Origin of the sequence: Paraburkholderia sp. RL17-337-BIB-A, from assembly GCF_046025895.1 — a bacterium.
Lineage (GTDB): Bacteria > Pseudomonadota > Gammaproteobacteria > Burkholderiales > Burkholderiaceae > Paraburkholderia > Paraburkholderia fungorum_C.
The window spans coordinates 3273285-3503970 of sequence record NZ_JARESY010000001.1 but is presented as its reverse complement, the minus strand read 5'-3'; the positions used below and the strand labels follow the sequence as shown (position 1 = coordinate 3503970).

General features: G+C 62.1%; 188 protein-coding genes, 2 tRNA genes and 1 pseudogene (2 of these 191 only partly in view). 101 read left to right on the top strand and 90 right to left on the bottom strand.

Translation table 11 applies throughout. The annotated features are described in order from the left end of the window. Positions 1-44 carry the 5' end (the start) of a bifunctional adenosylcobinamide kinase/adenosylcobinamide-phosphate guanylyltransferase gene (gene cobU, locus P0D84_RS15665; protein ID WP_408337791.1) on the bottom strand. 511 nt of this gene lie to the left of the window's left edge, so the window shows 44 of its 555 coding nt (coding positions 1-44); the start codon lies at positions 42-44; its stop codon lies beyond the left edge, outside the window. A gap of 242 nt (positions 45-286) precedes the next feature. Here cobU and P0D84_RS15660 point away from each other — a divergent pair, with 242 nt between their 5' ends. Then, positions 287-1756: a cobyric acid synthase gene (locus tag P0D84_RS15660; RefSeq protein ID WP_408339846.1), complete on the top strand. Its 1470-nt coding sequence runs from the start codon at positions 287-289 to the stop codon at positions 1754-1756. 190 nt (positions 1757-1946) lie between these two features. Here the strand turns inward: P0D84_RS15660 and P0D84_RS15655 are convergent, their stop codons facing one another. Further along, complete coding sequence (locus tag P0D84_RS15655; RefSeq protein ID WP_408337789.1) at positions 1947-2366, bottom strand: PaaI family thioesterase; 420 nt, start codon at positions 2364-2366, stop codon at positions 1947-1949. 210 nt (positions 2367-2576) lie between these two features. Between P0D84_RS15655 and P0D84_RS15650 the strand changes: the two genes are divergently transcribed. Next, a complete protein-coding gene (locus P0D84_RS15650; RefSeq protein ID WP_408337787.1) occupies positions 2577-3215 on the top strand; it encodes a ParA family protein in 639 nt (212 codons plus the stop codon). Positions 3216-3395: 180 nt separating this feature from the next. On the opposite strand, the gene panD is transcribed toward P0D84_RS15650, so the two are convergent. The 4 genes from panD to P0D84_RS15630 form a co-directional block, all read right to left on the bottom strand. Beyond that, on the bottom strand, positions 3396-3782 hold the full coding sequence (panD, locus tag P0D84_RS15645; RefSeq protein WP_179736705.1) for an aspartate 1-decarboxylase: 387 nt from the start codon (positions 3780-3782) through the stop codon (positions 3396-3398). A 50-nt stretch (positions 3783-3832) separates the two neighbouring features. Beyond that, positions 3833-4669 (bottom strand): pantoate--beta-alanine ligase, encoded by an 837-nt coding sequence (gene panC, locus P0D84_RS15640; protein ID WP_408337784.1) that lies wholly within the window; start codon positions 4667-4669, stop codon positions 3833-3835. A gap of 220 nt (positions 4670-4889) precedes the next feature. Continuing rightward, positions 4890-5762, bottom strand: coding sequence for a segregation and condensation protein A (locus P0D84_RS15635; RefSeq protein ID WP_179736708.1), 873 nt, complete (start codon positions 5760-5762; stop codon positions 4890-4892). A 4-nt stretch (positions 5763-5766) separates the two neighbouring features. Then, positions 5767-5952 (bottom strand): DUF3460 family protein, encoded by a 186-nt coding sequence (locus tag P0D84_RS15630; RefSeq protein ID WP_007175923.1) that lies wholly within the window; start codon positions 5950-5952, stop codon positions 5767-5769. A 437-nt stretch (positions 5953-6389) separates the two neighbouring features. Between P0D84_RS15630 and P0D84_RS15625 the strand changes: the two genes are divergently transcribed. Together P0D84_RS15625 and P0D84_RS15620 are read left to right on the top strand one after the other, a co-directional pair. Continuing rightward, on the top strand, positions 6390-8198 hold the full coding sequence (locus P0D84_RS15625) for an autotransporter assembly complex protein TamA (protein WP_459252203.1): 1809 nt from the start codon (positions 6390-6392) through the stop codon (positions 8196-8198). Positions 8199-8226: 28 nt separating this feature from the next. Beyond that, the gene (locus P0D84_RS15620) at positions 8227-12792 is read left to right on the top strand and encodes a translocation/assembly module TamB domain-containing protein (RefSeq protein WP_408337779.1); all 4566 of its coding nucleotides are present in this window, start codon (positions 8227-8229) and stop codon (positions 12790-12792) included. A gap of 63 nt (positions 12793-12855) precedes the next feature. Here the strand turns inward: P0D84_RS15620 and P0D84_RS15615 are convergent, their stop codons facing one another. Continuing rightward, positions 12856-15447, bottom strand: coding sequence for an enterotoxin A family protein (locus P0D84_RS15615; protein ID WP_408337777.1), 2592 nt, complete (start codon positions 15445-15447; stop codon positions 12856-12858). 645 nt (positions 15448-16092) lie between these two features. On the opposite strand from P0D84_RS15615, the gene P0D84_RS15610 reads away from it, so the two are divergent. Further along, the gene (locus P0D84_RS15610; RefSeq protein ID WP_408337775.1) at positions 16093-16488 is read left to right on the top strand and encodes a DUF1801 domain-containing protein; all 396 of its coding nucleotides are present in this window, start codon (positions 16093-16095) and stop codon (positions 16486-16488) included. Between the two features lie 191 nt (positions 16489-16679). Here P0D84_RS15610 and metG read toward each other — a convergent pair whose 3' ends face one another. Further along, positions 16680-18815, bottom strand: a complete 2136-nt coding sequence (gene metG, locus P0D84_RS15605; protein WP_408337773.1) for a methionine--tRNA ligase — start codon at positions 18813-18815, stop codon at positions 16680-16682. A gap of 394 nt (positions 18816-19209) precedes the next feature. After that, positions 19210-19863, bottom strand: a complete 654-nt coding sequence (locus P0D84_RS15600) for a YiaD family glycine zipper/OmpA-like lipoprotein (protein WP_408337771.1) — start codon at positions 19861-19863, stop codon at positions 19210-19212. A 341-nt stretch (positions 19864-20204) separates the two neighbouring features. Here P0D84_RS15600 and apbC point away from each other — a divergent pair, with 341 nt between their 5' ends. The 5 genes from apbC to P0D84_RS15575 all read left to right on the top strand — a co-directional run bounded on the left by apbC (position 20205) and on the right by P0D84_RS15575 (position 25773). Then, a complete protein-coding gene (apbC, locus tag P0D84_RS15595; RefSeq protein ID WP_408337769.1) occupies positions 20205-21293 on the top strand; it encodes an iron-sulfur cluster carrier protein ApbC in 1089 nt (362 codons plus the stop codon). A gap of 131 nt (positions 21294-21424) precedes the next feature. After that, a complete protein-coding gene (locus P0D84_RS15590; RefSeq protein WP_408337767.1) occupies positions 21425-21958 on the top strand; it encodes a superoxide dismutase family protein in 534 nt (177 codons plus the stop codon). Between the two features lie 143 nt (positions 21959-22101). Then, the gene (gene dcd, locus P0D84_RS15585) at positions 22102-22671 is read left to right on the top strand and encodes a dCTP deaminase (RefSeq protein WP_408337765.1); all 570 of its coding nucleotides are present in this window, start codon (positions 22102-22104) and stop codon (positions 22669-22671) included. Between the two features lie 85 nt (positions 22672-22756). Then, positions 22757-25042: an Orn/Lys/Arg family decarboxylase gene (locus tag P0D84_RS15580; protein WP_408337763.1), complete on the top strand. Its 2286-nt coding sequence runs from the start codon at positions 22757-22759 to the stop codon at positions 25040-25042. Between the two features lie 2 nt (positions 25043-25044). After that, entirely contained in the window at positions 25045-25773 is a 729-nt protein-coding gene (locus P0D84_RS15575; RefSeq protein WP_408337761.1) for a lysozyme inhibitor LprI family protein, read from the top strand. Between the two features lie 120 nt (positions 25774-25893). Here the strand turns inward: P0D84_RS15575 and P0D84_RS15570 are convergent, their stop codons facing one another. After that, positions 25894-26823, bottom strand: coding sequence for a bestrophin family protein (locus tag P0D84_RS15570; protein ID WP_408337759.1), 930 nt, complete (start codon positions 26821-26823; stop codon positions 25894-25896). A gap of 858 nt (positions 26824-27681) precedes the next feature. Here P0D84_RS15570 and P0D84_RS15565 point away from each other — a divergent pair. Beyond that, positions 27682-28850, top strand: a protein-coding gene (locus P0D84_RS15565; RefSeq protein WP_408335889.1) for an IS3 family transposase whose coding sequence is annotated in 2 segments (ribosomal slippage) — positions 27682-27946 and positions 27946-28850 — 1170 coding nt in all. Because the reading frame shifts where the segments join, the coding sequence is not laid out codon by codon here. A 358-nt stretch (positions 28851-29208) separates the two neighbouring features. Here the strand turns inward: P0D84_RS15565 and P0D84_RS15560 are convergent. The 3 genes from P0D84_RS15560 to zwf form a co-directional block, all read right to left on the bottom strand. Next, the gene (locus tag P0D84_RS15560; RefSeq protein WP_408337757.1) at positions 29209-31125 is read right to left on the bottom strand and encodes a bifunctional transcriptional regulator/glucokinase; all 1917 of its coding nucleotides are present in this window, start codon (positions 31123-31125) and stop codon (positions 29209-29211) included. Then, a complete protein-coding gene (gene pgl, locus P0D84_RS15555) occupies positions 31103-31855 on the bottom strand; it encodes a 6-phosphogluconolactonase (RefSeq protein WP_408337755.1) in 753 nt (250 codons plus the stop codon). Before pgl ends, P0D84_RS15560 begins: the two co-directional genes overlap by 23 nt. Positions 31856-32057: 202 nt before the next feature. Beyond that, positions 32058-33521 carry a glucose-6-phosphate dehydrogenase gene (zwf, locus tag P0D84_RS15550; RefSeq protein ID WP_408337753.1) on the bottom strand — a complete coding sequence of 488 codons (1464 nt, stop codon included), beginning with the start codon at positions 33519-33521 and terminating at the stop codon, positions 32058-32060. A gap of 534 nt (positions 33522-34055) precedes the next feature. Between zwf and P0D84_RS15545 the strand changes: the two genes are divergently transcribed. From P0D84_RS15545 to P0D84_RS15530, 4 genes are all read left to right on the top strand, one after another. Next, entirely contained in the window at positions 34056-35303 is a 1248-nt protein-coding gene (locus P0D84_RS15545; RefSeq protein WP_408337751.1) for an ABC transporter substrate-binding protein, read from the top strand. Positions 35304-35498: 195 nt separating this feature from the next. Next, positions 35499-36440, top strand: coding sequence for a carbohydrate ABC transporter permease (locus P0D84_RS15540; RefSeq protein WP_408337749.1), 942 nt, complete (start codon positions 35499-35501; stop codon positions 36438-36440). Next, on the top strand, positions 36430-37287 hold the full coding sequence (locus tag P0D84_RS15535) for a carbohydrate ABC transporter permease (protein ID WP_408337747.1): 858 nt from the start codon (positions 36430-36432) through the stop codon (positions 37285-37287). The genes P0D84_RS15540 and P0D84_RS15535 overlap by 11 nt, the downstream gene beginning before the upstream one ends. A 216-nt stretch (positions 37288-37503) precedes the next feature. Continuing rightward, positions 37504-38619 (top strand): ABC transporter ATP-binding protein, encoded by a 1116-nt coding sequence (locus tag P0D84_RS15530; RefSeq protein ID WP_408337745.1) that lies wholly within the window; start codon positions 37504-37506, stop codon positions 38617-38619. Positions 38620-38751: 132 nt separating this feature from the next. Here P0D84_RS15530 and P0D84_RS15525 read toward each other — a convergent pair whose 3' ends face one another. The 4 genes from P0D84_RS15525 to P0D84_RS15510 all read right to left on the bottom strand — a co-directional run bounded on the left by P0D84_RS15525 (position 38752) and on the right by P0D84_RS15510 (position 42934). Beyond that, on the bottom strand, positions 38752-39669 hold the full coding sequence (locus tag P0D84_RS15525; protein WP_408337743.1) for a LysR family transcriptional regulator: 918 nt from the start codon (positions 39667-39669) through the stop codon (positions 38752-38754). Positions 39670-39852: 183 nt separating this feature from the next. Next, positions 39853-40512, bottom strand: a complete 660-nt coding sequence (locus P0D84_RS15520; protein WP_408337741.1) for a glutathione S-transferase family protein — start codon at positions 40510-40512, stop codon at positions 39853-39855. 315 nt (positions 40513-40827) lie between these two features. Continuing rightward, complete coding sequence (locus tag P0D84_RS15515) at positions 40828-41640, bottom strand: IS5 family transposase (RefSeq protein WP_083084461.1); 813 nt, start codon at positions 41638-41640, stop codon at positions 40828-40830. A gap of 193 nt (positions 41641-41833) precedes the next feature. Beyond that, positions 41834-42934: an IS5 family transposase gene (locus P0D84_RS15510; protein WP_408339776.1), complete on the bottom strand. Its 1101-nt coding sequence runs from the start codon at positions 42932-42934 to the stop codon at positions 41834-41836. 193 nt (positions 42935-43127) lie between these two features. On the opposite strand from P0D84_RS15510, the gene P0D84_RS15505 reads away from it, so the two are divergent. Then, complete coding sequence (locus tag P0D84_RS15505) at positions 43128-43727, top strand: hypothetical protein (RefSeq protein WP_408337739.1); 600 nt, start codon at positions 43128-43130, stop codon at positions 43725-43727. Here P0D84_RS15505 and P0D84_RS15500 read toward each other — a convergent pair. The 3 genes from P0D84_RS15500 to trxB form a co-directional block, all read right to left on the bottom strand. Then, positions 43721-44341, bottom strand: coding sequence for a trimeric intracellular cation channel family protein (locus P0D84_RS15500; protein WP_408339844.1), 621 nt, complete (start codon positions 44339-44341; stop codon positions 43721-43723). The two genes, P0D84_RS15505 and P0D84_RS15500, sit on opposite strands and share 7 nt — an antisense overlap. Then, on the bottom strand, positions 44341-45114 hold the full coding sequence (locus P0D84_RS15495; RefSeq protein WP_408337737.1) for a Smr/MutS family protein: 774 nt from the start codon (positions 45112-45114) through the stop codon (positions 44341-44343). The genes P0D84_RS15500 and P0D84_RS15495 overlap by 1 nt, the downstream gene beginning before the upstream one ends. 328 nt (positions 45115-45442) lie before the next feature. Beyond that, a complete protein-coding gene (trxB, locus tag P0D84_RS15490; protein ID WP_408337735.1) occupies positions 45443-46441 on the bottom strand; it encodes a thioredoxin-disulfide reductase in 999 nt (332 codons plus the stop codon). A gap of 336 nt (positions 46442-46777) precedes the next feature. Between trxB and P0D84_RS15485 the strand changes: the two genes are divergently transcribed. Together P0D84_RS15485 and lolA are read left to right on the top strand one after the other, a co-directional pair. Further along, the gene (locus P0D84_RS15485) at positions 46778-49093 is read left to right on the top strand and encodes a DNA translocase FtsK (protein WP_408337733.1); all 2316 of its coding nucleotides are present in this window, start codon (positions 46778-46780) and stop codon (positions 49091-49093) included. A 231-nt stretch (positions 49094-49324) separates the two neighbouring features. Continuing rightward, positions 49325-50062, top strand: a complete 738-nt coding sequence (gene lolA, locus P0D84_RS15480; protein ID WP_408337731.1) for an outer membrane lipoprotein chaperone LolA — start codon at positions 49325-49327, stop codon at positions 50060-50062. Between the two features lie 173 nt (positions 50063-50235). Here lolA and P0D84_RS15475 read toward each other — a convergent pair whose 3' ends face one another. Continuing rightward, positions 50236-51156: a LysR family transcriptional regulator gene (locus P0D84_RS15475; RefSeq protein WP_408337729.1), complete on the bottom strand. Its 921-nt coding sequence runs from the start codon at positions 51154-51156 to the stop codon at positions 50236-50238. Positions 51157-51327: 171 nt separating this feature from the next. Here P0D84_RS15475 and speB point away from each other — a divergent pair, with 171 nt between their 5' ends. After that, complete coding sequence (gene speB / locus P0D84_RS15470; protein WP_028196760.1) at positions 51328-52317, top strand: agmatinase; 990 nt, start codon at positions 51328-51330, stop codon at positions 52315-52317. Between the two features lie 116 nt (positions 52318-52433). Here speB and cytX read toward each other — a convergent pair whose 3' ends face one another. After that, positions 52434-53750, bottom strand: a complete 1317-nt coding sequence (gene cytX / locus P0D84_RS15465) for a putative hydroxymethylpyrimidine transporter CytX (RefSeq protein ID WP_408337726.1) — start codon at positions 53748-53750, stop codon at positions 52434-52436. A gap of 377 nt (positions 53751-54127) precedes the next feature. Here cytX and P0D84_RS15460 point away from each other — a divergent pair, with 377 nt between their 5' ends. The 9 genes from P0D84_RS15460 (at position 54128) to P0D84_RS15420 (ending at position 64021) form a co-directional block, all read left to right on the top strand. Beyond that, positions 54128-55441, top strand: a complete 1314-nt coding sequence (locus P0D84_RS15460) for a replication-associated recombination protein A (protein WP_408337724.1) — start codon at positions 54128-54130, stop codon at positions 55439-55441. 136 nt (positions 55442-55577) lie between these two features. Continuing rightward, entirely contained in the window at positions 55578-56873 is a 1296-nt protein-coding gene (serS, locus tag P0D84_RS15455) for a serine--tRNA ligase (protein WP_408337722.1), read from the top strand. A 171-nt stretch (positions 56874-57044) separates the two neighbouring features. Continuing rightward, positions 57045-57134: transfer RNA gene (locus P0D84_RS15450), tRNA-Ser, on the top strand. Positions 57135-57664: 530 nt separating this feature from the next. Beyond that, a complete protein-coding gene (locus P0D84_RS15445; RefSeq protein WP_408337719.1) occupies positions 57665-58942 on the top strand; it encodes an MFS transporter in 1278 nt (425 codons plus the stop codon). Positions 58943-59190: 248 nt separating this feature from the next. Further along, entirely contained in the window at positions 59191-59964 is a 774-nt protein-coding gene (locus P0D84_RS15440) for a hypothetical protein (protein ID WP_408337717.1), read from the top strand. Between the two features lie 163 nt (positions 59965-60127). After that, entirely contained in the window at positions 60128-61429 is a 1302-nt protein-coding gene (locus P0D84_RS15435; RefSeq protein ID WP_408337715.1) for an NAD(P)/FAD-dependent oxidoreductase, read from the top strand. After that, positions 61426-62283: a DUF1365 domain-containing protein gene (locus P0D84_RS15430; protein ID WP_408337713.1), complete on the top strand. Its 858-nt coding sequence runs from the start codon at positions 61426-61428 to the stop codon at positions 62281-62283. The genes P0D84_RS15435 and P0D84_RS15430 overlap by 4 nt, the downstream gene beginning before the upstream one ends. Before the next feature lie 12 nt (positions 62284-62295). Next, entirely contained in the window at positions 62296-63507 is a 1212-nt protein-coding gene (locus P0D84_RS15425; RefSeq protein WP_408337711.1) for a class I SAM-dependent methyltransferase, read from the top strand. 1 nt (position 63508) lies between these two features. Then, entirely contained in the window at positions 63509-64021 is a 513-nt protein-coding gene (locus tag P0D84_RS15420; RefSeq protein WP_408337709.1) for a chalcone isomerase family protein, read from the top strand. 139 nt (positions 64022-64160) lie between these two features. Here P0D84_RS15420 and P0D84_RS15415 read toward each other — a convergent pair whose 3' ends face one another. Beyond that, the gene (locus P0D84_RS15415; RefSeq protein WP_408337707.1) at positions 64161-65138 is read right to left on the bottom strand and encodes a ferritin-like domain-containing protein; all 978 of its coding nucleotides are present in this window, start codon (positions 65136-65138) and stop codon (positions 64161-64163) included. 389 nt (positions 65139-65527) lie between these two features. On the opposite strand from P0D84_RS15415, the gene map reads away from it, so the two are divergent. The 5 genes from map (at position 65528) to minE (ending at position 69327) form a co-directional block, all read left to right on the top strand. Further along, the gene (map, locus tag P0D84_RS15410) at positions 65528-66313 is read left to right on the top strand and encodes a type I methionyl aminopeptidase (protein ID WP_408337705.1); all 786 of its coding nucleotides are present in this window, start codon (positions 65528-65530) and stop codon (positions 66311-66313) included. Between the two features lie 186 nt (positions 66314-66499). Next, positions 66500-67033: a GNAT family N-acetyltransferase gene (locus P0D84_RS15405; protein WP_408337702.1), complete on the top strand. Its 534-nt coding sequence runs from the start codon at positions 66500-66502 to the stop codon at positions 67031-67033. Between the two features lie 232 nt (positions 67034-67265). Next, positions 67266-68129 carry a septum site-determining protein MinC gene (minC, locus tag P0D84_RS15400; protein ID WP_408337700.1) on the top strand — a complete coding sequence of 288 codons (864 nt, stop codon included), beginning with the start codon at positions 67266-67268 and terminating at the stop codon, positions 68127-68129. 104 nt (positions 68130-68233) lie between these two features. After that, the gene (gene minD, locus P0D84_RS15395; protein WP_063495093.1) at positions 68234-69049 is read left to right on the top strand and encodes a septum site-determining protein MinD; all 816 of its coding nucleotides are present in this window, start codon (positions 68234-68236) and stop codon (positions 69047-69049) included. A 14-nt stretch (positions 69050-69063) separates the two neighbouring features. Next, a complete protein-coding gene (gene minE, locus P0D84_RS15390) occupies positions 69064-69327 on the top strand; it encodes a cell division topological specificity factor MinE (RefSeq protein WP_408337698.1) in 264 nt (87 codons plus the stop codon). 182 nt (positions 69328-69509) lie between these two features. Here the strand turns inward: minE and P0D84_RS15385 are convergent, their stop codons facing one another. Continuing rightward, a complete protein-coding gene (locus tag P0D84_RS15385) occupies positions 69510-70919 on the bottom strand; it encodes a chloride channel protein (protein WP_408337696.1) in 1410 nt (469 codons plus the stop codon). A 209-nt stretch (positions 70920-71128) separates the two neighbouring features. Here P0D84_RS15385 and waaC point away from each other — a divergent pair, with 209 nt between their 5' ends. Both waaC and P0D84_RS15375 read left to right on the top strand, forming a co-directional pair. Then, positions 71129-72133 (top strand): lipopolysaccharide heptosyltransferase I, encoded by a 1005-nt coding sequence (gene waaC, locus P0D84_RS15380; protein WP_408337694.1) that lies wholly within the window; start codon positions 71129-71131, stop codon positions 72131-72133. Between the two features lie 737 nt (positions 72134-72870). Next, positions 72871-73008, top strand: a complete 138-nt coding sequence (locus P0D84_RS15375) for a hypothetical protein (RefSeq protein ID WP_408337692.1) — start codon at positions 72871-72873, stop codon at positions 73006-73008. Positions 73009-73049: 41 nt separating this feature from the next. Here P0D84_RS15375 and P0D84_RS15370 read toward each other — a convergent pair whose 3' ends face one another. The 3 genes from P0D84_RS15370 to P0D84_RS15360 form a co-directional block, all read right to left on the bottom strand. Then, positions 73050-73229, bottom strand: coding sequence for a hypothetical protein (locus tag P0D84_RS15370; protein ID WP_028196775.1), 180 nt, complete (start codon positions 73227-73229; stop codon positions 73050-73052). Positions 73230-73432: 203 nt separating this feature from the next. After that, a complete protein-coding gene (locus tag P0D84_RS15365; protein WP_179736840.1) occupies positions 73433-74740 on the bottom strand; it encodes an MFS transporter in 1308 nt (435 codons plus the stop codon). A 267-nt stretch (positions 74741-75007) separates the two neighbouring features. After that, positions 75008-75430: an energy transducer TonB family protein gene (locus P0D84_RS15360; protein WP_408339842.1), complete on the bottom strand. Its 423-nt coding sequence runs from the start codon at positions 75428-75430 to the stop codon at positions 75008-75010. A gap of 534 nt (positions 75431-75964) precedes the next feature. Between P0D84_RS15360 and P0D84_RS15355 the strand changes: the two genes are divergently transcribed. Then, on the top strand, positions 75965-83422 hold the full coding sequence (locus P0D84_RS15355) for a non-ribosomal peptide synthetase (RefSeq protein ID WP_408337689.1): 7458 nt from the start codon (positions 75965-75967) through the stop codon (positions 83420-83422). 401 nt (positions 83423-83823) lie between these two features. Here P0D84_RS15355 and argH read toward each other — a convergent pair whose 3' ends face one another. Both argH and P0D84_RS15345 read right to left on the bottom strand, forming a co-directional pair. Then, positions 83824-85230, bottom strand: coding sequence for an argininosuccinate lyase (gene argH, locus P0D84_RS15350; RefSeq protein WP_408337687.1), 1407 nt, complete (start codon positions 85228-85230; stop codon positions 83824-83826). Positions 85231-85414: 184 nt separating this feature from the next. Then, on the bottom strand, positions 85415-86227 hold the full coding sequence (locus P0D84_RS15345; RefSeq protein WP_408337685.1) for a helix-turn-helix transcriptional regulator: 813 nt from the start codon (positions 86225-86227) through the stop codon (positions 85415-85417). A 210-nt stretch (positions 86228-86437) separates the two neighbouring features. On the opposite strand from P0D84_RS15345, the gene P0D84_RS15340 reads away from it, so the two are divergent. Both P0D84_RS15340 and P0D84_RS15335 read left to right on the top strand, forming a co-directional pair. Then, the gene (locus P0D84_RS15340) at positions 86438-87190 is read left to right on the top strand and encodes a class I SAM-dependent methyltransferase (RefSeq protein WP_408337683.1); all 753 of its coding nucleotides are present in this window, start codon (positions 86438-86440) and stop codon (positions 87188-87190) included. 151 nt (positions 87191-87341) lie between these two features. Beyond that, positions 87342-87674, top strand: a complete 333-nt coding sequence (locus P0D84_RS15335) for a hypothetical protein (RefSeq protein ID WP_408337681.1) — start codon at positions 87342-87344, stop codon at positions 87672-87674. Positions 87675-87761: 87 nt separating this feature from the next. Here the strand turns inward: P0D84_RS15335 and ppc are convergent, their stop codons facing one another. Further along, entirely contained in the window at positions 87762-90989 is a 3228-nt protein-coding gene (gene ppc / locus P0D84_RS15330; protein WP_408337679.1) for a phosphoenolpyruvate carboxylase, read from the bottom strand. Positions 90990-91425: 436 nt separating this feature from the next. Between ppc and hemC the strand changes: the two genes are divergently transcribed. The 3 genes from hemC to P0D84_RS15315 are packed head-to-tail and all read left to right on the top strand — an operon-like array spanning position 91426 to position 95674. Next, positions 91426-92460 carry a hydroxymethylbilane synthase gene (gene hemC, locus P0D84_RS15325; protein ID WP_408337677.1) on the top strand — a complete coding sequence of 345 codons (1035 nt, stop codon included), beginning with the start codon at positions 91426-91428 and terminating at the stop codon, positions 92458-92460. Next, on the top strand, positions 92460-94481 hold the full coding sequence (gene hemDX, locus P0D84_RS15320; protein ID WP_408337675.1) for a fused uroporphyrinogen-III synthase HemD/membrane protein HemX: 2022 nt from the start codon (positions 92460-92462) through the stop codon (positions 94479-94481). The genes hemC and hemDX overlap by 1 nt, the downstream gene beginning before the upstream one ends. 2 nt (positions 94482-94483) lie before the next feature. Beyond that, the gene (locus P0D84_RS15315; protein WP_408337673.1) at positions 94484-95674 is read left to right on the top strand and encodes a heme biosynthesis protein HemY; all 1191 of its coding nucleotides are present in this window, start codon (positions 94484-94486) and stop codon (positions 95672-95674) included. A gap of 301 nt (positions 95675-95975) precedes the next feature. Here P0D84_RS15315 and P0D84_RS15310 read toward each other — a convergent pair whose 3' ends face one another. The 3 genes from P0D84_RS15310 to P0D84_RS15300 form a co-directional block, all read right to left on the bottom strand. Beyond that, positions 95976-97295, bottom strand: a complete 1320-nt coding sequence (locus tag P0D84_RS15310) for an MFS transporter (RefSeq protein ID WP_408337671.1) — start codon at positions 97293-97295, stop codon at positions 95976-95978. Positions 97296-97517: 222 nt separating this feature from the next. Beyond that, a complete protein-coding gene (locus P0D84_RS15305; RefSeq protein ID WP_408337669.1) occupies positions 97518-98276 on the bottom strand; it encodes an SDR family oxidoreductase in 759 nt (252 codons plus the stop codon). A gap of 99 nt (positions 98277-98375) precedes the next feature. Then, positions 98376-99815, bottom strand: a complete 1440-nt coding sequence (locus P0D84_RS15300; protein ID WP_408337667.1) for an aldehyde dehydrogenase family protein — start codon at positions 99813-99815, stop codon at positions 98376-98378. Positions 99816-100090: 275 nt separating this feature from the next. Between P0D84_RS15300 and ppa the strand changes: the two genes are divergently transcribed. Together ppa and P0D84_RS15290 are read left to right on the top strand one after the other, a co-directional pair. Continuing rightward, positions 100091-100618, top strand: coding sequence for an inorganic diphosphatase (gene ppa, locus P0D84_RS15295; protein ID WP_154558944.1), 528 nt, complete (start codon positions 100091-100093; stop codon positions 100616-100618). A gap of 295 nt (positions 100619-100913) precedes the next feature. Then, positions 100914-103022 (top strand): FUSC family protein, encoded by a 2109-nt coding sequence (locus P0D84_RS15290; protein WP_408337665.1) that lies wholly within the window; start codon positions 100914-100916, stop codon positions 103020-103022. Between the two features lie 52 nt (positions 103023-103074). Here P0D84_RS15290 and P0D84_RS15285 read toward each other — a convergent pair whose 3' ends face one another. After that, a complete protein-coding gene (locus P0D84_RS15285) occupies positions 103075-103365 on the bottom strand; it encodes a PAAR domain-containing protein (RefSeq protein ID WP_408339840.1) in 291 nt (96 codons plus the stop codon). A 287-nt stretch (positions 103366-103652) separates the two neighbouring features. Between P0D84_RS15285 and P0D84_RS15280 the strand changes: the two genes are divergently transcribed. Further along, a protein-coding gene (locus P0D84_RS15280; protein ID WP_408335889.1) for an IS3 family transposase occupies positions 103653-104821 on the top strand; the annotation gives its coding sequence in 2 pieces (ribosomal slippage) (positions 103653-103917 and positions 103917-104821; 1170 coding nt in all). 30 nt (positions 104822-104851) lie between these two features. Here the strand turns inward: P0D84_RS15280 and P0D84_RS15275 are convergent. Next, complete coding sequence (locus tag P0D84_RS15275; protein WP_408337663.1) at positions 104852-105325, bottom strand: hypothetical protein; 474 nt, start codon at positions 105323-105325, stop codon at positions 104852-104854. Between the two features lie 104 nt (positions 105326-105429). Between P0D84_RS15275 and P0D84_RS15270 the strand changes: the two genes are divergently transcribed. Next, positions 105430-105660, top strand: a complete 231-nt coding sequence (locus P0D84_RS15270) for a hypothetical protein (RefSeq protein ID WP_408339934.1) — start codon at positions 105430-105432, stop codon at positions 105658-105660. Here P0D84_RS15270 and P0D84_RS15265 read toward each other — a convergent pair. The 6 genes from P0D84_RS15265 to P0D84_RS15240 form a co-directional block, all read right to left on the bottom strand. Then, positions 105650-106111 carry a lysozyme inhibitor LprI family protein gene (locus P0D84_RS15265; protein WP_408337661.1) on the bottom strand — a complete coding sequence of 154 codons (462 nt, stop codon included), beginning with the start codon at positions 106109-106111 and terminating at the stop codon, positions 105650-105652. The two genes, P0D84_RS15270 and P0D84_RS15265, sit on opposite strands and share 11 nt — an antisense overlap. A 14-nt stretch (positions 106112-106125) precedes the next feature. Beyond that, complete coding sequence (locus tag P0D84_RS15260) at positions 106126-107148, bottom strand: hypothetical protein (RefSeq protein WP_408337659.1); 1023 nt, start codon at positions 107146-107148, stop codon at positions 106126-106128. Continuing rightward, positions 107142-109901, bottom strand: coding sequence for a lytic transglycosylase domain-containing protein (locus P0D84_RS15255; RefSeq protein WP_408337657.1), 2760 nt, complete (start codon positions 109899-109901; stop codon positions 107142-107144). Before P0D84_RS15255 ends, P0D84_RS15260 begins: the two co-directional genes overlap by 7 nt. 64 nt (positions 109902-109965) lie before the next feature. After that, a complete protein-coding gene (locus P0D84_RS15250; RefSeq protein ID WP_408337655.1) occupies positions 109966-112269 on the bottom strand; it encodes a type VI secretion system Vgr family protein in 2304 nt (767 codons plus the stop codon). A gap of 170 nt (positions 112270-112439) precedes the next feature. Then, entirely contained in the window at positions 112440-112772 is a 333-nt protein-coding gene (locus tag P0D84_RS15245; protein WP_408337653.1) for a GIY-YIG nuclease family protein, read from the bottom strand. A gap of 10 nt (positions 112773-112782) precedes the next feature. Then, entirely contained in the window at positions 112783-113952 is a 1170-nt protein-coding gene (locus tag P0D84_RS15240; protein WP_408337651.1) for a GNAT family N-acetyltransferase, read from the bottom strand. Positions 113953-114084: 132 nt separating this feature from the next. On the opposite strand from P0D84_RS15240, the gene P0D84_RS15235 reads away from it, so the two are divergent. Both P0D84_RS15235 and glnK read left to right on the top strand, forming a co-directional pair. Then, complete coding sequence (locus P0D84_RS15235) at positions 114085-115839, top strand: NAD+ synthase (RefSeq protein WP_408337649.1); 1755 nt, start codon at positions 114085-114087, stop codon at positions 115837-115839. A 136-nt stretch (positions 115840-115975) separates the two neighbouring features. Continuing rightward, a complete protein-coding gene (glnK, locus tag P0D84_RS15230) occupies positions 115976-116314 on the top strand; it encodes a P-II family nitrogen regulator (RefSeq protein WP_006048444.1) in 339 nt (112 codons plus the stop codon). A 280-nt stretch (positions 116315-116594) separates the two neighbouring features. Here the strand turns inward: glnK and P0D84_RS15225 are convergent, their stop codons facing one another. The 4 genes from P0D84_RS15225 to P0D84_RS15210 all read right to left on the bottom strand — a co-directional run bounded on the left by P0D84_RS15225 (position 116595) and on the right by P0D84_RS15210 (position 120572). Beyond that, a complete protein-coding gene (locus P0D84_RS15225; RefSeq protein ID WP_408337647.1) occupies positions 116595-117749 on the bottom strand; it encodes a porin in 1155 nt (384 codons plus the stop codon). Between the two features lie 593 nt (positions 117750-118342). Further along, entirely contained in the window at positions 118343-119122 is a 780-nt protein-coding gene (locus P0D84_RS15220; RefSeq protein WP_408337645.1) for an ABC transporter ATP-binding protein, read from the bottom strand. A 50-nt stretch (positions 119123-119172) separates the two neighbouring features. After that, the gene (locus P0D84_RS15215) at positions 119173-119886 is read right to left on the bottom strand and encodes an ABC transporter permease (RefSeq protein ID WP_408337643.1); all 714 of its coding nucleotides are present in this window, start codon (positions 119884-119886) and stop codon (positions 119173-119175) included. Beyond that, on the bottom strand, positions 119883-120572 hold the full coding sequence (locus P0D84_RS15210; RefSeq protein ID WP_408337641.1) for an ABC transporter permease: 690 nt from the start codon (positions 120570-120572) through the stop codon (positions 119883-119885). The genes P0D84_RS15215 and P0D84_RS15210 overlap by 4 nt, the downstream gene beginning before the upstream one ends. 1125 nt (positions 120573-121697) lie before the next feature. On the opposite strand from P0D84_RS15210, the gene P0D84_RS15205 reads away from it, so the two are divergent. Further along, positions 121698-122408 carry a pirin family protein gene (locus tag P0D84_RS15205; protein WP_408337639.1) on the top strand — a complete coding sequence of 237 codons (711 nt, stop codon included), beginning with the start codon at positions 121698-121700 and terminating at the stop codon, positions 122406-122408. A gap of 240 nt (positions 122409-122648) precedes the next feature. On the opposite strand, the gene P0D84_RS15200 is transcribed toward P0D84_RS15205, so the two are convergent. Next, the gene (locus P0D84_RS15200; RefSeq protein WP_408337637.1) at positions 122649-123176 is read right to left on the bottom strand and encodes a Spy/CpxP family protein refolding chaperone; all 528 of its coding nucleotides are present in this window, start codon (positions 123174-123176) and stop codon (positions 122649-122651) included. A 219-nt stretch (positions 123177-123395) separates the two neighbouring features. Here P0D84_RS15200 and P0D84_RS15195 point away from each other — a divergent pair, with 219 nt between their 5' ends. Continuing rightward, the gene (locus P0D84_RS15195; protein WP_054035058.1) at positions 123396-124121 is read left to right on the top strand and encodes a response regulator; all 726 of its coding nucleotides are present in this window, start codon (positions 123396-123398) and stop codon (positions 124119-124121) included. Next, entirely contained in the window at positions 124105-125421 is a 1317-nt protein-coding gene (locus P0D84_RS15190; RefSeq protein WP_408337635.1) for an ATP-binding protein, read from the top strand. Before P0D84_RS15195 ends, P0D84_RS15190 begins: the two co-directional genes overlap by 17 nt. A gap of 90 nt (positions 125422-125511) precedes the next feature. Here the strand turns inward: P0D84_RS15190 and P0D84_RS15185 are convergent, their stop codons facing one another. Continuing rightward, positions 125512-125778: a hypothetical protein gene (locus P0D84_RS15185; RefSeq protein WP_408337633.1), complete on the bottom strand. Its 267-nt coding sequence runs from the start codon at positions 125776-125778 to the stop codon at positions 125512-125514. A 127-nt stretch (positions 125779-125905) separates the two neighbouring features. Then, the gene (locus P0D84_RS15180; RefSeq protein WP_408337631.1) at positions 125906-127597 is read right to left on the bottom strand and encodes a sensor domain-containing diguanylate cyclase; all 1692 of its coding nucleotides are present in this window, start codon (positions 127595-127597) and stop codon (positions 125906-125908) included. Positions 127598-128332: 735 nt separating this feature from the next. On the opposite strand from P0D84_RS15180, the gene P0D84_RS15175 reads away from it, so the two are divergent. Then, complete coding sequence (locus P0D84_RS15175; protein ID WP_408337629.1) at positions 128333-130084, top strand: ABC transporter permease; 1752 nt, start codon at positions 128333-128335, stop codon at positions 130082-130084. Positions 130085-130179: 95 nt separating this feature from the next. Continuing rightward, entirely contained in the window at positions 130180-131526 is a 1347-nt protein-coding gene (locus P0D84_RS15170; protein ID WP_408337627.1) for an ABC transporter ATP-binding protein, read from the top strand. 199 nt (positions 131527-131725) lie between these two features. Here P0D84_RS15170 and P0D84_RS15165 read toward each other — a convergent pair whose 3' ends face one another. The 3 genes from P0D84_RS15165 to P0D84_RS15155 all read right to left on the bottom strand — a co-directional run bounded on the left by P0D84_RS15165 (position 131726) and on the right by P0D84_RS15155 (position 134386). Further along, positions 131726-132346: a hypothetical protein gene (locus tag P0D84_RS15165; protein ID WP_408337625.1), complete on the bottom strand. Its 621-nt coding sequence runs from the start codon at positions 132344-132346 to the stop codon at positions 131726-131728. Then, positions 132343-132948 (bottom strand): hypothetical protein, encoded by a 606-nt coding sequence (locus tag P0D84_RS15160; RefSeq protein ID WP_408337623.1) that lies wholly within the window; start codon positions 132946-132948, stop codon positions 132343-132345. The genes P0D84_RS15165 and P0D84_RS15160 overlap by 4 nt, the downstream gene beginning before the upstream one ends. A gap of 376 nt (positions 132949-133324) precedes the next feature. After that, positions 133325-134386 carry a sigma-54 interaction domain-containing protein gene (locus tag P0D84_RS15155; RefSeq protein WP_408337621.1) on the bottom strand — a complete coding sequence of 354 codons (1062 nt, stop codon included), beginning with the start codon at positions 134384-134386 and terminating at the stop codon, positions 133325-133327. A gap of 359 nt (positions 134387-134745) precedes the next feature. On the opposite strand from P0D84_RS15155, the gene P0D84_RS15150 reads away from it, so the two are divergent. The 7 genes from P0D84_RS15150 to otsA all read left to right on the top strand — a co-directional run bounded on the left by P0D84_RS15150 (position 134746) and on the right by otsA (position 140717). Next, complete coding sequence (locus P0D84_RS15150; protein WP_179736900.1) at positions 134746-135063, top strand: ElaB/YgaM/YqjD family protein; 318 nt, start codon at positions 134746-134748, stop codon at positions 135061-135063. A gap of 50 nt (positions 135064-135113) precedes the next feature. Next, a complete protein-coding gene (locus P0D84_RS15145) occupies positions 135114-135392 on the top strand; it encodes a hypothetical protein (RefSeq protein ID WP_408337618.1) in 279 nt (92 codons plus the stop codon). Beyond that, positions 135371-135589 (top strand): hypothetical protein, encoded by a 219-nt coding sequence (locus P0D84_RS15140; RefSeq protein WP_408339932.1) that lies wholly within the window; start codon positions 135371-135373, stop codon positions 135587-135589. Before P0D84_RS15145 ends, P0D84_RS15140 begins: the two co-directional genes overlap by 22 nt. A gap of 120 nt (positions 135590-135709) precedes the next feature. Continuing rightward, complete coding sequence (locus tag P0D84_RS15135; protein WP_408337616.1) at positions 135710-137110, top strand: sigma-54-dependent transcriptional regulator; 1401 nt, start codon at positions 135710-135712, stop codon at positions 137108-137110. Between the two features lie 1340 nt (positions 137111-138450). Further along, positions 138451-138699, top strand: coding sequence for a hypothetical protein (locus P0D84_RS15130; protein WP_408337614.1), 249 nt, complete (start codon positions 138451-138453; stop codon positions 138697-138699). A gap of 153 nt (positions 138700-138852) precedes the next feature. Continuing rightward, positions 138853-139080, top strand: a complete 228-nt coding sequence (locus P0D84_RS15125) for a hypothetical protein (protein ID WP_179736906.1) — start codon at positions 138853-138855, stop codon at positions 139078-139080. 209 nt (positions 139081-139289) lie between these two features. Further along, entirely contained in the window at positions 139290-140717 is a 1428-nt protein-coding gene (gene otsA, locus P0D84_RS15120) for an alpha,alpha-trehalose-phosphate synthase (UDP-forming) (protein ID WP_408337612.1), read from the top strand. A gap of 141 nt (positions 140718-140858) precedes the next feature. Here the strand turns inward: otsA and P0D84_RS15115 are convergent, their stop codons facing one another. The 5 genes from P0D84_RS15115 to P0D84_RS15095 form a co-directional block, all read right to left on the bottom strand. Beyond that, positions 140859-142313, bottom strand: a complete 1455-nt coding sequence (locus tag P0D84_RS15115; protein ID WP_408337610.1) for an MFS transporter — start codon at positions 142311-142313, stop codon at positions 140859-140861. Positions 142314-142451: 138 nt separating this feature from the next. After that, the gene (locus tag P0D84_RS15110; protein WP_179736910.1) at positions 142452-142955 is read right to left on the bottom strand and encodes a YbhB/YbcL family Raf kinase inhibitor-like protein; all 504 of its coding nucleotides are present in this window, start codon (positions 142953-142955) and stop codon (positions 142452-142454) included. Between the two features lie 101 nt (positions 142956-143056). Then, a complete protein-coding gene (locus tag P0D84_RS15105; RefSeq protein WP_408337607.1) occupies positions 143057-143503 on the bottom strand; it encodes a very short patch repair endonuclease in 447 nt (148 codons plus the stop codon). 30 nt (positions 143504-143533) lie between these two features. After that, positions 143534-144817 (bottom strand): DNA (cytosine-5-)-methyltransferase, encoded by a 1284-nt coding sequence (dcm, locus tag P0D84_RS15100; RefSeq protein ID WP_408337605.1) that lies wholly within the window; start codon positions 144815-144817, stop codon positions 143534-143536. Between the two features lie 294 nt (positions 144818-145111). After that, on the bottom strand, positions 145112-145435 hold the full coding sequence (locus tag P0D84_RS15095) for a hypothetical protein (RefSeq protein WP_408337603.1): 324 nt from the start codon (positions 145433-145435) through the stop codon (positions 145112-145114). 176 nt (positions 145436-145611) lie between these two features. Between P0D84_RS15095 and P0D84_RS15090 the strand changes: the two genes are divergently transcribed. The 3 genes from P0D84_RS15090 (at position 145612) to P0D84_RS15080 (ending at position 147167) form a co-directional block, all read left to right on the top strand. Further along, the gene (locus P0D84_RS15090) at positions 145612-145803 is read left to right on the top strand and encodes a CsbD family protein (RefSeq protein WP_408337601.1); all 192 of its coding nucleotides are present in this window, start codon (positions 145612-145614) and stop codon (positions 145801-145803) included. A 149-nt stretch (positions 145804-145952) separates the two neighbouring features. Further along, on the top strand, positions 145953-146174 hold the full coding sequence (locus P0D84_RS15085) for a hypothetical protein (RefSeq protein WP_408337599.1): 222 nt from the start codon (positions 145953-145955) through the stop codon (positions 146172-146174). A gap of 285 nt (positions 146175-146459) precedes the next feature. Next, positions 146460-147167, top strand: a complete 708-nt coding sequence (locus P0D84_RS15080) for a glutathione binding-like protein (protein WP_408337597.1) — start codon at positions 146460-146462, stop codon at positions 147165-147167. Between the two features lie 177 nt (positions 147168-147344). Here P0D84_RS15080 and P0D84_RS15075 read toward each other — a convergent pair whose 3' ends face one another. Beyond that, positions 147345-147686, bottom strand: a complete 342-nt coding sequence (locus P0D84_RS15075) for a hypothetical protein (protein ID WP_408337595.1) — start codon at positions 147684-147686, stop codon at positions 147345-147347. Between the two features lie 322 nt (positions 147687-148008). On the opposite strand from P0D84_RS15075, the gene P0D84_RS15070 reads away from it, so the two are divergent. Beyond that, positions 148009-148272: a hypothetical protein gene (locus P0D84_RS15070; protein ID WP_408337593.1), complete on the top strand. Its 264-nt coding sequence runs from the start codon at positions 148009-148011 to the stop codon at positions 148270-148272. Positions 148273-148452: 180 nt separating this feature from the next. Here P0D84_RS15070 and P0D84_RS15065 read toward each other — a convergent pair whose 3' ends face one another. The 5 genes from P0D84_RS15065 to P0D84_RS15045 form a co-directional block, all read right to left on the bottom strand. Continuing rightward, complete coding sequence (locus tag P0D84_RS15065) at positions 148453-148701, bottom strand: hypothetical protein (RefSeq protein ID WP_408337591.1); 249 nt, start codon at positions 148699-148701, stop codon at positions 148453-148455. Between the two features lie 373 nt (positions 148702-149074). Further along, complete coding sequence (locus tag P0D84_RS15060) at positions 149075-149836, bottom strand: hypothetical protein (protein ID WP_408337589.1); 762 nt, start codon at positions 149834-149836, stop codon at positions 149075-149077. A gap of 228 nt (positions 149837-150064) precedes the next feature. Then, entirely contained in the window at positions 150065-150355 is a 291-nt protein-coding gene (locus tag P0D84_RS15055; protein WP_408337587.1) for an Arm DNA-binding domain-containing protein, read from the bottom strand. 154 nt (positions 150356-150509) lie between these two features. Beyond that, positions 150510-150584, bottom strand: a tRNA-Arg gene (locus P0D84_RS15050). A gap of 232 nt (positions 150585-150816) precedes the next feature. Next, on the bottom strand, positions 150817-151008 hold the full coding sequence (locus P0D84_RS15045) for a rubredoxin (RefSeq protein WP_408337585.1): 192 nt from the start codon (positions 151006-151008) through the stop codon (positions 150817-150819). 327 nt (positions 151009-151335) lie between these two features. Here P0D84_RS15045 and P0D84_RS15040 point away from each other — a divergent pair, with 327 nt between their 5' ends. The 5 genes from P0D84_RS15040 (at position 151336) to P0D84_RS15020 (ending at position 159548) form a co-directional block, all read left to right on the top strand. After that, positions 151336-151737 carry a DUF4399 domain-containing protein gene (locus tag P0D84_RS15040; RefSeq protein WP_408337583.1) on the top strand — a complete coding sequence of 134 codons (402 nt, stop codon included), beginning with the start codon at positions 151336-151338 and terminating at the stop codon, positions 151735-151737. A 247-nt stretch (positions 151738-151984) separates the two neighbouring features. Next, positions 151985-153910 (top strand): ATP-binding cassette domain-containing protein, encoded by a 1926-nt coding sequence (locus tag P0D84_RS15035; RefSeq protein ID WP_408337581.1) that lies wholly within the window; start codon positions 151985-151987, stop codon positions 153908-153910. 420 nt (positions 153911-154330) lie between these two features. Further along, a complete protein-coding gene (locus P0D84_RS15030) occupies positions 154331-156316 on the top strand; it encodes a DNA topoisomerase IV subunit B (protein WP_408337579.1) in 1986 nt (661 codons plus the stop codon). 66 nt (positions 156317-156382) lie between these two features. Continuing rightward, positions 156383-158707: a DNA topoisomerase IV subunit A gene (parC, locus tag P0D84_RS15025; protein ID WP_408337577.1), complete on the top strand. Its 2325-nt coding sequence runs from the start codon at positions 156383-156385 to the stop codon at positions 158705-158707. Between the two features lie 382 nt (positions 158708-159089). Continuing rightward, positions 159090-159548, top strand: a complete 459-nt coding sequence (locus tag P0D84_RS15020; protein ID WP_408337575.1) for a CopD family protein — start codon at positions 159090-159092, stop codon at positions 159546-159548. A gap of 93 nt (positions 159549-159641) precedes the next feature. Here P0D84_RS15020 and P0D84_RS15015 read toward each other — a convergent pair whose 3' ends face one another. The 6 genes from P0D84_RS15015 to P0D84_RS14990 all read right to left on the bottom strand — a co-directional run bounded on the left by P0D84_RS15015 (position 159642) and on the right by P0D84_RS14990 (position 167461). After that, positions 159642-160850, bottom strand: coding sequence for a chromate transporter (locus P0D84_RS15015; RefSeq protein WP_408337573.1), 1209 nt, complete (start codon positions 160848-160850; stop codon positions 159642-159644). Between the two features lie 213 nt (positions 160851-161063). After that, on the bottom strand, positions 161064-163418 hold the full coding sequence (locus P0D84_RS15010; RefSeq protein WP_408337571.1) for a bifunctional diguanylate cyclase/phosphodiesterase: 2355 nt from the start codon (positions 163416-163418) through the stop codon (positions 161064-161066). A gap of 472 nt (positions 163419-163890) precedes the next feature. After that, entirely contained in the window at positions 163891-164799 is a 909-nt protein-coding gene (locus P0D84_RS15005; protein WP_408337569.1) for a PhzF family phenazine biosynthesis protein, read from the bottom strand. A gap of 180 nt (positions 164800-164979) precedes the next feature. Next, positions 164980-165444: a RidA family protein gene (locus tag P0D84_RS15000; RefSeq protein WP_408337567.1), complete on the bottom strand. Its 465-nt coding sequence runs from the start codon at positions 165442-165444 to the stop codon at positions 164980-164982. A 55-nt stretch (positions 165445-165499) separates the two neighbouring features. Then, a complete protein-coding gene (locus P0D84_RS14995) occupies positions 165500-166696 on the bottom strand; it encodes an aminotransferase-like domain-containing protein (protein ID WP_408337565.1) in 1197 nt (398 codons plus the stop codon). A 75-nt stretch (positions 166697-166771) separates the two neighbouring features. Beyond that, complete coding sequence (locus tag P0D84_RS14990; RefSeq protein ID WP_408337563.1) at positions 166772-167461, bottom strand: VOC family protein; 690 nt, start codon at positions 167459-167461, stop codon at positions 166772-166774. A 278-nt stretch (positions 167462-167739) separates the two neighbouring features. On the opposite strand from P0D84_RS14990, the gene P0D84_RS14985 reads away from it, so the two are divergent. Beyond that, a complete protein-coding gene (locus tag P0D84_RS14985; protein WP_408337562.1) occupies positions 167740-169194 on the top strand; it encodes an aminotransferase-like domain-containing protein in 1455 nt (484 codons plus the stop codon). Between the two features lie 232 nt (positions 169195-169426). Further along, positions 169427-171325, top strand: a complete 1899-nt coding sequence (htpG, locus tag P0D84_RS14980) for a molecular chaperone HtpG (RefSeq protein ID WP_408337560.1) — start codon at positions 169427-169429, stop codon at positions 171323-171325. Positions 171326-171497: 172 nt separating this feature from the next. Here htpG and P0D84_RS14975 read toward each other — a convergent pair whose 3' ends face one another. Continuing rightward, the gene (locus tag P0D84_RS14975) at positions 171498-171767 is read right to left on the bottom strand and encodes a hypothetical protein (RefSeq protein ID WP_408337558.1); all 270 of its coding nucleotides are present in this window, start codon (positions 171765-171767) and stop codon (positions 171498-171500) included. A 280-nt stretch (positions 171768-172047) separates the two neighbouring features. Here P0D84_RS14975 and P0D84_RS14970 point away from each other — a divergent pair, with 280 nt between their 5' ends. Continuing rightward, positions 172048-173853 carry a hypothetical protein gene (locus tag P0D84_RS14970; protein ID WP_408337556.1) on the top strand — a complete coding sequence of 602 codons (1806 nt, stop codon included), beginning with the start codon at positions 172048-172050 and terminating at the stop codon, positions 173851-173853. A 160-nt stretch (positions 173854-174013) separates the two neighbouring features. Here P0D84_RS14970 and P0D84_RS14965 read toward each other — a convergent pair whose 3' ends face one another. Further along, positions 174014-174520, bottom strand: a complete 507-nt coding sequence (locus P0D84_RS14965) for an OmpA family protein (protein ID WP_408337554.1) — start codon at positions 174518-174520, stop codon at positions 174014-174016. Between the two features lie 245 nt (positions 174521-174765). Here P0D84_RS14965 and P0D84_RS14960 point away from each other — a divergent pair. From P0D84_RS14960 to P0D84_RS14935, 6 genes and pseudogenes are all read left to right on the top strand, one after another. Next, positions 174766-175317 (top strand): annotated as a pseudogene (locus tag P0D84_RS14960) (chorismate--pyruvate lyase family protein); the annotation flags it as partial. A 404-nt stretch (positions 175318-175721) separates the two neighbouring features. Beyond that, positions 175722-176195 (top strand): DNA-deoxyinosine glycosylase, encoded by a 474-nt coding sequence (locus P0D84_RS14955; protein ID WP_408337552.1) that lies wholly within the window; start codon positions 175722-175724, stop codon positions 176193-176195. Then, entirely contained in the window at positions 176192-177115 is a 924-nt protein-coding gene (locus P0D84_RS14950; RefSeq protein ID WP_408337550.1) for a class I SAM-dependent methyltransferase, read from the top strand. The genes P0D84_RS14955 and P0D84_RS14950 overlap by 4 nt, the downstream gene beginning before the upstream one ends. Positions 177116-177543: 428 nt before the next feature. Beyond that, a complete protein-coding gene (locus P0D84_RS14945) occupies positions 177544-177792 on the top strand; it encodes a DUF3311 domain-containing protein (RefSeq protein ID WP_408337548.1) in 249 nt (82 codons plus the stop codon). Then, positions 177792-179342 (top strand): monocarboxylate uptake permease MctP, encoded by a 1551-nt coding sequence (mctP, locus tag P0D84_RS14940; protein ID WP_408337546.1) that lies wholly within the window; start codon positions 177792-177794, stop codon positions 179340-179342. The genes P0D84_RS14945 and mctP overlap by 1 nt, the downstream gene beginning before the upstream one ends. Before the next feature lie 126 nt (positions 179343-179468). Next, the gene (locus tag P0D84_RS14935) at positions 179469-180593 is read left to right on the top strand and encodes an FUSC family protein (RefSeq protein ID WP_408337544.1); all 1125 of its coding nucleotides are present in this window, start codon (positions 179469-179471) and stop codon (positions 180591-180593) included. 97 nt (positions 180594-180690) lie between these two features. Here the strand turns inward: P0D84_RS14935 and P0D84_RS14930 are convergent, their stop codons facing one another. The 5 genes from P0D84_RS14930 to P0D84_RS14910 all read right to left on the bottom strand — a co-directional run bounded on the left by P0D84_RS14930 (position 180691) and on the right by P0D84_RS14910 (position 186275). After that, entirely contained in the window at positions 180691-181110 is a 420-nt protein-coding gene (locus P0D84_RS14930) for a VOC family protein (RefSeq protein ID WP_408337542.1), read from the bottom strand. A 286-nt stretch (positions 181111-181396) separates the two neighbouring features. After that, positions 181397-182350: a transaldolase gene (gene tal / locus P0D84_RS14925; RefSeq protein WP_408337540.1), complete on the bottom strand. Its 954-nt coding sequence runs from the start codon at positions 182348-182350 to the stop codon at positions 181397-181399. Positions 182351-182919: 569 nt separating this feature from the next. Then, complete coding sequence (locus P0D84_RS14920) at positions 182920-184140, bottom strand: benzoate/H(+) symporter BenE family transporter (protein WP_408337538.1); 1221 nt, start codon at positions 184138-184140, stop codon at positions 182920-182922. A gap of 41 nt (positions 184141-184181) precedes the next feature. Continuing rightward, positions 184182-185357 carry a vWA domain-containing protein gene (locus P0D84_RS14915; protein ID WP_408337536.1) on the bottom strand — a complete coding sequence of 392 codons (1176 nt, stop codon included), beginning with the start codon at positions 185355-185357 and terminating at the stop codon, positions 184182-184184. 75 nt (positions 185358-185432) lie between these two features. After that, the gene (locus P0D84_RS14910; RefSeq protein WP_012432267.1) at positions 185433-186275 is read right to left on the bottom strand and encodes an AAA family ATPase; all 843 of its coding nucleotides are present in this window, start codon (positions 186273-186275) and stop codon (positions 185433-185435) included. Positions 186276-186683: 408 nt separating this feature from the next. Here P0D84_RS14910 and P0D84_RS14905 point away from each other — a divergent pair, with 408 nt between their 5' ends. After that, positions 186684-187052, top strand: coding sequence for a c-type cytochrome (locus tag P0D84_RS14905; RefSeq protein WP_408337533.1), 369 nt, complete (start codon positions 186684-186686; stop codon positions 187050-187052). A gap of 65 nt (positions 187053-187117) precedes the next feature. Then, on the top strand, positions 187118-187501 hold the full coding sequence (locus tag P0D84_RS14900; RefSeq protein WP_408337531.1) for a c-type cytochrome: 384 nt from the start codon (positions 187118-187120) through the stop codon (positions 187499-187501). A gap of 76 nt (positions 187502-187577) precedes the next feature. Here P0D84_RS14900 and P0D84_RS14895 read toward each other — a convergent pair whose 3' ends face one another. The 3 genes from P0D84_RS14895 to rsxB all read right to left on the bottom strand — a co-directional run bounded on the left by P0D84_RS14895 (position 187578) and on the right by rsxB (position 189702). After that, the gene (locus P0D84_RS14895; protein ID WP_408337529.1) at positions 187578-188012 is read right to left on the bottom strand and encodes a DUF1841 family protein; all 435 of its coding nucleotides are present in this window, start codon (positions 188010-188012) and stop codon (positions 187578-187580) included. A gap of 200 nt (positions 188013-188212) precedes the next feature. Next, positions 188213-188857: an endonuclease III gene (gene nth / locus P0D84_RS14890; protein WP_408337527.1), complete on the bottom strand. Its 645-nt coding sequence runs from the start codon at positions 188855-188857 to the stop codon at positions 188213-188215. Positions 188858-188877: 20 nt separating this feature from the next. Further along, positions 188878-189702, bottom strand: a complete 825-nt coding sequence (rsxB, locus tag P0D84_RS14885) for an electron transport complex subunit RsxB (protein WP_408337525.1) — start codon at positions 189700-189702, stop codon at positions 188878-188880. A 398-nt stretch (positions 189703-190100) separates the two neighbouring features. On the opposite strand from rsxB, the gene P0D84_RS14880 reads away from it, so the two are divergent. Then, positions 190101-190733 (top strand): TetR/AcrR family transcriptional regulator, encoded by a 633-nt coding sequence (locus tag P0D84_RS14880; protein ID WP_201641502.1) that lies wholly within the window; start codon positions 190101-190103, stop codon positions 190731-190733. Between the two features lie 106 nt (positions 190734-190839). Here P0D84_RS14880 and P0D84_RS14875 read toward each other — a convergent pair whose 3' ends face one another. Then, positions 190840-192117, bottom strand: a complete 1278-nt coding sequence (locus P0D84_RS14875; RefSeq protein ID WP_408337523.1) for a polyhydroxyalkanoate depolymerase — start codon at positions 192115-192117, stop codon at positions 190840-190842. Between the two features lie 180 nt (positions 192118-192297). After that, positions 192298-194178, bottom strand: a complete 1881-nt coding sequence (locus P0D84_RS14870) for a glycoside hydrolase family 15 protein (RefSeq protein ID WP_408337521.1) — start codon at positions 194176-194178, stop codon at positions 192298-192300. A gap of 230 nt (positions 194179-194408) precedes the next feature. Here P0D84_RS14870 and P0D84_RS14865 point away from each other — a divergent pair, with 230 nt between their 5' ends. Beyond that, positions 194409-194654, top strand: a complete 246-nt coding sequence (locus P0D84_RS14865; protein ID WP_408337519.1) for a hypothetical protein — start codon at positions 194409-194411, stop codon at positions 194652-194654. A 306-nt stretch (positions 194655-194960) separates the two neighbouring features. Here the strand turns inward: P0D84_RS14865 and P0D84_RS14860 are convergent, their stop codons facing one another. After that, positions 194961-195113, bottom strand: coding sequence for a DUF3096 domain-containing protein (locus P0D84_RS14860; RefSeq protein ID WP_011487411.1), 153 nt, complete (start codon positions 195111-195113; stop codon positions 194961-194963). Positions 195114-195402: 289 nt separating this feature from the next. On the opposite strand from P0D84_RS14860, the gene P0D84_RS14855 reads away from it, so the two are divergent. The 9 genes from P0D84_RS14855 to P0D84_RS14815 all read left to right on the top strand — a co-directional run bounded on the left by P0D84_RS14855 (position 195403) and on the right by P0D84_RS14815 (position 202938). Next, positions 195403-196710 carry a lactonase family protein gene (locus P0D84_RS14855; protein WP_408337517.1) on the top strand — a complete coding sequence of 436 codons (1308 nt, stop codon included), beginning with the start codon at positions 195403-195405 and terminating at the stop codon, positions 196708-196710. Positions 196711-197212: 502 nt separating this feature from the next. Beyond that, complete coding sequence (locus P0D84_RS14850; protein ID WP_408337515.1) at positions 197213-197623, top strand: hypothetical protein; 411 nt, start codon at positions 197213-197215, stop codon at positions 197621-197623. Between the two features lie 285 nt (positions 197624-197908). Further along, on the top strand, positions 197909-199051 hold the full coding sequence (locus P0D84_RS14845) for a DUF6531 domain-containing protein (RefSeq protein WP_408337513.1): 1143 nt from the start codon (positions 197909-197911) through the stop codon (positions 199049-199051). A gap of 189 nt (positions 199052-199240) precedes the next feature. Beyond that, positions 199241-199948, top strand: coding sequence for a hypothetical protein (locus P0D84_RS14840; protein WP_408337511.1), 708 nt, complete (start codon positions 199241-199243; stop codon positions 199946-199948). A gap of 23 nt (positions 199949-199971) precedes the next feature. Beyond that, positions 199972-200379, top strand: a complete 408-nt coding sequence (locus P0D84_RS14835) for a hypothetical protein (RefSeq protein WP_408337509.1) — start codon at positions 199972-199974, stop codon at positions 200377-200379. Next, positions 200376-200894 (top strand): hypothetical protein, encoded by a 519-nt coding sequence (locus P0D84_RS14830; RefSeq protein WP_408337507.1) that lies wholly within the window; start codon positions 200376-200378, stop codon positions 200892-200894. The genes P0D84_RS14835 and P0D84_RS14830 overlap by 4 nt, the downstream gene beginning before the upstream one ends. 83 nt (positions 200895-200977) lie before the next feature. Next, positions 200978-201478 (top strand): hypothetical protein, encoded by a 501-nt coding sequence (locus tag P0D84_RS14825; RefSeq protein ID WP_408337505.1) that lies wholly within the window; start codon positions 200978-200980, stop codon positions 201476-201478. Positions 201479-201631: 153 nt separating this feature from the next. Next, positions 201632-202147 (top strand): hypothetical protein, encoded by a 516-nt coding sequence (locus P0D84_RS14820; RefSeq protein WP_408337503.1) that lies wholly within the window; start codon positions 201632-201634, stop codon positions 202145-202147. 266 nt (positions 202148-202413) lie between these two features. Then, on the top strand, positions 202414-202938 hold the full coding sequence (locus P0D84_RS14815) for a hypothetical protein (RefSeq protein WP_408337501.1): 525 nt from the start codon (positions 202414-202416) through the stop codon (positions 202936-202938). Between the two features lie 138 nt (positions 202939-203076). Here P0D84_RS14815 and P0D84_RS14810 read toward each other — a convergent pair whose 3' ends face one another. The 4 genes from P0D84_RS14810 to P0D84_RS14795 all read right to left on the bottom strand — a co-directional run bounded on the left by P0D84_RS14810 (position 203077) and on the right by P0D84_RS14795 (position 211390). Continuing rightward, positions 203077-207681: an FtsK/SpoIIIE family DNA translocase gene (locus P0D84_RS14810; protein ID WP_459252202.1), complete on the bottom strand. Its 4605-nt coding sequence runs from the start codon at positions 207679-207681 to the stop codon at positions 203077-203079. A gap of 215 nt (positions 207682-207896) precedes the next feature. After that, positions 207897-208892, bottom strand: a complete 996-nt coding sequence (locus P0D84_RS14805) for an META domain-containing protein (protein ID WP_408337499.1) — start codon at positions 208890-208892, stop codon at positions 207897-207899. A gap of 549 nt (positions 208893-209441) precedes the next feature. Then, positions 209442-210455, bottom strand: coding sequence for an META domain-containing protein (locus P0D84_RS14800; protein ID WP_408337497.1), 1014 nt, complete (start codon positions 210453-210455; stop codon positions 209442-209444). 395 nt (positions 210456-210850) lie between these two features. Then, entirely contained in the window at positions 210851-211390 is a 540-nt protein-coding gene (locus tag P0D84_RS14795) for an META domain-containing protein (protein WP_408337495.1), read from the bottom strand. 275 nt (positions 211391-211665) lie between these two features. Between P0D84_RS14795 and purT the strand changes: the two genes are divergently transcribed. From purT to tnpC, 9 genes are all read left to right on the top strand, one after another. Further along, a complete protein-coding gene (purT, locus tag P0D84_RS14790; RefSeq protein WP_408337493.1) occupies positions 211666-212880 on the top strand; it encodes a formate-dependent phosphoribosylglycinamide formyltransferase in 1215 nt (404 codons plus the stop codon). A gap of 71 nt (positions 212881-212951) precedes the next feature. Next, positions 212952-213164 (top strand): DUF6726 family protein, encoded by a 213-nt coding sequence (locus P0D84_RS14785; protein ID WP_408337491.1) that lies wholly within the window; start codon positions 212952-212954, stop codon positions 213162-213164. Between the two features lie 175 nt (positions 213165-213339). After that, entirely contained in the window at positions 213340-213708 is a 369-nt protein-coding gene (locus tag P0D84_RS14780; RefSeq protein ID WP_408337489.1) for an MliC family protein, read from the top strand. A 268-nt stretch (positions 213709-213976) separates the two neighbouring features. Beyond that, on the top strand, positions 213977-215629 hold the full coding sequence (locus P0D84_RS14775) for an acetolactate synthase large subunit (RefSeq protein ID WP_408337487.1): 1653 nt from the start codon (positions 213977-213979) through the stop codon (positions 215627-215629). 82 nt (positions 215630-215711) lie between these two features. Continuing rightward, a complete protein-coding gene (locus P0D84_RS14770; protein WP_408337485.1) occupies positions 215712-217148 on the top strand; it encodes an aldehyde dehydrogenase family protein in 1437 nt (478 codons plus the stop codon). Between the two features lie 262 nt (positions 217149-217410). Then, entirely contained in the window at positions 217411-218898 is a 1488-nt protein-coding gene (locus P0D84_RS14765) for a DEAD/DEAH box helicase (RefSeq protein ID WP_408337483.1), read from the top strand. A gap of 799 nt (positions 218899-219697) precedes the next feature. Next, a complete protein-coding gene (tnpA, locus tag P0D84_RS14760) occupies positions 219698-220096 on the top strand; it encodes an IS66-like element accessory protein TnpA (RefSeq protein ID WP_408337155.1) in 399 nt (132 codons plus the stop codon). Next, positions 220093-220440: an IS66 family insertion sequence element accessory protein TnpB gene (tnpB, locus tag P0D84_RS14755; protein WP_408243351.1), complete on the top strand. Its 348-nt coding sequence runs from the start codon at positions 220093-220095 to the stop codon at positions 220438-220440. The genes tnpA and tnpB overlap by 4 nt, the downstream gene beginning before the upstream one ends. A 30-nt stretch (positions 220441-220470) precedes the next feature. Continuing rightward, positions 220471-222027, top strand: a complete 1557-nt coding sequence (gene tnpC, locus P0D84_RS14750) for an IS66 family transposase (RefSeq protein WP_408337157.1) — start codon at positions 220471-220473, stop codon at positions 222025-222027. Positions 222028-222136: 109 nt separating this feature from the next. Here tnpC and P0D84_RS14745 read toward each other — a convergent pair whose 3' ends face one another. From P0D84_RS14745 to P0D84_RS14730, 4 genes are all read right to left on the bottom strand, one after another. Further along, complete coding sequence (locus tag P0D84_RS14745) at positions 222137-222397, bottom strand: hypothetical protein (RefSeq protein WP_408337159.1); 261 nt, start codon at positions 222395-222397, stop codon at positions 222137-222139. A 327-nt stretch (positions 222398-222724) separates the two neighbouring features. After that, positions 222725-223618, bottom strand: coding sequence for a tRNA glutamyl-Q(34) synthetase GluQRS (gene gluQRS, locus P0D84_RS14740; protein ID WP_408337480.1), 894 nt, complete (start codon positions 223616-223618; stop codon positions 222725-222727). Then, the gene (locus tag P0D84_RS14735; RefSeq protein WP_408337478.1) at positions 223615-224022 is read right to left on the bottom strand and encodes a hypothetical protein; all 408 of its coding nucleotides are present in this window, start codon (positions 224020-224022) and stop codon (positions 223615-223617) included. The genes gluQRS and P0D84_RS14735 overlap by 4 nt, the downstream gene beginning before the upstream one ends. 35 nt (positions 224023-224057) lie before the next feature. Next, entirely contained in the window at positions 224058-224921 is an 864-nt protein-coding gene (locus P0D84_RS14730; RefSeq protein WP_408337476.1) for a sulfurtransferase, read from the bottom strand. Positions 224922-225405: 484 nt separating this feature from the next. Here P0D84_RS14730 and dnaE point away from each other — a divergent pair, with 484 nt between their 5' ends. Beyond that, positions 225406-228984 (top strand): DNA polymerase III subunit alpha, encoded by a 3579-nt coding sequence (dnaE, locus tag P0D84_RS14725; RefSeq protein ID WP_408337474.1) that lies wholly within the window; start codon positions 225406-225408, stop codon positions 228982-228984. 176 nt (positions 228985-229160) lie between these two features. Here the strand turns inward: dnaE and P0D84_RS14720 are convergent, their stop codons facing one another. Then, on the bottom strand, positions 229161-229922 hold the full coding sequence (locus tag P0D84_RS14720; RefSeq protein ID WP_408337472.1) for a glycosyltransferase family 2 protein: 762 nt from the start codon (positions 229920-229922) through the stop codon (positions 229161-229163). Between the two features lie 232 nt (positions 229923-230154). Here P0D84_RS14720 and msbA point away from each other — a divergent pair, with 232 nt between their 5' ends. Beyond that, positions 230155-230686, top strand: the 5' portion of a protein-coding gene (gene msbA, locus P0D84_RS14715) for a lipid A export permease/ATP-binding protein MsbA (RefSeq protein ID WP_408337470.1). It continues 1262 nt past the right edge of the window; the window shows 532 of its 1794 coding nt (coding positions 1-532); it begins with the start codon at positions 230155-230157; its stop codon lies beyond the right edge, outside the window.

The window sequence follows — 230686 nt, the reverse complement described above, 5'->3', positions numbered from 1 at the left end:
GAGCGGGCGCCGCCAAGAACGAAAGTGAGGTCGCGGGGAATCATCGCGTGATTGTACCGGCGTGCAGCGCGTGCCGGCACGATGGGATAATGCCGGGTCCAAATCGCTGCGTTGCCGCTTCGTGGCTGTATCGTGCCGTCGCGTACGGCGATATCGTTGCCGCCGGGTCGCGCGCTGCGCCGCTGCTTCACTGCCTATTTCACTGCCTATTCACCGCCGAGTCCGACATTCCGTGACCACCACTTCGACCCCGCATGACGCTGTACCCGTGCCGCGCGGCACGCTGATGATTCAGGGCACCACCTCCGACGCGGGCAAGAGCACGCTCGTCGCGGGTTTGTGCCGGCTGGCGCGCCGCGCCGGCGTGCGGGTCGCGCCGTTCAAGCCGCAGAACATGGCGCTCAATAGCGCGGTGACGGTCGACGGCGGCGAGATCGGCCGCGCGCAAGCTTTGCAGGCGGTGGCCGCGGGCATCGCCGCGCACACCGATCTGAACCCCGTGCTGCTCAAACCGACGAGCGACCGCGGCGCGCAAGTGATCATCCACGGCAAGGCGCGCATGAATCTCGACGCGCGCGCGTATCACGACTACAAGCCGGTCGCGTTCGAAGCCGTGCTGGAATCGTATGCGCGTCTGCAGGCGGCGTACGACACGATCTTCGTCGAAGGCGCGGGCAGCCCCGCTGAGATCAATCTGCGTGAGCGCGATATCGCCAACATGGGTTTCGCTGAAGCGGTCGATTGTCCGGTTGTCCTGGTGGCCGACATCGACCGCGGTGGGGTGTTCGCGCATCTGACCGGTACGCTCGCGTGTCTGTCGGAAAGCGAGCAGGCGCGGGTGCGTGGCTTCATCATCAACCGCTTTCGCGGCGACGTCGGTTTGCTCAAGCCCGGGCTCGACTGGCTCGAAGCGAAGACCGGCAAGCCGGTGCTCGGCGTCGTGCCCTACCTGCACGGTCTGACGCTCGACGCCGAAGACATGCTGCCGCCCGAACTGCGCGCCGCGCATAGCGGCCACAGCGACGCGGCGGGCCGGATGTTGCGGGTGGTCGTGCCGGTGTTGCCGCACATCAGCAACCACACCGATTTCGACGCGCTGCGCGCGCATCCGCAGGTCGATTTTCATTACGTGCGAAGCGGCACGCCGCCTCCGCCAGCCGATCTGATCATCTTGCCGGGCTCGAAGAATGTACCGGGCGACCTGGCCTTTTTGCGTGCGCAGGGCTGGGATGCGGTGCTGCAACGGCATCTGCGCTACGGCGGCCGTGTGATCGGGATTTGTGGCGGCATGCAGATGCTGGGGCGCGAAGTGGCCGATCCGCACGGCGTGGAAGGCGCGCCTGGAACGAGCGTGGGCCTCGGCTGGTTCGATTATTCGACCGTGTTGACGCGTGAAAAGACGCTGAAGAACGTGACAGGGCGCCTTGCATTGGCGGGTTCGCCCGAGGTCGCCGGCTACGAGATTCACATGGGAGAGACGCAAGGCCCGGCGCTGAATGCCCCCGCGCTGCAATTGGGCGAAGCGCCAAATGTTCATCCCGACGGCGCGATCTCGGCCGATGGCCAGATCCTCGCTACCTACGTGCACGGCCTGTTCGATACGCCGGCCGCGTGCGCCGCATTGCTCGCGTGGGCGGGGTTGAGCGATGCCGGGAAAATCGACTATCCGGCGTTGCGTGAGGCTTCGCTGGATCGTCTGGCCGACACGCTCGCCGAACATCTCGATCTGTCGAAGCTTTTTGCTGCGATTGGGTGACGGAGTCGATCGGATAGTCGTGATTTTCCCGTATTGGGAAACAATCAAGACCTAAAGGGCAGATTTTTGCCTCATTGCACCTCGCCGGATAACGAAAAAAGCACGCGCCGTGAGGCCGCGTGCTTTTTTGTGGCGCTGCGCCCAGATACTTTGGGCACTTCGACCCCGTCGCCACGCCCGCATCACTCAGTCAATACAACACCATCTGCGTACAGCGAAACAGCGCGATCGTCTTGCCGTTCGGATCGGTGACGGTGGCGTCCCACACCTGCGTACTGCGGCCCAGATGCACGGCCTTGGCGACCGCGCGGATCGTGCCCTCCGTCGCCGTACCGAGAAAATTGCTTTTCAGCTCCACGGTGGTGAAATTGCGCGCCTTCTCGGGCAGGTGCGCGAGGCACGCATAGCCGCAGGCGGTATCGGCGAGACCGATCACGGTGGCGGCATGCAGAAAGCCGTTCGGTGCCAGCAATTCCTCGCGCACGGTCAATTCCGCGCTCAGGGTGCCATGCTCCAGCGCCAGAATATGCACGCCCAGCAAATCGGGCAGCGTGCCCTTCTGGCGCTCATGCAGGCGCTCGATAGTGTATTCCGGGCGGAGTTTGCTCATGAGATTGGGTTCCTCGATGGAAAAATCAGTGGGATAGGGCAGTCAATTAGCCGTTTGGGGGCTTCGGCCCCGGTCCATTTGTCGATATTATCAACGGCTGGATCGGCGGGTGAACCTGAAACGGCACGAATCAGGACACGCCCGTGCAAGTCGGAGCAAACAGCGCGGCAAACCGGCTGGCGGCGCCCAGCCTTCTTTCCGGGAGAATTCATGACGGTGATCGTGGTGGCGAATCCGAAGGGCGGCGTGGGCAAAAGCACGCTGTCCACCAATCTGGCAGGCTATTTCGCGTCGCTCGGGGAATGGGTCGCGCTGGCGGACCTCGACAAACAGCACTCCGCGCAGGCGTGGCTGTCGCTACGGCCCCCTGCGCTGCCGCCCATCGAGACCTGGGAGGTCGATCCGGAAAACCCCGTCAAACCACCCAGAGGTCTGGAGCACGCGGTAGTCGACACGCCGGCCGGGTTGCACGGCAACCGTCTGAATATCGCGCTGGATCTGGCCGACAAGGTGATCGTGCCGTTGCAGCCTTCCATGTTCGATATTCTCGCCACCCAGGAATTTCTCGAGCGGCTGGCAAAAGAGAAGGCGGTCAGGAAAGGCGCGATCGAGATCGGCGTCGTGGGCATGCGCGTCGACGCGCGCACGCGCTCAGCGGAGCAGTTGCATCGTTTTGTCGAGGGATTGAAGCTGCCGGTGCTGGGCTATCTGCGCGACACGCAGAATTACGTGCAACTCGCAGCGCACGGCCTGACGCTGTGGGACGTCGCAAAAAGCCGCGTGGAGAAGGATCTGGAGCAGTGGCAACCGATCATCCAATGGACTGACGGCGCCGGCAAGAAGGCTTGAGGTGAGTTTGGGCGGCTCCAGGCGGCCTCAGTCGGCTCAGAGCGAGCCTGAGGCGCCCTTGAAGCAGGCTTGATGAGAAGTCTTACGTGCCCGCGGGACGTCCTTGAAGCGTGCCTGAAATGCCGTCCAGACACGCGGCGTGGCAGCCCGCCGCTCAAAACTGCGCCGTGAACGACAGGCTCAGGTCCAGTTCTGGGTCGGCACGTGATCGCGGCTGCCCTTGATTTTGTTGTTGTCGTCGACGAACACCAGATCCGGTTTCCAGCCTGCCTTCAGTTCCGTTTCGTCGACCACCGCGAATGCCGCGATGATCACCAGATCGCCTAGTTGTGCGCGCCGCGCAGCCGAACCGTTCAGCGAAATCATGCCGCTGCCGCGTTCGCCCTTGATCGCATACGTCGAAAAACGCTCGCCGTTGTTGATGTTCCAGATGTCGATCCGCTCGTTTTCAACGATGTTCGCGGCTTCCAGCAAGTCTTCGTCGATCGCGCACGAGCCTTCGTAATGCAGCTCGCAGTGCGTGACCGCGACGCGATGGATTTTCGACTTCAGCATGTTGCGTTGCATGACCAATCCCTTGTGGCTTCTTATGCGCGCTTGCGCAGACTAAGACGGCTTCAGATTTCGAGGTTGTCGATGAGCCGAGTGGTGCCGAGCCTGGCGGCGGCCAGCACGACCAACTCCGCGTTCGCGTCTTGCGGGTTCGTCGGCGGCAGCAGATTCGAGCGCTTGCGCACGGCGATGTAGTCAGGCTGCCAGCCGCGCGCGGCGAGTGCCGCCATTGCCGCCTGTTCGAGTTTCGCGAAGTCGGGATCGCCGGCGAGCACCGCATCGCGCACGCGATTGAGCTCGGCGGCCAGCACCGGCGCCTCAGCGCGCTCGGCCGTCTGCAGAAAGCGGTTGCGCGAACTGAGCGCGAGGCCGTCGGCGTCACGCACGGTTTCCGCCGCGATGATGTCGGTTGGCAGGGCGAACTGGTGGCACATGCTGCGCACGATCATCAATTGCTGATAATCCTTTTTGCCGAACACCGCGACGCGCGGCTGCACGCACGACATCAGCTTCATCACCACCGTGCACACGCCCTGGAAGAAGCCCGGCCGGAATTCGCCTTCGAGGATGTCGCCGAGATCGTGCGGCGGATGCACACGGTACTCCTGCGGCTCCGGATACAGATCGCGCTCCGTCGGCGCGAACAGCACGTAGACGCCCTCTTTCTGCAGCTTGTCGATGTCGGCTTCGAGCGTGCGCGGGTATTTGTCGAAATCTTCGTTCGGGCCGAACTGCAAGCGGTTGACGAAGATGCTCGCCACCACCGGATCGCCGTGCTGGCGCGCGAGGCGCATCAGCGACAGATGGCCCTCATGCAGGTTGCCCATGGTCGGCACAAAGGCGGTGCGATTCTGGCCGCGCAACTGGTCGCGCAATTCATGGATCGAGCTGATGACTTTCATGATCGGACAGGAATTTCCTCGCGCGGTGCGCGGCTCGGTGGGCGCAAAAAATCAGGTTTTCGCACGTCCCGCGGCCTCGCTGGTGATGACAGGTTCGGAGCGCGGGATTGTAGTGGAATTGTTCCGGCGGCGCACCAAGGTAGTGGATTTTGTTCCGTGGAGCGCACTGAAACGAGGCGTCCGCGGCAGCAATGGCGCACGCAGACCCCGTTTTGCGGCTTCAGGCCGGCAGATAGGCGAGGCGCACATAGATCGGCGCGAACGGCTCAGCCTGAGTGATTTCGATGAGCGACTCACGGCACAACTCGAGCATGGCGATGAAATTCACCACGACTACGGGCACGCCCTTGCTCGTGTCGAACAGATCGGAGAATTCCATGAAACGCGCGTTCTGCAAGCGCCGCAGGATCGTGCTCATATGCTCGCGTACCGACAATTCCTCGCGCGAAATCTTGTGATGCTGAACCAGCTTGGCGCGCTTGATCACGTCGGCCCACGCGGCGCGCAGGTCTTCGCTATCCACATCCGGAAAGCGCGGCGTGATGCTTTGCTCGATATACACCTCGGCGCGCAGGAAATCGCGACCAAGTTGCGGCAGATGGTCGATGCGCTGTGCGGCCAGCTTCATCTGCTCGTATTCGAGCAGGCGGCGTACCAGTTCCGCACGCGGATCCTCGGCTTCGTCGCCGCTATCGGCCTTCTTCACCGGCAACAGCATGCGCGACTTGATCTCGATCAGCATCGCGGCCATCAGCAGATACTCGGACGCGAGTTCGAGATTGGTCTGACGCAACTGGTCGACGTAGCCGAGGTATTGGACCGTGACATCCGCCATCGGGATGTCGAGCACATTGAAATTCTGCTTGCGGATCAGGTACAGCAACAGATCCAGCGGGCCTTCGAAGGTTTCGAGAAACACCTCCAGCGCGTCCGGCGGAATGTACAGATCCGTCGGCAGCTTGAAGAGCGGCTCGCCGTACAGGCGCGCGAACGCAATGCCGTCGACGATGTCCGGCGTTGAATCGGTGGCGGGCGCGGCAAGCGCGGCGTCGGGCGCCGGCGTGGCGCCCTTTGCCTCGTCGGCGTGACTCACGCGCTTAGAAGTTTTGATAGTACGAGTAAGGCGTCTGCTCTACGCGCGAGGCTTTCTGCTCGGCGCGTTCTTCGAGGTCGATCGGCTGTTTGTCCCACAGCAGCGCCCGGCCACGGCGCTGTTCAGCTTCCAGATTCGGTTTTTGTTGCTTGAGCTGGTTCAGGAACTGGGTGATGTCCGATTGATACATGGCTAGACGTCCGTGGTTTGGGAAATGGCGGCTGCCCGGCGGGAATCCGCGTGGCGTCGCTGCTATTCCATAATTTTACCGCATGCGCCGCGCGCGGTCGAAAAACGCTGGCTCGACGCGAGCAGCCAGCATGCAAAAACGTCCGGAACCCGCGCTGCTGCGATGCGTCAAAGGCGGGCGCGTCGCTGGCGGACAGTGTGCGAATCCGGGATGTGCGTCCGGGCGGATAGCGTTGCGCAGACTAATTCAGCGCGGCGTACCAGCCAAGGGGCGCGCCGTTCCCGACGCGGCAAACGCGCCTTTTTAAGACGTGGCGCGGCTTCGCCGATGTGGTCAAATAGCGCGAGCTTCGGCCGCCGCGGCGCGCCAGAGCGACAGAATTCATCAACCACGGCCGGAGGTCCTGCTTGGCGGGGTGTGCGATCGAAGAGCCGCGTATGCGGCGCGGCAAAAGCGGTGACGCGCGCGGGCATCTGGTGCTTATTCGGCGCTGGCTGCGCGCGTGGCTCACGTTCGGCATCGTCATGCTCATGCTGGCCACGGTCGACGCGCACGCGGCGCGGCGCGCCGCCGCCAGCTACAAGGTCGATATCGAAGCCACGCCGCGCTCGCTGCGCAAGCTGCTTGAAGCGCATCTGGACGTGGCGCGGTTCGCCAAGCGTCCCGACATCAGCGACGACCAGTTCGAATTCCTGATTACCGCCACGCCCCAGCAGGTGCGCGATCTGGCCGCCACGCAGGGCTATTTCACGCCGGTCGTGCGGACCGATGTGCGCACCGTCGACGACCAGAAGCGCGTCACGGTGAGCGTCGATCCCGGCCCGCAAACCCTCATCTCGGCGATTTCGCTGTCTTTTCGGGGCCCGGTGCTGACCGAAGACCCGGCGCAGGAAAACGCCGCGCGCTTCGCGTTTTCACTGCATGAAGGCGATCCGTTTTCGCAAGGCGACTGGGACGACGCGAAAAACGCGTCGCTCAAGGCCTTGCAGGCGCGCCGTTATCTGGGCGCGAAGATTTATCACTCCGAGGCGCGTATCGACCCGCGCACGCACGAAGCGAAGTTGTCGGTGACGTTTGAAAGCGGCCCGACCTTTACGATGGGCAAGCTCGACGTATCCGGCACGCGGCGCTATCCGGAACAGATCGTCGACAACGTGAATCCGATTTCGGTCGGCGATATCTACGACGTGCAGCGCGTCGCCGAATTGCAGCGGCAGTTGCAGAACACGCCGTACTATGCGAGCGTGGCGATCGACGTGGATAGCGATCCGGCCAAGCCGGTCGACACGCCGATGCACGTGAAGGTGTCGGAATATCCGTACAACAGTATCCGCGGCGGGGTCGGTTACTCGACCGACAACGGCCCGTTGGTCCAGGGTTCGTACTCGTATCTCGACACGTTCGGCAAGGCGTGGCCGTTCACGATCAGCGGACGCATCGACCAGATCCAGCAGTACGGACAGATTCAACTCGCGATGCCGCCGGGGTCGCGCGCATGGACCAACAGCGTGCTGGCTTCCTACACCACGACCGACGTCTCCGACACCCGCATCTACAGTATTCGCGGCGGCGTGCAGCGGGCCCGTACGTCGCAATTCATCGACTACAACTACGCGATCCTTTACTACCAGGACCGGCTCGACCAGAACGCGATCGCGCCGACCACCAGCCGCGCCCTGGTGCCGTCATGGTCGTGGACCCGCCGCAATACCGACGACCCGCTGTTTCCGCGTTCGGGCAACCTGATTCACGTCGAAGCGGGCTTCGCGGTCAAAGGCGTGCTGACCGATCAGACGTTCGTGCGCGGCTACGCCCGCGGCCAGCAGTACCTGCCGATCGGCAAGGAAGACCTCGTGCTGTTCCGTGCCGAACTCGGCGGCGTGTTCACGAGCGGCAGTTCGAGCGGGATTCCGGCTTCGCTGCTGTTCCGCGCGGGTGGGTCGAATTCGATACGTGGCTACAGCTATGAGAGCATCGGTAACAACGTCGACGGGTCGGTGCTGCCTACCAAGTATCTCGTGACGGCGTCGGCCGAATATCAGCACTGGTTCACGCACGACTGGGGCGCAGCCGCGTTCTTCGACGTCGGTACGGCTACCGATACCTGGGGCGAGAAAGTCTTTTATCCCGGCGTCGGTGTCGGGGCGCGTTGGCGCAGCCCGGTTGGCCCGGTCAATGTCGACGTCGCCTACGGCATCCGCAACAGGAGCGTGCGGCCGTACCTGACGCTCGGCATCGCCTTCTGATGGAAACCTGCGCTTACATGATCCACGCATGACCACGGACGTTTCCGCCCAACCACCCGCGCAGCCGCCCGGCGCTCATCCGCCTGGACCGCCGCCCGGACAGCAGCCTCCGCCTGACGCGCCGCAGCCGAAACGCCGTCGCGGCCGCCTGCTGCTGAAAACGCTTGTGTGGACGGTGGCCGTGCTGGTGTTGCTGGTTGCCGTGGCAATCGGCCTGCTGTACGGCGCGCTGACGACCGAGCGCGGGACTGCCTACGCGTGGCAGGCGGCCGTCAAGCTGCTCGGCGGCAAACTGACCGGCACTCTGGACAGCGGTGCGCTTTCGACCGGCGTGCAACTGCGGCAGGTGCGCTGGCGCAGTCTCGACGGCAGCGGCACCGATATCCAGATCGACCGCGTGGCCGGCCGCTGGGCACTTTCGCGCAAGCCCTGGCGCTTCGCGATCGATTATCTGCATATCGGTACGATCGACGCCCGTGTCGGCGCTTCGTCGTCGAGCAGCAGCGGACCGCTGAAACTGCCGCAAGACCTGCGCTTGCCGATGCAACTCGAGGTGCGCGATGTGCAGGTCGACAAACTGCTGTTGCGCCAGGGCGGGTCGACGACCGAGCTTTCCCGCTTCATGTTCCACGGCCGCAGTGACGGCCGGCACCACGAAGCCGCGATCGAACGGTTGGACACGCCGTTCGGCGCGCTGACGGCGGCGGCCAGGCTCGACGGGGTGCGGCCGTTTCCGTTGACTGGCGACGTCGGCTATTCCGGCAAGGTCAACAACGAGGCGGTGCAGGTGGGCGGCCATCTGAGCGGCTCGCTGGAAAATCTCATTGCCGAACTCGATGCCAGCGGCATGAAGCTCGCCGGCCATGCACGGGTCGAGGCCACGCCATTCGGCGACGTGCCGTTGCAACGCGCCACGCTGACTTTCGATCACGTCAATCCGCAGGCATTTGCGCCGGGTGCGCCGCTGGCGGACCTGGCGGTGCGGGCGGAACTTGCGCCGGTGGGGCAGGGTGCGGCAGGGGCGGTGATATTGGGCGCGGCTAGTGGGGCGAGCGGGGTGAGTGGCGCTCGCGCGACAGGGGCGGCGAGTCCCGCCGGCGCTTCCGGCACCGCGAGTGCCGGCAATGCTGGCAGCACCAACAGTAGTGCCGGTAACGCGAGTGCTGGCAGCACCAGTAGTGCCACTAGCGCTGCCCCGAACAACGCTTCCGGCATTGCCGAGCGGCACGTTGTCAAAAACGGCAAAGGCGGCGTCAACACCGACGCGACAGAAAAAGGCGCAGCGGGTTTCGTCGTCGCCGGTCATGTCTCGATCGTCAACGCCAAACCCGGTGCAATCGACCAGAACCTGCTGCCTTTGATCGACGCGCAAACCGACGTGCGCCTCGACGCCCAGGCGCAGCGCATCTCGAACCTGAACGTACGGCTGGTGAAGAGCGCCACGCTCACCGGCGGCGGCGCGCTGACCGGCAAGCGCGGCCAGTTCGACCTGCACGTGGCCGGGCTCGACCTGAACGCGCTCGAAGCGACCGTGCGGCCGACCCAGCTTTCCGGTCCGATCGGCATCCGTCTGAACGACGACGTGCAAAGCCTGACCCTCGACCTCGCCGACCCGAAAGCGGGGCTGCGCGCCCAAGGCAAGGTGACCTTCGACCCGGCGCGAATGAGCTTCAACGACGTGCGGATCACGTCGGGAAAAGGCCGCATCGATCTGTCCGGCGCGCTTAAGCACGACGCGAATTCGACCTACAACCTGAAAGCGCAACTGACGGATTTCGATCCGTTGACGCTGGCTTCGCAGATGCCGTCCCGCACGCCGGTAACCACGGCGGCAGGGACCGCCAAGGCGACTAAGGCGACTAAGGCCACGAAGGCCAAGGCCACCCAAGCCACCCAAGCCACCCAGGCAACCCAGGCAACCCAGGCAACCCAGGCAACCCAAGCAGCCCAAGCAGCCCAAGCAACCACCCTCGCGGGCAGTACGGCCGGCGCCAAAAGCGCGGCGCCTGGCGACAAGGCCGCGGCGGTGGTCAAGAACACGGTCAAGGCGACAGTGAAGGCAGAAGTCGTCCAGCGCAAGGTGCCACCCAAGGCGTCCAAAGCGCCGCCGGCCCGCAAGATCGAGGCACGCGTAAACGGCACGCTCACGGCGGCCGGTGTGCTCGGCCCGGTCTTCACCACCAAGGCCGAACTCAAGCTCGGCCCGAGCGTATACGACGGCCTGCCGTTGACAGGCAGCGGCGTGGTCCAGCTAGCCGGTTCGCGAATTCTGCCGAGCCGCGCGAATCTCTCGGTGGCGGGCAATCAGGTGGACTTGCAGGGCAGCTTCGGCGCGCGCGGTGACCGCCTGCGTTTCCGTGTCGATGCGCCCGAGTTGGAGCGCCTCGGTTTCGGCCTCGCCGGTGACGTCGCCGCGGATGGCGACGTCACCGGCTCGTTCGCACATCCGAATGTCGTGCTGAACTACAAGGCAGACAGTGTGGTCTTCAGCAGCAATCGTATCGGTCATGCGGAAGGCCATGCCGAACTGCGCGACGGTGCGAACGGCGCGCTCGTCTTCACGACCGACGCACGCGATCTCAGCGCGGGCGGCGTCGATCTGACCACGCTCACGGCACGCCTGTCCGGCACGCGCGCGAACCATACGCTGGAGGCGGCGGCCACGGGCAAGCTGCAGGACCGCCCGCTCGATTTGACGCTCGCGGCCAACGGCAAGCTGACTGAAGCACGCGACGGCACGCGCTGGGACGGTACCGTGACGCGCCTGCAGAACCGCGGCACACCGGCGCTCAATCTCGAGTCGCCGCTCGCCGTGAGCGCTGGGCCGAGCCGCCTGACGCTCGGCGCGACACGCCTCACACTCGAAGGCGCGGTGCTGAGCTTGAAATCGTTCGCCTTCGACCACGGCAAGATCCAGTCCGCGGGCACCTTGACCGACATTTCCCTCGCGCGGCTGCAAGATCTGCGGCGCGAAATCACCGGTGCGGCGCACGCCGTCAAAACCGACCTGGTGTTCGATGGCGACTGGGATTTCGCGCTCGGCAGCACTGCGAGCGGCCATATTCAGCTGAAGCGCCGCGGCGGCGACGTGACGGTCGAAATCGGTCGCGGTTTGGCCTCGCTGGGCATCACGGACATGACCGCGCGCGCCGAATTCACCGGCGGCAACCGCCTGAATGCGACCGTCCATGCGCAGGCCAGCCGGATCGGGGTGGTCGACGCCGATGCGCATACCACGCTCGTGATGCGCGACGGCTTTCTGACCGTCAACGAGGAGGGCCCGCTCAGCGGCAACGTGAATGCGAACTTGCCGTCGCTGAAAACGACCGGCGGCCTGTTCGGTCCGAGCTATCTGCTCGACGGCCACCTCGCGCTGAAGCTCGCGCTCGGCGGTACCGTCGCCAGGCCGAATCTGACGGGTTCGCTGCTCGGCGACGGTTTGTCGGCGACGATGGTCGACCAGGGCGTGCAATTGAAGGACGGCGTGGTGCGCATCGCGCTCTCGCAAAATCTGGTGGATTTTCAGCAGGTCGAGTTTCACGGCGCGAGCGGGACGTTGCGCGCCACCGGTCGCGTGCGTCTGGATGGCGCACAGCCGGACCTGACCGCCAGCATCGTCGCGGATAAGCTCGAATTGTTCGCAGCGCCGGACCGCAATCTGTCGCTGTCGGGCAGCGCGAGCGTGGCGAACGCCGGGGCCGAGGGCGGCATGGCGATCAACGGCAAATTCGCGGTCGATCACGCGCTGTTCGATATGCCGGAGCAATCCGCGCCAAAACTCGGCGACGACGTGGTGGTGGTGCGTCCGGACGGCACCGTAGCGGGCGAGCGGCCACCGCCGCAGGTGGCGGGCACCAACAAGCCGATCGGTCCGTTCGCGCCGCGCGCCAATATCGATATCAGTCTCGGCAACAGCTTCCGTTTCCGTGGTTCGGGAGCGGACCTCGGCCTGACCGGCACGATCACCGCGATGAGCGCGCCGAACCTGCCGCTGCGGGCGGTCGGCAATGTCCGCGTGACGCAGGGTTCGACCTACACCGCGTTTGGCCGCAAGCTCAACATCGAGAATGGCTTTTTCACCTTCAACGGTCCGGTGGCCAATCCGGGTATCAACATCCTGGCGATGCGCCGCAATCAGCAGGTCGAGGCGGGCGTGCAGGTGACAGGCACAGTGCAGTTCCCGGTCGCCAAGCTGGTGTCCGAGCCGAGCGTGCCGGACAACGAAAAGCTGTCGTGGCTGCTGTTCGGACACGGCACGGATCAGGGCAACAACCTCGGTCAGCAGAGCACCATGACGACCGCGCTCGCCTTGCTCGGCAGCGCGAGCGGCAAGCGGATCGCGCAGACCTTCGGGCTCGACGAGTTTTCGATCGGCCGAAGCGAAGTCGGGCTGACCGATCCGCAAGTGGTGATGGTGTCGAAGGCGATCAACGAGTGGCTCGTGATCGGCTACGAGCAGGGTCTGCAGTCGGCGAGCAATGCGATCAAGGCGACCGTCAACCTGACGCGCTATTGGTCGGTCGCGGCTTATGGCGGCACGTTCGACGGGCTCGCTCTGCTCTATACGCGGCGCTTCGACCGGATCAACTGGTGATGTCTGGAATGCCGCGCCCGGTGATGCACTGGCGCGGCGTTCCCATGCGTCGATCATCCGCGTTTATTGCGTGGCATACGCGGCCTTGCTCTGCGCTTCAAACTTTTCCCGGTGCGCCTGTTCGCTCTGCAGGCGAGCCCATGTCCGATCGTCTACCAGGTACGTGGACTTGATGTCGGACGCGCCGGGTTGCGGCGGCGCATCGGTTTGAATACTTCTGATGGTATTGCCTTGCAGATTGCGCACCTCCAGGGTGTGCTCGCCGGTCGCGGCGAGATAGAAGCCGTCCCTGAACAGCAGTGCCGCCTGGTTGCGATTGAGCCAGTCCACGGTCTGCTGCTGATCGCGAGAGGACTCGCGTATGAATGCACGGGTGTCTTTATAGGTCTTGGATGCGTCGGGTCCATGCGTCGCAAAGTAAGTGACGCCAGCGGGCAATGCCGAATCCGGATCTTTTTCGAATTCATACTGGGTTCGCGCGCTGCCCGCACTGTTGTCGTAGTAGAGGTTGATGCTTTTCGGCGGCGAATAGGAAGTGTGGCTGCTGTCGGTCAGCTTCCACTGTGAATAGCTGCTGTCATAGGCGTCGCTGCTGACGTATGCATAGCCGGCGTGGGAATAGGTGAGCACCTTGTGATCCTCTTCGTGAATCAGACGGTTGTCCAGGTAGCGGAACACGCCATTCTTGCTTTGCGGATCCTTTGGCGCGTAGTCGAGATACAGGTAACCGTTGCTGCCCACCCGCAAGACTTCGTCTTCGCCGAGTACCTTGGTGTGAAACCGGCCGTCATCGCCCATCCGGAACGTGTGAAAACCGTCCACGTCGGCGGCGTTGTCCGTTACGGTGACGTCGGTGTTTCCGGGGCCGTTGGGCGAAAAGACCTGCCCTGCCGGCGTATGGACGTTGGCCTGTAGCGTGCCGTACGCGCCGTTGTGGGCGATGAGCTTCATGGGTCCCCGATGATCCTGGCCGTGGGCCTGCTGGTCGTTCAGGTAGCCGATTTTATCCAGCGCGTGGTTATAGAAGCTCGCCTGGGTCAGGTTCGACTCCTGCGTGGGCGCATAGATGGTTTTGCCATCCTGCTGCTGGGCGGTGGCGAACGGTCGATGCGCACTGTCGCTCCAGGCCGGGTTGTCGGCGGCGAAGCGTGACAGTTGGGGCTGGGCGCCGGCGGTGCGGGTCTGGTCGTAGACGTCCCAGCGATAGTCCGGGTTGGCGATGAACTTGCCGAGCTTGCCGTTCTCCATTTTTTGCCAGCCGCGAATCTGCGTGTAGTCGATGCGGCCCATCGCGGCGACTTCGCCGGTACCGGTGCGGCGGGCATTGGTGCCGAGTGTGGCATTGACGTCGACCATATTGGGCGTGGGCGCGACCGCGTAGACGTAACCGTTCTTTGCGTCGACGAGTGCCGGATTCTGCTGCGCCGTCTCGAGCTTACGGAAGGTGCCGAGATAGCCGGCGCCGTCGATTACGGAGGGATTGGCTGCACTGTCGAAGTCGTGCATGTCCAGGTTGACCTGTCCGAGCGGTGTCTGCTCGGCGCTGAAACCGCCGAGTTTCTTCAAGTCTGCCGGTGTGGTGATGGAAGGGCGGTACAGCGCCATCGGTTGACGCTCGCCTTCGGTGTCCGCGCTGCGCTTCAGTTCGTTGTGCGGGGGACGATAGCCCGACGGCCCCGGCTGGTCGAAGTCGGGAAGCGGCGGCAAGTCCGCCCGCGGTGGTGTGAGGGATGGCACGGGGATGGGCATAGGCCGCGCGGCATCGGCGGAAGGCTCCGCGTGGTTCGCCGGGAGGGCCGGAAAAGGCGCGATTCCGTAGCCGCCACCCACTGCGCCGAGGCGTTGCTCCGCCATCGGATGCTGCACGACATTTTGCATCGCATAGTACGACGTGCTTGCCGACGAAAACCCCCGCATCACGGGGTAGGCGTTCGCATAATAGTTGGTCAGCGCGTAGGCTAGCTGATCAAAATTCTGGTAGCGGAAGGCGCCTTCGGTCGGGTGATACAGCGCATAGGTATCGTTGCGATAGTCGCCCGAGGTGTGAAGGCGTTGGACGCTAATGGGCAACGGCGGCAGCGAGTTGTCTCCTGACGGAGTAGCCGTGTGGCGGAACGAAAAACCGATGAGGGCGAACGCTTCAGGGTGTCCCATCCTATCGCCAAAGGGGTTGTAGGGCGTGGAGAAATGTCTCTCCAGGTCGCTCACCAAGGCCTCGCCGCTTTGCAGGCCGGTCGCGCCAGGATGCCTGATGTGGTGCGGTAGTGCTCTCGCGTCGCCGTTCCATTCCCCGTTGCTTTCCAGGTTTTCGATGTTCGAGAGCACACCAGCTTGAGAAGCGCCTCCGTCATCGTGGGCTGCCGCGAGGATTCCCGCCGCATCGTACAGATTACCCGCCTCTGGGCTACTGGCGGCCTGGTACATGACCGCCATGGTCGTGCCGAAGTAGGGCGCGGCAGCAGGTTCCGGCGACGGGCCGCCTTGATCGGCATTGCCCCGTCGCGCCAGATGAAACGCCGTTACGTTGTCGGCGGCGGAGGCGGGGCGATAGAGCGAATCCCGGTCGGCGTAGTTGGCCCGCTGTTGCGGTGTCGCACCAGGCGGCGAGAGGCTGCTTTGCAGGTTGATAAGGTGATTTCGGTAAAGGACTTGCATCGCCCCTTGCGGAAGAGTGCCGATGTTGGGATTCGGCGGCGGTTGTACGTTCTGAGGATCGAACTGGCGGAGGGGGGGATCCGCCGGCCCCGAGGATGGCAGCCCGCGTTTCGCGGGGCCCGATCGCGGCGATTGCTCCCCTGCCTTGCCCTGTCGCACCGGTGCGGTTGCCGAGGGCGCGGCCGCGGGTAGCGCGACTCGTTCGCGGCTTGGCGAGGCGAGCGAACGTGCGGTTTCATTGGCCAGCGGAGCAATCAGATGCTGCACGCGGAGTGCAACCGGCGACCTCGGATCAGGCGAGGACGGCGGTTCGGCTGGACTCGCAGCGGTCTGCGCATCTGGCTTCGCATTTTGCGCAACGGCTGGGGAAGGCAGGGAGGAAGCGTCTCCCTCAGTAGGAAGAGGCAGTGTGCTTGCGCTATATCCTTCAACTCGCATGATAGGGTCCTCTGGTTGTGACGCAACGTCCGGTCAGTGAGTGGATACCGGGCCGGTTTCAATATTGGTTAGCTTTGCATATTGAAAAGAGAGGGTGTCATACCAGGGTAATGCAGCGCGCGCCGCGGCGCATGGAGCAGTCTGGCGCGGATGTTTGATGATCGATATATTCGCAAGATCGAAACCACCGAATGAGGTGCGAACAATATGAAAAAGGGCGCAACGACCGAGAACGAATCCCCTTCCCGTCTGATCGACGCGAGGATCAAGGAACTGGACGACTGGAGGGGCACGATGCTCTCCGATCTTCGCGTGCTCATCAAACAGGCTCTGCCTGAGGTGGTTGAGGAGTGGAAGTGGAGAGGCGTTCCGGTTTGGTACCACGACGGAATGATCTGCACCGGCGAGACGTACAAGAGCGCCGTGAAGGTGACTTTTGCCAAAGGCGCTTCACTCGACGACCCTTCAGGACTATTCAACGCCAGCCTTGAAGGCAACACCAGGCGCGCTATCGATTTTCACGAGGGCGATGAAATAAATGAGACCGCCTTCAAGAAGCTCATACGCGCCGCCGCAGCACTGAACAAATCGTCGGGCCGGTAGTCGTCGGCGCCGGAGCCGGCGCTTGGGCGCCTATCCTGGCCAGCGCGATGTGCTCGATCCGTGTCTGCAAGCGGCGTTGTTTCCTGCCACACATCGCGCTCTGTGCCGGAGCCAGCGTGAAATGAAAAAGCGGCACGCCTTTGAAGCGTGCCGCTTTGTTTGGGGATGCCCGCAGCGTTCGGCGCCGCGGTTTATTTCACCCGCATGCCCGGCTTGGCGCCGCTATCCGGCTCCAGCACGTAGAGGCCCGGTTCGGCCTTCTCGTCAGTTGCCGATGCCGCTAGCACCATCCCTTCCGACAAACCGAACTTCATCTTGCGCGGCGCGAGGTTCGCGACCATCACCGTCAGCTTGCCGACCAGTTGCTCCGGCTGATACGCCGACTTGATGCCCGAGAACACATTGCGCGTCTTCTCTTCGCCGACGTCGAGCGTGAGTTGCAGCAGCTTGTCCGAACCCTCCACCGCCTTGCAGTCGACGATCTTCGCGATGCGCAGATCGATCTTTGCGAAGTCGTCGATCGAGATGATGCCAGGCGTCTCATCCTTCTCGGCCGCAGCCCCTTTCGCTGCCTTCGACCTGGTCTTCGCATCCACCGGCGCCGCCGCTTCCGGCGTGGCTTGCAGCGACTCGCGATTCGCCGCGAGGAGCGCCTCGATCTGCTTCGAATCGACGCGCGTCATCAGGTGCTTGTACGCGTTGATCGGGCGCGTGGAGCTCAACGGCACGTTCGCGTCGGCCCACACCAGCGGCTCGATGCCGAGGAAGGCTTCGACCGCTTCGGCCAGCTTCGGCAGCACCGGCTTGAGCGCCAGCGACAGCAGACGGAACGCCTCGATGCTCACGCTGCAGGTCTCATGCAACGCGACCGCGTTTGCCGGGTCCTTGGCCTGATCCCATGGCTTGGCGGTGTCGACGTACGCATTGACCGCGTCGGCCAGTTCCATGGTCTGACGCAGCGCGCGGTTGTACTCGCGCGCTTCGTAGTTCGCGGCGATTTGCGGCACGGCGGCGCGCAACGTGGCGAGCAGCGGATGCTGCATCGCGCTGTCCTGCACGCGGCCGTCGAAACGCTTGATCAGGAAGCCGGCGGCACGGCTCGCAATGTTCACGTATTTGCCGACCAGATCGCTGTTCACGCGTGCCTGAAAATCGTCGAGGTTCAGGTCGAGATCTTCCATTGTGCTGTTCAGCTTGGCGGCGAAGTAATAGCGCAGCCATTCCGGATTCAGGCCCGTGTCGATCACGCTTTGCGCGGTGATGAACGTGCCGCGCGACTTCGACATCTTCGCACCGTCCACCGTCAGGAAACCGTGCGCGAACACGTTGGTCGGCGTGCGGTGGCCTGAGAATTCGAGCATGGCCGGCCAGAACAGCGTGTGGAAATACAGAATGTCTTTGCCGATGAAGTGGTACTGCTCGGCGGTCGAGCCTTTACGAATCCACGCGTCGAAATCGAGGCCGCGCTTTTCGGCGAGGTTCTTGAAGCTCGCGTAATAGCCGACCGGCGCGTCCAGCCATACGTAGAAATATTTGCCCGGCGCGCCCGGAATTTCGAAGCCGAAGTACGGGGCGTCGCGCGAAATGTCCCAGTCGGCAAGCTTGGCTTCGCCGGCGTCGCCGAGCCATTCGCGCATCTTGTTGGTGGCTTCCGGCTGCGCCAGGCCGCTGACCCACTCGCGCAGGAAATTCTCGCAGCGCGGATCGGACAGGCGAAAGAAGTAGTGCGTCGAGGTCTTACGAATCGGCGTGGCGCCAGAGACGACCGAATACGGATTGACCAGCTCGGTGGGCTGGTAAGTTGAACCGCATACTTCGCAGCTGTCGCCGTATTGATCCTTCGCGCCGCACTTCGGGCATTCGCCCTTGATGAAGCGGTCCGGCAGGAACATTTCCTTGACGGGGTCGTATGCCTGTTCGATGTCGCGCGCGTCGATCAGGCCCGCGTCTTTGAGCGCCAGGTAGACCGATTCGCTCAACACGCGATTCTCTTCGGAATCGGTCGAATAGTAATTGTCGAACGAAATCCCGAAGCTGTCGAAATCGCGCTTGTGTTCTTGCCAGACGCGATCGATCAACTGCTTCGGTGTCAGACCTTCTTTCTCCGCGCGCAGCATGACCGGCGTGCCGTGCGTGTCGTCGGCGCCCACGTAGTAGACCTCGTGCCCGTGCATTCGCAACGTCCGGACCCAGATATCGGTCTGGATATATTCGACCAGATGGCCAATATGGATTTGCCCATTCGCGTACGGAAGGGCCGACGTGACGAGAACCTGGCGACGGCCCGACGGCGCGCTTGCGGAGAGATCGGTTGCGGGTGCTGACATAAGGATGGTGGGAACCTGCGGTGGGACGAAACGTTGATTCTAGCAGGGCAGGCGCCCGCGGCGGGCTGGGCCGCCTGGTCGCTGCCGGGGGACGATGGCTACCGGCTGGAGGGTGCGGGAGCGGGAGCGTTTGAAAACGGCGTGAAAACCGGGCGCCCAAAAAAAACCGGGGCTGTTAACCCCGGAGCAACAACGACAAGAGGAGAATGGTGACGCGGCGGCTTCGCCAGCCACGTACCGTAAAGACAGACAGCGGATTTTCGGCAGAGTTCGAAATTTTTTTCGCTCTCGTGCGAGATTTTTTCGGTCTGCTTGTTACGGCTTGCCGGACGCTGGTGGAAACAGCGTCAAGCGCTTCGCGCCCGGTTGTTTCTTCCTCTTTCAGCCCGCGCTGTTATTGCGTGGTGTGCTGAGCCGTGGCGCGCAGATAGATTTCCACGCGACGATTTGCGGCACGGCCGGCTTCGGTGTTGTTGTCAGCGACCGGTTGGTTCTGGCCCATGCCTTGTGCCGACAGGCGTTGCGGCGCAACGCCGCGTTGTCCCAGATAGCCCGTCACGCTTTCCGCGCGGTTGACCGACAGCGTCTGGTTGTAAGCCGGCTGACCCGTGCTATCCGTATAGCCGATCACCTGGGCGATCAGTTCCGGATTCTGCTGCATAGTTTGCGTGAGCTGATCCAGCACTGGCGCGAACGACGGCTTGATCGCGTAGCTGTTGGTGTCGAACGTGACCGAACTCGGGATGTTCAGCTTGAGCGAGCCGTCCGGCTGCTCGGTGATCTGCGTGCCGGTGCCCTTGGTCGCACCCGACAGCTTGTTGTGGATGGCTTGCCAGTTGTAGCCGGTGATGCCGCCCACCGCTGCGCCGGCGCCCGCCCCGATCGCCGCGCCCTTGCCGCCGCCGAAGATCGCGCCGATCGCCGCGCCGGTGGCGGCGCCCACGCCGGTGCCGACAGCCGTGTCAGTACCCTGTTGGGTTGCGCAGCCGGCCAGCAACGAACCGGCAACGGCGAAAACAGCCAGGCGAGTCATGATTTTTGCATTCATTTTTTGATTCCTCTCTTGAGTCAAACGAGTAAACGGTGGAAGCGATGAAACTATCCGCCAAACGTGGCGGCCGTAAAGCGTGTTACTCGACGTTAGGAGAATCCTGCGTCTTCTCAGGTCCCGGTCCGACAGTGAAGAAGGGTCTTCCGGCAGGGCTTGGCGCCAGCCACTACAATGATGACTGACGTACCCAGCGATGCGACCCCTTGGTGCGCTGCCTGCCCGAAGGGTGCACGGCACACCTGGCTTTAGCAATGCTGCCTAACAATTTTTTTCAAATTCCGGCGCGTGGCCGAGACCTTGGATTCCGCCGCGCCGCAGGTGTTCCTCACGGAGTGTCAATGAGTATTGATCGGGCTTTGGTCGACGCTGCCCTTGCAGCCGTCACTGACCCCAACACGGGCAAGCCGTACGCGGCTGCCAGGAACATCAAGAACGTGGCCGTGGAGGGTGACACGGTTAGCCTCGAAGTGGTACTCGGCTATCCGGCCAAGCGGCAGTTCGACGCGATCCGCGCGCAGTTCGCCGACGTGCTGAAAGCCGTCCCCGGCGTGGTGGACGCACGTGTCGAGGTGTCCCAGCAGATCGCCGCACACACGGTGCAGCGCGGCGTCAAACTATTGCCGAATGTTAAAAATATCGTCGCCGTGGCGTCGGGCAAGGGCGGCGTCGGCAAGAGCACGACCGCCGTGAATCTCGCACTGGCACTGGCGAGCGAAGGTGCGTCGGTCGGCATCCTCGATGCGGATATTTACGGCCCCTCGCTGCCGATGATGCTCGGCATTGTCGGCCGTCCCGAATCACCCGACGAAAAGTCGATGAACCCGATGACCGGCCACGGCTTGCAGGCCAACTCGATTGGCTTTCTGATCGAGCAGGACAACCCGATGGTGTGGCGTGGCCCGATGGCTACCTCGGCGCTCGAACAGCTGCTGCGGCAGACCAACTGGCAAGATCTCGACTATCTGATCGTCGACATGCCGCCGGGCACCGGCGACATCCAGCTGACCCTGTCGCAGCGCGTGCCGGTGACCGGCGCCGTGATCGTCACGACGCCGCAGGACATCGCGCTGCTCGACGCGAAGAAGGGCCTCAAGATGTTCGAGAAGGTCGGCATTCCGATCCTCGGCATCGTCGAGAACATGGGGATGCATATCTGCTCGAATTGCGGCCACGAAGAGCATATCTTCGGCGCGGGCGGCGGCGAGCGGATGGGCAAGGAATACGGTGTCGACGTGCTCGGCAGCCTGCCGCTCGATATCGCGATCCGGGAGCAGGCCGACTCGGGCACACCCACCGTCGTGGCGGATCCGCAGGGCCGTATCGCTGAGATCTACCGGTCGATCGCGCGCAAGGTTGCGATCCATATCGCCGAGCGGGCTCGCGACATGACCTCGAAGTTTCCCAGCATCGTCGTGCAGAACACCTGAGTAGCCATTCGGATGAGGGGGCAAAGCGGGGCCAGTGCGTCAATTTGCGCCGGGTCTCGCGGTATCATGTCGACTTCACAGGTTCGGCTCGGCGGCCGCAGGGGCGGCCACCAGGCCGGCAAGAGGATCGCATGGGAAAACGAATCGACGGGCAGGCGGTGCATGCGTTCATCGTCCTGGCTGCCAGCAGCGTGCTGTTATGCGGCTGTAGCGCGTTCCTGAGGCCACAGGAAAAGCGTGCCGACGCGCAGTTGCTGCCCACCGTGGGCAATCAGGCGCACGGCCTCGTAACGTTCATCGAGCGTTCGGACGGCGTGCAGGTCACCTATAACATCGCGGGCATGCCGCCCAATAGCGACCATGCCTTGCAAGTGCATGAGCGCGGCGATTGCAATGCCGCAGACGGCTCCAGCGCGGGCCAGGTGTTTTCGCCGGCCGCCGAGCGTCTGAAAGCCGGCGCCCGCGTCGAAGGCGACCTCGGCAACATCCACGCGGACGCGAACGGCGTGGCGACCGGCTTCATCGTTGCGCCGGACGTGTCGCTCGACGGTATCCGTTCGGTGTTGCAACGCGCGGTTCTGTTACATCACGACGCGACCGATCCTTATGCGTATCCGCCGCATGGTGCGGGCCCCGCGCTCGCATGCGGTTTGATTCGCCAATGAGGGCAGCGCAGGCGGCGCTCAGGCCATCTCCGCAGCAGCAGTCTCACGATCGCGTAAAATAAGCGCTTTTCGCTGACGGGCCCGGTACTTGCCGGGTTGTTACCCGTCACACATCTGTCACTCAAGTCGAGCAGCGTTCACCTATGACTATCAAATCCGACAAGTGGATCCGGCGCATGGCCGAGTCGCACAACATGATCGAGCCGTTTTCGCCCGATCAGGTCCGCGTCTCCGAAGACGGCCGGAAGATTGTCAGCTACGGCACGTCGAGCTACGGCTACGACATCCGCTGCGCCGACGAATTCAAGATCTTCACGAACATCAACTCGACCATCGTCGATCCGAAGAACTTTGACGAGAAGTCGTTTGTCGACTTCAAGGGCGATGTCTGCATCATCCCGCCGAATTCGTTCGCGCTGGCCCGCACGGTTGAGTATTTCCGTATTCCGCGCAGCGTCCTGACCGTGTGTCTGGGCAAGTCCACCTATGCGCGCTGCGGCATCATCGTCAACGTGACGCCGTTCGAGCCGGAATGGGAAGGGCACGTCACGCTCGAATTCTCGAACACGACGCCTTTGCCTGCGAAAATCTACGCGAACGAAGGCGTCGCCCAGGTGCTGTTTTTCGAAAGCGACGAGATTTGTGAAACGTCGTACGCGGATCGCGGCGGCAAATATCAAGGTCAGCACGGCGTCACGTTGCCTAAGACGTGACGTCGGCAGCGCACTGACCCACCAGCTATTCGGGTGACCGCTGCTCCTGCAAGGCGCAGCGGTCGTTCTTTTTGGAGAATCGCCCATGAAGTTTCGTTTTCCCGTCGTCATCATCGACGAAGATTTTCGCTCCGAGAATATCTCGGGTTCCGGCATCCGGGCTTTGGCCGAAGCTATCGAGAAAGAAGGCGCGGAAGTGCTCGGGTTGACGAGCTACGGCGATCTGACTTCGTTCGCACAGCAATCGAGCCGCGCGTCGTGCTTCATCCTGTCGATCGACGACGACGAACTGCTGCCGTACACCGATAACGTCGTAGTGGAAGGCGAAACGCCGGAGCTGGCCGCGGCGATCGTCGCATTGCGCGCGTTCGTGACTGAAGTGCGCCGCCGCAATGCCGATATTCCGATCTTCCTGTACGGCGAAACGCGCACCTCGCGCCATCTGCCGAACGACATCCTGCGCGAACTGCACGGCTTCATCCACATGTTCGAGGACACGCCGGAGTTTGTCGCGCGCCACATCATCCGCGAGACCAAGGTGTATCTTGATTCACTCGCGCCGCCGTTCTTCAAGGAGCTGGTGCAGTACGCGGACGAAGGCTCCTACTCGTGGCATTGCCCGGGGCACTCGGGCGGCGTGGCGTTCCTGAAGAGCCCGCTTGGCCAGATGTTCCATCAGTTCTTCGGCGAGAACATGTTGCGGGCGGACGTGTGTAATGCCGTCGACGAACTCGGTCAGCTGCTCGACCATACCGGTCCGATTGCGGCCTCCGAGCGCAACGCGGCGCGCATCTTCAGCGCCGACCACGTGTTCTTCGTGACGAACGGCACGTCGACCTCGAACAAGATCGTCTGGCACGGCACGGTGGCGCCGGGCGACATCGTGCTGGTGGACCGCAACTGCCACAAGTCGATCCTGCACGCGATCACGATGACCGGCGCGATTCCGGTGTTCCTCACGCCCACGCGTAACAATTTCGGCATCATCGGTCCGATTCCGCGCAGCGAATTCGAACCGGAAAACATCAAGAAGAAGATCCTCGCGAATCCGTTTGCTCGCGAAGCGTTGGCCAGGAATCCGGAGCTGAAGCCGCGGATTCTGACGATCACGCAGAGCACTTATGACGGCGTGATCTACAACGTCGAGATGATCAAGGAAATGCTCGGCGACTGGCTCGACACGCTGCACTTCGACGAAGCGTGGCTGCCGCACGCCGAGTTCCACGAGTTCTATCAGGACATGCACGCGATCGGCGCGGGCCGTCCGCGCATCGGCGCGATGGTGTTTGCCACGCACTCCACGCACAAGCTGCTGGCCGGTATTTCGCAGGCTTCGCAGATCGTCGTGCAGGACTCGAAGAACAGCCGCTTCGATAAGCATCGCTTCAACGAAGCGTATCTGATGCATACGTCGACGAGCCCGCAGTACGCGATCATTGCCTCATGCGACGTAGCTGCGGCAATGATGGAAGCGCCGGGCGGCACCGCGCTGGTCGAAGAGTCGATCGCGGAAGCTTTGGATTTCCGCCGCGCGATGACCAAGGTCGACGCCGAATACGGCGACGACTGGTTCTTCAAGGTGTGGGGTCCGGACCAGTTCGCGGAAGAAGGCATCGGTTCGCGCGAAGACTGGATGCTGCGCCCGAACGACGCGTGGCACGGGTTCGGCCCGCTCGCCGAAGGCTTCAACATGCTCGACCCGATCAAGGCGACCATCGTCACGCCGGGTCTGGATATGGACGGCGGCTTTGGCGAGTCCGGCATTCCGGCTGCGATCGTCACGAAGTATCTGGCCGAGCACGGCATCATCGTCGAGAAGACCGGGCTGTATTCGTTCTTCATCATGTTCACGATCGGCATCACCAAGGGCCGCTGGAATTCGATGGTCACCGAACTCCAGCAGTTCAAGGACGACTACGACAACAACCAGCCGCTGTGGCGTGTGCTGCCCGAATTCGTTTCGCACCATCCGATGTACGAGCGCGTCGGCCTGCGCGATCTGTGCGAGCAGATCCACAGCGTCTACCGCGCGAACGACATTGCGCGCCTGACGACCGAGATGTACCTGTCGAGCATGGAGCCCGCGATGAAGCCGTCGGATGCATTCGCCAAGCTCGCCCACCGCGAGATCGACCGGGTACCGATCGACGAGCTCGAAGGCCGCGTCACGTCGATTCTGTTGACGCCGTATCCGCCGGGCATTCCGCTCCTGATTCCGGGCGAGCGCTTCAACAAGACTATCGTCAACTATCTGCGGTTCGCGCGCGAGTTCAACGAACGCTTCCCGGGCTTCCACACGGATATCCATGGGCTGGTCGGCGAAACCATTAACGGGCGTATCGAATATTTCGTCGATTGCGTGCGCGCCTGACGATGAGGATGTTGAAGTCTCTGTTGGGTGCTGACGGCCGGCGGCGCGCATTTGGCGCACTGGCCTTGGCGTCGGCGATGCTCGGCTTCGCGCCGCTAGTGGCGCATGCCGAAGTCGCCGCCGCCGATCCGATCGACGCGTCGATGCGCACCTGTCTTGCGCGCAGCGATATGTCGTCGACGGCGGGGCAGGTGCAGTGCATGGACAACGCGCGGATCGGCTGGAAGGCCGCGTTGGACAGCGCGTGGCAGCAGCTTCAGACGAAATTGCCGCTGGCGCAACGCAAGCCGTGGGAAAAGAGCCAGGCGAGCTGGCAGGCCTCGCGCGATGTCGAGAAGCAGTTGCTGGCGGCCGTGTTCGAGACGACGCGTGGCACGATGTATGTGCTGGCCGAAGCCGATATGCAATTGCAGCCGGTGCGTGATCGCGCACTGGCGCTGCGCAGCGCCGCGGCCAGGATCAGCGCCGGCGGGGACCCGCCGCGGCGTTCGCGCGCCTGTAACGCGGACGCGCATTGCGAACACGCGATGTTCGATCTGAACCGCTATTACCGTCGCTTGCAAGCGAAGATGCCGGCGCGTTCGCGCCCGACGCTCGCGCGCGCCCAGAAGGCCTGGACCGCGTATCTCGACGCCAGCACGCCGTTGATCGATGAGCGTAGCCGCATCGATATCATCGGTGCGCGGGTGGCGACGCTCAAGCGCTTGTCGGAGACGGTCGGCAACGACTGAGGGTTGTCCGCCCGTCCACCACGAATGAGCGTGGGCGTTTAACGGTACGCGTGGCGCACAGCCTGCGTGGCCGTATCCATTCTTCCCTGACCACGCGGCCGCGCCTGCGCCGCGACGTCATCAATTGAGTATGTAGCCTTCATTCTCTTTGGGCTTGGGCATTTCCAAAGCCGGCTCGCCGAGGAGGTCGCGCATGGCGTCTTCGATAAAGAGCGACATCGTATTGAGCGCGAGGTCGTTGTCGTCGGTGCCGAAGGGCTCTTCGATCTGTGAGGCGATTGCCTCGTGCGCCATGAAGGTGTACGCCACGAACACGGCGAAAACCGGCGTGAAGACGCCGATGCTGTCGACCAGCCCGAACGGCAGGGACGCACAGAAGAAATACACCGTGCGGTGAATCATCACCGAGTAGGCGAAGGGCAGCGGCGTCGATACGATGCGTTCGCAACCGCCGATTACGTCCGATAGACCGTTCAGGTTCCGATCGAAAGCGAGCACGGCCATCGGATCGATCGCGCCTGTTTGAGCGTGACGCTGCACCCATTCGCCGAGAACCAGCAGAAGCGTCGCCGGTTTGTAGCGCGACGCCATGACGCGGTCGAAAAGCGCCTTGGGCAGGCGCGCCGCGAGGTCCGCATGCGGATCGCTCTTGCGAAGCTGGTGGCGCAGCGCGTGGGGAAGGGCGCCGAGCGCGGTGACGAACGCCTTGATGTCGTCCTTCGGCAGTTGTTTATTTTGCAGCGTGAGCGCCTGGCGGGTGAGCGAGCGCGATTCGTTCAGCAATTGGCCCCATAGTTTGCGGGCTTCCCACCAACGGTCGTAGCTGGCGTTGTTGCGGAAGCCGAGGAAGACCGCTAGCGCTATGCCTATCAACGAGAACGGGGCGGTGCTGTTGAGGTTGAGCGAGACCGGCAGCAGGTGGTCGTGTGCGGCCACGGCGACGAGCGCGATGCAGAAAATCAGGGATAGCCGCGGCAGCAGTTGCGGGAGGACGGAGCCTCGCCAGGCTAGCAGCATGCGGAACCAATGGAGATGTGGGCGGATGATCATTGGGGTTGGTTCGGGCTTTTTTGCCTTCGGCGGGTGGGGTCTATTATCGCTTTTTTGGGTGGTGGCCTGATTGCCTGCGGCGTGGGCGTTTGGTTGTTTGCCTACGGCGTTGGGTTTTGGTTGGTCTGGTTGCCTGTGCGGCGCTTAGTGTCTGTTTGCCTGCGGTGTTGGCCTTTCCGTGAATTGATATTGGTCTATTAGTGTTGCCCCTGTGCGGGGCGGCACTTACTTTCTTTGCCGCCGCAAAGAAAGATAAGCAAAGAAAGCGGCTCACACCGCAAATTCTTAAGCGGGTCCCCCGCACAGCCACGGTAGTGGTGCATCTGGAATCTGTGCCCTCGCACATTCAGCCCTGGTGACCAGGCAGTCATGCTTCCCGCCTCGCACTGCGTGCTCGCCGGAAGGGTTCATCATCCAAACCAGTGGCTTCGTTGGGCGTGGTGGGGCCGTCGGCTTCGCCTCGGCGAGATGGCGCTACATAGGACCACGGGTCTTGTTTGCGGGCCGCGCGCACTATCGGCTTAGCCTCGCCAAGGTGCCCAGGATCCAACGGTTTTTATGAAGTGCCCTTCGCCGACGTACCAACACATCACGGATGTTGAAAGTGCTCTGCGGCAATGCATCCAAACACCCCGTTGGTTTTACGACGTGCTCTGCGGCGATGTGTCCAAATGACCCATTGGCTTTATGAAGCGCCCTGTGGCGATGTGTCCAAACATCCCATTGGTTTTATGAAGTACCTTCGGCGCGCGCAGCGCCGCCGGAAGTATGACGGCTGTGTCACTCGCGTTGAATGTGTGAGGTAGCCTGACTTTTTAAGACACTCCTTTTTGATAAACTTTATCAATGGGAGCACAGATGACGAAACCAAGAACATACACGCCAGAGCTTCGTGAAGAAGCTGTAAAGCTTGTGCTTGCACAGGGCCTGACGCTGGATGAAGCGGCGAAGCGAATTGCCATTCCGATGGGGACTTTGGCCACGTGGGTCAAAGCAGCCAAGCGTGGCAATGGCGCCGTGACGGCGCCAGGCAGTCGTACGGTTGCCGAATTAGAAGCCGAGGTAGCCAGACTACGTAGGGAACTGGCGGAGACCAAGATGGAGCGAGATATCGTAAAAAAAGCGGCAGCGTATTTTGCGCAGGAGTCGCTGCCAAATACGCGGTCATGAATACGATGCGACTCGATTATCCAATTGCTGTCCTGTGCCGTGCCTTTAAGGTTTCGCGCAGCGGCTTCTATGTCTGGTCTAAAGGTAAGCTGTCTCCACGTGCGCAGGTTGATGAACGCCTGAAAGTCGCCATCAAGGCTGTGCACAAGCAGAGCCGCGAGACCTATGGCACGCGACGCGTGAAGCCTGAGCTTGAGGCACAAGGCTTTATAGCCGGCCGCGACCGCATCGCTCGCCTGCGCCGAGAGCTCAATCTGCGGTGTAAGCAGAAGCGCAAATTCAAAGCCACGACGAATTCGAATCACAACTTGCCTGTCGCCGACAATCTGCTGAACCAGACGTTCGCGCCAACGCGGCCAAACGAAGCCTGGGTGACAGACATCACCTATTGTGCCACCGACGAGGGATGGCTCTACGTCGCCGGTATTAAGGACGTCTTCACCTGTGAGTTGGTTGGATACGCCATGGGTGAGCGCATGACACAAGGACTCACGGCGCAAGCTCTGTGGCGTGCTGTGCGCAACAAACGCCCCGAGAAAGGCTTGATTCATCATTCGGACCGTGGGAGTCAATACTGTGCTCATGACTATCGGAAGCTGGTTGAACAATTCGGCATGCAGGCCTCAATGTCGCGTAAGGGCAATTGCTTTGACAATGCTCCGATGGAAAGCTTCTGGGGCAGTCTAAAAAACGAACTGATACATCACCATCGCTACGCCACGCGTGCCGACGCGAAGGCGGCAATTCAGGAGTACATCGAAAGCTTTTATAACCGCCAACGGCGCCACTCACGCCTAGGCAATGTTCCGCCAGCGTTGTTTGCCGAAGCGTTCAGCAAACAACAACAGGCGGCTTAAGAAAAGAGTGTCTGCTGTTGACAGTACACCTCAGTGCGAGAACACGGATTCCAGATGCACCACTACCGTAGCTGCGCGGGGGACCCGCTTATGGGCTGGCGGTGTGAGCCGCTTTCTTTGCTTATCTTTCTTTGCGGCGGCAAAGAAAGTAAGTGCCGCCCCGCACAGGGGCAACACTAATAGACCAATATCAATTCAAGGAAAGGCCAAAGACCCAGATCAAGGAAAGGCCAAAGCCCCAGATCAAGGAAAAAGCCAAAGCCCCACCTCAAGGAAAAACCCAAAAACCCACATCAAGAAAAGGCCACCACCGCTGGCACCCAGAAAAAACACCCCGCCGCGAAGGCCCAACCCCCCCTTAATCCCGTGCCGAAGAAGCCGCCCCATGACTCAACCAGTCAAGCACCGCAGTAGCATCATCATCAGCCCCCTGCCGCGCCTTAGCGACCGTCTCAGCCACATCCGCGCTAGGCACAGCGCGCCGAATCGCCACACCAACGGCAAGAATATCAATCATGACCAGATGCAAAATCCGCGAAATCATCGACAACTGCGACTCGCGAATTTCAATGTGATCGGTCTCCAAAGCCACCGTAGCGCGCTTAGCCAAAGGCGTATTGCTCGACGTAATAGCAATCACCTTAGCCCCCGCCTGCATCGCGACATCCAGCACCCGCAGTAACTCAGGCGCGCGCCCCGACTTGGACACAGCAACGATCACATCACCCTTGCCAAGCAACGCGGCGGAAGCCGCCTGCATATACAGATCGCCGTAGGCAATAGTCGGAATACCAAACCGGAAAAACTTGTAATGCGCATCCTGCGCGACAATGTTCGAATTGCCGAGCCCATAAAACTCGATCCGCCGCGCGCCGTTCAACAGATCGATCGCCCGCTCGACCTGGTCGAAATTCAAATGCTCGCGCAACTGCAAAATCGCCGACACGGTGTTGTCCAGCACCTTCGCGCCGAAGTCCGTCGCGGTATCGCCCAGATGCACCTGGCTATGACTCACCGGAATCGTGCCGGTCAAACCCGTCGCCAGCTTCAACTTGAAATCCGACAAGCCCTGGCAGCCGAGCGAACGGCAAAAGCGGATCACCGTCGGCTGACTCACGTCGGCCTTGCGCGCGATATCCACAATCGGATCGTTGATGATCGAGCGCGGATGATTCAACGCGAGATCGGCCACGCGGCGCTCGGCCGGCGTCAGCGCATCGCGCATCTGGCGAATCCGCTCGAACACGGCCGATGAACTGCCGCCCGCGCGGTTCGACAACTGCTCGGCGAGAATCGCGGAAACCCCCAGAAACGCCGGGTATTCCGCGGTAATCACGTAGGTCGGCACGGTCTGTAAATATGCTTCGAAGCGGCCCTTCGCCTCGAACCGTTTGCGAAACGACGAACGCGCGAAGAATTCACCAAGCCGCGGCACGACGCCGCCGCCAATATAGATGCCGCCCAATGCGCCGAGCGTCACCGCGATATTGCCGGCGAAGGTGCCGAGAATCCCGCAGAACACATCAACGGATTCGGCCGCGAGCGGCTCGCCTTCCATGGCGCGCTTGACGATCTCGACGGTGTCGACGTTCGCCGCCACCCGCTTCTTGTCGCGGCCCGCCAGCGCGCGGTAAATCACTTCGATGCCAGGACCCGCGGCCACGCGTTCGAACGAGACGTGCGACCACTTCTTGCGCGCGTATTGCAACACGATATCTTCGCGTTCATCAGACGGCGCGAACGTGGCGTGGCCGCCTTCGCTGCCGAGCGCGATCCAGCGGTCGTCGGCCGGGATCAAGCCGGACACGCCCATGCCGGTGCCCGGGCCGAGCAGGCCGATCACGCTGTTCGGACGACGCGCGCCGCCGCCCACCTGCACGCGCTGGGCATCGGTCAGGCCAGGCAGCGCCATGGCCAGCGCGGTAAAGTCGTTCACAACGAGCAGCGTGTCGAAGCCGAGCGCGCGGCGCGTGGCTTCGATCGAAAAGCTCCAGTCGTGATTGGTCATGCTCACCTGATCGCCGTCGACCGGATTGGCAATCGCAATCGCCGCATGATTCACGCGGCCGATCTTGGTGTCCTTCAGGTACTTCTTGATGACTTCAGCAACGCCCGGATAGTCGGCGCACGGATAGACCTGCACCGAGGCGATCTCGCCCGGGCTGTATTCGAGCGCGAAGCGCGCATTGGTGCCGCCGATGTCGGCGAGCAGCCTCGGTCCGTCGGCGTGCTGGCCCGCGCCCGGAACAGCCTTACTTTGCACACCAGTAGACATCGAGTCTTACTCCCTTGTCGTTTGCCAACTGCGAGATGGCATTTTTTTGTAGCGAAGCGGCGGCGGCATTCAGCACGTCCATCTTTCGCGGTCCCGCGATCAGCAAATACAGCTGCTTCACTTCTTTCAATGCGGACAGCGACCAGCTCACGCGCGCATGCGGCGCGCTGCCGGGATGCACGGCCACGAAGCGCTCAGTCGTGGTGATCGCGTGGTCCCATTCGGGCGCATCCGCGAAAATCGACGCGGTGTGGCCGTCTTCGCCCATGCCGAGAATCGCGACGTCCGGCACCACGCTGAAGCGCGGATCCGCATTCAGCGCGGCAACGTGCGCGTTCAGGTCTTGCGTGGTGTCCACCAGCGGCCAGAAAGCGGCGTGCTTCGCGGCATTCTGCAACAGCGTGTCGTGCACGAGTTGCGAATTGCTCGCACCGTCCGTTTCCGGCACCCAGCGGTCGTCGACCAGCGTCACGGCAATGCGCGCCCAGTCGAAGGATTGCGTGGACAAGGTCTGCAGGAACGGCCGCGGACTGGTGCCGCCGGACACTGCAAGCATCGCCGGGCGCGCGCCGGTATTTGGCGTGCCCGCTGCGGACGTGCCGGTCGCGGACGTGCCGGTAGCGGACGCAGCCGCCTGTGCGGCGAGCGACGCATGTAACGCGTCGCCAACCGCTTTCGCCAACGCGTCGGATTGGGCGCGTTGATCGTCGAAAGCGTGAAGCTCGATCACTTCTCCTCCGTACTGCTTTCTTGTTCGATCTGCGGAAAGTGCCGTACTGCTCTCACGCGATGCCTGCAAGCGGGATGACTCGCAGGCGCCTTCGTGATACCGGCGCCATTCCTTTCAGCTCGTCGGTGGGTCTTATAGGCGCCGCGCCGTGCTTCGATCGGGATCGTGATCGGGCACGGCACGACGCCGTGGTTCAGTCAATTCAATTCTCTTCTTCAAGCCAGCAGGTGTCATGCTGCGCCAGCATCGCGCTCGCCGCGGCGGGTCCCCACGTGCCCGCTGCATACGGTTTGGGCGGCTTGTTCGAGGCCGCCCATTCGTTGAGGATCGGCTCGACCCAACGCCATGCCGCTTCCTGCTCATCGCGCCGCACAAACAGCGCGAGGCGGCCGTTGATGACGTCGAGCAACAGACGCTGATACGCCTCCATCTGCCCTTCGCGGAAGAACCGGTCGAACGCGAGGTCGAGGTGGACGCTGGCAAGGTTCATCCCTTCGCCCGGCTGCTTCGCGAGACAGTAAAGGCGAATGGTTTCGTTCGGCTGCAAGCGGATCACGAGACGGTTCGCACCGCCGCGCAGCGCGGATGCGCCGAGTGCCGAATGTGGCACCGCACGAAAATTCACCACGATCTCAGCCACGCGATCCGCGAGGCGCTTGCCGGTGCGCAGGAAGAACGGCACGCCCGCCCAGCGCCAATTTTCGATTTCCACCTTCACGGCGACGAAGGTTTCGGTCGTGCTGTCCGGCTTCACGCCAGGCTCGGTTGCATACGCCGGCACCGCGTTGCCGCGGATCACGCCGGCATGATACTGGCCGCGCACCGCGATCTTGCTGATGTCACGTGGATCGATCGGCTTCAAGGCGCGCAGCACACGCAGCTTTTCGTCACGTACCGAGTCGGAATCCATCGAATGCGGCGGCTCCATCGCGACGATGGAAAGCAGTTGCAGCAAATGGTTCTGCACCATATCGCGCAACGCGCCGGTGTTGTCGTAGAAGTCGCCGCGCGCTTCCACACCGAGTTCTTCCGCAATCGTGATCTGAATGCTTTCCACCCATTCACGGCGCCACAACGGTTCGAACAGCACATTGCCGAAACGCAGCGCAAGCAGGTTCTGCACGGGTTCCTTACCGAGGTAGTGGTCGATCCGGTAGATCTGTTCTTCAGCGAAAATTTCGCCGACTGCATCATTAATTGCGTTGGACGACTTGAGGTCGTAGCCGAGCGGCTTTTCCAGCACGATGCGCGAATTTTCGTTGAGGCCCACCGAAGCCAGCGCGCGGCAAATCGGCACGAACAGCGAGGGACCCGTGGCCAGATAGAACACCCGGATGCCCGGCCGGCCGCTCAAGGCGTCGCGCAGCAACGTGAAGTCTTCGGGGTTGCCGAGATCGATCTTCACGAACTCGATACGTGCGAGGAAGCTCGCCCACGCTGTTTCATCCACACCGTTCTTCGACACGTGCGGCTTGACGTGCTCATTGACCCAGTCAAGGTAGGCAGCCCGATCGGCCACATGCCGCGCCACCGCGACGATCTTGCCACTCTCAGCCAGCATGCCGCCTGCACGGTGCGCTTCATACAGTGCCGGCAGGATCTTGCGCATCGACAGATCGCCGGTGCCGCCGAAGAGCACGAAGGTGAAACTTGAATCGGTTTGCATGAGTCTCCGTCGATATCCTGAGGGCCGCCGTAGGGACCGAAAAAGGGCGACCGTAGTCCGATAAAATATTTTTTGACACTGAATTGTAGTTTAACTACAATCCAAATCAAGAGGTAGCGCTAATTCGATGAAAAAAGCGTGCGCTGTGGGGCAAGATGCACGTTTTCCCGAATCGGCAGGCGTCCCCTGCATGTTAACGGACATTGCGTGCGAGCACGTGCCAGCATGCCATCGGCGGACCTTACGGAAAGCTGGAGGGCGGAGCGGGTGTCAGGGTTAACGTGCGAGGCACCTCGAGTCTGCCGCGCGCGACGCGGGCAGGCAAAAATCAAAAGAGGAGACAGTCAGTTGCATCCCGAACCACTCATCTCTTGAGCTTCCAGCGGCCGGACATCGGTCCGCCGGCACATGCCTCGACGCATGCGCCCGACCGTGCTCGATCGCCCAGTGTTTTGCCTGTTTGAACCAACCACAGCACCCTGGCGACATCAGGGGCCATTTGTTTTTTGTTCAGGTGTCTGGAGGAGATAAGCAATGAAATTTCGCGCGATCATGGGCGCTTTGTGCGCCGCGGGTCTGATGTGTGGCGTCTCGGCTGTGCAAGCTGCCGAGTCGGTCGAAGTGTTGCACTGGTGGACTTCGGGCGGTGAATCGAAAGCCGTCGGCGTCCTCAAGGACGACATGACGAAGCAGGGTTACACGTGGAAGGACTTCGCGGTTGCTGGCGGTGCAGGTGCGGCTGCCATGACGGCACTCAAGACGCAGGTGATCTCGGGCAACGCGCCGAGCGCTGCGCAGATCAAGGGTCCGCTGATCCAGGACTGGGCTTCGCAAGGCGTGCTGGTGCCGATCGACTCGGTGGCTGGCGACTGGAAAAAGAACCTGCCGCCGGAAATCGACAAGATCATGCACGCAGACGGTCATTACGTGGCGGCACCGTTCTCGGTGCACCGCGTGAACTGGCTGTACATCAACAAGGCAGCGCTGGACAAGGCAGGCGGCAAGGCGCCGACCACGTGGCCTGAGTTCTTCGCCGTGGCCGACAAGATGAAGGCCGCCGGCATCCAGCCGATCGCGATGGGTGGTCAGCCGTGGCAAGACCTGACGCTGTGGGAAGACGTCGTGCTGTCGCAAGGCGCGGGCTTCTACAAGAAGGCGCTGGTTGATCTCGACGAGAAGACGCTGACGTCGGACCAGATGGTCGGCGTGTTCGACACGGTCCGCAAGATCCAGGGTTACTTCGACGCGGGCCGCACGGGCCGTGACTGGAACCTGGCAACGGCCATGGTCATCAACGGCAAGGCCGGCATGCAGTTCATGGGCGACTGGGCGAAGGGCGAGTTCGCCAACGCCGGCAAGAAGTCGGGCTCGGACTACATCTGCGCTGCGGTTCCGGGCACGGAAAAGTCGTACACGTTCAACGTCGACTCGTTCGTGTTCTTCCAGCAGAAGGGCCAGAAGACTGCGACGCCGGGTCAATTGGCGCTCGCCAAGACGATCATGACGCCGGACTTCCAGGAACAGTTCAGCCTGAACAAGGGTTCGATCCCGGTTCGTCTGGGCGTGTCGATGGCCAAGTTCGACGACTGCGCGAAGAAGTCGTACGCAGATGAACAGGTGGCGATCAAGTCGGGCGGCTACGTGCCTTCGCTGGCACACGGCATGGCGCAACCGGATGCAGCAGCCGGTGCGATCTCGGACGTGGTCACGAAGTTCATGAACTCGCAGCAGGATTCGAAGAGCGCAGTCGCAGCGCTCGCGAAGGCAGCGAAGACGAAGTAAGTGATGTAAGCGAAGTGGCGCGCCTGGTTGTTCCCTCGTGGGCGCCGGGTGCGCGCTTCTGGTTTGCTTGCAGCAGGTGCGTTACTTAGGGTGAGCGTTCGGCCCTGGTTTCATCGAGTCACACCTATGCCGTTCCGGCCTCGCGGTTTCCATGCGTGAGCGCCCCGGCGGTACAGTTTCAGTAGGAGTCGAGTAGTGACTGCTTCTATCAGCGGAAACGGGAAAACCACGGCCTCCGTGACCCGCCGCACGTCGCCGATGGCGGCCCTTGCCGATCGTTGGATTCCGAAGCTGGTGCTCGCACCCAGCGTCGTGATCAGCCTTGTCTTTGTGTACGGCTTCATAGCCATTACCGGCTTTCTGTCGCTGTCCAATTCGCGACTGATGCCACGTTATGAATTTGTCGGTCTCGATCGTTATCGCGAGCTGTTCGATAACGATGTGTTCTGGACCTCGGCTGCCAATCTTGGCTGGTTCGGCATCCCGTTCATCGGTATCTGTATTGGCCTCGGTCTGTTCCTCGCGATTCTGCTCGATCAGCAGATCCGCAATGAAGGCGCGCTGCGCGCCGTGTTCCTGTACCCGATGGCGCTCTCGTTCATCGTGACGGGTACCGCGTGGCAGTGGATCATGACGCCGAGCGTCGGTCTCGAGAAAGTGTTCCACGACTGGGGCTGGACGAGCTTCTCGTTCAGCTGGCTCGGCGACCCCGACAAGGCGATTTTCTGCGTCGTGATCGCGGCAGTGTGGCAATCCACCGGCTTCGTGATGGCGCTGTTTCTCGCGGGCCTGCGCGGTGTCGACGGTGAAATCTTCAAGGCCGCGCAGATGGACGGCGCAGGCTTGCCCACCATTTATCGCAAGATCGTGATTCCGAGCATGCGCCCGGTGTTCTTCTCCGTGTTGCTGATTCTTTGCCACATCACGATCAAGACCTTCGACCTGGTCGTCGCGTTGACGGCGGGCGGTCCGGGTACGTCTTCGTCACTGCCGGCTATTTTCATGTACACGTTTTCGTTCAATCGCGGGCAGCTGGGCGTCGGCGCGGCATCGTCGATGATGATGCTCGCCACCGTCGTGGCCGTGCTCGTGCCGCTGATGTATCTGGAATCGAGGAGCACCCGCAATGCAGCCTAAGATGACGATCAGCCGTGCCGTCATTTATGCGGCCTTGATTCTGTTCGCCCTGTATTTCCTGTTTCCGCTGTACGTGATGCTGTCCACGTCGTTCAAGGACATCGATCAACTGCGCACCGGCAACCTGCTCACGCCGCCCACTCACTGGACCATCGATCCGTGGATCAAGGCATGGAGCGGCGCGTGTACGGGTGTGCGTTGCGACGGCATGCAGCCGTTCTTCATGAACTCGGTGCGCATGGTGATTCCGGCCGTGCTGATTTCGTCGATCATCGGCGCGTTCAACGGTTATGTGCTCACGCACTGGCGTTTTCGTGGCGCGGATCCGATCTTCACGATGATCCTGGTCGGCTGTTTCATTCCGTTCCAGGCGATCCTGCTGCCGATGGCGCGCTTCGAAGGCTTTCTCGGCCTGTCGAACACGACCACCGGTCTGGTGGTGGTGCACGTGATCTACGGTATCGCCTTCACCACGATGTTCTTCCGCAACTTCTACGTGAGCATTCCGGCTGAACTGGTGAAGGCCGCGCGGATCGACGGCGCCGGTTTCTTCACGATCTTCACGAAGATTCTGATGCCCGTTTCGCTGCCGATTTTCATGGTGTGCCTGATCTGGCAATTCACGCAGATCTGGAATGACTTCCTGTTCGGGATTGTGTTCTCAGGCGTCGATTCGATGCCGATCACGGTGGCGCTGAACAACCTCGTGAACACCTCGACCGGCGTGAAGGAATACAACGTGGACATGGCCGGCGCGATCATCGCCGCCCTGCCGACCTTGCTCGTCTACATCATCGCCGGACGCTATTTCGTGCGCGGTCTGACGGCGGGCGCAGTGAAGGGCTAAACCCGGGGGCTAAACCCGGACTAAACCATACGCATTGCGGCGGCGTTTCCTGCACGACATGCACCAGGTGCAAGAAACGCCGCCGTCATCCGACAGACGTTCCTGAGAAAACGCCGGGCCGCCCCAAGTTTTCTCGACCCCCCTCGGGGGGCCTGGCGCGAAGTGCCAGGTTTGGGGGCGCTTTCAAGCAGTACCAGAGACAAGAGGATTCACAGCATGGCAAGCCTTTCCATCCGTGACGTGTACAAGACCTACCCGAACGGGGTGCCGGTTCTGAAGGGTGTCAACATCGACATCGAAGACGGCCAGTTCCTGATTCTCGTCGGCGGCTCGGGCTGCGGGAAATCGACGCTGCTCAATATGATCGCCGGCCTCGAAACCGTGACCAAGGGCGAGATCCAGATCGACGGCAAGACGGTGAACAACCTCTCGCCGAAAGATCGCGACATCGCGATGGTGTTCCAGTCGTATGCGCTGTATCCGTCCATGACGGTGCGCGAGAACATCTCGTTCGGCCTGGGTATCCGCAAGGTGCCGAAGCAGGAGCAGGCGCAGATCGTCGACCGCGTGTCGAACACGCTGCAGATCACGCACCTGCTGGACCGCAAGCCGGGTCAGCTGTCCGGCGGTCAGCGTCAGCGCGTGGCCATGGGCCGTGCGCTCGCGCGCGATCCGGTGATGTTCCTGTTCGACGAACCGCTGTCGAACCTCGACGCGAAGCTGCGCATCGAAATGCGTTCGGAAATCAAGCTGCTGCATCAACGGCTCGGCACGACGATCGTCTACGTGACGCACGATCAGATCGAAGCGATGACGCTCGGCGACCGCATCGCGGTGATGAAAGACGGCATCGTCCAGCAGTTCGGCGCACCGCAAGACATCTACGACTCGCCAGCGAATCTGTTCGTGGCCGGCTTCATCGGCGCGCCGCCGATGAACTTCATCCAGGGCAAGCTGGTGGAGCAGGGTTCAGGCGTCGGCATCGAACTGGATACGGGTGTGGCGCGCGCTGTGCTGAACCTGCCGTTCGACTCCGCGAAGGTGAAGTCGCACGTGGGGCGTGAAGTGATTCTGGGCCTGCGCCCGGAGCGGATTACCGACGCGCGCGGCGCGCATGGCGACAATGCGAAGCTGCAGCCGATCGAAGTCAAGGTCGACGTGATCGAGCCGACCGGACCGGACACGCTGGTGTTCGCGCAGGTCAACGGCAAGCGCATTGTGAGCCGGGTGCACCCGGCGTCGAATCCGCAGCCGCTGACGAATACGACGCTGCTGTTCGATGCGTCGAAGGCGGTGTTGTTCGATCCGTCGAATGAAGAACGGATTGCCTGAGGCGGGTGATTCGCTGAGCGGTTCGGGATGAAGAAAGCCCCATGCGTTGTGAGACGCATGGGGCTTTTATCATTTGCTCAAGGCCGGTTTGTTTGCAACGGACCTGGCACCTGGCGCTCCTGCGGCAAGACGTCAAGCGTCTGCGATACGCAGATCCGGATTGTTCCGCGCCAGTTCGGTCACCCATTCGGTGAATGCACGTAGCCGTGAACTCAGATTGCGGCGATGGGCGTATAGGATCGACAGCGGCGTGCTCGGGCTCGTATAGGTCGTGAGGATTTCCTTGAGCGCGCCTTGTGCGATCAGATCGGCAACCATGAAGCGCGATGGCTGGATGATGCCGTGGCCGAGCACGGCCGCGCCGATGTAGACGCTGCCGTCATTCACCGCGAGCACGCTCTTCAGCGTGACCTTGACGATCTCGTCGTCCACCTCGTACTCGAACGGAAAGGTCTTGCCGCTGCGTGCGGAAACGTAGTTGACCGCGCGATGCTCGCCGAGCTCGTCGAGCGTGGTCGGCGTGCCGTGTTTCTCGAGATAGGCGGGCGACGCGCAGGTCACGATCCGCGCCTGGCCAATGTGCCGCGCGACAAGACTCGACTCCTCCGGCGTACCCATGCGGATCACGCAATCCACGCCGTCCTGGATCAGATCGATATTGCGATCCGCGAGGCCAAGCCGCACGTCGATCTCCGGGTATTGCCGGTAGAAATCGTCGAGCGCGGGAAGCAGCAGCGCACGGGCGAGCGTGCCTGATGTATCGACACGAATCGTGCCGCTCGGATGTTCGCGCTTGTTCGACAGCGACGATTCGGCATCGACGACTTCGGCGAGGATGCGCACGCAGCGCTCGTAGAACAGCGCGCCGTCTTCGGTGACGCTGACCTGCCGCGTCGAGCGGTTCAGAAGCCGCACACCGACGTGTTCTTCCAGAGCCTGAATGGTGCGGCTGACTTTGGCGCGGGGCAGGTCGAGCGATTCGGATACTTTGGTGAAGCTGTTCGCTTCGACCACACGCGTAAATATCTCCATCGCTTCGAAACGGTCCATGTTTTTGCCTTATGAATGATGGGCGGAAGTGGGTATCGAAACGAAGTGTATAGGTTGGAAATAATGTTGTGGCAAGGAGGGCCGCGGGGCACGCAGACGGGGCCACCTATCAGCTTGCTCGCGCATTGGTCCCATCTTGCCTTCTTGAGTCTCGCTGTGCCGGATTTTGCCGCGCCGATGCGCTCAATCCCGATCGGGCGCGCCAAGCGGGAACAGCGGGCGATACGGACGGGCCTCGTCGACCGCGCGTGCGAACGACGGCCGGGCCAGCAGCCGCTTGCGATAGGCGAGCACGTGGGGAAACGCCGGGCCGATGCGATGCGTCCAGTCGGCATAGAACAGGAATGGCGCGGCGCCGCAATCCGCGAGGCTGAACATATCGCCGGCCGCCCATTCGCGCTCGGCCATTACCTTGTCGAGCCAGCCGTAGGCGGTGTCGAGCATGGCGCGGGCTTCGGCCACGGCGCGCGGATCACGCTCCGGCTCGGCCCGCAGACTGTCGTACACGATCTTTTGCTGCGGCGTGGAGATGTAGTTGTCGAAGAAGCGGTCCATGCTGCGCACTTCCAGCGCGGCGCGGGCATCGGCCGGCAGGAGCGACACGGGGCCCGGATGATACAAGCCGAGATACTCGACGATGATGCTCGCCTCCGTGACGGTGCGGCTACCGTCGACCAGCACGGGAAAGCGCTTGATCGGCCAGAGCGCGGCGAACTCCGCCATCATTGCCGGATCGTCGTGCGACAAAACGCGGAATTCAAATGGGGTGCTGCATTCGTACAATGCAATAAGAACCTTCTGTGAGTACGACGAGAAAGGGTGGGCATAGAGTTTCAGTACCATTGTGGTCACCTTTGGTTCAGAGAGAGCGGGCTGCAGCGCAGCGCCGGCACGAGCCCGGCTTATAGACGACGAATGAGGCTGGTGAGAATCGACATCTCATAAACGCGCCCTTTTCTGTCGGTACGTAAATCAAATATCAGGATAACCCGCGGCGCAGCTAGTGCGTCAGTGCCAGAAGACCTGTCGTCAAACGGATGGGACTGTGGTTGTTTGTCACGCGCGAATACCCTGAAAAGTGTCAAATCTTTATTGCGTGATTGACCGTTCATTCGCTACGCGAGCGAATGTAGTATCTCCCGGTCATGCTAGAGCGTGTTAGGAACTTTGAAGTACTGGCACTGCGTGAACGAGCATGAGCATTGCGAAGACCACGAAATGAAGCCCGGCAAGGGTTTCGGGTAACCGTTCATAATCACGTGCGAGACGGCGGAAACGGTTGAGCCAGCCAAAGCTGCGCTCGACCACCCACCGTCGTGGCAGCAGTACAAAGCCCTTTTTCGCTTCCTCCAGTTTGATCACCTGCAGTTCAATGCCTTCATCGAGTGCGGCCTGCGCAGGCTCTTTGCCCGTGTATCCCTGATCGGCAAATGCCACCTTGACCGTGTGTCCCGTTACCTGCTGGACCTGACGCGCAAGCTCTGCTACCTGCGCGCGCTCCTGTTCATTGGCCGGTGTCACATGTACCGCCAGCAACTGTCCCAGGGTGTCCACTGCAATGTGGACCTTGCTACCGCGCTTGCGTTTATAACCGTCATAGCCCGCACGCGGGCCGCTCTCGCAGGTCGACTGTATCGTGCGGCCATCCAGAATAACGGCGCTGGGCTGTCCTTGCCGTCCCTGTGCCACGCGTATTACCGAGCGCAGATCGCTGACCATGTGCTCAAAACAGCCTGCCTGTAACCAGCGTTGGGTTTGCTGATACACCAGTTCCCAAGGTGGGAAATCATTGGGCAGCATCCTCCAGGGCGCGCCGGCACGAGCCATCCAGCGCAACGCATCAAACATGTCGCGCAGCTCGTATCTGCGCTGCGGCGCAGTAACGTCCATCAGCGTCAGATAGGGTGCCGCGAAGCTCCATTCTTCGTCGGACACATCGGTCGGATACCCTTTGCGGTCTGCTCTTTTCATCCCGCCAGGATACCAGGTCTCACACAAAGTGCCTAACACGCTCTAGCAGGCCGTTGAAATATCCGTCGTTGATGCGCTCAGATGCATTACGACGGATGCTGGGTTTGCACTTTTGAAACGCGGAACACGTTTGCGGGCATTCGGCGTTACTCGCGGGTTCACCATATCGGTGTTATCCATCGCTTCCTGCCCCTCAACCGGCAAGTGTGCGCATACGCGTCAGGTTGTAGCCGACCTGCGTCAGCACGAAGAGCTGGTCTACGCGTTCGAGTCCCCGATACATCGCTTGTCGAATTCGTCCGACTGTCTTGCCCCATCCGAACACCTGCTCAATGCGTTTACGTTTTTGCTGGCTGACCGCGTAACCCGGCCAGCGCGTAGTTCGCTCGTCAATTGCTGAACCTCCTGGACGCCCATCGTTTTGCGCCACATGCGGCGTCACACGGTTCGCTCGACAACTGGCCACGAAACCGGCGGTGTCGTAGTTCTTGTCCGCGCCGACCGTGATGCCGTGCGGCGCAACACTTGCGGCATCGGCAAGCATCAGCTCGGCCGCGTCGCGCTCGGCGGTGCCCGTCGCCAGCGTCACCTGTGCGTTGACCACCAGGCCATGCCGGTTGTCGGTCAGCACGTGGCCCATATAACAGAGCATCGCTCCGGTTCCTTTGCTCTTGCGAAACAGGCGCGCCTGCTCGTCCGTCGTGGATTGGTGCGTCTCGTTACTGCGCTTCTGTCCGTGCCAGTTGTCATTCGGCGCGGGCGGTTCGTCAGGAGGCGTGTCGTCTTTGTCCGGACTTGCCTTGGGCACAAAGCTCTTGTGCCCGGCCCATGCCTGAATCAACGTACCGTCGACGCTAAAGTGCTCCCCGGAAAGATATCCGCGCTCGCGCGCGGTCTCGACTGTCTCGTTGAAGAGCAACACCAGCACATCGTGTTCGAGCAACCGGTCGCGGTTCTTGCTGAACGTCGAGTGGTCCCACACGGTCCCGTCCATCGGCAGGCCGACGAACCAGCGGAACAACATGTTGTAGGAAATCTGTTCCACCAGCATGCGCTCGCTACGAATCGAATACAGCACCTGCAGCAAAAGAGCTCGCACCAGCTTCTCCGGCGCGATGCTCGGCCGACCTCCTTTCGCATCAGCCTCGTACATCCGCGCGAACACATCGTCCATGCGTTTAAGCGCGTCATTGAGCCAGGTGCGAATCGGACGCAACGGATGGTCCTTCGGTACAAAATCGTCCAGCTTCAACACCGTGAACATTGACTCGGTAAAACCATCTGGCCCACGCATCCGTTCCATCTCGCTCTCATTGATGACATCAGTTCAACGTTTACGCCTGCGTCCCGGATGACCGCTACATGAGGTATTTCACCGGCCTGCTAGGGGTTGTTCGTAAAGGACGGACCCCTTCTTCTGTGTATAGATTAGGCAAGCAAAGTAATAGTCTTGATGAAGCACAAAAGAGCACGAAAGCGAGATCAGAATGGGCGGTGAACGGGAGCAGATAAACCAGGCATTCCTCGAAAATATCCAGGGCAGAACGTCGTCGGCGATTTTGACGTACTTCTTTTCGCACGGTGTCTGCGTCGGTCGTTCGGATCTAAGAACGGCAACGAGGTTGCCCGAGCACGCGCATGTTTTTTCGGCATTGGAGCCCGAGTTTGCACGGCTGATGGAATCAATCAACTTGCTGGAAGACATTGGCTTTCTGTCACTTCCAGACAAGGAGAAAACCATGCGTGCGATTTATAGGATCGAAGCGCGCCTGGCCGAGCAACGAGGCGATGTGCAAGGGCTGGGAATAGCCGTTGCCCGGATCGGGCGCGCCAAGGCGTCGATTCCCCGAAAGCCGAAACTGTGGCCGTATGCTGTTTGGGGCAGCGTTGTTGCACTTGGCGGTTTCGTTAACTTGCACTGCGTCCTGATTGGCGTCGCGATTTATGTGATCGGTGCGGCGAAGTTTTATCAGTTCGTCAAACATAGGGCGCAGGCGGATCAGGAAGTGCGAGACGCTAGCGCTCAGTTTGAGCAGATGGCGGTGCCGGGGGTTGCGCCGCCGGACTCATTGAACCGGGCTCAGTGAGGCAGCCTCACGTCGAACCTGAACGTCGCCAGCCTCGCGAGCAGGATGAAAGCGGTGGCGATCAATACGCTATAAACCGTATCGACGTTCATGTAGTCCAGCAGCACGTACAGCCAACACCCTACAAAAGCACACGTCGCGTAGGGCCGCGAATCGCGCAAAATCAGCGGCACCTCGTTGCACAACACGTCGCGAATCACGCCGCCGAATACGCCCGTCAACACTCCCATCATCACCGATGTAAACCACGGCATCTGTGCGTCGTGCGCGATCGATGTGCCTGAGATGCTGAACAGGCCCAGCCCGATCGCGTCGGCCACCAGCAAGACGCGCTCGGAGAGCAGGCGGGAAGTCATCTTTAGCAGCGTCGGCGCGAACAACGACATCACGAAGATCGCGATCAGATAAGCCTGATGTTCGACCCAGTAGAAGGGCCGCCGCTCGAGCAGCACGTCGCGCAACGTACCGCCGCCGAAGGCCGTCGCGATCGCCACGAGGAAGGTGCCCACGGCGTCGAGCCGCCGGGTCTTCGCTTCGATAAAGCCGGAAATCGCGTATGCGAAAATAGCCAGCGCCTCCATGATGGCCAGCGCCAGTGTCAGCCTCGGATGGATCACCGCGGCTCCGTCAGGGGCCTGGCGTGAGCCGGCAAGGCGCCCGGCTGTAACAGCACAACCACCGCACCCGCGCCGCCGTCATGCGGACGCGCCTGACAGAAGGCGATCACCTCGGACTTCTGCACGAGCCATGCGCGTACTTTTCCCTTCAGAACGGGCTCTTTGCCGATCGACCCCAAGCCTTTGCCGTGAATCACGCGCAAACACCGCAGGCCGCGCTTCACCGATTCACGAATGAACTCGGCCAGCGCCTCGCGTGCTTCCTCGCGACGCATGCCGTGCAGATCGATTTGCGCCTGCACGATCCAATCGCCACGGCGCAGTTTTCGCACGACCTCCCGACTCACGCCGGGGCGGCAATAGGAGAGCGTTTCGTCGGTTTCGAGCAGGATCTCGGGATCGAACTCGTCGGAGATCGCTTCGTGCAACACGGCTTCTTCGTCGAGTTTGGTCTGCACCGGGAGCGGCGCCGGCGGATTGCGCGGCAAGGTCGCGCGCGGCGGGACTGCCAGCGGCGCAACGGCGCCGATCTCGCTGCGAAACAGATTGGCGTCCGCCGACGCTTCGCGCTGCGCGGCCGCTGCCGCCGCACGTTCGCGCTCGCGCCGTTGCGCGTCGCCCTTTAACGCGTCGCGCAGCGCGCCGAGGCCGGCCAGACCGGCAGCGGGCTCGATCTTCGGTTTGATGACGGGAGCGGCCGCCTCGGGCGCGGGTCTGGCAACGGCACGGGCGCGCTTCGGTTCGTTAGGGTGGGGCTGATTCTTCGGCATATCGCTAATACACGCAGAAAAGTAGATCGATCGCGTGACGCTTTTGGGGCATCGGCACATGCCGCGGAGCGTCGCCACGAAGCGCCGGCTAGAAGGCGGGAAGCTGCAAGCAGGCGCAAATGCGGCGTCGAAGACGCAGGCCAAAGACGCCGCGCCAAAGACGTAACGCCAAAGACGCAGTGCCAAAGACGCAGTGCCAAAGACGCAGTGCCAAAGACGCAACGCAAAACGGCGCTTCAATAAGCAAAAAAGCCGTCGGCTTCTCAGCCGCGGCCTTCTATCAAGCAAGCGGCCGGGCCATGCCCAGCCGCCATTTTACCGTTGCGGCTTAGCGGTCGGCTTCGGCGCTCATCACGTGCTCGCCAATCTCGTCGAGGGTTTCCAGATAACGTTGCGCGTCGAGCGCGGCCATACAGCCTGTGCCCGCGCTGGTGATCGCCTGACGATAGATGTGGTCTTGCACGTCGCCCGCGGCGAACACGCCCGGCACGTTGGTTGCCGTGGCGAAACCGTTCAGGCCGCCCTTGGTGATGATGTAGCCGTTCTTCATCTCCAGTTGGCCTGCAAAAATCTCCGTGTTCGGAAGATGGCCGATCGCGACGAAGATGCCTTGCAGCGCGATGTCCGTGGTTGCGCCGGTTTGCGTGTTCTTGATACGCATGCCGGTCACGCCGGATTGATCGCCGGTGACTTCGTCGAGCGTGCTGTTCCACTTGATCTCGACCACACCTTCCTTTTCCTTCGCCAGCAGACGATCGATCAGGATCGGCTCGGCGCGGAACTTGTCGCGGCGATGGATCACCGTCACTTTTTTGGCGATGCCGGAAAGATAGAGGGCTTCCTCGACTGCGGTATTGCCACCGCCAATCACGGCCACATGTTGTTGCTTGTAGAAGAAGCCGTCGCAGGTAGCGCAAGCCGACACCCCCTTGCCCATGAATTCTTTTTCGGAATCCAGGTTGAGATACTGCGCCGACGCGCCGGTCGCGATGATCAGCGAGTCGCAGGTGTATTCGCCCGAGTCGCCGATCAGGCGGATCGGCTTCTCATCCAGCTTGGCTGTGTGGATGTGGTCGAAAATGATTTCCGTGTTGAAGCGCTCCGCGTGCTCCAGGAAGCGCTGCATCAGTTCCGGACCTTGCACGCCGTTCGCGTCTGCAGGCCAGTTTTCGACGTCGGTGGTGGTCGTCAGCTGGCCGCCCTGGGCGAGACCCGTGATGAGCACCGGCTGCAGGTTGGCGCGTGCCGCGTAGACCGCTGCCGTGTAGCCGGCGGGACCGGAGCCGAGAATCAGAACCTTGGCGTGTTTCGTGGAAGTTGCGGGCATGATCGAAATCCTTTTACGGCGCCCGGCTCGCCCATGCGAGGCCGCGCGACTTGAGCTGAAACTATAGATGGGTATCAGAGCGGCATTATAAAGGGCGGCACGCCGGCCTGCTCCATGAAGCTTTCTGATCGTGGCGATAGCACCGCCGTGGGGCGCGGGAGCGTTTCACGAGGCCAATCGGCTAAGTTACCGTCATTTACAGCCTCGCGTTCGACACTGCGTTTACAATAGGCCGCATCGATGGACCCGGCAGCCGGGGCCGGGTCTGGAGCCGCCCTAGGCGCGGCGTCGGGCCGCGACTCTGGCAGCGAATCGGCCACACAAGCAACAGGATCAATGGCAAAAGCTCCCTATTCCGCGAGCGCGCAGGCATTGCCGCACCGCATGTCGCGCCTTTTCACCGAAATCCGCTGGATCCTGCAGGTCGCGCTCGGCGTGTTCCTGCTCATGGCGCTCGTCAGCTACAGCCGGCACGATCCGAGCTGGACGCACGCCGCGCAGGTCGACCACATCGCCAACTGGGCGGGCCGTGTTGGCGCGTGGACGTCTGACATCCTGCTGCTGCTGTTCGGTTTGTCCGCCTACTGGTGGATCGTGCTGCTCGGCCGTCATATCTCCGCCAATTACCGCCGTATCACCCGTCACGAGGAACTGCAGGAAGACGCGCCGCGCGATATCAGCTGGCTCGCGGACGCGTTCGCGTTCATGCTGGTGTTGCTTGCCTGCGACGGTATCGAGGCGCTGCGCATGTGGTCGCTCAAAGTGCAACTGCCGCGCGCGCCGGGCGGTGTGATCGGCGAAGCGGTCGCGCGTGGGGTGTCGCATGCGCTGGGTTTCACGGGCGGCACGTTGGCGCTGCTGATCGTGCTCGGCATCGGTTTGTCCCTGTATTTCCGCTTTTCGTGGCTGTCGGTATCGGAAAGGGTCGGTGAATCGATCATTTCGGCCGTGACCTTGGCCAAACTGCGCCGCGAGGCCGGCCGCGACCGTAAATTGGGCGAAGCCGCCGCCGTGAAGCGCGAAGGCAAGGTCGAAAAGGGCCGCGTGCGGATCGAGGAACACGAGCCGGTCATGATCGTGCCGCCGGTCGTCACGCCCGCCAAATCGGAGCGCGTCGAGAAAGAACGGCAAGTGCCGTTGTTCACGGACCTGCCGGGCGACTCCACCTTGCCGCCAATCTCGCTGCTCGACGCGGCGCCCGCCGCGCAGGAAACCATTTCCGCCGATACGCTCGAATTCACCTCGCGTCTGATCGAGAAGAAGCTCAAGGACTTCGGCGTCGAAGTGAGCGTGGTCGCGGCCTATCCGGGCCCGGTCGTCACGCGTTACGAAATCGAACCGGCCACCGGCGTGAAGGGCAGTCAGATCGTCGGTTTGGCGAAGGACCTGGCGCGTTCGCTGTCGCTGGTGTCGATTCGCGTGGTCGAAACGATTCCGGGCAAGAATTTCATGGCACTGGAGTTGCCGAACCAGCGCCGTCAGACCGTGAGTCTCTCGGAGATTCTCGGCTCGGCGGTGTATGCGGACGCGGCTTCGCCGCTGACCATGGGCCTCGGCAAGGACATCGGCGGCAAGCCGGTGTGCGCTGATCTCGCGAAAATGCCGCACTTGCTGGTGGCCGGTACGACCGGTTCGGGCAAGTCGGTGGGTATCAATGCGATGATCCTGTCGCTGCTCTACAAGGCGAGCGCCGACCAGGTCCGTATGATCCTGATCGATCCGAAGATGCTCGAAATGAGCGTCTACGAGGGCATTCCGCATTTGCTGTGTCCGGTCGTCACGGACATGCGCCAGGCGGGGCATGCGCTCAACTGGGCGGTCGCCGAAATGGAGCGCCGCTACAAGCTGATGAGCAAACTCGGCGTGCGCAACCTCGCCGGCTACAACAACAAGATCGACGAAGCCGCGAAGCGCGAAGAGAAACTGCCGAATCCGTTCAGCCTGACGCCGGACGATCCGGAACCGCTGGCGCGTCTGCCGAACATCGTCGTCGTGATCGACGAACTCGCCGATCTGATGATGGTGGTCGGCAAGAAGGTCGAAGAGCTGATCGCGCGGATCGCGCAGAAAGCGCGCGCGGCTGGCATCCATCTGATTCTGGCGACGCAACGTCCGTCGGTCGACGTGATCACTGGCCTGATCAAGGCCAACGTGCCGACGCGGATGGCGTTCCAGGTGTCGTCGAAGATCGACTCGCGCACGATTCTCGACCAGCAGGGCGCGGAATCGCTGCTCGGCATGGGCGACATGCTGTACCTGCCGCCGGGCAGCGGCTTGCCGGTGCGGGTGCACGGCGCGTTCGTGTCGGATGAAGAAGTGCACCGCGTCGTCGACAAGCTCAAGGAGCAGGGCGAGCCGAACTATATCGAGGGCATTCTCGAAGGCGGCGTGACGGGCGAGGGCGACGAAGGCTCCGCGGGAGCCGGGGGAACCGGCTCGGGCGACGGCGAGGCGGACCCGTTATACGACCAGGCGGTCGACGTGGTGCTGAAGAACCGCCGTGCGTCGATCTCGCTGGTGCAGCGGCATTTGCGCATCGGCTATAACCGCGCGGCGCGTTTGCTCGAGCAGATGGAAAACTCAGGGGTGGTGTCGGCGATGTCGTCGAACGGCAATCGCGAGATTCTTGCGCCGGCGCGGGAAGCGGAATAGGGCGCCACGCGGCGCTAATACCGCGGCGCGGAACGTGCTTGTTGCTACGAGCGGCGCCGCGAAACGCAGCATCTAAGGCCCGTTTAAGGCTCGGCGCTTAAGCTGCTCATGAAGGCCGCGGTCGCGCCCGTCCGCCACGCGGTTCAACTGGGCGCCGCGGCCCTCGCAGCCGCTGTGCCATTCGCCGGCCGCCGCGACCGCTCAACACAATCAATCAAGGGAGAAAACACCATGCAGCTTTTCGCGCAGCAGCACGCTCGACAGAGTGCTCAACCCAGCCGTTTCGACCAACTCGCGCGCACGATCGTACGTGGCGTCGGCAGTGTGGTGATCGGTGCGTCGATGCTCGTCGCGTCGCAGGCATTCGCGAGCGGCACCGAGCAATTGAAGGCATTCGTCGCGCAAGTGCATTCCGCGCGCGGTACCTTTGTGCAGCAGGAAGTGCGTGCGCCGAGCAAGGCGCAGGGCGCAAGCGGCGCGAGCGGCGTGTTGTCCACAGCAGGCAAGACCGGCACGTCGAGCGGGACGTTCACGTTCGCCCGTCCCGGCAAGTTCATCTGGCAATACGAGAAGCCCTATGCACAACTGCTGCAAGCCGACGGCGACAAGCTCTACGTGTATGACAAGGATCTGAACCAGGTGACGGTGCGCAGCCTCGGCGGCGCGCTGGGTGCGAGCCCGGCGGCGATCCTGTTCGGCAGCAACGATCTGGACAAGAACTTCACCCTGCACGATGCGGGCGTGAAGGCCGGCATCGACTGGCTCGAACTGACGCCCAAGGCGAAGGACACGCAGTTTCAGCGCGTCGGCATCGGCTTCAAGGATGGCAATCTTGAAGCGATGGAACTGCATGACGTATTCGGCAACGTAACGTTGTTGACGTTCTCGAACATTCAAAAGAACCCGCCGCTGCCGGCCGATGCGTTCAAGTTCACGGTGCCCAAGGGCGCGGATGTGATCAACGGGTGAGCGGGTTGTTGCAGTAGGTTGATTTGCAGAAAGGCTGCGCATCCAGCGCGGCCTTTTTTCATGCCGATCGCGCTGCACACCCGACGCATCGTTCGTTCTTTTCGGGACCTGAACCCGCTGTGCAGACCTGCTGCCTCGTCTGTTTTCAGAACGTAGGCGACCAGGCCGAACCGCTACTCATCGACCTCCAGAATCTGCACCGGATGTGCGGCTTTCATATCGTCGATAAATGCTTCAACGATATCCGTCCGATGCTGCCGCGCCCGCGTGACCATATGAAACGCCACGCGATACCGCATCTGTGCGGGATTCAACGCGGCCAACAAGCCCTGCTTGACGAACGGCGCAGCAAAATGCCCGGGTAAATAGCCGAGATGATGCCCCGACAGCACCAGCATCGCGACCGCTTCCATGTTGTCCGCGACGGCGGTGACGTTCTGCGGCGTAGTCGAACTTTCGGCTTCGGGCAACGGATAGCTGCGCCACGCCCACTCATGAACGGCAGCTTCAGCAGGTGACACGTCTCCGGCTGAAGCGAACAGCGGATGCCCCTTCGCGCAATACGCGAACTGATCTTCGGCGAACACCTCGGTGTATTCGAGCGACGGCACGCGATGCCAGAAGTAGCCGATGCCGATCTGAATCCGCCCGTTCAGCAACAGTTCTTCCAGCTCGCCTGGCGAGCGCACCAGAATCGAAAACCGCACCGACTGATCGCGCGCCCGAAACCGGCCGATCGCGTCGCTGATGCGCGCGCTCGCCGACACCGGCGTGTGGCCGATCATGCCGATATCGAGCGTGCCGACCAGCTTGCGGCCGACATTGCGCGCCTGCATGCCGAAGGTGTCGACCGCGGAGAGCAGGGCGCGAGCCGCGTCGATGAATTGTTCGCCGCGCGCGGTCAGGCTGAAGCCGCCGCGGCCGCGTTCGCACAGCCGGTAACCGAGGCGCGTTTCCAGCGTGGCGAGTTGCGTGCTGATGGTCGACTGGCCGACATTGAGGGTGGCTTGGGCCGGCGAGACGCCGCCGGCGTCGACGATAGCGAGGAAGACGCGGATCAGCCGCAGGTCGAGATCGGTAAGTTGGGAGAACATACGGCAGGATACATCGCTGCAAATCGATGTGAAGTTTATTCTGTTCGTATTTTAACTTGCGGAAAACTGCTCAAGAATTGAGATTCCCCCGGCAAGGTGCGCTTTTTCATTAGACCTCTCAGCCGGTTGCACTCCATTGGGCTAGCGCCCCTTTTTCATTGCCGAGACACGATGAATACTTCCTCCTTCATTTCCCCCGAGGCCGGCGAACGGCCGCAGCCGTTGTCCGGCAATGCCATGCCCCGTTGTGGCGGCATCGCGACCATGATGCGGCTGCCGAACGTCGGCTCGGCCGAAGGGTTCGACGCGTGCTTCGTCGGGGTACCGTTCGATCTCGGCACGTCGAACCGCACCGGCGCGCGCTTTGGGCCGCGCCAGATCCGCAGCGAATCGGTGCTGCTGCGCCCGTACAACATGGCAACGCGCGCCGCGCCGTTCGATTCGCTGCGCGTGGCCGATCTCGGCGACGTCGCGATCAATCCGTACAACCTGCACGATTCGATCAAGCGCATCGAAACCGCCTACGACGAAATCCTCCAGCACAACTGCAAGCCGATCACGCTTGGCGGCGACCACACGATCGCGCTGCCGATCCTGCGCGCGATCCATCGCAAGCACGGCAAGGTCGGTCTGATTCACGTGGATGCGCACGCCGATGTCAACGACACGATGATGGGCGAGAAGATCGCGCACGGCACGCCGTTCCGCCGCGCGGTAGAAGAGGGCTTGCTCGATTGCGACCGTGTCGTGCAGATCGGCCTGCGTGGCACGGGCTACGCGGCCGAAGATTTCGACTGGTGCCGTGATCAGGGTTTCGAGGTCGTGCAGGCCGAGGCGTGCTGGAACCAGTCGCTCGTGCCGCTGATGGCGCGCGTGCGGGAACGCATGGGCGATGGTCCGGTGTACATCACGTTCGACATCGACGGGATTGATCCGGCCTTCGCGCCGGGTACGGGCACGCCGGAAATCGCGGGGTTGACGGTGCCGCAGGCGCTCGAAATCATTCGCGGCTCGCATGGGCTGAACATCGTCGGCTGCGATCTGGTTGAGGTGGCGCCGCCGTACGATCCGTTCGGCACGACCGCGCTGCTCGGCGCGAATCTCGCGTTCGAATTGCTGTGTGTGTTGCCGGGTGTCGAGTATCGGGCATCGAAGCGTTGAACTGCGGGTTGAACTACGGGTTGACTGCGGGTTGAACTGACCAAGGTTGATGACGCATGAAGAGAAAAGGCCTGCATTTGCAGGCCTTTTCTGTATTGCGGTGATGCTTGCTCCGCTTACGCGTACGCAGTCTTCCGAGTCGACACCAGCGCCAGATAACACACCGCGCCGATCGCCAACGCGGGCAACGTAGCGCCCAGATTCGGCAGCCATTGATTGATCGCCTGATACGACACGATCCCGATTGCCCACGCGATAAACGCGCTGAGATGCCAGCCGCCCGAGAAGCCATAACGGCCGCGAACGTCGGCGAGCACGGCGGCTTCAATGCGACGCTTGCGCACGATGAAGTGATCCACCAGCACCACGCCGAACAGCGGCGCGAACACCGAGCCGATCAGCAGCAGGAAGTTCTGATACTTCGCCATCGGCACGAGCAGGGCGATCGCCGTGCACAGCGCGCCGAATGCCGCCGACAACAACGGTACACTGCTGCGCGTCCAGAACGTGCCGGTCGAAACCGCTGCCGAGTGGATATCGGCGAACGCGTTGTCGACTTCGTCGATCAGGATCAGCAGCAGGGCGAGGCCGCCGCCCGCTTGAGCCAGCGCGCCGGTCAGGAGCGCATCGCCACCGCCCGCCGCGAGACCGTAGATCGCGCCGAGCGCGTAAAACCAGATGTTCGCAATGCCATAGCCCAGCAGCGTGCCGCGGAACGTTTCGCCTGGGCGTCGGCCGAAACGCGTGTAGTCGGCGATCAGCGGCAGCCATGAGAGCGGCATCGCGACCACCAGATCGATAGCGCCGCCGAACGACATTTCGCCGGTTCCCGGACGGCGCATCAGCGCGCTCAGATCGTGTCTCGCCAGCAGATTCCACGAGAGCCACGCGGCGCCGGCCAGCAGCAGCCAGATGCCCCACGTGCGCAAAAACCGGCGCACGAACGACAGCGGGCCGCTGATTGCCAGCAGCGTCGCGAGCAGGCCGAAGACGATCGTCCAGATCAGCGGCATCGAGAAACCGAAGGCCTGTTTGGCGAGCGCATCGGCGGAATCGCGCATCACGATCACCTCGAACGAGCCCCAGCCGACCAGTTGCACCGCGTTCAGCACCGCCGGCACCGAGGCGCCACGCACACCGAGGGTCGGGCGCAGCGACGACATTGCCGCGAGCCCCGTATCCGTGCCGATTACGCCGGCCAGCGCCAGCAATACCACGCCGATCACGCTGCCGATCACGATCGCCAGCAAGGCATGCGGCAGCGACAGCCCCGGCACTAGCAGCGCGCCCGCCTGCGCGACCAGCAGTCCGATGCCGAGCGAGAACCAGAGCGCGAAAGCGTCGCCGGTGCGAAACGCGCGGCGCGCGTCGGGCACCGGCGTGAGCGGTGCGTAGGTGGAGCCGGCATCGCCGGCGAGTGGATCTTGTGCCATTTAATCGTGTCCCTGTTGATCCGAGTTAGCGTGTTGGCTGGAGTTGGCGTGTCGGTTCGAGCTGGCGTGTCGGCTGGAGTTGGCGCTTTAGCGCTTACTAGGGCCCCATAGCACGCTACTCTGGTCCCATAGCGCTTACTCCAGCCCAATACAACATAGTTGCGGTTGATATTGCTTGCAGATCCGCGTGCGACGCCGGCGTTGCCGGCCAATCCGCGCGCGACCGTCGAGCCGCGGCGCGGCCGTCGCTCAGGCGCCGTCACTGTCATAATGCAGCACGTTGCCCGCGCCGCCGTGCGCCGGCTTTGCCGTCCGGCAGCACGCCGCCTTCACACGGACCGCGTCCGGAAAAGCCGAGATTATCCCCAAAAAACGTCATGTTTGAAGAACCCCGTGCCAATGTTCCGCTCGCCGAACGCCTGCGGCCCCGCAATATCGACGAAGTAATCGGTCAGAAGCACCTGCTCGGCCCGAACAAGCCGTTGCGGGTCGCCTTCGAATCCGGCGAAGCGCATTCGATGATCCTCTGGGGCCCGCCGGGCGTCGGCAAAACCACGCTCGCGCGGCTCATGGCCGACGCGTTTCACGCCGAGTTCATCGCGTTGTCCGCCGTGCTTTCTGGCGTGAAGGATATCCGCGAAGCGGTTGAGACGGCGCAGATTCATCGTGCCAACGGGCACCAGACGCTGGTGTTCGTCGACGAAGTGCATCGCTTCAACAAGAGTCAGCAGGACGCGTTCTTGCCGCACGTCGAGTCGGGGCTGTTCGTGTTCGTTGGCGCGACGACCGAGAATCCATCGTTCGAGGTGAATAGCGCGTTGCTCTCGCGAGCCGCCGTCTACGTGCTGAAAAGCCTTACCGACGAAGAACAGCGCGAACTGCTCGAGCGCGCCCAGAAAGAACTCGGCGGCCTCACGTTCACCGACGAAGCACGCGACGCCCTGATCGGCTCCGCCGACGGCGACGGCCGCAAGCTGCTGAACAACCTCGAAATCGTCGCCCGCGCGGCTTCGCAGCAGAAAACCACCGAGATCGATGGCGCGTTGCTCGGTAGCGCTCTGGCGGAAAATCTGCGCCGCTTCGACAAAGGCGGCGACGCATTCTACGACCAGATCAGCGCGTTGCATAAATCGGTGCGCGGCAGCAGTCCGGACGGCGCGCTGTACTGGTTCTGCCGCATGCTCGACGGCGGCGCGGACCCGCGTTATCTCGCGCGGCGCATCGTGCGGATGGCGTGGGAAGACATCGGCCTCGCCGACCCGCGCGCGGCCCGCATCGCGCTTGACGCCGCCGAAACCTACGAGCGTCTCGGCACGCCCGAGGGCGAACTGGCGCTGGCGCAGGCGATCATCTATCTCGCGGTCGCGCCGAAGTCGAACGCGGGTTACAACGCGTACAACGAGGCACGCCGTTTCGTCAGCAAAGACCAGTCGCGCGGCGTGCCGGTGCATCTGCGTAACGCGCCGACCAGGCTGATGAAAGAACTCGGCTACGGGCATGAATACCGCTACGCGCACGACGAGCCCGATGCCTACGCGGCCGGCGAAACCTACCTGCCGGACAACATGCGTGATCCACATTGGTACGAGCCGACGCCGCGCGGTCTCGAAGGCAAGATTGGCGACAAGATGGCGCGTCTGGCCGAGCTTGACGCGCAGTGGCGCGGCGAGAACAAGCCTAAAAAGGGCTGAGTGTCTGCGCTTGTGCTGCCGCGGCCGTTTCGGATGCTGTATCGCCATTGCGCGGCCCTTAACGATCTAACGCACCGGCCGCCCGTGCCGGTGCGCTAAAATCCCTGCTTCATACAACGAATACCTGCCCCATCCCATGCTCGACATTCAGCTGCTGCGCAAAGACCTCGACGGCGTCGCCAAGCGCCTCGCCGACCGCGGCTACACCCTCGACGTCGCGGCCTTTACCGCGCTCGAAGCGGAACGCCGCGACACCCAGACCCGTACCGAAGAGATGCAGGCGCGCCGCAATACTTTGTCGAAGCAGATCGGCGGGATGAAGGGGCGGGGCGAGGATACGTCGGCGCTGATGGCCGAAGTGGGCGGTATCGGCGACGAGATGAAAGCGTCGGCGGCAAGGCTGGACGATATCCAGAAGCGTCTGTCCGACCTGCTGCTTGGCGTGCCCAACCTGCCGCACGCAAGCGTGCCGGAGGGCCAGGACGAAACCGGGAACGTCGAAGTGCGCCGCTGGGGCACGCCGCGCCAGTTCGATTTCGAGGTGAAGGATCACGTCGACGTTGGCACGCCGCTCGGCCTCGATTTCGAGACCGGCGCGAAACTGTCGGGCGCGCGTTTCACGTTGCTGCGCGGACAGATTGCGCGGCTGCATCGAGCGCTGGCGCAGTTCATGATCGACACGCACACGCTGCAGCACGGCTATACCGAGGTGTACACGCCGTACATCGTGAATCCGGAGATTCTGTACGGCACCGGCCAACTGCCGAAATTCGCCGACGACATGTTCCGCGTCGAGAAGGGCGGTGACGAGAATACCGTCACGCAATATCTGATTTCGACGTCGGAGATTTCGCTGACGAACACGGTGCGCGACAGCATCGTCGAAGCGGACACGCTGCCTATCAAGCTGACCGCGCATTCGCCGTGCTTCCGCTCGGAAGCGGGCTCATATGGCCGCGATACGCGCGGCCTGATTCGCCAGCATCAGTTCGACAAGGTCGAAATGGTGCAGATCGTCGCGCCGGAAGCATCGTATGACGCGCTGGAACAGATGGTCGGCCACGCTGAGACGATCCTGCAGAAGCTTGAACTGCCGTACCGCGTGATCACGCTGTGCACGGGCGACATGGGCTTTTCGGCTGCCAAGACGTATGACCTGGAAGTGTGGGTGCCCGCGCAGAATACGTATCGCGAGATTTCGAGCTGCTCGAACACGGAGTCGTTCCAGGCTCGCCGCATGCAGGCACGTTTCCGTAATGCGCAAGGCAAGCCGGAGCTGGTGCATACGCTGAACGGATCGGGTCTGGCGGTTGGCCGCACGCTCGTGGCCGTGCTGGAGAATTTCCAGAACGCGGACGGATCGGTGACGGTGCCGGCGGCGCTGCGTCCTTACCTCGGTGGTGTGGAACGGCTGGAAGTGCCGGCGGCTTGATTGATGCCGGGTTGATGCGCGGCTGATGTTGTTACCGCTTGCCAGGTCGCTTTAAAAAATTCTGGCAAGGGGCTTGGAATTCGGATTCAGCTGTTCTATAATCTTTCTCTCCCAAGCAACGACCCGCTTGGATCTGACGAAACAGTTACGTTGCTGTGAGTTGGAAGACACGGAAAGGTGGCAGAGTGGTCGAATGCGCTGGACTCGAAATCCAGTGTACCTTTAGGGGTACCGTGAGTTCGAATCTCACCCTTTCCGCCAAATTTTAAAACCCCCGCAAAGCGAAAGCTCTGCGGGGGTTTTTGCTTTTCGGGCATCGAGGGCTTTGGAACTTCAGGGGCGTTTAAATCGTGTTGTCCGAGATCACGCGTCACTCGTTCAAGTCGTGGATGGAGTCACGGCGGCCCCTTAGATGAGCCTTAGCTCGCCGAAGTCGAGCGAGACCAGAAGTGGCTCCGGCACCTTCCTACGCTTACGACAAAGCCTTTCAAGGCGTTGCAGTGCCGCTCCGTGGTAATGCTTCAACCGGAAGCTGCACGTCGCCGTTCGACCACAAGTGCAAACGGTTCTTCATAAGTTATCGTATAACGTTTTCATCGTAACTGAGCTACTAGGGCAATCACTGCCGGTAGATGGCGTCCCTGCGTTGTAGGATGACGTATGAATTACAGCGGTGCGACGAGTTGAGCACCGCCCTAGCCGCCAGCAACGCCACTTTCAATAGCTGACACGAACGTGAGGGAGTCTTCCTTGCCGGCGGGGCATCAACGTTCTGTATCACCGGAGGAGACATGAAATCCCACTACCGCTGGACGGTCGCGGCCCTGCTGTTCTTTGCGGGCATGTTGAACTATCTGGATCGCGCCGCGTTGTCGGTCGTGGCACCCATCATCAAACGCGATCTGCATATCGACGACGCGCAGATGGGCATTCTCTTCAGCAGCTTTTTCATCGGCTATTGCCTGTTCTGCCTCATCGGCGGATGGGCCGCCGACCGCTACGGTCCTCGCAAGGTGTTCATGCTGGCCGCAGGTTTCTGGTCCGTGTTCTGCGGTGCCACGGCATTCGCGGGAAACTATGCGACGTTGATGGTCGCGCGCGTCGCGTTCGGTGTCGCCGAAGGCCCGATGGGAACGACCACCAACAAGTCGATTTCGAACTGGTTTCCGCGCCGCGAGGCGGGTCGCGCGGTTGGCATCACGAACGCGGGCCAGCCGCTCGGCGCGGCCATCGCCGCGCCGATCGTCGGACTCGTTGCCTTGCAGTTCGGCTGGCGCGTCTCGTTCGTCGTGATCGCACTGCTCGGTTTCGTCTGGATGGCGTTCTGGTGGCGTTGTTTTCGCGATCAGCCGACCGATCACCCGGCGGTCTCGCAAGAAGAAGCCCAACTCATTGCCTCGGATCGTCAGGTCGTGAACGCCTCTGACACTTCGGCAGACGACGGCGTCATGCGTTACCTGTTGTCGATGCCGGTGCTCGGCGTCGCGATGGCATTCTTCGCCTTCAATTACGTGCTGTATTTTTTCCTGTCCTGGCTGCCTAGCTATTTCACCGACTATCAGCATCTCGACATCAAACATATGAGCATCGTCGGCATCCTGCCCTGGCTCGGCGCGACGCTCGGATTCGTGCTTGGCGGCCTGATCTCCGACGGACTTTACAGGCGCACCGGAAATGTCCTGTTCGCGCGAAAGACGGTGATCATCATGGGCCTGGGTATGGCGGCCGTTTGCGTGCTGCTGGTATCTCGCGCGACATCGCTCGCAGCCGCCGTGTCGCTTATCGCGGTTGCGAGCCTGTTTGCCTTCATGACGCCTCAGGCGTGCTGGTCTTTGCTGCAGGACATCGTGCCGCGCGGAAGGATCGGTGCGACCGGCGGCTTTGTCCATCTGCTCGCCAATCTTGCGGGGATTCTGGCACCGAGCATCACCGGTTTCATGATCCAGTACGGCGCCGGCTATTCCTCGGCGTTTGTGCTCGCGAGCGCATTGGCGGCAGCCGGCATGTTGGCACTCTGGTTTTCAGTGCGCGAAGAGAACGTTGAACGTCTGCGTCGGGCGCCCGTCTAGGTAGCGGCGAGCACAGGTACTCGACACGCGCGGGGCAGGGCTGTTCAGCGTGGCTTGATCGTGCTGGGCCATGTCGAGGTCGCGGAAAAATGTGAGCGCCGCAACCTGCCGGATAGCCATCCGTGATCACGGGTCGGATGTCCGGCAATCCGTTAGCGCCTGCGCAGCAATGATCTTTGCGCACGAATGGAATAGACCGCCCCGGCAAACCGTTTAAACGACGTGTCCGAACCCGTGGCAGGCTTTCCATGAGCATTCAACAACCGCATGTCATTCGATCCGCCAGCGGACTGCTGCTGACTGCATCCGCTGCGTTGTTCGCGGCTTGTGGCGGAGGCGGAGGCGGAGGCGGCTCCGGCGCCAGCAGCATGTCCACGGTCGCGCTCGCCGGTACGGCAGCAACCGGCAAGGCGCTCGCGAACGCGACGATCAATATCAATTGCGCACAGGGCTCGATATCGGTCGGCGCAGATGTAAACGGAAATTACCGGGCGACGCTCCACGCGGTCATGCCGTGCATGATTACCGCGACATCGAGCGGGACGGTGCTGCACTCGGTTGCGTTCGCCGGCGGCACGTACAACGTCACACCGGAAACTGACCTGTTGTTGTCGTATGTGGCGGCGCAGCTCGGTATGAACGAAACTGGGCTTATCGCCGGTTTCCCGGCGAGCACGCTGTTTCAGCAGACGCTGGCGAATCAGAACGACCTGCTGACCGCGCAGGCCGCCGTGGTGCAGAATATTCAACAGACCTATGGTGTGTCGCTGTCTACTCCCAACTTTCTGACCACCTCATTTTCCGTGGGTCAGCCAGGCGTGGACAGTGATCTCGAAGCGCTCTTCGCTCGCGGTGCAATCGACGCCAACGGCGAGCCTGACGCCACCGCCGTCGCGCTTATGACAACGATGGGAGCGGCGCATCCGATTACTGTATCGCCGGGTGCGGGTGCGGGTGCGGGTACGGGCTCTGGCGGGACGGGCGGCACTGGAAGTCCGGGCGGCATAGGCGGAATGATGTGACGCAGTGAGACCACCCAGGCAACCCGGTAACTTCTTCACGCCCGCAAAATCCGCCATCTCTGCATCCGTTTCAGTCCCCGCTGCGTAAATCCCCTCAAGGACGCACAACCCCCGCTACACCCCGCTAACCAACCGCGCGTCCCCCCGACCGGGAGACGCGCCCATGAGCCAGCCCGCACCGACCTCTCCACTACAACGCGGCGCACGGGTCGCCGTCATCGGCGCCGGCATTTCGGGTTTAGCCAGCGCCTATCTGCTGGCGCGCAACCATCAGGTCACCCTGTTCGAATCGGCCGGCTACGCGGGCGGCCACACCAACACCGTGGACGTCGCGCTCGAAGGCCACACGCATGCCGTCGACACCGGTTTTCTCGTCTTCAACGACCGTACCTATCCGAACCTGGTCGCGCTGTTCGCCGAACTGGGCGTCGAGTCGCACCCGAGCGACATGACCTTTTCAGTCTCGCTCGATGAAGGCCGCCTGGAATGGGCCGGCACCAGCCTGAACACGGTATTCGCGCAGCGCCGCAATATGTTCTCGCCGACCTTCATCGGCATGCTGCGCGACATCCTGCGTTTCAACAGCAGCGCGCAGAGGAACCTGGAGATCGCGACGCAAACGCGCGCGTCGATGGGCGAACTGCTGATGGCCGGCGCTTACGGCGGCGCGTTCCAGCGCCACTATCTGTTGCCGATGGCCGCCGCGATCTGGTCGAGCGCGACCGCCGACATCCTCGCCTTTCCGGCCACCACCTTCCTGCGCTTTTGCCTGAACCACGCGCTGCTTCAGGTGAACCGCCGTCCGCGGTGGAAGACGGTGGTCGGAGGAGGGCGCGAGTATGTGCGCCGTATCGTCGGCACGCTCGACGACGTCCGCATCGCCACCGCGGTCAGAGGCGTGCGGCGCGCTGCCGACGGCGTCGACGTCTTCACGGACAAAGGCGCGGAGCGTTTCGACGCGCTCGTGCTCGCCACCCACGCGCCGACCACGCTGCGGCTGCTCGAAGACGCCGACCCGGACGAGCGCAGCGTGCTCGGCGCGGTGCGCTACCAGCCGAACGTCGCCGTGCTGCATACGGATACGAATCTGTTGCCGCGTCGTCAGCGCGTATGGTCGGCGTGGAATTATCTCGGGAGCCGCGGCGTCGACGGCACGCATCCGGTATGTGTCAGCTATCTGGTCAACCAACTCCAGCCGCTGCCATTCAAAACGCCGCTCGTCGTCACGCTCAATCCGGTGACGCAGCCCGCGCCGGGGACCGAAATGCGCCGCTTCGTCTATGACCATCCGCTGTTCGATCTGGCCGCCATCGATGCGCAGCACCGCTTGCCGTCGCTGCAAGGCAAGCGCCGCACCTGGTTCGCGGGCGCGTGGACGGGCTATGGTTTTCACGAAGACGGACTGAAATCGGCGTTACGCGTGGCCGCCGCTTTCAGCGCTTTGCCGGTATGGGCCAAGCTATGAATCCCCCGCGCGCCGACGTCGATCCGGCCGCCTGGCTTTTGACGGGCAACGTGATGCACGAGCGTCTGCGGCCGAAGCATCATCGCTTTACGTATCCCGTGTTTTACGTGCGCTGCGACCTGGATCGTTTGGCGTCGCTCGATCGTGAATGGTTCGGCATCGACCGTTGGCGTTTGCTGAGCCTACGCCGGCGCGATCACGGTCCGCGTGACGGCAGCGATCTTGCCACATGGATGCGCGCGCAACTATCCGCTGCGGGTATCGAAGAGGCGGACGGCCGGATCTGGCTGCAAGCATTCCCACGCGTATTCGGCTATGCGTTCAATCCGGTCAGCTTCTGGTTTTGCCACGACCGCGACGGTCATTTGCGTGCACTTCTGGCGGAGGTGCGCAACACTTTCGGCGCTCGCCACAGCTATCTGCTGAGCGCCGCGGGCAACGCGCCGATCACGGCTGATACCACACTCAAATGCCGCAAAGTGCTGCACGTGTCGCCGTTTTGCCGCGTCGAGGGGAGTTACGAATTTCGCGTCAGAGAGACGCCGAACAGTGCGTTCGTCTCGATCGACTACCGTGACGCCGACGGGCTTCTGATTCGCACAGCACTCGGCGGCCGTCTAAAGCCTTTAACACGTTCGGCAGCACTCGCCGCGCTGATCCGTCAGCCGCTCCTGACTGTCGGCGTCGTCGCAAGAATTCATTGGCAAGCGTTGCGCCTCGCGGTCAAAAGAGCGCCGTTCTACGGCAAGCATCCTGCGCCGGGCCGCACCGCCGATGCATCCACTGACGCATCCACCGATTACGCCGCAACTGGTCAAGCGTCCGCCGCTGCACGCCCCGTTTCGTCCGATTGAGGAGATTCAGCCATGGCGCTTTCGAGAACCGTGAGCGGGCACCGAACCGTCCCCGCGTCAGGCCGTCTGTTTCTCTCTCTGCTCGAACGGATTCAGGTGGGACATCTGGTGCTGATCACGCCCGACGCTCAGCAGCGCGTGTTCGGCGATCCGCACGCGGCGCCGGGCGCGCGTCTGGAGTTGCGCGACTGGCGTGCCTGCGGGGCGATTCTGCGCAAAGGCGACATCGGTTTCGCCGACGCCTGGCGCTCGTTCTGGGTCGATACGCCTGATCTGGCCGCCTTGTTGCGCGTTGCCATCCGCAATGAACGCGCGCTGCAACGCACCGTCTACGGCGGCTGGCTCGCGCAACTCTGGTACGGGCTGCGTCATAAACTGAGGCCCAATACCCGCTCGGGCAGCCGGCGCAATATTCACGCGCACTACGACATCGGCAACGCGTTCTACGAGCAGTGGCTGGACTCGACGTTCACGTATTCAAGCGCGCTGTTCGACGGCAATTTCCATCAATCGGTCGAAGACGCGCAGCATGCGAAGTATCAACACATCATCGATACGCTCGGGTTGCGCGAAGGCATGCGCATTCTGGAAATCGGCTGCGGGTGGGGCGGTTTTGCGATGTATGCGGCACGCCAGGGCATTCACGTGCACGGCGTAACGATCTCGCCGGCGCAGCTCGAATTCGCCCGGAAGCGTGTGAGCGAAGCGGACTTGAGTGAGCGCGTGCACCTCGAATTGCGCGACTACCGTACGCTGACCGGCCAGTACGACGGCATTGTGTCGATCGAAATGTTCGAAGCCGTCGGCGAAAAATTCTGGCCGACGTACTTCCGCATTCTGCGCGAACGTTTGCGGCCGGGCGCACGCGCGCTCGTGCAAACCATCACGATCGACGACTCGCACTTCGCCGCCTATCGTGCCACTAGTGACTTCATCCGCGAGTTCATTTTTCCGGGCGGCATGTTGCCGAGTCCGCGGCGGTTCGTCGAAGCGGCTCGGCGCGGCAAGCTCGCGGCGCGCACGTCGTTGACATTCGGACGCGATTACGCCGAGACGCTGCGCCGCTGGCGCAGTGCGTTCGAAGCTCAGCTCGAGACGATCCGCGCGCAAGGCTTCGATGAGATTTTCGTGCGGACGTGGCGGCTGTATCTGGCGTACTGTGAGGCCGGTTTCGACGAAGGGCGCACGGACGTGATGCAGTTCGTGCTCGCCTCGGCGGACTGACATGCGCGCGCTCGCGGCTATCGTGCTGGTGTTGTGGGCAACGGCCGCCTGCGCGGATTGGCGCGGCGATGTGCAGTCCGCGAAACTCGTGGGCGAGGGCGATTTCAGCCTGTTCGGCTTCAGGCTCTATCGCGCGCAGATGTGGAGCGAACGCGTGCCCGTCGACTATGAGGAACGCTTTGCGCTGCACATCGTTTACGTGCGGGGCATCAAGCGCGAACGATTCGTCGACGCGGGTATGAATGAAATCAAGCGTCTTGCGAGCGTGTCGATTCCGGCGGATACGTTGGCACGCTGGCGCGCGGATATGATGCAGGCGTTCGTCGATGTGGAGCCGGGAGATCAGTTAAGCGCGGTGTATCTGCCGGATAAGGGCGTGCGTTTCTATGCCGGTGACCGCATGACCGGCGAGTTCGACGATCTTGCATTTGCACGGGCATTTTTCGGCATCTGGCTCGATCCGTCGACGCGCGCGCCGACTTTGCGCAGGCATTTGCTTGGTATGACGCAGTGAGGGCGCGCGCGATGCGCATGGAGAACTTGCGGTTGCCAGACCGTCTGCGACCACATCGCGAGCACATAGCTGCGCGGCAGCGCCGAGCGGCATAACTCGGCGAGATTGCTGCCGGTCACGAGCCCCAGCTTCGCGTGTTTCAGGCGCTCATGTTGAGCGTGCCATTCACACCGTTCGGGAAGAAGCCACCCTTGGTCGCCATGGAACTCGTCAGATACACGATGTTGAGCACGTTGCCATAGCCGCGGCTGAAAGCGAGTCCGTTGCTGTCGAGCGGCACGATGTTCGACGAACCGGCCGTCGCGCCGGTGATGCCCTGATCGTCGTGGCCATTGTTGTCGAGGCTGTCGCGCGCGGCGGAGATCGCGTTGGCCGCCGTGTAGATACTTGCCGTGTCGACGCCTTTTGCAAACAGCACCGTGCGTACCAGACCCGCGTGATACGCCTCGGCCGCGAGAATGCCGGCAGCCGCTTCGAGGAAGGTCTTGTTCGTGATGAGAGGCGAAGCGCCCTTATAGGCCGTCACGCCGACGTCTTCGAAGATGAATGCGCCGAGCAGGAAGTTGTTGTCGTTCGCATACGGATTGAAGGCGACACCCGCGCCGACAAGTCCCGCCGCCCGCGCCGCGTTCGAGAAGGCCCCGGTCGGATTGGTGCCGCCGATGTCGATCGACGGCATCGCCACGGCTGCGCTACCCAAGGCCGTGCGTAGAAAGTTGACGTGTTCGCGTTCGTCGTTGGCGATCTCGTTCGCGTAAGCCTGCACTACGGGATCCTGGAACGGCACCTGCTGCCCCGGGATCACCATGCCCATCGTGCCGACGCCGGCGGTCATGCTCGCGGGCAGCCCCGATCCGGTCGTCGCATACGTATAGAACTGCGATTCGAGGTATTCCAGATTCAGCGCGAAGTTCAGAATCTCCGCATCGGTCGGCGCGCTAGCGGCTGATACGATCGAGCCGGAACCTCCACCGCACGCACTGATCAGCGTACCGCCGACCAACCCTAGACCCAAACCACCAGCGTTGCGGAAAAACTGCCTACGCTGCAGGCGCCGTTCAACGCGACGGTCAAGTACGTCGATAAGCTCTGCTGATTTATTGCTGGACTCCGACATGGCGATGCTCCTCAGATGGTTCGCTGCCAATACCGCGGACGCGCGAGTGTATGTGCGTGGACAACGGATACTCACACGATGCACAAACGCAAATCGCGGACGCAAAGAGGCCCCGTTCATCTGAGAAGAGCTAGACGATGCAGGCAGAAGAAGTGAGTCCTCAATCGTCTTTACGGAGCGCGTGCGCTGCCGGATGCAAACCTCCCAAAAGATTTCTGTGTGCGCTCGCAGCATGTGATTGAACGGACCATGGCTGCACGACGCCGAACGCGGCTCGGTGCCGCGCGCGCAGCATCCATCGAACGGTTCCAGCCCGGCTCGCGCAGCCCGTCCGGCGATCCTCTGTACAATTGGCCGATCGTCAACATTGATTTACCTCGACCGAATTCATGGCCATTACCTACAAGACTCCCGACGACATCGCCAAGCTGCGCATTTCCGGCCGCCTCGCGGCCGACGTCCTGGCGATGATCGGCGAGCACGTCAAGGCCGGCGTCTCCACCGACGAGCTCGACGCCCTGTGCAACGATTACATCGTCAACACGCAAAAGTCGATTCCCGCAAACGTTGGCTATCTGGGATTTCCGAAAACCGTCTGCACGTCCGTCAACCAGGTCGTATGCCACGGCATTCCCAACCGCGGCGAAATCCTGAAAGACGGCGACATCATCAATATCGACGTCGCGATCATCAAAGACGGCTATTTTGGCGACACCAGCCGCATGTATTGCGTCGGTCAGCCGAGCACGGTCGCACGCCAACTGATCGACACGACCTATGAAGCGATGCTGGCGGGCATCCGCGAGGTCAGGCCGGGCGCCACGCTGGGCGACGTCGGCTACGCGATCCAGAAAGTCGCGCAGCGCGACGGCTTCTCGATCGTGCGCGAGTACTGCGGGCACGGCATCGGCCGTGTCTACCACGAAGACCCGCAAGTCTTGCACTACGGTCAGCCGGGGCAGGGCGTGCGCCTGAAGCCGGGCATGGTCTTCACGATCGAGCCGATGATCAACGCGGGCCGCGCCAACACCGCAGTGCAACGTGACGGCTGGACGGTGGTCACCAAAGACCGCTCGCTGTCGGCGCAATGGGAGCATATGATTGCCGTGACCGAGGAGGGCTACGAGCTGCTCACGCCATGGCCGGACGGCACCGGCGATTACGAAGCGCCTTGAACACAGTGGCCAGCGCGCCTCACGAACCGGCTTTGCAAGGCGGTGGGCGCGCGAAATGCCGCGCCATGGGTGCGCGGCTCCGGGTCCTCGGGCCTGCGCTACGGTCCGATCCAGCAAATAAGGATTTGACTCGCGCGCCGGTTCGGTTAAAGCTACGCCTTAGGATTTCAAGGGGTTTCCGTCTGCATGAGTCCGTCATTGACCGTTCGCCGCATCGCCGCTGATCAGGGCGCCGTTTTTCGCGAACTCCGTACTGCGTCGCTGCGGGAGGCGCCCTATGCCTTCGGCGAAACGCTAGAGGATGCGTTGTCCGCGGATGCCGCCACGTTCGACGCCACCGCCGCCGAACACGCTGTTTCGTTTATCGCCACCACTTTTATCCTTTATACCGAGGGCCATCCGGCAGGACTGATCGAAGCGTATTTCGACGACACCGCGGCGCGCCGCGCGTTCGTCTGCGAGTTGTGGGTGGCGCCGGCCGTGCGTCATCTGCGCGGCGGCGAATTGCTGGTCGACACCGCCAGCGCCTGGCTCGCCGGCGAAGGCGCCGTCGAAATCTACGCGTGGTTGGCCGACGCCAATCGCAATGCGATGCGCTTTTACGAGGCGCTCGGCTTCGGTCCGACCGGCGAGCATCGGCGCGTCGCGCGCGCACCCGAGCAGGCCGAAAGCCTGCTGGTGCGCCACGTGCCGACCACGTCACAGGTATTTCAGCAGTGATCCCGCGAGCGGCGCGTCAGCCTGCCGCTCACATCCCATCCGCGTCGCTACAGCGCTCATGGCCCAATGACCGGCCGAATCACCGGTCAAGTGACCGGCCTGAGCGCGGCCTGAATGGCCGAGGCGTGGCCACGTCATGGATATTCAGGCCGTGGTGGCGCGTTCTCTCGGCAAAAAAGCTCGCCGCCCGCCTGGACGCCTGTAAAATACGCAAAATTTTTTGCCGAACGCTATGTCGCCCAAGAAATCGCCCTTTTTCGAACTCCGCAGCGGCTCTGTCGACACACTTCTGTTTGTGGTCAAGACAACCGACCTCAACGCGATGCGTGCCGAACTGACCCGGCGCTTCGAGGCGACCCCCGAATTTTTCGCTAACGACGTCGTCGCGATCGACGTGCGCCGTCTCGCCGAGAACGAACGCGTGCCGCTCGCCGACATCGCGCAACTGCTCGACAGCGTGCGCATGCGCCCGGTCGGCATTGTCGCCAACGCGCAGCAGACGTGGGCGGCCGAATCCGCACTGCCGCTGCTCGAAGCGCGCGATCGCCGCGGCGCCACCGCCAAGTCCGCCGACGAAGAGGGCGCCCATGCGGCTGCGTCGGCACCGGCAGCCACCGCCGCGACGGCCACGCCGCCGGCCGATCTGTTCGCAGCCGCTGCCGTCACTGCCGCCGGCGGTCCCCCTGGAAACGGCACACCGGCCAGCGCGGCCGCGGTCGACCCGGCGCCTGCCGCCGAGCCCGTGCGCCTCGCCACGTCGTCGCAAACCATGGTGGTCGACAAGCCGTTGCGCTCGGGCCAGCGCATCTACGCAAAGGGCGATCTGGTCGTGCTCGGTCTCGTGAGCTACGGCGCGGAAGTGATCGCGGAAGGCAACATCCACATTTACGCGCCGCTGCGCGGCCGGGCGTTGGCCGGCGTGCAGGGCAATCACGACGCGCGCATTTTTTGCACGTGTCTCGAACCGGAACTGATCTCGATCGCGGGCATCTACCGTACGACTGAGACCCCGCTGCCGGCCGACGTGCTCGGCAAGCCGGTGCAGATCTGGCTCGAAGAAGAAAAGTTGATGATTGAACCGCTGCGGCTCACGTAATCGACGTGACGCGCGCGCTGCCCTGAACGTACACGGCAAGCGGCGTTCCACGGCAAAGATGGCCGCACATAATTGACGAATTTGACGAACACAAGGTAAGGGTAATGGCAAAAATCATTGTGGTGACTTCGGGCAAGGGTGGTGTGGGCAAGACGACCACGAGCGCGAGTTTTGCATCGGCCCTCGCATTGCGGGGCAGCAAGACCGCCGTGATCGACTTCGACGTCGGCCTGCGTAACCTCGACCTCATCATGGGCTGCGAGCGCCGTGTGGTGTATGACCTGATCAACGTGATTCAGGGCGAAGCCAATCTGAACCAGGCGCTGATCAAGGACAAGAAGTGCGAGAACCTGTTCATCTTGCCGGCGTCGCAGACGCGTGACAAAGACGCACTGACCATGGAAGGCGTCGAGAAGGTCATCAACGACCTGATCGCGATGGACTTCGAATTCATCGTTTGCGATTCGCCGGCGGGTATCGAATCGGGCGCGCTGCTCGCCATGCACTTCGCCGATGAAGCGCTGATCGTGACGAACCCGGAAGTCTCGTCGGTGCGCGACTCGGACCGCATTCTCGGCATCCTGTCGTCGAAGACCAAGCGTGCAATCGAAAGCAAGGAGCCGATCAAGGAACACCTGCTGATCACCCGCTACAACCCGAAGCGCGTGAGCGAAGGCGAAATGCTGTCGCTCACCGACATCCAGGAAATTTTGCGCATCGATCTGATCGGCGTGATTCCGGAATCGGAAGCGGTGCTGCATGCGTCGAACCAGGGTCTGCCGGCGGTGCACCTGGACGGTACGGATGTCGCCGAAGCTTATAAGGATGTCGTGTCGCGGTTCCTCGGCGAGCAGAAATCGCTTCGCTTTACCGATTACCAGAAGCCAGGCCTGTTGCAGCGCCTCTTCGGCACCAAGTAAGGGGAGCGCACGTAATGTCGATTCTTTCGTTTTTGCTGGGCGAGAAGAAAAAGTCCGCTGCGGTAGCGAAGGAACGCTTGCAGTTGATCATCGCGCACGAGCGCGCCGGCGGCCATGCGCCAGCCGATTACCTGCCTGCGTTACAACGCGAACTGGTGGCCGTGATTTCGAAGTACGTGAAAATTTCCGACGATGACATTCGCGTGAGTCTCGAGCGTCAGGATGACCTCGAAGTGCTCGAGGTCAAAATCGAAATACCGCAGGCTGGTTCTGCATGACGTGCTGCGCGTTCTGCTTCGTTTCGTCGATGTGATGTGACGAGGTAGAGCGCGTCAGCGCCGTTCTCCACGGGTTCTTTCTGCTGTTCAATTTGACGCGCGGACGCGAGTTCCACGCGCTGTCTGTCTTGTTGTGCCTTTCTCTCTGCAGCGCGCCGGCGGCTATCGTCTACTAACGTCGTCTATTGGCGCGGGGCGCCTTCGTCAGTGGAAGCATCACCGTTGATCTCGTCGACCACCGCTGGTTCGGCCGCTTCGACTTCGGGGACTTCCGGCGCGGGCGCCGGTTGCGGCAGCGGCGCCATATAGCGCTGCGCCAGCGACTCATACAACGGCGGCGCGAAGAAACGCGCCACACGGCTCGCAATCAACGCGGTGGCCATCAGCGAAATCACCAGCGCGTGGCCGTCGATCATCTCCATCACGATCACGAACGACGTAATCGGCGACTGCGTGACGGCGGCCAGATAGCCGACCATCGCGAGGGCGATCAGCATGGGCAACTGCATCGAACTGAACACCATGTGCAGCAGATTGCCGAAGCCCGCGCCGATCGACAGCGACGGCGCAAAGATGCCGCCCGGAATGCCCGGCAGATACGAGCCGACCATTGAGATCATCTTCAGAAACGGATAGAACACGGAGAGGTGCTCGTGCCCATCGAGCAGTCCGCGCGCTTCCGCATAGCCGCTGCCGAAAGTCGTGCCGCCGGAGATGAGGCCGACCACCGCGATCACGAAACCGCACAGCGCGGCGAACGCGACCGGCCGCTCGCCGTGCAACTGACGCAGCGGCGCCGGAATCCAGCGCGCGGTGTTCAGCAGCAGCCAGCCGAACACGCCGCCCGCAATACCGGTGACGATTGCCGTGAGCACGACGGCCACCGCCAGCAGATCCGGGAAATGCGCGCCGATCTGAATGGTGCCGAAATAGGTGTAGTTGCCGTTCAACGCGAGCGCGATCACACCGGCGATGATGATCGCCGTAATCAGCACACCGCTTGCGCGAGCCTCGAAGCTGCGCGTGAGTTCCTCGATCGCGAACACGATTCCCGCCAACGGCGTATTGAACGCCGCGGACAAACCCGCTGCCGCGCCCGCGAGCACCAGTTGCCGTTCGATCTGCGCGTTCGAACGCGGATACAGCCGCCGCAGATTGAACATCAGCGCCGCGCCGACCTGCACGGTCGGTCCTTCGCGGCCGATCGTGAAGCCGCCGAGAATCGCCAGAAACGACACCGCGATCTTGCCGAACAGAATCCGGAACGACAGCAGCCGCGCGCCGTATTCGCCGGGCTTGGCGTGCAGGGTGGCGATGACTTGCGGAATGCCGCTGCCTTCGGCGCCGCGGAAGAAGGTGCGGGTGAGCCAGACGGCGAGCGCAGCGACCGCGGGCGTGACGATCAGCGGTGCCCACACGTGCTGTTGCTGCATCGTGCGGAATTCGCCGTAACCCCAGTCGATCAGCCTCGCATACAGCACCGCCACCAGGCCGACTGCGATCGCGCCGAGCCAGAAGACGCCGTATTGCCGCCACAGGCGTCTCGCGCGACGCACGATGCTGGAAGAGAGAAGGGGAGATCCGGAGGACATGAGCATGCTGACGCAAAGGGTGAAGTATAAAGCGCGCTGGATCGGTTCAACGGTATGAAAGTATTTTGAAATGCTGTAAAAGGGCTGTCGTAAGTGTGCGATGTAACGCTCTGTATTGATGGCCGCATTCGCGCTTTGCCGCCTTGGGCAAAGATTCTTTCAATCGTCGGCTAAAATGGTTTGACGTTCGAACAACTAATAGGTCCTCAATGAAGCGTGTCCTTATCGTCAAGGTCACTTCACTCGGCGATATCGTGCAGGCGCTGCCGGTCGTCGCCGACATCAAACGCGCGTTTCCCGGCGTGGAAGTGGACTGGGCAGCCGACGAAGCATTCGCCGAAGTGGTGCATTGGAGCGAGAGCGTGGACCGCGTGCTGTCCGCGCCGCTGCGCCGCTTCAAGAAAGCGCGGCATTGGGGCGATTTCAAGGCGATTGCGGCGTCGATCGCCGAATTGCGCGCCTATCGCTACGACTTCATCATCGACATTCACGGCGTCTACAAGAGCGCGATCATTGCGTTTCTGGCGCGGTCGTCAAAGCGTATTGGCTATCAGTCCCAGGATCTGGGAGAGCGGGGCGCCGCATTTGCCTACACCGGGCGTTTCGGGCCGCGTCCGCAGTGCAATGCATGGCATGGCATGCGCATCAGTGCCGGCGAGGCGCTGGGTTATGAGGTCGAAGGCCCAGCTGTCTACAATCTGCGCCTGCCCGACCCAGCTGCTGCTCCGTTCGCTGCAGACAGCGCGCCGGTCGCGGCGCTGTTTCACGCCACCTCCAAAGACGACAAGAAGTGGCCGGTGCCCCATTGGATCACGGTCGGTCGCGAGTTGGCGCAGCGCGGTTTTCGCGTGGTGTTGCCGTGGGGCTCGGAAGGCGAGCGAGCCGAGGCGGAGCAGATTGCGTCTGAGGTGCCGGGCGCGACCGTGCTGCCCAGGCTGAGCGTGACCGAAATCGCGCAGATGATCGACGCGTGCGCGCTAGTAGTCGGCACCGATACCGGCTTCGTTCATCTGGCGCATGCATTGCAGAAGCGCACGGTCATGATTTTCGTGGCCACTTCGCCGTCGCATTGCGGCATCGAGGCGCCGTTCCGCTCCATTTCGATCGGCGACGGTCATTCGGTACCGTCGATCGCCGAGGCACTCGAGGCAATCGCCTACGTGAATACGGAGCCACGCATCGACGCCACGCAACACGGATCGGCCGCCGCCTGAGCGCAGCTTCGTTGCGCTTTCGCGCAACCGTTTGGCGAAAAGAAAAGAGGCGTGACGCGCAGTCGCCCAATCAAACAAGCGCTGCCACGGAACGCCTCGAAAAACGCCCGTGTCGGGGAACTACGGGCGGAGAGGAATCGCTGCAATGAACAAACTGACTCAAGCGCCGAGCGGCCACATCGAGTGACGCGCCTGGTTCTAAAGAGACCGCCGGCCGGCGGTCGAGTTCAATGGTCTCTGCATCAACGCATGCCGCGCGCGTGCCGGCGGATTCGTGTGCCGCTCATCGGCGTCCCGCAGCTTGTCGCTCATCGCATGCATGCGCGTTCTCTGCGTTCAGATAAGCGTCGCGCATTACACGCCTGTTAAATCTGTCGCTTTTCGTTGAGTGCCTACTTGGCTACACGAGATCTCTTTTGCGTGGTTGCCGGCTCATTTATCGCGCAGGAAACGCGAACGCAATACTCACAGTCGCTCACAGTCATCGCGTTTGTCCGCGCATCCGCCACGGGCAGGGCTTGTGCGGCGCGCACATGTTCAAAGCAGTATAGGCGGTGTTTTCGTCTGAAGTGAATCTCTTGTCACCCTCGTCGCGCGAAGCCGGTTTCGGACTGCGCGACGTGTAACACATCGGTGATCTTCCCTTACAAATAGCAACGTTCGCGCGAGGCGGGGTCGTGTTCAATCGAGTCATTCGGGGTTTCGGCTCGAATGAATCTGACTCGAAGGAGAACAATATGAAACGCTTAATCCTGACTCTCGTCGCAGGCACGCTGCTCGCAACGGCGCTTGGAGGTTGCATCGTTGCACCGGCGCCTGGCTATTACTACGGCGGCGGTGGTTATTACCATCACGGTGGCTACTACTACCGCTAATGGCTTGCGGCGCCCATCCGGGCGCCGCCGCTTCCGAACGCTCAGGCGAGCAGCATTTCGAAAGCGATCACCGCGGTGATCGCAGCCGCGTTCGCGGCCAGCGCTTCCACGACAATGCCCTTCCACGTCGCGGGACGAAAACGCAAGGCCAGCAGCAGCGAACACAGCAACGCCAGTGCGATGATCATCACGATGTCCGCGTTGTGGAGATGAATGTTCATCAAAGCCTCCCTGCTCGCCATAGGGTTATTGGATTCGAGTATAGGCAAGTCAAAAAGACGCGCAAGGCAGGGATTTACCAGCACAGTGTGCAAAACGGGGGAGAAAGGCGGGACGACCGCCGATGCGGCCGCAGCGCGCGTCAAGGCGCGCCTGGCGGCATCGGGGTAAAGAAGCAATCAGACCATCAACGCAGCGCGCCCCTTTACATCAAGCGCGCATCGCGCGTTTCGCGCATGCACAGCACGCCGATCATGCTGACGGCCGCAGCGATCGACACATACGCGCCCACCCACGGCAACCCGCCGTGCGCGGCCAGCACCTGCGCGATATACGGCGCGACAGACGCACCGAGAATCCCGCCGAGGTTGTACGACACGCCTGCACCGGTATAGCGCACGTTGGTCGGAAAGAGTTCCGGCAGCAGCGCACCCATCGGGGCGAAGGTCACCCCCATCAGGAACAGTTCGATCACGAGGAACAGCAGCACCTGTGGCGTCTGTCCGCTGCCGAGCAACGGCGCCATCGTGAAGCCCGACAGGATCGCCGCGATGATGCCGACGATCAGCACCGGCTTGCGCCCATAACGGTCGCTCGCCCAGGCCGACAGCGGCGTGGCGAGCGCCATGAACACGACCGCGATGCACAGCATGCCGAGGAAAGTGGGCCGCGGAATATGCAGCACCGACACGCCGTACGACAGCGAAAACGTCGTGGCGTTATAGAACAGCGTGTAGCAGACCACCATTGCCAGCGCGCCGAGGAGGGTCGGCAGCCAATGCTGCGAGAGCAGCGTGGCGATCGGCACCTTCACACGCTCCTTGCGTTCGATCGCTGCCTGGAAGGCCGGCGTCTCGGCGATTTTCAGGCGCACATACAAGCCGAGCGCGACCAGCACCGCGCTGACGAGGAACGGCACGCGCCAGCCCCAGCTGCGGAATTGTTCGTCGCTCAAAGACAGCGCCAAAGCGAAGAACAGACCGTTGGAGGCGAGAAACCCGATCGACGGCCCCAGTTGCGGGAACATCCCGAACCAGCCGCGTTTTCCGGCCGGCGCGTTCTCGGTGGCGAGCAGCGCCGCGCCGCCCCATTCGCCGCCGAGGCCAATACCCTGACCGAAGCGCAGCACGCACAACAGGATCGGCGCAAGGCTGCCGATCGAGTCGTAGCCGGGCACGAAACCGATCAACGTGGTCGACACACCCATCACCAGCAGCGAAGCGACCAGCGTCGACTTACGGCCGATCCGGTCGCCGAAGTGACCGAACAGGAACGAGCCGATCGGCCGCGCGACGAACGCGATGCCGAACGTGACGAAAGCCGATAAAGCCTGGGCGGTCGCCGAGCCGTGCGGGAAAAACACCGGTCCGATGACGAGCGCCGCGGCGGTCGCATAGACGTAGAAATCGTAGAACTCGATCGCGGTGCCGATAAAGCTCGCGAAGATGATCCGCGCGCTGCTGTTCTGCCCGGCCGCATTGGGCTGGGCCGCGGAAATCGGCGAAGTGGACATGCAGGGTCTCCTATGTCGTGATGCCGTTGGGCGCCGTGATTGTATGCGGGCGGCGCATGGTCAGGCGGCGTCATTGTTTAGATTCGTGCGCTTCGGCGCGTCTCGCGGGTGGTGAAAGCCATGCTCGGCGCGGGCGACGAAGCGACAGCTTACAACGGCAGCCGGCAGACGTCAGCGGTCGCACGAGATTTTAGCGCTGCATTGAAGCCGCGATGCCGCCGCTTCCGCTGCGTTTAGAAGCGTTCGGAAACCGCTTCGGCGTCGCGTTCAGTCGATGGTTTGTGCTTGCGGCGAGGCGAACTCGCGCAACTGGAATTTGCCGTTGTCGTTGAACAGCCAGTCTTCGAATAATTCGACCTGGCCACGGCCGTTCAACAATTTGCCGGGCGGCTGCGGCAATGGCGAAGCGCGTCGCAAGGTGGCAAGCGCGGTGCTTTCGGCTTCGTCGTCGCCATTGGTGCGATAGACCGACGACTCCAGCACCCGGCCCTCGCGATCCACCGTGAACGACACCACCACCAGTGAGCGCAGCATCGCTTGCGGCGTGCCGCGCAATACATAGGAAGGGTTGCGTTCGATGATGCGTTTGGCGACCGCGCTGCGGTACTGATCGAGCGTCGCACTGTTGACGGCCGCCGCCGGCGTGACGATCAGCGGGCGTTGCGGCGGCGTGATGGTGCAGCTTGCCATGGCAGCGAGCGTCAGAATCGAAGCGGCCGTCAACGCCGCTGTCAATGCCGACGCCGCGTTTTGCGCATGCGATAGAGACGCGCTCACGCGTGAGGCGAAGCGTCCGATCAAGCGGCGAAGGTGGTGCGTGCGGATGAGCATCGTCGTGGAAAGCACCGGGACGGGTCTAACTCGATGGTAGTCAAAAAGCGCCAGGTTTCAATTGTCGTTCACCCTGTATGGCAATCCCAGGCCACGTGGCCCAGTTCGCTCGCACGCCATGCCCAGCGATCTTTCCATTGCCTTTCTGCCGCATGCATGAGCGGCTTCAGTCTGATGCGATCCACCTGACATAAGCCGGGTTTAAACAAATGTCCTCACGCTAGTCCGCACATAACAGGAGTTCTAAGAGTTTTCCTATGGTGACTCGATCCTCACGTCAATAGCGTGTTTGACCGGACCATCGGGCGAAGCGCCGCAGCGCGGTCATGAGCCGCGCGCGGCCGGCGCTACGCGAGCCGATCGGACCTGTCCATCCCGACAACGAGGTATCGTTTGGAACACTCTTCATTTGCGTTGACGCGCACGCAATCCCGCACGCTGGCGCACGCCGCCGGTCCCAATCTCTGCGCCGTCTACCGGATCGACGGCCGTCCCGACGTCGCACGTCTGACCGCCGCCGTGGCGCAACTTGTCGTGTATTGCCGGCCTCTCGCCTACCGCCTCGTCGAAACCGAGCAGGGCCTGCGCTGGGCCATTCGCCGCGAGGTGTGCGCGGAACTGAACGTCATCGATCTCGACAGTCGCGATGCGCGCGACGAAGCCGCCGCGCTGTCGCTGATCGACGGCTTATGCGCGCGGGCCTTTCGCATGGATGCCGGACTGCCGTGGGCGTTTACGCTGCTGCGCGACGGTGAGCGAAGTTATCTCGTGTTCGCCTGTGATGCCGCCTTGCTCGACCGCTTTTCGCTGAAGCCGTTGTTCAACGCGCTTTCGTGGTTCTATTGCGGCGAGGCGCCTGGCGCGCCGCTCGACATCGATCAGCAAGGCCTGCTCGACGCCGAGCGCGAACTGCTTGCGAGCGACCGTTGGCAGACCGACCTCGATTTCTGGATCGGCCAGGTGGGCGATGCCTCGTTCGAATGGCATCCGCCGCGCCGGCAGAACGCGCGTGCCGACAGCAGCTTCACCGTGCGCCTCGATGCGCAAACCGGCGCTGCATTGCGCAGCCAGGCAAAAGCACTCGGCATCGCGCCGGATGTACTGATCAAGTTGTGCGTTCACGTGCTGCTGCACCGCATGACCGGCAGCCGCGCGGTGCTCACCGCGCATCACCAGCGCGGCCGCGGTCCGCGCGACGAGACGATTGGTTTCGACGAACGGCGGCGCTTGCTGAAAACCGACCTCGACGACACGATGACGCTGCGGCAGTTTCTGCGGCACGCGGCGGCGCGCGCGGAGATGGCGGATTTTCATGCCGAGCTGCCGGCCTTCGAAGTGCTGCACGATATCGAGCGGCGCGAGCCGGGTTTCGTGCGTGCGACCAATGTGGTGTGCGAGACCGACAGCTTGCCCTATGACGCGCTTACGCTCGACGCGCTGCCTGTGGTCTTGCTGGCACCGTATTCGCGCCGTTTCGCACATGAGGAGATTGGCGTCTATCTCGATGTGCGCGCACGGATCGCGTTGCATGTGCATAGCCGGCATCCGCAGGAGCTCGACGGCTTGCGCCTCGCCTTCGAGCATTTGACGGCGTTGCTGGCGCGCGTCGGCGAGCGTCTCGAGCAGAAGCTCGATGCGATCGATCTCTATACACCGGCTTTGCGGCAACGTTGCGCGCAATGGTCCGATGGCGGCCCGCTCGCGGCGCCCGCGCGCGACGTGCTCGATCTGTTCGCTCAGGCAGCGTTGGAACATGCAGGGCGTCCGGCGCTCAGCGGCCCGGACGCCGTCTTCACTTACGCGCAACTGGCGCTGGCCGCTCAGCGCGTGGGCGCGGCACTCGCCATGCGCGTTCCAGCGGCGCCCGATCCAGCCGCACCCGCTCCAGCCGCGCCGGATGGGCGGGACACGCTGGTCGGCATTTGCGTCTCGCGCGGCGCGCGTATCGTGCCGGCAATGCTCGGCGTGCTTGCCAGCGGCGCGGGCTATCTACCGCTCGATCCGCAGATGCCCGATGAGCGTTTGCGCTACATCGTCGAGGATGCGCAACTGCAAGCGGTGATTGTCGATGCGGCGACGCACGCGCGCCTGAGCGGGCTGGTCGATTGCGCACTGTATCGGCTCGACGATCTGTTGGACGCCCCGGTGGCCGAGGCAGACGCTTCACGATTCGCTTCACGACTCGCACGATCTGCGCCGGCCGATCCGCAACGCGCCGCCTACGTGATCTACACCTCCGGAACGACGGGCAAACCCAAAGGCGTTGTCATCGAGCGCGGCATGCTGGCGCATTTCATCGCCTCGCTGACGGGCCGTTACCGGCGTGATGAAAGCACCCGCTGGCTGCAGTTCGCATCCGTCAATTTCGACGCCAGCGTGCTGGAGATTTTTAATCCGCTGACGCATGGCGGCCACCTGATCGTCGCACCCGAAGCGGTGCGCACCGATGCCGAAGCGCTGTCCGGCTTCCTCGACGCCGAGCGCATCACGCATGCATTCCTGCCGCCGGCGATTCTCAAGCTGCTGCCGCGCCGCGCGCTGCCGCACCTGGACACGATCTTGTGCGGCGGCGAAGCGAGCGACGACGAGACGATCCGTTTCTGGTCCGGCGTACTACGCCTGTCGAACATCTACGGGCCGACGGAAGCCACCGTGATGGCGACCGACAACACCTTTGACGGCGACAAACCGGCCAATCAACTCGGCCACCCGCTCCCCGGCTATCAGATCCACTTGCTCGATGAGGAAGGCGAAGCGGTGCCGCTCGGCGCTATCGGCGAGATCTGCATCGGCGGGGCAGCGGTGTCGCGCGGCTATCTGCTGCGGCCCGAGTTGACCGGACAGAAGTTCCGCGGCAATCCATTCGGCCCGGGCCGTCTTTACCGTTCCGGCGACCTCGGCCGCTTCCAGCCGGACGGCGCGATCGAGTTTCTCGGTCGTAGCGATTTTCAGGTGAAGATTCGTGGCTATCGGATCGAACTCGGCGAGATCGAGGCCAGCATCGTCGAGCAGCCGGAGGTGCGCAGCGCGTATGTTGGCACGTGCGAGCGGCAAGGTGGCACGGCGCTGGTGGCCTGGTATGTCGGGGCAGCGCTGGAGCCGGCCGTGCTGCGGCATCGCCTTGCGCAACGTCTCGCGCATTACATGGTGCCGGCATTCCTGCTGCCGATCGAGGCGCTGCCCCTGACGCTGAACGGCAAGATCGACCGCGCCAGATTGCCGGCGCCGCAAGCCGGTCCGGCCGACGCCGCGAACCGCGCGTTCGATGCCTTCGAACAGGCAGTGCAAGGCATCTGGTCGGAGGTCCTGGGTGTGCCGCTCGAAAGCGTCGGCGAGCACAGCCATTTCTTCCAGTTGGGTGGCCACTCGTTACTCGCCACGCTCGTGTGCAATCGCGTCAGTTTGAGCTTGCACGCGCCGGTCAAACTGAAGACGCTGTTCGAGCATCCCCAGTTCGATGCGTTCTGCGCGCGGGCGCGCCAAGGTGTCGAACAAGGCGCCTTGCTGCCGCCGCTCGTCGCGCAGCCAGGCGAACCCATGCCCGTGCCGGTGACAAGCCGGCTCGTGCGGATGATGCACACCCGCACGCTCAGCAAGCCGGACGATAACGCCTACAACATCGTGATGCGGGTGGACTTCGGCGGCGCGGCGAATCCGCTGCGGTTGCACCAGGCATTCGTCGCCGTGCTGACGCACAACCCGATCTTCAACATGAACTTCGCCGAGCGCGACGGACAATTGTGGATGCTGCCCGGCACTGCAGCGGTATCGCCGCATGGGCTAATTCCGCTGGAAAGCTGCGCTGCCTCTGCGATCGATGCCCGTATCGATGCCATGCGCGCGCTGAGCTTACCGCTTGACTGCGCGCCGCCGTGGCGGGCACAACTGCTGATGTGCCCGCTAGAGAACCGCACCAGCTTGCTGCTCGCCATTCATCACGCGATTTTCGACGGCTGGTCGTTCAAGCTGCTGCTGGATGAACTGACGTCGCGCTACGAAGGCAAGCCGGTTTCAGGGCAACCGCTCTCGTGGTTCGACTACGGCCATTGGGCGCCGCAACTCGCGGCATCGCCACGCTTTGCCGCCGCACGTGACTACTGGAAGCGCAAACTCGACGCTGTCGCCTTGCGTACCGAACTGCCGTTCGACGCGCTGCAACGCGAGCCCAACGCGAACCGCGCGTTGAAGCTGCATGTGCGGCCCGACCAGATGCGGCGCTTGAGGCTGATAGCCGAGGCGCACGATATGACGTTGCCGCCCGTGGTGTTCGCGTTGTACCTCGTCTGGCTGTGGCGCGTGAGCGGTCAGCAGCAACTGGCTTGCGCTTATCCGTATGCGGGCCGCGACGTGCCGGGCAGCGAGGGCATCTACGGTATGTTCGTCTCGATGGCGGTGCTGGTGCAGCACATCGACACGCGGCAGGGTTTCGGCGAACTGGCGCGAGCTGTGCAGCGTCAGATGCTCGACGACCGCGATCATCTGCTCGCCACGCCTTACGACACCGATAACGCCCAGCTCGGCGCGCTGAACACGATTTTCAGTTTGCAGAACGGTATCGAACTGAATGGCCGCGTCGGCGAGGCGTCTTATCACGCCGAGGAATACCCTTCGCTGACGTCGAAGGCGGATCTGTCGGCGGTCTTCTATCCGCGGCCGGACGGCGGACTGGACGGGCGCTTCGAATACGACAGCTCGGTGCTGCATGCGGCCTCGGTCGAGCAAATGGCCGAGGTGTTCATGACGCTGTGCGACGCCGCGGGTCAGCAGCCGGACGCGCTGGTCGGCGAGCTCAACTATTTGAGCGACGGGCAACACGCACAGTGTTTGGGCTTCGCTTGCGGCGAGCCGCTGCCAGACGCACCCCAGTCGATTCCCGAGCGTTTCGCCGAGGTGATCGCAGCGAACGCAGCGCGCGTTGCGGTGCGCTGCGGCGCAGAGCAGCTCAGTTATGGCGAACTCGACGCGCTTAGCGATGCCATCGCCAACGGCCTGACTGCCTGCATGCCGGGCGGCGCGCGCATCGGTTTGAGCATGCAGAAGAGCGTCTTGCTAGTGGCGAGCGTGCTGGGCGTGCTCAAGGCGGGGTGCGCGTATGTGCCGCTCGATCCCGCGTATCCCGCCGAGCGCTTACGCTATTTCGTCGAGAATTGTTCGGTCGATACGGTGCTCGCCGATGAAACGAGCCGCCGCGCGCTGGGGGCCGCCGGTCTCGGCGAATTGCGCATGCTCGACCCGGCGCAGGTGGCGAAGGGGCAGCCAAAAGCCTTGACCCAGGAGGAGAGGGATACGCAAGCGGGCGCGGACGTTCAGGCGAACACGGACCCGCGGGCGGACGCGCAGAAGCAGGCGATGCAGCCGCGCCGGCCGTGCACCGTCGGCCCGGAGGCGCTCGCCTATGTGATCCACACCTCGGGCTCGACCGGTAAGCCGAAGGGCGTGCTGGTCGAACACCATAGCGTCGTCCGAATGGTGGCTGGCGCAAGCCGCGCGCTTAACTATGCGCCGGGCAGCATCAGCACGCTTGCGGCGTCCACCAACTTCGACGCCAGCGTGCTCGATCTGTTTCTCGCGCTGCTGCACGGCGGCACCCTGATCGTGCTGCCGGAGGAGGCGCGCCGCGATCCGCGGCGGCTGCACAGCTTGCTGAAGGCGGAGCGTGTCACGCATGCGTCGCTTGCGCCGGTGGTGGTGCAGAGCTTGCCGCGCGAGCCGCTGCCCGACTTGCAGTTGCTCGGCTTCGGCGGCGATACGCTTGACGAGCCGAGCGCCGCCTGGTGGAGCGAACACACGCGCCTCTTCAGCCTGTACGGCCCCACCGAAATCACGGTGATGGCCTCGTGCGGGCAAGTGCTGCCGGGCGGCCCGAGCCGCATCATCGGCAAGCCGCTGCCGGGTTACCGGCTCTATCTGCTCAATGCGCAGCGGCAATTGGCGCCACCGGGGACGGTCGGCGAAATCTATATCGGCGGCGAGAATCTGGCGCGGGGCTACATCAATCAGTCGGCCATGACGATGGAGCGTTTCGTGGTCGATCCGTTTCGCGACGCGCCGTACGCCCTGATGTATCGCACCGGGGACCTCGGCCGCTTTCTTGCTGACGGTACGATCGAATATTTCGGCCGCAACGACGCGCAGATCAAGCTGCGCGGTTTTCGCATCGAGCTCGGCGAAATCGAGAATTGCATCGCGGCCGCGCCGGGTGTCGCGCATGCTGCTTGCGCGGTGTGGGGCGAGGGCGAGGCGCGCTATCTGGCCGCGTATTACGTTGCCGCGCCGGGTGAAGAAGGCACTGCGCCCGATGAGGACACGTTGCGTCGTCATGTGGGCGAGGTGCTCCCCGACTACATGGTGCCGGCGTGTTTTATCCGGCTGGACGCGCTACCGGCATCGCCGAACGGCAAACACGATCGCAAGGCCTTGCCTGCGCCATCACGCATAAGCGGTACACCGCCGCGCGAAGGCGTCGAGCAAGGCATCGCTAAAATCTGGCAGACGCTGCTGCGTATCACCGGTATCGGCCGCGACGACAGTTTCTTCCGGCTCGGCGGCAACTCCATTCTGGCGGTGCGGATGCAGGGGCAATTGCGCGATGCGCTCGCTATCGAGTTTCCGATGGCTGCGTTTTACCGCTCGCCGACCATCGCCACGCTCGCGAACGGCGGTCATGAGGACATGATCGAACGCGCGATTGCCGACGCAGCGCAGCCGTTCGTTGTCGAGCATGCCGCGCCCGTTGTTTCTGACGGCGTCGAAGTAACGCCGATTCGCACGATGCTGCTGACCGGCGCGAGCGGCTTCCTCGGCATTTACCTGCTGCACGGGTTGTGCGGGCGGCTCGACAAGGTGCTCTGCCTGCAACGCTGTCCGGACGCCGCGGCAGGGCGCGCCGTGTTGCAGGACAAGGCGCGCGAGGCGGGTCTGGCGACCGACTTCAGCCGCGTCGAAGTCATCCCTGCCGACCTTGCCGCGCCGCAGCTTGGACTCGACACGCCGCGCTGGCGGCAACTCGCCGGCGAGGTCGACGCGATCCTGCATTGCGGCGCGTTCGTTCATCACCTGCATAGCTATGAAGAGATGAAGGGGGCGAATGTCGGCGGCACCGAGGCTTTGCTGCGGCTCGCGCTGACGCAGCGGCGAAAGCCGTTCTGCTTCGTCTCGACGCTGTCGGTCGGCGAGATGCTGGCGGGTGCCCGGCACATCGACGAGCAGGTCAATGACGCCCGTCCACTGCTGGACAACGGCTATCTGCTGACGAAGTGGGTAGGTGAGCAGCGGGTTGCGGAGTGCGCGCGTCGCTTCGGTTTGCCGGCGGTGATCGCGCGGCCGGGCAATATCACCGGCGATAGCCGTACCGGCTTCAGCAACTTCGCGCACAACCATTTCTGGCTGTTCAACAAGGGGTGCTTGCAGTTGGGCGCCTATCCACGGACGGCGCAAGAAGTGGAAATGATGCCGGTCGATCTGCTTGCCGGCGCGGTGACAGCGATGGCACTGCATCCGCATGCCGGCTTACGGGTGGCGAACCTGAACAATCCGCTCGCGCTCAGCCAGCGGCAGTGGTTCGCGGCGCTGGCCGCTTGTGGTTTGCGCGCCGAGCCGCAGGCGGCGGCCGACTGGCAACGGCGGCTGGCGGATCTCGACGCGTCGAATGGGCTGGCGCTGATTCGCGACTTTTATACCGGCGATCTGTCCGCTGCGCCCTTGCCGGTTGAACAGATCGGCACGCTGACGGAGTTGGCGCGGCACGGTGTGGATCTGACGGTCGACTACGGCGCGCTGATCAGGCTCTATGTGGGGTATCTGCGCGAGGCGGGTTTTCTTCACTCATTGCTGGAGACGGCAGTGCCCTGAAGCGCCGTGAAGGGCGCGCAAGCGACGGGCGGTGCATCCGCCCGTTTCAGCTTGCACACCGAACCCATGCGTGCTTTGTAATAGGCTGAAATATGAGCTGTTTTCTCTTCGGCCAAAACACGCCTACACTTCGCTGGCCTCTTTCGAGAGGCATCGGTGGAAGTCTTTCATTTAGCCCGCTTCGCGCGGGCTTTCTTTTATGCGCGACGCTTTGCGCCATCCATCGATCCATCCAGCCAGCCATCCAGCCGCGAAAACGAAAAAGGCGAACCCGTCGATGAGTTCGCCTTTGTTTGTGTGCTTCGTTTAGTGCCCGCAGTGACGCCCGAGGTAATGTGGCTGAGCCACACGATGCACGCACCGGGCGTTACCGGACGCGCTAACGCGCGCCAGGCCGTACCTTACTTCAACGCTTCCCGCGCGGCCTTGACCGCCGCGAGCACCTGCTCGGGCGCTGTGCCGCCCGGATGGTTACGGCTTGCCACCGAACCTTCGAGCGTCAGATACGAGAACACGTCTTCGCCGATCAGGTGCGCGACGTTCGGCAGTTCCTTGCGCATTTCCTCGAGCGTCAGGTCCGCCAGGTCGCAGCCGCGATCCGCGCACACGCGAACCGCGAGCGCCACCGCTTCGTGCGCGTCGCGGAACGGCAGGCCGCGCTTGACCAGGTAGTCGGCGAGGTCGGTTGCCGTGGAGAAGCCTTGCAACGCGGCGTCGCGCATGGCTTGCGGCTTCACCGAAATACCGGCGACCATTTCAGCGAAGATGCGCAGCGTGTCCGCGACCGTATCGACAGTGTCGAACAGCGGCTCCTTATCTTCCTGATTGTCCTTGTTGTACGCGAGCGGCTGGCCCTTCATCAACGTGAGCAGCGCGATCAGATGGCCGTTCACGCGGCCCGTCTTGCCGCGCGCGAGCTCGGGCACGTCCGGGTTCTTCTTCTGCGGCATGATCGACGAACCGGTGCAGAAACGGTCGGCCAGATCGATGAAGCCGACGCGCGGGCTCATCCACAGCACGAGTTCTTCGGAGAAGCGCGACACGTGCGTCATGATCAGCGCCGACGCTGCCGTGAATTCGATCGCGAAGTCACGATCGGACACCGCGTCCAGCGAGTTGGCGCAGATGCCGTCGAAGCCGAGCGTCTTCGCCACCGCATGACGGTCGATCGGATAGCTGGTGCCGGCCAAAGCGGCTGCGCCCAGCGGCAGGCGGTTCACACGCTTGCGGCAATCGGCCATGCGTTCGGCGTCGCGCGAGAACATTTCGACGTAAGCCATCAGGTGATGACCGAACGTGACCGGCTGGGCGACTTGCAGGTGCGTGAAGCCCGGCATGATGGTCGACGCGTTTGTCTCCGCCATGTCGAGCAGGGCCGTGCGCAATTCCGTCAGCAGCCCGCCGATGCGGTCGATTTCGCCGCGCAGCCACAGGCGGATATCCGTCGCCACCTGGTCGTTACGCGAGCGGCCGGTGTGCAGGCGCTTGCCGGCGTCGCCGATCAGCGCGGTCAGGCGCGCTTCGATGTTCAGGTGGACGTCTTCCAGATCGAGTTGCCACTCGAATTCGCCTCGCTCGATTTCACCCTTGATCTGCGCCATGCCGCGCTGGATCGCGGCGAGGTCGTCGGCGGCGATGATCTTCTGCGCGGCCAGCATCGAGGCGTGCGCGAGCGACCCTTCGATATCGACGAGCGCCAGACGCTTGTCGAAGAAAACCGACGACGTGTAGCGTTTGACGAGCTCCGACATCGGCTCCGAGAAGCGAGCCGACCAGGCTTCGCCTTTTTTGTGCAGTTGGGACGTCATGGTGTTGGGCAGTTAAGCGGCAGTTGAGCGAGCGGTGAAAGCGGGACGGCGTGCGCTCGATGCGCTGGGCCGCCATAGCGAGGAAAGACAGGGATTTTAACACTGGCCGGGAGCGCCAAATGAGGCTGCCGGCAGACGGGGGCTTTTTGCGCCCGGCCCCGGATGGCGGGCTGCCGGGCTGCGCTTACTCCCGCACCAGCACCACCAGCTTCAGATCCTCGCGATGCGCGGGCTTGAAGGTAATCTGGTCGTAGACGATCCGGCCCTCGCGCGGATGGTTGAATTCGCGCCGGCCGCCTTCACGCCCGCCGACGTCCTGCGACGCCCAGAAGCGCGCGAATTCGTCGCTGGCGGCGGTCAGTGAGTCGATCAACGCGCGGGTTGGCGCGTCGTTCAGATGGCGAATCGAGTCAGCGCGGAATTCCGCGGCAAGGCGCCGGGCGCGCGTCTCCCAGTCGAAAATCAACTCGCGCGCGGCTGGCTGGGTAAAGGTGTAGCGCAGCAGATTGCGCTCGTGCGTGCCGTCCAGCCAGCCGACGAACAGGTCGGCGGCGCGCGCGTTCCAGGCCAGCGCATTCCACTGCCGGTCGAGCACGTAAGCCGGTGCGTTCACGAGCTGCACGGTTTCAAGCAGCGTGGCGGGCGCGTCGGCGGCGGCTGGATCGGGTTCGGCCGGGTCGCGCTGCGCCGCCAGTTCGAACAGATACGCCCGCTCGGCGCGCGACAGTTGCAGCGCAACGGCGATCCGCGCCAGCGCGTCCGCGGAGGCGGAGACCGGCCGGCCTTGTTCGATCCACGTGTACCAGGTCGGGCTCACGCCGCACAACTGCGCGACTTCCTCGCGCCGCAAGCCTGGCGTCCGGCGGCGCGGGCCGGGCGGCAGGCCGAGCGCTTGCGGCGAGAGCCGTTCACGGTGCGCGCGGATGAACTCGCCGAGTGCGCGGGCGGGCGTGGCGTCGAGCGGTGGCGGGTTGTCGGCGGAGGACGGCGTGGTCATTCTTGTCGGGCAGCGCTTGAAGGGGGTGTCGAGGTGATGACGGGTGGTGTCGGGGTGGTGTCGGGGTGGTGTTATCGATACCAGAATAATTGCTTAACTTGTACTGGTACACGGCGGCCTCTATTGTAGCGGCAGGAACGGCGCAGTGCCCGTCCAGCAGTCCGGGCCCAAGCCCGGCCCAACCCAACAGAGACAAACCGGAGCCCCCCCATGAAGCATCACGACCAGGTCGCCGACGCCTTTGGTTCGACCGCCGCCGCGTATTTGACGAGTCAGACGCATGCCACCGGTGCCGACCTGCAGACGCTGGCCGAGTCGATCGCCGCGACGCCGGGCGCCAAGGTGCTCGACATGGGCTGCGGCGCGGGCCACGCGAGTTTCGCGGTGGCGCCGCACGCACAAGAAGTGGTCGCATACGACATCGCGCCGCAAATGCTGGCAACGGTCGACGGCGCGGCGAAGGATCGCGGCCTGACCAACATCCGCACGCAACAGGGCGCGGCCGAAACGTTGCCGTTCGACGATCACGCGTTCGACTGGATCATCAGCCGCATGAGCGCGCATCACTGGCACGACGTGCCGCTGGCGCTCGCCGAAGTACGGCGCGTGTTGAAGCCGGGCGGCAAAGTGCTGTTCATCGACATCGCCGGTGCGGATCATCCGCTGCTCGACACGCATATTCAGGCCGTCGAAGTATTGCGCGACGGTTCGCACATCCGCGACTACCGCGCCGACGAATGGATTGCGTTTTTCGAAGCGGCCGGCTTCAAGGCATCGATTCGCGAACGTTGGCGCATCGACATCGAATTCACGTCGTGGGTGGCGCGCATGCGCACGCCGGAGCCGCGTGTGGTGGCGATTCGCTCGCTGTGGAGCAACGCGCCCGATGAAGTGCGCCAGTATTTCGACGTGCAGGAAGACGGCTCGTTCAAGCTCGACGCGCTGATGGTCGAGGCGCAGTAAGCCTGTCTGGAAGAGATGCGGGCGCCGACGCGTCGGGCGCCGATGCGTCGGCCGCCCATGCGACCGAACGACACGTGTGCCTCATCCCGGAAAAATTGCCGCGTAAGCGCGTGCTACGCTGCGGATTGCTAAGCAATTCGGAGGTATGCAGATGCAACGGCTGATCTTTCTTGTGGCGTCTACAGTTGCATTGCCGGGCGCTGCGTCGGCGCAGGGCAATCCGGTCTATCACGGCAATCCCTACACGACCTTGCCGCGCGCACTGTCGTCTGATCCGGTCATGCCCGATTCGACCAGTGGGTCGATCGGCATTACCACGCCCGGTTCCAATGTGAACATGTCACAGCAAGCGCGCCGCGACCTTGATGCGCGCGTCCAGTCCGAACGCTCGGAGCGCGACAAGCGTGTTCAGGCATGGCGCGAGCCTCCCCTCAAATTCAACATGCCTGCGCCAGAAATGCCGAAGCCGGGTGCGGCAAACTGATCCGCACCCGGCTTCGTTTTTCAAGCGGTCCCGCAGAGGTTACCGGTTGCGGCGGGTGATGCAAAACACCCGCCTCATCTGGCTCGATCAGCCCGTATTCCGCAAACCCGCCGCGATCCCGTTGATGCTCAGATGAATCCCGCGCCGCACGCGCGCATTGGTATCGCCCGCGCGGTGACGCTTGAGCAACTCCACCTGCAAGTGGTTCAACGGGTCGAGATAGGGGAAGCGGTTCTTGATCGAACGCGCGAGCAGCGGATTCTCCGCGAGCCGCTCGCTCTTGCCGGTGATCTCCGACAACACCTTCGACGTCCGCTCCCATTCCGCGACGATCCGCTCGAACACGTGCTTGCGTAGCTTCTTGTCCGACACGAGCTGTGCGTAGCGCGACGCGACCGCGAGGTCGGTCTTCGCCAGCACCATGTCCATGTTGGAAAGCAGGTTCGAGAAGAACGGCCAGGTCTTGTGCATCTTCTTGAGCAGTGCAAGACGGCGGGTGCGTTCGGCATCGCTCGGCGCGCTGTCCAGATGCGCGGCCACCGCGCTGCCGAAACCGTACCAGCCGGTCAGCAGCAAACGGCATTGACCCCATGAGAAGCCCCACGGAATCGCGCGCAGATCTTCGATCTTGCGTTGCTTCGGGTCCTGCAATTTGCGCGAAGCCGGACGGCTGCCGATGTTCAGTTCGGCGATCTCCGAGATCGGTGTCGACTCGAAGAAATACTCCTTGAACCCAGGCGTTTCGTAGACCAGCGCACGATACGACGCCATCGCCGCGTCGGACAATTGCTGCATCGTCTCTTCGAAGGCGGGCAGTTGCGCGGGCGCATTGCCGTGCGGCAACAACGAGGCTTCCAGCGTGGCGGCCACCACGGTTTCCAGATTGCGCCGGCCGATCTCCGGATTGCCGAACTTGCTGGCGATCACTTCGCCTTGCTCGGTCAAGCGGATCTGGCCGTCGACGGTGCCCGGCGGCTGCGACAGAATGGCCTGATAAGTCGGGCCACCGCCGCGGCCAACCGTGCCTCCGCGTCCATGGAACAGGCGCAGGGTCACGCCGCGTTGATTGAACAGCGACACCAGCGCGAGTTCGGCACGATACAGCTCCCAGTTCGAGGTCAGGAAGCCGCCGTCCTTGTTGCTGTCCGAATAGCCGAGCATCACTTCCTGCTCGTTGCCCTGATGTTCGATCAGCGTGTCGACGCCCGGCAGCGCGATCAGATCGCGCATGATGTGCGGCGCGTTGCGCAGGTCGGGGATCGTCTCGAAGAGCGGAATTACCATCAAGCCCGCTCGTGCCGGATCGTTTGCGTCGCCGAGGCGGCCGTGAAGCAGACCGGTTTCCTTCTGCAGCAACATCACTTCGACCAGATCGCTGACAGTCTCCGTGTGCGAAATGATGTAGTTGCGCACCGCGCGCGCGCCGAACTTCTCGCGCGTGACGCGGGCCTCTTCGAGCACGCCGAGTTCGCTCTTCACGAGATCGGAGTACTCGGCGTACGGCAGACGCAACGCGCGCGGCTGCGCCAGTTCGGCGAGCAACACCTTGAGCTTGTCTTCTTCGGCGAGCGACGCGTAGTCTGCTTCGACGCCTGCGCGTTTCAACAGCTCGGCGATCACCGCTTCATGGATGTCGGAGCTTTGGCGCAAGTCGATACTCGCCAGATGGAAGCCGAACACTTCGGCGGCGCGCGCGAGCGGCGACAGGCGCGGTGCCGCGAGCGGCGCGCCATGATGCTCGGCGAGCGAATCGATCAGCACGTGCAGGTCGCGCACGAATTCGTCGGCGTCGCCGTACGGTTGGGCGCGGATCGGCGCCGCGCCGCGGCCCGCGCTGCGCACCGGCACGCTGCCTTCGCCGAGACGCACGCGCGCACTTGCCGCAAGCCGCGTGTATATGCCGATCAAGGCGCGCCGATACGGCTCGTCGGTACGGTGCGGCGACTGGTCGGGCGAGGCGGCCGCGAGGTCTTTCAACGCGTCGCTTGCGCCGGCCAGCAGGTTCGACACCGACAACTCGGCGCCCAGCTTGTGCACCTGCTCCATGTAGTGTTCGAAGATCACCGCGGCCTGGCGGGTGATCGCGTGCTCGAGCGTTTCGGCCGTGACGTTCGGATTGCCGTCGCGGTCACCGCCGATCCAGCTGCCCATCTGGAAGAACGGCGGCAGACGCGCGGCGATGCCGTGCTCGGCGAGCGCTTCTTCGATATCGGCGTAAAGCGCCGGGATTTCTTCGAGGAAGGTGGCGCGGTAGTACGACAGCGCGTTTTCGATTTCATCGGCGACTGTCAGTCGCGAGTCGCGCAGCATACGCGTTTGCCACAGCGACGTGACACTTGCGCGCAGCATTGCTTCGTTACGCGCGCGTTCGCGGTTGGTCAATTGCTGATCGCGTTCGGCCAGCAGGCGCGCGACGTCGTGCTGCGCGTCGAGAATGCTCTTGCGCTGCACTTCGGTCGGGTGCGCGGTCAGGACCGGCACGATCAGCGCGTCGTTGAAGAACTGCTGCAGGACCGGCGTCGCGGCGGCGCCCGCCTCGACGAGCCGTTCGAGCGCATACGCCATGGTGCCCGGCTGCGAGGTCGAACCGGCCAGCGCGTGAATCCGGTGACGGCGATTGCGGTGGCGGTCTTCAGCGATGTTCGCAAGATGCGAGAAGTAGCTGAACGCGCGCACCACGCTGACCGTTTGCTCGGGGCTCAGCGTGCGCAGTTTCTTCTCGAGCGTTTGCGCGGCGGCACTGTCGTCCTCGCGGCGAAAGCGCACAGCGGTCTGGCGGATCGTCTCCACGACGTCGAACACCGCGTCGCCTTCCTGTTCGCGCAGCACGTCGCCGAGCAGGCGTCCCAGATAACGGATGTCCTGGAACAGCGGGTGGTCCTTGTCCTCACGGGTGCGGCCGCTGCTTTTCGATGCCGGCACGACCGTATCCGGCGAAACGGCTTCCGGCCTGGGCGCCTTCGCGGTTTGCGGCCCGGCGGTTTCGTTCGCGATGACCTTGATCTTCGGGGATTTGGCTTTGGCCGGTTTCACCGCTTGAGCGGCGTTCGCGGCTTGCGCTGCCTTGGATGTCTTGACGGCCTTCGCCGCCTTCACGGGCTTTTCCGTCCTGGCGGGCGCGGAAGCTTTGGCGGATTTGGCGACATTCGCGGCCTGGCTTGCCTTGGCAGCTTTGCCGGCAGGTTTGGCCGGGGTGGACTGGGCAGCCGTTGCGGCGGAGGCAGAAGCGGCGGGCGCCGCGGCGGCGTCGGCCGCTTGAGCGTTGGGCGATGCAGTGTTGCGGCGGGCAGGGCGCGCCGATCCGGAAGACGTCACGATGGGTTTCCTCAGGGAAGCCAGGGTCTGTTGAGTGATGAACTGCTACTGCGGAACTGCACTATGAGTTGCAACGTGAACTGCACGGAACCGGCACAAAGCGGGTACGCGCCGATGGCAGCAAGCCGGAGAGGATGGCCGCGCGCGCATTTGCACAGGCGCACAAAGCGCTCGAGGCGCCCGGCATGCATTACATGCGCCGTAGGCACACGAAGCACGCGAAAGCACGTTGCGCCGCATTCCATCATCCCGCATGCCGTGCCCCGGTGCGCGAACGACCGTGCTTGAACAGGCTGGAATGAGGCCGGCGCGCGCCGCGCGAGACCCGTCTCCTCCATCGATACCGCGCCAGCACTGTGTTCCGCTGTGCCTTGAGACACAGGGTCGCGTGCTAACATTGATTGTTATTACATCCCGTCATTCGATCAGCAAGCTAATGAACACCGAGACGTTTTTTGCGCCACCCCACACGCTTGTGATTGCGTCGAGAGAAAGCCGCCTTGCCATGTGGCAGGCGGAGCATGTGCAAAGTGCGCTGCACAAATTATATCCATCTTGTGACGTAAAAATCCTCGGCATGACGACACGTGGCGATCAAATTCTCGATCGCACTTTGTCGAAGGTCGGCGGTAAGGGCCTCTTCGTCAAGGAACTGGAAGCAGCGCTGGCCGACGGCCGCGCCGACCTGGCCGTGCACTCGCTCAAAGACGTGCCGATGGAATTGCCGGCGGGCTTTGCGCTCTCCGCCATCATGGAGCGCGAAGATCCGCGCGACGCGCTGGTGTCCAACGACTACGACTCGCTTGCCGCGTTGCCGCCCGGCGCCGTGGTGGGCACCTCCAGTCTGCGCCGCGAGGCCATGCTGCGCATGCGTTACCCGCACCTCGTGGTGCGGCCGTTGCGTGGCAATCTGGACACCCGTCTGTCGAAACTCGATCGCGGCGACTACGCGGCGATCATTCTGGCGGCGGCCGGCCTGAAGCGTCTGGGTCTCGGCGCGCGCATCCGCGCGCTGCTCGATCCCGAAGACAGCTTGCCCGCAGCCGGTCAGGGCGCGCTCGGCATCGAGATTCGCGCCGATCGCCCGGAGCTCGCGGCATGGCTCGCGCCGCTGCATCACGAACCTACGGCAGCGGCCGTTGAAGCCGAGCGGATGGTCTCGCGCGCGCTCGGCGGCAGTTGCGAAGTGCCGCTCGCGGCTTATGCGCACTGGCACGACGGCGCCCTGCATCTGCGTGGCATCGTCGCCACGCCCGACGGGCAGCGGGTCCTGAGCGCGCACGCGTCCGCGCCGGCGCCTGGCGTCGAACGTGCTGTCGCGCTCGGCCAGGAAGTGGCGAGCGCGCTTGAACAGCAAGGCGCGATGGAAATCGTCCGCGCGCTGAGCATGGCCAGCGGTCCCGCGGCAGAGGCGGGGGCAGACGCAAAGGCAGCAGACGCCGCGTCGGACAGCGCGGCGCCCCGCGAGTGATGGCGGCCGATATCCCGGGCAACGCATCCTCATCCGTCGGCAAGGCGGCGTTCACGGTCGTGATTACACGACCGGCCGGTCAGTCGAATGAATTGATTGCGCAACTCGCGGCGGCAGATGTCGCCGTGCTCGACTTTCCGCTGATCGACATCGCGCCGGTCACTGACGACGCGCCGTTGCGCGCGGCGCTGGCTTCTCTGGAGCGCTATGCCCTGGTGGTGTTCGTCTCGCCCAATGCGGTCGACCACGCGTTTGCCAGGAGCGATGCGATCTGGCCGCACGCGCTGCCGATCGGCGTGGTCGGGCCGGGCAGTGTGCAGGCGCTGGTGCGCCATGGCGTCACGGTGCCGGCATACAACGTCATCAGCCCGCCGTCCGTACCCGACGACGACACCGGGCGCTTCGATTCCGAAGGCCTGTTCGCGGCGCTCGATACCACGCTCGGCGCGAGCACGCTGGAAGGCAAACGCGTGCTGATCGTGCGCGGCGACGGCGGCCGCGAATGGCTCGCCGACCGCTTGCGCGAAGCGGGCGCCGAAGTCGAAACGGTGGCGGCCTATCGCCGCCTCGTGCCGGAACCGTCGATCGGCGGCTGGTCGCGCGTGCACAAGCTGCTGGCGGGCGAGCCGCATGCCTGGCTGCTCACCAGTTCGGAAGGGGTGCGCAATCTGCACGAGCTCGCACAAGAGCACCTGACCGCCGACGAAATCGCGCAACTGAAGCACGCCACCCTGGTCACGCCGCATCCCCGTATCGCGCAGACTGCGCGGGCATTGGGTTTTGATAGCATTACGGTGTCCGGTGCGGGCGATGATCGCATCGTCCGCGCCCTGCTTGCCGCCGTCCCGACCGTAGTTCCACCGGTACCGTCCAACCCGGCTCATTCACCGGCTAAATCACGCATGACTGAAACGAACGCATCCACGAACGCTTCACCTCAGCCGGCCGCGACCGCAGCGTTGCCGCCGAATCAACCCTTCACGCCCTACGAAGCGCAGCAAAAGCGCCGCAGCGCGAGCGGACCGCTGCTGTGGTTTGTCGTCGTGATCATTGCGTGTGCGGCGGGCGTGGGCGGCTATGCGCTCAATCGCAAGGTGGAGCGCACCGAGCAGCAACTCGTGCAACGCCAGCAGGCCAACGACGCGCAGACCAACGAACTGCGCGTCAAGACCGATCAGGCGCTGGCCACGGTGCATCAATCCGACTCGCAGGTCGCGCAACTCGAAGGCAAGCTCGCCGACGCGCAAACCGCGCAGCAAGCGCTGCAACAGCAATACGCCGATCTCGCCCGCAATCGCGACGACTGGACGATGGCTGAAGTCGGCCAGATGCTGTCGGCCGCGAGCCAGCAATTGCAGCTCACCGGCAATACGCAACTCGCGCTGTTCGCGCTGCAAAGCGCGGACACGCGGCTCGCTGCGTCGGATAGCCCGCAGGCTGTGGCCGTGCGCAAGGCGATTGCGCAAGACATCGACAAGCTGAAGGCCGCGCCCTCCACGGATCTGACGGGTATGGCGATCAAGCTCGACAACGCGATCGATCAGGTCGACAACTTGCCGCTCTCCGGCGAGGCACCGATTGCCCACGCCACGCCGAAGGCCGCCACCTGGGACGACACGGCGAAGGTAGCCGCGGCCACCGGCGAGCCGCGCTGGAAAGTCTGGTGGCGCGAAGTCACGACCGGCATCGGCCAGCAGTTGACGAGCCTCGTGCAGGTGCGCCGCATCGACAACGCCGACGCCATGCTGATCACGCCCGATCAAGGCTACTTCGTGCGCGAGAATCTGAAGCTGCGTTTGCTGTCGGCGCGGCTGGCGCTGCTCTCGCGCAACCAGACCACGCTGAAGTCCGACCTGCAGGCGGCGCAGGCTGCGCTCACGCGCTACTTCGACAGCACATCGAAGAAAACGCAGACCGTGATCGATCTGGTCAAGCAGGTGGATGCGGGCTCGGCCGCGGTTGAACTGCCGAATCTGAGCACCAGTCTGCAGGCCGTCAATCAATACCGGAGCCGAGGTTAATCATGGCAATCCGGGGACTTCTATGGCTCGCGTTGCTGTTCGCTATCGCGGTGGTGCTGGCGGTGGTCGGACGCTTCGACATGGGGCAGGTACTGCTGATCTATCCGCCGTACCGCGTCGACATCTCGCTGAATCTGTTCGTGGTCGGGCTGGTGGTGCTGTTCATCCTGCTGTATGCACTGCTGCGCATCGTGCGCAATATCTGGCGCATGCCGCAGCGTGTGGCGGCCTATCGCGCTCGCTCGCGGGTCGCGAAGGCGCACGCTGCATTGCGTGACGCGATTGGTAACCTGTACGCCGGGCGTTTCTCGCGCGCTGAAAAAGCCGCGAAAGACTCGCTCACGAATGGCGCCAACAAGGGCGCGGCCGGTTTGATCGCGGCCACCGCGGCGCACCGCATGCACGAATATGCGCGGCGCGACGAATGGCTCGCCCAGATCGACGAGGCCGACTGGCAGGACGCGCGCCTGATGGCCACCGCCGACATGCGTGCCGACGGGCGCGACGCGGACGGCGCGCTCACCGCGCTCACCGAAATGCAGTCGCAGGGCGCACGGCGCATTCACGCGCAGCAGATCATGTTGCGCGCGCAACAGCAATTGAAGAACTGGGGCGAAGTGCTCAAGCTCGTCAAGACGCTGGAAAAGCGCGAGGCGATCCATCCGGCGGTGGCGGTGCGCCTGCGTCAACTGGCGGCGGAAAATCTGCTCCGCGACAGGCGTCATAACGCCGATGCGCTGCTGGAGTTGTGGAATTCGCTGTCGGCTACTGAGCGTCATTCACCGCGTCTCGCCGATCTCGCTGCTGAATTGCTGGTGTCGCTGAATCGTCCGCAGGAAGCACGCAAGATTGTCGAGGAAGCGCTGGCGCAGAACTGGGACGCGCGTCTGCTGCGCCGTTATCCGGATACGACTGGGGGCGACGCGCTGCCGCTGATCCAGAAGGCCGAAGGGTGGCAGAAGGATCGTCCGGAAGACGCGGACTTGCTGTTCGCATTGGGCCGCTTGTGTCTGCATCAGCAGTTGTGGGGCAAGGCGCAATCGTTCCTCGAACGCGCGCTGAAACTGGCCGACAACGAGACGCTGAAGATTCGTTCGCATCGCGCGTTGGCGCGTTTGCATGAACAGCTCGGCGATGCGGATAAGGCGAGCCAGCATTATCGTGAGAGCGCGTTGGCGATGAATATCGTTTGATGCTTTGACTGGGGCTGCGCGCGGTTTTGAACGCTCAGGCGGTGCGCAGGAATCAGAACTTGAAATGGAAGAAGCCCCCGGCGTCGGAAGATGCCGGGGGCTTTTCTTTGGAACGTGCGGCTTGCGGTGTGAGCCATGAACCGTGAGCCGTGAGCCGTGAGCCGCGAACCGCGAACTGTGAACCGCTGTGCGTGCGGCGTGAACTCGCAAAAAGATGAACCGTGACGCGTCACTCAGGACATTTGACGGCGGCTCCTACGCGAGCGCGCATCGACGAGTTCATCGGTCAGCTATGCTACAGCTACTTATTGACCATCGTCGCGGGCACGCTGATCGCCAGCAGTCCACCAAGGATCATGAATGCCGCGAGCATATACATGCCGGAATCGTTCGCGGCAGTCGCCTGCTTGAGCCAACCGACCGCATACGGGCTGAGAAAGCCCGCGAGATTGCCGATCGAATTGATCATCGCGATGCCGGCCGCCGCGCCCGTGCCGGCGAGGATTGCCGTCGGCAAACTCCAGAATAGCGGCAGCGTGGTGAGGATGCCCATGGTCGCGAGGGTGAGCGAGGCCATTGCCAGCACGGTGTTGTGGGCCCACACCACGGAGAGCACGAGACCGATCGCCCCCGCGAAGGCTGGTAACGCGATATGCCAGCGCCGCTCGCGCGTGCGATCCGCGCTACGCGACACGAACACCATCGCGACCACCGCGGCGGCGAACGGAACCGCCGACAACAAGCCGATCATGAACGAGTCGGTGACGCCGGTCGCCTTGATGATGGTCGGCAGCCAGAAACTCACGCCGTACAAGCCCATCACGAACGAGAAGTACGTGAGGCTCAGCATCAGCACGCGGCCGCTCGTCAGCACCTGGCGGATCGGCATGTCGTGCTTGGTGGCTTCTTCAGCGGATACCTGGCGTTCGAGTAACTGCTTTTCCTCCTCGGTGAGCCACTTTGCCCTGGAGATACGGTCGTCGAGCATCAGGAACACCATGACGCCGACGATCACCGACGGAATCCCCTCGAGCAGAAACAGCCACTGCCAGCCGTGCCAGCCGTTCATGCCGTTGAAGCTCTTCAGGATATAGCCCGAGACCGGGCCGCCGATCACGCCGGACAACGCGATTGCCGTCATGAACCAGGTGGTCATGCGGCCGCGACGGTGCGACGGATACCAGTACGTGAGATACAGGATGATGCCGGGGAAGAAACCCGCTTCGGCGAGACCGAGCAGGAAGCGCATCACGTAGAACATGGTCGGCGTGGTGACGAACATGGTCAGCATCGAGATCACGCCCCACGACACCATGATCCGTGCGATCCACACACGGGCGCCCACCTTGTGCAGGATCACGTTGCTCGGAATTTCGAAGATGAAATAGCCGACAAAGAAAATCCCCGCGCCGAAACCGTAAACAGCATCGCTTAAGCCCAGGTCGGTGGTCATTTGCAGCTTGGCGAAGCCGACGTTCACGCGATCCAGATACGCGACCACGTAGCAGAGCATCAGGAGCGGCGCGAGCCGCCAGGTGACCTTGCGGTAGGTTGCCTCTTCGAACGTGGAAGGTGGCGCACCCGCGCCGGGATGGTGAAGCGGATTTGCAGGACTAGCCATGGTGTCTCCTCTTTTCTTGTGGAAATGAAGTACCGCCGTCGATCGATTCTAGCCGTGCTGGAGGGGTTGGGCGGTATGGCAAACCGATACCGGGGGAAAACACTGACTACAGGGCACGGCACGCGGAGGTCGGCTCGCATGCAGGAGGCGAACCGATTCGATGCGGCATGGAGCCGGTCGCTTTCCGCGTGCCCGGCTCCGGTCGTGCCGGACCCACAATCGTTACACGCAGCGCCCACCGTCCACTTCAAGGCACACGCCGGTGATGAACTCCGCCTCGTCCGAGGCGAGATACAGCGCTGCGTTGGCGATATCCTGCGGCGTCGAGAAACGCCCGAGCGGAATACCGGCGAGGAAGCGCTGGCGATTTTCCGGCGTATCTTCCACGCCCATGAATTCCGACAGCAGCGCCGTCTCGCCGATCACCGGGTTCACGCAGTTCACGCGAATCCGGTCCGGACCCAGTTCGACGGCGAGCGACTTGCTCGCGATGATCACCGCGCCCTTGCTGCCGTTGTACCAGACGAGGCCCGGTCGCGGCCGTACACCGGCAGTCGAGGCGATATTGATGAACGTGCCGCCGCCTTGCTCGCGGAAATACGGCACGAATTCCTGCACGCTCCAATAGATGCTTTTGACGTTCACCGCGTAGACGCGGTCGAATTCGGCTTCCGTCACGTCGAGCACCGGTTTGTTGCGATGCGTGGTGCCGGCATTGTTGACGACGATCTGCACGCTGCCGAAGTCTTCGAGCGCGGCTTCGCGCAACGTCTGCCAGTCCTCGCGTTGCGTGACGTCGCCGGCTACCGCGATCGCCTTGCCGCCGGCGAGGGCGATTTCGCTCGCCACCCGTTCGGCCGCCGCGCCGTTCAGATCGTTGACCACCACGTTCGCGCCTTCGCGTGCGTAGGTCTTCGCGATGCCTTCGCCGAAACCCGAGCCGCCACCCGTGACGATGGCCGTTTTACCTGTCAACCGCATAATGTCTCCGCTGTTTGTTGTGGATGTGATGCGCTTGCTTCCGCTTGTTGCCGTTCACTTTCGTTGCGCTTCTGCTTGCTGCCAAACGCGAATGCCTGACTAGCCGTGACGAATCGCGATGGTTTTCAGGACCGTGAAGCCATACAGCGCTTCGAAACCCTTTTCGCGCCCGTGGCCTGAATGCTTCACGCCGCCGAACGGCAATTCCACGCCGCCGCCCGCGCCATAGTTGTTGATGAACACCTGACCGGAGCGCAGGCGCCGCGCGAGGCGCATCTGCCGGGCGCCGTCGCGCGTCCAGATCCCGGCGACCAGGCCGTACTGCGTGCCGTTGGCGAGCGAGAGCGCCTCGTCTTCGTCGGTGAACGGCATGGCGGCGAGGACCGGGCCGAACACTTCGTCGCGCGCGAGGCGGTGGCTTGCCGGCACGTCGCGCAATAGCGTTGGTGCCTGATAGAAGCCGCTTTCCGGTGCTTCAGGGATCACTTCGCCGTGCGCCGCCAGCGGGATGCCGTCGTGTTGCGCGTCGGAGAGGAAGTCCCACACGCGCTGTTGCTGCTTCGCATTGATCAGCGGACCGCAGTCGAGATCGGCATGCGACGGTCCGACCCGCAGCGCGTGGAACGCGCCGCTCAGCCGGTCGAGCAGTGGCTCATAAATGGCCCGGTCGATCAGCACGCGGCTGCCCGCCGAGCAGGTTTGCCCGGCGTTCTGCACGATCGCCGACACCAGCACGGGCAAGGCCGCGTCGAGATCGGCGTCGGCGAACACGATTTGCGGTGATTTGCCGCCCAGTTCGAGCGTGACCGGCACATGGTTTTCGGCGGCCATTTGCGTCACGAGCTTGCCGGTTTCGGGCGAGCCGGTGAACGAGATGTGATCGATGCCGGGATGGCGCGCGAGGGCCGCGCCCGCTTCGTGCCCAAAACCGGTGACGATATTCAGCGCGCCCGCCGGCAAACCCGCCTCGGCCGCCAGTTCGGCGACCCGCAATACGGAGAGACACGCATCTTCCGCCGGCTTGACGACGCACGCATTGCCGGTGGCGAGCGCCGCCCCGACGCTGCGGCCGAAGATCTGCATCGGATAATTCCACGGCACGATATGGCCGGTTACGCCGTGCGGCTCGCGGATCGTCAGCACCGTGTAGCCGGCCTGATAGGGCAGCGTTTCGCCGTGCAGTTTGTCCGCCGCGCCGGCGTAAAACTCGAAGTAGCGCGCGAGAGCTGCCGAATCGGCACGTGCCTGCTTGAGCGGCTTGCCGGTGTCGCGAGCTTCGAGTTGCGCGAGTTCTTCCTGACGGGCGGCGACCAGCATCGAGAGGCGGTACAGCACGCGACCGCGTTCGGCGGCGCTGGCCGCGCCCCATGCGCCTTCGAACGCGCGGCGGGCGGCGTGGACCGCGGCGTCGATATCCGCCGCGGTGCCGCGCGCCAGCTGGGTGAACGGCTGGCCGTCCGAGGGATCGAGTACGGCGATCGTCTCGCCGCCTGATGCAGCGGACCATTCGCCGCCGATGAAATGCCGGGCTTCTTCCATGCATGCTCCTTGGGGTGTCACGCAGCCGATGTTCAGACCGGGATCCATACCGGGCTTCAGCTACGCGGTGTTCACAAACGAGAGGCACAATCGAGAGACGCCAGTCGATTATCGCGCCGATCCAACGAGAGGCGCCATCGGCCGATTGGCTATAATGACGCATTCCGCACTGTCTGGCCGCAGCGCCTCGTGCTGGCGAGTTTTACGATTCGCGCCGCCCGAGCCCGCACGCCGCACGCCGTGTTTTTCGAATTCCATCTGATCAGAGAGCGCTCATGAGCTTCAATCACGTCCCCGCAGGCAAAGATCTTCCGCAAGATTTCAACGTTATCATCGAAATCCCGGCGCAAAGCGATCCGGTGAAATACGAAGCCGACAAGGAAACAGGCCTGCTCCACGTCGACCGTTTCATCGGCACGGGCATGCGCTATCCGGCGAATTACGGCTACATTCCGCAAACGCTGTCGGGCGACGGCGACCCGGTCGACGTGCTGGTGATCACGCCGTTCCCGCTGCTGGCTGGCTCGGTAGTCCGCGCGCGCGCGCTCGGCATGCTGCAAATGACCGATGAATCGGGCGTGGACGCGAAGCTCGTCGCCGTCGCGCACGACAAGGTCTGCCCGATGACCGCCGACCTCAAGTCGATCGACGACGTCCCGGCATACCTGAAAGACCAGATCAAGCACTTCTTCGAGCAATACAAGGCGCTGGAGAAGGGCAAGTGGGTGAAGGTCGACGGTTGGGCAGGCATCGAAGCCGCCCACAAGGAAATCACCGAAGGCGTGGCGAACTACAAGAAGTAAGCTGCGTTACACCGGTTGATGAAAAAACCGCGCGAGCCTGCAAGGGCCGCGCGGTTTTTTTTCATGGGCAGTGTGTTCAGCGATCCCGCTCCGCGCTTAACGCGTAGTGCCGGCCGCGCGCCCATCTGGCCGGCCGCTCCAGTGCATAGACACAACGCATCGACTGGATGAACCGAAGGCATTTTTATGTATCAGCGTTAACCCTTATCATTCGGCGGCTGCAGCAGGTTTCCTGTCGTCGGCGTATTACTGTGCTGACGCAGCGCCACCACGCGTTTTTGGGAGCTACCGCCGGATGCTGAATCGCAAGTCCACCTCATCATCGTCGCCGCGCTGGTCGAGCCGCTTGTACGGGAGCCTGTATGCGCTCATCACCGCGATCTACCGCGGCCGGCCCGTATGGATGGTGTCGTTTTCCACGAGCGAGGCCAATCTGTCGGAAGGACTGAGAGCCGCTTGTGCGTCGACCGCCATGCTCGTGCTCGGCAATCTGCTGCATGATCCGCTCTTCGCGTGGGCCGCGATTGGCGCTTTCTGGACCTGTCTCGCCGACGCCGCCGGCTCGAATCGCACGCGCTTCGCCTCGATGATGGGCTTCGCGCTCCTGTCCACCGTGTGCGGTGGCGTGACCGCCTTCGCGTCAGGCGAGGGGGCGGTGTTCGCGGCGCTCGCCATTCTGGTATTCACGACGCTCGGCGCGTTCGGCAGGATCTGGGGCGCCGCGACATCGCAGGTGACGATTCTCGCCGCGACCGCCTGCGTCGTGATGGTCGACCGGCCCATGCACGACTTTCGTGGTGGCATGGCGTTCCTCGGCATCTATCTCGTTGGATGTCTATTTGCCGTGGTGCTGAGCCTGAGCGTCTGGCGCATTCATCCGTTCGGCACGAGCCGCGCTGCGCTGCGTGCCGTGTATGTGCGTCTGGCTGACATCGCATTCGACAGCGCCCGCCTGCTCGATCAGCGCGCAGCCGCTGGACAGTGGGCCACACATGCCGCGAAATTTCGCGCCGATGCGCGCGCTTCGCTGGAGCGTTCGCGCAAGGTGCTGGCGAACGTGCCTGGTTCGAGAACGGCCGGCCGCGAAACCTACGACAATCTCCTCGCCTTGCTGAGCGAAAGTGAAGCGCTCTTTGCGTATCTGATCGCGGTCACCGGCGCGTGTGAAAAAGCCCCGGAAGACGCCCGTCGCGTAAAACGCACGGCGCGGCTGCTGACCGGAATGGGCGAGACGTTGCGAAGGATCGGCGCGGCCGCCAACGAAGCGCAATGGAACCGTCTCGCCGACCTGCAGCTTCGCTTGCGAAGCCTCGCGCGGCGACTCGAATCCGCGTTGATGGAACCCGTGGCGCTCAAGGCCGACTTCGAACTGGTCGATTTCACGCCGACCCATGCCCAACCGATGGGTTGGTCGGATAGCGCAGCCGGACTGTTGACGCGGACATGGTCGACCCTCAAGGCAAACCTCTCGCTTCAGTCGGTCGGGTTGCGCCACGCCGCCCGTGTGGGTGTCACGACGACGGCGGGCTTTCTGGTCATACGGGCGCTCGGGCTTCCCTTCGGCTACTGGGCAACCATGGCGACGTTGCTGATCCTGCAGCCGTCCATTGGCGCGACCTGGCCGCGGAGCATCGAACGCGCTGCCGGGAGCATCGTCGGCGGCGTGCTGGCGGCCGCGATCGGCTTTGCGATTCATTCCCCCATCGGCATTTCATTGGCGGTCTTTCCGCTGGTAGTGGCCACGATGGCGCTGCGTCCGGTCAGCTACAGCCTGTTCGTTCTGTTCCTGACGCCAACCTTCGTGCTCGTGGCTGACTTCGCGACGCCGGGCGCGAACGAATTTACCTACGCGCTCACGCGGCTCGGCAACAATGTACTCGGCTGCGTGTTGGCGCTGCTGGCGACGTTCTATCTGTGGCCGACGCGCGAAAAAGTCGACTATCGCGCCTATCTGGGCGAGGCGGTGCGCGCCAATCTCGCGTATCTGAGAGCGGCACTGGAGTTCCCGCGTCGAAGCGAGAAGGACATGGAGCGTTTGCGCCGAGCCGCTGGCTTGGGCAGCAATAATGCCGAGGAGGCCATCGGGCGCATTCGACTCGAAAAGCTCGAGGACTCGATGGTCGACACGGTGACGCTGACGGTGCTGAGCGTATTGCGAAAAATGGCCGGAACGGCGACACAACTGCGCCTGAGTACGAACCGGCGCGACATGCACGACGAACTCGGCAGGTGGGTCGCTGCGGCGGGCGCCGACATCGAGGCAGCCTTGGAGCGGAACTTGCGGCCGATACGGCGCGATCTGCCTGCGCGAGACGGGCTGACCTCGCTAGAGGCGGATGCGGTGGGGGAAATCGCGCTGATGCATCGGCTGCTGACCGAGCGAATGCGGGAGGCGAGGGGGTAGGTGAGGCGGATGAGGATTGCTTGCGAGAGCCCTTGACGCACCTGTCTGGTTCTCAGATGTGTATTCTAGACTCGTTCTGTGACGCGATTAACAACGGCTTAGGGTCGCATTTGCACAGGCACCAGTCATTGCTCAATGCCTGTTCACGGCCATCTACCCCGCGGTTTGGCAAACGTTCGCCCACGCAAAGTATCCGACCGTTTGTTTTGCATTTCGGGCACCAAACGGGATCGCCCTCATAGGCGACCGCGCGGCCGTGAAACAGGTTGGCTCGCGAGCTTGCGAAGACCGTTCCTCCGGCCGTGGTGGTATCGCCTGCGCGGATATCAAAACGTGGACGCATCGTTAATTCCTTGGAAATAGACCTGACCAGGTTGGAAAGTGACTTTATGTATTTGTCATGGTGTCGGCTGCGGGGGGCACGAAATGCCATTGACCGAACTCGGGATCGAATAAGGCAATCTTTTCGCAATCCGATGCGCCTTTACCCGGTCGATCGATTGATCCGATGGTGTCGAGTGCGTATTCGATTACCGTGCAACGGCGCTCGGGGTGCCAGTTCAGGAATTCTGAGGTAGCCTGACTTTTTAAGACACTCCTTTTTGATAAACTTTATCAATGGGAGCACAGATGACGAAACCAAGAACATACACGCCAGAGCTTCGTGAAGAAGCTGTAAAGCTTGTGCTTGCACAGGGCCTGACGCTGGATGAAGCGGCGAAGCGAATTGCCATTCCGATGGGGACTTTGGCCACGTGGGTCAAAGCAGCCAAGCGTGGCAATGGCGCCGTGACGGCGCCAGGCAGTCGTACGGTTGCCGAATTAGAAGCCGAGGTAGCCAGACTACGTAGGGAACTGGCGGAGACCAAGATGGAGCGAGATATCGTAAAAAAAGCGGCAGCGTATTTTGCGCAGGAGTCGCTGCCAAATACGCGGTCATGAATACGATGCGACTCGATTATCCAATTGCTGTCCTGTGCCGTGCCTTTAAGGTTTCGCGCAGCGGCTTCTATGTCTGGTCTAAAGGTAAGCTGTCTCCACGTGCGCAGGTTGATGAACGCCTGAAAGTCGCCATCAAGGCTGTGCACAAGCAGAGCCGCGAGACCTATGGCACGCGACGCGTGAAGCCTGAGCTTGAGGCACAAGGCTTTATAGCCGGCCGCGACCGCATCGCTCGCCTGCGCCGAGAGCTCAATCTGCGGTGTAAGCAGAAGCGCAAATTCAAAGCCACGACGAATTCGAATCACAACTTGCCTGTCGCCGACAATCTGCTGAACCAGACGTTCGCGCCAACGCGGCCAAACGAAGCCTGGGTGACAGACATCACCTATTGTGCCACCGACGAGGGATGGCTCTACGTCGCCGGTATTAAGGACGTCTTCACCTGTGAGTTGGTTGGATACGCCATGGGTGAGCGCATGACACAAGGACTCACGGCGCAAGCTCTGTGGCGTGCTGTGCGCAACAAACGCCCCGAGAAAGGCTTGATTCATCATTCGGACCGTGGGAGTCAATACTGTGCTCATGACTATCGGAAGCTGGTTGAACAATTCGGCATGCAGGCCTCAATGTCGCGTAAGGGCAATTGCTTTGACAATGCTCCGATGGAAAGCTTCTGGGGCAGTCTAAAAAACGAACTGATACATCACCATCGCTACGCCACGCGTGCCGACGCGAAGGCGGCAATTCAGGAGTACATCGAAAGCTTTTATAACCGCCAACGGCGCCACTCACGCCTAGGCAATGTTCCGCCAGCGTTGTTTGCCGAAGCGTTCAGCAAACAACAACAGGCGGCTTAAGAAAAGAGTGTCTGCTGTTGACAGTACACCTCATTCCTTGGAGGCTTCCTGCCACGCATAGAAGCCGGCGAGTTCGCGAAGCTTGACGTACTCCGAGAGCGCGATGTGGTCGACTTCGAACATGAGCGGTTCATGGGCCCAGTGGTGCATCAGCCTGGAATATCCTGCCAACCTGCCGCTGGGTCGAAGTAGAAGCCGGCCGCTTCTGGCGGGCCAACCGAGATGTATCTCGGCAATCAGACCGTTACCGTTGATGTCGCGAAACAGGTGTCGACCGACATCCGACGCGGACATAACCTGATACGGCCTACCGAGTCTTGTGAAGTGGGCCGCTTCGACCATGGCTTCGAAAGGGGTTAGGAAGCAGGTGATTATGTTGCCGAGTTTGGTTTGCTCGGAACGGACATATGAGATGCCGTCGCTGTTCGTGAAGTACAGGACGTAGGCTGGGATGATGCTGAAGAAGGGTTTTGCGTTGGTGTCGTCTGGGGTTTGGGAGATCATTACGCTTCTCTTCGATTGTTTTGTTAGAAAATTCGATAGTGGGATAAGTGGCTGTAAGGTAGTAAAGCTGGCTGTAAATAGATTGCTCGCCACCGGTTAGTGTCGTGGTTATTATTAATGTGGAAATAGTATTTGCTGCCGGCAGCATGGCTGTGCGTAAAAAATCGGTTTTTTTGGCGACCTCCAGTATTCGAATGATGTTTCGGCATGTGAATTTAGTATTGGTAGAAACCTTGCCTTGCTATGCAGTCTTTTTTTTCTTCGTGAAAGCGACTGGCAGTCAATTTGCAGTTTTCGGTTATGTAATAACTCCAGTGGGCATCTTTAATATCTAAAGTCAACGTACTGTAGCTCTCTCAAACGAGTTTTCGTAAGTTCATCAAGACAGGTCCATTTCTCTATCCCAGCCTCCTCACCGGGAGCCGTGCCGTTATAAACGGACCGACAAGATTTATCTTTGTAAATTATCCATTCGCGTTGTGATGCGAGAAGCATTTCTCTTTGTTGGGGTGAAAGTCTTGGTCCAAGAGTTCTGTACGCAACATTTAATTTCCTGTCTGACGATTCAAAATTTTCTTTCGCGCATCGCTCAAGGTCGCGGGTGATAATGCTATCGCATCGCGAAGCGGCCGTTGCCGTTTGCGATAAACCAAGTGTTAAAAGAAGAGGGGCAATTTGTTTTAAAAGAATTCTGGTCGAAAACGGAAGCAGAACGTCGCGGGCTATCAGACTGAGGAACGATGCCGAACTGCCGCAGTGCCGGATTGATGAGTGTATGGTGTTCATGGATTTTCTCAAGTCTAATTTACATTTAGCACTTCTTTTGGAGGAGTTCCAACCCATACCCCATGGGCGGTCTGATCGAGGTGGTTGAGTATGAAGAGTCCCGTCGATACGTGTCCGTTACCGATTTCCAGCAAGTGAAATAGGCCGGCATCTTTATATCCGTTTAGAATAATCTTTCCATTTTTCCCTGCGTAGGAGTAGTGACCTGCCAAACATCCGTTAAATACGCCAATCGCGTAGCTGATGGCGAATCGATTCGCCATCTTTGCCGTTCCATCGATTGTGAGGACTGGCGGATTCTTTTTGGAGAGGCACAGGAGGTCTCCATCAAAAATTATCGATTCAGTTTGAAGATCTGCCATTAATGAAAAGTTCGTCCCGTTCGGCAGCGGAATAAACTCATAGCCAGAAATGGAAAAAACAACGTTGCCATTTTTATCAAATATCGTAATTTTTTGATCTTTTGAGTCCGAAACGCCGTTGTCGCTGCATCTGGCAGCGCGATAGATGCCGAAATCCAATCCAACTGCATTGGCGCAAGTGGATGGGGAAATGGTCTTAAGCCATGTGGGCTTGTCGCTATAGGAAATCATGCCGTCGTCATTAATTGCTCCGGAAACGTCAAATTTTCTTAGTTCTGTTTTCTTGCACGACATCCCGACCGATCTAACTTCGTCAACAGCGTCGTAAGCAGTCTTATAGATACAATTGACGTACAATTTTTGAGCGGTCTCCCTTATCGGGGCAATAATATGAAATTTATTTCTGGATCCATTCGAATCTATTGCAAGAGCAAGGCTGCCGCCTGCAAGACTTACCACGGTCGAGGAAAGTGATGTTTCGTTGATAATGAGATTGCTGTACTTTCCAATTAATTTGTCGGATTCATAAAATTCAACTACACCTTGGCGACTCGCCTCTTTAGCGCTCAGTTCGATAGCGTGTCCTGCGTGCTGATAGGCGGTGCTGAGCGTCTCGGAAAAGGCGAAGATTGGAAGAATTGATAAAATTATTGTACCGAATATTAACTTCAGCATTTTGAGGTCTCGAGTATCGATTTAAATTTTAACGCGAAGGTGGCGATTTTATCCGCCTGATCGAGGCCGTTGATTATTCGGCGGGCGTTGACATAATCTTGCGTAGTCGCGTTGATATAATCCGATAGTTTCTTCCCCGTAAACAGTCCTTGCTCCATGCCATAGACGGTCGCCCATGCGGCGATTTCAGGTTCCAGCATTCGATCGGGATTGGCGACCAAATTGATCCCTATTTTTTCACCTATTTTTCGGTAATTATTCTTCCAGGTCACCTGTACGTAACCTCTTCCTCGATATATGTACCCGTCACCTCGATTTGTATTGCCATTTTGCACGGCAGTGTTTCGGCGAGTTTCCGTGTTTGCTAGCACCGGGTCGTATCTATTAAAATATGCGATCGAGCCGCTTTCTGTGGTGAGCTCAAAATAAATAAATTTACGCAAGTCTGCGTGATTATTTTTTGTTTCAAGACGAGCCGTCGCCAGAATGTATGCCATGTAAGGGATGTTGCATACGCCATTTTTATATTTATTGTAATAATTTAAAATTTCGTGAATCAATGTCGCCAGATTCTCTTTTGATATCGTGTCTAGTGGTTGTGTGCCAGGTTCAAAAGATACATGTTGAGCTTCATAGACACGCAGAAACTCATCGATATTAATGCCGTTACAGCCGCATTTGAAATTCGCAACCAACGCCACCGGATGAATATGCAGCACCGTCGCGCTACCCGGAAACCCTGCGACCTTACCCTTCACCTCATCCCACCACTGCAGCTTCTTAACCCTCTCCAACTCCTTCAACCAATTGCCCCTAGCATTGCGCATCAGCGGCGTAATCGCGTTCCAGCGAGACATATCCCCGCTCCACTCGCTCTCATAGCGCAATACCACATGCGACAGTGCCTGGGCGAGCGACGGCACGCGCATCGCCGCCTGCATCGCAGGCGCGGTCACCTTGCCGCCGTTCTCACCTGATTTCTCTGCGGCAACCGTCTGTTCGAGCTTCAACAGCAGCGGACTATTGTTCACCGCCGCTGCGGATGGCTCGAACGCCTTCTTCTCTTTCCAGTCCACCGTGTCGGTGATGACGAGGTTGCGTTTGAAGGCATCAGCCAGATTGAGTCCGGTCGCATCCACGATTTCAAAACCCGGCCACGCCCACGGGCTTTCCCACCGTGTTCCCGGATGGCTTGCACCGCACACCCAGCCGCTCGCATTTTTGCCGTCGGCCGTGCGAAACGGCACATGCCACCAACGCACATTGCGTTCGTCAATCGCCTGGTTTTCCGCACCCAGGGCGTCGAGTTGGGCGCGAGAGTAAATCAGCGGGAACCCGTTCGCCGGAGTGGCTACATCTTGTAGTCGGAGTGGAAACTCACTCCATGCAGGCATGCCGTCGACGGGGGCCGCTGCCTTATCACGCTCCATCCACACGGGAGGGCCGTCCGAAACCAGCAGCGCATTGGCCGTATGCAAATATCTAGGCTGCACCTTTGCCCAAGGACCGCTTGAAGGGCTGTCGTCGGTCGGCTCGGTCATCCGCACCGGATTGTCTCGACCGAGTTTTCGATCTGCCGGGGCGATGCTTTGGACCAGCTTTGCGCCGACCTCGATAACAAGCAGTGTCTTCTGTTCCGCGCGCAATTGCGCAGCGCGTGCGCGACTCTTCGTCAGGAACGCGCTGAAGCCGTCGTCTGCGAATACTTCGAGATGAAGCAGTTTGCGTCGCGACGTGGGAGGCAATGGTGTCGCCCGCTCATAGTCCTGATACTCGCCGATCTGGCCCAATACCGTTCCCGCTTTCACAGGAATAGGCGCGGAAGGGACGACAACGTGACCGACCTGTCTGGGCCCCGCGACTGATTGCAGACCAGGCAGGAACAGCCAGCCCCAATCGCCTTTTGGGGTGACCGCCGCACGGCCCGCACTGCTGGCGTCCGTTGCCTCCCACGGTACGCTGCGGTCATCGATGCCAAATTCGCCGCCGCTCGTCGGACTTGTCATTCCGCCCGCGGTGATCGTATGGATATGCCCCCACTGGCCCCGCTTCTCACCAATGATGACTTCACAACCTTGGGGCAGAAATCCAACCTGCTGGCCGGCGCTGTACTGCCCTTTTTTCTTGCCGGCTTTCGGTTCAGTCCAGACGAATGCGCCGGCTGCGCCAGCAGCGCCACCATCAGCCGCGGGGTGCTGGTGGTCCTTGCCGAGCACGCTATGCGCGTCGACATCCCACCAGTAAGGGCGCGGCACCTTGAGATCGGCGAGGTAGGTGGCCCAGTCCGCCATGTGCATGTAGAGGCTGTAAATGTCATGCGACTCGTCGGCGGGCTGCGCGCCTATATGGTTTGGCGCGGGAGGCATTGTCAGGCGATGGCGCACGAGGACGAACCCGGTTGAGTACGCGGCCCATTTCCCATCGGCGAATTGCAGGTGGGGATGAGCGTCATCGATCTTGTGGGCGACAATTTCTCCGTCCGCGATACAGCGCACGCCGGCCGCCTGATCGAGTCGCGCCGCCGAGCCGTTGCCGAAATGAATGCCACCGTGCGGGAAGCCATTTACGCCCAGCGGAAAAAAACCATCGTCCACCAACGACAGTGCGTCGTAGAACTTTTGCGGGTCGGTGATCTCCTTGCGGCCGGCGTCCCGGAACGGAAAAGTCCACGTTAGTTCGGCCGGGGCGGCTGGCGGCGGCACGGGGGAGGGGGCTGCCGCAGGTGCAGGATGCGGATGTGTCTGTGCAGGCATGTCTCGATGTCTGTTCAAGTGAATCAGGTGGAAAGCGAACCGGGATACGGGGCGCGTGGCGTTTTTAGCCGGAGAACCTGGAACCGTGGCCGCCCGTATCGGGCAGATCGGTCGTATAGGGCAGGAATGCCTTGGTCATCGCAGAGGTCGGGCCGTCTTTGCGCCACGTCAGCGCCTTTTGATAGAGGTCGCCGGGTGTCGCGATCTCGATGTTGCAATCGGTGAGGCGGATATAGGAACCACCCGCGCCGATCCAGAGTTCCTTGTCCGCGGAGAGGACGAGCCTGCCTTCCGTGCTGGTGATGGTGATGTCCTTGAGCGCTGACATCGTCAGTTCGTCGCTTTGCGCCTGGATCTGGACCTTGCCGCGTGCTGCGAACAGCTTGATGCCGAGGTTGTGCGCGAACAGGGACAATGCATCGCCGGCCGCCATGACGATGTTCTTCAAAGCGCTGACGTTAAAGCCCGCACCGGTCGCCATATTCACGTCCTTACCTGCGCCAACCGACACGCGATCCGGTGTCGAAACAGCCACGCCCTTCGGGGAGGACAGCAGCATGACGGCCTCTTTCAGTTCGTTCACGCTGTTCCTGAGCCATTCGTTTTCGGCCCTCAGGTCGGCTATTCCGGCCTTCGCCATGTTCGCCATGTCGGCTAATTCCTGCGCCTGCGCGAGGCGTGCCAGGAGCTGGTTCATGGCTTCGGCCATGTCGGTCTGCTTGCCGCCGGCCTGCTGCTGGATGTCGCTGCAAAGCATCAGGCCGCCGCCGGCACGCACCACACCGTCGCCATCGGTGCGCAGTTCGAAGCCGCTGCCGCGGTGTTCGCGCTTGCCGTTGACGATGTGCCCCAGCGTCAACTGGCTTTTGCCCGAGTGCCGGGTAGATAAACTGGCGTGCTCCTGACCTTCCCAGTCTTCAAACTCGAGCGTGTTGTCGCCCTGCGTGTGAATGACGTTGCGAGACATCAGCCGGTCCTGATTGGTAATCAGATCAAGCTGCCGGCTGTTGTGATGGAACGCAGCGATGTATGGCTTATTCGGATCGCCGTCCCGGAATTCGATGACGGCCTCCGTTCCTTCGACGGCGGGGAAGTGAAAGCCCGTTTGCAGACCGCCCGCAAACGGTTTCGCGAGGCGCAGGGGCACGCTTTCACCCCCTGCGGGCCATTCGCCGAAGTCGCAGTCGAAGCGCACCACGTAATAGCCCTGCCGGGTCAGGTACGCGTACTTGTACTGGCCCGGCGACGTGACGCGAGCGCTTAGTGAACCGGTAATCTTCGGCCACTTGTGATCTTCGATCTTCAGGCGAAAGCGCCGGCCGGATGGAATCGCCTTGTATGTGTTGCGGTAGGGTTCGTCGCGCGCGCCGGTGTGTGTGACTTCGATCATGACGTGGCCGTCCGGTGCGTCAGGCAACTGCACGTCGGTGCGCAGAATCCTGCCGACACACAGGCTGTGAACGTTGCTTTCACCTTCGTAGACGACCTGCCACGCAATCGCCGCCTCATGACGTAACTGCGCTTCCCATCGCGCGCCGTCAGCGTCCAGATGATGCGTACCGTAGATATATGGCTCGCCGTATGTGGTGGTGTCCTTGCGGGCGACATTGGCCACGGCCTCGAAGCGCTCCCATGCCTGGTCGGGGTTGTAGTCGGCTACAGCGAACGACTGGGGCACCAGCTCGGCATGCGTGCGCAGTGTCGACACGAATTCAGCGTCAGTCTCCAGCCCCGACATTGGCCGGTATGGAGCAGTCAGGGTGGGCTGGTAGATGTAGTGATCGATGTCGTCTCCGAACACGACGACATCCCCATGCTCGCCCGGTACGATGTAGCTGTAGATGCCCTCTTGCTGCATCAGGATATTGATGAAGGGCCAGTCGCCCGTTTGATATTGAAACCGGAACGGATGCTGAGGGTATCGGCGGCGTAGCTTGAATATGAACTGATGGCCCACGAGGCCATTGCGCCGCAAGATCGATTCGATAATCTCGGGCGCGCTCTGGTGCTGATAGGTCTGCGTAGTGCGCAGGGTTAGGCAGGCGATATGCGGTTCGACGACGATCTCGTAGGTGCTGCAATCGTTCGTCGTCTTGACATGCGAGAAGCGTGTCACGCGCCCCCAGAACACGCGTGGCTCGCCGCCGTCTTCAGGCACGAGCTTGAACTTTGCCTCGTGTCCGAGGATAACGTCTCGCGCCAGTTTCTCCGGATGGGTCGCGACGATATCGATCTGGTAGGGCAGCCCCATCTTTTCGACGGCGCTGAACGAAACGACCGAAATATCCTTGACCCGTTCCTCTCCCAGCACTTCGAGGAAATAGTGCTGGCCGGCGCGGGCCAGGTCACGCCTGTTTGTGTTCTCCATTTTTTCGTCTCCCACTTATATATCGCGACAGAACAACGTCTGCCGAGAATGCATAGGGAGGCCTCGCGCGCGCAATAGGACTTGTCCGAAACCGCGGGCGGCGAAAAAGAGGCGAAGGAGATCTGAAACAGGCGGCGCGCTTTAGAAGCTGTGCCTTCGGGGTCACGCCGTCAGGAGGCGTCGGCTTTTTCGTCCGTTTGGTCAACGGCGACCGGCTCCGGCTCCGGCTCCGGCAAAGGCATCACCGACTCAAGCGTCCGCAGCCCCCCAGCCAGCGCCCACTTCTCAGAAGGCGACAAGCGCTTGACCCAATACTCGGCGCTCGAAGCGCTTGATCGGTCCGCCAACTCGAACGACACCAGCACCCGCACCGGCTTGCGCGAACGCGTATAGCGCGCGCCTGCGCCGCTCAGGTGTTTGTCGAAGCGCGCCTGCACATCGGTGGCAATGCCGGTATAGACGCTGCCGTCCGTGCATTCGAGCAGATACAGAAACCACGCCATGGGTACGCTTCTAGCCTTTGAACGGATTGTGTTCGCGCAGCTCGTCCACATACGCGTGGATGCTGTTCTTTTCGTTGTCGAGGAAGTGGCCGACCGCATCGGCGAAGGCCGGATGCGCGAGCCAATGCGCCGAGCGCGTCACAGTGGGCAGAAAACCGCGCGCCATTTTGTGCTCGCCCTGGGCGCCGCCTTCGAACGCGCCGAGCTTTTCTTCGATACAGAATTCGAGCGGCTGGTAGTACGCGGTTTCGAAGTGCAGGCAGGGCACATGTTCCAAAGCGCCCCAATAGCGGCCATACAGCGTCCCGCCGGTTTTCGCATCGCGCTGATAGACCACGAGCGAGCTGGCAATCGGCTTGCCCTCGTATTCGGCGATCACCAGAAGCAGATTCTCCGGCATCGAGGCGCCGATCATGCGGAAGAAATCGAGGTTCAGATACGGACTCGAAAAGTGCTCGCGGTAGGTCTGCCGATAACACTTGCTGAAGAATCGCCAGTCGGCGTCCTGGATATCTTCGCCACGGATCCGCCGCATCGTCACGCCGGCTTCCTGGACCTTGCGACGCTCGGCGCGGATGTTCTTGCGCTTCTTCTGTTCGAGCGTGGAGAGGAAATCGTCGAAGTCGCGATAGCCGTCGTTCAGCCAATGGAACTGCACGCCTTCGCGTTGCATCATGCCCATGTCGGTCAGCGCGGCGCCTTCCGTTTCGGTCGGAAACAGCACGTGCAGCGACGACACGTCGGCTTGCTCGGCGAACGCCATCAGCGTTGCCGCCAGATGTCTGAGGGCATGCGTATCCGCCGACAGCAGCCGGTTGCCTTGCACCGGTGTAAACGGCACCGCGCACAGCAGCTTCGGGTAATACGGCAGACCGTTGCGCTTGTACGCATCGGCCCACGCCCAATCGAAGACATATTCGCCGTACGAGTGCCCCTTCAGATACACGGGCGCGGCCGCTGCGAGCTTGCCCGTGCGCGGGTCGGTGAGCGTGACGAATTGCGGCGCCCAGCCGGTGTCGGCGACCGCGCACCGGGTTGCGGAGAGCGCGCTCAGAAACTCGTGCCGCAGAAACGGCGTGGGTTGCGACTGCTGCGCGAGGAGGGCATTCCATTCGGCGGCGTCGACCTCCGAGGGCGACGCCAGAATGCCCGTGCGATAATCAAAGCGTTCCTGGTTCAATCTGTGTGACTGTTCCCAATGAGCGACGCAGGCGTGAAGCGATGCGTCGTTCGTTTATCCGATTTGTCCGTTGCCGTCGAGCTAACCAGCCGCGGTACTCGCAAGCCATCCGGCTTGCCTGTCGATCCTGCCATGAAGACCCGAATCGCTCTTGCTCAAATCAATGTCACCGTCGGCGACTTCGCCGGCAACGTCGCGAAGATTGTCGCTGCCGCGCGCGCCGCGCACAACGATGGTGCGAAGCTGCTGATCGCACCTGAACTCGCGCTCTCCGGCTATCCGCCCGAAGATCTGCTGCTGCGTCCCGCGTTTTACACCGCGAGCGCGGCAGCGCTGACCGACCTCGCCACGCAATTAAAGCCGTTCGCCGGCTTGCATGTGATCGTCGGCCATCCGCTGCGCGAGGTGACCAACGCCGCGACCCACGCGGCGACGCACGTCGCGGCGCACGGCCATGGTAATGCAAACGCGCCGATCGAGCGCGGCGTCCCGCCGGTCGATACCTTCAACGCGGCCTCGCTGATCGTGGACGGCGAAGTGACCGGCACCTATCGCAAGCAGGATTTGCCCAATACCGAGGTGTTCGACGAGAAGCGCTACTTCGCGTCCGACCCGAAGCCGTTCGTGTTCGAACTGGATGGGGTGAAGTACGGCGTGGTGATTTGCGAGGACGCGTGGCATGCGTCGGCTGCGCAAATGGCGAAGGCGGCAGGCGCGCAAGTGCTGCTGATTCCGAACGGCTCGCCGTATCACCTGAACAAGGAAGCGGTGCGCTTCGACATTCTGCGCGCGCGGATTCGCGAAACCGGTTTGCCGATGGTGTACGTGAACATGGTCGGCGCGCAGGACGAACTGGTATTCGACGGCGGCTCGTTCGTGCTCGACGGTGAAGGTCAGCTCGTCGCGAAGATGGCGCAGTTCGAGGAGGGCCATGCGATCGTCGAGTTCGACGGTGGCAAACCGCTGGGCGGCAATCCGCTGGGCGGCAAACCGCTGCCCGGCGCGATCGCGCCGGAGCTCTCCCTGGAGGCGCAGGTGTATGCCGCACTCGTGATGGGCGTGCGCGACTACATCAACAAGAACGGTTTCCCGGGCGCGCTGATCGGCCTGTCGGGCGGCGTGGATTCCGCGTTGGTGCTGGCCGTCGCGGTCGATGCACTCGGCGCTGACCGCGTGCGCGCGGTGATGATGCCGTCGCGCTACACCGCGGACATCTCGACCACCGACGCCGCCGAAATGGCCCGCCGCGTCGGCGTCCGTTACGACGAAATCGCGATCGCGCCGATGTTCGATGCGTTCCGCAGCTCGCTCGCCGATGAATTCGCGGGCCGCGCCGAAGACGCCACCGAAGAAAACATTCAGGCGCGCATCCGCGGCACCTTGCTGATGGCGCTGTCGAACAAGTTCGGCTCGATCGTGCTGACCACCGGCAACAAGAGCGAAATGGCGGTGGGTTACTGCACGTTATACGGCGATATGGCCGGCGGCTTCGCGGTCATCAAGGACATCGCCAAGACGCTGGTCTACAAGCTATGCCATTACCGCAACCAGGCCACCACCTTCGGCAAGCAGGACGTGATCCCCGAGCGGATTCTGACGCGCGCGCCCTCGGCGGAATTGCGCGAGAACCAGACCGATCAGGACAGCTTGCCGCCGTACGAAGTGCTCGACGCCATCATGCGCATGTACATGGAAGAGGACCGCTCGCTCGCGGAAATCATCGCGGCGGGGTACGCTGTCGACGATGTGAAACGTGTCACGCGCCTCATCAAGATCAACGAGTACAAACGCCGTCAGGCGCCGATCGGCATTCGTGTCACGCATCGCGCGTTCGGCCGCGACTGGCGTTATCCGATTACGTCGCGCTACACCGAACCTGTTCAGTAAGAAGCGAACGGCCATTGTGGACTCACGTGAAGCAAACCTGAAGCGCGCGCCGGATCGCCGCAACGCATCCGGCGCGGCGTAGAATAAAAATCATCCATTCACCTTTCGAACTTCCAATCACGAGACGAGGTCCGCCATGAAGCGCATCACTGCAGTCATCAAACCGTTCAAACTCGACGAAGTGCGCGAGGCGCTCGCTGAAGTCGGCCTCACGGGTCTGACCGTGACCGAAGTCAAAGGCTTCGGCCGGCAAAAAGGCCACACCGAGCTCTATCGTGGTGCAGAGTATGTGGTCGACTTTCTGCCGAAAGTGAAGATCGAAGTGGTGGTCGCAGATAACCAGTGCGATCAGGTGATCGACGCGATCATTGGCGCGGCGCGCACCGGCAAGATCGGCGACGGCAAGATTTTCGTCGCGGACGTGGAGCGTGTGATCCGGATTCGCACGGGCGAGGAAAACGAAGCCGCGGTTTGAGCGGTTCGTGAGCGGGTTCAACCCGCACGATAAAACACAGAAGCTAAAGCGCCGGTCTTGGCCCCGCGCAACGCGCGCACCGATCAGGTGCGCCGGAGCAGTGGCAAAACCGTGCGCACCAATAAAAAACGGTGCGATACCCTTTCGGACATCGCACCGATACGCGCCTCTCGCAGCAGCGTGAAAAAGATTCTCTTGAAGAACTCGTGACTACTACGCCCCGCAGGAAGTCCCCTTGGGGGGCGCCCAGAAGGAAGCCCCTTCGGGGAACACCGTTCGCTTAGAACGAGTGTTGAATACCTGCGTACACGCCGGACTGCTGGTGGCCTTGCAGCGGGTTATCCGTTGCAGCGGAGAAACCAGCGTTGTTAGCATTCAGACCGAAGTTAGCCGTACTGCTGTTACGCACCGTTGCAGCCTGCAGGTCCAGCAGCGTGCGCTTGGACAGGTTGTACGAGCCGCCGACCGTGTAGATCGTCGCATTGCCTGCACCGTTGTTGCCGTTCACGTGGTACACCGCCGCAATCAGTGCCGCAGCCGGCGTTGCTTGCCACGTCACACCGCCCCATTCGTGATCGAGCGTGGTCGGCTGGCCCGGCAGAACACCGGTAGCACCTGCCGAACGGACAGCCTGGTAGGCGCCCTGAATCTTGAACTGGCCGAGGAACACGTTGAACATGGCCGTGTATTCACGCGATGCTGCGAATACGCCGTTGCCCGTGTTAGCTGCGTTGCTGTTCGCGCCGACATTGCCACCCCACAGCGAGCCGGTTACCGGGTTGCGAATTTCGTCGTACAGACCGCGAATCTGGAACAGCGAGTTCGTGTAGGTGATCTGTGCGCCAGCTTCGCGACCTTGCGGGGTCGTGCCGTTGCCGTTCCAGCTCGTTGCGTTCGACAGGGCGTATTGGCCGTAGAAGTCAAAGCCTGCGATCTTCGGCGACTGGTATGCGAAGTTGTTGCTCGATTGCGGCCAGTTGCGGCCACGCACCAGCGACGCCGACGACCAGTTCGATTGACCGAACGGGTCGAAGTCCCACACGCCGTTCGAGATGAAGAGCATGCGGCCCATCGTGAACGTACCGTACTGGTCGTTCGCGAGGCCTACCGTTGCCCAGCGATTGAAGAGGCCGCCACCGCCAGGACCTGCGCCGGTCATGGTATTGAAGGAGCCTTCCAACTGGAACAGGACCTTGTTACCGCCACCAATGTCCTCAACGCCCTTCAAACCCCACAGGCTGGTACCCCAGTCGCCGCTTTCTGCCTTAAAACGGTTCGCGCTGCTAGTTGCCTGACCATTTGCACCGACGCCTTGCGGAACGCCCGACATGTATTCCAGGCCAGCGTCAAGGCGGCCGTACAGCGTCACGCTGCTTTGGGCGTGAGCAACTACACCGGCTGTCATCAGCGCAGCGGCGAGCAATGCTTTCTTCATCTTCTCCTCCATACCCTGTCGAAAAGTAAAACCCAGTACTGCGAATGGTGTTCGGACGCAAGCGCGCCGAACAGAAATCGGTACCAGGGAGATTAGCGGGTGGATTGGGTCTCCTGCCGTGACGGCTAGCCTCGGTGGGCCACTTCTTCGCGTCATGCCGATCCCTCGCCGACCGGTTCTCCTCTGTTGCTTTGAAGTGAAACTACTTTTAATGAACTTTGTTTTGCTACTTTGGTTACTAATTTATCAAAAATACCCTGGAGTGGGAGAAGAAATTAGTACCGCCCTCAACGGGTGTCTCCAAATTGCAATACGAATGTGCGCGAGCAAGCGTTGTGACGTCTTCAAAAGGGCGGGAAACCCTTATCTGGAAAGGGAATCACGGATTGAGACGGGCAACCTTAAGGATTGCCACTATTGACGCTTCAAATGCGGCAGAGTAAGGCGGGAAGAGGGCGGCCCGGAGCAGGTTTGGGCCGATTTTCGAGGCCAGAACGGCCGGAATGTGCAGGTGAGCGAAGTAAAAAAGGCGCTCGTAAGCGCCTTGTAATACTACTTTGACTACAGCCCAAATACTGGGTGGTACGGCAGTCCTATTTGAGGCTGCCGGAGAGGAACTGCTTGAGCCGTTCGCTCTTCGTGTTCCTGAAGACTTCGTCCGGATGGCCTTCTTCTTCGACGCGGCCTTGATGCAGGAACATCACGTGATTCGACACGTTACGCGCGAACGCCATTTCATGGGTGACGACGATCATCGTGCGGCCTTCTTCGGCGAGCGTCTGCATCACCTTCAGCACTTCGCCGACCAGCTCGGGATCGAGCGCCGAGGTCGGTTCGTCGAACAGCATCACGTCCGGATGCATGGCCAGCGCGCGCGCGATCGCCACGCGTTGCTGCTGGCCGCCCGACAGATGCGACGGGTACTGCTTTTCCAGCCGCGGCGCGAGACCCACCTTCTCCAGATACTCACGCGCGCGTTCTTCGGCTTCCTTGCGCTTCAGACCCAGCACATTGACCGGCGCCTCGATGATGTTCTCGAGCACGTTCATGTGCGACCACAGGTTGAAGTGCTGGAACACCATCGACAGCTTGGTGCGCACGCGCTGCAACTGCTTCGCGTCCGATACGCGCAAGGCGCCGGCCTTGCCGATCTGCGTGCGGACTTCCTCGCCGTCGACGAAGATGCGCCCGGCGTTCGGCTGCTCGAGAAAGTTGATGCAGCGAAGCATCGTGCTCTTGCCCGAACCGGACGAACCGATCACGCTGATCACGTCGCCGGCGTTGGCCTTCAGCGACACGCCCTTGAGGACTTCATTGTCGCCATACTGTTTATGAAGCTCGTCGACGAAGAGCTTTTGCTTCTTGGTGGTCATCAGGATCCTTGGCGGGCTTACTTGCTTGGGGCTTGAGTCGGTGCCCTTGGTTACTTGCCTTGCGGCCGCAGGTAAGCGAGCCAGCGACGCTCGGCGCGGCGGAACAGCCATACGAGCGCAAACGAAATCAACAAATAGAGCAAGGCGGCGAGGCCGAACGCATTGAACGACTGATACGTGGCGGAGTTCACGTCGCGGGCGATCTTGAGGATGTCCGGCACGGTCGCGGTGAACGCGACGGTGGTGGCGTGCAGCATCAGGATCACTTCGTTGCTGTAGTACGGCAAGGCGCGGCGCAGTGCCGACGGCAGAATCACCCGGCGGTACAGCGTGAACGACGACATGCCATAGGCGCGCGCCGCCTCGATCTCACCATACGGCGTGGCCTTGATCGCGCCGGCGAAAATCTCGGTGGTGTATGCGCAGGTGTTGAGTGTGAACGCGAGCAGCGTGCAATGCATGCCATCGCGGAAGAACGCGTTGGTCAGCTCGTGATTGCGGATGATCTCGAGGCTGTACAAGCCGGTGTAGCAGAGCAGCAGTTGCACGTAGAGCGGCGTGCCGCGGAAGATATACGTATACAGCCACACCAGACGGCCGAGCCATTTCTTCTTCGACACGCGAGCGACCGCGAGCGGAATCGACAGGCAGAAGCCCAGCCCGATCGACACCACCAGCAGCCACAGCGTAATCGCGAGGCCGGTGAAACGGTAGCCGTCGGTATAAAGATAGTTGCGCCAGTATTCCTGAATGATCTCGATCATAGATCCGCCTTTCGCACGCCGGTCGAGTAACGCTTTTCGAGGTACATCAGCACGAAGTTGGAGATTGTGGTGATGACGAGATAGATCGCCCCTGCGAACAGGGTGAAGAAGAAGAACCGCAATGTGCCCTTGCCCGCGTCCTGCGAAGCCTTGACCACATCCGCGAGACCGATGATCGACACCAGCGCCGTGGCTTTCACCATCACCTGCCAGTTATTGCCGATGCCGGGCAGCGCGAAGCGCATCATCTGCGGGAACATGACCCGCGAGAACACCTGCCAGCCGGTCATGCCGTAGGCCGCGCCCGCTTCGAGCTGGCCACGCGGCACCGCGAGGAACGCGCCGCGGAAGGTTTCGGTGAAGTAAGCGCCATAAATGAAGCCCAGCACCGCGACGCCGGCCACGAAGGGGTCGATGTCGATCTGCTCCCAGCCGAGCAGGTCGGTCAGGTTGTTCAGCCAGATCTGGATGCTGTAGAACAGCAGCAGCATCAGCACCAGGTCGGGCACGCCGCGCACGAGCGTCGTGTAGACGGTGCCGACGCCGTATGAGAGACGGTTCTTCGACAGTTTCGCCGCCGCGCCGAGCAGACCCAGCACGAAAGCGAACGCCAGCGACAACACCGCCAGTTTGACGGTTTGCCAGGTGCCGTTGAGAAGCAGCGGGCCGTAGCCTTGAAGGAACATATGGGGTCCTTGACGATGCGCTTGTGACGCACCGCGAAAGACGCGGCCAGCTCTGCGCCGCGTTTGCCGCGAGCTAGGGGCTCGCTGTTTTTCCTGCGGCGCAGAGCGCACCGCTGTGCAAATCATGACTGCATGGCCGTTGCCGGCCTTGCAGCGCGCTTTTCGACTCTGGTTTTGAATCGGGTTGGAACTGCTTTCGATACTGCTCTGAAATCTATTGCCGTCATGGCGCGCCGATCTCGACGACCGCCGGCTCGTGGCCGGCCGTCGCTATTCTAGGCGTTCAAAATTGTCGCGCCGCGTATGGTTCCGCCTGGGTCCGCCTGCTTTTCGCTTCGCTCCTGGCTGGGCCCCGCCGATGTCTTTCCGACGTCTCAAGCGAGGTTGGCAAGGGGCTGAAGCCCACGGTCGTCCCATCGCGGCCCCGCCGGCGCGCTTGCACGTCCACGTGTCTCGAAAAGGGCGGTATTTTACCCGAAGAGGGACTTGGCGCCAGTGTAGAACGCCGCCGGTCGTCGCGGGGCGGGCGCATGCGTTGTGCATGCGCGACGCTGTCGGGCTGCGGCCGGGCTGTTCTTGCGTGCGCTCATTCGCGTCGCGTGCATGGGCGGCAGGCTGTCGTCCGGCATGCGAGGAGGGGCGCCGGTAGCCGGCGCCATGCTTGGTGTACGTTGATTTGCGTGAAGGAGCGGCAGGTCGCCGTCCGGCATGGCAAGGAGGGCCGCCAGTAGCCGGCATGGCCGTGTCTGGCCTGCGCTGATTTGCGTGAAGGAGCGGCAGGTCGCCGTCCGGCATGGCGAGGAGGGCCGCCGGTAGCCGGCATGGCCGTGTCTGGCCTGCGCTGATTTGCGTGAAGGAGCGGCAGGTCGCCGTCCGGCATGGCGAGAAGGGCCGCCGGTAGCCGGTCTGCCCATGCCTGGCGTACGCTGATTCGCGTGAGTGGGCGCCAGGCCGCCATCCGGCATGACGAGGAGAGGCGCCAGTAGCGAGGGGCGGAGTGTCTGGTGCCGCCCGGCGCACGATTGCGCGGATTTATGAAACGATCCAGTGCGCCGCTACCGATTGTTTAGCGCGCTGGGCGCCCATACATTCTGCGCATCGTTATTTACTGACCGGGAGATCCCCATGATCGAGATTCGCCGTTCCAACGAACGTGGCCATGCCAATCACGGCTGGCTTGACTCGTATCACAGTTTTTCGTTCGCCGACTACCGCGACCCGCAACACGTGCATTTCGGGCCGCTGCGGGTGATCAATGAAGACCGCATCGCCGGTGGCCAGGGATTCGGCACGCATGGCCACCGCGATATGGAAATCGTCACCTATGTGCTCGAAGGCGCGCTTGCGCACCGCGACAGCATGGGCAATGGCTCGACCATCCGTCCCGGCGACGTGCAGCGCATGAGCGCCGGCACGGGCGTGCAGCACAGCGAGTTCAATGCGTCGCAGGACGAGCCGGCGCACCTGTTGCAGATCTGGGTGATCCCGCAACGCGCGGGCGACCAGCCCGGCTACGAGGAAAAACGTTTCGACGATGCCGATAAGCGCGGGCGCCTGCGCGTAGTCGCCTCGCCCGACGGTCGGGATGGCTCGGTGACGATTCATGCGGACGCGTCGATCTACGCGGCGCTGATCGACGGCGCGGAACAGGCCACGTTCGCGTTGCCGAAAGGCCGGCTCGCCTATGTGCACGTGGCGCGCGGCGCGTTGAGTGTGAACGGCGAAGCGCTCCAGGCCGGCGACGCCGCCAAGCTCAGCGAGACCGCTACGGTGACACTCGAAAAGGGCAAGAACGCCGAAGTGCTGCTGTTCGATCTGGGCCAGCTCAACGGGTAAGCGCCTGAACGGCAAGCGTCGGCCTTCATCGGCCGTTGGTTGACGGCTGGTAGTTCTTCGTTGCTCATTGTCCGCAGTCCGCAGTCCGCAGTCCGCAGTCCGCAGTCCGCAGCGAGCGCAACGCGCAACTCGAGTCGAAGAGCGGGAAGCGCGCAAACAAAAACGCCACGGACAACCTCCGTGGCGTTTTTGCATCCGGACGACGGCCGCGCGAGCCGCCTTCCGCCTGCGTCGTACCGCTTACTGATTGGCAGCCGGCGCCGACGCCGCGCCCTTGCGATGTTCCCAGCGCTCGCGCATCTTCTCGTGACGCGTTTCCATCTTCGCAAAACGCTGTTTCAACGCCGTGCTGACGGTGGTCTTCTGCTGGTCGTTCAAGCCGTTATAGAACTTGAGCCACGCATCCGAGGTTTGCTGACGCAGTTGCGCGTCTTTCTGCTCGACTTGCTGGTGCGCGGCGGCCATGGCGTTCAGATCCAGAATTGGCTGCTGCTGCGCGGCCTTGAACTGATCCTTGATCTGTTTATGGTTGGCGCGCATCGCTTCGTGGTTCTGCTTCATGGTGTCGAGCGCGGCTTGCCATTGCTTTTCCTGATCCGCGTTCAGCTTCAACTGGTCATGCAGTTGCGTCAGTTCTTTCATGAAGTGGCCATGCCAGCCGCCGGGACCGCCATGAGCGGCGGGTTGTGCGGCATAGGCAGCGCCCGCGCCGATAGCGAGGGCAGTGGCGGCAACGGCGAGAACGCGCGACATTTTTTTGGTGGACATGTAAGACTCCCTGTAATGGAATAGCCGACGATGCAACCGGTGATAGAGGACGGCGTGCATTCGGTAAGACACAGCGTAGACAACTGCATCCGCCGCCGTGTTACGTGACTTGATGCGGCTATTACGGGTCATTACGTACGCCTTTCACCGTAACACCCGGTAACCCTTGATGGCCGTCTGAAATCGAAAACCCTTCTGCTGCGCGTTAAACTCCATCCCATGGCTACTCAAATACTTGTTGTCGACGACGACGTCGAATTGCGCGACCTGCTGCGCGACTATCTGGCCCGTCAGGGCATCGAAGTCTCGGTGCTGCACGACGCGGGCACGCTCGAGCGCAGGCTCGAACGCGAGCGTCCGGATCTGATCGTGCTCGATCTGATGATGCCGGGCGTAGATGGGCTGACCGCGCTGCGCAAGCTGCGCGCGTCGGGCGACGACATCCCTGTGATCATGCTCACCGCACGTGCTGACGACGTCGACCGTATCGTCGGCCTCGAGCTCGGCGCGGACGACTACCTCGGCAAGCCGTTCAATCCGCGCGAGCTATTGGCGCGCGTGCAGGCGGTGCTGCGGCGGCGCCGCACGCTGCCCTCGGCGGCGGCGCCGGAGCAACGCGAGCCGTTCAACTTCGGCCGCTTCACGCTGGATTTCCAGTCGCGCACGCTGCATCTGGAAGACAAACCGCTCACGCTGTCGGGTAGCGAATTCGCGCTCCTGAAGATTTTCGTCAATCACCCCATGCGCACGCTCACACGTGAGCGCCTGCTCGAATTGCTGCATGGCCCGGAGTACGACGGCACCGACCGCGGCATCGACGTCCAGGTGTGGCGCCTGCGTCGCATTCTTGAAACCGACCCGTCCACGCCGCGCTTCATTCAGACGGTGCGCGGTCGCGGCTACGTGTTCGTGCCGGACGGCGAACAGCATGCGCCGGCCCATTGATTCGCTGTTCGGGCGCCTGGCACTGCTAGTCATTGCGGTGCTGCTGCTGTCCCATTTCGCGTGGTACGCGCTCATGCGGCTCGAGCGCAGCCAGCTGCAAACGCGCTACGCAGTCGAGGAAGCCATCTTCCTCGTCGACTCGGTGCGCCAGCACGTCGCCCGCACGCCGGACCTGCCCTTGCCGTCGCGCGTCAGGCTGGTCGATCCGACAAGCCCCGACGTGGCGCCGGAGAACGCCGACCTGCCTCCGCCGCTCGAACGTTTCGTCGAGGACGTGCGCGATCGCATGCCCTCCGGCACCCTGGTGCGGGTTGGGTCGCCGGGCCGTCCACCCACGCTGTGGGTGCGTGCCACCACGGATCGCAGCTGGATCGTGGTGCCGCTGCAGCCATTGCGCCCGCCGCGTTCGCTCGACCGCACCGTGCTGTGGCTGGTGATCATTTTCTCGTTCGCGGTGATGGCGGCGCTGTTTGCCGCGTGGGCGCTGCAGCAGCCGTTGCGCTCGCTCGCCCAGGCGGTGGCGCGCTTCGGTCGCGGCCTGCCGGTGCCGCCGGTGCCCGAGCGCGGGCCGCGCGAGTTGCGGCAGTTGACGCATGGCTTCAACCAGATGGTTCAGGAAGTGGCGCGTACTGAAAACGACCGGGCCGTGATGCTGGCCGGCGTCGCGCACGACCTGAAAACGCCGCTGGCGCGCTTGCGGTTGCGCGCCGAAATGATGGAAGAAGTGAAGATGCGTGACGGCGTGGTGCGCGACGTCGATTCGATGACGCATATCGTCGAACAGTTTCTGGTGTTCGCACACGACGGCGCCGATCGCAGCGAGGCGGTCGAAGTAGACGGGCAGTGCGAGCGCGTGGTGCGCAGCTATCGCGCGGTGGCGGCGGGTGCATCCACGGTGCGGACCGAGCTCAACGCAGGGTCCGGTTTCCTGCTACCCGCTGCGACGCTCGACCGGATCCTGTCGAACCTGTTGGACAACGCGCACGCCTACGGCGCGCCGCCGATCGTCGTCGCCACGGCGCGCACGGCGCAGGGTTTCACGCTGTCGGTGAGCGACAACGGCAGCGGTATCGCCGCGCAGGACCTGATCAACGCGAGCCGGCCGTTCGTGCGGCTCGACCCGGCACGCGGCGGCAATGGTCATAGCGGGCTAGGGCTCGCGATCGTCGAGCGTCTGGTGCGCCGTGCGGGCGGCGAGTGGGAGATCGGCAACCACGGCGGCCGTGGCTTGCGGGTCTTGATGAGCTTTCCGTTCGAAGCGGTGCCGCGTGTCATGGTGGCCTCGGAAAGCGTCTGGTAAAGCATCGGATAGGGTGAGCGGGGCAAAGGGCGGCAGGCGCCTGCCCCACTGTGTCTATCCCGGAACGCGATGTCCGGACGAACCCTTGCACTAGTCTGAAAACAGCGTGTTCAACGCGTTTGCCGCGTCGCTATCCACCGTATTCCACGTGACCGTTTCGGCTTCGAAAATATAGTGCGTGGTGTACTTGCCAAGACGGGCGATTATCTCTTCCTGAATCAATTCCGGCGCGACAGCCAGTTTCAGATACCACGCGGTCGACGACAAGCGCGTCTGGAACGCGCCATATTCGGCCAGCAGATGGTCGAATGCGTGAGCATCCTGATCGCGACAGACGATGACCAAATTTCCCTTCATGCGAATCTCCCGTTAGAGCGGTAGCGGCAACCTCAATATCAGGGTTGATGATACCTGCTTCGTTACAGGACGCCCGAGGCCAAGCCTTGCTTTGCATCAGCTACCGCACTTATCCGGGGCACTGGCATCACCAGACGCTGGCCACCGTCCGCGCGGGCGGTGCGGTGTCGTCGGGCGGCAGGGCTTCGGTGCGGTCGCGGCCGCCCGTCTTCGCCGCGTAGAGCGCCGTGTCGGCGCGGCTCATGATGCGCTCGGGCAGATCGTCGGGCGAGAGTTCGGTGATGCCGATGCTCACGCTCAGGCCCACCGAGGGTGGCAACTTCGGCGAAGGCATCGCCTTCAGGCGCAGGCGCAAGCGCTCGACGACTTCGCGGCCTCCCGCCAGATCAGTGGCCGGCAGCAACAAGCCGAACTCTTCACCGCCCAGCCGGCCGATCGCATCGGCGCCGCGCAACTCAGCCCGGCAGGTGTCGACGAAATGTTCGAGCGCGCGGTCGCCGGCGGCGTGGCCGAAGCGGTCGTTGATCTGCTTGAAGTGGTCGAGGTCGGCGATCGCCATGCACAGCGGCTCGTTGCCCGCATGCGCGCGTTCGATCTCGTGGCGCAGCAGATCGAGGAAGTAACGCCGCGACAGTGCGCCGGTCAGCGCATCGTGGCGCGCCTCGGCCGAGAGCAGTGTGTTGGCCGATTGCAATTGCTCGGCAAGGTCGCGCGTGGCGCGATGGTGACGCCGCTCACGCACATACGACACGGTGATGACCCATGCAAGCGCGACGGTGCCGCCCAGCGTCAGAAACACCAGCAGATGATCGCGCTTGTGATTACGCAACAGCTCGGGCCACGCCGCGAGCGGATCGACCAGATGCGCCGACAATCCCGAGTTCAAGCCGCTGCGTGCCTGATACAGCGCCGGCGCCGGCTGCGCGCTCATGCCGAACAGCTGTCCGGCGACAGCGGCGGGTACCCAGGGCGCCTGCTCGCGCACCTGCGTGTCGACCTGGATCTGTACATCGGGGAGGATTTCGCGGCGATAGATGATCATGTGCTCGGCGGCGCTCATCTGCGTGACGCGCGAATTCGGCAGCGAATGGCCTTCGAGTTCGCTGTTGTGCGCCATGATAATGACGCCGTTATCGTCGGCGACGAAGGTGCCGGCATGCGCGACCCAGTGGCGCAACCGCGCGATACCCACCTTGGCCACCACGACCCCGACCAGCAGGCCGTCGGCATACACCGGCGCGGCGATGAAGATGCCCGGCTCGCCGCTATTGCGGCCCACGCCATAGGCCTCCGAAAACGCGCCGAGCAAGGCATTCGTCAGATAGCCCCGAACTCGCATGTCGATGCCGACAAAGGAGCCTTCCCGGGTAAGCGGGTTGTCGATGGCGTTGCTCGACGCGACGCAGATACCGTTGGCGTTAACGAGCCAGATCTGATCGAGCCCGGAGAAGCCTTGCGCGTCGTGCAGGAAGTTGCTCACGGCGATCATCCGCGGGTCTTTTAACAACACGGTGCGCAGGGCGGGTTCCGCCGCTGCGCTGTTCGCGGCATAATTCTGGGATTGCACCAGCGCGTGCTGGACCACGTCCATTTCGGCCATGGTTGCGGGGATCGCGCGAGACATCGCGAGGTCGCTGGCGATCACCTCCGCCATGTTGTCGACAATCGACGTGGACATTTGCCGCTGTGCGCGAAGGGCCGCGTCCAGCTCTTGCTGTACCATCCGGTCCGCGACCATGCCGGCCACGAACCAGCAAACGAGCACGATCAGCACGAAGCTGATCGGTCCGGTTGCCTGGCGCAAGGTTTTCCTGTTCATCGACCCTCTGATCCGTCTGGCTGTGACATGCAACTGGCTCATTCGTGGCAGCGCGCTGGCGCTATTTCGCTTCTGTGCAAGCGGCTGGCAACACGCCCCTGGTTTGAGCCTCGCTGTGGCCCCGGCATAGGCGCAAGCGGCGTGCCGTCTCTTGATTTTAACCGTCATGGGGCCCGACGCCATCGTTATTGCGGGAATGCGAAGTGTGTCCGTCGCGCCCATCAGATTCTTAACGGCAGCGCATCAGCTTTCTGAATGGCTGCGCGGGTTTTCCAGGGTTTGAAACGCGGCTCCGGCCGCTATTGCAACGGCGGGGGACGGGGCTGGCGCGGGACAGTAGTTGCCACGCTGCAGCGTGCGTCGGCGCCGGCCGGCGGCCGTTGCTGGAGCGTGCACAGCGATTTGCCGCTATTTGCCGCGAAAGGTTGTGCCTGAAACATAGGATGGTGTAGTGTCGTGCCGTCCAAAACAGAGGAAAGCTCGCCAGCCTTCGGGCGGCGCCTGCGGCGACAGGAGCCCGGCTTGACGGTTTGCGGTCCCGGGCGGCTCGCCCACGGACATGTCCGTCACCGGTTCACGTGTCTCCAACGCTAACGATTTACCGCGCACACGCGTTTTTGCCATGCCTGATTTCCGCTTTCCGGACCGATCTTCAGACCGCCGCGCCGAAGCCGCAGCCCCCTTCGTGCTTTTGAATGCCCGTATGACCAGTATTAAAAAAGGGGAGAGCGTCTGATGGATTTCAGCTTCAATCTGAAGCGCACCGCCAATGCGTCGGCATGGCGGGTGCTGCCCAATCGCTGGGATTTCGTCGCCTTCCCGCTGATCATCTGCATCATCGCGATGGCCGCGATCGGCTTTCACGAGACCTTGGCGCCCATGTCGACGCTCAAGACCCAGACGATTTCGCTCGACCCGGCGAATCTGCCCGAGTACGCCATGCGCACCACGCTGCGCATGCTGGCGGCAATGGTCGCCTCGCTGACCTTCACGCTGGTGTACGGCACGCTGGCGGCCAAGAGCCGCCGCGCCGGCCTCGTGCTGGTGCCGATTCTCGACATCCTGCAGTCGGTGCCCGTGCTCGGCTACATTTCGTTTACTGTCACGTTCTTCCTCGCGCTGTTCCCGGGCCGTGTGCTCGGCGCGGAGCTGGCGGCGATCTTCGCGATCTTCACGAGCCAGGCGTGGAATATGACCTTCAGCTTCTACCAGTCGTTGCGCACGGTGCCGCGCGATCTGGACGAAGTCTCGCGCGGTTTTCATCTGACCTCATGGCAGCGCTTCTGGAAGCTCGAAGTGCCGTTCTCGATGCCGGGCCTCATCTGGAACATGATGATGTCGATGTCGGGCGGATGGTTCTTCGTGGTTGCGTCGGAAGCCATCACGGTCGGCAACAGGACGATCACGCTGCCGGGTATTGGCGCTTATCTCGCGCAGGCGATCTCGGACAAGAATCTGCATGCGATCGGCTGGGTGATCCTCGCCATGACCGTCGTGATTCTCGCCTACGACCAGTTCCTGTTCCGCCCACTCGTTGCATGGGCCGACAAATTCCGCATGGAGAACACCAGTTCGGGCGACGCGCCGGAATCGTGGCTGCTCGACCTGATCCGCCGCACGCGGCTGATTCACCGTCTGCTGGTGCCGCTCGGCTGGATGTTCGCGAGGGCCGCGCGCGTGCCGTTCCGCCTGCCGGCGTTCCAGGGGCCGCGGTTCCAGATTCCGCAGAGCCAGAAGAGTTCGCGCGTCGGCGATATTCTGTGGGCGGCGCTGGTGCTGATCGTCACGGTGTACGTGGTGTCGCGCGTATTCATGTATGTGCGCACCGGTGTGTCGCTCGACGAGGTCGGGCATGTGCTGGTGCTCGGGCTCATCACATTGCTGCGGGTCGTGCTGCTGATCGCGATCGCTTCGCTGATCTGGGTGCCGGTCGGCGTGCTAATCGGTTTGCGGCCGGCGCTCGCGGAGAAGATCCAGCCGCTCGCGCAGTTTTTTGCCGCGTTCCCGGCGAATCTGTTGTTCCCGGTGTTCGTGATCGCGATCGTGCGCTTCCATCTGAACCCGGATATCTGGCTGTCCCCGCTGATCGTGCTCGGCACGCAGTGGTATATCCTGTTCAACGTGATTGCCGGCGCGAGCTCGTATCCGAACGACTACCGCGAAGCCGCCAAGAACTTCCATATCCGCGGCTGGCAGTGGTGGCGCCAAGCCATGCTGCCGGGCATTTTCCCGTACTACGTGACCGGCGCGATCACCGCGTCGGGCGGCGCGTGGAACGCGAGCATCGTCGCGGAATTCGTTCAGTGGGGCGACACGAAGGTGGCCGCGCACGGCCTCGGCGCCTATATCGCGCAATCCACCGCGGCGGGCGACTATCCGAAGATCATTGTCGGCATTGCCGTGATGTCTCTGTTCGTGACCCTGTTCAACCGTCTGCTGTGGCGTCCGATGTACGCCTACGCCGAAGCCAAGCTCCGGCTTGATTGAGCGCCCCGAACCTGTCGCTTCGCGCCGGGCCCCCGAAGGGGTAGAGACTTGGGGGCGGCCCGGCGTTTTGTTGAGAGAAATGAAGGCTAAACGCGATGCAAAATCCTAAAGCTGCTATGACCGCCACGCCGATCCAGACACCGCCGAAGCCGCCGCGCCTCGGCGAGGAGATCCTGCGCGTCAAGGACGTGTGCCGCGGGTTCAACAAGTCGCAGGGCGAGCTGCTCGTCCTCGACGACGCGAATCTGTCGTTGCGCGAGGGCGAGATTGTCGGTTTGCTGGGCCGTTCGGGTTCGGGCAAGTCGACGCTGCTGCGCATCATCGCCGGTCTGATCGAGCCGACCGACGGCGAAGTCACGTATATGGGCAAGCCGCTCGACGGCCCGGCCAAGGGCGTGGCGATGGTGTTCCAGACCTTCGCGCTATTTCCGTGGCTGACCGTGCTGCAAAACGTGGAAGCGGGTCTGGAAGCGCAAGGCGTCGGCGCGAGCGAGCGGCGCACGCGCGCGCTGGCGGCAATCGACCTGATCGGTCTGGACGGTTTCGAAAACGCTTATCCGCGCGAGTTGTCGGGCGGCATGCGTCAGCGCGTGGGCTTTGCGCGCGCGCTGGTGGTCGACCCCACGCTGCTGCTGATGGACGAACCGTTCTCGGCGCTCGACGTGCTGACCGCCGAAACGCTGCGCACCGACCTGCTCGACCTGTGGACGCAAGGCCGCATGCCGATCAAGGCGGTGCTGATCGTCACGCACAACATCGAGGAAGCGGTGTTCATGTGCGACCGGATTCTGGTTTTGTCGTCCAATCCTGGTCGCGTGATCGCGGAGATCAAGGTGCCGTTCAAGCATCCGCGTAACCGTCTGGATCCGGCGTTCCGCCGCCTGGTGGACGAGATCTACGCGAAGATGACCGCGCGTCAGACCGACGAAAAGACCAAGAAGGGGCTGGAGCTGCACAGCTGGCTGCCGCATGTGTCGACCAACCTGATGGCCGGTCTGATCGAAACGCTCGCCGCCGCGCCGTACCACGGCCGCGCGGACATGCCGGAAATCGCCCGCTCGCTGCATCTGGAGGTGGACGATCTGTTCCCGGTTGCCGAAGTGCTGCAGCACCTGGGTTTTGCGGACGTGCGCGAAGGGGATATTTTCCTGACGCCGCCGGCACGCGTGTTTGCGGAATTCGGCACGCAGGAGCGCAAGATGATGTTCGCCGAGCATCTGCTGCGCCACGTGCCGCTCGCCGCGCGGATCAAGAAGGTGTTGAACGAACGGCCGGGCCATCGCGCGCCGCGCGTGCGCTTCGAGCAGGAGCTGGAGGATTTTCTGTCGGACAGCGCTGCGGAAGAGACGCTCGATGCAGTGATCAACTGGGGCCGTTATGGCGAGATATTCTCGTACAACGACCAGACGGAAATATTCAGTCTGGAAGACGTGGAGTCTTAAGCCAGGTCGGGTTGGTTGAAGCTGATCAAGCAGAACACAGCGATCTGCCTCGCCTGAGTAACGAAACCCCACGCTTCGGAAAACGTGGGGCTGGTCAGCCATCCGGGCGGCAGGGGAGACCCCGCCGCTTTTTTGTTTTGAAGAGGCGGGAAACGCACCGGTTCGCCCGCTGCCTCGCATAACCGGCGGTTGCGTTTTTTTATTGCAGATTGCCCCAGCGCTCGACCGCCGGTTCCGCCGACGCCCACTTCCAGCCCTTGTCCTGCTGGCACGCGCTCGCCATGTACCAGTCTTCGTGCGCCTTCGGGCCGTCGCCGTCCTGCACCGAGAACACGAAATCCTTGCACAGCGTGAGCGCCGAGCTGAACGCGCGCGTTACGCGTACCTGGCCGTGGCCGTTCTCGATCGGCAGCGTGTGCTTGACCACCCACGGCCGCGTCTCGCCGACCGGCATCGCCCCCGCTAACGCGGCGATCATGTCCTGCTGATCGGTGTGCATGACGCGCATATAGTGGGCGACGGCTTCGTCGGTTGCGGCCTGCACGGCGATACCGATGCCGATACCGATTGCCGGGTTCGAGGTCACGAGGCCTGACGCGACGCCAGCTGCGGCGCCGCTCGCCGCGCCCACCGACGAGCAGCCGCTCGTCAGCAGACTGGCACCGACGCAGAGTGCACCGGCCAGCACGAGCCGCAGCCGGCTGCCGGAAAGTACCGCCGCAAGGGCACGCGGTGCCCGGGCCGCACGCGTGCCCTCGACGAACCGTGGCTCAGACCGCGCCGATTCGTTGCGCGGATGAGGAAGCGAGCGCGCCTTCATTGCAGCGCGCCCCAGCGTTCGGTAGCAGGTTCGGCCGATGCCCATTTCCAGTTGTCGCCGTCACGGCAGATCGACGCGACGTAGAACGCGCTGCTCGCCGGCACATTCTTGGTGGCGGTCTGATCGACCGAGAAGACGATTTCCTTGCAGTCGAGCGCGCCGGCGCTGATGGTGCGGCTGACGGTGACGCGGCCGTGTTCGTCGTCTTCGATCGGCACCGAGTGGATCACGCTCCACGGTGCAATCGCACCGACGTCGAGCGGTCCGGCGATTTTGGCGATACCGTCCTGCGTATTCTTATGGACCACGCGCTCCGAGTACTGCACGCCGGCGCGCGCGGCGGCCACCGCGCCGAGACCGATGCCGGTAGCCACTGCCGCGTTGCTGGTAACTTTGGCGGCAAGCGCGGCGCCCGCGATACCGGCGCCGGCGGTGGCGCCTTCCGAATAGAGCGAGCTACAGCCGCTCAATGCCGACGAGATTGCCACGGCCAACGCGACGAGCGCCGTTGTAGCCGACTTTGCGCGTTTCGCTGCTCCAGGCGCTGCGGATACTTCGGCTGTTGGTCTTGCCCATCCGCCCCACACCATACTTTTTTGCATTTCCCTGTCTCTGCTCCTGCAAGTGCCTTTCATTTACTCGCGACGCTTGTGTGTGAATGAAAGGCACGTCTTTCTCACCGTTGCATTATGTGCTGCCGCATTTTGCAGGATGCCATTTGTAATTGGCAGTGGGAAAGTGCAAGCAATTGCAAAAGATAGTGCGAGACGAATCGGTTTCTGGTGAGAGAGAACCGATTTGATTGGTGGTGCGAAGGGATTAATTATGAGACGACAGGTGGGCGGAAACGGCCGTTTCTGCAGAAAGGGAAGACACAACAGACGCACGAGAAGGCGCAAAAAATCGCCGGCCCGCACCTCGACAACACACCGGCATCACACGCTCAAGCGAGCCAACCACGTGAGCGCCTGGCAGGGCTTACTGTTCGGTTTCTTCTTCCGCGCCTTCGTCGTCGCCATACGCACTCAAGCGGTTGTACAGCGTTTTCAGACTCACGCCGAGCGCCTTGGCTGCGCGCCGCTTGTCGCCGCCGCAATATTTGAGCGTGCCGAGAATGATCTGCTTTTGCGCATCGGCGAGCGGCGTGCCGATCCAGACGCTCATCGCGTCGCCTTGCGTCACGGGCTTTTTCACACGCGACGCGAGATGCGGATGCGGCAGCTCGACCGTCTTCTCCGCGAGAATGAACGCGCGATACACCGCGTTTTTCAACTCGCGCACATTGCCCGGCCACGACCAGGTTCGCAAAGTTTCGATCGACCGTTTGCTGAAGCTCTTGCTTGCGTTTTCCTGCCGATTCAGCAAGGCGAGGAAGTGTTGCGCGAGCAGTTCCCGATCGTTCTCACGCTCGCGCAACGGCGGCGCGCGCAACGGAAAAACCGCCAGCCGGTACATCAGGTCTTCACGCAGACCGTTTTCCTTCACAGCTACCGCGGGATCGCGATTGGTCGCCGCAATCACACGGACATCGCCGCGAATCAGTTCGTTGCCGCCGACCCGGAAGAACGTGCCGGTCTCGAGCGCGCGCAGGAGTTTGACCTGGCGCACCGGCGCCATTTCAGTGATTTCGTCGAGGAACAGCGTGCCGCCGTTCGCGTGTTCGAAGTAGCCGACGCGCCCCTGGACCGCGCCGGTGAAGCTGCCTTTTTCATGGCCGAACAATTCGGCTTCGATGAGTTCGTCGGGAATCGCACCGCAGTTGACGGCGACAAACGGGGCCTCCTTGCGGCCACTTTTATCGTGAATCGTGCGGGCAATCAGTTCCTTGCCGGTGCCGGATTCGCCGATGACCAGCGCAGTCGCGTCGGTACTGGCGACGCGTTCGATCTGTTCGTACAGATCGAGCATCACCGGCGACGAGCCATACAGCAGCCCGTACGATTTCAGTCCCGCGATGCCGTCCGCGACGCGCTGCTTCGCCTGTGCCGAAGCACTCCCGCCGGCGGAGACGGTGGGCGAGTCCAGATCGATTGACGCCATAAACGGGGGTCCTGTGCAAATGAGGTTCGGTGCTGCGGCGCGCAGGCCTTGACGCGAGACGGACCAGTGCGGTCACTATCTCACAAAAATTTGATTTAACCACTTTGACGCAGCTTCCTGCAATCCATGTGGCGGGTCGACGGGATGGCTCGGCGCGCGTTCGGTCGAAAGTGCCTAAGCCTCTGCCGGCAACGGATGAGGTCGGTAAATTTACCGGGCACGGGGTTTGCGTCATCAACCCGACACGCGTGTGCTTTTGTACGTCCTGGTTCGAAGCGTGCGGCACGGATACGGTTCCGATGGTTCGCGCCGCACGCGATATAACACGCAAACGCCGAATTCAGACATAGGAGCGAATGATGACTGACACCACGCAACAGCTTGCACTCGGCGGCCAGAAGATTGTCGATGATCTGAGAGTGCTGCTGACGGACTCGGAAGAGATGCTGCGGCTTGCCGCCAACGTGCCGGGCGAGGGCGTCGACGCGCTGCGCAACCGCTTGGGCGCGCATGTCGAAACCTTGCAATCGACGCTTGGCGATGCCCAGCGCAATGCGCAGCGGCGCTACCGGGCCGCGACCGTCAATACGGAACGCTACGTGCGGCGCAACCCGTGGCGCTCGATCGGCATTGCCGCGGGCGTCGGCTTTCTGCTTGGCGTGCTGAGCGCGCGCTAACGCGCGATGCTCGACGCCGATCGGCTCGACGATAAACAAAGGAGTTCACGATGGCACGACCCAAAATTGGCATCTTCGGCGCGCTGATGGCCCTCGGCGGTTTTCTGGCGGTGCGCTACGTGCAGCGAAACCGCGCCGCGCAGATTCCGGCGGCGCGTGAATTGAGCCGCTGGGAAGGCGAGGGCGGCGCAGTGGCGGCGCCGGCTACGCCGTCCGGCAGCGCGACGGCGGCGAGTGCCGGCCCGTCCACGCCGGACACGGCGCAGGGCGCGAATGGCTCGGCCCATCCGAACGGACACGGCGGCGCATGGCCGTTTCCACGCAGTTAAGCGCGGCGCTTGAAAGACCCTTGCGCGCGCCGCGTCGTCGGTGTGAAACTTTGACGGCGGCGTTTGGCGTGCATGACAAATTTATCTCGTTAAAGCCGTATAATAGGCAAATAGACAACAATGTCGCAGTCAGCGGGGGGATTTCCGTGTTGATTGTTGCAATATCGAATCAAGTCGAGGGCTGGGCGCTGTTGTAAAAACGTTGGCGTGTGCTCACATCCGGGCGCATCGCGGCGCAGCGGTAAGCCGCCCGCCGGCTTTTTCAGCATGCGGTTTCGCATGCTTCCTCATTCACGCTTTCGGGCTTTCGAGACGCGATGCCACACGTATTGATTGTCGATGACGATGCCGGTACCCGCGAGGCGCTTTCCGCCATCATCGGGGAAGACGGTCTGACCACCGCCACTGCGGGCGATTTGCGCGAAGCGCGCATTCAACTGGTCCGGCAGATGCCGGACGTTGTCTTTACCGATCTGAAGCTGCCCGACGGCAGCGGAGTCGATCTGTTTGAAGATCTCGATCCGCGCTCCGGCGTGGAAGTGATCGTGATTACGGGCCATGCCACGGTGGAGTCGGCGGTCAACGCGCTGAAGATGGGCGCCACCGACTACCTGGTGAAGCCGATCAACATGCAGCGCGTGAAGGCGATTCTCTCGCGGCTGCCGCGCGCCGGCGACCTGAAGGCGGAAATCGGCACGTTGCGCGGCGAGTTGCGCCGCATGGGCCGTTTTGGCTTGATGCTCGGCAATTCACCGGCCATGCAGGAGGTCTACGACCAGATTGGCCGCGTTGCGCCGACGGCGGCCTCGGTCATGCTGGTGGGCGAGTCGGGGACCGGCAAGGAAGTTGCCGCTCAGACACTGCACCAACTCAGCTTGCGCCGCAAACACGCGTTCCTTGCGGTGAACTGCGGTGCGATCTCGCCGAACCTCATCGAATCGGAGATGTTCGGTCACGAGCGCGGCTCGTTTACTGGCGCGGACCGTCAGCACAAAGGCTATTTCGAACGCGCGAACGGCGGCACGCTGTTCCTTGACGAAATCACCGAAATGCCGATTGAGTTGCAGGTGAAACTGCTGCGTGTGCTGGAAACTGGCATGTTCATGCGGGTCGGCACGACCAAGGAAATCGAAACGGACGTGCGACTGATCGCGGCGACCAACCGCGATCCTGAGCAGGCGGTGTTGGAAGGCAAGTTGCGGCTCGATTTGTACCATCGTCTGAATGTGTTTCCGATCAGCCTGCCGCCGCTGCGCGACCGGGGTAAGGATGTGGAGTTGCTCGCGCAGGCGTTTCTTGACGAGCTCAACGAGCGTCACAGCACGAAGAAGCATTTCCCGGCCGCGGTGAAGGAAATGCTGATGTCGTATCCCTGGCCGGGTAATGTGCGCGAGTTGAAGAACTACGTGCAGCGCGCGCACATCATGTCGGGTTCGGATTCGGACAGCACGGCGACGGTGCCGTTGCAGATCACATTGTCGAAGCCGGCGGCGGGTACGGCGATTACGATTCCGTTTGGGACCTCGCTTGCCGAAGCGGACCGTCAGTTGATTTTGGCCACGCTTGAGCAATGCGGGGGTGTGAAGACGCGGGCTGCTGAGATTCTTGGTATTAGTCTTAAGACTTTGTATAACCGGCTTGTTGAGTATGGGAATGATGCGCGTGATGAGGGGGATGCGGCTGACGAGCCGCGGGCTTTGAAGGGGGCTGATGCGTGAGGGTTTTTTTGCCTCCGGCAGTGCGCTTTGTGTGTTTGCCTACGGCGGTGGGTTTGGTTTGGTTTGTTTGCCTACGGTGTTGGGCTTTCCTTGAGCTGGTTGCTCGTGCGGCGCTTGTTGTTTGTCTTCTTATGGTGTTGGCCTTTCCTTGTTTTCTTATTGGTCTATTAGCGTCGCCCCTGTGCGGGGCAGGCACCTACTTTTCTTTGCCTGCTGCAAAGAAAAGTAGGCAAAAGAAAGCAGCTCAAACCGCAAATTCTTAAGTGGGTCCCCCGCGCAGTCGCGGCAGTGGTGCATCTGGAATCTGTGTTCTCGCACACTCCGCGTCAGTGACACAGCAGTCATACTTCCGGCGACGCTGCGCGCGCCGTAGCGGTACTTGATCAAACACGTGTGTTGTTGCCGACACTCAGCGGCAGTTCAGCAAACCATGCACTGTTGCTGAGGCTCGATGGCAGTTCAGCAAACCGCGCATTGTTGTTGATGCTCGGCGGTCGTTCAGCAAACTGCGCGTTGTTGTTGAGGCTCGATGGTCGTTCACAAACCGTGGGCTGTGGTTGAGGCTTGACGGCAGTTCCGCAAACCGTCCACGTTTGTTGATGCTCGACGATCGTTCACAAACCGTGGGCTGTTGTTGAGGCTCGGTGGCGGTTCAGCAAACATGCACTTTTGTTGCCGCTCGGCGGCCGTTGAGCGAACCTTGCGCTGTTGCTAAGTCTTTGCGCCAGGTCGGTAACCGTGCTCCGTGGTTAAGGCTCCGTGGAAACTTAGTAAAACCAACGTTGTTATCGTTCTCTGCTGCTTCATTAGGCCAATAGCTGCTTCCTTTGTTTGGGTGCGCCAGCGCGGCCGCTAGGTGTTGATGCGCTTGGCGGGGCACCCAAAAGGCCATCCGGTATTTTCAGCGTATCGCCGAGGCGAAGCCGATGGCCCACTGCCCCAAACGAAGCCACTGGTTTGCATGATGAACCCTTCCGGCGAGCACGCAGGGCAAGGCGGGAAGTATGAGCGCCTTGTCACTCACGCCGAATGCGCGAGGGCACAGATTCCGGATGCACCACTACCGCAACTGTGCGGGGGACCCGCTTATGCGCTGGCGGTTTGAGCTGCTTTCTCTTGCCTACTTCTCTTTGCAGCCGGCAAAGAGAAGTAGGTGCCGCCCCGCACAGGGGCAACGCTAATAAACCAATAACAAATCAAGGAAAGGCCAACGCCGTAGGCAAAACAACCAAAGCGCGCCGCGAACGCAAACCCATCTACAAAAAACGGCCGAAGGCAAAAACCACCGGCACAAGCCTTGCTGCCATCCAGAAGACAGCAAAAACCGGAGGATAACTAACATGCCGGAATACACCCTCGCGCCCGCGCTTCCCTTCTCGAAGCACGCTCACCGCCCAGAGCCGATCGAACCGCCGTCGCCGTCGCCGGCACCCAACCCCGGCGAACCCGACACCATTCCAAGTCCTTCACCGACTCCCGACCCAATCGAACCCGTTGCGCCGCCGATCGGCGATCCCCCACCACAGCCCACGCAAACGCCACAAGCCAGTCCCCGTCCGCCTTCGCATCGATCGAGCATGCAACTCTGACGCGTTCTGTGCGCTGCGCCACATACCGGCGCAGCAATTTTATGTACTTGTTACAAAGCCGGCGCATCTTTTACCGGCAGTTTACCGTCGCGACCCCTAGACTGTATTAATGCCGCTCCCGATAGCGGCGGGCTTCCCCTGGAGGCATCGATCATGAGACATCCAGCACTGCGCCGTTCCGCGCGCCACTCGAAACGCGATTCCCGGCCGGCCAGCAGCAAGAACGGTCCGCCCGAAGCGCAAGACCCCTCAGCGCACGACCCCTCAGCGCAAAACCGCGTCGCGCCCGACGCGCCGCCAGACGGCGAGTACAACCAGGGCGGTGTGCGTCCCGAAGGACTGGAGTATCAGCGCGATCTCGGCTCGGAACAGGACGCTTAAGCTCGTGGTTACCGGTAAGAACGGTTCCGATTTTGCCATGTAAAGCAGCAAAAAATTCTTCGCGGCGCTTCGAAGTCGCGAGTTTTCGCTCGCCTGTCACATTTGCACACATTTTTATTCCCAGCGTCTCAAAAAACGGCACGCGATTTGCATACCCCCTTTTGGCACTTATCAGTACGCAACGAAACAACTGACCAGATGGAGCACCAATGAGCAGACTGATCGTGGTATCGAATCGTGTCGCGCCGACGCAGGAAGGCCGTCCCTCGGCGGGGGGCCTCGCGATTGGCGTGTTGGACGCGTTGAAGGAAACCGGCGGAGTCTGGTTCGGCTGGAGCGGCGAGACGGTGAACGAGCCGTCCCCTCCGGTGATCGAAAAGCAGGGCAACGTGACCTACGCGACGGTGGGCCTCACCAAGCGCGACTACGACCAGTACTATCGCGGCTTTTCCAACGCGACACTGTGGCCGACCTTCCACTATCGCAACGACCTGTCGCGCTACGATCGGCAAGAATACGCGGGCTATCAGCGGGTCAACGCGACGCTCGCCAAGCATCTCAAGGCGCTGCTCAAACCCGACGACATCATCTGGGTGCACGACTATCACTTGCTACCGTTCGCGCGCTGCCTGCGTGAGCTCGGGGTGAAAAATCCAATCGGCTTCTTCCTGCATATTCCGTTTCCAGTTCCGGAAGTACTCCGGACAATTCCGCCGCACGAAGAGCTGGTCAAGGCAATGTGCAGCTACGACGTGGTCGGCTTTCAGACCGAGGCGGACCGTCAGTCGTTCGTCGACTTTATCGAGCGCGGCCAGCACGGCACCTCGAGCGAGGACGGCATGGTGCACGCGTACAACCGCTTTCTGAAAGTGGCGGCGTACCCGATCGGCATCTATCCGGACGCGATCGCCAAAGCCGCTGAGCAGTTCACCGACCGCAAGCCGGTGCGCAGCCTGCGTGACGGTATGCGTGGGCGCAAGCTGATCATGAGCGTCGACAGGCTCGATTATTCGAAGGGCCTCGTGGAGCGCTTTCAGGCGTTCGAGCGGTTGCTGTTGAATGCGCCGGGTTGGCACGGCCGTGTATCGCTGGTGCAGATCGCGCCGCCGACTCGCGCCGATGTGCAGACCTATCAGCGCATCCGCCAGACGCTGGAGGGTGAAGCCGGCCGCATCAATGGCCGGTTCGCGCAACTCGACTGGACGCCGATTCAATATCTGAACCGCAAATACGAGCGCAATCTGCTGATGGCGCTGTTCCGTCAATCGCAGGTCGGCTACGTGACGCCGCTGCGCGACGGGATGAATCTGGTCGCGAAGGAGTATGTCGCCTCGCAGGATCCGGCCGATCCGGGTGTACTCGTGCTGTCGCAATTCGCCGGCGCGGCCGAGCAACTGCCGGGCGCACTGGTCGTCAATCCGTTCGATCTGTCGCAGATGGCCGAGGCGCTGGAGCGCGCACTGTCGATGCCGCTCGCCGAACGGCAAGCGCGGCATGCGGACATGATGGCGCCGATGCGCGAGAACAATCTGTCGGTCTGGCGCGATACGTTCCTGGGCGATCTGCGCAACGTCGCGACGGCCTCTTCCGTGACGGCCAAAGCGGTAAAGCTCGCTGACGTGACGGCATCGTCGTAACGGCCTCAGTGGCGGCGCGGATTCTTTTCGGAGGCCGCGCGCGCTGCTCACGTCGAACTATTTGCGGATGAATGAAGCATTAAAGAAGGGCGCGGACCGCTGCACGCGATTCGCGCCCTTGTTGCATTGCTCGCAACACGCTCACGCCGCTTGCACATTCACGCGCTGCATCACCCGCAGCGTGCTGACCACGGCGGCGACCGCTGAAAAGCACGCAGCCACATACAGCACGACAGTCGGCCCATGCTGGGGCGCGATGCCGAAGATCAGCGCGACCAGTGCCGCGCCGAGCGTCTGTCCGGTCAGGCGCGCGGTGCCGAGCATGCCGCTCGCACCGCCGCTGCGCTCGCGTGGCGCGGCCGACAGGATGGTGCGGTTGTTCGGCGACTGGAAGATCCCGAAGCCCGCACCGCACACCGCCATGCGCCACGCGATCTGCATCGGCTCGGGATGTGCGCCGAGAGTGGCGAGCAGCAACAGGCCCGCGGTCATCGCAACAAGTCCGACGCCGCCGAGCCAGCCTGACGACACCTTGTCCGCCAACACACCCGCAATCGGCGCGGCGATGATGATCACCGCCGGCCACGGCGTCATCAGCAAGCCGGTATCGACCTGTGAGAAACCGAGCGTGTCCTGCAAGAGAAACGGCAGCGATACGAAGGCCAGCATCTGCGCGCAAAACGAACACACCGAGGTGCCGATCGACAGCGCGAACACCGGAATCCTTAGCAAATCGATCGGCAGCAGCGGCGCGGACTGGGTCAATTGACGACGCACGAAGAAATAACCGATCACGATCGCACCGAGCGCCTCCGCGACGACCCAGCCGAGGCGCTCACCGTGGCCGAGACCATCGACGGCAAAAATCAGCAGGCCGAACACGAATGCGTTCATCACCGCACTCAGATAGTCGTAGGGCGACTCGTGGCCGGGATTCATCGGCAGCGCCTTGAAGCCGCCTACGATCGCCGCAATCCCGATCGGCACATTGATCGCGAACAGCCATGGCCACGAGGCGACGGCGAGCACCCCGGAAGCGACCGTCGGTCCGACCGCGGATGACACCGCAACGACCATCGCGTTGATCGCAACGCCGCGCCCAAGCTGCGCGGGCGGAAAGATCATGCGCACGAGCGCGGTGTTGACACTCATGATGCCCGCCGCGCCGAAACCCTGGACCACGCGGGCGAGCGCGAGCGTCGGCAGCGAGGTGGACAACGCGCAACCGAACGACGCCACCGTGAACAGGATCAGCCCGGCCAGATAAATGCGCCGATAGCCGATACGGTCGCCGAGCGACGCAAGCGGCAGCAGCGAAATGGTGATGGCGAGCTGGTAAGCATTGACGACCCAGATTGAGCCGGCTGCGCTCGCTTGCAGATTGCGCGCGATGGTCGGCAGCGCGACGTTGGCGATTGCGCTGTCGAGCACCGCCAGCGTGAGGCCGAGCGCGATAACCAGCATGGCCCAGTAGCGTTGCGGGATCGGCAAGCCTTGTTCCGTGTTATCCGCGAACGGTGTGCCGGTGCCCAGGGGGGCGCCTGAAGCGGCATTGGCCGGCGTCGAACCGTCCTTGCGCGATGGTTGTGCGTGCATCGTTTTTTTGATTTGGAGTGAGGCGGCTCATCGACCCGACGATGAACCGCGCGCGCTGCCTATTGCTTTCGAAAGACAAGACGGCGCGCGGCGACGATGCCGACGCCGCATCAGCGCGCCGGCATCGGGTCTTACGCGTTATTTGAGCTCGTACAGACCCGTGTGGGTGGTCGAATCGAGTTCATTCAGATGCGTCATGAAGCGTGCGACCGCATTGGTGGTGTCCGCATTGATCGGCAGATGCGGCACCTTCAGCGCATGCAGGCGGAAGATGTAGCGATGCGCCTTGTCGCCGCGCGGCGGCGCGGCGCCACCGAAGCCGACCGTGCCGTAATCGTTGCGTACCTGCAGCGCGCCTTGCGGCAGCAGCGAGCCGTCGGCCTTACCGGCGTTGCGCGGCAGCGAGCGGGCATCGGCCGGAATATTGACGATCACCCAGTGCCAGAAGCCGCTGCCGGTGGGCGCGTCCGGATCGTGGACGGTGAGTGCGAAGCTTTGGGTGTCGGCCGGCGGTGCGTCCCATTGCAGCGCGGGCGAGATATTCTCGCCGTCCACACCGAAAGCCTTGTCGTGATACTCGTGGGCTTTCGGCATAAAGCCGTTGGTGGGGAACTCGTCGGACCAGAGACGGAAATCAGCCATTGTGTGCCTCCCTTCGTGAGCGGTTCTGGGATGGTTAGCTAGTCGAGTGTATCACCAGCGGCTTCGAGATTCGCTCGGATCGGACGAACTAAACGCAGCTTTCAACCGCGTTCCTCGAAGCTCGGCGCGTCGCTCTTCAACCACTCGACGAGCCGCTGCAAGACGCCTTCGATATCGCGATTCGCACCACGCAACGCGCATTCCCACACCACCCCGACGCGCCAGCCGCTCGCGAGCAAGGCCGCCTGAACCTTGTCGTCGTTGCTGCGATTGCGGCCGATCTTGTCGCGCCAGAATTCCGGCCGCGTTTGCGGCCATTTGAAAAGATGACAGTCGTGACCGTGCCAGAAGCAGCCGTGGACCAGAATCACCGCGCGGTAGCGCGGCAGCACGATATCCGGGCGGCCCGGCAGATCGCGCGCGTCCAGACGGAAGCGAAAGCCACGGCCATGCAGCAGGCTGCGGATCAGGACTTCCGGTTTCGTGTTGCGGCCGCGAATGCCGGACATCATCCGGCTACGCGTTGCGCTGTCGACGATATCGACCATCGTCAGCGCCTGGGTAATGAATCAGGCCGCTCAGGAATAGAGCGAAAGGGTTTGCTTCGAACCATGCTGCGTTTCCTTGGCGAGCAGGATTTGCACGTGCGGCAGCATGATACGCGCCACTTCCCGCATCACTGGCATGACGACGCTGTTGCCGAATTGCCGGTAAGCCTGCGTGTCGCTGACCGGAATCCTGAAGGTATCGGGAAAGCCCATCAGCCGGGCACATTCGCGCGGCGTGAGGCGCCGTGGCCGCAACTGTTCGCCCTGATAGACCAGAATCTCCGAGCCGTCCTTGTGATAACGCGCGGAGAGCGTGCGCGTGACGCTGTCGGGATAGGCCATGCCGAAACCGAAGCCATTGCCTGCCGCGCGATGCTTCGCTGCGTAGTTCTGCAGATAGGTCCAGAGATTCGGCGTGAGCGTGTACTTCGGTTGCACGCGTTTGGCGGCGTGGTCGAAGAAGCGATCGTGGTCCCAGGGGAGCACAGGTTCGCTGCCATCCGTGCGATGCAGGATCGAGCCGAGGCGCGGGCCATTTTCCGGCAGACGCAGATCGTCCCAGGAAAACGACGTCTTGCCGCGAAAGCCGACGATGATGATGCGCTCGCGATGTTGCGGCGTGAAATGCTGGCCGTCGACCACACGGTAGTGCACTTCATAGCCGAGCTCGTCGCGCAGGGTCTGCAGGATCACGTCGAAGGTACGGCCTTTATCGTGCGAGAGCAGATTTTTCACGTTCTCCAGCAGGAACGCTGCCGGCCGTTTCGCCGCGATGATGCGCGCAACGTCGAAAAACAGCGTGCCTTGCGTCGTGCACTCGAAACCGTGCGGCCGGCCCAGCGCGTTTTTCTTGCTGACGCCGGCAATCGAAAACGGCTGGCATGGAAAGCCGCCGAGCAGCACGTCGTGGCTCGGCACTTCTTCGGCGGGAAACGAGACGATGTCGCCGATCAGCGCGTGCTCGCCGTCAGCCGGGTAGTTTTCGCGATAGGTCCTGGTGGAGAAATCGTTCCACTCGCTCGTGAAGACGCAGTCGCCGCCGTGTGCCTCGAAACCCATGCGAATGCCGCCGATGCCGGCAAACAGATCGATGAAGCGGAACTGGGCGCCGGCCGTGGCGGCACCGGCCTTGGCCCGGGCACTGCTCTGCAGCAGATCGCGCAAGGCCGGTTCGAGCATCGACGGACACGGTGTTTCGCCTTTTTCCCAGCGGCGTACCGTTTTGATGTCCTTGCCGACGTGCGCGGCGATTTCGCGTTGAGTGAAGCGGGCGCGCGCCTGTCTGAGCAGATCGAGCGGTGCGGCGAGGGTCACGGAGGTCCTTGCTGGGAATTTTTGCGGACATTATGACCTAAGGTCGTCCCTTTTTCCTATTTTTGCCGTCGACGGGCAGAAAATTTGCGATAAGCCAGGACTGGCTTCGCCTAAATGCGATGCCACAGTTGGCCTAAATGCGGGTGTCACAGTTGGACGTGTAGGCTGGCGGTGTGACGCGAATTCCCCGCGTTGCGACGTGTTCCGGCCGCGACAGGGTTCGCGGCCTTTTTTTAGCTGGGAAACAGTGAGACTGGCCGACGTGGAAGGCCGGCCATCAAGACCTGCAGCGTCTCAGCCAGAACGGCTGGCGCTCGCGAGGTGCGGCGGCTGGGACAGTGCGGCGGCTGCCGGGGCCAGCGCAGCGCCCCACACGGGTTCGGCTTCGAACTGGTCGATCTGGAGCAGGAGGCTGTCGACCGTGCACAGTTGCGCGTGAGACAGGTGGCCGGAGTCGAGCAACTGATATAGACGCTTGCGCCAGTAGGTGGGCGGCAGAATCGGACCGCCCAGATCGCCGTGTAAAGACGGCCGCATCACGCGCCCGATATGCGCGATGTCCCGATCGATCAGCGTCGCCTGGGATGACCCCGTCAGCGTAATGAGTGTGCGTTCCATAGCCCCTCCATGGCACCTTTACGGCAGGCGGCGGCGGGACTTTAGGGCTTTTGTTAAATATTTCTGCGGCCGTGTACTTCGGGCGCAGTGGGTCGACGGCGGCCGCGGGCACACCCGTTGCTGAACACGGTTACTGGCGTAATGTCGCGCCGGCATTCCAGATAGCGGAGCCGAACATGAACAAAGACCAGGTGAAGGGTGTGGGCGAGCAGGTCAAGGGCAAGGTCAACGAAGCGGTCGGCAAGGCCACCAACAACCCCGGCAAGGAGCTTAAGGGCGACCTGCAACAAGGCGCCGGCAAAGTACAAAAGGCCTATGGCGATGCTAAAGAAGACGCCAAGGACGACGCAAAGCGCAACAAGCCGTAATCTGGCTTGCGATGTCGCTTGACGGGAAGAGGCGCTTCGGCGCCTTTTTTCTGTCTTAGCCTGGGAGTAACCCGGGTTCGGCGCCGTGGACGCGCCGCGCGCCGTGCGTCGCCATTAGACTTGGCGCATCCAACAGCAAGGAGGCGCCCATGACCCCCGAAAAAGTGCTTTCGATGTTCGAACGGCAGTACCTGGAGGGCAAGGCGCCCATCGACCTCGAAACCACCTGTGCGAGCTTCGCCAGCTGGCTGGCGGCAACGTGGGAACAACTCGACGGCGAGCAGAAGACGCTGCTGTTGACGGTGGGCGCGGCCTTGTGGCGCGAAGGCTATAACCTGCGCGCCGGCGCGGCGACGAAGGATTTGTGGTGAGCCTTTTGGGGTCCTGGTGTCTCGGTGCGGGGATCTGGCGATGGGGTGATGCGGAGAGCTGGCGATGAGCTGATGCGGTGATGTAGTGATGCGGTCGAGAAGAGCTGCGCGTGGCCCTGTTCGCGACGGGATGTTTTGAGGCGAGCTCGCACGCGTTGTGCTGGGTCGGTTTATATTTGGCGGTCGCGCGTTCGGGTCTTGCTTTTCGGTCTTCCGGCCGATCGCTGATCCCGATGCGATTCCAATTTCCAGCTGCTGCTCTCGTACAAGGGTTACCTCACTACCATGACCGATCTCTCCGCCTTCCCGATCACGAAGAAATGGCCTGCCGAGCATCCGGACCGGATTCAGCTGTATTCGCTGCCGACGCCCAATGGCGTGAAGGTGTCGATCATGCTCGAAGAGACCGGTCTGCCGTATGAGCCGCATCTCGTGCGCTTCGATACGAACGATCAGATGTCTGCGGAGTTTTTGTCGCTGAATCCGAACAACAAGATTCCGGCGATCATCGATCCGAACGGCCCTGACGGCAAGCCGCTGCCGCTGTTCGAATCCGGCGCGATTCTGATTTATCTGGCAGACAAGGCCGGCAAATTGATTCCGCAGGATGCCGCTGGCCGCTATGAAGCGATCCAGTGGGTCATGTTCCAGATGGGCGGCATCGGGCCGATGTTCGGCCAGGTCGGTTTCTTCCACAAATTCGCCGGCAAGGAATACGAAGACAAACGTCCGCGCGACCGCTACATCGGCGAAGCGAAGCGGCTGCTCGGAGTGCTGGAGCGGCAACTCGAAGGACGTGACTGGATTCTGGGCGATGCCTACTCGATTGCCGATATCGCTACCTTCCCGTGGGTGCGCAATCTGATTGGTTTCTACGAAGCAGGGGACCTGGTTGGGATTGACGACTTTCCGAATGTGAAGCGCGTGCTCGCTGCGTTCGTCGCGCGTCCGGCGGTGGCGAAGGGATTGGAGATTCCGAAGCGGCCTGCGTGAGGCGGGCCAGCAGTATTAGTCGATCCAGGCCTTCCGTGCGCTCGCCGCGTTTGGCCGTTTATCGGCGCTCGCGTCGCGTGGGTGCCGATGGCGGTGGGAAGTGGTGAGCGGCAATTGCCAGCCTGTGATGGCCATTCACGTTCGACGCGCCGGCACGCCGTGGATTCAAACCGCGACTCAATGCCCGTACCCGCCATAGCCACCGCTGTCGCCGCCATAGCCACCGCTGCTGGCGCCGCTGCCATAGCCGCCGCTGCCATCGCTACCGTTGCCGCCGCCATACCCGCCGCCATAGCCACCGCCGCCATAGCCACCGTTGCCATAGCCACCGTTGCCATAGCCGCCGTTGCCGCCGCCATAGCCCCCGCTGCCCCAGCCATCAATGCTGCCGTAGCCGGACGCCGGCGCATAGTCGAGCCCATAAGTGTATCCGGGGTCGGCGTATCCGTAGCCCGCAGGATAGGCGACGCAGCCTGACAGCGCGGCCGCCAGACTAATAACTGTCATAAGCCTTAGCATGTTGTACTCCTTATCATATTGAACCCCTCAGTATGGGCACCCCCGTTAAAACATAAGATTAGGGATGCTTGACGAAGTTCAGGGAGAATTGTCCCCGCAGATTAAGGGCGCGCGGAGGGAGCAAGTGAAGATTCTTGCGACTTGTCGGCAAGTATCTTGTTGCGATCCGATATGCTATTCCATTCGCACGTTATCTCGTCAGACGCTGAATGTGTCATATCCGCGCGGGCTTCCGTTGAAGCCCGGGAATGACGACGAACAGCAGCTCGCCGGTGCTGTATCTGGGCTACGTGAGCCAAAGCTTCTTCGAGCAGTTCCCGGAATGGCGCATGTACATCGAGCAGTAGGTGCTGTGCGTCCGGTGCAGACCTGGCGGATCACCGACGTGTTTGTGGCGAATAAGAGCGGGGAGGTGCACATGAAGCACGCCGGAATGGAACCGTGCATCAACCATCACAGACAATTTCGTATCGATCCCGAGCCATTGATGAATCCGTCGCGGGGGATTTCCAACGTCTACGACCTCTATACGGATCCTGAACTTTTCCAGGACATGCTTGCGTGCGCGGATAAAGACAACCGATGAGGTGCTATCGATGCCCCCTTCAGAAGTGGCGGCGAGCTCGGCGGTCCGTGTTGGGTTTGCCCACATCCACGCGGCTTACGCTCCGTGATCGGTTCGGTGGCAGCGGCCGGTCGCCGATGAGTTGTGCCACTACGCGGAAACAGAGCAGCTCGGCACGGGCGTCGTCAAAAGTCCGCGCCTTCATGATTCGTCGATCGGGACATTGAACTGATTGCCGCAGGTAGGACATACTACCGGTTCGACGCTGCCCTGAGCCGGTAACGCGGCAAGTGGCTGTTCTTCGCCCGCGAGGAAACAGACGGGGCAGGGAAACGCCTCGTGCGGTCGTAGGTGGTGCCAGCGGTCTACGAACCGTTGGACCTCCATCTGCGGCGCGCCGATCGCCTCGAGATGATCCAGCAAGACGTGGAAAAGCGGGGCATTCTGCATGTCGCCTCCCTGGGCGGTATGCGAATATGTTACCCGGACGTACATGAGAACGGGTGTCATGCCTCCGCGGACCTGAGTTGTCACCGTGTAGTGCCCATCCCCGGGCGGCGTGACATCGGATACGGTCTGCAGGCGGCGAGCATGGTCAGGCTCGCGAAAGCTATTTTCGTTTTCATTGTGTGGTCCCGATCGTGTTCTGGATTGTGCCGTCCCATACTGCCGTCAGCAGGCGCAAGCAATGATACGGTCGATCCGCTCCATCGGGATCAGACCGCATCTGTTGAACGAAAGCTTCCCGGCTTCATCAGGTTGCGCACAGTCGAGCGGCTTAAGTAAAGCATTTCGGCGGCCTGCAGGATCGTCGCAGGGCAGCCTATCCTTTGAACTGCGCGGCTTGAGCGCGCCCGACGTAGCGTCTTGTCGTCGGCCCGAACACCTTCCCGAACTTAAGGAACAGGTGCAGTTGCGCTGGCCGCGCAGAACCGCAGACGCGCTGGAACCGGTGGAACGCCGGTTGTCGGTGCCACGTACCTCGGCGGCTCACGAAATCGGGCGGCATACACGCAACACTATCGAAGACGGAAGGCTGACTACGCGCCGACACATCGACGCGCCGGAGTCGGGCTCGCAGCGTTCTCGCTGTGATCGCTAAATAGCTCGCCAGTGCCGAGGTGTCACCGTCGAACTGGTCGAACATGTGGTAGTAGGCAACCGCCTCGGAGAACTGGGCGCGGATGACGTCTGCCATCCCGGTGGCCTCTTGCGCCAGTTGCAGCGCGATTTCGGGTTCGCAGGTTTGCGGGGCCGATAGGCGAGCGGAGACAGCGTTTGCCCGAAAGTCCCCGTCGTCGTCGCGCTCGTCCTGATCCAGGCGGACCGCGAAGCGCATTGCGCGGTTCACGAAGCGGCCGAACAGCTTGTGCAACCGGGCAACGATCGTTGCCTGAATTTCGTCGTCGTCAGGCTCGATATCGGTGCCACGTTCCGCTTTGATCTCCTCGGCGATGATCCAGGCGTGGCTTTTCAGGTCGTCGACCGACTGTTCTCCACGCGTCAGGCCGGCTATATGCCGGAGTTGCTTAAGCATCGGCGAGATGAGTCGATCGAAGAAGGACGCTTCGTGTCGTTGGGCCATGGCACCGCCTTTCGGGGGAGAGGGAGGCTGGATCCGCGCTGCGACGGTAGTTTATTCCGGTGCCGGGACACTTGATGTGCGGCTATCGAGCACGCCAGCGCCGTCGATTCCATCGCGGCGCTTCGATTTCAGCGATCGGCTTGGCGCCGATCTTCGGGAACCATCGACTTCGAGCGAATTGATCACCTTGCCGGCGTAGACCTCCGTCCAGCCAAGTGCTCGCGCGCTTCACCTCCTTTTTTGCCCCGACGGGTCGATGCTACTGGCCAGCAGTTTCCGTGCTGCGACGCACCGCTCACGCGCTTCGGCAAGCGACACCTCTGGGTACACGTCGAATGCCGCCCGTTTTTCCTTGTCTACGAAGCGATATTTCATGCGCCAGTAGCGGGACCCGTTCGGCATGACCTCCAGATAGAGGCCTTTACCGTCGACGAGCCGGTACGATTTGTCCGCTGGCTTCGCCTTGCAGACCTGCATGTCGCTTAGCGGATTGATGTGCTTAGGCACCTTGGGGGGCATCGGTGGGGGCATCGAAAGGATGCCCCCACCGATGCCCCCCAAGAATCTGGCTTGTATTGCGCGAGCGTGGGCAATGATGGGCAGCAAAAAGCCCCGCAGTTCAAAGGCCTACGGGGCTTTTATGGGCAATCTCGGGTGATGCTGGGAAGCGAGTTGGTCCCCCTGACAGGAATCGAACCTGTATCTAGCGCTTAGGAGGCACTTGTTCTATCCATTGAACTACAGGGAGAGGGACCGAACCAAAATAATCGCTGCAATCCCGCCAACCAACAACCTCAGGCAGAGACCGGGCGAGTCCAAATTCGCCAGCGAGCGCAGAGTATATCAAACACGCCCAGCCGCGAGGAGGGCGGCAAAGCCCGTCCCACCAAGCAAACGGCCCAGCGGGCATCACCCGCTGGGCCGCACGAACCGCCCGGCGCACTACATCAAGAAGCGCGCCCCGGTTCAATCGAGCTCACTCAGAATTCCACCACCGCGAACTCCGCCTTGCTGACATCGCACAGCGGGCAGCGCCAGTCGTCCGGAATTGCGGCGAAGCGCGTGCCCGGGGCGATGCCTTCTTCGGGAATGCCTTCTTCTTCGTTGTAGATCCAGCCGCAAATCAGGCAGACCCAGCTCTTATATTCAGTCACTTCGATTACTTCGCTCACGACGTACTCTTCTTTGGTTCAATGCAATGATCCGCTCAGTCTGCCCCTTTTTTGGGCACGGCGGCGACCCGCAATATTACCGGAATTTGTCAAATGGACCGCCAATTGCCGATGCGGCATCTGCCGCAAAGCGCCCGAGACGTGCCCGGGCCCGCCTGACGGCCCCTGTCATACACAGCGTGTATGCTCTGATTCGCAGCTAATCTTTTAGACAGGCGCGCCGGGCGCCTGGCATGTATTGCGACGATCGGCCTCGGACAACTGGCGCCGCCCTGCGCGCCTGCACGGCGCGCGCACGACTCTCGTTTCCCAACAAGGAGAAAAACGATGTTAAGAAACAAATGGTTGGCCGGCACGGTACTGGCCGGATTGCTCGCCGTATCCGGCGCGGCGCAGGCCGCCGGCGTGTCTTTCGTGCAGCCGGCGGACGGTGCGACCGTCAGCAACCCGGTGCATGTGGTGTTCGGCGTCGACGGCATGAAAATCGCGCCGGCCGGCACGATGACGGAAGGCACGGGCCATCATCACCTGCTGATCGACGGCAAGCCGCTTCCCAAGGGTGAAGTGATTCCCGCCACCGACAAATCGCTCCACTTCGGCAAGGGCCAGACCGAAACCGATCTGACGCTGCCGCCGGGCGACCACACACTGACGCTGCAATTCGGCGACGGCGCGCATCGTTCGTACGGGCCGGAAATGAGCAAGACCATCACGGTGCACGTGAAGTAACCTGCACGCCTGAGCGGGCCGGGCGTGTGCAAGCACCGTCCGGCCGCGTCCTCCGTTTGTATCTGGCTCGAGCACGGCCTGAGCATGGCTTACGCGCAGTCGGATCCTGTCTACGTCAGACTTGCATGCGGTTCGTCGCCATTTTTCAAGCCGGCCATTCAGCCTATCTCTACCGGCATACAGGCACCCGCCCGCGCGCCCGGTACAATGAGCAGTTCCGACTCATCGCTGCCTTCTCCAATTCTCCATGTCGCTTTACACCATTACCGGGGCCCAACTGGCGTTCGGTCACGTCGCGTTGCTCGATCACGCGGATTTTTCTCTCGAAGCGGGCGAGCGCGTTGGGCTGATCGGCCGTAACGGCGCGGGCAAGTCGTCGCTGCTGAAGATCGTCGCCGATCTGAGCAAGCCTGACGACGGCCTCGTCACGCGCCAGCAGGGTTTGACGAGCGTCTACGTGCCGCAGGAGCCGGAGTTCGATACGGACGACACGGTATTCGACGCGGTCGCCGCCGGCCTCACCCACGCCCGCGCGCTGCTGGATGAATACGACGTGGTCGCCAATCAGCTAGCCGACGAGCCGGAAGGCCCTGCACACGACGAACTGATGTCGCGCATGAACACGCTGCAATCGGCGCTGGACCATTCGGACGCCTGGAACTGGAGCACGCGCGTGGCCACCACGCTGCAGCAGATCGGTCTGAATGGCGAGGCGCGGGTCGGTTCGCTGTCGGGCGGCATGCAAAAGCGCGTGGCGCTGGCGCGCGCGCTGGTCGTGCAGCCGGATGTGCTGCTGCTCGATGAGCCGACCAACCACCTGGACTTCGACGGTATTCGCTGGCTTGAAGACCTGCTGGTCTCGCTGCGCGCGGGTCTGCTCTTCATCACCCACGACCGCGCGTTTCTCGACCGTGTCGCTACCCGCATCGTCGAACTGGATCGCGGGCGTTTGTTGTCGTATCCGGGCAATTTCAGCGCTTATCAGACCAGGAAGGCGCAGCAGCTTGAAGTCGAGCAAGTGGAAGCGGCCAAGTTCGACAAGCTGCTGGCGCAGGAAGAAGTGTGGATTCGCAAGGGCGTGGAAGCGCGCCGTACGCGCAGCGTCGGCCGGATCGCGCGGCTCGTGCAGATGCGCAATGAGCGCGCCGAGCGCCGCAACGTGCAGGGCAACGTCAAGCTCGACGTGGGCCAGGGCGAGAAATCCGGCAAGATCGTCGCCGAACTGACCGACGTGACCAAGCGCTATGGTTCGCGCACGGTGGTCGACAACTTCACGGCTACGGTGATGCGTGGCGACAAGATCGGCTTCGTCGGTCCGAACGGGGCGGGCAAGACCACGCTGCTGAAGATGATCCTCGGCGAATTGCCGCCGGATGCAGGCACGGTGCGCATCGGCACCAATCTGCAGGTCGCGTACTTCGACCAGATGCGCGCGCAACTCGATCTGGACAAGAGTCTCGCGGATACGATCAGCCCAGGCAGCGAATGGGTCGAAGTCAACGGCCAGAAGAAGCACGTGATGAGCTATCTCGGCGACTTCCTGTTCGCGCCGGAACGCGCGCGTTCGCCGGTCAAGTCGCTCTCGGGCGGCGAGCGGAACCGCCTGTTGCTGGCGCGTCTGTTCGCCCGGCCGGCCAACGTGCTGGTGCTCGACGAACCGACCAACGACCTCGACATACCAACGCTCGAATTGCTCGAAGAACTGCTCACCGAATATGACGGCACCGTGCTGCTGGTCAGCCACGATCGCGCGTTTCTCGACAACGTCGCGACTTCGGTGATCGCTTCGGAGGGCGGCGGCAAGTGGCGCGAGTATGTCGGCGGCTTTACCGACTGGCAGATTCAACGCGACCGTTCGCAGCAGATGGCGCAGGACGCACAGAAAGAAGCGGCCAAGGAAGTGGTGGCATCGAAGGATACCGGCACGGCGCGCAATACGCAGCGCGCCGTCAAGCTGTCCTTCAAGGATCAGCGCGAGCTGGAGGCGTTGCCGGCGAAAATTGCCGCGCTCGAAGCCGAGCAGAAAACCATCGGCGCTCAACTCGAAGACGGTTCGGTCTTCGCGAAAGACGCTCAGGAAGGCACGCGTCTGACCGAGCGTTACGCCGCGATCGAAGAGGAATTGCTGATCGCGCTGGAACGCTGGGACGAGCTGGAAAACAAGCGCAAGTGAGGCACGGGGGCGGCGCGATCCGGGTTTGCGCCGACGTCATGCTGACGCCTGGGGCCGGGGCTGCGTCAACGAGGTCTCATCGCGGTCTCATGACAGGCCACACGCGAGCGCTGCCCCTTATCCAAACGGCCAATCCCGCATGCCGTGAATTGCCGCCCGTATCGAAATCAGTAAAATACCCCGCGGACAGGCTTCCTTCGGCGTTCGCACCGGCGGGCCGTTACCGGGCTGTAGAACCGGCATCGAGCCGCCGTCGAGCGCGCCTACGGGAAGCCGGGCGACAAAACACCTTGCCCGCACTGCGGGCACCCCACCTAACCCTGTTGTTTCGTTTCGCTTTTTTTGAAAACTCAACGCATTGTCCACGGACCTGTCCACAGGACCTGTGGACAACGACGAACCGACGCACCCGAGTCAACCATGTCTACGAAAAAGCCAAACGCCGCGTATAGCGAAGCGTCGATCAAGGTGTTGAAGGGTCTGGAGCCGGTCAAGCAACGGCCCGGGATGTACACCCGCACCGAAAATCCGCTGCACATCATTCAGGAAGTTATCGACAACGCGTCGGACGAGGCCCTCGGCGGCCATGGCCGGCAAATCACGGTCACGCTGCACGCGGACCATTCGGTCTCGGTCGAAGACGACGGCCGCGGCATTCCGTTCGGCTTGCATCCGGAAGAAGGCGTGCCGGTCGTCGAGATCGTTTTCACGCGCCTGCATGCGGGCGGCAAGTTCGATAAAGCTGCCGGCGGCGCGTACACGTTCTCGGGCGGCCTGCACGGCGTCGGCGTGTCGGTCACCAACGCGCTGTCCACGCGCCTCGACGTCACCGTGTGGCGCGACGGCAAGGTCGCCGAGCTGAGTTTTGCCAATGGCGACGTCGCGAAACAGCTTGAAGTTCGCCCCGCAACCAAAGCCGACAAGAAGTCCGGCACGCGCGTCACTGCGTGGGCCAATCCGAAATATTTCGATTCGCCGAACCTGCCGTTCGGCGAACTGCAGCGTCTGCTGCGCTCGAAAGCGGTGCTGTTGCCGGGCGTCGAAGTCACGCTGGTCAACGAGAAAACCGGCGAGCAGCAAACCTGGAAATACGAAGACGGTTTGCGCGGCTATCTGCTCGAAGGCATGAACGGCAGCGATCTGCTGATTCCGCTTTTCGAAGGCGAGCGCTATGTCGAAAACTCGCGCGCCAGTGAAGAGACGTTTGCCGAGGGTGAGGGCGCCGCGTGGGTCGTCGCGTGGAGCGAGGAAGGGCCGCTCATGCGCGAGTCGTATGTCAACCTGATTCCGACGCCCGCGGGCGGCACGCACGAATCCGGTTTGCGTGACGGTCTGTTCCAGGCGGTCAAGAACTTTGTCGAGTTGCATAACCTGCAGCCGAAGGGCGTGAAGCTGCTGGCGGAAGACGTGTTCGCGCGCGTGTCGTTCGTGCTGTCGGCGAAGGTGCTCGATCCGCAATTCCAAGGGCAGATCAAGGAGCGCCTGAATAGCCGTGATGCGGTGAAGCTGGTGTCGTCGTTCTCGCGGCCGGCTTTGGAGCTGTGGCTGAACCAGCACGTCGAGCACGGCAAGAAACTCGCCGACCTCGTTATCAAACAGGCGCAGGCGCGTACGCGTGCCGGCCAGAAGGTCGAGAAGCGCAAGAGCTCCGGCGTGGCCGTGCTGCCGGGCAAGCTGACCGATTGCGAATCGACGGAAATCGGCCGCAACGAACTGTTCCTCGTCGAGGGCGATTCGGCGGGCGGCTCGGCGAAGATGGGCCGCGACAAGGAATACCAGGCGATCCTGCCGCTGCGCGGCAAGGTGCTGAACACGTGGGAAACCGAGCGCGACCGCCTGTTCGCCAACAACGAAGTGCACGACATTTCGGTAGCGATCGGCGTCGATCCGCATAGCCCGGACGACAAGGTCGATCTGTCGAATCTGCGTTACGGCAAGATCTGCATCTTGTCGGATGCTGACGTCGACGGTTCGCACATCCAGGTGCTGCTGCTCACGCTGTTCTTCAAGCATTTCCCGCAACTGATCGAACGCGGACATGTGTGCGTGGCGCGTCCGCCGCTGTTCCGGGTCGATGCGCCCGCGCGCGGCAAGAAGCCGGCGCAGAAGCTCTACGCGCTCGACGAAGGCGAACTCGAAGCGATCCTCGACAAGCTGCGCAAGGACGGCGTGCGCGACACGCAGTGGTCTATCAGCCGCTTCAAAGGCTTGGGGGAAATGAGCGCGGAGCAGTTGTGGGACACCACGATGAACCCCGACACGCGGCGTCTGACGCCGGTGGCGCTCGGTGAACTCGACTACGACGCCACGGTGGCGCGCATGACCATGCTGATGGGCAAGGGTGAAGCGGCGTCGCGCCGCAGCTGGCTGGAAGAAAAGGGCAACGAGGTTGAAGCGGATATCTGAGCGCGCGTGAGATAGCGCGCCACCTTCGCACGAAAACTTCACGCCAAACACGGATACGGAATCTAGATGGACGACGATAACACTCTCGACCTTTTCACCGAGCCGCCGCCCCCGGAAGGCGACTTCCTGACGCTCGGCAACTATGCGGAACGCCAGTACCTCGACTACGCGGTAAGCGTGGTCAAGGGCCGCGCGCTGCCGGACGTCTGCGACGGCCAGAAGCCGGTGCAGCGCCGCATCCTGTACGCGATGAACGACATGGGCCTCGGCGACAACGCCAAGCCCGTCAAGTCGGCACGCGTGGTGGGCGACGTGCTGGGTAAGTATCACCCGCATGGCGACCAGTCCGCGTACGACGCGTTGGTGCGTCTCGCGCAAGACTTTTCGATGCGCTATCCGCTGATCGACGGCCAGGGCAACTTCGGTTCGCGCGACGGCGACGGCGCGGCGGCGATGCGCTACACCGAAGCGCGCCTCACGCCGATCGCGAAGCTGCTGCTCGATGAAATCGATCAGGGCACGGTCGACTTCATGAAGAACTACGACGGCGAGTTCGAAGAGCCGAAGGTGTTGCCCGCGCGCTTGCCGTTCGTGTTATTGAACGGCGCATCGGGCATCGCGGTGGGGTTGGCCACGGAAATCCCGTCGCACAATCTGCGCGAAGTGGCGGCAGCAGCAGTCGCGATGATCCGCAATCCAAAGATCGAGCACGCCGAGTTGATGCAGCACATCGCCGGGCCGGACTTCCCGGGCGGCGGCCAGATCATTTCGAGCGACGCCGAGATTTCGGCGGCCTACGAAAGCGGCCGCGGCAGCCTGAAAGTGCGGGCTCGCTGGAAGATCGAAGAGCTCGCGCGCGGCCAGTGGCAACTCGTGATCACCGAACTGCCGCCGAACACGGCCGCGCAGAAGGTGCTCGAAGAAATCGAAGAGCAGACCAACCCGAAGATCAAGCTCGGCAAGAAGGCGCTCACGCCCGAACAGTTGCAGACCAAGCAGACCATGCTCGCGCTGCTCGATGCAGTGCGCGACGAATCGGGCCGGGACTCGCCGGTGCGGCTCGTGTTCGAGCCGAAGTCGAGCCGCATCGACCAAACTGATTTCGTCAACACGTTGCTCGCGCATACGAGCCTCGAGTCGAACGCGTCGCTCAATATGGTGATGGTGGGCGGCGATGGCCGGCCGCGCCAGAAGGGCTTGAGCGAAATCATCCACGAGTGGATCGCGTTCCGCTTCGCAACGGTTACGCGCCGCACGCGTCATCGTTTGACGAAGGTCGACGACCGGATTCATATCCTCGAAGGCCGGATGATCGTCTTTTTGAATATCGACGAAGTCATCCGCATCATCCGCGAATCGGACGAACCGAAGGTCGCGTTGATGGCCGCGTTCAGTCTGTCCGATCGCCAGGCCGAAGACATTCTCGAAATCCGCTTGCGTCAGTTGGCGCGGCTCGAGAAGATCAAGATCGAGAAGGAACTGTCCGAGTTGCGCGACGAGAAGGCCAAGCTCGAAGAACTGCTCGGCAACGAATCCGCCATGAAGCGTCTGCTCATCAAGGAAATCGAAGGCGATGCGAAGCAATACGGCGACGAGCGCCGCACGCTGATCCAGCAGGAAAAGCGCGCCACGTTCGAAGCGCGTGTGGTCGACGAACCGGTGACGGTGGTGGTGTCGCAGAAGGGCTGGGTGCGCGCGCTGAAGGGCCACGGCCTGGATGTGGCCGGCTTCACGTTCAAGGCCGGCGACGGCCTCTATGCCGCATTCCAGTGCCGCACGCCGGATACGCTGGTTGCGTGGGGCAGCAATGGCCGCGTTTATTCGGTGGCGGTCGCGATCCTGCCGGGCGGGCGGGGCGATGGCGTGCCGGTTACGTCGCTGATCGAACTCGAGTCGGGCAGCCATCTGATGCATTACTACGCGGCTTCCGCGGATCAGGCATTGCTGCTCGCATCGAGCAACGGCTTTGGCTTTGTCGCCAAGGTCGGCGACCTGATCAGCCGCGTCAAGGCCGGCAAGTCGTTCATGACGATCGACGCGGGCGCCGCGCCGCTCGCGCCGATGCCGATGTTGCCGGATGCGACGCACATCGCGTGTCTGTCTTCAGGTGGACGCCTGCTGGTGTTCGGCCTCGACGAGATGAAAACGCTCTCGGGCGGCGGACGCGGCGTCACGCTGATGGCGCTCGACGACAACGAAACGCTGGTGCAGGCGCTGTCCATCAACAAAGCAGGCGTGGTGTTGATCGGCACGCGCCGCGGTGGCCGGGTGGACGAGGAGAAGCTGAGCGGCGCCACACTCACGCCGCACGTTGGCAAGCGGGCGCGTAAGGGCCGTGCGCCGGAGAGCAAGATGAAGCTCGACAGTATGCGTCCGGTGCTGGCGGCTTAACGGCGTTGCATAACGAAGCTGTTGAAAGCTGCCTGCAGCAGGGAAGTTTAGCGACACAAAAGTTGCCTGAGCGGGACAGCGCAGCAACACGGAAGCTGCCTGAAGCAGGAAAGCGCAGCAACACGGAAGCTGCCTGAAGCAGGAAAGCGTAGCAACACGGCGTGTGCATCATTCGCAGATGAAGCACGCGCCGTGCGTTATAAAAACCGGGGTGCAGCACCGTCTTCGCATCGGGCGCGCTGCAATAACAACTACAAAGAGTGTCAAGACGCCACGAGCGCACGGAACTGCATGCATGGCGCGCGGTCGAATGCGCTCAATAGCCGCTGCTAATATCACTCGTCATAAGCGGCGTGGCATCGTTACGAGAGGAAAAACAAATATGAACAAGGCTATCGAACTCGCGCTGTTTCTACATCTGCTCGCAGTCGCGGTGTGGGTGGGTGGGATGATATTCGCGCATTTCTGTCTGCGGCCGGCCATTGCCGATCTTTCGCCGCAACTGCGTTTGCCTTTGTGGGAATCGGTGTTCGGCCGTTTCTTCAATTGGGTCGCCGCCGCTGTGCTCGTCATTCTTCTCACCGGTGGCTTCCTGCTGATGCAATTCGGCGGCGGGCACGCCACCTGGCCGTTGCACGCCATGGCCGGCCTCGGCATCGTGATGATGCTGATCTTCGGGCACATTCGCTTTGCCGTGTTCCCGCGCATTCGCCGTGCGGTCCAGGCGCAGAAGTGGCCGGACGGCGCGCAGGCAGTCGGCACGATCCGGCGCCTGGTGCTGGTGAATATCGTGCTGGGCGTGGTGACGATCGGTGTCGCCGTGCTGTCGCGCGGATTCTGAAAGCTGGCTTTTTAGCGGCGTTGAAAGGCTGAAGCGCGCTGAAAACGCTGAGCGCATATGAAACCCGCGCTATCAAGCGCGGACCCCTGCCGCCTACGGCATCGCGCCGTAGGCAAGCCACAACCCACACACGACCGCTACGGTCCCGTACACCGCATACACCGGTACCTTGAGCTTCGCGAAGCACATCGCGGAGAACAACGCGGTCACCAGATAGACTGGTTTGAACGGCACATGCGCGGCGATGCGCAACACCGCCACCGCAAGAAAGGCGGTAGTGACCGCGCGCAAGATCCGCATGCCGTGCTCGAAACGCGGATTGGCCTTCAACTGATGCAGATGCCGCTGCGCCAGTACCACGAGGCAACCCGACGGCACAAACAGCGCGAGCGTAGCAATCAACGCGCCTGTCCAGCCATCCACCAGGTAGCCGAAGAACGGCACCACATTCAACAGCGGTCCCGGTGACAGTGGAGAAAGCGAAAACGCCAAGGTGAAATCGTTATCGGACACGCCGATCGCGGGCGTCACAAACAGCGTCTTGAGCACCGGCAACGCCGAGAAACCGCCACCGAACAACGTCATGCCCGCACCGGCCAGCCGCGGCCATAGCAGCGCCAGTTCATAGCGATGCGGCAGCGGCAGCGCGAACAACACCAGCAACCCGCACAGCGCGGACAGCATGTGCCAGTCGCCGCGCCCGATCGACACGACGATGCGTGTATTGCGAACCGGGCTGACCAGCCATCCGGCGCCGAATGCCGCGCCAAGCATCACCACGTATGCCGCCGGACTGCGCGCATAGAAGAGCGCCACGCAACCGAGCACCGCCGCGATCCATTCGAGTTTGCCGCGCACCAGCGCGCGCGTCTGTTTGTACCAGGTGATCGCGATCAGCGTGGCCAGCACCACGCTGAAGTGATTGAGCAATGTTTGAGAAGCGGCGGCGCGTACGAGTGGCGTGCGATAGAAGATCGCGAACAGCGTCATCAGCATGAAAAAGGGCAGCACGCTTGCAATGCCCGCCACCCAGGCGCCGGCGCGTCCGCGCAGCGCATGCCCGAGTTGCACGGCGACATTGCAGCCCACCGGTCCGGGCACCATCCAGGCAAGCGCGATCAGATCGGCAAAGGCCACGCGCGAGAGCCGTTCCTCGCGTTCCACGTAGTGGTTTTCGAGTTGCGCCATCAGCGCGAGGCCGCCCCATGACAGCGCCGACAGGCCGAACACGACCCGGAACAGCGTCCATAGCGGCTCCCGTACTCCTCGTCTGGCGGCATTCTGGCTCGTGATCGTCTGCATGGCGCCGCGGGCTCCGCCACGCGGGCGGCCCGCCCTCTGGGATCATCGGTGTGGGTTGGCGCGGCTGGCAGCCGGCCGCGCGCCGTATCGCAGTACAGCGTGAATGTAGCCGGTTTTGTGATGCTGCAGTTAGATATGGCGGAGGCGCCGCTTATAGAGGCTAGTGCGCTTGCACGTGGCACAGGCCCATACGCGCCCCCGTCGACCCCGGGTTCAGCTATTGGTGCTCGACACGCTAGTGGTGCTGTCGGCGAGGTGCGCGGGATGGTGCCCCTTCGTGCCGCATACGCCGAAGCGCTCGAGGAGCGCCGGAATCGCGTCCACCGGCACCGGACGCGAGAACAGGAACCCTTGCGCTTCGATATGGCCGAGCGCGGCGAGCCACGCAATCTGCTCTTCGGTCTCGGTGCCTTCGACCACCACCGTAAGCCCGAGCGAGCGCGCCAGATTGACGATCGCGGTGACCATCACGCACACACTCCGGTCGCCCGGAATCGCCTGAATGAACGAACGGTCCACCTTCAGCGTGTCGACCGAGAAGCGGTTCAGGTAAGAGAGCGACGAATAGCCTGTGCCGAAGTCGTCGAGCGCGATGCGCACGCCGAGGCGTTTCAACGCGAAGATCTTCTCCGAGACGAGTTCGGGATATTCCATCATCGCCGTCTCGGTGATTTCGAGTTCGAGGCGGCGCGCGGAGATGCCGCTTTCTTCGATCGCGTGCGAGATGGTCTCGTACAGATCGCCACGCCAGAACTGCACCGCGGAGATGTTCACCGCGAGCGACAACGTGTCGTAGCCCTGTTGCTGCCACAACGCCAGTTGACGGCAGGCGGTCTCGATCACGAAGTCGCCGATCGGCACGATCAGGCCGGTCGATTCGGCGACCGGAATGAATTCGTTAGCCGGAATCAAGCCGTGTTGCGGATGATTCCAGCGCACCAGTGCTTCGAAACCGGTGATGCAGCGGCGCGTCAGATCGATCTTCGGCTGATAGGTGAGGAACAGTTGCCCCTCGGCGAGCGCGACGCGCAACTCCTGTTCCCATTTCATCAAATGGTCAGCGCGGTGCGACAACTGCGGCGAAAAGAACTGATAGCAGTTCTTGCCCGCGTCCTTCGCGCTGTACATCGCGAGGTCGGCTTTTTTCAGCAGGTCGATCTCGCTCTCGTTGGCGACCGAGTAGAGCGCGATGCCGATGCTCGCATGCAGCACGAATGAACTGCCGCGCACTTCGAAGGGCTTGGCGAACGCTTCGGCCGCCGCTTCGGCGAGTGTGACGGCGCGTTTCTCGACGTCCTCGCCCTTGATCACCACGACGAACTCATCGCCGCCGATGCGGCTCAACGTGCCGCCGTCGCCAACCGCGGTGGCAAGACGCGAGGCCGTCATTTGCAACACGATGTCGCCGGCGTTGTGGCCTAGCGTGTCGTTGACGGTCTTGAAGTTGTCGAGGTCGATGAAGAGAATCGCGAGACGCCCGAGATTGGCCGACTGCGCGACGTCGTGCCGCAGTGTTTGCAGCGTCGCATAGCGATTGCGCAAGCCGGTCAGCAGATCGTACTCGACCAGATGCGTCATCTCGCGCTCGCGCCCGAGCAGCTTGCCGATCAAACCGGTGGCGACCGCGAAGAAGCTCAGCATGGCGAGCGAGATGAAGCCCGCCATGAGCAGGTAAACGTTACGCGTGTGGTTGTAGTCGGCGAATTCTTCGGCTTGCGACAGACCCACCAGCACGCCGAGCGGATAGCCGTCGATATGCCGGTACGAGACGATGCGCGTGACGTTGTCGATCGAATCGACGTAGGTGCCTGACACATGCTCCGAGGTCGGGTACGAACCGCTTGCCGAGAATGTGCCGTTGGCGCTGTCGGTGCTGCCGGTGCGGCGCGCCAGCACCGTGCCGTTGTCCGAGATCACCGCGATCACGCCTTCACGGCCGATGGCCGCATTGTTGTAGAAGTCGCTGGTGAAATAGCTCGGGTCTTCGGAGACCACCACGACGCCCGCGAACGAGCCGTCCGGATGATTCAGACGCCGAGTCATCTGCAAGGTCCAATGGCCGGATATGCGGCCTAGCACCGGCTTGCTGATAAACAACTGGTCGTCGTTTTCATGCTCGTGGACCTTGAAGTGTTCGCGGTCCGACAGGTCGATGTGTTTGGGATTGAGTTCGGCCGTGTTCGCGATCAGCGTGCCGTGTTCATCGATCAGTGACACCTGCACCAGCGTCTCGCTTTGCACCACGCCTTTTTCGACCGTGCTGGCGAGATCGAAATGATTCGGCGTTTTTTCAAACTCGTATTTGACGAAGCGGGTGATCTGGTCAACCTGGTGAATCGCCTTGACCGTGTGCTGCTCCAGCGCCGCGGAGAGAATCGCAGCAGAGGCCATTGCTTCACGATTTGTCGCTTCTTTCTCAACCGACAGACGCGCGAAGATCACGGTCCAAAGCAGGATCAGCACCAGCACGCCGAGCGCGGGAATGACGAGCAAGGCACGACGGCGCGACACAGCGGGATCGCGGCGGAGTTTGGTTTCGCGCAGGTCGGAAAAGCGGAACTGGCTCATCAGGCGGCCCGTTCCCTGGTACCGGCCAGTTGCAACTGCGCGAGTAAGGACTGCGCTAATTTCATGGGTGGCTGCATGGTGACCAAGGTGCCGGAACTGCTGCGCAGGGGAGGGAGCGTGGCGTCGTGCCTGACCATCCGCAGGTCATCGGGTACGTTTCGATATTACTTAATGCCACTGGATTAAGGAAGAGTCCACACATCGGGTATACGCGGGCGCGACAGACCGTCTCAGCCGGCTGAATTCGCAGGCGACGCGGCCAGTCTTGGTGCTGCAGCCTGGCAGTCGTTTTCGAATATTTCATCGGGGTCCGGAATTCAGGTGTGCCAGCCTCTCGTCATGCGGGGCGCATTAATCGTGCAGGCGCTGCGGCGTTTTGTGGTCAAGGGCGGCCCAAAGGGGCGCAACGCATGCGACATTCAGCGGCAGACTAGTGTTCACTGGCCTGCCATGGTGCGCCACGCCGCGCCGTTCACGGCATGCGGAACGAGCCGTCGACGATCGTCACTGACGGCCCACCGATCCACGTCTTGCCGGCTGCGTCGTCATAGTGCACCGAAACGTTGCCGGCGCGGCCCAGCACGGTGCCCTGGCGGGCCGTGTAGTGCGAGCCGGGGCGCAACTGCTGCGCGCTCAGGAGACCCGCGAGCGCGGCGTTCGCGCTGCCCGTTACCGGATCTTCGCCGACGCCGAAGCGACCACCCGCCATCAGGCAGCGCACCTCGAAGGTGGCCGGACCGTCAGCGCCGTGCGGGCCGTAGACGGCGAGACCATGGGTATCCACTGAATGCACGAGGTCGGCGAGCGCGGTGGTATCGGGTTCTAGCGCGAGGCAGTCGTGCGCTGAATTGACGCGCACCACGAGCCATGGCGCACCATTGTCGACCGCGCAGGGCGTCGCGCTGAAATCGATCGCGTCGCTACGCAAAGCCGTAGCCAGTGCCGCGTACCGATCTTGTGCAAGCGCCGTGACGCGCGCGGGCGGCGCGGCGAAAGCCCATCCGCCTTGTGCCTCGCCGGCTGAGCCGGATTGAGTCAGGGCCTGCAATTCAACGAGACCCACGCCGCATTGCTGCATCAGCTTGCCGGGCTGTTTCGGTCGATACCCACTTTCAAGCAACGCATGCGCGGTGCCGAGTGTCGGATGACCGGCGAACGGTAATTCGCCATGCGTCGTGAAGATACGCACGCGATAGTCGGCGGCCGGGTCGGTCGGTTTCAACAGGAAGGTGGTTTCGGACAGATTGGTCCAGTGCGCGATGGCCTGCATCTGATCGGCGCTGAGTCCGTCGGCGTCGAACACGACCGCGAGCGGATTGCCTTTGAACGGGACCGACGTAAACACGTCGACCTGTTTGAAACGAACGTTGGTGGCGGACATCGGGCGCGATCCGGCGAAGCCGGCAGAGGGGTAGGGTTCGCGAATTCTATCTGGTGATAAAGGAACGGGCCAACTCGCCACAAATGCAAAACGCGCCGCAGGTGACAGACACCTCGCGACGCGTTCAGTACCTTCAGGACGGCTCGCTGGGAAATCGGCGGCCGAACCTGCGGGCGTGTGTTATTCGACTTCGGCGATCAACTCGATTTCGACGCATGCGCCAAGCGGAATCTGCGCCACGCCGAACGCCGAGCGCGCATGCTTGCCGCGCTCGCCGAACACGTCCGCGATCAGTTCCGACGCGCCGTTGGTCACCAGGTGCTGCTCGGTGAATTCAAGCGTCGAGTTGACGAGGCTCATCAGCTTGACGATGCGCGTGACGCGGTTCAGATCGCCCACATGTGCGTGCAGCGTGGCGAGCAGGTCGATCGCGATCGAGCGTGCGGCGAGCTTGCCTTCTTCGGTGGTGAGCGTGGCGCCTAGCTTGCCCGCCCACACCTTGCCGTCCTTCTTCGCGATGTGACCCGACAGGTACACCGTGTTGCCGCTTTGCGCGCTCATCACATACGCGGCTGCTGGCGCCCCTGCGCCCGGCAGTTCGATGCCCAATTCCTTGAGCTTGTCGTACACATTCGTTTGAGCCATGGTGTGTCCTTTCAGTAAGGGAATTCGGTAACCCGGCGAGACGGCCGGGGGTCGCTTAGACTTTCGCGCGGATCAGCGCCGCAAGACGCGATACGCCTTCGTCGATCTTGGCCGGCGGCACCGTGACGAACGACAGGCGCAGCGTATTGTGCTCGGCTTCGTTGGCGAAGAACGGGGCGCCCGGCACGAACGCGACATTCTGCGCGACGGCTTCTTCGAGCAGCTTCATGCTGTCGATTTGCGCGGGCAGATTCACCCACACGAACATGCCGCCTTCCGGACGGTTCCAGCTTACGCCTTCAGGCATGTAGTGTTCGAGCGAGGCGAGCATCGCCGCGCATTGGTCGCGGTACAGCTCGCGAATAGTCGGCACGTGGGTGTCGAGGAAGCCGTCCTTGATCACCTCGTACACGATGCGTTGCGTGAAGCTCGGCGTGTGCAGATCGGTGGCTTGCTTGGCTTGCACGAGCTTGAAGATCAGCTCCTCGGGCGCAATGATGTAGCCGACCCGCAGGCCCGGCGCCAGCACTTTCGAGAACGAGCCGAGGTGGACGATGTGATCCGGCGCCATCGACAGCATGGTGGGCAGCGGTTCACCCGCGTAGTCGAGCGCGCCGTAGGGATCGTCTTCGATCACCGGGAACGGCGCGGTCTTCGCAAACGCGGCGAGTGCGCGGCGGCGTTCGACCGGCAGGCGGCGCCCCGTCGGATTCTGGAAATTCGGCTGTGTGTACAACAGGCGTGCGCCGGCCGTCAGCTCGGGCGTGAGCGCCTCGGGAATCAGGCCTTGCTCGTCGGTCGGCACCTGCACGTAGCGCGGTTCGTACATCGAGAACGATTGCAATGCGCCGAGGTAGGTCGGCGTTTCGACCAGTACGGGACTGTCCGGGCACACCAGTACTTTGCCGAGCAGGTCGAGCGCTTGCTGCGAGCCCGTGGTGATCAATACCTGCGACGGGCGAATCTGCGCGCCGTTTACCGAATAGCGATGTGCGATCCATTCGCGCAGCGGCCGGTAGCCTTCGGTCGCGCTGTATTGCAAAGCCGCGGCGGGTGCGTCGCGCAGAATGCGGTCGGACGCTTCGCGCATGCGTTCGGCCGGGAAGGTCGCCGGCGAGGGCAGGCCGCCCGCGAACGAAATGACTTCGGGCCGTTCCGTGACCTTCAGGATCTCGCGGATCGCCGAGCTCGTGAGCTTGAGTGCGCGTTCGGACAGTTGCCACGTGGGGGCTTTCAAGTCGCTTTGGTCCATGGTCTCCTCTGCTGGTATCTCTGGAACCGGTCAAAACTTCAATTATCGCGCGAGTCGGCGACCCGCGCGCGCTGCTTATTTAAGGGTCCGCAGACCGTCGGGTGTTTCAAACTCGGCGACGAGCGCCGCTGCGCCTGTAGTGGGCTCGAGTGCGATCAGGTGCGCGGCGCCCAGCCAGTGCAATTGCGCCGCGATCGTATCGGCTTGCGGATGCGTGGCTTTCAACGCTTTCAGCGCAATGTCCGTTTCAGGCAAGACACTCGACGGATGGCGCGGCGTGTCCCACTGGATCAGCGACGGCAGCACGCCGTCGCCCGCGCCTTGCCAGGCAGGGAAAGCGCCGTCGTCAGGCACTGACAGGCTCCACGTGAAATCGCCGCGCGTCATCGGTACGATCGGTGGGATGCGCTGCGGATACTGCGTTTGCCACACATCGAGCCGCTTCGGCCGCTCGACTCGGGCAACCCAGTGCGACAGGTAGGGCCCTTTTTCGAGCCGTGCGCGTGTCGCCGGGTCGTCCAGGGCGAACAGGCGACCGCGGGGCGGGGCGCCATCCGCGGGTTCGGCGGCCTGCGGATCGATTGCGATCACCTCCAGATACCCGTTACCCCACAGATTCAGCAGGCGATTGTGCGTGCGCATCAGCGGATGCGCGCCGCCGCCTGCCGGTGCGACGCCGAGCGTGTCGGCGACGTACTGCGTGCCCTCGTCGAGGGTACGGGCGGAAATCACGAGATGATCGAGATGGAGCGAATGGGCAGTCATGGCGGATCGGAAAAGCGGTTTCTGCGGTAGGCCGGAACGCGCGCCGGGTGCGGCAGCAGCGTGGCCGGGGTCGTAAGCATAACCGTTTGCCGGGTCGGCAGGCCAGACGAATGGGGTTTGGGCGGGTCTTGCCCGAGCTTGGCCGTGTGCGGTGCATACCGCCCGGGCCGCTTCATCATCCGCTGCTTATCTTGAATTTAGCCTTCAATGTAACGGCGGCGACCGGCACAGTAACGGTACAATCGACTCGATACCGTTCGGTACAGTTGGAGCCCGTCATGTCCGTCCCGCTTGCCCAGATTCCCGCCCCGCACGACACGGCGTCGCTGACGCTGGTCGAGCAGCTCGTCCAGTGGGCGCGCCGCCGCATCGAGGAGCGCGTCTTCCGTCCCGGCATGCGCATGCCGTCGATTCGCAAGCTGGCGCTGGACAAGGGCGTATCGCGCTTCACCGTGGTCGAGGCGTACGAGCGGCTGGTCGCGCAAGGCTACCTGGAGTCGCGGCGGGGTTCCGGTTTCTATGTGCGCGAACGATTGGTCGGTGCGCCGACGGCTGAGATCCGCACAATCGCCGCGGCGGCGCCCGCGCCGGCCACGATCGACGTCGTCTGGCTGCTGCGCAATATGCTGCATACGGGCGCGCGCCCCGAGCGCAGCCCGGGTCTGGGCTACCTGCCGGGGCGCTGGCTCGACGGCGATCTGATCACCAACGCGCTGCGCACGCTCGGCCGGCAAAGTGGGGCGCAGATGCTCGGCATTGGCACGCCGCAGGGCTTTTTGCCGCTGCGCCAGCAGTTGCAGACGCGGCTGGAGGAACTGGAAATCGGCGCTTCGCCGGATCAGATCGTGATGGTCTCCGGTATTACGCAGGCGATCGACCTGATTTCGCGCATCTATGTGAAGTCGGGCGATGCGGTGATCGTCGGCGATCCGGCCTGGTTTCAGATGTTCGGGCGTTTTGCGTCGCAGGGCGCGCGCCTGGTCGGCATGCCCTATACGCCGGACGGGCCGGACCTCGATGCGCTCGAATCGTTGGTGCAGACCTGGCGGCCGAAAATGCTGGTGATCAATTCGGTGCTGCAAAACCCTACCGGCACGTCGCTCACGGCCGCGCAGGCGTTCCGCATTCTGCGTCTCGCCGAGGCCTACGATTTCATCGTCGTCGAAGACGATATTTACGGCGATCTCTGCCCGCCGAGCTATCCCGGCACGCGGCTCGCGAGTCTCGACCAGTTGAAGCGCGTGATCTACCTGGGCAGCTTTTCGAAGACGCTCGCGCCGAATTTGCGCGTGGGTTTTATCGCCTGCGCACCGGAAGTGGCCACAGCCGTCAGCGATCAGAAAATGCTGGTCGGCATGACGAGCCCCGAACTGAACGAGCGCGTGCTCTACAAGATTCTCACCGAGGGCCACTATCGCCGGCATGTCGAGCGGCTGCGCGCGCGGCTCGACGGCGTACGCGAAAAATCCGTGCGGATGCTCGAGAAGACCGGCATGAAGCTGTTCCTGACGCCCACGGCGGGCATGTTCCTGTGGGCCGACACCGGTGTCGATGCGAGCGCGCTCGCGGCCGCCGGCCACGAAGATGGCTTTCTGCTGACGCCCGGGAGTCTGTTTTCTCCGCAGCAATCGCCGACCACGTGGATGCGCTTCAATATTGCCAACTGCGGCGATCCTGAACTGGCGACGTTCCTGTGCCGCTATCTGGACAGCGTCGCGCGGCGTGCCTCTTGAAACCGCGCCGGCTCGCCCCAATTTACGCGGACAATCCGGCGGCACGGCGTCCGGCGGCACCGGCACGACTGCACGGCGGACCGAAGCTCCGGCGCTCCGGCGACGCAGCGTCCGGTGGCCCGGCGATCCAGTCCGCTGGCGCGCAAAAAAGCGCCGGCAGCGGCTGAAGTGGCCAGCGGCCCAGCGTCGCACCTGACTTGAATCCCATTCGTAACAGAGAGGAAGTCCGACCATGGCACAAGAAACCATGAGTTTTCAGGCAGAAGTTAAACAACTTCTGAACCTGATGATCCATTCGCTGTACAGCAACAAGGAAATCTTTCTGCGCGAGCTCATTTCGAACGCGTCAGACGCGGCCGACAAGCTACGCTTCGAAGCGATCGAAAACAGTGCGTTGTACGAAAACGATTCGAATCTGCGGATTCGCGTGTCGTACGACAAGGCCGCGCGCACCATCACGCTCGACGACAACGGTATCGGCATGAGCCGCGACGAAGCGATCGCCAACCTCGGCACCATCGCGCGCTCGGGCACCAAGGAATTCTTCGGCAAGCTCTCCGGCGACCAGCAGAAAGATGCGGCGCTGATCGGCCAGTTCGGCGTGGGCTTTTACTCGGGCTTCATCGTCGCGGACAAGATCACGGTGGAAACGCGCCGTGCCGGCTTGCCGGCCTCGGAAGGCGTGCGCTGGGAAAGCGCGGGCGAGGGCGATTTCGCGGTCGAGCAGATCGAGCGCGCCGCGCGCGGCACGACCATCACGCTGCATCTGCGTGCCGATGAAGATGATCTGCTGTCGTCGCATCGTCTGAAGTCGATCATTCAGAAGTACTCGGATCACGTCGCGCTCCCCATCCTGATGGCGAAGGAAGAGTGGGACGCGGAAAAGAGCGAGATGGTCACGAAGGACGAAGACGAGACCGTCAACCAGGCGAGCGCGCTGTGGACCCGTTCGAAGAACGACATCACCGAAGAGCAGTACAAGCAGTTCTACCAGCATCTCTCGCACGATCATCAGGATCCGCTGACGTGGACGCATAACCGCGTCGAAGGCCGCAGCGAATATACGCAGCTGCTGTATGTGCCGACGCATGCGCCGTTCGACATGTTCAACCGCGATCATCGCGGCGGCCTGAAGCTGTACGTGAAGCGCGTGTTCATCATGGACGACGCCGAACAACTGCTGCCCGCGTATCTGCGCTTCGTGAAGGGGGTGGTCGATTCGGCTGATTTGCCGCTGAACGTGTCGCGTGAAATCCTCCAGGAAAGCCGCGATGTGAAGGCGATCCGTGAAGGTGTGACCAAGCGCTCGCTGTCGATGCTCGAAGAATTGGCAAATTCGGACAACGAAGCCGATAAGGAAAAGTACGCCGGTTTCTGGAAGGAATTCGGCCAGGTGCTGAAGGAAGGCATCGGCGAAGACTTCGCCAATCGCGAGCGTATTGCGAAGCTGGTGCGGTTTGCGTCGACGCACACGGAAACGCCGGAGCAAACGGTTTCGCTCGCCGATTACGTTTCGCGCATGAAGCCTGAGCAGACCAAAATCTACTACGTGACCGCCGATACCTGGCAGGCCGCAACCCACAGCCCGCACCTCGAGGTGTTCCGCAAGAAGGGTGTGGAAGTGCTGTTGCTGACCGACCGCGTTGATGAATGGATGCTGTCGTTCCTGAACGAGTTCGACGGCAAGCCGCTGCAAAGTGTGGCGCGCGGCGATCTCGATCTGGGCGCACTGAACGACGAGGAAAAGCAGGCGCAGGAGAAGGTCGGCGAAGAGTTCAAACCGCTCGTCGACAAGATGAAAGAAGCGCTGAAGGACAAGGCCAAGGATGTGCGTCTGACGTTCCGTTTGACCGATTCGCCGTCCTGTCTCGTCGCCGACGACGGCGAAATGAGCGGCTATCTGCAACGTATGCTGAAGGCGGCGGGTCAGGACGCGCCGTCGTTCCATCCGATTCTCGAAGTGAATCCGGAGCATGCGCTGGTGAAAGGCTTGCATGCGGATAGCGCGAATTTCGACGACTGGTGCCATCTGTTGTTCGATCAGGCATTGCTCGCTGAAGGTGGGGCGCTGGAAGATCCGGCCAGCTTCGTGAAGCGTACGAACGCGTTGTTGTTGGCGCGTGCGGGTTGAGTTTTCGAGTTTGAACTGAGCTTGAACTGAGCTTGAGTTGAGCTTGGACCGGCGTCGATTCGACGCTTGTAGATGAAAAATGCGCTGCCTTGGCAGCGCATTTTTTTTTGCCGATCGCTTTCGCGCTCCCGGTGCGTTTTGCACCGGTTTAAATGGAGGCGGTGGAGCGCTTTTAGCGCACCAGCGCCAGCCCATGCAGATGGCGCACCTGCGACAGCACGGAACCGGCTAGCTCCTTGGCCTCCATGCAGGAATGATGATCGGCCAGGACCTTTGCCGCGAGACTGCCGATGGCAGCACTGGTTTGCTTCGCCGTGTGATGCTGTGCGAGTGCCGAGCCGGCGAGTTCTTTTTCCTGATGCGAAGCACTCGTGCGCCGCAACACGACCGCAGCCAGATGGGCGATGCGGTCTGAAGTTTCTTTCGAGTTCGTAGTATTCAAGCCCTTTACTCCTATGTGTTTTTGTCGATTCAGGCGAGGCTTCCTGCCAGAAAGATTCACCTGAAAATTAATTATGGTTAACTAAATAAAACTCTTCAACAACCATAAATTGAGATTGGTTTATGAGATGTAAAAGCGCCGATTTGTCTTATGCTCGCGCGTTCGAAACTCGGAGGTTTAGAGGATTATTTGCAATCTTTAAGCTAATGAAACACCGAGTCTTATTTCTGCGATGACGCATTCACGCAACCCGCCGTTGCGTTCACTTCTCGTATCTCCTATGTCCGACTCTGCCTTGGCGAAATCCGCCGATCCTGTTCATCTGTTGTGGTCCATCTTGCGCGAGCAAGGCTTCGATGCCGCCGCACGAAGCGCTGTCGAGTTCGCGGCACAAGGCATGACGCCGCAGCTGCACGCGGACTTGTGCGCGAGCGCGGGCCGCTTCGAAGAGGCCTATCACAGCGCGTCGCAAGCGCCGGCCGTGACACGTGGCGCGCGTCATGCCCGGCTGGCGCTCTTCGCCGATGCACTCGGCCATGCCGAGGCCGCGCAGCGCCACAGCGAACTGGCGGTGGTTGCCCAGTCGCAGGCTGCGACGATCGACTGGATTGTCTGGTTGGTCGATCATTGCGGCGCGCATTCGGCAGCGGCGCACATGGTGCGCGCGTATGAGCAGCATGTGCCGCAGGACGCGCGCGCGCCGTGGTGGCTGGCGATTTCGTTGGCAGCACAAACGGATGCGGGTTCGCGAGTCGAGCGTCGCCAGGCATTGTTGCGGGCCTATGCGCTCGATCCGTCGACCCACCCCGCGCTGCCGTTGCAACTCGTGCTCGCCTTGCGCGAGAGTCGCGATTGGCCCGCGGTCGAACGCGTTTGCCGCGAAATGCTGTCGCGCAATCCCGCCGATGCGGAAATGGCCTGGCAACTGAGCCACGCGCAATGGCAATGCAACGACGCGGCGGCGGCCGAGGCGACCATGCGTGCCGTCGATGCCGCCGCGCCCGGTAATGCCGACGTGCTGGCCGCGATCGGCATGTATCTCGCCGAACAGGCTCGCTATGACGAGAGCGAAGCGGCACTGCATGCCGCGCTCGTGTGCGATCCGTCGACGACGCAAGCGGCGGTCGATCTGGCCGATCTGAAATTGCGGCGCGGCGCATGGTCGAGCGGATGGCCGCATTTCGAGGCGCGATTGGCGCGCGACGACCGCGAGTCGAACAATGTGGTCACGTTGATGGCACAGCTGTGCCCCCGCTGGCGAGGCGAACCGCTCGCCGGCAAGACGCTCGTCGTGCACAGCGAGCAGGGCAGCGGCGACGACATCCAGATGGTGCGCTTCGTGCCGGAATTGGCGGCGCGTGTGCGCGCTGAGGGCGGCCGCGTGGTGCTTGCAGTGCGCCGCCCGTTGCAGGCGCTGTTTGCGCGCTATTACGCGGATTGCGTGTCGATTGAAGCGGGTGCGCCCGGCAAACCGCACTATGACTATGGCCTGTCGATGATGAGCGTGCTATCCGTTCTCGGTTTGCCGCCTGAGCAGATGCGCGGCGCGCCATATCTGCATGCCGACGCGGCCAAAGTGGCCGCGTGGCGCGAGCGTGTCAGCGCGTGCGGCAGCGACGCCGTGTTGCGTGTCGGCCTGGTATGGTCGGGCAGCCCGACGCATCGGCGCGACGCAAAGCGCTCAATTCCGCTTGCGGCGCTGGCGCCGATGCTCACTGTATCCAATGTGGTGTTCCATCCGCTGACCCCGGGCCGTCACGCCGACGTGGCGGCTTTGACCGCGCAGGGCCATCGCGTTAGCGATCTGACGGCACGCTACCAGGCGGGTTTCGACGACGTGGCCGCGCACGTGAGCGCGCTCGATACCGTGGTGACCATCGACAGCGCGCCGCTGCATCTGGGCGGCGCGTTGGGGCGTCCTGTTATGGCGATGCTCGATCATGTGTCGCACTGGTGCTGGGGCAATGAGGAAGCGCAGCCGTGGTACGACTCGGTCGATCTGTTCAGGCAGCCGCGGCCGGGGGCGTGGGAGCCGGTTGTGGAGCGCGTGGCGGCCCGTTTGCGGGCGATGGCTGGCGCGCGATAGCTACTCTGCTTAGGCGAATCGCGCGGAAGCTGGAAGGTCGAGCCTATAAGAACGCACACGCACACGCACACGCAGATGCACACGCCGAAGCACATGCAGACGCACATGCAAAACCGCCCGCATGACGCGGGCGGTTTTGCGTTACGAGCCTGACGAACGCCTACTTCTTACCCATCAGCGTATCCATCGTTTCGCCACGCACGAGGATCTCGGTGCGGCGGTTCAGTGCGCGACCCTCAGCCGTGTCGTTGCTTGCCACCGGACTGTTATACGCGTTGCCCTTCGTGCGGATCCGCTCCAGCGCCACGCCGCGCGCGACCAGCGCGTAACCCACGGCGGTAGCTCGGTCCTCCGAGAGCTTCTGGTTGTATTCCAGCGTGCCCACGTTGTCGGTGTATCCCTCCACCACGATCGGTTTCTTGCTGCGCTCGAGCAACACGGCGGAGCGGTTGATCACCATGGCCGCGTCGCCGCGTACTTCGGATTTGCCGAATTCGAACAGCGCCGCCTCCGGCAGCTTCACCGACACCCCGCCGGCGACGGGGGCCACCTCGATGCCGACCGCCTTGTTCAGCGATGTTTCCGTATCGCGATTGAGCGGTGCCGCGCAACCCGCCATTAGCAGGACTGACATCGCGCATGCTGTTGCGCCCAGGAACGTTCTCATGTTTCTTCTTCTCCTTCTCTATCCGATCAAATGGCGCGCCTTTTCGATCTCAGGCGAGCCGCCGACTTTGTAAAGCACGAAGGTTGTATCGCGCGTCGCTGGCGCAGGAGAATCGGAACACTCTGAAATCGATAATCTGTTTGAGGCGAGTCAGCATTCAGACAGTTGTCAATGGAACTTCCTGAAGGGGAGATAGGTGAGCGCTAGGCAATGCTCTGACGGCTGCGCCGCTATAATCCGACACCATGCCTATCCGTTTCGATGCCGCCGACGCCCACTGGCGCGTCGCGCCCTTACCCCGCTTCAGCGCCGCCCAGAAAGACTGGTTGACCCGCGGTGGATCGCTGACCGCGCATCTGCGCACGCTGGGCGAAGTCGCTGTGCGTGTGACGCGCGAAGCTGTCGCGCTGCCGTGGGCCGACGAGCACGCTCCGCTCGGCCTCGTGCCGCGCGCGCCGGTGTGGGTTCGGGAAGTGGTGTTGTCGGTGGACGGTGTGCCCTTTGTCGCGGCGCATAGCATCGCGCCGCTCGCCGCAAGCGTCGGCGTGTGGCAGGCCACGAGGCGCTTGCGTACGCGGCCGCTCGCCGAGTTGCTGTATAGCGATAGCAGCGTCGCGCGGTCGTCGCTGGTGAGCCGCAGGTTGACCGCGCGTCATCCGTTGTACCGATTGGCGGTGCAGGAGATTGACGCAACGCCGCCGCATGCGCTGGTCGCGCGGCGCTCGGTGTTCGAGCGCCACGGTGCGCCGTTGATGGTTACCGAGTGCATGTTGCCGGCGCTGTGGGCGCATCTGGCGTCTTCGGCGCGGACACCGTCTGCGCACCTAGCGTCCGCGCAAGCGCCGCAGCGTACTCATGTGCGGGAACATGGCCGGCCGCTCGAGCATACGGTGTCGCGCGCCCATGGTGCGCCGCGTGCGGAGCCCGCACATCAATCCGAGCGGGGCGCGCGTGAATTCGGGCACGCACCGGCATCGGACTATCATGACGAGCGAGGCGAGCGTGAATCCGGGCACGCGCTGGCGTCAGATCGTCATGACGAGCGTGGCGCGCGTGACTCCGGGCACGCACCGGCATCGGATCATCATGACGAGCGTGGCGCGCGTGACTCCGGACACGCGCCGGCATCGAACCATCATGACGAGCAGGCTGCGCGTGAATCCCGGCACGCGCCGGCATCGGACAGCAAGGTGAAGCGCTGATGCTGCGCGGCTTTCCTCCCGTCGTCGCGGCGGATACACATACGCTGATTCTCGGCAGCTTTCCGGGCGAGGCCTCGCTCGTGGCGACGCAGTATTACGCGCATCCGCGCAATCAATTCTGGCGGCTGCTCGGCGCCGTGCTCGACGAACCGCTGCCCGAACTCGCCTATGAAGAGCGTTTGCGCCTCGTACTCGCGCACGGCATCGGCGTGTGGGACGTGCTCGCCGCCTGCGAGCGCGAAGGCAGTCTTGACGCCGCGATCCGCAACGCCAGCCCCAACGATTTCGCATCGCTGCGCGCCCACGCCCCGCAACTCGCCAAAGTCTGCTTCAACGGCAAGACAGCGGGCCGCTTCGCGTCCGTGATCAGTGAGGCCGGCTACGTCACCCTCGTATTGCCTTCGTCGAGTCCGGCCAATGCTATGCTCTCGTTCGACCAAAAATTGCGTCTCTGGCGCGACATCCTTACATGACGAAATTGATCAAGCGCGCCTCGGCTGAAGCACGGGCGTTCCGCAACAAAGACGCTGACGCGGGCGACAACACGCTGAACAAACAGAAAGCCGCGCGCAACAAAAAGAGCGCGCTGCGCGACGACGATCTGCACGACGCGCCGCAAATCGAAGCGCCGCGCAAGCCACGTTTCGCACCGGTCACGTTCTCGGAAGAGGGCGGCGTGCGGTTCCTGCATTTCGGCACCGAATGGGTGCAGGGCGCGATGCGTCTGCGTAAGCCGGATCACATCGAGCTCGAATACGCGCAGCAGATGATGGCCTGGCTGCTGTTCATCGAAACGCCCAAACGTATCGTTCAGCTCGGTCTCGGCGCAGCCGCGCTGACCAAATTCGCCTATCGCTTCCTGAAGCGCGCAAAGGTAGAGGCGGTCGAGTTGAATCCGGCTGTGGTGGTTGCGGCCCGCACGATGTTCGAACTGCCGCACGACGACGCACGGCTGACCGTGCACGAAATGGACGCATGGGACTTCGTCAACGACCGCGCCAACCATGGCACGATCGGCGCGTTGCAGATCGACGTCTACGATGCCACCGCGCGTGGCCCGGTGCTTGACAGCGTCGGCTTCTACCGTGCGGTGCGCGCATGTTTGACCGACGCGGGCGTGGTGACGGTGAACCTGTTCGGCGATCATCCGAGCTTCGTGCGTAACATGAAGCGTCTGAACGAAGCGTTCGACGGCCGCGTGGTCGCGCTGCCGGAAGTGCACGACGGCAACCGCATCGCGATCGCCTTTTCGGGCCCGGCGCTCGACGTGCCGTTCGCGGCGCTGCAAGCGCGTGCAAAGCTGATCGAAGCCGAACTCGGCTTGCCGGCGCGCAAGTGGATCAAGGGGCTGCAGGAATCGACCGGGCAGAACGGGAGCGCGTTCTCGGTCTGATGAGTGAAACGGTCGGGCCGGGCAAGCCGGTTCGACTGTGGCAAGACCTGGACTGTGGCGAGACCCAAAGGGCCGCCGCCGTTGCGCCCACGCGACGGTCCTCGACGCCACGACCCACCGCGCATCGCGCAGCCTGGCGACATTGCACACGAGGGCTCATCGGCGAGCGAGGCATAGGTTGCCCGGCCCGACGCCTGCGGCCACACCAGCATTTCACCCTGCGCGACACACTGTCCCGCCCCCCTCGAAGCACCTGCCCGCCTGCCTCAAAAGCACGTCCCGCCTCGGGTCGTCCCTGCTTGACCACACGTTCGCGGCTCCTATACTCTTTCGGAGCTTTCGGGGCACCCGTGGCCTATCTGCGACGGGGGGATCCACCACCCGTCAAACACGGGCCAACATTTCAATAATAGGGAAGAGGAGACGTCATGGCTCACGACGCCGACGCGAACAAAGCCAGCAAGCACTGGCTCTGGTTGTTGCTGTTGCCCTGGATCGCCATGATCTGGGTGCCGTCATATAACAAGGTCGAACCGCAACTGTTCGATTTTCCGTTCTTCTACTGGTATCAGCTCCTGTGGGTGCTGATCAGCGCGGTCATTACGGCGCTCGTGTACTTCAAGACCAAGACTCGCTCAACGGGCAACCCGGGTAGCTCGCAAGGGGGCGCACACTGATGAACGCCACCGCAACTTTTGTCTTTGTCCTGTTTTTCATCGGCGTCACCATTCTCGGTTTTGTCGCGGCCCACTGGCGCAAGGGCGACCTGGCCCATCTGGAAGAGTGGGGCCTCGGCGGCCGGCGCTTCGGCACCGTCGTCACGTGGTTCCTGCTGGGCGGCGACCTGTACACCGCCTACACCTTCATCGCCGTGCCGGCGCTGGTGTTCGGTGCGGGCGCAACCGGTTTCTTCGCGTTGCCGTACACGATCCTGATCTATCCGTTCGCGTTCGTCGTGTTCCCGAAACTGTGGAGCATCGCCAAACGTCAGGGCTACGTGACATCGGCTGACTTCGTTTCCGCTCGCTACGGCAGCCGCATGCTGGCGCTGGCGATCGCCGTGACCGGCATCGTCGCGACGATGCCTTACATCGCGCTGCAACTGGTCGGTATCGAAGTGGTGATCGGCGCGCTGGGTTTCGACACCAAGGGCTTTGTCGGCGATCTGCCGCTGATCATCGCTTTTGCGATTCTGGCGGCTTACACGTACACCTCGGGCCTGCGCGCACCGGCCATGATCGCGGTCGTCAAGGACGTGCTGATCTATATCGTGATCTTTGCCGCGATCATCGTGATTCCGCCGCAACTGGGCGGCTTCGGTCACATCTTCAGCGTGGTGCCGCCGGCCAAGCTGCTGCTGAAGGCACCGGACGTGTCGAACCTGAACGGCTACAGCGCGTACGCGACGCTTGCGGTGGGTTCGGCGCTCGCGCTGTTCCTGTACCCGCACTCGATCACCGCGGTGCTGTCGTCGAAATCGGGTAACACCATCCGCCGCAACATGGCGATGCTGCCGGCTTACTCGCTGGTGCTCGGCCTGCTCGCCTTGCTCGGCTTCATGGCCCTGGCCGCGGGCGTGAAGGACATGCCGGAATTCGCGCCGTACTTCAAGGCGTTTGGCCCGAACTTCGCGGTGCCGGCGTTGTTCCTGCACTTCTTCCCGTCGTGGTTCGTGGGCGTGGCGTTCGCGGCGATCGGCATCGGCGCGCTGGTGCCAGCGGCAATCATGTCGATTGCGGCGGCGAACCTCTACACGCGCAACATCCACAAGGAGTTCGTGAACCGCAACATGTCGCCTGAGCAGGAGACCAATGTCGCGAAGCTGGTGTCGCTGATCGTCAAGGTCGGCGCGGTCGCGTTCATTCTCGGCCTGCCGCTGACGTACGCGATCCAGCTGCAACTGCTGGGCGGCATCTGGATCATCCAGACGCTGCCGGCCATCGTGCTGGGTCTGTACACGCGCGTGCTCGACTATCGCGGCCTGCTGATCGGCTGGGCGGTCGGCATCGCCACCGGGACCTGGATGGCGATTTCGCTGAAGCTGGCTGGTGCGGTCTTCACGATCCACCTGTTCGGTCTCGCGATCCCCGGCTACGCGGCGGTGTGGTCGCTGATCGTCAACCTGGTGGTGTCGGTGGTGGTGAGCCTGCTGGTGCGGGTGTTCGGCATGCAGCGCGCCGAGGACCGTACCCGTCCGGAAGACTATCTGGATGTGGTCGAAGGCTAATCAGCCGTTCCATCTCGCCTGAAAAAGCAACGCCCGCAGGCAAAAGTTTGCGGGCGTTTGTCTTTCTGGGGTACTCCAGGGCAGGATAGCGGAACCCCCCTCCAAAAAAGCGTCCCTCGTGCCGCCATGGCTTCTGCCGATTCCCGCACCGTGATCGCCCGCCGTTCGGCTATTAGCCGCATGGTGCGCACGTTCACGTCGCCGTACTACCGCTATCGCCACGCGAAGGTGCTGCATAGTCTGCGTGTGGGCCTTGCGATGATCGTGTCGATTCTCGCGACCACCGGCATCGATATTCCGCACGGCATCTGGGCGTCGGTGACGCTGCTGGTGGTGATCGGCGGCTTGCAGCACCACGGCAATATCCGCAAGAAGGCCGCCGAGCGGGCGGCGGGCACGCTGCTGGGCGCAACGATCGGGCTTCTGTTGATTTTGCAGCAGAATCTGCTTGGCTCGCTGCCGCTCACCTACGTGCTGATGTCGATCGTCGCGGCGATTTGCGCATGGTTCGCAATCGGTTCGTCCGGCTACATCGGTCTTCTGACGGCGATCACGATGTGCATCGTCGCCGGGCATGGCGACAATCTGATCGACGTCGGCCTATGGCGCACGCTGAATGTGCTGATCGGCATTGTGATCGCACTGGCGTTTTCGTTCGCATTGCCACTGCACGCCACGTATTCGTGGCGCTACGGCCTCGCCGCCAATCTGCGCGAATGCGCGCGAATCTACACCCGTTTGCTGGAAGGCGAGACGGTCAGCGACGAAGAGCAGGTCAAACGCTTCCTCGCGATCAACAAGCGGCTGGTTCAGTTGCGCTCGCTGATGCCTTCGGTGGCCAAAGAGATCGATGTGCCGCTGGCCAAGCTCGATGAGATCCAGCGGCTGCATCGCTCGGTGCTCAGTTCGCTGGAGTTGCTGGCAACCGGCTCGCTGATGCGCGCCGATGCCGAGGCGCGCGCTGCGTATGCGCGCGAGTGCGGTGTCGAGGTGCACGCCGTGCGCGGCATTCTGCTGGCGATTGCGCGCGGCTTGCGCTTTGGCCGCGCGACGCACTTCGGCATTCCGGCCGCGTCGCCGCTCGCCCAGACGTGTAGCGACGCGGCGCTTGGATTGCCGCCCGACTTGCAAGGGCCGTATTGGCTCGGGCAGCGATTTGCCGAACAGGTGGATCGACTACGCGCGCTATTGTTGGAAACTGAGCCGAACTGGAATATCGAGCGGCATTCGCGGACTTTGCTGCAGGCTTAGGGCGCGGGGCAAGGTGGCGAAGGGCGACGCCACCGGGCTACTGTTACGGTCGAAGCCACAGCCATGGCCAAAGCCACAACCAAAGCCCGTGAGGCCTTCAGGCGTCCGGTATCGTCACCATCCACGCGAGACCGAAGCGGTCCACCACCATCCCGAAGCCCTTGCTCCAGAAGGTGGCTTGCCACGGCATCGTCACCGAACCGCCGTCGGCCAGCGCGTTGAAATACTTCTGGCCGGACTCGGCGTCGTCAGCCGTCAGCGAGAGGCTGAAGCCGCTGAAGGAGGCTGCGGGATCGCAGTGGCCGTCGGAGGCCATCCAGTTGGTCGAGCCGAGCTTGATCGTGGCGTGCATGATCTTTTCTTCCAGGCCGGGGCGCGGCTGGTTCTGCGGGTCGGGGTTGGGCGGCGCATCCTTGTAACGCATCATCAGCAACACTTCGGCGCCGAGCTTCTCGGTGTAGTACTTGAGCGCTTCTTCACAGCGGCCGTTGAAAAATACGTAAGGCTGAACGTACATGATCGTCTCCCGGAATAGGGTTAGCGGCGCCGCGTTCCTTCGGCAAGCGGCAACGAGGGAGCAGGCGTGCAGACGATTGTAGTCGTCCGTTGCGGCAGCGATTGTGGCGTTATTTCGTAGGGAGGCGAGGCGTGGGCGCTTATCGGACGTATTGGATATAGCGGACGTGCGCCTGTAAACGGCACGCGGCCCAGAACCAGAGGGCTCAGGGCCGCGTATTCAAGCACATGCGCAATCAATCCGCGATCCCGCGTGCGATCGCGTGCGTAAGCGCCGAAGGCGAAGCTTAACGCAGTGCTTCGATCAGCTTTTCCAGCTTGACGGCGTCCGCGGCAAACGCGCGGATACCTTCAGCGAGCTTTTCAGTCGCCATTGCTTCGTCGTTGACGAGGAAACGGAACGAGGATTCGTCGACCGGCACGCGCTCGATGTCCGCACCCGTGGCGATCTCGGGCGACAGCTTGCGCTCGACCTTCTCGGTGCTCTCCTGCAGTTTTTGCAGCAGATCCGGGCTGATGGTCAGCAGATCGCAGCCCGCCAGTTCCAGAATCTGGCCCGGCGTGCGGAAGCTTGCGCCCATCACCTCGGTCTTGTAGCCGAACTTTTTGTAGTACGCATAAATGCGGCGCACCGATTTGACGCCCGGATCGTTGGCGCCGCCGTCTTTCGCTTCGTCCCAGGCGCTGCCGGCGTTCTTCTTGTACCAGTCGTAGATACGGCCGACGAACGGTGAGATCAGTTGCGCGCCCGCTTCGGCGCAGGCAGCGGCTTGCGCGAGCGAGAACAGCAGCGTCATATTGCAGTGGATGCCTTCCTTCTGCAGCACTTCGGCGGCGCGGACGCCTTCCCACGTGGAGGCCAGCTTGATCAGCACGCGTTCGCGGCCGATGCCATGCTCTTTGTACAGGGCGATCAGCTCCCGGCCCTTGGCGATCGACGCCTCCGTGTCGAACGACAGACGCGCGTCCACCTCGGTCGACACGCGGCCCGGGATGATCTTGAGAATTTCGGTGCCGAAGGCGATCAACAACTGGTCGATGATCGCGGCGACCGGCTTCGACGCGTGCGCTTTCACGGTCTTTTCGAGCAGCGGTTTGTAGTCGTCTTTCTGAACGGCCTTCAGAATCAGCGACGGATTGGTGGTCGCGTCCTGCGGCTTGTACTGGGCAAGCTGCTGGAAGTCGCCGGTGTCGGCCACGACGGTGGTGTATTGCTTGAGTTGATCGAGTGCGGTTGTCATGTTCGAGCCTTCATGGCGCGCGTGCGCCGTGGTTCAGGAGAAATGAGATTGCCACCGGACAGAACAGACAAAATCGTTCCGGCGGCCGCGTGTCACGCTGCAGCGTCTGCTCGCCATGTTGCCGGGGAAATCTGGCGGAAGGCGCTGCCGGATGCCTCTATTCTATGGCGGATCGCCTGATGCAGTATTGACACTTGCCCCGGGCGATCCGTTCACGGGGATTTGGGTAGACGGTTTCCGGTGCTGAATCCGGCGCCGCGTTCCGATGTCGATCTTCGGCGCCGATTTGTCGCCTGGCCAACTTCCGATGGATTCCCTGCGCCGAATTACCGTCTGGCTAACTTCCGATGGATTCTCTGCGCCGATCTGCCACCTGCCCATCTTCCGACGCTGATTCTCTGCGCCGATCTGCCACCAGCCCATCCTCCGACGCTGATTTTCTGCGCCGAACTACCACCTGCCCATCCTCCGATGGCTGATTCTCCACGCCGAGCTACCGCCTGCCCATCTTCCGACGCCGATTCTCCGCGCCGAACCGCCACCAGCCCACTGTCTTTGTCTCCGGCGCTTCAGGCACGCCGGGCGTTCAGCACAACTTGCGTCAGCACGCCCGCCACCAGGCCCCAGAACGCCGAGCCGATCGACAGCAGCGTCAGACCCGAGGCCGTCACCATGAACGTCACCAACGCCGCTTCGCGTTGCTTCAGGTCCTGCATGGCGTTGGCGAGGCCGCTCATGATCGAGCCGAACAACGCCAGCGCGGCGACCGAGACCACCAGCGCCTTCGGCAAGGCGGCGAACAGCGCGGCGATGGTCGCGCCGAAAATCCCGGCAATCAGGTAGAAAATGCCGCACCAGACCGCTGCCGTGTAGCGTTTGTCGCGGTTTTCGTGCGCTTCGGGGCCGGTACAGATCGCCGCCGTAATCGCCGCAAGATTGATGCCGTGCGAGCCGAACGGTGCGAGCAGCAACGAGGCGATGCCGGTCGTCGAAATCAGCGGCGCGGAGGGCGTGGTGTAGCCGTCCGCGCGCAGCACGGCGATGCCCGGCACGTTCTGCGAGGCCATCGCGACGACGAACAGCGGAATGCCGATGCTGATACTCGCCGCAACCGAAAACGCCGGCACCGTGAACACCGGATGGGCGAGCGCGACGTGAAAGCGGCTGAAGTCGAGCAGTCCGAGCGCGCTGGCGGCGGCCGTGCCGACGATCAGCGTCGTCACGATCGCATAGCGCGGCGCGAGGCGTTTGACGATCAGGTAGGTGAAGAACATCGTCAGCACGAGCGCCGTCTGGAACTGCGCGGCGCGGAAAATCTCGATGCCGATTTCGAACAGAATGCCCGCCAGCAAAGCCGAGGCGATGCCAGCCGGGATTTTCTTCATCAGCGTGTCGAACCAGCCGGTCAGGCCGACCACCGTCAGCAGCACCGCGCAGACGATAAACGCGCCGATCGCCTCGGGGTAGGACACATGCGGCAGCGACGACACCAGCAGCGCCGCACCGGGTGTCGACCATGCAATCACGATCGGTGCGCGAAAGCGCAGCGAGAGGCCGATCGTGCAGACGGCCATGCCGATCGAGAGCGCCCAGATCCACGAAGAAATCTGCGCATCGGTGAGATGCGCGGCCTGGCCGGCCTGGAACATCAGCACGAGCGAACTGGTATAGCCCGTCATCATCGCGACGAAGCCGGCGACGATCGCCGACAGCGAGGTGTCGGCAATGGGGTTGAAACGCCCGGGCGGCGTGTCGGCAGGGGACAAATCGGGCAATGAAGACTGACTCATACGGATGCTTTCTTATAGTTGGAATGAAAAACGCGAGCGGATTATTTGCTCAACATGCGCATCGCGGTTTCGAGTCCGGCGAGCGTGAGCGGATACATGCGATGGCCGAGCACTTCGCGAATCGCGCTGACCGACTGCCGGTACGCCCATAAGCCTTCCGGCTCCGGATTCAGCCACGCGTGATGCGGGAAATGGTCGGCGAGGCGGCGCAGCCACACGGCGCCGGCTTCGGCGTTGTTGTATTCGACCGAGCCGCCCGGTTGCAGCACTTCGTACGGGCTCATGGTCGCGTCGCCGACGAAGATTAGCTTGTAGTCGGCAGTGAACTTGTGCAGCACGTCCCACGTCGGCATGCGCTCGGCGTGACGGCGGCGGTTGTTCTTCCACAGAAAGTCGTACACGCAGTTGTGGAAGTAATAAAACTCCAGATGCTTGAACTCCGCCTTGGCGGCGGAAAAGAGCTCTTCGGTGCGCTTGATGTGATCGTCCATCGAGCCGCCCACGTCCAGCAGCATCAGCACTTTCACCTTGTTGTGGCGCTCCGGCACCATCTTCAGATCGAGCCAGCCGGCGTTCGCCGCGGTGCTGCGGATCGTGTCGGGCAGATCGAGCTCTTCGGCGGCCCCTTCGCGAGCGAAACGGCGCAAGCGGCGCAGCGCGACCTTGATATTGCGCGTGCCGATTTCGACCTGGTCGTCGTAATCGCGATAGGCGCGCGCCTCCCACACCTTCACCGCCGTGCGATTGCCCGCCGCGTCGCCGCCGATGCGCACGCCCTCCGGGTTATAACCGCCGTTGCCGAACGGCGAGGTGCCGCCCGTGCCGATCCATTTGTTGCCGCCCTCGTGGCGCTCTTTCTGCTCGTCGAACAGTTCCTTCAGGCGCTCCATCAGCTTGTCGAGGCCGCCCATGGCTTCGATCTGCGCTTTTTCTTCCGGCGACAGATCGCGTTGCAGCTTCTTCTTCAGCCAGTCGAGCGGCACATCGAAGGCGAGCTCCGAGGCTTGCGCGACGCCGTTGAAATACGCGCCGAACGCCTGGTCGAACTTGTCGAAATACTGCTCGTCCTTGACCAGCGTGAGGCGCGCGAGATAGTAGAACTCGTCGAGCGACGGCGCGATCACGTTGGCTTTGAGCGCCTCGAGCAGCGTCAGGTATTCCTTCACCGACACCGGCAGTTTGGCAGCGCGCAGCGAGTAGAAGAAATCGATCAGCATGCTGTGTCCTCGGCGGCGTCTGGCGTGCGGCGCGGCGCCTTCATCAACGGGTATTCGCGAGTCATCCGCGGTGAATCAACGGTTGTTGCGGTTCATGAAGATCAGCCGCTCGAACAGGCTCACGTCCTGCTCGTTCTTCAGGAGCGCGCCGTGCAGCGGCGGGATGATCTGCTTCTGGTCGGACGAGCGCAGCGCTTCGGGCGGAATATCTTCCGCGAGCAGCAGCTTCAGCCAGTCGAGCAGTTCCGACGTGGACGGCTTCTTCTTCAGACCGGCGACGTTGCGCAACTCGAAGAAGCTCTGCATCGCCGCGGCGAGCAGTTCCTTCTTGATGCCGGGGTAGTGCACCTCGACGATCTGCTGCATCGTCACCGGATCGGGGAATTTGATGTAGTGGAAGAAGCAGCGGCGCAGGAACGCGTCGGGCAGTTCTTTCTCATTGTTCGACGTGATGATCACGAGCGGACGCTGTTTCGCGCGGATCAACTCGTGGGTCTCGTAGACGTAGAACTCCATGCGGTCGAGTTCGCGCAGCAGGTCGTTCGGGAATTCGATGTCGGCCTTGTCGATCTCGTCGATCAGCAGCACGGTTTGCTCGTCCGACTCGAACGCCTGCCACAGCACGCCCTTGACGATGTAATTGCGGATGTCCTTGACGCGTTCGTCGCCGAGCTGCGAATCGCGCAGGCGCGACACCGCGTCGTACTCGTACAGGCCTTGCTGGGCCTTGGTGGTGGACTTGATATGCCACTGCAGCAGCGGCATGCCGAGCGCGGCGGCGACCTCTTCGGCGAGCATGGTTTTGCCCGTGCCGGGTTCGCCCTTGATCAGCAACGGGCGCTTCAGCGTCATCGCGGCGTTGACCGCGAGCTTGAGGTCGTCGGTGGCGACGTACTGCGATGAGCCTTCGAAACGCATGGCGAGATGCTCTTTTTTGGGAAAAAACCCAGTATAAGTCAGAAGGCCTGTTGGCCTGAAACGGGCTCGCGTAAGGTGTCACCCGCGGTGTCGGACGCTGCAGCGGGCGCACGTAGGGCGTTCGCGAGCGGTCCGTACGCTTGCCCGGCGCCGCCCGGTGGGCGGGCGCAGCCGGCCGGATTGCGCAGTGAGCGCCAGGCGACGTGGGCGAAGCGCGGCGGAGCAGAATGGCGCTAGCCGTGGCTTTGCGGCGCCCGGATGCACCGCGGCCCCCGCGCGGTGGACGTTCGGCGCGGCGTCGCGGTACAATTAGCCCGATTTTTTGCCTGCGTGGCTACCCTTATAAGAAGAACGGCGCGGGCCGTTGCCTTTCTGGGCGCCCGTTCCCCTCATGCCAGGTTACATGCTATGAATAAATTCGTCGGCAAACACGTCGTGATCGCAGCGCTGTCGGTGCTCGCGGGCTATGCGGTCAGTGCGCAGGCAGCGGATGTCGTCGGCAGCGCGAAGGCGGGTCAAGGCAAGGTCGCGATGTGTATTGGCTGCCACGGCATTCCTGAATACCGCACGGCTTACCCCGAGGTCTACCGCGTGCCCATGCTCGGCGGCCAGAATCAGGCATACCTCGAGAACGCCCTGCGCGGCTACAAGAAGGGCGACCGCCATTTCGAAACGATGCACGCGATCACCGCGTCGCTGTCGGATCAGGACATCGCCGACATCGCTGCCTACTACGCAGCGCAAAATTCCTCTTCGAAGAGCAATCCCGACAAGTGATCGGCTGCGGTCTGCGGTCGTCCATCCGGTCACTCGCTATTTATATTCGCGGGATAGGAGAATTCATGAATAAGCCCCAACAGGCACTCACCACGGTGTTCAAGGCTGCATGCGCGTCGGCGGCAGTCATCGGTCTGGTTGCAGCGAACGTCGCGCACGCCGCTGACGCCGGCAACGGCAAGGTGCTGTCGGACAGCCACAACTGTGCAGCTTGCCATGGCGTCAACCTGAACAACCCGGTAAGCCCGGAATATCCGAAGCTCGCCGGTCAACACGCTGATTATGTCTACTGGGCGCTGCGCCAGTATCAGATGGGCAACGGCAACCCGCACCTCGGTCGCAACAACCCGATCATGCAGGCGCAGGTGCAAAGCTTGTCGCCAAGCGACATGAAAGACATCGCGGCCTACGTCGAATCGCTGAACGGCGATCTGGTGCAGAAGAAGTAACAGCGTCGCGCTGTTTTTTGCATTGCTTTCTGATTGAACAACACCCCGCTTCGGCGGGGTGTTGTGCTTTTGGGGCTCAGTCCCGCGTGGCGCGCCGCTCGATACGCTGCAAATACGCGTCCGTGTCCGGCGGCGTGCCGGTGCGCTGTGCTTCCCAGATGGTTTCGCCGAGGCAGTCCATGATCGCGTGCTGCGCCTCGTGGGTCGAGCCGAGACGGGCGGCGAGCCGCTCGTGCGCCGCGCGGATGCCCGGCGGCTGGTCGATCGACAACTGTTCGGTGATCGCCAGATGCATCGACAGGTGCAGGAACGGGTTGGTCTGGCCGCGTTCGGGCGAATAGTCCTGAGCCTGGGCGGCTTCCGTATTGGTGAGATCGGCGTGATATTCCGGATGCTCGACGATCCAGTCAGCGGCGATCGCTTCGAGCGGCGTCAGAATCTCGCCTTGACGCTGCTTGCGCCAGGTATCGGTGAAAAATTGACGGACTTCGTCGCGGCTGGGATTGAACATCGTGGGAATGGTGCGGTGAGTGTGGGGCGGGTTCGAAGGGTGTGATTTTACGCTGGGGCAGGGCGGCTTGCTGGCGGCGCGTCAGTGGGCCGAAGGGCAATGGGGCCGCGGGCGCGCCGGGTGAGTGCAGCATGGGCGATGCGCAAGGACGCCACGGCGATGCGGGCACCGCCTCGCCGCCCGCCGAACCCGTACCGCCCTCAAAGATCCGGCGGCGGCGTCTTGGGCCGGAATTCGCACAGTGGCTCGATCACGCAATGCCAGCATTCCGGCCGGCGCGCTTTGCACACATAGCGGCCATGCAGGATCAGCCAGTGGTGGGCATCCTGCTTGAACTCGGCGGGCGTGAATTTCTCCAGCGCCGCTTCGACTGCCCGCACGTCTTTGCCGGGAGCGAGCCCAGTTCGATTCGCAACCCGAAAGATGTGTGTATCCACGGCGATGGTCGGATGACCGAACGCCGTGTTCAGAATCACGTTCGCCGTTTTGCGGCCGACCCCCGGCAAGCTCTCTAGCGCTTCACGATCCTCCGGCACTTCGCCGCCGTACTGGTCGAGCAAAATGCGGCAGGTTGCGATTACATTCTTCGCCTTGGTCCGATACAGGCCGATCGTCTTGATGTAGCCGGCCACCCCTTCTTCGCCGAGATCGAACACCTTGCGCGGCGTGTTCGCGACGGGGAACATCTTGCGCATCGCCTTGTTCACCGAGACGTCGGTGGCCTGCGCCGACAGCAGCACGGCAATCAGCAGTTCGAACGGTGTGGTGTACTCGAGTTCAGTCGTGGGATGCGGGTTGAGACTCTGAAGCGTCTCGTAGATGGCGCGGCGTTTATTCGCGTTCATGCGCGGCGTGGAGTGATAGGTTAGCGCTTCGTTGGTGGCGTATCGGCGTCGTTTTCGGCGAGTCCGAGACGGCGGCGGCGTGCTTCGGCGGCGTCGATCTGCGCCTGTACGTCGGCGCTGACGCGTTCCGTGTTCTGCGGACCCTGGCCTTTCGCCGCCAATTCCTGCTTCTTCTGACGCGCCCGTTCGAGCGCGGCCTGGATGATCGCGCGTTTTTTCGCTTCGGCGTCGTCCGCTGCGGGCGCGGCGGAGGTTGCCGAGGCATCGGCTTGCGTAACTTGAGCGGGCGCATTGCTAACCGCTCGCCGCGCCGCAGCACGCGCCTCGGCAGCTTCGCGCTCACGTGTGAGACGTGCTTCACGCCGGTCGTGGCGCTCGCGCGCGGCGTCGGCCTGGCTCTGGCTCCATGCGTCCCAACCGGTTGCCTCACCCGTGACCGGCGGCAGCGCGATGCAGTCGACCGGGCAGGGGGGCACACACAGGTCGCAACCGGTACAGAGCTCGGCGATCACCGTGTGCATCTGTTTCGGTGCGCCAACTATTGCATCGACCGGACAGGCCTGCATGCACAGCGTGCAGCCGATGCAAACTTGTTCGTCGATAACCGCCAGCGGACGCGGCCGTTCGACGCCGTTGGCGGAATTGAGCGGAATCACCGGTTTGCCGAGCAGTGCGGCGAGGCGGGCGATGCCTTCGGCGCCGCCCGGCGGGCACTGGTTGTAGTTAGCCTCGCCACGGGCGACGGCTTCGGCATACGGACGGCACGCCGGATAACCGCATTTGGTGCATTGCGTTTGGGGCAGCAGATCTTCGATGCGGTCTGCGAGTGTTTTGAATTCAATCACGGTCACGACATGGGGGCTTGCTTCGGGGCCGCACAACTCGCCGAACGCGGCTTAGGGAAAACACGCGGCAGGCTGGGGCAACACAAAAGCGCGGCGAAAAAAGAGCAAAAAACGGAGCGAAAACACGCGCCGAATAGGCAAATACAGACACGAATAGAGGCGCGATTGGCGTCACGATTGGCGACGTCTAGAATCAGGCGCTGCGCGCAAACTAAATAGCACATTATCGCCGATTTCCCCGATTGCCATCCGCAATCCATGTGCCATAATCGAAGCGCTTTTTCGAATGACCGCAGAAGGGTATTCCCGCAACCAGCCCGTTCAGTGCTGTCGGTGCAAGGTCCGAGGAGAGGCCGGCGGCGCGATTCGGATAACGCGGCTCACGAAGACATGCCACCATGAATCAACCGAAAATCAAAAGAGATCCTGAAGGCACGCGGCGCCGCATTTTGCTTGCGGCGGCCGAAGAGTTTGCAAATGGAGGGTTGTTCGGCGCGCGCGTCGATCAGATCGCCCGCCGCGCGGAAACTAATGAACGCATGCTCTATTACTACTTCGGTAGCAAGGAGCAGCTTTTTACTGCGGTACTCGAGCACGCATTCAGCGCGCTCAATGAAGCGGAACGAACGCTCGAACTGAACGGCATTGCGCCGGTCGAGGCGGTCACACGTCTCGCGCATTTTGTTTGGGATTACTACCGCGATCATCCCGAGCTGCTGCGTCTCATCAACAACGAGAATCTGCATGAGGCACGCTACATGCAGAAGTCGACGCGCATTCGCGAAATGATCTCGCCGATCGTCGCTACGCTCGGCGGCATTCTTGAACGTGGTCAACGCGCCGGGCTGTTTCGCACCAACGTCGATCCGTTGCGCTTTTACGTGACGCTGTCCGGCATGGGCTACTACATCGTGTCGAACCGCTTCACGCTCGAAGCGACACTTGGCCGCGATTTCAGCAGCGCGAGCGAACGCAGTGAAGTCATCCAGATGAACACCGAGTTGCTGCTTGCGTATCTGTTGCGGAAATAAGCTGCGACGCAGCAGCGCAACAACGTAACAAGCGTCACAACAAGCGCTCAGAAACGACAACGGCCTCTGAAGAAGAGGCCGTTGTTTATATCCGTGCGCGCGGTGCTCAGGCTTCGACTTTTTCCTTCGCTACCTTCGGCGTCTTGTTGTGCTCGAGGATGAAGTCGCGCAACTGCGGATAAATGATGGTGCGCCAGCGGCGGCCCGAGAAAATGCCGTAGTGGCCACATTTCTCCGCGGTGAAGTGACGCTTGTCCTGCTCCGGAATGCCGCTGCACAACTCGTGTGCGGCGAATGTCTGACCGTCGCCGGAAATATCGTCCAACTCGCCTTCAATCGTGAAGAGCGCGGTCTTCTTGATGTCCTGCGGACGCACCCGTTCGCCCGCGACGTCCCACGTGCCTTCGGCCAGGCGGAATTCCTGGAACACCACGCGGATCGTGTCGAGGTAATAGTCGGCGTCCATGTCGAGCACGGCGTTGTACTCGTCGTAGAAGCGGCGATGGGCTTCCGCGTCGTCTTCGTCACCGCGCAGCAGGCTCTGGTAGTAGTCCCAGTGCGAGGCCGCGTGCCGTTCCGGATTCATCGCGACGAAGCCGGTGTGTTGCAGGAAGCCCGGGTAAACCTTGCGGCCCACGCCCGGATAGTTCGGCGGCACCGTGAAGATCACGTTGTTTTCGAACCACTCGTACGAGTGCTGCGTGGCGAGCGAGTTGACCGAGGTGGGGCTCTTACGCGCGTCGATCGGACCGCCCATCATCGTCATGGTGCGCGGCGTGTCTTCGCCGCGGCTCGCCATCAGCGAGATGGCGGCGAGCACCGGCACCGTGGGCTGACACACCGAGATCACGTGCAGGTTGTTCGCGCCGATGTGGCGGATGAATTCCTGAATGTAGGCGACGTAATTGTCCAGATTAAACTCGCCTTCTTCGAGCGGCACCATGCGTGCGTCGATCCAGTCGGTCAGGTAGACCTTGTGGTCTTGCAGCAACGTGCGCACCGTATCGCGCAGCAGCGTGGCGTGGTGGCCGGACAACGGCGCGCACACCAGCACGATCGGCTCGTCTTTCAATTGGATAACAGCGTCGCTGTCGTCGGCGAAACGCTTGAAGCGCATCAGGCGGCAAAACGGCTTTTCGATAATCGTCTGTTCGATGATCGGAATGTTATGACCGTCTTTAACAATCTGATGAAGATTGAACTCGGGCTTTTCGTAATCTTTGCCGAGCCGGTAGAGCAGTTCGTAACCGGCGGACAGCCGCGTGGCGCCGGGCACATAGGCCAATGGGCTGGCGGGATTCGCGAACGATTTGGACGCGGCCTGGGCCCAGGCGGTGAGGGGGCTCAACATCGCCCGCTGGAATTCGTGCAGTTGGTAGAGCATGGGTGCTCCGTTTAAGCGGTTCGCATGGGGCTTTGGCAAACACGCGTGTGGCGTTGCGGCAGGCCGTATTGGTTGTGGGCACATTGATTTTCGGCCAACAGTCTGCTCGATCATACTGAACAAAGCGTACTTGTGCAATGCAGCAATTTACGCGCGGGCTGCGCGCAATGTGTCATTAAATCATGGTACTGGCGATGTTGCCGCGCTGCTATCGGGGCTTGCCGCAGCCTCAAGTTCTTCCACCATGGTGTTGTTATGCGGCGGCTGCCCGGTCGCCTGAGCCATCCGCTGTTCGTGTTTCATCAGGTTCAGGCCGGTGTGCACAAGCGCCACATGCGAAAACGCCTGCGGGAAGTTGCCGACGAGGCGTTGCGCGCTCGGGTCGTACTCTTCCGCGAGCAGACCGACGTCATTGCACAGACCGAGCAGGCGTTCATACATGGCGATGGCTTCATCCATGCGGCCCTGCAGTGCCAGGTTGTCCACCATCCAGAACGAGCACGCGAGGAAGGTGCCTTCGCCGGGCGGCAGGCCGTCGTCGTATTCGGTGGTGCGGTAGCGCATCACGAAGCCGTCATGCATCAGGTCTCTCTCGATTGCCGCCACCGTGCCCTTGACGCGCGGATCATCCGGCGGCAGGAAGCCGACCAGCGGCATCAGCAGCACGCTCGCATCGAGCTGGTCGCTGCCGTAGATCTGGGAGAACGCGTTGAGCGCCGGATTCCATGCCAGCGCACAGACTTGCGCGTGGATTTTCGCGCGGGTGGCGCGCCATTCATCGAGCGGACCTTCCAGCTTGAACATTTCGGCTGACTGAATGGCGCGGTCGTAGGCGACCCACGCCATGACCTTCGAGAAGGTGAAGTGCTGGCGGCCGCCGCGGGTTTCCCAGATGCCTTCGTCCGGCTCTTCCCAGATCGTGTCGAGGTGGCCGAGCAGCGCGCGCTGCACGTTCCATGCGGTGTCGTCCGCCTGCAAGCCGCCGACGCGCGCGAGATGCAGCGCGTTCATCACTTCGCCGTAGACGTCGAGCTGACGCTGGCCGACCGCGTTGTTGCCGATCCGCACGGGTTTGGCATCCTGATAGCCCGGCAGCCAGTCGATTTCGAACTCGGGCAGACGCCGCTCACCGGCGATGCCGTACATGATCTGCAATTGATCCGGCGCGCCGGCCATGACCCGGCCGAGCCAGCTGCGCCACGCGCGCGCTTCGTCGTAATAGCCGCCGCGCATCATTGCGAGCAGCGTGATGGTGGCGTCGCGCAGCCAGCAGTAGCGGTAGTCCCAGTTGCGCATGCCGCCCAGCTGTTCCGGCAGCGACGTGGTGGGCGCGGCGACGATGCCGCCGGTCGGCTCGTACGCGAGCGCCTTCAGCGTGATCAGCGAGCGGCGGATCTGCGCGGCCCATCTGCCTTCGACCGTGCTGCGCGCCGACCATTCGAGCCAATGATTCTCGGTGCGTGCGAGCGACGTGTGCGGATCGCGCGCGGGGGGAATGCGCAGATGCGAAGCGGCATAAGCCAGCGAAAACGGTATGCGCTCGCCTTCGCTTACGGTGAACTCGGCGACGGTCTTCATGTTCTCGCCGCGTAGTTCGACCGGCGTGCGCAGCACCGCGGTGTCCGGGCCGACGATCGCCTTGACGCCGCTGTCGTGCTTCAGACGATCGACCCACGGAACCGAAAAACCGTAGTCGAAGCGCAGCACCAGTTCCATCTGCATGCGCACGGTGCCGCGTTTGCCGACCACGATCCGCACCATCTCCGACCAGCCGTTGCCCGGCGGCATGAAGTCGATCAGCGTGACGGCGCCTTCGGGCGTTTCGAAATCGGTTTCCAGAATCAGCGTTTCGCCGCGATACCGGCGAGTGATGGTGGGCGGCGTATCCGAAACCGGCGAAATCAGCCAGCGGCCGTTGTCGGGCGTGCCGAGCAGGGCGGCGAAACAGGCACCGGAGTCGAAACGCGGCCAGCAAAGCCAGTCGACCGAACCGTCCCGGGAGATGAGCGCGGCCGTATGGCCGTCGCCGATGAGTGCGTAGTCTTCGATGAGTGCGGGCATGGAGGAGCGTATCAGTGTTACGCGAGGCGAAGGCCGCCACGCGTGGGGTCATTGTTATTACCGGACTCGCGCGCGGCGCTTTGGTTCAGCGCGCAATGGGGCAAACGCGGGTTGGTAATTGTCAAATCACTGCCTACAATCGATTTTCGTGCCGATGCGTGAAGCCATCCAGATCATGCCTCGGCCTTGGCTCACGGCGCGTGCAAACACCGTTTTCGAGGATCCAAGCAATGCTGAACCCGTCGAAATCCGATTGCATCACAATTCTCTCGGCCGCCAGCGAACTGGCCGACGACTCAATGTTGCCGCTCGATCATGGCCGGCTGGGCCTGAGCCGCAACCGCATGCTGGCCGCGGCGGCCTTTCTGGTCGAACGGGCCTGCTTCCGGCGTCATCAGGAAGCTGACGGTCATTATGCCGTCGGCGGATTGTCGTTGCAGGGGCGCTTGCGGCTCGATCAGCTTTCGAACGGCTGACTGTCTGTTGCGCGGGCTCGGCGCCGCGCGGCGGTCTTCCATCTGGTGCGCAGCATGGGGTGCGAATCTGTCGCGCGTATGCATATCGCGCGTACACATATTGCCGCGCTGCTTTGTCGTTCCGTTTCGCTTTTCCGTTCAGTCTCGCTGCTTCCCTGTGCTACTTGCTGCGCCACCGCGGTCACGTCGATACGCGTGTTGTTGCTCATCTACCGCCGCGTTCATGCGAGCGGGCGCCGGGCCGGCACTGCGCCCGGTTGTGCGTTCCTTGCCGGTTCTGTTGCCGACTGCCGGCGGCGCTTGGACTTAGAAGTGCGACGACCCCACGCCAAAGATCCCAATGATGCCGATGATGATCAGATAGAGCGCGACGATGTAGTTCAACAGGCGCGGCATGATGAGAATCAGAATACCGGCGATCAACGAAACCAGCGGGCCCAGGCTGAGTGTGACGTTCATGAAGACTCCGTAGTATGTGATGGGTGAGACGCGGTTGAAAAATGGGTGAGACGCGGTTGAAAAAAATGCGCCGCCGGGAGGGACAATTGCTGCGCATGCAGCGGTGCGCTGACCAGCCGTCCGACCCAGCCGATCGCGGCCCGACTAACCACCGCCGGCCGGAATCGCTGCATGATCCGACGCAACGCTTTTATACTTGCCTCGATAAAAACAATTCGACCGAACGCGCGGCAGACCAGAGACACCATTACAACCGATTCAATCGAATAACCGATGTAGAGGAGGTCATATGCTTCGTAGTCACCGGGTCACAGCGCGTGCCGCTTCAAACTCTGCCTCAAACTCTTCTTCACTTTCTGCTGTTCAATCCACCTCATGGCGCGGCGGCCGGCCAGCTCCTCTGTGTTCCGCCCGCTCGATAATAAAAGGTTTCGTGCTCATGGTCTCGATTGTTGCTTCGCATGCGTTTGCGCAAGATTCCGGCCCGGCTCCCGCCGACGGCGTCTATGACATGCTGGTCGGCACTTATACCGGTGGCAAGAGCGAAGGCCTATACGTCTACCGCTTCGATACGAAGACGGGCGAAGCGACCCGCGTCTCGGTCGCGCAGACGGTCAACCCGTCGTACCTGGTGGTGAGCCGCGACCGCCGCTTCGTCTACGCAGTCAACGAATTGCCCGGCGACAACGGCCCGGCCACGCAACGCGGCGGCATCAGCGCATTTCGCTTCGATGCCGCAAGCGGCCAGTTGACCTTTCTCAACAAGGTCTCGTCGGACGGTAATGACCCGTGCTATCTGAGCCTGTCGCCGGACGGCAAATATCTGCTGACGGCCAACTACTCGGTGGCGGCCGATCCGGGTGGCAGCTTCGCGGTGTTCCCGTTGCAGGCGGATGGCCAGGTGGGTGCGTCGGTGCTCACAGTGCATCATGAAGGCGGCGGTCCAGTGAAGGGCCGTCAGGACAACTCGCACGTTCACTCCACCGTGTTCTCGCCAGACGGTCATTACCTGTTCGCGCAGGACCTGGGTGCCGACAAGCTGTACTCATACCGCTACACGCCTGACGGCAGCCGCGGCCTGTTCGGCCCGACCGACTGGCGTTATACCCAGGAGAAAGCGGGCACCGGCCCGCGTCATCTGGTGTTCGGCGCGGACGGCAAGCATGCTTATCTGACGAGCGAACTGGCGGGCACGGTCAGCACCTTCAACTACAACGACGGCAAGCTCACGCAAGTGCAGACGCTTTCGTTGACCGAGCCTGGCTTCAAGGGCGCGGTGGGCGCCTCGGCGATTCATCTGTCGCCGGACGGACGCTTCCTTTACGCGTCGAATCGCGGCGACGCGAACGATATCGTGATCTTCTCGGTCGATCCCACCAATGGTCATCTGAAGAAGATCGGGCACCAGTCGAGCCTCGGCAAGTCGCCGCGCGAATTCGCGATCGATCCGACCGGCAACTGGCTGATCGTCGGCAATCAGAATAGCGGCACGGTGTATGTGTTCAAGCGCGATCAGCAGAGCGGCTTGCTCGAGGCGAATCCGAAGCGGATCGAGATCGATTCGCCGGTGGATTTCAAGTTGGTGTCGCCGTCGTGAGGGGAGAGGTGCGAGCCGGCGCCGCATGTAGAAGACAGGGCGCTTTGGGCAACACTGTTTTGAGTGAACCCGTATGGCGATGCTGACAGCAGGCCTCTAAGTCATTGCGGCCACCTGGGGCAATCTTTTCGCCGAGGCGGTGCTGGACAGCTTAATCAACGTTTCGGAAGTTTAAGAAAGAAATTTCTGAAATAATATCGACCGGGCCGATATAGCCTGCGCGGGTAAGCGCGTGCTACATCGTGCGGCTTATACTCAGAAAGCCGTCGAAACAACGACGGTTCAGGCTTGGCAGCCTGAGTTACTGAAACCCGCGCGCCTGCTTCGGCAGGTCGTGCGTTTGCATCCGCACGCCTGTTTTCCATGGGCGGGCTGTAGCAAGGAGACCTTCGGGTCTGCCGGTTTGTGGTTTCAGTACCGGTCTGCCAACCCTGCTACGTGCCCGCTCACCCTATCTGTTAGCAAGTGTCGGGCGATTCAGGAACGAACCGGAAATCGCACCATGACGAAAATCACCAAACAGCTTCAAACCGCGTCACGTCCCCCGGTCGACGCGCTTCAGTACGAGAAACTCGCGCTTTCAACTTTCCACTTATGCGATCAGCAACTTGGCCAGCTTAATCGGCTGGTTAATCTGGCAAGCACGATCTATCGATGTCCGACCGTGACGCGCGACGAACGGCAAAGCCAACGCGCATTGCTGGAACTCCTGGTAGAGACGGTCGAAGGATATGAACGTGATCTTGTGCGTGATCGCGAGTTGTATCAGGTCGTCGCGCTTGATGCTAAAGGCGTACCTGAAAGCCGCATCACCGCGAAGCATGCAGCGGGTCTGCTCGCCAATGCGGCAATAGCACATGCTGCAACGAGCGCAAGCGTGTCTGTCGCACCGCTAACCAATGCTGACGCATAGCGCATAACCATGCGGTAGTCGCCGTAGCGTTGCGGGGGCTTTGCGTCCCTGTGAGAAACAAAGGCGTGAGGCAATCCACGCCTTTTTCTCATCGCCACGCTCATCTTTGTGGGGGTAACTCGGTCATGCACGGTCAATGCGACGCCGTCTCTTCGTTCCTGCCAAGAACCACAGACTGACACCAACGCAATCAGATTTTTCGGAATTGTCGGATTCAAAAATATTTCACTCTCCTTAAAAATGCTTTCGCCTTCATCGGCGAAACGAACAACTAAAGGGAGAAAAATGAAATTCCGGATATGCCAGAGTGGCTCGGCCAGCATGCTGTGCCGCTTTCTTGCCGCATTCATACTGTTACTGGTGGCGTTCGGCGCGAACGCGACAGACTGCTTCACGCTGTACTCAAAGTCGGGCGCAACGCCGGGTACGAAGTCCTGCCGCAACGATGTCGTCAGCAATACACCCGGTGGCATGGGGAATTACGCGTGCATCAATGACATCGCGCTGATCGACCAATGGTGTTCCGTTCCTGCGACGGATGAGCCCGAACAAAGCTGTCCGGTAGCCGATCCGGTCTATCCCGGCAATGGCGCGGTCACGCTGACGGAAGCGGATTTCGTCAGCGGCGACGATATTCCGATGTCGTTCACGCGCACCTATCGCTCCAAACCACTTGCGAAGAATGCGATCTCGATGGGACCGGTCTGGTTCCATAGCTGGCAGCGCAGCCTGGACCTTGCGAATGCGAACAGCGGTGGCTCATCCAAGGTTATTGCGTATCGCGCGAATGGTGAGCCTGTCACGTTCAACTGGTTGGCGGGCACTTGGCGCACGGCTGGCTTTACTGGTCTCGCGCTTGCGCAGAACGCGTCCGGCTGGACGCTTACTGATCTTCAGACTGAGACAGTCGAATCTTACTCGCCGCAAGGGCTCTTGCTGTCGGAGGAGACGAAGACCCGGTTTATCCGCACGGCAACCTACGATGCATCGGGTCTGTTAACCGCCATCACTCAGCATGCTGCCGGCACGGACGCGAACAAGGACATTACGCTTCGACTCGACTATGACGACAAGCGTCGTCTGTCGCGCCTGAACGATCCTTTGGGAAGGATGACGCAGTACGGTTACGACGCGAATGGCAATCTCGTTTCTGTTACGTGGCCGGATGGGTACACGCACCGTTACGCCTATGAAGATGCCCGGTTCAAGAATGCGCTGACGGGAGAGATTAATGAAGTCGGCATGCGTGTCGCGGCGTGGACTTATGACTCGCAAGCTCGGGAAATAGCGGTCGACCATCCCGACGCTACCCGCAATGTGCAGTTCGCCTATAACGCCGGCTCAACGGTTATTACCGGCAGCAAGCGCACCACCACGTTAAATCTGTCGTCGATCGGCGGTGTGCTGCGGCCAACCACTAGCACGTAGGCGGCGGGTAATGCGAGCAGCGCATGGGATGCGTCGGGCAATCTGCTGAAAGATACAGACGCAAGCGGCGGAACGTCGGAATACAGCTACGACGATGCGGGGCGTCCCTTCAAGGCGACCGTTAAGAGCGCCTCCGGGACTTCGATATCCACGATTCGCTATGCCGATGCCACAAGCCTGCGTCCGTCGATGATTGCGTCGCCGAACCTGATTCAGTCATTCGTCTACGACGCTCGCGGCAACACGACAGGCATCGCCGAGACGCCGACGAGCGACGCGACCGGAATCCAGGGCTTCGATGCACCGAAGCCTGAAGGCGCCGTGACGACGGCCTACGGCATGACGTACGACGCGACGAACCGGCTGTCGTTTGCCCAGCAACTTGCCGCCGGGAAGGTCGTCGCGCAATGGGTCGTGACGCGCGATGCGACCGGGAATGTATTTTCAATCTATCCCGTGGAGCAAGACGTCGCCAGTGAGGCGATTTCGCGCGATGCCGCTCACCGGATCGAGTACGGCTACAACCCGACCGGCGACTATTTCCTGCGCTACGACCGGCGTGGACGAATCGACCTCTTCAAGTTTCAGGAGGATGCAAGTCCTGCGAACGGTGGTGTCCGGCGCATTTTAAAAGTCAGGTTCACGTATTCGCCCGATGGTCAGGTCGTGTCACGTACGGGCACGGTTGCCAGAAACGGCAGTCTGCTCGACCTGAACGACGGTACGGATATTCCGGTCGGCGACGAGGAAATCAATCAGTGGATTGATAACTACAACTATGGGGACTCGCCTATAGCGCCACCGGCAAATCTTCAGGGCGCACGTCGGCTTCTCGGTGCTTCTTCGCTTTCGACTTCGACTGTGTGTGTGGGGGTTGCCATTTCTCGGCCGGGCTGATTGATGGCGCGGCACGGGGAATCGTGCTCGTCTGGCGACTGATCAACAATCCGGCTGTCAAATACGGCATCGGTCAAGGCGCAAGGAAAGCGGCGGAGAACTGGGACCGTATCAAGCAGATGTGCAAGCCCGCGGCCGAGACGGAGGTGGATGGGATTCCGCCGGGGCGGATTACGTCGAAGTACGAGAACATTACCGAGGGCAACAGTATCACCAACATCGAGACCGATGTAACCAAGGCAGAATTCGAGGCAAACTTGCGTAATGACGGATGGACGCAAACTCTCAGCAAGGATGGAAAGGCCGACATCTTCACAAAAGATGGCGTGCGCTATAGCGTCCGGGACGAGTCGAATGCCGGCAGACCGACTGCTGATTTCACCCCGGCTGGAGCATCACGCCCTACACTCAAAATACGGCTTCCAAAATGATGAATACAATTGACTTCATACGCGAACGTTCCGAGTTCATGCCGCTTTGGGAGCGCGCGACTACAGGCGTCCGGATGCTTCGCGACAAGTTGCCAACGGAGCTGCTTTATTTCGATACCATCGATCTCCAGACGCAAAAGTTCTTTGAACTTGTTCAAAAGCTGCTTGCCCTCGAGGGTATGACTGACTTCGCCACTCTCGTCCTGAAGCCAGACCCATTCGACTACTTTAATTTTCATTTCGGAAAATACCCAGGTTTCATCCATCGGGCAGAGAATACAGATGACGAATTCTTCGAATTTCTGTTGAAGGACCCCGGTGGAAGCCTTGCCGACTCCTTGGGAACCAATTCGGAACATTATATTGTGATGCCCTTGTCAGCTAAGTGGATCGCCTTTGGTGACAGGTCATGGGGCACGGGTGTGCTGTACGGGCCGCCGGATGTCATGGAGTGTGCAAAGAGCTTTTACCCATTCTTCATCGTCCCTCCGAAGGGCTTTCGGATTGACCCGTAGTCAATGTCAAACGAAGAAGGCGCGAGCATTTCGCACCTTCTTCGGCGGTCGAAGTATGCAACCCTCAAAATCCGATTAATCAAATGAGCAAGATCGATTTCATACAAGACGGCGAAGCATTTACTTCGCTTTGGCAGCGTGCACGTGAGTGCATGAACATAGCGTTGGTCACTCCAGCCTCGGAGTTGCTCTACTTTGATTCGTCTTGCATTGGCACAGAACGGTTCCGTGATCTTATCCGCAACATCGCGGCGTTCAGTGGGACCGGCGAATTCGCGGTGATCGTACTGAACCCAGACCCCTTCAACTATTTTCATTTTCATTTTGGTAAGTATCCGGGATTCATTGTTGAAGCACATCATAACGACGACGATTTTTTTGAAATCCTGATGATGGACCCCGGCGACAGCCCGGCCGACGCGATGGGCTTCTATTCGGAGCAGTATGTTGTTTTACCGATTGTGGGTGAATGGTTCATATATGCCGATCGGGACTGGGATTGGGGCACGGGTGTGCTATCCGGACCCGCAGATACCATGAAGTTTGCGCGCGAGTCATTCACCTTCGATGAGAATCCTGGCTAGGCGAACAAAAAGCGATCTCTTTAGAAAAGACGGTACCGAAAATACAGTGTGTGTGTCCCCTCAATATTCGGTGGTTCTACCGCCGAATATTGAGTAATAAGTGACAGGGGCACGGTTGAGATCCGTCTTGGCAACCATCTGGTGTGTTAACCAATGAACCAACTAGACTACATACATGATCTTGCAACGTTTACCGCGCTCTGGAGTCGCGCGAGAATGGGTGTCCAGTCGCTCGTCAGCAAGTCACGGGACGAGTTGTTGTACTTTGACCCGATCGATATTGCGACACAGAAATTTTTCGATCTCATACAAGCACTCGTCGCGTTCGCCAATACGACTGATTTTGCGACGGTAATCTTGAAGCCGGATCCGTTCAATTACTTTCATCATTACTTTGGAAAGTACCCAGGATTCGTCCACAAAAAAAATAACTCTGACGAGGAGTTCTTCCATTTCATGATGCAAGACCCTGGTGGCAGCCTGGCCGATGCACTGGGTGTAAACCACGAGCATTACGTGATAATGCCGACTGATGGCGACTGGCTCGCTTTCGGCGATCGCTCATGGGATGTTGGTGTGTTCTATGGTCCCCCCGAGATCATGCAATGCGCACGTGAGTTCTATCCGTTCTTCATCCAGCCGCCGAGCGGCTTCCGAGTCGAACCGTAACAAGGCGGTGCGCCCGATTCTCTAGAATCGTTCCGTTACTGGACCAAACAAGAAAGGCGAGATCAATCGCGCCTTTCTCCTCGCCGCGGCGCGAAGTCACGGGTCGACGTCAATGTTCTTATCACGCCGATATGCGAGCTATCGGAACAGGAGATGCAGGTGGACGAGATTCCGCCGGAGCGGATCACACCCGGTAATACGTTGATATCGCTGTGGGTCGTGGGCGGCAGATCAGCTACAGTAAAAACTCGTTTGGGTGGGAAATAATGAATCGACAAAAAGGCAACTTTCTAAATAATCTGGAAGATTTCTTACCGTTATGGGATCGTGCGAATGCAGCAGTCCAAACTCTGGCCGACTCTGCTCGGACCGAACCGACGCTTTATTTCGACTCGATCGATATCTCTACCCCGACGTTTTTCTTCTTTATTCGTGCGCTCCTGGCGTTCGAGGGCGCGGATACTTTTGCCGTACTTGCCCTCCGTCCGGATCCGTTCACCTATTTCCATCACCATTTCAAAAAATATCCAGCTTTCTTCGTTGGCCCTGAGCACAGCGTCGACGACTACTTCGCATTTTTAAATGCTGATCCGGGCGACAGCTTGGCAGATGCGTTGGCGAGCAATGCACAACGCTATGCGATTTTGCCGATCAATGGGAGCTGGTTCGTGTACGGGAATTGGAGCAAGGAAATGAGCGCCCTAACCGGCCCGCTCGATTTTCTCAAGTTCAGTCACAGGCACTATCCTTTCTTCCTCTACCCAGGTCCGAATTTTCGGATAGTGGACTAGGGCGAGATAAAAGCTGCTGTGGGCAAGCTAGAAGGCGCGGTTGTCGCGCCTTCTTCTGATGCGGCGTGGAACGCTACCTATCACTACGCGACGGCGGCAGCCCGTTTCCCACCCGCAGCAATTCCATCCACCACATCCTCACTCCGCCGCCCCCGGCGCCAGCACTTCACGGCTACCATTAATCCCCATCGCCGACACCAACCCCGCCGTCTCCATCTGCTCGACAAGCCGTGCCGCCCGGTTATAGCCGATGCGCAATTGCCGCTGCACCGACGAGATCGACGCGCGCCGTGTACGCACCACGAAGGCGACGGCTTCGTCGTAAAGCGGATCAGCTTCAGCATCCGGCGATTCGCCGAACAGGTCCTGCGCCGCACCGCCTTCGGTGGCCGGCCCATCCAGAATGCCTTCTTCGTATTGCGGTTCACCGAACTGCTTCAGATACTCGACGATCCGATGCACTTCCTCGTCGGCGACAAACGCGCCGTGCACACGCTGCGGATAACCCGTGCCCGGCGGCAGGAACAGCATGTCGCCCTGGCCGAGCAGCGATTCAGCGCCCATCTGATCGAGAATCGTGCGTGAGTCGATTTTCGACGACACCTGGAACGCCACGCGCGTCGGAATGTTCGCCTTGATGAGGCCGGTGATCACGTCGACCGACGGACGCTGCGTCGCCAGAATCAGGTGAATGCCGGCGGCGCGCGCCTTCTGCGCGAGACGCGCGATGAGTTCTTCGATCTTCTTGCCCGCGACCATCATCAGGTCGGCGAGTTCATCGATCACCACCACGATCAACGGCAGCGGCGCGAGCGGCTCGGGTGCATCCGGCGTCAGCGAGAACGGGTTGCCGAGCTTTTTGCCCTTGGCTTCCGTATCGCGAATCTTCTGGTTGAAGCCGGGCAGGTTGCGCACGCCGACCGCGGACATGAGCCGATAACGCTTTTCCATTTCGCCGACACACCAGTTCAGCGCGTTGGCCGCCAGCTTCATATCGGTGACGACCGGTGCGAGCAGATGCGGAATGCCTTCGTACACCGACAGTTCCAGCATCTTCGGGTCGATCATGATGAGCCGCACTTCTTCGGGCGTCGCCTTGTAAAGCAGCGAGCAGATCATCGCGTTGATCGCCACGGATTTGCCCGAACCCGTCGTGCCCGCCACCAGCATGTGAGGCGCCTTCGCGAGGTCGGCCACCACCGGATGGCCGGTGATGTCCTTGCCCATCGCCAGCGTCAATTGCGAATGCGAGTTCTGGTAGACGCTTGCTTCGAGGATTTCGGACAGGCGGATGGTCTGGCGCTTCGCGTTCGGCAACTCGAGGCCCATGCAGGTCTTGCCGGGAATCGTCTCGACGACGCGAATCGACGTGAGACCGAGGCCGCGCGAGAGATCCTTCATCAGGCCGACGATCTGACTGCCGCGCACGCCGAGCGCTGGCTCGACTTCGAAGCGCGTAATGACTGGGCCGGCCGAATGGCCGACCACCGTGACCGGCACTTTGAATTCCTGCAGACGCTGTTCGATCAGCAAGCCGGTTTCGATGAGCTTTTCTTCTGAAACGGGTTCGACGTCGGTGTCGGCGCGCGCGAGTAGATCGAGCGTCGGCAACTCGACCATCGATGCCGCGGGCGCGCGGAATTCGAAGCCGTTGGCCGGGCTGTGGCCGCGCAGTGGCGGGCGCTGGATGGCGGGTCCCACGGGCTCCGTGCGTTCGACGGGCTCGGTGGCTTCCGCGCGTTCGGCAGGCTCGGGGAGGGGCGCGGTCGTGAAATGGGGTGCCGGAGGTGCGGGTTGGGTGGTGGGGATGCTCGGTCCCGCCGTTGCGCCCAGTGCGTTCAGTGCTGCCGGTGCTGCTGTCTCTGCCCCTGCCGATACGCTCGGCGCGTAAGCCAGCCCGTTGGCGGTTTCGTCGACGATGGTGGCAGAGGCCACCGGCGCGGCGTGCGATGCGAAGCCAGGGAAGCGAACCACATTCGACACGTGCGACGCGGTGCTTTGCGGCCGTACTGCGGCGGCGACGAGCGAAACGTCCGAGGGCGTTGATGAGTTCAGATCGCGGGATAGGTTCGATGCGTCCGATGCGTCCGATGCGTCCGATGCGTCCGATGCGTCCGATGCCGCTGACGAGTCCACATCGTCGGATAGGTTCGATACGTCCGATACATTCGATAGGGCAGGGGCGGCCTTTGTTTCCACTTCAACTGGCCTGACAGCATCGCTCGCGCTCGCGACTCGCCAAGGCGGTATGGCGTGATGTGTCGGCACGGCCTCGCTCGGTGCGGTGGCGCCGACCACACGCGATATGTCCGCCGACGCTGTGTCTTGCGGCCGCACTACAGGCTGACCGATCGACTGCACCTGTTCGACTGGTGCATTTGCGTTGTTGTCGTTATCAGCCTTGGATTGCGCCGGTTCCTGTTCGATGAATGGCGACACGTCCGTTGGCGCGCGGCTTTCCTGCAACTGGGCCGCGAAGATTTGAAACGGCGTGGCGGTGGACACCGGGGCTGCATAGCGTGTGGTCGGCACTGGCACTGGCACTGGCGGTGCGGATGTCGGTGCTGGCGCTGGTGTCGGTGCATCAGCTTGTGCGGGTGCCTGTGCTTGCGGCGAAGCCTCTGCTTGTAGGGAGGCCTCTGCTTGCGCTGATGGCAATGTCTCCGCTGGCGCTGATGCTTCTGCTACTGTCAATGCGGATGCGGATGCGGATGCGGATGCGGATGCGGACGTGGGCGTCGCTGTCGCGACCCACGGTGTCTGGATGATGGGCGGCTCAATCGGCCATTGCACGACGGCCTTGGAGTTTTCCTCGATGGACGCTGCTGAAGCAGCTTTCATCCGTGTCGTGTCAACCCGCGACTGCGTTTCGTCCCAAGGTGGCATGTGGACCGACGGCTGCGCTGCGACCAACGACTGCGCTTCGACCGGTGGCGGCATGTGGACCGGCGGCTGCGCTGCGGGCAACGACTGCGCTTCGACCGGTGTCGGCATGTGGGCCGACGGCTGCGCTGCGACCAACGACTGCGCTTCGACCGGTGGTGGCATGTGGACCGGCGGCTGCGCTGCGACCAACGACGACGCTTCGACCGGTGTCGGCATGTGGGCCGACGGCTGCGCTGCGACCAACGACTGCGCTTCGACCAGCGGCTGCGCTGACATATGGGTTGGCGCAGGGGTTGGCGCAGCGCCAGCTTCGTTCTGCGAAGGCACGCTCGCGCCAGGCACCGCGGCCTTTTCTCCCTCGCTTGCCAACGACGAAGCCACGCCCGATTGCCCACCCTCGACCGGCGACTCGATGCTCACCGGAGCCGTCGTGACCATGGCGTTTTCCGCGCCGCTGCTGCGCGCGAGGCTGACTCCCGCGATGTCGGTCCAGCGCGCGGCGTTTTCCGCGATGCTGCGAAGCGTCTCCTGGACGCTGGCGGGCGGTGCGACCTTCTGCGCTGTGGCCATCGGTCGTGTATAGCTCGGTGCCGGGGCGCTGGGCGAAGCGGGACGCCGCATTGTCTGCGCCGGTGTGATGGTGTTGTTCGCGCGCGAACCAGGTGAAAAAGGCTGTTGAGCCACCCGGGAACGACTGCCCGAAGACATTCCACGAGCTGCCGAACCCTGAATTGTCGACGGACGGCCTGTGCCGCTCGTGGCGTGCGTTGCAGAACCGGCCGCCGATCCTGACATCATCCTTGTTGCCGTCGCGGCGGGCAGCGCTTGTGCTGCTTGTGCCGCCGCACTCGCACCCGCGAAACCGGCGACACCTGTCATGCCCGAGCCGACCGCCGACGAGTCCGTCGGTCGTTGCTCACCAACTAAGCGTCGACCAATTTGCGATCCGCCATCGCGAGCGGGAGTCGCAGCCGTTCCTGGTCCCGCTGCCGAACCGGCTACAGACGCGCCCGTGCGCGGTGTTGTTGCCGGCTCACGCAACCAGCCAGTCGGTGCAACCGGTTCAGCCGGCATCCATGTCGCCCTGTCCGTGTTCAGCGAACGGGCCTGTGTTGGCGCTTGCATCGGCGTCGGCGTTTGTATCGGCACTTGCCGCGGCGCCGCCGCGGCTGACGTACGCAGCACCGGCTCCGTCTGCGCGGCCTGATTGCGCGTCTTCACTGCACCGGTGCGCCAACTCGCGCCGGCGCCCCGCGCCGCTGCGTCATTCGCCGCCGCTGCTGCTGCCGCACCCGCCGCACCGCCGGCCGCAGCGGCGCCACGCCCACGCGCCGGCGGCCGCCAGACTGTCGGACGCGCATAACGTCCATTGCTTTTAGGGGCCATCGTATTGGTGGACGGCGGCACGTGTGAAGGCAAACCGTGCGACGACAAACCGTCATCGACGCTGCGATGGCGACGCACTTCCTCATCGCGTTTGGCGAGGCCGCGTGACAGGCCGAGGCCGAATGCGCCATCGGCCCACACGGCGACGTCGCGCCAGCGGAAGTCGACCAGCCAGGGCAGGCTGACCAGGAGCAGGGCGAGCGCCGCGAGCGGCGTGCCGATATGTCCAAGCAGATGACCGAAGCCCGCCGCGAGCGCATGGCCAAAACCATTCACGCCGGCCGCGCCGATCAGCGACGCCTCCAGTGTGCAGCTCGCCACCATCACACAGACGAAGCCGAGCCACAGGCGGATCGTGCCGGGGCCGCGCAAACCTGCGCCACCTGGCAGTATCGACTTCACGAGGCGCCAGAAAAGAGGAATGAACCAGACGGCTGACCCGCCGAACCAGCCGAAAACTACCGTATGCATGCTAGACATCAACGAATGACGGACGCGTTTAAGCGCAAGCCAAGGATTCTAAACTGAAACTGACAGAGGAAAATGCTTTGAGGGTGGACGCAAAAAATTCCGTTCCGACTGGCACCGCTCAACGCAGTCGCCATTGTCGGAACGGTGTGACTAACGTTGCGCCGTCCGCCATGAGTGCGCCAGGCGACGGCTACGACGATCAATCAAACCCTCCGTCATCCACCGGGGCTGCGCTCGAATTCCAGCATGTCGTAGTTGTCGAGAAACAAACGCAATCGTTGTGAAGTGCTCGACGCTGCTTGTATGTGCGCCGCCCGGATTTGGGTCAATGAATAGACATAATCCTGTTCCAGGAGGCGGCTCGGGCATTCCTGCATGTCGTTTCCTTGTCGATCATGGGATATTTTTTCACCTCCTCGCCGGGTGGTCGCGACCGGTTGCATGGACAGGTTGCCATCGGCGAACGTATAGGTTGCATCGATAGAGGTGCAACCTGTGTCACCTTCGGCTTTCCCTTGATCAGAAAAACCAAGGCGGAAAGGTTGCCCGTTCGTGGGCAATTCCCGCATGTCACCGTCTGCGGACTCCCAGCGTGTTAGTGTCCATTTGGTATTTTTGATTTGTTCTTTGGTGACGCGCGGTGCGGAATTCATCTGCGCATCGAGATTTTGCCGGAGGAAGCGAAATTCCAGCCTCTCGCCGTCATAGGTGCGAATTATTAATGTCGGCGGAGAACCACCAAGTATGTCGGTCTCGATGCTGTTGCTCAGCGCTCTTGCATATTGCCGTTCGAATTTGTAATCCTGCAAGCGGGAACAGTTCCGACGGGTCCTCCTGTCCGTCCGTATCCACACTTGATCTTGCTCGAAGGAATATTCGCCCGGGATCGTATTGCAACCCGTATAACCAATGAGCTTGTTGTCAGGCGCAAACTCAAGCGTTGCCTGATTCTGTTCCGAAGGTATGTCTCGCCTGCTGTTATCTGGGAGAGTCCAGGACTGAAGTTTCCAGACGGTCTTCTGGATTGACTTTTCCGTGACAGGAGACGAGGGAGCCGGGGGGGCTGCGTGAACAGGCAGCGCGCAGGCAATGAAAAGTGTGACTGCTACTAGCATACCCAAACCGGTACGCTTTACGTAGGTATGAGCGACGTTAATCGCCTTGCCGGAATCGCTATCTATATTGGAAATGGATTGCCTGCAAGTAGTCATGATAAATTCCTTTTTTATCCGCAACAAACTCTACCCATTATTTTAAGGGCATGGGTGAGTTGAAATGAATTTAATTCAATGGATTGCATCAGTAAGGATGCAATTAATATCGTAGGTGGCTTGCTTGAGGAGGGCAATGCGACAAATTGACAAGATTACTGCTTTGTTTTAAATGATGTTGGGTTGGGGAATTTAGTGAAATGATAAAAATAATTAAGAATTTTTAAGAAAAAATTCTTGTTCTCATTTTTATTGGAATATGGTTGACATGATTTTAAGAGCCGCCAGAAAAGACGAATGAACCAGACGGCTGACTCGCCGAACCAGCCGAAAACTACCGCGTGCATGCTAGACATCAACGAATGACGGACGCGTTTAAGCGCAAGCCAAGGATTCTAAAACTGAAACTGACAGCGGAAAATGCTTTGAGGGCGGACGCAAAAAATTCCGTTCCGACCGGTGACTGATCTACGCAGAAGTCACCGCCGGAATGGTGTGGCTAACCCTGAGTCGTCCGCCATGTGGTGCGCCAGGCGGCGGCTACGACGATCAGTTATAGCCCTCGGTCATCCACCCGGGACTGCGCTCGAATTCCAGCGCGTCGCGGTTATCGAGAATCAGCCGCAATTGCTGTGAAGTGCTCGACGCTATCTGTATGTCCGCCGATTTGATTTGAGACAATGCATTGAGATAGTCCCGTTCCAGGATATAGCTGGAGTTATCCCGGATGCGGTTTCCTTGTTGATCCCGGGATGTTTCCTGGCATAACTTCAGGGTGGTAACGCCCGGTTGTACTGACAGCTTGCCAGCGGCGAATGTATAGCTCGCCTGCATGGAGTTGCATCCTGTGTAACCGTCCGCTCTCCCTTGATCAAAAAAATTGAGGCTGAGTGATTTCTCGCCCGTGGGCAATTGCCGCATGTCGCCGTTTGCGGGCTTCCAGCTTTTGAGTGTCCACTTGGTATTTCTGATTCGTTCCTGGGTGACACGGAGGGCGGAATTCGCCTGTCCAACGATATTATGTTCGAGGGGCAAGAATTCCAGCCTCTCGCCGTTGGCGAGAATGATTTGCAATCTCTGCGGAGAACCGCCGAGCATGCGGGTTTGGGCGATGGTCCCCAGCGCCCTCGCATATTCTCGTTCGAATCGGCTATCCGGCAAGGTGAAACAGGCCCGGCGGCCCATGCTGGCCGTCTGTATCGACAGGTTGTCTTGCACGAAAGAATATTTGCCTGAGATCGTATTGCAACCCGTGTAACCAATGATCGTGTTTTCAGGCGCAAACTCGAGCGTTGCCGGAATTTCCTGAGGCGGGACAGCTCGTGTGCTGTTGTCGGGGCGCGTCCAGTTCCGGAGGCCCCAAACGGTATTCTGGATTGTCTTTTCCGAGACAGGGGACGGTGGCGCGGGGAGGGCTGCGTGAACGGGTAGCGCGCAAGCAGTGAGGAGTGCGGCTGCGGCCAGGATACCAAAACCGGTTTGCCTTATGTAGGTATGAGCGACGTTAATCGCCTTGCTGGAGTCGCCATATATATTGGAAAAGGATTGCCTACAAGTAATCATGATGAATTCCTGTTTTTAATCCGCAACAAATCCTGCCCATTATAATGGGCGAGTCGAAATAAATTTCAATAGATTGCATCGGGTAAGGATGCAGTTAATATCGTAGGCGGCGTACTTGAGGAAGGCAATGCGACAAAATGACGAGGCGCTGCTTTATTTCGGAGGGCGTGGGTTTGAGCTTTTTTTAATAAGAATTATTGAGAGTATTTAAGAATAATTTCTTATTTATTGGAATGTAATTGATCTGATTTTCCAATCGGTTCGCGCGCGAGATTACGCGCAGGCATCATTTGAAATCAAATAGAGGCCCGCCGTGAGAAAGATCGAGCAGGTCGAAGGCCGTCGAGTCAGCAGGCGCACCGCGCGTCCACCGTCGACGCGCACTCGCCTGCCCATCATTTAGCGCTGCGGTCGAAGGTCAGCGTATCGCCGTTATCGAGCACCAACTGCATCTGCTGCGGCGCGCGCATCTGCACGCCGGTACGGTCGATGTGCGTCAACGCGTTGAGATACGGGCCTTCGATTTGCCCGCCCGGCGTCGCGCACGCCATGCGCGTGCCGCCCAGGGTGCCGAAGCTCAGCTTGCCGTCTTTTAGCGCATACGAGCCCATGTAGCGATTGCAGCCGGAAAAGCCGCTGGCGTGGCGCTGGCCTTTGTCGGTGGAGAGCACGAGCGTGATCGGCGCGCCCTGGTCGGCGGACGGAACCGCGCGTGCCGTGCCGTCGGCCTGTTTCCAGCCGGCGAGTACCCAACTGGTGTCGTCGAGCAACTGGGTCGCGGCCGGGTTGAACGGATCGGGCGGTGCCGCTTCCGAGTCGGGGTGCTTTGGCATGGCGCACGCACTGCATAGCGCGGCGACGCTCAACGCGGCGATGGCCGTGCGCGCATACGGGATGAAGCGCGCAACACCTCGCGCGGAGGAGCTTTGGAGCATGGCGTCGTTCCTCTTCAAACTGGCGAAGGCGTAAGGGTAACGCACTCAGCACGCCGCACGCGAGCGAACAGCGTGCGACGGACTGTTGTAACGTCGGCGCCGCAGCGCCCCGCGACGTCTTTATGCGCCTTACGCACAGATAGCAACGCGAACCCGGTGAGCAAGGCGCCGCGCGGGGGCCGCGACGTCGGCGCAACGGGTGCGGAGTGGGGTGCGCATGTTAACATCGTGGTCTACCCAATCCCACCCTCATCCGACTTTTATCTGGAGACCCCATGCAGATCGGCCAACGGATCGGCACGCCCCTTTCTGAATCCGCCACACGCGTCATGCTGCTCGGCGCCGGCGAGCTCGGCAAGGAAGTGATCATCGCGCTGCAACGGCTGGGCGTCGAAGTGATCGCCGTCGACCGTTATCCGAACGCGCCGGGTCATCAGGTCGCGCATCGTTCGCACGTGATCGACATGACGGATCACGCCGCCTTGCGCGCGCTGGTCGAACAGGAACGCCCGCACCTGATCGTCCCCGAGATCGAAGCGATCGCCACGGATGCGCTCGCCGCGATCGAAACCGACGGCCTCGCCGAAGTGATCCCGACCGCGCGCGCCACGCAACTCACCATGAATCGTGAAGGCATCCGCCGTCTGGCCGCTGAAGAGCTGGGCCTGCCGACTTCGCCGTACGCGTTCGCCGATTCGCTCGACGAGCTACGCGCAGGCATCGCCAAGGTCGGCTATCCGTGCGTGGTGAAGCCGGTGATGTCGTCGTCGGGCAAGGGGCAGTCGGTGCTGAAGAGCGACGCGGACGTCGAAACCGCCTGGCAATACGCCATGGCGGGCGGACGCGTGAATCACGGCCGCGTGATCGTCGAAGGCTTTATCGATTTCGAATACGAAATCACCCAGCTCACAGTGCGTGCGATCGATCCGGCGAGCGGCGAGGTCAGCACCTATTTCTGCGACCCGATCGGCCACGTGCAGGTGGCGGGCGATTACATCGAATCGTGGCAGCCGCAGCCGATGAGCCCGCTCGCCCTTGAGCGTTCGCGTGAAGTGGCGCACAAGGTGACTGCGGCATTGGGCGGCAGGGGCTTGTTCGGGGTGGAACTTTTCGTTCGCGGCGACGACGTATGGTTCTCGGAAGTGAGTCCGCGTCCGCACGACACGGGTCTGGTCACACTGTGCTCGCAACGCTTCTCGGAGTTCGAACTGCACGCGCGCGCGATCCTCGGTTTGCCGGTGGATACGTCGCTGCGGGCGCCGGGTGCGTCGGCGGTGATTTACGGCGGTCTCGACGAAGCGGGGATCGCGTTCGAAGGCGTCGCGGCGGCGTTGGCCGTGCCGAATGCGGATCTGCGTCTGTTCGGCAAGCCGGAGAGCTTTGTCAAGCGCCGCATGGGCGTGGCGCTCGCCACCGGCGAGAGTATCGACGAAGCCCGCTCGCGCGCGAAGCAGGCCGCGGCGGCGGTGCGGCCGGTTTCGGCCAGGTAAGGCAATTTTGCCCAACGCGTAATCTGACTCATCGAAGTTCACTGATGTTCAATGAAGAAGTAGAGGTAGGCATGGCCCTGGAATCCCGCAAGACTACGCGGCGTGGCAAGTTAGTCCGTTTCGGCGCCCTCGGCGTGATGATCGCACTGTGTGCCGGGATGACAGGGTGCGGCCTTGCCGCTGCACCGTGCCGGGTCGCATCGGCCGGCTTGAAGATCGTGCCGCTGGTCGGGCACGTTGCCGCCGCGCCGACCGACGCGTGCGCCGACGTGATCGATCCATAAACGAGCCACAACGGGTTGACGACGGCCGTGAGCGTTCCGGGCGGGCAACGTAGTTGCAAACATGGTGGCAACCGCGTTCCGTACGCCCAACGCAGCCGCAACTATGGCGGCAACCACAGCCGCGGTGCAGGGCGCGCCGCTCTTGTTTGATGCGCAACAACGATCGAGGCATCTCATGAAGAAATGGCTTGTTGCAGTCACTGCGGCAGCGGGTCTCGCGGCGCTGAATGGCAATGCCTGGGCCGCGCCATTGCGCCTCGCCGAGATTCAGGCCAAGAATCGCCAGACGCACAAATACACCTGCGCGACTGGCAAGATTCTGCATGTGACCTACTGGAACACCACGAACGGCCAGAGCTTCGCGCTCGTGCCTGTAAAGGGCCGGCAACTGCTGTTCGTCAACACGATATCGGCTTCAGGCGCGAAGTATCAGGCCGGCAGCTACACCTGGTGGACCAAGGGCCCGCGCGCCGACCTGTACGACGCGACCGACGGCGAAAACGCCCCGCCGATGCTGTCCGACTGCATCACCATCAATCGCTAAGCATGCCGCGGCGGCTTTCCTCAACCACGCCGCCTGCCTCACTTTGCCTCCGCCTTGCGGCGCTGCCCGCCGGCGCACATCCTTTCCATTCGAGTAGTAAGCTGTTTGGCATGGTATCCGCTGTGTCCGCCGTTACTGCTGTCCCCGCTATCACCGTTATGTCGGGCCGCGCGCGGTTCGCGTGGCCGTCGTCGTGTTCGATCGTCCGTTTTCCGACCTCAACGGATGGGCCCGTGGCCCGCGTCCGTTTCATCAAGCGAGACCCTCCATGAAAGCATCGGACCTGTTCGTCAAATCGCTGGAAGCCGAAGGTGTCGAGTACGTGTTCGGCATCCCCGGTGAAGAAAACCTCGATCTCCTCGAATCGCTGCGCCGCTCGAAAATTCGCCTGATCCTCACGCGTCATGAACAGGCAGCGGGTTTCATGGCCGCCACCTATGGACGCCTCACCGGACGCACCGGTGTGTGCCTGTCCACCCTCGGGCCGGGCGCGACCAACTTCGTGACCGCCGCCGCATACGCGCAGTTAGGCGGCATGCCGATGCTGATGGTGACCGGACAAAAGCCGATCAAGTCGAGCAAGCAGGGGCATTTCCAGATCGTCGACGTAGTGCGGATGATGGAGCCGCTCACCAAGTACACGCGGCAGATTGTGTCGATCGCCAACATTCCGGCCTCGGTGCGCGAGGCGGTCCGTCAGGCCGAAGAAGAGCGGCCCGGCGCCGTGCACCTCGAATTGCCCGAGGACGTCGCGGATGAAGAGGGCGACGGCAAGCCGATTCCGAAGAGCTATAGCCGCCGTCCCGTCGCCGAAGAAAAGGCCGTGGCGCGCGCGGTCGAGGCGATCACGAAGGCGATGCATCCATTGCTGATGATCGGTGCGGGCGGCAACCGCAAGACCACCACCAGGATGCTGCGCGAATTCGTCGACCAGATTGGCATTCCGTTTTTCACGACGCAGATGGGCAAGGGCGTGATCGACGAATCGCACCCGATGTGGCTCGGCAACGCCACCTTGTCCGACGGCGACTTCGTGCATCGCGCGATTGATCACGCGGACTGCATCATCAATGTCGGCCACGATGTGATCGAGAAGCCGCCGTTCTTCATGCGCAGCGGCGACACCGGCGAGAAGACGGTGATACACGTCAACTTTCTCGGCGCGGAAGTGGACACGGTGTATTTCCCGCAGATCGAAGTGGTCGGCGATATTGCCAACGCAGTCTGGCAGCTCAAGGAAAGTCTCAAGGAGCGGCAGGAACATTGGGACTTCACGCGCTTCAAGGAAATCAAACAGCACTTCGAAGCGCATCTGGTCAAAGGCCAGCACGACGACCGGTTCCCGATGTACCCGGTGCGGATCGTCAACGACGTCTACGAGACCACGCCGGTGGACGGCATCGTGTGTCTGGACAACGGTATGTACAAGATCTGGTTCGCGCGCTATTACCGTGCGCACGAACCGAATTCGCTGCTGCTTGATAACGCGTTGGCGTCGATGGGCGCCGGCTTGCCGTCGGCGATCGCGACCAAGATCGTGCACCCGGACCGCAAGGTCATGGCTGTATGCGGCGACGGCGGCTTCATGATGAATTCGCAGGAACTGGAAACGGCGGTGCGTCTGAAGCTCGATCTGGTGATCCTGATTCTGCGCGACGACGCGTTCGGCATGATCCGCTGGAAGCAGGAAAACATGAACTTCCCGGACTACGGCATGACGCTGAGCAACCCGGATTTCGTCGCGTATGCAGAGAGTTACGGCGCGAAAGGTCATCGCATTGAATCGGCAGCGGAGTTCGCGCCGTTGCTGCGCGAATGTTTCGCGACGCCCGGCGTGCATGTGATCGATTTGCCGATCGACTACTCGGACAACGAGCGCGTGCTGAATCGCGAGATCAAACGGCTCTCAGCACAACTATGAGCGGACCAGCGATGAGCGGCAACGGGGCATAGCCCTTGCTGGCCGCATGACTAATGTCAGTTGTCGGAAAGGAGAACGTGTCATGTTGAACAAGACTTACCCGTACTACCTCGCAAACGTTGCGGTGGCCGCCAACACCGATCTCGAAGTCACCGATAAATTCAGCGGCGAAGTGGCGACCCGCGTGGCGATGGCAGACGCGACGGCGATCGACAAAGCGATCGGTTACGCTGTCGACGCCATGCCCGCATTGCGCACGTTTCCGCCCTTCAAGCGTCAAGCCGTGCTCGAACATTGCGTGAAGCGCTTTCGCGAGCGTTACGATGAATTGGCGCTCGCGCTCTGTATCGAAGCCGGCAAGCCGATCAACGACTCGAAAGGCGAGGTCACGCGTCTGATCGATACGTTCAAGGTGGCGGCTGAAGAGTCGGTGCGCATCGACGGCGAAATCGTCAATCTGGAGATTTCGCCGCGCGCGAAGGGCTATCACGGCTACGTGAAGCGCGTGCCGATCGGGCCGTGCTCGTTTATCTCGCCGTTCAATTTTCCGCTGAACCTGACCGCGCACAAGGTCGCGCCGGCCATCGCCGCCGGCGTGCCGTTCGTGTTGAAGCCCGCGAGCCGCACGCCGGTCGGCGCACTGATCATGGGCGAGATTCTGGCGGAAACCGATTTGCCGAAAGGCGCGTTCTCGATTCTGCCGGCACATCGCGACGGCGCCGACCTGTTCACCACCGATGAGCGCTTCAAGCTGCTGTCCTTCACCGGCTCGCCCGCGGTGGGCTGGGAGTTGAAGAAAAAGGCCGGCAAGAAGAAGGTGATTCTGGAGTTGGGCGGCAACGCGGCCGCGATCGTCGACGGCGATCAGGGTGAGAAGCTCGACTACGTGGTCGACCGGCTGGCGTTCGGCGCGTTCTATCAGTCGGGGCAAAGTTGCATCGGCGTGCAGCGGATTCTGGTGCATGCGAAGGTCTACGACGCGCTGCGCGAGAAACTGATCGCCAAAACGAAGTCGCTGGTGATGGGCGATCCGAAGGACGAAAAGACCTTTGTCGGGCCGATGATCTCCGAATCCGAGTCCAAACGTCTCGCTGGCTGGATGGAAAGCGCGGTGCAGGCGGGCGCGAAGATCGTCGCGGGCGGCAAGGTCGACGGCGCGATGTTCGAGGCCACCCTGCTCGAGGGCGTAAAGCGCGACACCGATCTGTATCGTAAGGAAGCGTTCGGGCCGGTGGCGATTCTGGAGCGTTTCGACGATTTCGACGCCGCGCTGGCCACCGTCAACGATAGCGACTTCGGCCTGCAGGCCGGCGTGTTCACCGATTCGCTCGCTCATGCGCATCGCGCGTGGGATGGGCTCGAAGTGGGCGGCGTGGTGATCAATGACGTGCCGTCGTTCCGGGTCGACAACATGCCGTATGGCGGCGTGAAGGATTCGGGGCTCGGACGCGAGGGTGTGCGCTACGCGATCGAGGATATGACCGAGATGCGGTTGATGGTGATGCGCGAGACGTGGTGAGCCGTGCGCCACGTCCCCCGGCCGGCTTTCGCCACCGTAAGCAGAAAGCCGGCAGAAGCGCCATGAGTGTTTTTGCTGAAGTGCTACAATACCGGCCTTTCCGGCGGGTGTTTCCGCCGGCCGGAGCCGGCCGCATTTTTTCCCGTGATACTGACGGGTCCCCGTGCGGAACGCCGTGGCTCCGCCTTCATCCTGATGCCCTCTGCGGTTCCGACCGCTGCCGTGCGCACCCGCGCCAAGCGCATTTTTAGCGAAAGCCACCATGTCCGACACAGCCGTCACGCCCAGCACTGCGACTTTTGATCAATTCGGCCTCGCGCCCGACATCCTGAAAGCCGTCAAAGAATCGGGCTACACCATCCCTACGCCGATCCAGGAGCAGGCGATTCCCGTCGTGCTGGCCGGCCGTGACATGATGGGCGCCGCGCAAACCGGCACGGGCAAGACCGCGAGCTTCTCGCTGCCGATCATCCAGCGTCTGCTGCCGCAGGCCAGCACGAGCGCATCGCCCGCCCGCCATCCGGTGCGCGCGCTGATCCTCACGCCGACCCGCGAACTCGCCGACCAGGTCGCCGCTAACGTGCAGGCGTACGCGAAACACACGGCGCTGCGCAGTGCGGTGGTGTTCGGCGGCGTCGATATGAATCCGCAATCCGAGCAACTGCGCCGCGGCGTGGAAATTCTGATCGCCACGCCGGGCCGTCTGCTCGATCACGTGCAACAGAAAACCGCCAACCTGGGGCAGGTGCAGATTCTCGTGCTCGACGAAGCCGACCGGATGCTCGACATGGGCTTCCTGCCGGATTTGCAGCGCATTCTGAACCTGCTGCCGAAGGAACGTCAGACGCTGCTGTTTTCGGCTACGTTCTCGGGCGAAATCAAGAAGCTTGCCGCCACCTATCTGCGCGATCCGCAGACGATCGAAGTCGCGCGCAGCAATTCGACCGCGACCAATGTGACGCAGACTGTTTATGAAGTGGCCGAGGGCGACAAGACGGGTGCTGTCGTCAAACTGATTCGCGATCGCAACCTCAAGCAGGTGATCGTGTTTTGTAACAGCAAGATCGGCGCGAGCCGTCTGGCGCGGAGTCTCGAGCGCGACGGTGTGATCGCCACGGCGATTCACGGCGACCGGACGCAGAATGAACGGATGCAGGCTCTGGATGCGTTCAAGCGTGGCGAGATCGAGGCTTTGGTGGCGACCGATGTCGCCGCGCGTGGTCTGGATATTGCCGAGCTGCCCGCCGTGATCAATTTCGATCTGCCGTTCAATGCTGAGGATTATGTGCACCGGATTGGGCGCACTGGGCGTGCTGGAGCCTCGGGCGATGCGTTGTCGCTGTGCAGCCCGAATGAGCGTAAGCAGCTTGCCGATATTGAGAAGCTGATCAAGCGGCCTTTGGATGTGCAACGTCTGACTGTGGATACGCCGGTGCGGCATCACCATGAAGAGCGGCCACCGCGGCGTGAGCGCGTTGATGGCCGCGCGGAAGGTCGTGATGAGCGGGGCGGTCGCCGGCGTTCCGGAGCTTCGGGTTCGGGGGCGTTCGATCGGCCGCATCATCATCGTGCGCAGCCTGTGGATGATTTTTTTCTTAAGCCTTATGAGCCTTCGGCGGCTTCCATTCGGAAGATTGAAGAGGCGGCTGCCTCGTCCGCTGCTGCTCCGCAGAAGGCTGCTTCCAAGCAGCCGTTGGCGGCGTTGCTTGGGGGGTTTGGGATGCCGAGGAAGTCGACTTCGTCTTCGTGATTTTTTTTGCTTGGGTGCGGGTGGGGGCTGTAGTTTTTTTGGGCGTTGGCCTTTGCTTGGTCTGGTTGCTTGCGTGGCGCTTTTGGGTTGTGTGCCTGCGGTGTTTGGCCTTTCCTTGATTTGTTGGTGGTCTATTAGTGTTGCCCCTGTGCGGGGCGGCACCTACTTTTCTTTGCCGGCCGCAAAGAAAAGTAGGCAAAAGAAAGCGGCTCACACCGCCAGCTCATAAGCGGGTCCCCCGCGCAGTTCTGGTAGTGGTGCATCTGGAATCTGGGTTCTCGCACATTCCGCGTGAGTGACACAGCCGTCATACTTCCGGCAGCGCTGCGCGTGCCGTAGCGGTACTTTCCTAAACCCCTCGCCCCCTTTCCACTCGATCGATCGACAGACGCCGCGAACGCCTTAGCGATGCTATCGTGCCGCTTGCCGCTTGCCGCTTGCCGCTTGCCGCTTGCCGCTTGCCGCTTGCCGCTTGCCGCTTGCCGCTTGCCGCTACGGCAGCCAGCGCCTAGCCAAAGCCCCAACCAAAGCCCCAACCAAAGCTAAAGCCAACGCCCCGCTAAAGCCAAAGCCCCCGCTAAAGCCAAAGCCCCAGCCCGAGCCACGGCCACGGCCACGGCCAAAGCCAAAAGCCAAAAGCCAAAAGCCAAAAGCCAAAAGCCAAAAGCCAAAAGCCAAAAGCCAAAAGCCAAAAGCCAAAAGCCAAAAGCCAAAAGTAAGCAACTCGCGAGGGCCATTCTGGACGACTGGTCGATGCTTTGGGTAATTTGGTGTCCACCAAATTATTGTGGGCACCAACGTGGACAAAACATCAAGCGCACGCACCAAGCGGCCGAATTTCTCGCTCGAGTTCAAGAGGCACCTGGTCGAGCAATCCTTTGAGCCGGGTGCATCGGTTGCCCTGATCGCGCGCGGCAATGATGTCAACGCGAACCTGCTCTTCAAGTGGCGGCGAGCGTATCTCGAGGGAGCGTACGGTCTGCCGACGCTGTCCGAGCAGGCGGAGTGCGAGATTCCGCCGTTATTGCCGGTGAACATCATCGACGGTACGTCTGTACAGGCGCCGCCGCCAACGGTCACTACAACTGAGCCGCTGGAGAGTGTCTGCGAGGTGGAGTTCGAGCGTGCACGCCTGCGCATTCGCGGCGAGGTCTCGCCGGAGACACTGCGGCTGCTGATTCGCGAGCTGTCGCGATGATCGGTCTGCCGGCGGGCACACGCATCTGGATTGCCGCGGGGGTGACCGACATGCGTTCCGGGTTCCAGGGCCTGGCCGCCAAGGTACAGACGGCGCTTCAGGAGAATCCGCTGGGCGGTCACGTGTTCATCTTCCGCGGCCGTCGAGGTGATCTGATAAAAATTCTTTGGGCTACCAGCGACGGGCTATGGCTGCTTGCAAAGCGGCTCGAGCGTGGCCGCTTTGTCTGGCCGCAGGCCGATAGCGGCAAGATCCATCTGACCCAGGCCCAGCTGTCGATGCTGCTTGAGGGCATCGACTGGCGGCAGCCACGCCGTACCGCCGAGCCACTGTCGATGTTGTAAACCGCGCAACACCTGCGTAAACTGCGTGGCATGTCTGATGCCAGCGACCTTCCTGATGACATCGATGCACTCAAGGCCTTGTTGCTCGAGGCGCGGGCGTCCCTGGCCGAGCGCGATCTGGAAATCGAACGGCTCAAGGCACAGATCGACAAGCTCAAGCGCATGCAGTTCGGCCGCAAGTCCGAGAAACTGGACCGGCAAATTGCGGAACTTGAGACCCGACTGGATGATCTGACCGGCAGCCGTGGCGCAGCCGAAACGCGCGAAGCACAGGCCGGCGGCAGGAGCAGGTCCGACGCGCCCGAACGTGCTTCGCGCGAGGCGCTCCCGGACCACCTGCCGCGTGAGGAGCACGTGCTCGAGCCGGAGCCAACCTGCGCCGAATGCGGCGGCCAGATGCAAGCGCTGGGCGAGGACGTCTCCGAGCAGCTCGGCCGCATCGCGGCAGCGTTCAAGGTCATCCGCACCATCCGGCGCAAGAAGATCTGCGCCTGCTGCGGTCGCATCGTTCAGCCGCCGGCACCGAGCCTGCCGATTCAGCGCGGCATCGCGCACCCAAGCCTGCTTGCCGAGATCTTTGTGGCCAAGTATGCCGATCACCAGCCGCTTTACCGGCAGTCGGAGATCGCTGCACGCGAAAACGTCAAACTGGACCCGGCGAGCATGGGCCGCTGGGTTGGTCAGTGCGAGGCGCTCGTCGATCCGCTGGTGAAAGCGCTGCGCCGCTACGCGATGGGCGGCCTCAAGATCCATGCGGACGACACGCCGATCCCTGTGCTCGCGCCGGGCAACAAGAAGACAAAGACAGGCCGGCTGTGGGTCTATGTGCGTGATGACCGTCGGTCCGGTTCGAAGGAACCAGCCGCCGTCTGGTTTGCGTACTCGCCCAACCGGCAAGGCGTCCATCCCCAGCGCCATCTGACCGGCTTCAGCGGGATCCTGCAGGCAGACGCGTATTCGGGCTTCAACGAGCTGTTCCGGGACGGCTCGATGCGCGAGGCAGCATGCTGGGCGCACGCGAGGAGAAAGCTGTACGACATTCACGTGCGCACGCCGTCTGAAACCACGCAAAAGGCGCTCGACTATATTGGCGAGCTCTACGGCATCGAAGCCAGTATCCGCGGCAAGCCGCCTGCCGAGCGGCTGCGTGTGCGGCAGGAGAAGGCCAAACCGCTGCTTGAAACCTACGGTGCATGGCTCAGGGCAAAGCTCCAGATGCTGTCAACGAAGTCGGATACGGCCAAGGCCATCAACTACTCGCTCAATCAATGGCTCGCGCTGACGCTGTACTGCGACGATGGCACGGTGGAGATAGACAACAACATCGCGGAGAACGCGCTGCGCTGTGTCTCACTGGGACGAAAAAACTTCATGTTCGCCGGCTCTGACAGCGGCGGTGAGCGGGCAGCGGCGATGTACTCGCTGATCGCCACGTGCAAACTCAATGGCGTCGATCCGCGTGCTTACCTGTGCCATGTGCTGACCTGCATCGCCGATCACCCGATCAACCGCGTCGACGAATTGCTGCCCTGGCGCGTTGCCGCACACCTGCAAAATCCGCCCCAACCTGCGGTTCCGACCGGTTGAACAACAGCGGTGGACAGCACGCCCCGATCGCCCGGAACGGCTCACACGCGCTGAGCCAGTAGCCGACTGCACCTGGGACAGCGGTCCGTTACCCGGTAACGCTGAAGGGCTACCGTCGAACCTGGAAGTAGGTATCCCATTCTGCGGAGTCCGGATCGAGCCTGCGCACGATAGCCGCGTCCGCCCGCACTACCAGCCGCTCCAGCATCTCACGCTTCGTTACCGAGTAACGGCGTGCCAGCCGTGCGAGCGCGAGATCGGCTTCAGTGGTCACCCACATATCAAGCCGCCGCTCCCCGTTGCCATCGTTTCCAGCTGTCGCCCGCCTTGCCCGGAAGGCGGCCTGCCGCTCCGCTGTTGTTTGCGCCATCGGTTTCTCCTCGTCGTTGTTACCCGGTAACGATATGTCTGAATTCGTTACCGGGTAACGCAAAATACCCAAAGGAGATAGCATGTCCCGCTTCACATCGCGTCGTCCAGAAAAACCCGAACGGTCCAAGCGAGGCGCTTACAGCCAAAAGCCAAAAGCCAAAAGCCAAAAGCCCCAGCCCCAGCCCCAGCCAAAGCCAAAGCCAAAGCCAAAGCCAAAGCCAAAGCCAAAGCCAAAGCCAAAGCCAGCTACCAGCTATCTGGATCGCTCTCCGCTGGCGCCCTTCGGGTGTTGACGTGTCTCGTTTGTATCCGGCGCTTTTGGGCGCTAGTTGCGTTGCACTCTTACGTCCACGCGCTTTGCCCATGCGGTCGTTGCGGCGGCATAGAAGTCATTTAGCGTCGTGTGTTCGGTGCCGCTCATCTCAAGTCCTAAGTGCCGCGCGGCTGCGCTCAGTGTCTCAAGTGGTCTGTCATTGTCCAGCGCGGTTGCACCGTTTTGCTTGCTAAGCTTTTCGCCCTGTCCGTTCGTGACCACCGGTACGTGCAAATACTCTGGTGTCGGCACGCCCAGACAACGCTGCAGGTAAATCTGCCGCGCCGTTGAATCCATCAAGTCCGCGCCCCGCACGATGTGCGTTATGTCCGCGTCCGCATCATCGACCACCACCGCCAGTTGGTATGCCCACTGGTCGTCGGCACGCTTCAGGACGAAGTCGCCGACCTCGGTGGCCAGGTTCTGCGTCTGCTTGCCCTGCCAGCGGTCTTCGAATGTGATCACCGCAGCGTCGCCGTCGGGCACGCGCAGGCGCCAGGCTCGCGCCGGTTTGCCGTGCAGGCCGTTGCGACACGTACCGGGATAGGCCAGCGTGGTGTTGCGCGCGTGCGCACTCAACAACGAATCCGCAATCTCCTTGCGCGTGCAGCCACATGGATAAATCAGACCGGCAGCCTTCAGTTGATCCAGTGCTTCCTGATAGCGCGCCATGCGGCGACTTTGCCAGACCGGCGGCTCGTCTGCGTGCATGCCGAATCGTTCAAGCGTCGTCAGAATGTCTTCGGCCGCGCCAGGGACGGTGCGAGGACCGTCAATGTCTTCAATACGTACAAGCCACGCACCGCCGTGCGCACGGGCGTCCAGCCAGCTCGCGAGCGCGCTCACCAGCGAGCCGAAATGCAAGGGCCCGGTAGGCGACGGCGCAAAGCGTCCACGATAGGTCATGAGGCGGATGGATCAGTGCGGAAGAAACGGGGCGCGCTCACCGCCATCCGGAAAATGGCTGCCTGCGCCGTGTCTTGCCTGCTTCCGCCGTGCGGGCCAGCAACCTCGCATGGCTTGGTCTCGTTCGGAGCCCGTTGCACGAGTAAACGCTGCGGCCACGGCGCAGGCGGTCGCAGCAGACCGGCCGCGTTCGTCATGTGTGCGACAGCCGTAGCGTACCGTGCCCCGAGCACGCCGAGCACGCCGAGCACACCGAGCACACCGAGCACACCGAGCACACCGAGCACACCGAGCACGCCGAGCACACCGAACACGCCGGACACGCCGGACACGCTGAGCACGCCGGACACGCTGAGCACGCCGGACACGCCGGACACGCCGGACACACCGCACACGTGCAACATGCCTCGCAGCGATCGTGCGAAGGCGCTTGCTCTCATCACGCGGCGGCGGCCGCCTTGCTGTCCGGATGGCATTCCGGACACGTCTTGCCGGCCACATACAGCGGCGATTGCTGCGCCTCGGGCGTCACTACCGCGCGACAGCCGAAACATTGCGCCGTCGCGGTCGGCTCCAATTGCGGATTGAGCGCGGTGCGATAGTCGAACACGAAGCAGTCGCCGTGATAGTGGGCGCCGCCCACTTCCTCGAAATATTTCAGGATGCCGCCTTCCAGTTGGTAGACGTTCTCGATGCCAACTTCCTTCATGTGGATCGCAGCCTTCTCGCAGCGGATGCCGCCCGTGCAGAACGACACCACCGTCTTGCCTTCGAGATCGGCGCGGTTCTGCTCGATCACTTCCGGAAACTCACTGAATTTCGTAATGCGGTAGTCGAGCGCGGCGTCGAACGTGCCGACGTCCACTTCAAATGCATTGCGTGTGTCGAGCATGACGACGGGGCGGCCTTCGTCGTCATGGCCCCGGTCGAGCCAGCTTTTCAGCGTGGGGGCGTCGACGAACGGCGCGCGGCCGAGCTCCGGCCGGATGGCCGGCTTTTTCATCGTGATGATCTCGCGCTTGAGCTTGACCAGCATGCGGGTGAACGGCTGCTTTTCCGACAGGCTTTCCTTGAATTGCAGATTTGCGAACTTGCCTTCGAACAGCGCATCGTGACGGATGTAGTCGATGAAGGCGTCCGCGGCTTCGCGCGTGCCCGCGACGAACAGGTTGATGCCTTCCGGCGCCAGCAGGACGGTGCCGCGCAGGCCGAGCGCACTACAGCGCTCGGTGACGAGCGGGCGCCATGCGGCGGTGTCTTCGATAGTCGCGAAATGATACGCGGCGAGATTGACGGTACTCATGTGTGTCCAGCAGTAAGAAGTGCCCGGCGGCGCGGAAAACGGGGCGCATTGAGACGCCCGCATTCAGCCTCCGTGCGGCCGATCACGTCGAATAGGCGAAACCCGTATTATCCCTCAAGCCGGCGCTTAAGCCGACTCGGCCGAATGGCCAGCCAGTTGCGGCAGCGCAAATCGCTCGCAAACTTGCACGGCGCTTGCCTCGGCGCACTCCACACGCTGCTGAACGTTCTTCATTGGCAACGCGCCGCACGGCGCAGCTTGACCGTTCCTCGCACGCCCGCACCGGACGGTGGATTCTGGCCAGTGAAATATCGCCGAATGTGCTCCGGCTGGTCCATCCGGGCGCGCAAGCACGCCCGGACGCTGTCACCGAAACCTGCCACTGCCCGCAAACCGCCGGTGTACGGCGCGCTCGCGTTTCCGTCCTAAGCCAAACGGCTAACGCGCGGTTTTGGCCTGAAAACTCCGGAAGGGTGGAGTTACAATGTCGCCCATGTCAGATCCCCGCTTCGTTCATCTCCGCGTTCACTCCGAATTCTCGATTGCCGATGGCATCGTGCGTCTTGACGACGTCGTCAAGGCCGCTGCCAAAGATGGTCAGGGCGCGCTTGCCCTAACCGACCTTGGCAACGCGTTCGGCCTCGTCCGTTTCTACAAGGAAGCCCGCGGCAAAGGGGTCAAACCCATTGCCGGCTGCGACGTCTGGATCACCAATCCGGACGACCGCGAGAAGCCTTCGCGTTTGCTGCTGCTGGTCAAGAATCGGCGCGGCTATCTGAATCTGTGCGAGCTGCTCAGCAAGGCATCCCTCACGAATCAGTATCGCGGCCGCGCGGAGGTTGAAGCCGGCTGGCTTGAATCGGGTCTGGGTGAAGGCCTGCTTGCGTTGTCGGGTGCGCAACAGGGCGACGTCGGGCTCGCGCTTGCCGCCGGCAACGAAGAAGCGGCCAAACGCAATGCCTTGCATTGGGCGAAGGTGTTCCCCGGCGGCTTCTATATCGAACTGCAACGGTGCGGTCAGCCGGGCGGCGAACAATACGTGCAGCAGGCGGTCGCACTCGCGGCGTCGCTGAAATTGCCGGTGGTGGCCACCCATCCCATGCAGTTCATGACGCCGGACGATTTCACCGCGCACGAAGCGCGCGTGTGTATTTCAGAAGGCGACATCCTGGCGAATCCGCGCCGCTCGAAGCGCTTTACGTCGGAGCAGTATTTCCGCACGCAAGAAGCGATGGCTGAGTTGTTCGCGGACATTCCGTCGGCGCTCGCCAATAGTGTCGAAATCGCCAAACGCTGCAACCTCACGCTCGAACTCGGCAAGCCGAAGCTGCCGCTCTTTCCGACACCCGACGGCATGTCGCTCGACGACTACCTCGTGCAATTGTCGAAAGAGGGCCTGGAAAAGCGTCTCGAACAGCTGTATCCGGTTGAAGCCGAGCGCGAGGCGCAGCGCGAAACGTATTACCAGCGCCTCGAATTCGAGTGCGGCACGATCATCAAGATGGGCTTCCCGGGCTACTTCCTGATCGTTGCGGACTTCATCAACTGGGCGAAGAACAACGGCGTGCCGGTCGGTCCGGGCCGGGGTTCGGGGGCAGGTTCGCTGGTCGCGTACGCGCTCGGCGTGACCGACCTCGATCCGCTGCGCTACAACCTGCTGTTCGAACGTTTCCTGAATCCGGAACGGGTCTCGATGCCCGACTTCGACATCGACTTCTGCCAGCACGGCCGCGACCGTGTGATTCAGTACGTCAAGGAGAAGTACGGCGCGGACGCCGTGTCGCAGATCGCCACCTTCGGCACGATGGCGGCGAAAGCGGCGGTGCGCGACATCGGCCGCGTGCTCGATCTCGGCTACATGTTCACGGACGGCATCGCCAAGCTGATTCCGTTCAAACCGGGCAAACACGTCACCATCGCCGACGCGATGAAGGAAGAGCCGCTGTTGCAGGAGCGCTTCGACAACGAAGATGAAGTGCACCAGTTGCTCGAACTCGCGCAGCGCGTGGAAGGCCTCACGCGTAACGTCGGTATGCACGCCGGCGGCGTGCTGATCGCGCCCGGCAAACTGACCGATTTCTGTCCGCTCTATACGCAGGGCGATGAAAGCGGCGTGGTGAGCCAGTACGACAAGGACGACGTCGAAGCCGTCGGCCTCGTGAAGTTCGACTTTTTGGGTCTCACCACGCTGACGATTCTGGATTGGGCCGAGCGCTATATCCGCCGTCTCGATCCGTCGAAGAAAGACTGGTCGCTGGCGCAAGTGCCGCTCGACGACGCGCCCTCGTTCTCGATCCTGAAGAAAGCAAACACGGTCGCTGTGTTCCAGCTGGAAAGCCGCGGCATGCAGGGCATGCTGAAAGACGCACAGCCTGACCGCTTCGAGGACATCATCGCGCTGGTCGCGTTGTACCGTCCGGGCCCAATGGACCTGATCCCGAGCTTCTGTGCACGTAAGCACGGCCGCGAAGTGGTGGAGTATCCGGATCCGCGCGTCGAATCTGTTCTGAAAGAGACCTACGGCATCATGGTCTATCAGGAGCAGGTGATGCAGATGGCGCAGATCATCGGCGGTTACTCGCTCGGCGGTGCCGACTTGCTGCGCCGCGCGATGGGTAAGAAGAAGGCCGAGGAAATGGCCGAGCACCGCGAGCTGTTCCGCCAGGGCGCCGCGAAGAACGGGCTGACCGGCGACAAAGCGGACGAAATCTTCGACTTGATGGAGAAGTTCGCGGGCTACGGCTTCAACAAGTCGCACGCGGCGGCGTATGCGCTGCTTGCGTACTACACCGCGTGGCTGAAGGCGCATCATCCGGCCGAATTCATGGCGGCGAATATGTCGCTCGCCATGGACGACACGGACAAGGTCAAGATCCTGTTCGAAGATTGCCTCACGAACAAGATGGCCGTGCTGCCGCCGGACGTCAATCTGTCCGCATACCGTTTCGAGCCGGTAGCGGAAGCGGACGGCAAGCGGTCGAAAACAATCCGCTACGGTCTCGGCGCGATCAAGGGCAGCGGCCAGAACGCGATCGAAGAAATCATCCGAGCACGCGAAGAAGGTCCGTTCATCGACATCTTCGATTTCTGCAACCGGGTCGATCGCCGGATCGTCAATCGCCGCACGGTGGAAGCATTGATCCGCGCCGGCGCCTTCGACACGCTGCACGCGAATCGCGCGCAACTGATCGCCTCCGTCTCGCTGGCCATGGAAGCCGCCGAGCAGGCAAGCGCCAATGCGATGCAGGCGGGCCTGTTCGACATGGGCGATGCGCCGTCGCAAGGTCACGAGCTGGTCGACGAGCCCGAATGGCCGGAAAAAAAGAAGCTGCAGGAAGAAAAAGCCGCGCTCGGCTTCTACCTGTCGGGCCACCTGTTCGATGCGTATAAGGACGAAGTGCGCCGCTTTGTGCGTCAGAAAATCGGCGAACTGAAGGAAGGCCGCGACAAGCTGGTCGCGGGCGTGATCGCGTCGCTGCGCACACAGATGACCCAGCGCGGCAAGATGCTGATTGCGCTGCTCGACGACGGCACCGGCCAATGCGAAGTGACCGTCTTCAACGAGACCTTTGAAGCGCACAAGCAGTTGTTCAAGGAAGACGAATTGTTGGTGGTGCAAGGCCAGGCGCGTAACGACGCATTTACGGGCGGCATCCGTTTCACGGTCGATACGGTGATGGATCTCGGCCGCGCGCGTTGCCGTTATGCGGAAGCCGTGAAGGTCCAGATGAACGGTAATGCAGACGCATTGGCGTTGCGGCGTGTGCTCGAAGCGCATAGCGCGGGTAAGGACGAGCCACAAGCTGCGCCGGCGCCGGCAGCGTCATCGCGCGGCAACGGAGGTGGCGCAGGCGCTGGGCGCAACGGCGGTGGTTATGGCGGCGGTGGGCAGCGTCAGGCGGTGCAGATTCCGAACGGCCTCGCCGTGCAGGTGGTCTATCGCAGCGAGAATGCGCAAGGCGAAATGCGGCTGGGCGACGCGTGGCGCGTGAAGCCGACCGACGAACTGCTCGCGGCATTGCGCGGCGAATTTGCCGGAAGCTCGATCGAAATCGTTTATTGATGACCGGTTTGCCCGCGCCGATCGCATAGCTCGCGCGGGCACAGTCGATCAATTTTCGTGGCACTGACGCTGGGGTTGCTGCCGCCTGGCCGTTGCTATCCAATGCTGTACGTTCCGTTGAAATTGGCTCAGGAACGAGGCCTGGCGCCTGCGCTGAAGACGAGCCCCGGCCACCCCTAGCGCCGCGCCTTCTCCCCCAACTGCGCCAGCTTCAAAAACCGGTAGTACACCGTTTCCGCGTTGAACACCGCAATCATGAAGCCCGCGCGGCCGTCGAGAAATCCGCGCCGCAGCACATAGGTCCGCACGAAGGCCCATGCGCCACGCCCGAGCGCCTTGCCGAAACTGCCACGCTTGCCTGCCGCATGACGTTGCTGCGCACCCGCCGTCGAATACGCGTCGAGCTTGCGCAGGACGCCCTCGAAGTCCTCGTAGGAGTAGTGCATCAGCTTGCCGGTCAGTCGCTGCGACGGGGTGTCGAACACCAGGCGTTCATGCACGAGGTCGTCGGAGAAACGCGCGGCGCCACGTTTGAACAGGCGCGGAATCCAGTCGGGATACCAGCCGCTGTGATGAATCCAGTGGCCGCAAAAGCTCGACAACCTGTCCACCGCGTAGACATCGGCGGTGGGCGCGGTGAGCGCCGCGCGGATCGCCGAGGCCAGTTCCGGCGAGACGATTTCGTCGGCGTCGATCGAGAGAATCCAGCTGGTGGTGAGCGCGTCCACCGCACGGTTTTTTTGCGGTCCGAAGCCCGGCCAGTCGGTTTGCTGGAGCACGCGCGCGCCGTGTGCCCGCGCGATGTCAGCGGTACCGTCGGTGCTGCCGCCGTCGATCACGACGATCTGATCGGCGAAGGCCACGGCCTGCAGGCATTCGGCCAGGCGCGCCGCCGCGTTTTTGGTGATGATGGCGACGCCGAGGGTGGTTTCTTGCATACGCTGGAATGCGGCTGGAATGCGTTGAGGGTGCGGTGTGCGGAATGGGTCGCGCAAGTATACACAGCGCAGGCGACGGGCCACGCTTCAGCGCCGCCGCAACCGGGCAAATCCGAACCATCCTTAACCGTCGGGCATCGTCTCCAACCATTTACAATGCTCTTTTTCGATATTCCGCGCGGCCGGCATCCGCCCGCTGCGTGGATGCTGTTCCGCATTCTCAGAGGATTCCTTGAGCGCGAAGCCAACGTTAAGCAAACCCATCGGTTCAGGTGAAGCATCGTCGCCCGCCGTCGTCTTTCGACGCTTGTGGCCGTATATCAAGCCGCTGATGTGGGTGGTGGTCGGCGCAGTCGTCGCAATGGCCGTGAGCTCTGCCACCGACGCAGCGATTCCCGCGTTGCTCAAGCCGCTGCTGGACAAGGGCTTCGGCGCGCATGCCAGCGACAACGCCAAGTGGTTCGTGCCGGTTGCGGTCATTGGCCTTGCGCTGATTCGCGGCGTCTCGCAATATGCGTCCGGCTATCTGCTCGCCTACGTGTCGAACAAGATTCTGCTCGAATTGCGGCTGAAGATGTTCAACCGCATGATCCACACGAGCGTGGCGTTCTTCCAGCGCGAAACCGCGAGCACGGTGATCAACGCGATCGTCTTCGAGGTGAACCAGATTCTCAACGTGTTGTTGAGCGTGATGGTCACGCTGGTGCGCGATTCGCTGACAGTCGTCTTCCTGCTCGGTTATCTGTTCTATCTGAACTGGCGCC

Coding starts and splice junctions, on each gene's coding strand:
- P0D84_RS15660 (WP_408339846.1), top strand. CDS start 287: ATGATTCAGGGCACCACCTCCGACGCGGGCAAGAGCACGCTCGTCGCG.
- P0D84_RS15655 (WP_408337789.1), bottom strand. CDS start 2,366: ATGAGCAAACTCCGCCCGGAATACACTATCGAGCGCCTGCATGAGCGC.
- P0D84_RS15650 (WP_408337787.1), top strand. CDS start 2,577: ATGACGGTGATCGTGGTGGCGAATCCGAAGGGCGGCGTGGGCAAAAGC.
- panD (WP_179736705.1), bottom strand. CDS start 3,782: ATGCAACGCAACATGCTGAAGTCGAAAATCCATCGCGTCGCGGTCACG.
- panC (WP_408337784.1), bottom strand. CDS start 4,669: ATGAAAGTCATCAGCTCGATCCATGAATTGCGCGACCAGTTGCGCGGC.
- P0D84_RS15630 (WP_007175923.1), bottom strand. CDS start 5,952: ATGTATCAATCGGACATCACCCAGTTCCTGAACCAGCTCAAGCAACAA.
- P0D84_RS15625 (WP_459252203.1), top strand. CDS start 6,390: ATGCGGCGCGGCAAAAGCGGTGACGCGCGCGGGCATCTGGTGCTTATT.
- P0D84_RS15620 (WP_408337779.1), top strand. CDS start 8,227: ATGACCACGGACGTTTCCGCCCAACCACCCGCGCAGCCGCCCGGCGCT.
- P0D84_RS15615 (WP_408337777.1), bottom strand. CDS start 15,447: ATGCAAGTCCTTTACCGAAATCACCTTATCAACCTGCAAAGCAGCCTC.
- P0D84_RS15610 (WP_408337775.1), top strand. CDS start 16,093: ATGAAAAAGGGCGCAACGACCGAGAACGAATCCCCTTCCCGTCTGATC.
- metG (WP_408337773.1), bottom strand. CDS start 18,815: ATGTCAGCACCCGCAACCGATCTCTCCGCAAGCGCGCCGTCGGGCCGT.
- P0D84_RS15600 (WP_408337771.1), bottom strand. CDS start 19,863: ATGAATGCAAAAATCATGACTCGCCTGGCTGTTTTCGCCGTTGCCGGT.
- apbC (WP_408337769.1), top strand. CDS start 20,205: ATGAGTATTGATCGGGCTTTGGTCGACGCTGCCCTTGCAGCCGTCACT.
- P0D84_RS15590 (WP_408337767.1), top strand. CDS start 21,425: ATGGGAAAACGAATCGACGGGCAGGCGGTGCATGCGTTCATCGTCCTG.
- dcd (WP_408337765.1), top strand. CDS start 22,102: ATGACTATCAAATCCGACAAGTGGATCCGGCGCATGGCCGAGTCGCAC.
- P0D84_RS15580 (WP_408337763.1), top strand. CDS start 22,757: ATGAAGTTTCGTTTTCCCGTCGTCATCATCGACGAAGATTTTCGCTCC.
- P0D84_RS15575 (WP_408337761.1), top strand. CDS start 25,045: ATGAGGATGTTGAAGTCTCTGTTGGGTGCTGACGGCCGGCGGCGCGCA.
- P0D84_RS15570 (WP_408337759.1), bottom strand. CDS start 26,823: ATGATCATCCGCCCACATCTCCATTGGTTCCGCATGCTGCTAGCCTGG.
- P0D84_RS15560 (WP_408337757.1), bottom strand. CDS start 31,125: ATGTCTACTGGTGTGCAAAGTAAGGCTGTTCCGGGCGCGGGCCAGCAC.
- zwf (WP_408337753.1), bottom strand. CDS start 33,521: ATGCAAACCGATTCAAGTTTCACCTTCGTGCTCTTCGGCGGCACCGGC.
- P0D84_RS15545 (WP_408337751.1), top strand. CDS start 34,056: ATGAAATTTCGCGCGATCATGGGCGCTTTGTGCGCCGCGGGTCTGATG.
- P0D84_RS15535 (WP_408337747.1), top strand. CDS start 36,430: ATGCAGCCTAAGATGACGATCAGCCGTGCCGTCATTTATGCGGCCTTG.
- P0D84_RS15530 (WP_408337745.1), top strand. CDS start 37,504: ATGGCAAGCCTTTCCATCCGTGACGTGTACAAGACCTACCCGAACGGG.
- P0D84_RS15525 (WP_408337743.1), bottom strand. CDS start 39,669: ATGGACCGTTTCGAAGCGATGGAGATATTTACGCGTGTGGTCGAAGCG.
- P0D84_RS15520 (WP_408337741.1), bottom strand. CDS start 40,512: ATGGTACTGAAACTCTATGCCCACCCTTTCTCGTCGTACTCACAGAAG.
- P0D84_RS15515 (WP_083084461.1), bottom strand. CDS start 41,640: ATGAAAAGAGCAGACCGCAAAGGGTATCCGACCGATGTGTCCGACGAA.
- P0D84_RS15510 (WP_408339776.1), bottom strand. CDS start 42,934: ATGCGTGGGCCAGATGGTTTTACCGAGTCAATGTTCACGGTGTTGAAG.
- P0D84_RS15505 (WP_408337739.1), top strand. CDS start 43,128: ATGGGCGGTGAACGGGAGCAGATAAACCAGGCATTCCTCGAAAATATC.
- P0D84_RS15495 (WP_408337737.1), bottom strand. CDS start 45,114: ATGCCGAAGAATCAGCCCCACCCTAACGAACCGAAGCGCGCCCGTGCC.
- trxB (WP_408337735.1), bottom strand. CDS start 46,441: ATGCCCGCAACTTCCACGAAACACGCCAAGGTTCTGATTCTCGGCTCC.
- P0D84_RS15485 (WP_408337733.1), top strand. CDS start 46,778: ATGGCAAAAGCTCCCTATTCCGCGAGCGCGCAGGCATTGCCGCACCGC.
- lolA (WP_408337731.1), top strand. CDS start 49,325: ATGCAGCTTTTCGCGCAGCAGCACGCTCGACAGAGTGCTCAACCCAGC.
- P0D84_RS15475 (WP_408337729.1), bottom strand. CDS start 51,156: ATGTTCTCCCAACTTACCGATCTCGACCTGCGGCTGATCCGCGTCTTC.
- speB (WP_028196760.1), top strand. CDS start 51,328: ATGAATACTTCCTCCTTCATTTCCCCCGAGGCCGGCGAACGGCCGCAG.
- cytX (WP_408337726.1), bottom strand. CDS start 53,750: ATGGCACAAGATCCACTCGCCGGCGATGCCGGCTCCACCTACGCACCG.
- P0D84_RS15460 (WP_408337724.1), top strand. CDS start 54,128: ATGTTTGAAGAACCCCGTGCCAATGTTCCGCTCGCCGAACGCCTGCGG.
- serS (WP_408337722.1), top strand. CDS start 55,578: ATGCTCGACATTCAGCTGCTGCGCAAAGACCTCGACGGCGTCGCCAAG.
- P0D84_RS15445 (WP_408337719.1), top strand. CDS start 57,665: ATGAAATCCCACTACCGCTGGACGGTCGCGGCCCTGCTGTTCTTTGCG.
- P0D84_RS15440 (WP_408337717.1), top strand. CDS start 59,191: ATGAGCATTCAACAACCGCATGTCATTCGATCCGCCAGCGGACTGCTG.
- P0D84_RS15435 (WP_408337715.1), top strand. CDS start 60,128: ATGAGCCAGCCCGCACCGACCTCTCCACTACAACGCGGCGCACGGGTC.
- P0D84_RS15430 (WP_408337713.1), top strand. CDS start 61,426: ATGAATCCCCCGCGCGCCGACGTCGATCCGGCCGCCTGGCTTTTGACG.
- P0D84_RS15425 (WP_408337711.1), top strand. CDS start 62,296: ATGGCGCTTTCGAGAACCGTGAGCGGGCACCGAACCGTCCCCGCGTCA.
- P0D84_RS15420 (WP_408337709.1), top strand. CDS start 63,509: ATGCGCGCGCTCGCGGCTATCGTGCTGGTGTTGTGGGCAACGGCCGCC.
- P0D84_RS15415 (WP_408337707.1), bottom strand. CDS start 65,138: ATGTCGGAGTCCAGCAATAAATCAGCAGAGCTTATCGACGTACTTGAC.
- map (WP_408337705.1), top strand. CDS start 65,528: ATGGCCATTACCTACAAGACTCCCGACGACATCGCCAAGCTGCGCATT.
- P0D84_RS15405 (WP_408337702.1), top strand. CDS start 66,500: ATGAGTCCGTCATTGACCGTTCGCCGCATCGCCGCTGATCAGGGCGCC.
- minC (WP_408337700.1), top strand. CDS start 67,266: ATGTCGCCCAAGAAATCGCCCTTTTTCGAACTCCGCAGCGGCTCTGTC.
- minD (WP_063495093.1), top strand. CDS start 68,234: ATGGCAAAAATCATTGTGGTGACTTCGGGCAAGGGTGGTGTGGGCAAG.
- minE (WP_408337698.1), top strand. CDS start 69,064: ATGTCGATTCTTTCGTTTTTGCTGGGCGAGAAGAAAAAGTCCGCTGCG.
- P0D84_RS15385 (WP_408337696.1), bottom strand. CDS start 70,919: ATGTCCTCCGGATCTCCCCTTCTCTCTTCCAGCATCGTGCGTCGCGCG.
- waaC (WP_408337694.1), top strand. CDS start 71,129: ATGAAGCGTGTCCTTATCGTCAAGGTCACTTCACTCGGCGATATCGTG.
- P0D84_RS15375 (WP_408337692.1), top strand. CDS start 72,871: ATGAAACGCTTAATCCTGACTCTCGTCGCAGGCACGCTGCTCGCAACG.
- P0D84_RS15370 (WP_028196775.1), bottom strand. CDS start 73,229: ATGAACATTCATCTCCACAACGCGGACATCGTGATGATCATCGCACTG.
- P0D84_RS15365 (WP_179736840.1), bottom strand. CDS start 74,740: ATGTCCACTTCGCCGATTTCCGCGGCCCAGCCCAATGCGGCCGGGCAG.
- P0D84_RS15360 (WP_408339842.1), bottom strand. CDS start 75,430: ATGGCAAGCTGCACCATCACGCCGCCGCAACGCCCGCTGATCGTCACG.
- argH (WP_408337687.1), bottom strand. CDS start 85,230: ATGACGTCCCAACTGCACAAAAAAGGCGAAGCCTGGTCGGCTCGCTTC.
- P0D84_RS15345 (WP_408337685.1), bottom strand. CDS start 86,227: ATGACCACGCCGTCCTCCGCCGACAACCCGCCACCGCTCGACGCCACG.
- P0D84_RS15340 (WP_408337683.1), top strand. CDS start 86,438: ATGAAGCATCACGACCAGGTCGCCGACGCCTTTGGTTCGACCGCCGCC.
- P0D84_RS15335 (WP_408337681.1), top strand. CDS start 87,342: ATGCAACGGCTGATCTTTCTTGTGGCGTCTACAGTTGCATTGCCGGGC.
- hemC (WP_408337677.1), top strand. CDS start 91,426: ATGAACACCGAGACGTTTTTTGCGCCACCCCACACGCTTGTGATTGCG.
- hemDX (WP_408337675.1), top strand. CDS start 92,460: ATGGCGGCCGATATCCCGGGCAACGCATCCTCATCCGTCGGCAAGGCG.
- P0D84_RS15315 (WP_408337673.1), top strand. CDS start 94,484: ATGGCAATCCGGGGACTTCTATGGCTCGCGTTGCTGTTCGCTATCGCG.
- P0D84_RS15310 (WP_408337671.1), bottom strand. CDS start 97,295: ATGGCTAGTCCTGCAAATCCGCTTCACCATCCCGGCGCGGGTGCGCCA.
- P0D84_RS15305 (WP_408337669.1), bottom strand. CDS start 98,276: ATGCGGTTGACAGGTAAAACGGCCATCGTCACGGGTGGCGGCTCGGGT.
- P0D84_RS15300 (WP_408337667.1), bottom strand. CDS start 99,815: ATGGAAGAAGCCCGGCATTTCATCGGCGGCGAATGGTCCGCTGCATCA.
- ppa (WP_154558944.1), top strand. CDS start 100,091: ATGAGCTTCAATCACGTCCCCGCAGGCAAAGATCTTCCGCAAGATTTC.
- P0D84_RS15290 (WP_408337665.1), top strand. CDS start 100,914: ATGCTGAATCGCAAGTCCACCTCATCATCGTCGCCGCGCTGGTCGAGC.
- P0D84_RS15285 (WP_408339840.1), bottom strand. CDS start 103,365: ATGCGTCCACGTTTTGATATCCGCGCAGGCGATACCACCACGGCCGGA.
- P0D84_RS15275 (WP_408337663.1), bottom strand. CDS start 105,325: ATGATCTCCCAAACCCCAGACGACACCAACGCAAAACCCTTCTTCAGC.
- P0D84_RS15265 (WP_408337661.1), bottom strand. CDS start 106,111: ATGAACACCATACACTCATCAATCCGGCACTGCGGCAGTTCGGCATCG.
- P0D84_RS15260 (WP_408337659.1), bottom strand. CDS start 107,148: ATGCTGAAGTTAATATTCGGTACAATAATTTTATCAATTCTTCCAATC.
- P0D84_RS15255 (WP_408337657.1), bottom strand. CDS start 109,901: ATGCCTGCACAGACACATCCGCATCCTGCACCTGCGGCAGCCCCCTCC.
- P0D84_RS15250 (WP_408337655.1), bottom strand. CDS start 112,269: ATGGAGAACACAAACAGGCGTGACCTGGCCCGCGCCGGCCAGCACTAT.
- P0D84_RS15245 (WP_408337653.1), bottom strand. CDS start 112,772: ATGGCGTGGTTTCTGTATCTGCTCGAATGCACGGACGGCAGCGTCTAT.
- P0D84_RS15235 (WP_408337649.1), top strand. CDS start 114,085: ATGAAGACCCGAATCGCTCTTGCTCAAATCAATGTCACCGTCGGCGAC.
- glnK (WP_006048444.1), top strand. CDS start 115,976: ATGAAGCGCATCACTGCAGTCATCAAACCGTTCAAACTCGACGAAGTG.
- P0D84_RS15225 (WP_408337647.1), bottom strand. CDS start 117,749: ATGAAGAAAGCATTGCTCGCCGCTGCGCTGATGACAGCCGGTGTAGTT.
- P0D84_RS15220 (WP_408337645.1), bottom strand. CDS start 119,122: ATGACCACCAAGAAGCAAAAGCTCTTCGTCGACGAGCTTCATAAACAG.
- P0D84_RS15215 (WP_408337643.1), bottom strand. CDS start 119,886: ATGATCGAGATCATTCAGGAATACTGGCGCAACTATCTTTATACCGAC.
- P0D84_RS15210 (WP_408337641.1), bottom strand. CDS start 120,572: ATGTTCCTTCAAGGCTACGGCCCGCTGCTTCTCAACGGCACCTGGCAA.
- P0D84_RS15205 (WP_408337639.1), top strand. CDS start 121,698: ATGATCGAGATTCGCCGTTCCAACGAACGTGGCCATGCCAATCACGGC.
- P0D84_RS15200 (WP_408337637.1), bottom strand. CDS start 123,176: ATGTCCACCAAAAAAATGTCGCGCGTTCTCGCCGTTGCCGCCACTGCC.
- P0D84_RS15195 (WP_054035058.1), top strand. CDS start 123,396: ATGGCTACTCAAATACTTGTTGTCGACGACGACGTCGAATTGCGCGAC.
- P0D84_RS15190 (WP_408337635.1), top strand. CDS start 124,105: ATGCGCCGGCCCATTGATTCGCTGTTCGGGCGCCTGGCACTGCTAGTC.
- P0D84_RS15185 (WP_408337633.1), bottom strand. CDS start 125,778: ATGAAGGGAAATTTGGTCATCGTCTGTCGCGATCAGGATGCTCACGCA.
- P0D84_RS15180 (WP_408337631.1), bottom strand. CDS start 127,597: ATGAACAGGAAAACCTTGCGCCAGGCAACCGGACCGATCAGCTTCGTG.
- P0D84_RS15175 (WP_408337629.1), top strand. CDS start 128,333: ATGGATTTCAGCTTCAATCTGAAGCGCACCGCCAATGCGTCGGCATGG.
- P0D84_RS15170 (WP_408337627.1), top strand. CDS start 130,180: ATGCAAAATCCTAAAGCTGCTATGACCGCCACGCCGATCCAGACACCG.
- P0D84_RS15165 (WP_408337625.1), bottom strand. CDS start 132,346: ATGAAGGCGCGCTCGCTTCCTCATCCGCGCAACGAATCGGCGCGGTCT.
- P0D84_RS15160 (WP_408337623.1), bottom strand. CDS start 132,948: ATGCAAAAAAGTATGGTGTGGGGCGGATGGGCAAGACCAACAGCCGAA.
- P0D84_RS15155 (WP_408337621.1), bottom strand. CDS start 134,386: ATGGCGTCAATCGATCTGGACTCGCCCACCGTCTCCGCCGGCGGGAGT.
- P0D84_RS15150 (WP_179736900.1), top strand. CDS start 134,746: ATGACTGACACCACGCAACAGCTTGCACTCGGCGGCCAGAAGATTGTC.
- P0D84_RS15145 (WP_408337618.1), top strand. CDS start 135,114: ATGGCACGACCCAAAATTGGCATCTTCGGCGCGCTGATGGCCCTCGGC.
- P0D84_RS15140 (WP_408339932.1), top strand. CDS start 135,371: ATGGCCGTTTCCACGCAGTTAAGCGCGGCGCTTGAAAGACCCTTGCGC.
- P0D84_RS15135 (WP_408337616.1), top strand. CDS start 135,710: ATGCCACACGTATTGATTGTCGATGACGATGCCGGTACCCGCGAGGCG.
- P0D84_RS15130 (WP_408337614.1), top strand. CDS start 138,451: ATGCCGGAATACACCCTCGCGCCCGCGCTTCCCTTCTCGAAGCACGCT.
- P0D84_RS15125 (WP_179736906.1), top strand. CDS start 138,853: ATGAGACATCCAGCACTGCGCCGTTCCGCGCGCCACTCGAAACGCGAT.
- otsA (WP_408337612.1), top strand. CDS start 139,290: ATGAGCAGACTGATCGTGGTATCGAATCGTGTCGCGCCGACGCAGGAA.
- P0D84_RS15115 (WP_408337610.1), bottom strand. CDS start 142,313: ATGCACGCACAACCATCGCGCAAGGACGGTTCGACGCCGGCCAATGCC.
- P0D84_RS15110 (WP_179736910.1), bottom strand. CDS start 142,955: ATGGCTGATTTCCGTCTCTGGTCCGACGAGTTCCCCACCAACGGCTTT.
- P0D84_RS15105 (WP_408337607.1), bottom strand. CDS start 143,503: ATGGTCGATATCGTCGACAGCGCAACGCGTAGCCGGATGATGTCCGGC.
- P0D84_RS15095 (WP_408337603.1), bottom strand. CDS start 145,435: ATGGAACGCACACTCATTACGCTGACGGGGTCATCCCAGGCGACGCTG.
- P0D84_RS15090 (WP_408337601.1), top strand. CDS start 145,612: ATGAACAAAGACCAGGTGAAGGGTGTGGGCGAGCAGGTCAAGGGCAAG.
- P0D84_RS15085 (WP_408337599.1), top strand. CDS start 145,953: ATGACCCCCGAAAAAGTGCTTTCGATGTTCGAACGGCAGTACCTGGAG.
- P0D84_RS15080 (WP_408337597.1), top strand. CDS start 146,460: ATGACCGATCTCTCCGCCTTCCCGATCACGAAGAAATGGCCTGCCGAG.
- P0D84_RS15075 (WP_408337595.1), bottom strand. CDS start 147,686: ATGCTAAGGCTTATGACAGTTATTAGTCTGGCGGCCGCGCTGTCAGGC.
- P0D84_RS15070 (WP_408337593.1), top strand. CDS start 148,009: ATGGCGCATGTACATCGAGCAGTAGGTGCTGTGCGTCCGGTGCAGACC.
- P0D84_RS15065 (WP_408337591.1), bottom strand. CDS start 148,701: ATGCAGAATGCCCCGCTTTTCCACGTCTTGCTGGATCATCTCGAGGCG.
- P0D84_RS15060 (WP_408337589.1), bottom strand. CDS start 149,836: ATGGCCCAACGACACGAAGCGTCCTTCTTCGATCGACTCATCTCGCCG.
- P0D84_RS15055 (WP_408337587.1), bottom strand. CDS start 150,355: ATGCCCCCCAAGGTGCCTAAGCACATCAATCCGCTAAGCGACATGCAG.
- P0D84_RS15040 (WP_408337583.1), top strand. CDS start 151,336: ATGTTAAGAAACAAATGGTTGGCCGGCACGGTACTGGCCGGATTGCTC.
- P0D84_RS15035 (WP_408337581.1), top strand. CDS start 151,985: ATGTCGCTTTACACCATTACCGGGGCCCAACTGGCGTTCGGTCACGTC.
- P0D84_RS15030 (WP_408337579.1), top strand. CDS start 154,331: ATGTCTACGAAAAAGCCAAACGCCGCGTATAGCGAAGCGTCGATCAAG.
- parC (WP_408337577.1), top strand. CDS start 156,383: ATGGACGACGATAACACTCTCGACCTTTTCACCGAGCCGCCGCCCCCG.
- P0D84_RS15020 (WP_408337575.1), top strand. CDS start 159,090: ATGAACAAGGCTATCGAACTCGCGCTGTTTCTACATCTGCTCGCAGTC.
- P0D84_RS15015 (WP_408337573.1), bottom strand. CDS start 160,850: ATGCAGACGATCACGAGCCAGAATGCCGCCAGACGAGGAGTACGGGAG.
- P0D84_RS15010 (WP_408337571.1), bottom strand. CDS start 163,418: ATGAGCCAGTTCCGCTTTTCCGACCTGCGCGAAACCAAACTCCGCCGC.
- P0D84_RS15005 (WP_408337569.1), bottom strand. CDS start 164,799: ATGTCCGCCACCAACGTTCGTTTCAAACAGGTCGACGTGTTTACGTCG.
- P0D84_RS15000 (WP_408337567.1), bottom strand. CDS start 165,444: ATGGCTCAAACGAATGTGTACGACAAGCTCAAGGAATTGGGCATCGAA.
- P0D84_RS14995 (WP_408337565.1), bottom strand. CDS start 166,696: ATGGACCAAAGCGACTTGAAAGCCCCCACGTGGCAACTGTCCGAACGC.
- P0D84_RS14990 (WP_408337563.1), bottom strand. CDS start 167,461: ATGACTGCCCATTCGCTCCATCTCGATCATCTCGTGATTTCCGCCCGT.
- P0D84_RS14985 (WP_408337562.1), top strand. CDS start 167,740: ATGTCCGTCCCGCTTGCCCAGATTCCCGCCCCGCACGACACGGCGTCG.
- htpG (WP_408337560.1), top strand. CDS start 169,427: ATGGCACAAGAAACCATGAGTTTTCAGGCAGAAGTTAAACAACTTCTG.
- P0D84_RS14970 (WP_408337556.1), top strand. CDS start 172,048: ATGTCCGACTCTGCCTTGGCGAAATCCGCCGATCCTGTTCATCTGTTG.
- P0D84_RS14965 (WP_408337554.1), bottom strand. CDS start 174,520: ATGAGAACGTTCCTGGGCGCAACAGCATGCGCGATGTCAGTCCTGCTA.
- P0D84_RS14955 (WP_408337552.1), top strand. CDS start 175,722: ATGCTGCGCGGCTTTCCTCCCGTCGTCGCGGCGGATACACATACGCTG.
- P0D84_RS14950 (WP_408337550.1), top strand. CDS start 176,192: ATGACGAAATTGATCAAGCGCGCCTCGGCTGAAGCACGGGCGTTCCGC.
- P0D84_RS14945 (WP_408337548.1), top strand. CDS start 177,544: ATGGCTCACGACGCCGACGCGAACAAAGCCAGCAAGCACTGGCTCTGG.
- mctP (WP_408337546.1), top strand. CDS start 177,792: ATGAACGCCACCGCAACTTTTGTCTTTGTCCTGTTTTTCATCGGCGTC.
- P0D84_RS14935 (WP_408337544.1), top strand. CDS start 179,469: ATGGCTTCTGCCGATTCCCGCACCGTGATCGCCCGCCGTTCGGCTATT.
- P0D84_RS14930 (WP_408337542.1), bottom strand. CDS start 181,110: ATGTACGTTCAGCCTTACGTATTTTTCAACGGCCGCTGTGAAGAAGCG.
- tal (WP_408337540.1), bottom strand. CDS start 182,350: ATGACAACCGCACTCGATCAACTCAAGCAATACACCACCGTCGTGGCC.
- P0D84_RS14920 (WP_408337538.1), bottom strand. CDS start 184,140: ATGAGTCAGTCTTCATTGCCCGATTTGTCCCCTGCCGACACGCCGCCC.
- P0D84_RS14915 (WP_408337536.1), bottom strand. CDS start 185,357: ATGCTGATCGATTTCTTCTACTCGCTGCGCGCTGCCAAACTGCCGGTG.
- P0D84_RS14910 (WP_012432267.1), bottom strand. CDS start 186,275: ATGCGTTTCGAAGGCTCATCGCAGTACGTCGCCACCGACGACCTCAAG.
- P0D84_RS14905 (WP_408337533.1), top strand. CDS start 186,684: ATGAATAAATTCGTCGGCAAACACGTCGTGATCGCAGCGCTGTCGGTG.
- P0D84_RS14900 (WP_408337531.1), top strand. CDS start 187,118: ATGAATAAGCCCCAACAGGCACTCACCACGGTGTTCAAGGCTGCATGC.
- P0D84_RS14895 (WP_408337529.1), bottom strand. CDS start 188,012: ATGTTCAATCCCAGCCGCGACGAAGTCCGTCAATTTTTCACCGATACC.
- nth (WP_408337527.1), bottom strand. CDS start 188,857: ATGAACGCGAATAAACGCCGCGCCATCTACGAGACGCTTCAGAGTCTC.
- P0D84_RS14880 (WP_201641502.1), top strand. CDS start 190,101: ATGAATCAACCGAAAATCAAAAGAGATCCTGAAGGCACGCGGCGCCGC.
- P0D84_RS14875 (WP_408337523.1), bottom strand. CDS start 192,117: ATGCTCTACCAACTGCACGAATTCCAGCGGGCGATGTTGAGCCCCCTC.
- P0D84_RS14870 (WP_408337521.1), bottom strand. CDS start 194,178: ATGCCCGCACTCATCGAAGACTACGCACTCATCGGCGACGGCCATACG.
- P0D84_RS14865 (WP_408337519.1), top strand. CDS start 194,409: ATGCTGAACCCGTCGAAATCCGATTGCATCACAATTCTCTCGGCCGCC.
- P0D84_RS14860 (WP_011487411.1), bottom strand. CDS start 195,113: ATGAACGTCACACTCAGCCTGGGCCCGCTGGTTTCGTTGATCGCCGGT.
- P0D84_RS14855 (WP_408337517.1), top strand. CDS start 195,403: ATGCTTCGTAGTCACCGGGTCACAGCGCGTGCCGCTTCAAACTCTGCC.
- P0D84_RS14850 (WP_408337515.1), top strand. CDS start 197,213: ATGACGAAAATCACCAAACAGCTTCAAACCGCGTCACGTCCCCCGGTC.
- P0D84_RS14845 (WP_408337513.1), top strand. CDS start 197,909: ATGAAATTCCGGATATGCCAGAGTGGCTCGGCCAGCATGCTGTGCCGC.
- P0D84_RS14840 (WP_408337511.1), top strand. CDS start 199,241: ATGATTGCGTCGCCGAACCTGATTCAGTCATTCGTCTACGACGCTCGC.
- P0D84_RS14830 (WP_408337507.1), top strand. CDS start 200,376: ATGATGAATACAATTGACTTCATACGCGAACGTTCCGAGTTCATGCCG.
- P0D84_RS14825 (WP_408337505.1), top strand. CDS start 200,978: ATGAGCAAGATCGATTTCATACAAGACGGCGAAGCATTTACTTCGCTT.
- P0D84_RS14820 (WP_408337503.1), top strand. CDS start 201,632: ATGAACCAACTAGACTACATACATGATCTTGCAACGTTTACCGCGCTC.
- P0D84_RS14815 (WP_408337501.1), top strand. CDS start 202,414: ATGAATCGACAAAAAGGCAACTTTCTAAATAATCTGGAAGATTTCTTA.
- P0D84_RS14810 (WP_459252202.1), bottom strand. CDS start 207,681: ATGCATACGGTAGTTTTCGGCTGGTTCGGCGGGTCAGCCGTCTGGTTC.
- P0D84_RS14805 (WP_408337499.1), bottom strand. CDS start 208,892: ATGACTACTTGCAGGCAATCCATTTCCAATATAGATAGCGATTCCGGC.
- P0D84_RS14800 (WP_408337497.1), bottom strand. CDS start 210,455: ATGATTACTTGTAGGCAATCCTTTTCCAATATATATGGCGACTCCAGC.
- P0D84_RS14795 (WP_408337495.1), bottom strand. CDS start 211,390: ATGCTCCAAAGCTCCTCCGCGCGAGGTGTTGCGCGCTTCATCCCGTAT.
- purT (WP_408337493.1), top strand. CDS start 211,666: ATGCAGATCGGCCAACGGATCGGCACGCCCCTTTCTGAATCCGCCACA.
- P0D84_RS14785 (WP_408337491.1), top strand. CDS start 212,952: ATGGCCCTGGAATCCCGCAAGACTACGCGGCGTGGCAAGTTAGTCCGT.
- P0D84_RS14780 (WP_408337489.1), top strand. CDS start 213,340: ATGAAGAAATGGCTTGTTGCAGTCACTGCGGCAGCGGGTCTCGCGGCG.
- P0D84_RS14775 (WP_408337487.1), top strand. CDS start 213,977: ATGAAAGCATCGGACCTGTTCGTCAAATCGCTGGAAGCCGAAGGTGTC.
- P0D84_RS14770 (WP_408337485.1), top strand. CDS start 215,712: ATGTTGAACAAGACTTACCCGTACTACCTCGCAAACGTTGCGGTGGCC.
- P0D84_RS14765 (WP_408337483.1), top strand. CDS start 217,411: ATGTCCGACACAGCCGTCACGCCCAGCACTGCGACTTTTGATCAATTC.
- tnpB (WP_408243351.1), top strand. CDS start 220,093: ATGATCGGTCTGCCGGCGGGCACACGCATCTGGATTGCCGCGGGGGTG.
- tnpC (WP_408337157.1), top strand. CDS start 220,471: ATGTCTGATGCCAGCGACCTTCCTGATGACATCGATGCACTCAAGGCC.
- P0D84_RS14745 (WP_408337159.1), bottom strand. CDS start 222,397: ATGGCGCAAACAACAGCGGAGCGGCAGGCCGCCTTCCGGGCAAGGCGG.
- gluQRS (WP_408337480.1), bottom strand. CDS start 223,618: ATGACCTATCGTGGACGCTTTGCGCCGTCGCCTACCGGGCCCTTGCAT.
- P0D84_RS14735 (WP_408337478.1), bottom strand. CDS start 224,022: ATGTTGCACGTGTGCGGTGTGTCCGGCGTGTCCGGCGTGTCCGGCGTG.
- P0D84_RS14730 (WP_408337476.1), bottom strand. CDS start 224,921: ATGAGTACCGTCAATCTCGCCGCGTATCATTTCGCGACTATCGAAGAC.
- dnaE (WP_408337474.1), top strand. CDS start 225,406: ATGTCGCCCATGTCAGATCCCCGCTTCGTTCATCTCCGCGTTCACTCC.
- P0D84_RS14720 (WP_408337472.1), bottom strand. CDS start 229,922: ATGCAAGAAACCACCCTCGGCGTCGCCATCATCACCAAAAACGCGGCG.